Here is a 228,676-nt window from a genome sequence, read left to right as displayed (position 1 = left end):
GGTTCGGTGGTGATCGCTGCATCGAGTTCGCCATCTTCCACGCGTCGCGCCAGTTCTGCCGACATGCCGGAGGCGACGCTGATGTGCAACTGCGGGTGGTGTGCCTTCAGCCACACCAGCGCTTTGGGCAAGCGCCGCGCCAGTACCGTATGGATCGCCCCCAGGCGCAGGCGGCCGCGCAGGCTCGGTCCGCTGGCCAGGGCGTCGGCCAGTTCGTCATAGGCAGCCAGGATGGTCTCGGCACGGGCAACCGCCAACTGGCCGGCCTCGGTCAGTGCCACTTGCCGGCGGCTGCGGTCGAACAGTGTCACGTGCAGTTCGTCTTCGAGGGTCTTGATGTGCAGGCTCACCGCCGAGGGGGTGAGGCTGAGCAGGTCGGCGGCACGGGCGAAAGTGCCGTGGCGGGCAATGGTCACCAAGGTGCGCAGGGCTTTGAGGGACATGCAGGTGGGTCCGGGCTGAACGGTCAGTGCTGCATTGTCAGGCCCGGCCCTGTAGCCGGCAAGCCGCTGCTCAGAGGCTAGCCTCGACCTTGCTAGCGACATCCGCAGGCAGCCAGGCTTTCCACACTTCGCGGTTGTCGCGCAGGAAGGCGAGGGCGGCATCACGGGGTGGGGTGCGCTTTTCGCTCATCTCGGCCAGCGCCTGGTTCAACCGATCGATGGGCAACTCGACCTGCTCGAACACCTTCACCAGCTCCGGGTAGTGTTGATGGAAGGCCTTGGACACCCCGATCGACAACTTCGCCGGCAGCGAACGGCTGCCTTTCGGGTTGGGGTTGCCGGCATCGGTGAGGGTGGCCCAGGCCTGGGCATCGAACGGCGGTTCTTCCAGGCGTATGAGCTTGTAGCGGCCCATCAACGGGGTCGGGTTCCAGTAATAGAACAGCACGGCTTGACCACGGCGGATAGCCGAGCCGATCTCGGCATCCATCGCGGCGCCCGAGCCCGTGCGAAAGTTGCTGTACAGCGTATCCAGGCCATAGGCCTTGAGTTTCTGGGTGTTGACGGTTTCCGAGGTCCAGCCGCTGGGGCTGTTCAGAAAACGCCCTTTTCCGGGCGATTCGGGGTCACGAAAAACCTGCGGGTAGCGCTTGAGGTCCTCGACACTGCGAAGATCGGGTGCCATGGGCTTCAGGTTGCGGGAAGCGTCGCCTTCGACCACATAAGCCGGCACCCACCAGCCTTCTTCGGCGTTTTTCACGGTATCGCCCAAGGCATACACTTCACCCGCCTGCTCGGCCTTGACCCAGGCGGGGCTGCGCCCGGCCCACTCCTCGGCTATCACCTGCAGGTCGTTACGGGCCAGCGCCACCTCCATGCTGACCGTGCTGCCGGGCAGGGTGTCGGTGGGGTATCCATAGCCACGCTCCACGATCAGCCGCAGGATTTCGGTGGTCAAGGCACCGCTTTCCCAGCCTATGGCGCCAAAGTGGATGGGCTCGCTGCGTTCAGCCGAGGCGGCGCTGTCGGTGCTGGCCAGGCCTACGGTGAGCAGCAGGCCGGCCAACAGTGTGGGGATCTTCTTCATCCAGGCCCTCGTCGGTTGCCGTTGAGTGGTGCGGCAAGTGTAGACGACCCGTCCGGTTGCCCGGCGACCACGAGGTTGCAGGGCCGGCGGGGGCCGGCCCTGCCTGCGGTCATACGCGGAACTGGTCCATCAAGGCCTGTTGCTGGTTGGCCAGGCTGTTCAGCGACTGACTGACCCGCGCCGATTCGTTGGCCTGCCCCGACAGCGACTCGGTGACGTCGCGGATGGTCGCCACGTTGCTGTTGATTTCTTCGGCCACGGCGCTCTGTTCCTCGGCGGCCGAGGCGATCTGCAGGTTCATGTCGGTAATCACCGTCACCGCCTGGCCGATGCGTTGCAGCGCAGTGACCGCCTGGCCAACCTGCTCGACACCACCCTGGGCCTGGCGGTGGCTGTTGTCCATCGCCCCGACCACTTCACGGGTACCGTTCTGCAGCGACTCGATCACCTGGCGGGTTTCTTCCACCGACTCCTGGGTACGCTGGGCCAGGTTGCGCACTTCGTCGGCCACCACGGCAAAACCACGTCCTGCCTCACCGGCGCGGGCGGCTTCGATGGCGGCGTTGAGTGCCAGCAGGTTGGTCTGTTCGGCGATCGAGCGGATCACCTCCAGCACCGAACCGATCTTCTCGCTGTTCTGCGCCAGGCCCTCGACCTCGGCCATGGCTTCGCTCATGTTGGCAGCCAGCGCATCGATACTGGTGGTCGTACGCTCGATCACCGCCAGGCCTTCGCGGGTCGCCTGGTCGGCGTCACGTGCGGCCTGGGCGGCCTGTGCGGCGCTGCGGGCGACATCCTGGGCGGTGGCACTCATCTCGTGCGAGGCGGTGGCCACCTGGTCGACCTGGCGGTACTGCTGCTCCATGCCGGCGCTGGTCTGCGTGGCAATGGCCGAAGACTGGTCGGCGGTGCCACGGGCAGCCTGCACCGAGCGCTTGACCTCGGCGATGGTCGGTTGCAGCTTGTCGAGGAAGCGGTTGAACCAGCCGGCCAGTTCGCCCAGCTCATCATGCTTCTGATAGGTCAGGCGGCGGGTCAGGTCGCCTTCGCCACTGGCGATGTCCTTGAGCATGGCCGCCACGCCGAGGATCGGCCGGGTCACGCCGCGGGCCATCAGCCACACCAGTAACAGGCCGGCAACTGCCGCGGCCAGGCCAAGGCCCAGCTCCAGCAGGGTGCCGCTGGTGTTCAGCGCGTCCAGTTCCTGCTTCAGCGCCTCGGCCGGCCCGGTCAGGGCATCTTCCGGCACATCCAGCAATACGCCCCATGGCTGGGCATCCGGGATCGGACGGAACGCTGCCAGCACTTTGAGGCGCTGCTGGTCGTGCAAGGTGGTCAACTTACCATCGGCCAGCGTGCGCACCAGTTCGGCGCCCTTGGCCGTATCGACCTGGTCGAAGCGCTGGGCCAGCTTGCTGGCGTCGGCGCTGTAGCCGGCCAGCAGGCCGACCGGGCTGAGGATGCCGACCGTGGTCCGGCCTTCGTAAAGGCTGCGGCTGGCCTCTTGGCTCAGGGCCTGCAGACTGTTGAGGTTGATGTCCACGGACAGGGTGGCGATCACCTTGCCGTCTACCCGCAGCGGGAAGACGATGCTGGTCATCAGTACCTGTTGGCCATCGATGTCATAGAAGTACGGTTCCACCACGCAGACCTTGCCGGATGTACGCGGGCAGACCCACCAGGTGTTGGCTGGCTGGCCGCTGGGGCCGATCTCGGTGTTGGCCATGTCGCTTTCCGGCAGGGCCATGGAAGTCAGTTGGCCGACCCGCGGCTGCGACCAGTACAGGGCGAAGCGCCCGGTTGCGTTGCTACCCAGGTCCGCCTTGCCGGCGAACAGGTTGTCCTTGTTGTCCAGCGCATTGGGTTCGAATACCAGCGACAGGCCCAGCAGGTCAGGGTTGGCCTGCAAGGCGGCGCGCACCTGGCGGGTCATGTCCTCGCGCAGGTCGAAGGCATCGAGAAAACGCTTTTCGGCCTGCTCACGCAGGAACAGCACCTGGCGGGCGAAGCCGGCACCGTACTGGTAGGCGTCCATGAACTGGCGGCGGATGTTCAGTGCCTGCACTTCGCCCTGCGATTCGATGCGCGACTGCGCCGACTCGGTGAGCATCTGCATGCTGCTGGCCTTGACCAGGTCCGAGCTGTGGTCCATGCGGTACAGCGACAGGCCGACGAGCAGGGTGACGATGCCGGCCAGGCAGAGACCGGCGAGCAGGGTAATCTTCCACTGGATGGAAAGTTGTCGCAAAGGCATGGGATGGGTCCCTTGTAATAGGAGTGTGGCTGACGACTGTGTCGGCTGGCGCGGCTTTTTCTTTATTCAAACGTTCAATTTAACCTTCCGGCCTGCCGGGTCTGCGCCAGGCATTGATGATTTGCCGTTACATGGCGCTTTTGACTTCTGTCGCCCAGTGCTTCAGAGTTCGCGCTTTTTTTCTGTCGCAATGAGGTAAAGCAACCATGAATGCAGTGATCGCCGCGGTCGGCATCATGCTGATACTCAGCCTGTCCCGCGTGCACGTGGTCATCGCCCTGATCATTGGCGCCCTGGCCGGTGGGCTGGTGGGCGGCCTGGGCATCGAGGGTACGCTGAAGGCGTTCAATGGTGGTCTGGGCGGCGGCGCCACGGTGGCCCTGTCCTATGCATTGCTGGGCGCCTTTGCCGTGGCCATCGCCAAGTCCGGCCTGGCCCATGCCCTGGCCGACCGCGCCCTGGGCATGATCGAGCGCCAGGGCCATGCCAATGGCGGCAAGGTCAAATGGTTGCTGGTCGGCCTGATGCTGGCAGTGGCGGTGTCGTCGCAGAACATCCTGCCCATCCACATCGCCTTCATCCCGTTGCTGGTGCCACCGCTGCTCTATGTGCTGACCCGCCTGCGCATCGACCGCCGGCTGATCGCCTGCGTCATCACCTTCGGCCTGATTACCCCGTACATGTTTCTGCCGGTGGGCTTTGGCAACATCTTCCTCAACGAAATCCTGCTGGCCAACGTCGCCCGCGCGGGCGTCGATGTGAGCGGCGTCAATGTCACCCACGCCATGGCCATTCCGGCCGCCGGCATGCTCGCCGGGCTGTTGCTGGCCGTATTTGTCAGCTACCGCAGGAAGCGTGACTACGACCTGGCGCGCATCGGGCAGGTAGAGCAGGTGAGCGTGCAGTACAACCCGCTGACGCTGCTGGTGGCCGGGCTGGCCATTGCCGCGGCGTTCATCGTCCAGTTGTGGCTGGACTCGATGATCATCGGTGCCATGGTCGGTTTCCTGATCTTCTCGCTGTCGGGCATCGTGCGCTGGAAAGACACCGACGACCTGTTCACCGAGGGCATGAAGATGATGGCCATGATCGGTTTCATCATGATCGCCGCCTCGGGCTTCGCCGATGTGATGAAAGCCACCGGCGAGGTGAAAAGCCTGGTGGAAACCTCGGCGCAGTGGATCAACCACAGCAAGGGTATCGGTGCCTTGCTGATGCTGTTGGTAGGGCTGCTGGTAACCATGGGCATTGGCTCGTCCTTCTCCACTGTTCCGATCCTGGCGGCGATCTTCGTGCCATTGTGCGTGCAATTGGGCTTCGACCCGTTGGCCACGGTGTGCATCGTGGGGACTGCAGGTGCCCTGGGCGACGCGGGTTCGCCTGCCTCGGACTCGACCCTGGGCCCGACCTCGGGGTTGAACGTGGATGGCCAGCATCACCACATCTGGGACACCGTGGTACCTACCTTCATCCACTACAACCTGCCGCTGCTGGCGTTCGGCTGGCTGGCAGCGATGACGCTGTAGGGCAGGGCGGGGCGTCAGCCCTTGTCGGGTGGTGGCGAGATGCGGTTGAGCACGGTGCTGCCATCCTTGCTGCGGGTCAGGTAGACCGGCAGCACCTTGGGCAGGTTGTTGACCAGGCGCCCCACCTCGCGGGTGTTGTAGATACCGCTGATGCGAATGCGCCCGGTGCTGGCATCGGCCAGCAGCAGCGGTGCATCGAGGTAACGGTTGATCATCGGCAGGGCCTGGGCCAGGCTCAGGTTCTCGAGCACCAGTTTGCCGTCGCGCCAGGCCAGGCTGTTGCCGTAATCGCCGCTCTGTTGCAGTTGCGGTTCGAAATCGCCCTGGCGATAGCTGGCCTGCATCCCCGGGCCGAGGCGGTAGCCTCCGTCATTGCCGTCGCTGGACACCAGTACCGAACCTTCCACCAGCGTGACCTTGACCTGGTCCTGGTACTTCCACACGTTGAACTGGGTACCGGTGACACGGGTCTGGCCACTGCCTGCATGCACGATGAAGGGGTGGTCGCTGTCGTGGCGCACCTTGAAGAACGCCTCGCCACGCTTGAGCGTGACCTGGCGCTGGTCCTTGTAGTTGAGGTAGGTGAGCTCGGTATTGAGGTTGAGTTGCACCGTGCTGCCATCGCTCAGTTCCACGGTCTGCATGCGCTCGCCGGCTGCGAAGTGCTGGTAGTGGTTGGGCAGCCAGCCTTGTTCCCAGCCCACCCAGCCAGCCAGCGGCAGCACCGCCAGGGCGATGGCGGCAGCAGACGCCAATGGCCGCCAGCCGCGCCGGCGCGCCTGCTGCTGGACGGCCGGGTTGAAGTCGATGACGGTGGCGTTGCGTGGCAGCAGGTCGGCGGTTTGCCAGATCTCCAGCATTGCCTGGTATTCCTCGGCGTGCTGCGGGTTGGCCGACAGCCAGCGGCTGAACGCCTCACGCTCGGCGACCGAGCAGTCCTCGGCGTGCAGGCGCATGCACCAGTGCGCGGCGGCTTCGGTGATGGCATCGTCTGGGCTGGGGGCGTGGCGGTCGTGGTTCATTGCGGCTCCGGGTTTTGCGCATTCTACCCTTGGCGCAGGGCTCCCGAGAACCGAGGTAATGGCGAGTGACTCCCAGTTGTGTTGGTTTTTCGTCGGATTGGCAACGGTTTTCCAGCGTTTGAGAACCCTTCGCGGCAGAACTACGGGCTTCCTTGCAGTCCCGCCGGGCCGGGCGATCAGAATTGTTCGGCTGTCATCCCATAGAGACTGGCGCTCCCTGCACGAATGCTCGCCTCCAGGCCCAAGCCACGCGGCAGCACCCGCTGGAAGTAGAACTGCGCACACGCCAGCTTGGCCTCATGGAACGCGCCATCCTCGTTACGCTTGGCCAGCGCCACCGCGGCCATCCGCGCCCACATGTAGGCATACGCGGTGAGCCCGAACAGTTGCAGGTATTCCACCGCCACGGCACTGACCAGGTTGGGTTCGTCGCCGGCCCGCGAGCGCAGCCAGGTGCTGGTCGCCTCCAGCCGCGCCAGGCTCGTTTGCAGGGCTTCACGGTGCAGCGGCGCGTCGAGGCTGAAGGCGCGTACCTCGGCAGCAAAGCTGGCCAGTGCCTGGCCGCCGTCGGCCAGCACCTTGCGCCCGAGCAGGTCAAGGGCCTGAATGCCGTTGGTACCTTCATAGATCTGGGCGATGCGCACGTCACGCACGCGCTGCTCCTGGCCCCATTCACGGATGTAGCCGTGGCCACCATACACCTGCTGGCCGAGCACACAGCTTTCCAGGCCGTTGTCGGTGAAGAACGCCTTGGCCACCGGCGTCAGCAGCGCCACCAGGCGCTGTGCGTGCTCGCGTTCGCCGGCGTCGGCGGCGTAGCGCGCCAGGTCCAGCTGTTGGCCAACGTAGGCGGCGAACGCCCGGCCACCTTCGGTGAGGGAGCGCATGGTCAGCAGCATGCGCCGTACATCACCGTGCTGGATGATCGGGTCGGCCACCTTGTCCCTGGCCTGCGGGCCACTGGCGGCACGGCTTTGCAGGCGCTCATTGGCATAGCGGGCGGCGCTCTGGTAGGACGCTTCGGCACAACCGATACCTTGCAGGCCGATGGACAGGCGTTCGTAGTTCATCATGGTGAACATCGCGGCCAGGCCCTTGTTCGGCTCGCCCACCAGGTAGCCGACCGCGCCGTCGAAGTTCATCACGCAGGTGGCCGAGGCCTTGATGCCCATCTTGTGTTCGACCGAGCCGCAATGCGCGGGGTTGCGTCGGCCCAGGCTGCCATCGGCCTCGACCAGGTACTTGGGCACCAGGAACAGCGAAATACCCTTGGCTCCGGCAGGTGCGTCGGGCAGCTTGGCCAGCACCAGGTGGATGATGTTCTCGGTCAGGTCCTGCTCGCCGCCGGTGATGAAGATCTTGCTGCCGCTGATGCGGTAGCTGCCGTCGGCCTGGGGTTCGGCGCGGCTGCGGATCAGCCCCAGGTCGGTGCCGGCATGGGGCTCGGTGAGGCACATGGTGCCGGCCCAGCGGCCTGCGTACAGGGGCGGCAGGTAGGTAGCCTTTAGCGCTTCGCTGGCGTGGGCATCGATCGCCAGGCAGCTGCCGGCGCTCAATGCCGAATACAGGCTGAAGCTGCAGTCGGCGGCATAGAGCATTTCCTCGAAGAGCACGCCGAGCATTTTCGGCATGCCCATGCCGCCATGCTCGGGGTTGCCACCCAGGCCGACCCAGCCGCCTTCGCGGTAGGTGTGCCAGGCCTCACGGAAGCCATCGGGAGTGGTGACGGTGCCGGCCTCGAAGCGCACGCCTTGCTCGTCACCGTTGCGGCTGAGCGGGGCGATCAGCTGGCCGGTGACCTTGGCCGCTTCCTCGAGGATGGCATCGGCGGTTTCGGCGTCGATGCGTTCGGCCAGGGCCGGCAGGCGGGCCCACAAGGCAGGGGCGTTGAACACATCATGCAGGACGAAGCGCATGTCGCGCAGGGGGGCGGTATAGGTGGTCATCGCGGAACTCTTGAAAGATGGGCAATCTGGGCTGGCCTGGTCGCAGGTAAAACCGCGAAAAGGCCGCCAGGGTTTCAGAGGGCCTTGGCCCGGTCGCGCAGCACGTACTTCTGGATCTTGCCGGTGGAGGTTTTCGGCAGTTCGCCGAACACCACGGTCTTCGGCACCTTGAACCCGGCCAGGTGCTCGCGGCACCAGCCGGTGATGTCGGCTTCGCGAGTGTCTTCGCGGCCGGGCTTGAGGGCGATGAAGGCGCATGGGGTTTCGCCCCATTTTTCGTCCGGGCGTGCCACTACCGCGGCTTCCAGCACGGCGGGGTGCTTGTACAGGGCGTCCTCGACCTCGATGGTGGAGATGTTCTCGCCGCCGGAGATGATGATGTCCTTCAGCCGGTCCTTGATCTCGACATAGCCGTCGGCATGCCACACGGCCAGGTCGCCGGTGTGGAACCAGCCGCCACGGAAGGCTTCCGCGGTCGCCTCGGGGTTTTTCAGGTAGCCCTTCATCACGGTGTTGCCGCGCATGAAGATCTCGCCCAAGGTATTGCCGTCGCGCGGTACCGGCTCGAGGGTCTGCGGGTCGGCGACCATCAAGCCGTCGAGGGTCGGGTAGCGCACGCCCTGGCGTGACTTGATCCGCGCGCGGTCTTCGAGCGCAAGTTGGTCCCATTCGTCATGCCAGGCACACACGGTCACCGGGCCATAGACTTCGGTCAGGCCATAAGTGTGTGTCACCCGTATGCCCATTTCCTCCACGGCACCGATGACCTTGGCAGGTGGTGCGGCGCCGGCGACCATGGCCTGCACCGGGTGCTCGATGGCCGCCTTGGCCGCCTCGGGCATGTTGACCAGCGCGTTGAGCACGATCGGCGCACCGCACAGGTGGCTGACCCGGTGTTCGCGGATCAGGTTGAGGATTTTCTGCGGGTCGACCCGGCGCAGGAAAACGTGGGCGCCGGCCAGCGCGGTGATGGTCCATGGGTAGCACCAGCCGTTGCAGTGGAACATCGGCAGGGTCCACAGGTACACCGGGCGATGCCCCATGGCCCAGGTCATCTGGTTGCCCAGGGCATTCAGGTAGGCGCCACGGTGGTGATAGACCACGCCCTTGGGGTTGCCGGTGGTGCCGGAGGTGTAGTTGAGCGAAATCGCCTGCCACTCGTCGTCGGGCCATTGCCAGGCAAATTCCGGGTCGCCTTCGGCGAGGAATGCCTCGTAGTCCAGTGCGCTGAGCGCACGGCCTTCGCCGTACTCCGGGTCATCCACATCCACCACCAGTGGCGGGTGTTCGAGCAAGGCCAGGGCAGCCTCGATGACCGTGTGGAACTCGCGGTCGGTAATCAGCACCTTGGCCTCGCCATGTTGCAGCATGAAGGCGATGGCCTCTGCGTCCAGGCGAACGTTCAGGGTGTTGAGCACGGCGCCGGTCATAGGCACGCCAAAGTGGGCCTCGAGCATGGCCGGAATGTTCGGCAACATCACCGCCACGGTATCGCCGCGACCGATACCCCGGCCTACCAGGGCGCTGGCCAGGCGTCGGCAGCGCTGGTAGGTTTCCTGCCAGTTGCGGCGGATGGCTCCGTGAATCACTGCGGGGTAGTTGCCGTAAACGGCAGCGGTGCGCTCGATGAAACTCAGCGGGGTGAGGGCGACATGGTTGACGGCTGCGGGCATCAGGCCCTGGGCATAGATCGACATGCAGTAGTCCTGTAAGGGAGGCAGGCGCAGCCAGTGCGCTGGACCCCCGGTGGCTGATTGTTAGCTCTGTTCAGGGTGCAGGGTGGCGGAATGTTAGACCGCTACCCTTGCCGCATTTTTACGCGAGTCGCTATGGTATTAGGAATATAGACTATAGCAATATAGTAGAACTACTAGAGCAACGAGCCGTTCACTGTGAACAAGACCGCCTACCCATTGCTCGCCAAGGACCCCCAGCCCAGCCTGATGCTGGCGGGTGATGCCAGGCCGCTGGCGCTCAACCCGGCAATGCAGGCGTGGCTCGATGACGGCCCCGCACTGGCCAACTGGCTGCCGGCCAACTGTGCCGCCTTGGTGCGCGCCTGCCTGCGCCAGCACCGGGCAATTGCCGACGTCGAGGTGCAGGTCGGCGAGCGCATCGTGTTGTGGAACTTCATCCCTGACGATCAGCGCCAGCAAGTGCTGGCGCGTTGTCGCGATGCCAGTGACGAGCGCCACGGTGCGCGCGAGGCCAGCCGCGCCCGGCGCCTGTACCGGCTGATCATCGAGAACACCACCGACCTCATTTCCCGGCACAGCCCTGATGGCCGTTTTCTCGATGCCTCGCCGGCGGCATTCCGCCTGCTCGGCCTGTGGCCCGAGCAATTGCGCGGCATGGCCGTACACAGCCTGCTGCACCCGCGCGAACGCCGCCAGGTGCTGCGTCAGGCCGCGGCGGCCCTGGACCAGGATGGTTACCACACCATGACCTGCCGGGTGCGCTTGGCCGCAGGCGGCTACCGCTGGTTCGAGATTGCCAGCCGGGCGATCCGCGAAACCTACACCGGCGCGGTGGTGGAGGTGGTCAGCGTGTCCCGCGACATCACCTTGCGTATCGAGGCCCAGGAGAGCCTGGCGCACAGTGCCCGCTTGGCCACCTTGGGCGAGCTGGCTTCAGGTATCGCCCACGAGATCAACCAGCCGCTGGCCGCCGTGGTCAACTATGCCAATGCCAGCCAGCGCTACCTGCAGGGTGTGGCGCACGATCCGCAGGCGTGCGAGCGGGTCGGGCAGGGCCTGCAGCGCATCAGCGAGCAAGCCACCCATGCCGCCGAAGTGATCCGCCGTCTGCGCGCCTTCCTGCGCAAGGGGCCGCGCCGCCTGCAGGCGCTGGACGTGGCCGAGGTGGCCGGTGAAGCCATGCGCCTGTGTGCCTGGGAAGCTGCGCGCGACCAGGTGCTGGTGGAACTGCGCATGAGCGCGCAACTGCCCTCGGTGTACGCCGACCGGGTATTGCTGGAGCAAGTGCTGCTCAACCTGCTGCGCAACGCCATCGAGGCCAACCGCGAGCAGCACGGCGAGCGGCCGTCGCGTATCCTGCTGAGCGCCGCGCGCGATGGCGACGGCGTGCTGGTGGAAGTGGCCGACCAGGGGCCGGGCGTAGCCCCCGGGCAACTGGATGAAATCTTCACGCCGTTCACCACCAGCAAGGCCGATGGCCTGGGCCTGGGGTTGAGCATGAGTCGCAGCCTGATCGAAGGCTTTGGCGGCAGCCTGTGGGCGCGGGCCGGTGACAAGGGTGGGCTGGTGCTGTGCTGCCGTCTGGTGGTCAGCAGGGGATAAGGAGAGGCGCAGTGCAAGCGAAAGTGTATGTGGTCGATGACGACCAGGGCATGCGGGATTCGACCGTGTGGCTGCTGCAGTCGGTAGGTTTGCAGGCCCTGCCGTTCGCCAGCGGGCAGGCGTTTCTTGACGCCTGTGTTGATGACGGGCCTGCCTGTGTGCTGCTGGACGTGCGCATGCCGGGGCTGGGCGGGTTGGCGGTGCAGCAGGCGATGCGTGAACGCGGCCTGGCACTGCCGGTGATTTTCGTCAGTGGCCATGCCGATGTGCCGATCGTGGTGCGGGCGTTCAAGACCGGCGCCTGCGATTTCATCGAAAAGCCGTACAACGACCAGTTGCTGCTCGACAGCGTGCAGGCCGCGCTGGAACGGGCCGGGCGGGCGCGCCAGGACGACCAGGCACTGGCTCAGGTACAGGCGCGTATCGATGCCCTGACACCACGCGAGCGCGACGTGTTCGTGCCGTTGGCCCAAGGCTTGAACAACCGCGAGATTGCCGAGCGGCTGGGCGTTAGCGTGAAGACCGTTGACCTGTACCGTGGCCGGGTGATGAAACGCTTGCAGGCGCAAAGCCTGGCCGAGCTGGTCGGCATTGCCATTGCCTGCGGTGCGGTGCAGGCGTTGGGCCTGCGTGCCCTGTAGGAGCAACCGGCGGGCAGGCACCGGCATGAAATATTTCATAGCCTGCTAATCAAAGCTTTGACATTCACTGCCTAAGCAGTAATATTTTTACACACTTACCCGAGCAGTCGCTGATGGCCCATTTCACCCCAGACAACTTCCAGACCTGCGCCATCGGCATGCTGCTTGGCCGCGCGGCGATCCTCAAGGACCGCATCCTCGACTGGCACCTTGAATCCGAGGGCGTCACCGCCGCGCAGTTCAAGGTGCTGATCATCGTCACCCAGTACCAGGTGGATACCCCGGCCGAATTGTGCCGCTACCTGGGGCTGGACAGCGGTTCGATGACCCGCATGCTCGACCGCCTCGAACAGAAGGAACTGATCGTGCGCAATCGCTGCGCCGACGACCGTCGCCAGGTGCGCCTGGCATTGACTGCCGACGGCCAGCGCCTGGCCGACCGGCTGCCGGAAATCGGCGCCGCCGCCATGAACGAATTGTGCGGCGCGCTGGACGCCGAAGAACTCAAGGCTCTGGAGGGCCTGTTGGCCAAGGTGCTGCTCGCTGCCGGCGACCCGTTGACGATCCGCCGCTTCGGCGATCGCTGAACCCTGTCACGCATTTTCCAAGGTACTGTCATGGCCACTTCCGTAGACACCCCGTCTCCCACCGCAGCACCCGAGTCATCGCGCAAGCGCAAGGCCTGGCTGCTAGGCCTGTTGTTGCTGGTGATCCTGGCCGCTGTTGGCGCCTGGGCCTGGTATAGCCTGGTCGGGCGTTGGCACGAAAGCACCGACGATGCCTACGTCAACGGCAACGTGGTGGAAATCACGCCGCTGGTCAGCGGTACGGTCACCAGCATCGGAGCCGATGACGGCGACCTGGTGCATGCCGGCCAGGTGCTGCTGCAATTCGACCCGGCCGACAGCGAAGTGGCCTTGCAGTCCGCCGAAGCCAGGCTGGCGCGCAGCGTGCGCCAGGTGCGCGGCCTGTACAGCAACGTCGACTCGCTCAAGGCCCAACTGCAAACCCGCCAGGCCGAACTGCGCAAGGCTCAGCAGGATTTCAACCGACGCAAGGTGCTGGCCGACAGCGGTGCGATTGCCGCTGAAGAGCTGTCCCATGCCCGCGATGACCTGAGCGTGGCCCAGGCCGCGGTCAACAGCGCGCGCCAGCAACTGAGTACCAGCAGTGCACTGGTCGACGACACCGTGGTGTCCTCGCACCCCGAGGTGATGGCGGCCGCTGCCGACCTGCGCCAGGCTTACCTCGACCATGCCCGTACCACCCTGGTCGCGCCGGTGACCGGCTACGTGGCCAAGCGTACCGTGCAGCTGGGCCAGCGCCTGCAGCCTGGCACTGCGACCATGGCGGTGATTCCACTGGATCAGGTGTGGATCGATGCCAACTTCAAGGAAACCCAGTTGCGTGACATGCGCATCGGCCAGCCGGTGCAGGTCAGCGCCGACCTGTACGGCAGCGAGGTCAAGTACAGCGGCACGGTCGACAGCCTTGGCGCCGGCACCGGCAGTGCCTTCGCCCTGTTGCCAGCGCAGAATGCCACGGGTAACTGGATCAAGATCGTCCAGCGGGTGCCGGTACGCATTCACCTCAGCCCCGACCAGCTCAAGGAGCACCCGCTGCGTATCGGCCTGTCCACCGTGGTCGAAGTCGACTTGCATGACCAGAGCGGCCCGGCACTGGCTCAGCAGCCACCCCAGCAGGCCAGCTATACCACCCAGGTCTATGATCGCCAGTTGGTCGAAGCCGACCACCTGATCGCCCGGCTGATCCACGAAAACAGCGCCCCCGGCAAGACGGCGCAGCGATGAGCAATACCGCCGCGGCCCAGTTCACCCCGCCGAGCCTGCTGCTGACTACCATCGGCCTGTCGCTGGCAACGTTCATGCAGGTGCTCGACACCACCATTGCCAACGTGGCCCTGCCGACCATTTCCGGCAACCTCGGGGTGAGCTACGAGCAGGGTACCTGGGTCATCACTTCGTTCGCGGTGAGCAACGCCATCGCCTTGCCCCTCACCGGCTGGCTCAGCCGACGGTTTGGCGAGGTGAAGCTGTTCATCTGGGCCACGCTGCTGTTCGTGCTGGCCTCGTTCCTCTGCGGGATTGCCCAGTCGATGCCGGAACTGGTCGGTTTTCGCGTGCTGCAGGGCGTGGTGGCCGGGCCGTTGTACCCGATGACCCAGACGTTGCTGATCGCGGTGTATCCACCGGCCAAGCGCGGGATGGCCCTGGCATTGCTGGCGATGGTGACGGTGGTGGCGCCGATTGCCGGGCCGATCCTGGGCGGCTGGATCACCGACAGCTACAGCTGGCCATGGATCTTCTTCATCAACGTGCCCATCGGCCTGTTCGCCGCAGCCGTGGTGCGCCAGCAGATGCGCAGCCGGCCGGTGGTCACCAGCCGCCAGCCGATGGACTATATCGGCCTGCTGACGCTGATCATTGGTGTCGGCGCCTTGCAGGTAGTACTCGACAAAGGCAACGACCTGGACTGGTTCGAGTCGTCGTTCATCGTGACCGGCAGCCTGGTTTCGCTGGTGTTCCTGGCGGTGTTCGTGATCTGGGAGCTGACCGACCGCCACCCGGTGGTGAACCTGCGCCTGTTCGTGCACCGCAACTTCCGGGTCGGCACCCTCGTGCTGGTCGGCGGCTATGCGGGATTCTTCGGCATCAACCTGATCCTGCCGCAGTGGTTGCAGACGCAGATGGGTTACACCGCCACCTGGGCGGGCCTGGCGGTGGCGCCGATCGGCCTGTTGCCGGTGATCATGTCGCCGTTCGTGGGCAAGTACGCGCACCGTTTCGACCTGCGCGTGCTGGCGGGGCTGGCATTTCTGGCGATCGGTACCAGCTGCTACATGCGCGCCGGGTTCACCAGCGAGGTGGACTTCCAGCACGTGGCCTTGGTGCAACTGTTCATGGGTATCGGCGTGGCACTGTTCTTCATGCCGACCCTGAGCATCCTGCTGTCCGACCTGCCGCCGCACCAGATCGCCGATGGCTCCGGGCTGGCGACCTTCCTGCGGACCCTGGGCGGGAGTTTTGCGGCGTCGTTGACGACCTGGATCTGGATTCGCCGGGCGGACCAGCACCATGCCTACCTGAGCGAACATATCAGCCAGTTCGACCCGGCGACACGGCATACCCTGGAGCAACTGGGCGGGGCCAGCCCGCAAAGCTATGCCCAGCTGGAGCAGATGCTCAACGGCCAGGCCTACATGATGTCGACAGTGGATTACTTCACCCTGATGACCTGGGTGTTTGCCGGGTTGATCCTGCTGGTGTGGTTTGCCAAGCCGCCCTTTACCGCCAAGGCGGGGCCGGCGTCGGCGGGGCATTGACACGGGGGGCTTGGCTTGTGCCGTTGGGTGGGGCGGATATCGAGCGCCATCCAACCCCCTTCGCTGTTCCCATACCGTCTGTTTTCCCCTATCGTCGGACCTCCCTTTTCCAACCTTCGGCAAGTCCATGGAGAACGTCATCGTCATCACCGGTGCCAGCCGTGGCATCGGCGCCGCCACAGCGCTGCTGGCCGCCCGCCAGGGCTACCGCATCTGCATCAATTACCACGCCGACGACCAGGCCGCGAAGAATGTCCTCAACCAGGTTCGCGCCCTGGGCGCCGAGGCCATTGCCGTGCGTGCCGACGCCAGCGTCGAGGATGAAGTCATACAGCTGTTCCGGCGCGTCGACGAGGCACTTGGCCCAGTCACCGCGCTGGTCAACAATGCCGGCACCATCGGCCAGCAGAGCCGGGTCGAGGAGATGTCCGAGTTTCGCTTGCTCAAGGTCATGAAAACCAACGTCGTCGGCCCCATGCTCTGCGCCAAGCACGCCCTGCTGCGCATGGCGCGTCGACACGGCGGGCAGGGCGGGGCCATCGTCAACGTGTCGTCAGTGGCCGCACGCCTGGGCTCGCCCAACGAATACGTGGACTACGCCGCCTCCAAAGGCGCACTCGACACCTTCACCATTGGCCTGGCCAAGGAAGTAGCAGGCGAGGGCGTGCGGGTCAATGGCGTTCGCCCGGGTTATATCCATACCGGGTTCCATGCGCTTTCCGGCGACCCCGAGCGTGTCAGCAAGCTTGAATCCGGCTTGCCCATGGGCCGTGGCGGGCGCCCTGAGGAAGTCGCCGAGGCCATTCTCTGGCTGCTTTCGGACAAAGCCTCGTATTCCACCGGCAGCTTCATCGACCTGGGCGGCGGGCGCTGAGCCCGCCGGTCAGCCATCCAGTAGCATGCGCACCCGTTCGGCCAGCACTTGCAGCTCGAACGGTTTGGTCAGCACCAGCGTACCGTGCAGCAACTGGCCGTCAGTGAGCGCTGCGCTTTCGTCGTAACCGGTGATGAACAGCACCTTGAGGTCGGGGTAGCGCTCGCGGCAACGTTCTGCCACCTGGCGGCCATTCAGGCCACCCGGCAGGCCGATGTCGCTGAGTAGCAGGTCTGGACGCTCGCCGTCCTGCAGGTGGGCAAGGGCGGACGGGCCGTTCTCGAATGCATCGACCCGATAACCCAACTCCTCCAGCACTTCGCAGACCACCAGGCGCAAGGCGACCTGGTCTTCGATCAGCAGGATACGCTGCGCGTCCGGGCTGCGTTGCTCTGGCAGCGTGCCCTTTGCCACGGCGGCCGGCGCTTCAGGTTGCTCGTGGTGGCGCGGTAGTAGCAACTCGATGCGGGTACCTTCGCCAAGTGTCGACAATAGCCGTAGCTGGCCGCCGGATTGGCGCACGAAGCCGTAGGTCATCGACAAGCCCAGGCCAGTGCCCTGGCCCATGGGCTTGGTGGTGAAGAAAGGGTCCACTGCGCGCTCGGCTACCTCCGGCGTCATGCCGTTGCCGTTGTCGGTAACGCTCAGCCGCACGTATTCACCGGCTGGCAGTTCCATTGCGCGGGCCTGCTCCTCGTCCAGCACCAGGTTGTCGCCGTGAATCTCGATCGCGCCACCGCCGGGCATGGCATCGCGGGCATTGATGCAGAGATTGAGCAGGGCGCTTTCCAGCTGCGGTGGATCGATGAAGGTTGGCCACAGCTGGCAGGGAAAGCGGCTGGTCAGGTTGATGGACGGGCCGATGGTGCGGCACAGCAGCTCCTCCATGCCTGCCACCAGCGTGGCCACCTGCGTGGCACAGGGTTGCAGGGTTTGCTGGCGGGAAAACGCCAGCAGCCGGTGCACCAGCGAAGAAGCCCGCTGCGCCGAGCCGCTGGACAGCTCCAGCAACCCTTCCAGGCTATCGAAGCGCGACTGTCGCAGGTGCTGGCGCATCAACTCCTGGGCCCCTAGGATGCCGCCCAGCAGGTTGTTGAAGTCGTGGGCGATGCCGCCGCTGAGCTGGCCTACCGCTTCCATTTTCTGCGCCTGGCGCAGGGCCTCTTCGGCCTTGGCCAGACGTTCTTGCTCCTGCACCCGTTGACTGATGTCATAGGCGAACAGATAAGCGCCCTTGATCTCGCCGTCATGGTCACGCAGGGCGTTGAAGCGCAGCTCGTAATGGCGTTGCCTGGGTGCCTGGCCAAATGCGCCTGTCGCGACGAACTGCTCGCCCGCCAGCGCGCGTTGCCAGAGTGGCAGGATCGGCGTCTGCTCGGTGTAGTCGTGGTTGATCAGCCCGGGCATGTAATCGCCGACTTCCGGCGTTTGCCCGTACAGAAGCCGGAAATCGTGCCTGGCCTGCCGGTTCACAGCCAGCCAGCGCATATCCTTGCCGATCACGTGCACGTTGACCATGCTGTGATCGACCAACTCGGCAAACAGCCTGCGTTCTGCCAGTGCGGTGCTTACCCGTTGCTCGAGCTCCTGGTTCAGGCGCTGCAAGGCCTGTTCTGCCCGTCGTCGTTCGGTGACGTCCTTGAACAGCACGGCCACTTGGCGCTTCTCGGCGGGTTCAATGCGGAACGTGGTAATGGATAACACGCGCCCGGTGGCAACCAGTTCCTGTTCGAAGTGCAGGGGTTCGCCCGTGCGCAGCACAGCGCCATAACGTGCCACCCAATCATCCGCCTCGTCGGGTACCATTTCGCGCAGCTTCTGCCCGACCACATCGGCAATGCCGGCATGTTTGGCGTAGGCGGCATTGGCCAGCACGTGCACATAGTCACTGAGCGGGCCATGCGGGCCGTCGAAGAATTCGATGACGCAGAAACCTTCGTCCATGGTGTCGAACAGCGAACGGTAGAAGTCCTGGCCGTGGTCCTGAAGGCTGGAAAGGCGTGCTTCCAGCAGCGCATTGTGCCGTTGCAGGTTTTCGACTTGTTGGCGCAGGTTGAGCAGTTCGCGTTGAGGCATGCCGACATCCGACAAAAGGTAACGCCCAGACTGTAGCGCGTTCACCCGCACACGGATAGCCGCTCAGCGTGGCTGCGGGCCACCCCCCAGCAGGCGGCGAATCCTTTCGCCCAGGGACTGCAGGGGCCGCCGCGAGGCATGGCATCACGGGCATTGATGCACAGGCTGCGCAATACGTTCAGCCATCAGAACGAACGGATGATCCGTCCCAGCGTTTCCATGGCCCGTTCGGCATCTTCATGCCAGGGGCTGCCATAGTTCAGGCGGATGCAATTGCCGAAGCGCCGGGTAGGCGAGAAGATCGGCCCCGGGGCGATGCTGATGCCTTGGGCCAGAGCCATGTGGAACAGCTTCAGGGCATCCATCTGCTCGGGCAGTTCCAGCCACAGGAAGTAGCCGCCGGACGGTTGGCTGACCCGCGTCTGCGCCGGAAAGTGGCGGGCAATGGCCGCCAGCATGTTGGCCTGCTGGCCTTCCAGGGCGTAGCGCAGCTTGCGCAGGTGACGGTCGTAGCCGCCGTGCTGCAGGTAGTCGGCGATGGCGGCCTGGGCCGGCATCGAAGCACACAGCGAAGTCATCAGCTTCAGGCGCTCGATCTTTTGCGCAAAGCGCCCGGCCGCCACCCAGCCGATACGGTAGCCGGGCGCCAGGCTCTTGGCGAACGAACCACAGTGCATCACCAGGCCCTCGCTGTCGAAGGCCTTGGCCGGTCTGAGAGCCTGCTGGGCGTAGTACAGCTCGGCATACACGTCGTCTTCGATCAACGGCACCTGATGCCGGGTCAGCAGCGCCACCAGCGCCTGCTTTTTCGCTTCCGGCATGCTGGCGCCCACCGGGTTCTGGAAATTGGTCATGCACCACACGGCTTTGACCGGGTGTTTTTCCAGGGTCTGCGCCAGTACGCCCAGGTCCATGCCTTCGCGTGGATGCACGGGGATTTCCACCGCCTTGAGCTTGAGCCGCTCCAGCACCTGCAGGCAGGCGTAGAAGGCCGGCGCCTCGATGGCTACCAGGTCGCCCGGCTGGGTGACCGCCTGCAGGCAAAGGTTCAATGCTTCCAGCGCGCCGTTGGTGATCAGCAGTTCTTCCATTGGCAACATCAGCCCGGCGACCATGTAGCGCAAGGCAATCTGCCGGCGCAGCTGCGGGTTGCCCGGAGACAGGTCGGTGACCACCATGCGCGGGTCCATGCTGCGGCTGGCGCTGGCCAGCGAACGCGACAGGCGTTGCAGCGGGAACAGCTCGGGGCTGGGGAACGCCGAGCCGAATGGCACGGTGTTCGGGTCCTTGATCGAGTCGAGGATCGAGAACACCAATGCGCTGACGTCGACAGCGGTGGACTCGCTGACCGGCTGCAAGGCCTGCGGCTCGCTGAACTGGCGTGGGGCGTAGGCATTGACGAAGTAACCCGAACGCGGACGCGCGCGAATCAGGCCGCGCCGTTCCAGCAGGTAATAGGCCTGGAACACGGTGGACGGGCTGACGCAGTGGGTCTGGCTGGCATAGCGCACCGAGGGCACACGCTCGCCGGGGCCCAGCACCCCGGAGCGGATCAGTTCGGCAATGTCATCGGCAAAGCGTTCGTAGCGTTTCATTCTGGCCTTCTGTCGAAGCCTGGCAGGCAAGGTGAGCTAGTGTAAGGGATCAACGGTTCAGCGGCGCGACGAAGCGGCTGTTGGCCACGCTGCGGATGCCGGGGTCGTCGCGGTCGCTGATTTCGAAGCCAAGCGTCTGCGAGCTGCTGGCCGGGCGCTCGGCCAGAAGCGCTACCGACACCGGCACCTCGCTCATGTCGCCGGCCGCGACAGTGAAGGCATTCTTGCCCTGCAAGCTGAAACCGTCAGCGTCCACCAGGCGCAGCTGATAGTGCCGGGCACGCGCGGTCTTGTTGATGACCTTGAGCAGGTAGATGTTCTCGATCTGGCCCTGGGCATTTTCGCGGAACAGGCCGCGGTCCTTGATCACGTCCAGCGATACCATCGGGCGCAGTTGCAAGGCCAGCCCCAGCGCCGCGATCATCACTATCAGCGCGCTGGCGTAACCCAGCAGGCGCGGGCGCCACCAGTGGGTGCTGCCACCTTGCAGGCTGTGTTCGGACTTGTAGCCGATCAGGCCACGGGTGTAACCCATCTTGTCCATGACCCCGTCACAGGCGTCGATGCATGCCGCGCAACCGATGCAGGCCATCTGCAGACCGTCACGGATGTCGATGCCGGTGGGGCATACCTGAACGCACAAGGTGCAATCGATGCAGTCCCCCAGGCCCTGGGCGCGGGCGTCGCTGCCTTTCTTGCGCGGGCCACGGGCTTCGCCACGACGCGGGTCATAGGCGACTGCCAGGGTGTCCTTGTCGAACATCACGCTCTGGAAGCGTGCGTAGGGGCACATGTGCAGGCACACCGCTTCGCGCAGCAGGCCGGCGTTGATGTAGGTGGCGGCGGTGAAGAACAGTACCCAGAACAGCGCCACACCGCCCAGTTGCAAGGTGAACAGCTCTGCGGCCAGTGGGCGAATCGGCGTGAAGTAGCCGACGAAGGTCAGGCCGGTGAGCAGGCCGATGGCCAACCACAGGCTGTGCTTCAACACGCGGCGGCCCAGTTTGTTCAGGCTCCAGGGGGCGGCGGCCAGCCTGATGCGCTGGTTGCGGTCCCCCTCGGTGACCTTTTCGCACCACATGAACAGCCAGGTCCAGGTGCTTTGTGGGCAGCTATAGCCGCACCAGACACGGCCGGCATACACAGTGATGGCGAACAGGCCGAAAGCGCAAATGATCAGCAAAGCCGACAGCAGGATGAAGTCCTGCGGCCAGAAGGTGGCGGCAAAGATGTGGAACTTGCTGTTACCCAGGTCCCAGAGCACGGCCTGGCGACCCTCCCAGTTCAGCCAGGCGGTGCCGAAGAACAGCACGAACAGGGCACCGGCAAAGCCGATGCGCAGGTTGCGGTACAGCCCGCTGAAGCTGCGCGTGTGAATGCCGCTGTCGTTGCATCGTGGCTGGGTGCTGGCGGGGGCGACGGCGATCTCTGTGAAAAGGATTCTATCGGTCATGGCTCGGTGCTCATCAGGCCTCGATCAGGCATGAACACTATGGCCATGGGCCTGTTATCAGCACAGGCTCAGATTTCCCGATAAAAACCGTATCAGATTCCCCGGCTCGCCCCGCCAGGCCCTAGATTACCGAGCCTGGCGCGCTGGCCTTGAGATGCCTGCGACTATCTATCGCACCCGCTACGGTCAGCGCATCGGCCTCGGCTTCGGTGATCGGCACGCGCTGGCCGGCGAGCAGGGCCACCGACATGCGCAAATGTTCATCGGTGATGATTTCGATGGCCGGGCCATCGCCTTCAATGCGCAGGTCCTCGCCAATCAGGGTGCAGCGGCGCGTGCTTGGGTCGATTTCAATGGGCATGGGGTGATCCTCCAGCGGCGGTTACAGGGTGGACCACGGAATCGTGTGGGTTGCTCCATTGGCAGGTTCAGCGGCACTTTGCGCTGGGTATCGCGGTCAACCTTTGCAGATGACAGGCACGGGAACAAGCACAATGGACCTCATCTGGCAAGCAATCCAGGCCGAATTCGCCGATATCGCCGATACCCGCGAGGTCACGCAGATCCTCGTGCGCCTGCTGATGGCCGCCTTGCTCGGCGCCGTGCTGGGCTTCGAGCGTGAACACAAGGGCAAGTCGGCGGGTGTGCGCACGCATATGCTGGTGTCGCTGGGGGCGGCGCTGTTCGTGCTGGCGCCGAGCATGGCCGGTGCCGAGGAGGATGCCCTGAGCCGGGTGATCCAGGGGATCGTCGCCGGTATCGGTTTTCTCGGTGCAGGCACCATCTTGAAAGGTAACGGCCAGGACCCCAGCCATGTCAAGGGCCTGACCACGGCCGCCGGGTTGTGGATGACTGCCGCCATCGGCACGGCCGCCGGCATGGGCCGCGAGGCCACGGCGGTGATCAGCACGGTGCTGGCCCTGCTGGTGCTGGGCACGATGCCGCTACTGGTGGACAAACTGGAAGGGCAGGATGAGAGCAAGCAGGAAGAGGAGGAGGGCAGGAAGCACTGAGGGGAGCCGAAGCTCCCCCCAAAGCGTTGTTGCCTGCTCTTTTTTTATTATTGGGACCGGCCTGTTGTTGTTTTTGTCAGCCTGTCCGGGTGTTGCGGGCGACCCCCATGCGGGGCCAAGAGCAAACGTATTTTTTTGAGCGCTGACCTGCTTTCATCATGGCTGATCCGAACCTGGCTGCCGCTACCTTGAGGTAGTTTTATTGTTCTGTGCCAGACCGCGGGGCGTACCCCTGAAAAGCGTGTCGACTCCAAAAAAATCTGCTTGCTGCGTCTCTGCCGTGTTGTTCTTGTTATGTCAGAGCCGTTACCTGTTGTTTTTATTGGGTGTCACATTTTTTTTGTTGTTGTGCGAAAGATATAGCAGGGTGCGTGCCAACTTTCGATAGTCCTTGTAAATCAATGACTTAAAGGTTTGTCGAAAATCGCCAGAGCTTGTAAATCTGCCGATTTGTTTCCCTGTTACCCGATTTTTCGCTGCAAAACGTGGCGGCGGTAACACTCACCCACAGCCATGTGACACCCGTATGACCTAGTGTGCGCTGCGTGCCCGTGCGACCCGCGACCCATTGTCACGGCCCAGCACGTCGCTGATGCGCTGGCCGGCGGCTATCAGCCGGTCGAGGTCGATGCCGGTTTCGATGCCCAGCCCCTGCAGCAGGTACACCACATCCTCACTGGCGATATTGCCAGTCGCCCCCTTGGCGTACGGGCAGCCGCCCAACCCGGCTACCGAGCTGTCGAAAACACGAATGCCTTCGAGCAGGCTGGCATACACGTTGGCCAAGGCCTGGCCATAGGTATCGTGGAAGTGCCCAGCCAGTTGCTCGCGCGGTACCTGTGCCGACACCACTTCGAACAGGCGCCGGGTATCACCGGCCGTACCGGTACCGATGGTGTCGCCCAGGGAAACCTCGTAACAGCCCATTTCGTGCAGGGCGCGCGCCACCGGCGCGACCTGCTCGGCGTTGACCCTGCCTTCATAGGGGCAGCCGAGCACGCACGACACGTAGCCACGCACGCGCACGCCGTGCTGGTTGGCCGCTTGCATGATCGGCTCGAAGCGCTTGAGGCTGTCGCTGATCGAGCAGTTGATGTTGCGCTGCGAAAAGGCTTCGGAGGCCGCCGCGAATACCGCGACTTCCTTCACCCCTGCGGCCAGGGCGTCTTCGAAACCGCGCAGGTTGGGCGCCAGCGCGGCATAGGTGACCCCCGGGCGCTGGTGGATGCCGGCGAACACCTCGGCGGAGCCGGCCATCTGCGGCACCCACTTGGGCGAGACGAAACTGCCCACTTCGATATAAGCCAGGCCTGCCTCGGTAAGGTCATCCACCAGGCGTACCTTGTCGGCGACGCTGATGGGCTGGGCTTCGTTCTGCAGGCCGTCGCGGGGGCCGACTTCGACCAGGCGGACGTGTTTGGGCAAGGACATGGCGGGTTTCCTGTGGCTTTCAGCGGTTGTCTTTGTTGTTCAGGGTGGCGGCCAGAGCCTGTTCACAGCGCTCCTGGGCGGTGTCCAGTTCCAGTTGCATCTGGTGGATGTCGAGCATCTGCTGTTCCAGCTGGGCGCGGCGCTCGGCGATTTTCGCCAGCATGCTGTTGAGCTGCTTGAGGTTGCCGCTGGAGGGGTCGTACAGCTCGATCAGCTCGCGGCATTCGGCCAGGGAAAAGCCGATGCGCTTGCCGCGCAGGATGAGTTTCAGGCTGACCTTGTCGCGCGCCGAATAGATACGTTCCAGGCCGCGGCGCTCCGGGCTCAGCAGGCCCTGCTCTTCATAGAAGCGGATGGCGCGGGTGGTGATGTCCAGCTCACGGGACAAGTCGGAGATGCTGTAGGTCTGGGTGCTCATGCTGGGGCTCGGCGTGGTGTATGCGGCTATCCTGACGGCAGGTTGACGTATACGTCAAGCAGAGGCGCAGGTACGTGTCGCCGGTGCGCGCCTGCCTCAGTCTGGCTGCGCCGCCCGCCGATAGCCATTGGGGGTCTGCCCGCTCAACCGCTTGAACCAGCGGGCAAAGTACGTCGGGTCGGTGAACCCCAGGCTATCTGACAACTGGCCGATACTCATCCGCGTGTAGACCAGATTGCGCCGCGCCTCCAGCAGCAACCGCCGGTGCACCACCTGCAATGCAGTTTGCCCGCTCAGCGCACGGCACAACTGGTTCAGCTGCTGGCTGGGGATATTCAGCCGCGCGGCAAAATCCTCCACCGACAGGTGTTCGCGATAATGCGCCTCGACCAGGCGCAAATACTCCCCCAGCAAGTGGCGGTCACGCTCATCGCGGTTGCGTGGTGCCTGCCCCGACTGCTGGCGGCGGCTGATCCATACCATCAGCGCCGTCACCAGGGCCTCGAGCAGCGCTGGCCGTGCCGGGGCGTTGCCCTGGTACTCCTGCTGCAGGGTGTCGATCAGGCCGCGCAAACGCCCACGGTCCTGGCCCAATGGGTAGCATGCCGCTTTCGCCAGTACCGCCAATGGCGCGCCCAGGCGCTGCTCCAGGTTTGCTACCAGCGCCGTACCGAAGGTCAGTACATGCCCCTGGATATCGGCACTGAAGCGAAAACCGTGCACGGTCAGCGGCGGCACCACCTGGATCGCCGCTTCGCCGATAGTGCTGCGTAACCCCTCGATCTCCACTTCGGCCCGGCCGCGCTGCACGTACAGCAGCTGGAACAGCTCGGCGTGCTGGTGTGGCTTGATTTCCCAGTGGTGCAGGCGGCTACGTGCCTCGATCGACTCGCAGTGCAGCAGGTCGTTACCGGGCCAGGCCTGGTTTCCGCCATACAGCGTGAACACCGGGACGCCGGAGAGGGGAGATTTCATGCAGGAGCGCCTGTCCGTTAATCGAACGTTTTTTGTAAAAGTGCAGGTTATGCATGGAATAGCACAGCTGCGCAGCGGTTTTTGCCAGTAAAAATGCAAAGGCAAACCCTAACAGCAGATGCCGCCTCACTGCCAGTCCGAGGCCGGTGTCGTCCGCATAGAGACAACAACAATGAAAACTCAGGTTGCAATTATTGGTGCAGGCCCGTCTGGCCTGCTGCTGGGCCAACTGCTGCACAATGCCGGTATCGATACGCTGATCGTCGAGCGCCAGACCCCGGAGCATGTACTAGGTCGGATCCGCGCCGGGGTGCTGGAACAAGGTACGGTCGACCTGCTGCGCGAAGCCGGCGTGGCTGCGCGCATGGACCGCGAAGGACTGGTTCATGAAGGGGTCGAGCTGCTGGTTGGCGGGCGTCGCCAGCGCCTGGACCTCAAGGCCCTGACCGGCGGCAAGACGGTGATGGTATACGGCCAGACTGAAGTGACACGTGACCTGATGCAGGCGCGTCAAGCCAGTGGGGCGCCGACCCTCTACTCGGCGAGCAATGTCCAGCTGCATGAACTCAAGGGCGAGCGGCCCTACCTGACGTACGAGAAGGACGGCCAGGTCCACCGCGTGGACTGCGACTACATCGCCGGCTGTGACGGCTTCCACGGTGTCTCGCGGCAGAGCATCCCCGACGGTGTGCTCAAGCAGTACGAGCGGGTCTACCCGTTTGGCTGGCTGGGCCTGCTGGCCGATACCCCGCCGGTCAATCACGAGCTGATCTACGCGCACCATGCGCGCGGTTTCGTGCTGTGCAGCCAGCGTTCGCTCACACGCAGCCGTTACTACTTGCAAATCCCGCTGGAGGATCAGCTGGAGGCGTGGTCCGATGAACGCTTCTGGAATGAGCTCAAGGCACGCCTGCCCGAAGACGTGGCGGCACGCCTGGTGACTGGCCCGGCCCTGGAGAAGAGCATCGCGCCGCTGCGCAGCCTGGTGGTCGAGCCGATGCAGTACGGTCATCTGTTCCTGGTCGGCGACGCCGCGCACATTGTCCCGCCCACCGGGGCCAAGGGCCTGAACCTGGCCGCCTCGGACGTCAACTATCTGTACCGCATCCTGCTCAAGGTGTACCGCGAAGGGCGTACCGAGCTGCTGCAGCAATATTCGCCGCTGGCCCTGCGCCGGGTGTGGAAGGGCGAACGCTTCAGCTGGTTCATGACCCAGCTGCTGCATGATTTCGGCAGCCACAAGGACGCCTGGGACCAGAAGATGCAGGAGGCCGACCGCGAGTACTTCCTGACTTCGCCGGCGGGGCTGGTGAACATTGCCGAAAACTATGTGGGCCTGCCGTTCGAGGAGGTGACCTGAAGCCCGTGCCTGCCTGCGTGCATCCATGCCGGAAAAGCTGCCAGGGCTTGCAGTGATGTTTGCGTATGACCGACAGTGCCGTGCTGAACAGGTAATGGCAGGAAGCAAACGATGACATTCTTCACCCACCTGACAAGCGCCCTGTGCCTGCTGGCTACCAGTGGCTGGGCATGTGCCGATGCGGTACTGCCAGCACCACCGGAACTGGCCTCCGGCTATCGTTCTGGCCTGCAGCCGGTGCACGCCAGCCGGCACATGGTCGCTGCCGCCAACCCGCTGGCCAGCGAGGCGGGGCGGGCGATGCTGCGGGCCGGTGGCAGCGCCATCGACGCGGCCATCGCCATGCAGATGGTATTGACCCTGGTCGAGCCACAATCCAGTGGTATTGGTGGCGGGGCGTTCATCCTGTACTGGGACGGCCAGCGCGTGCAGGCCTACGATGGCCGCGAGACAGCCCCGGCGGCGGTGTCGGAAAAGTTGTTCCTGCAAGCCGACGGCTCACCCATGCCGTTCAGGGAGGCGCAGATCGGCGGCCGTTCGGTAGGGGTGCCCGGCGTGTTGCGGGCGTTGCAACTGGCCCATGCGCAACACGGCAAGCTGCCCTGGGGCGAGCTGTTCACCCCGGCGATCGCCTTGGCACGCAACGGTTTCCCGGTTTCCGAACGCCTTCACGCCCTGCTGGCGAGTGACCCGTTCATTGCCCGGTCACCGGCCATGGCCCGCTACTTCCTGGATGCGCACGGCAAACCGCTGGCGGTCGGCACGACCTTGCGCAACGCCGAGCTGGCGCAAACCTTCGAACAGATTGCCGCGCAGGGCGCCGAGGCGTTCTACACCGGCGAAATCGCCGAAGCCATCGTGGCCAAGGTGCGCAGCCATGCCAACGCCGGCTACCTGACGCTGCAGGACTTGCAGCAGTACCAGGCCAAGGAGCGCGAGCCGGTATGTGGCCCCTACAAGGCCTGGCGCATCTGCGGCATGCCGCCGCCTTCGTCGGGCGGGGTGGCGGTGCTGCAGACCCTGGGCATTCTCGAAGCGCTGCAGCGGGCTGCGCCGGCACGCGACCTTGCCACCATGCGGCCGGTCGCTGCTTCATCGGCTGCCGAACTCGAAGCCCCAGCGCTGGCCGTGCATCTGGTTGCCGAAGCCGAGCGCCTGGTGTATGCCGACCGCGCCCAGTACCTGGCCGACAGCGATCATGTGGCTGTACCGGTCAAGGCCTTGACTGACCCCGCCTACCTGGCCGCCCGCGCCGGGCAGATCGGCGACTACAGCATGAAGCGCGCGCGCCCCGGCAAGCCGCAAGGCGCCGACCTGGCCCTGGCCCCCGACCGTTCGCCGCTGCGTATTTCCACCTCGCACCTCAGCGCGGTCGATGACCACGGCCAGGCCCTGGCCATGACCACCTCGGTGGAAGCAGCGTTCGGCGCGCACCTGATGGTCAAGGGCTTCCTGCTCAACAACCACCTGACCGACTTCTCTTTCATCCCGCAGGAACAAGGCAAGCCCGTGGCCAACCGGGTGCAGCCGGGCAAGCGGCCGCTGTCGTCCATGGCGCCGACCCTGGTGTTCTCGCAAGCCTCTGGCGAACTGGTGGCCAGCCTGGGCTCGCCCGGAGGCTCGCAGATCATCGGCTACGTCAACAAGGCGCTGATTGGCCTGCTGGATTGGCAGCTTGACCCGCAGCAGGCGGCCGGCCTGCCCAACTTCGGCAGCCGCAATGCCGACACCGAAGTGGAGGCGGGGTTGGCCAGCCCGGCGCTGATCCGCCAGCTGGCAGCCTGGGGGCATGTGGTAACACCCATGAGCATGACCAGTGGCATGCAGATCATCCAGCGCAGCGGTGACGGCTGGTCGGGCGGTGCCGACCCCCGGCGCGAAGGTGTGGCACTCGGCGACTAGCCCTGCGCGTTGCGGTGCAGGGGGTGGCGTGATAGAAAACAGCCTTGCCATTTGAAAGTTGAATACCAGAATGTCTACTGGCGTGAAATCGAATAGGGCCCTGTTCGACCTCGACTTGCTGCGCGCCATTGTGGTGGTGGCTGATTGCGGCAGTTTCACCACGGCTGCCGCCCGTCTGCACTCGACCCAATCGACCATCAGCCAGAAGGTGCGGCGCCTCGAGGACATGGTCGGTCATCGCCTGCTGGTACGCGGCAACCGGGATGTGTTGCCGACCGACGCCGGGCAGACCCTGCTTGGCTATGCCCGGCACATGTTGGCCCTGAACGACCAGATGCTCGAAGCCCTGGCCGGCGCGATGGTGGGCGTGACCGTGCGCCTGGGCGTGCCCGAGGATTTCGTTGGCGGGCGAACGACCAATGCCTTGTCAGCGTTCAGCCGGAGGCACCCACAGGTGAAGCTGGAAGTCACCAGTGGCCTGTGCCGGGACCTCAGCCAGGCCTACGATAATGGCGAGCTCGACCTGGTGCTGCTCAAGCAGCGGCGCAACGCCCGCGAAGGGGTGGCGTGCTGGCCGGAGCGCCTGCAATGGATCGACAGCGCACGTGCGCCGGCATTCGAATTGGACCCGATCCCGCTGGTGACCTTTCCACCGCGTGGCCTGTACCGCGACGACATGATCAACGCCATCGAGGGCACGGGCCGGCGCTGGCGCATCAGTTTCACCAGCTCCAGCCTCAGTGGCATCCAGGCTGCAGTGGCCGATGGCATGGGCATCAGCCTGCTGCCACCGCGGGCCGCTACCGGTGAGCACCGGGTACTGGGGGCAGGCCAGGGGCTGCCGGAGGTCGACAGCTACGAAATCGTCATCGTTCACCGGCCGACGGCGGATGTCATGGTCAAGGCCCTGGCCGAGGTGATGACGCAATTGTTGGCGGGTGGCGGCATCTGAGCGCTGCAACTGCGGTAGCGGGGTTCGGCGAGGTGTCGAATGCGCTGTCTTTCCCTTGGACGATGGCTGCTGCCTCGATCATTCCCACAAGGCAGGCGCGGGTTTCTGAATGATTCGAGGGGAATCTGGCTAAAGCCATCCAGACTGGGCGGAACATAGGATCTGCTGCGCAACCCCTTTGATCTCATTCCGGAGACCCTATGAAAAAGATCGCATTCATAACCCTGCTGGCCGCTGCAGGCCTGGTTCAAGTAGCTCACGGCAACGAGCGTGAAGAAGCGGATACTGCGGTCAGCGAGACGACTGCATCGTCTACCGAACAGCCTGAAGCCCGTCGTCGGACCGTCCGCAGCATTGGCGTGCCAGACACACCCTGCCCTGAAGGTACCTACCTGACTGCAGCCGGCCATTGCAACCCGTCCCACGAGTTCGACTGAAGCCTCAAGGTTGACGCTCGGCTACGGCCCTCAGGGTTCTGAGGGTCACCACCGGCGCATCGACCACGAACCGGTTGGCCAGCCAACCCGGCACATCCCCCGCCGGGTCGGCTTGCAGCTGGTAGATCACCTCGGTTTCCCGCTTGCCGAGCGGCCTCATGATCCATTCGCCCGACAAGTGCTGCATGCGGATCAGCCCGGGCTCTTCTGGCAAACGGCCCGGCTCGGCACTCAGGTGCCGCACCAGGGTACCGTCGTCGAGCCGCTCGGTGGTCACTTTCAGCACGATGTCCCGGGGCATCGTCGGCCACGGCAGGTTGGTGGTCAGGTACACCCAGGTATCGGCACCGTTCACCTCCAGCAGGCGCATCTGCTTGCAGGCGTACAGCCATTTGCAGGCTACCCGCAGGTTCTCCTGCAGGTCGGTGAGCGTGCGCACGCTGGCCTTCATGGTGCTGACCCCACGAAATTGCCGGTACGGCGAGCCGGTAACACCGCTCAGGTAGACGCGAATGCCTTCGCGGTCGTAGGCCAGGTCCCAGTCATCGGCGGCCAGGGCGGGGGGGCACAACAGCAGGACGGCGAGCAGCAGGCAGCGGTTCATGGCAGGCACCGCGCGGGGTTTGGAGGTTTCAGTATGCGCGGCAAACAGAAAGCCCGCCAGATTGGCGGGCTTGCGGAGTCAGCCTGGGCTTACCGCTTGGGGTTCAGCGTCAGGTGCACGTGGCGGTTGACGTCCTTGTACAACAGGTAGCTGAACTTGCCTGGGCCGCCGGCATAGCAGGCTTGCGGGCAGAAGGCGCGCAGCCACATGAAGTCGCCGGCCTCCACTTCTACCCAGTCCTGGTTCAGGCGATACACCGCCTTGCCTTCGAGCACGTACAGGCCGTGTTCCATCACGTGGGTTTCGGCAAATGGGATCACGCCGCCCGGTTGGAAGGTGACGATGTTCACGTGCATGTCGTGGCGCATGTCGGCCATGTCGACGAAGCGGGTGGTGACCCAGCGGCCTTCGGTGCCTGGCATTTCGATGACGGTGGCGTTGTCACGGTGGGTGACGAAGGATTCGGGAACGTCCAGGCCCTCGACCTTCTGGTAGTGCTTGCGCAACCAGTGGAAGGTGACGTTGGCCTTGCTGTTGTTGCGCAGGCTCCACTCGGCGCCGGGGGCCAGGAAGGCGTAGCCGCCCGGTACCAGGGTGTGGTGTTTGCCTTCGACGGTGATATCCAGTTCGCCTTCGACGATGAACACCACCGCTTCGGCGTTCGGGTCCAGCTCGGGGCGCTCGCTGCCGCCTTCCGGGGCGACTTCGACGATGTACTGCGAGAAGGTCTCGGCAAAACCGGTCAGCGGGCGGGCGATGACCCACATGCGCATCTTGTCCCAGAACGGCAGGTGGCTGGTGACAATGTCACGCATCACGCCCTTGGGAATGACGGCATAGGCTTCGGTGAACATGGCACGGTCAGTCAGCAGCTCGGTCTGAGCCGGGTGCCCACCGTGGGGGGCGAAGTAGGAATGATTCGACATGGACGATCTCGACTTGTTGTTCTCTCCCCATGCCGTGAACCGCACCGGCCGGTGCGGCGCAGGGGATGTGGCGACAGGATAGGGGCGAGTGCGTGCCATCCACAAATTAAATGTTGGAATACCCGCTATTTGCCAGCTAAATGCTGACCTGGCGGCCGGCGTGCGCTTCCGGCAAACGGTCGCCCTGGCCGAACAGCTTGTGCCGCAAGCTGCCTTCGGCATAGCTCAGCGGGTAGCGGCCACGCCGTTGTAACTCGGGTACCAGCAGCTCGACCACCTGGGCGAGGTCGTCCGGTTGTACCGCATAGGTCAGGTTGAAACCATCAATGCCGGTCTCCTCCAACCAGCTTTCCAGCTGCTCGGCGACTTCGCTGGCCGCACCGACCAGCACCGGGCCGCGGCCACCCAGGCCGACGAATTCGGCGGCCTCGCGCACGGTCCAGCGGCGGTTCGGGTCGGCCGCGGTAAAGGCGGCCAGGGCTGCACGGCCGGCATCGTTCTCGACATATTCGATCGGCGCATCGGGATCGAGGCCGGCAAAGTCGATGCCGGTCCAGCCCGACAGCAGCGCCAGGGCGGCGTCCAGGTCCACGTAACGGCGATACTCGGCGAAGCGTGCTTCGGCTTGTTCCCGGGTGGGGGCGACAATCAGCAAGGCCTGGGCGTAGATCAGCACGGCGTCACGGCCACGCCCGGCGGCCTCGCTGGCCTGGCGAATGCCGTTGGCGTAGCGGTGCAGCACCGTGGGCGTCGGCCCGCTGATGAACACGCATTCGGCGTGGCGCGCCGCGAACTGCTGGCCGCGCGGCGAAGCGCCGGCCTGGAACAGCACCGGCGTGCGCTGGGGTGACGGCTGGCACAGGTGCATGCCGGGTACCTGGAAGTGCTCGCCGGTGTGCTTGATAGGGTGCACCCGGGTTGGCTCGATGTACCGCCCGCTGTCACGCTCCAACAGCACCGCATCTTCGTCCCAGCTTTTTTCCCACAGCTTGTACAGCACCTGCAGGTATTCCTCGGCCAGGTCGTAGCGCTGGTCGTGGCCCAGCTGCTGCGCCAAGCCCAGGTTCCTTGCGGCACTGTCGAGGTAGCCGGTGACGATGTTCCAGCCGACCCGGCCATTGCTCAGGTGGTCGAGCGTGGACATGCGCCGGGCGAACGGGTAGGGGTGTTCGTAGGTGAGCGAGAAGGTGACGCCAAAACCCAGGTGTTCGGTAACCCCGGCCATGGCCGGGACCAGCAGCAGCGGGTCGTTGACCGGCACCTGTACACCACCGCGCAGGGCAGCCTCGGGGCCGCCCTGGTAGACATCGTAGATGCCCAGCACATCGGCGATGAACAGGGCGTCGAACAGGCCGCGTTCAAGCAGGCGGGGCCAGGTCGGTCCAGTAATCCAGGCGGTTGAAGTTCACACTGGTGTTGCGCGGGTGCCGCCACAGGCCGGGCGACTGGTGGCTGGCGGCGTTCATGCTGAAGGCGTTGAAGCGGATCGGGCGCGGCATGCTGTGGGCTCCGTTCAGGGCAACACGGAAGCCGGGTAGACCGCGTCGGCGACCTGCAGCTTGTGCGGAATCAGGCCCAGGCCCTGGAAGGTATCGGCCAGCTTCTGCTGCTCGGCCACAATCTGCGGGGTGATCGCCACGGCGTTGTAGTTGCGGCGCTCACTGGCCACTTGCAGGACATTGGCGCTGATCCCCAGTTGTGGCGACAGCAGCGCGGCGACTTCGGCAGGCTTGGCGTTGGCCCACTGGCTGACCTTGCCCAGTTCGGCAAAGAAGGTTTTCAGCAGGTCGCGATGTTCATCGGCGAAGCTGGCTGTGGACAGGTAGAAGGTGCGGTTGTTCGACAGGCCGCTACCGTCGCGCAGGCTCTTCAGGCCGGGCTGGCTTTCGGCTGCCGCCAGGAACGGGTCCCACAGGGTCACCGCCTGCACGCTGCCTGACTGCAGGGCGGCCACGGCATCGGCGGCGTTGTTGACGTAGGCCGGGGTGATGTCACGGTAGCTGAGGCCGGCCTGCTCCAGGGCGACGGCCAGCAGATACTGCGCATTCCAGCCGCGACCCGTGGCAACGCGCTTGCCTTTGAGGTCCGCGACGCTGGCCAGCTGGTCCTGCTCACGCACCACCAGGCCGATGCCACGTGGGTAGGGTTGCTCGGCAGCCAGGTACACCACCGGCTTGCCTGCGGCCTGGGCGAACACCGAAGGTGCATCGGCAGCGTGGCCGAGGTCGATGGCACCGGTGCTCAGGGCTTCGAGCAACTGCGGGCCAGCGGCGAATTCATGCCAGCTGACGGTCACGCCTTGGGGTGCCAGGGCCTTCTCCAGAGCACCGCTGCCCTTGAGGATATTGATACTGTTGAACTTCTGGTAGCCGATGCGCAGGGTCCTGGTGTCGTCGGCCAGGGCTTGCGACCAAGGCAACAGGGAACTGGCGACACTGGCCAGCAGACCGCCGAGCAGCAGGCGGCGCAGGGGGGAAAAAGCACGGGCGGGCATGGGCATTGCTCCTTGAGTCGGTAGGGAAACGGTGCGCCCAGACTAAGGAGCTGGCGTTAGGCTTTCAATTTTTATATTCCATTTCGTTAGAATGTTTAGTCATTTACATATCATTTTGTTTTATTGGTGGCCTACCCGGCGCGTCAGTTGCGCTGAAAGCATCCGGCCGCCGTACCAACAGCGCGCTTCCCTGCGTGGCCCCGCTCACGGATAATCCGGGCAATCCAATAAACAGCCTGTGAGTGGGTATGAGTGATTCCGTAGTCAGCCTCGGCCAGCCTGAAATCGTAGGGGGGCGCAAGACGCGCAAGAACAACCCCGAGAAAACGCGTGAGGACATCCTTCAGGCCGCGATCAACGAGTTCGTCCAGCAAGGGCTGGCCGGTGCCCGTGTTGACGCCATCGCCGAGCGCACCGCCACCTCCAAGCGCATGATCTACTACTACTTCGGCAGCAAGGAGCAGCTGTACTGCGAATGCCTGGTCAAGTTGTACGGGGATATCCGCAAGACCGAGCAAAGCCTGGACCTGGAGTCACTGCCGGCCGAGCAGGCGATACGTCGGCTGGTGGAGTTCACCTTCGACCACCACGACCGCAACGTCGATTTCGTGCGGATCATCTGTACCGAGAACATTCACTATGGCGAGTACGTGAAGCAGTCGCCGGCAATCCGCGAAATGAGCAGCCTGGTGCTCGAGGCGCTGGGCAACACACTGCGCCGTGGCGTCGAGGAAGGGGTATTCCGCACCGGCATCGAGGTCATCGACCTGCATATGCTGATGAGTTCGTTCTGCTTCTACCGGGTGTCGAACCGCCATACTTTTGGCGAGATCTTCCAGATCGACCTTTCCTCTGATGAAGTCAAGCAGCGCCACAAAGCCATGATCTGTGACGCCGTGCTGCGCTATATCCGCGCCTGAGCAGCATTTTCGGGTGGCTTGCGCGGCCCGTCATTCGCCCAGACGCTGCTCGCGCGACGGCGGGTAGCCGAAGTACGCCGCATAGCATTTGCTGAAGTGCGACACCGAGACGAAACCGCAGGCCACGGCCACCTCCATCACCGACAGGTCGGAGTACTGCAGCAGGCGGCGGCTCTTGGTGATGCGCAACTCCATGTAGTAGCGCCGCGGCGAGGTACCCAGCTGGGCCTGGAACAGGCGGTCGATCTGCCGCCGCGAGCGCCCGCTATAGGCGGCCAGCTGGTCGAGGCTGAGGGTTTCCTCGAGGTTGTTCTCCATCAGCTCGACGATGGTGCGTAGGTGCAGGCTCATGGATTTCTTCGCTCCCGGGCCAACCTGGCGGTAGCGGGCGCCGGAGAACGACAGGATCTCTTCGACGCCTTCGGCCAGGCCGTCGCCATACAGCCGGCGCACCAGGCCCAGCATCAGCTCCATGGCGCCATTGGGGCTGGCGGCACTGAGGCGGTCGCGATCGAGGGTGAAGCTGGCCGGGGTGATGCGTGTCTGCGGGCTGCGTTCACTCAGGCTGGCGCGCTGCTCGGGGTGGATGCTGCAGCCGTAGTCGTCCAGCACCCCGGCGCGGCCAAGGAACCAGGCACCGTTCCACAGGCCACCGAGGGCCATGCCGTGGCTGGCGCAATCGTCCAGCAGGCGGTCAAGTTCCGGGTACTTCAGGGGCGTGCGCAAGCCGCCGCAGATTACCAGCAGGTCCAGTTCTTTCAGCGCCTCGGCAGACACCTCGGTGGCCACCAGCTCCAGCCCCAGGTCGCTGAGCACGCGGTCGCCATCCAGTGACAGCGGGGTGAAGCGGAAGCTGTCGGCGCGCAGCAGGTTGGCCGTGACCAGCACGTCCATGGCGACGGTGAAGCTGGCCATGGAAAAGTGTTCGAGCAATACGAAATCGACCCGATAGGGGGCCTGGGCATTGGCGCTGGTGGACTTCAGACGCAGCATGTTGCTGGTACTGGTCTTCTTGCTGAACTGGCGTGGCGTGGGCACTCTGGACTCCGCTACCGGGCTGGCCTGGAGAGTGTGGCGGGTGGCCGCGGGAAAGACAATCTCGCAGGTGGTGCTGGCATAATCGAGGTCGTGTTCAGGCAAGCTGCCTGGCCTGGCCGGTTATCGCCATGCTGATGTTCCCGTCACTGAGGATGCCCTTGATGAAACACGTCGCTGCCCTGTTGCTTTGCCTGGTGCCACTGCTGGCCAATGCCCTGCAGCCTGGCGAAAATCTCGCGCCGTGGACGTTGCTCGACCAGCACGACCAGGCCTACAGCCTCGATGCCGGCACGCATATCCTGCTGGTAGCCCGCGACATGGACGCTGCCAGGCTGGTCAAGGCGGCGTTGGCCGACCAGCCCAAGGGTTACCTGGAAGCGCGCGATGCGGTATTCGTCGCCGACATCCAGCGCATGCCGGCGCTGATCAGCAAACTGTTTGCCGTTCCCGCCATGCGCGGCTACCACTACCGGGTGCTGCTCGACCGTGATGGACGGGTAGCCAGCCGTTATACCGGGCAGGATGGCCAGGTGCAGTGGCTGCAACTGGAACAGGGCAGGCTGGTGAGCCAGCAGGCGTTTGCCGATGCGGCAGCGTTGAAGGCGGCGCTGGAGACTGCACCACGGCACTGAAACCTGTCTGCGGCGGCCTGGCGCTCGGTAAGCCACAGGCAAATCAATCTGAACCCTTGGCGTCCCCCGCAACCAAAAGCAGTACATGCCATTGGGAGGATGCTCATGGAAATCGGAACGATCTGGTTCATCGTCGCCATGCTGGTGATCGTGCTGGAAATCTGGGCCATCTGGCACATCATCGGCAGTGACCGGCGCGCCGAGCGCAAGATGCTGTGGATTGTGTTCGTGGTCTACGCGCCATTCCCCGGCCTGCTGTTCTGGGCCTGGCGTGGGCCGCGGGCGGTGAAGGGCAGGGTGGTGCTGGAGGAAAAATAAGCTGATCGGCATCAGGCGCGGGGGCGCCTGATGCAATCCAGCCCGTAGCAGCCACCGTGCAGACACACGCGTGGCCCACGGGTGCCTGCGCCGCGTGCGCACCGTGCTGTGCATCGCACTTGACCTCTAGTTAACTCAAGGTCTGATACTGCGCCACTCTTTCACTGATCGAGGGCTTATCGTGACCCATTCAACCGCGTTCCAGCTGAGCAATCCCGAAGGCTTGTACGACCCCAGCGACAATGCCTATTCCCATGTCGCCGAGGTCCGGGCCGGCAGCCATCTGCTGTTCATCGCCGGCCAGGGCGGGGAAGACCGCGACGGGCAGCTGTCGCCGCTGTTCGCCGAGCAGGCACGCCAGGCGCTGGCCAACCTGGAGATAGCCCTAGGCGCGAAAGGTGCCAACCTGGCCCAGGTGTTCAAACTGACGCTGTTGATCGTCGACCATTCGGAAACGCGCCTGCGTGAGTGGGTCGCCGAGGCTGATAGGGCCTGGGGCCCCCACCCGAAACCGACCTGTACGCTGATACCGGTAGCGCGGCTGGCGCTGGACGGCATGCTGGTGGAGATCGAGGCGGTGGCAGCGTTGTAGAGCACCCTACGTAGGTGCCGGCAAAGTGAAAGGCTGTTGTATATCGGTGCTGGTCATATCAGCATGTCCGCTATAACAACAATTCCTTCTCAGAGGTGACCACACCATGAGCACCGGCACCACCACGCTCTACCACCGCAAGGCCCGGCCCTGGCTGTGGCCCGCACTGTTCAGCCTGGTGGCCTTTGCCGCCAACTCGGTGTTCTGTCGCCTGGCGCTGAAGGACGGCGCCATCGACCCGGCGTCCTTCACGGTGGTGCGGCTGGCCAGCGGCACACTGTTCCTGCTGATGTTGATCCGCCTGCGCAAGCCCGCGTTGGCCATGGGCGGTAGTTGGCGAGGCGGCCTGGCCTTGTTTATCTATGCATTCCTGTTTTCTGCCGCGTACCTGCAACTGGGCGCCGGCGCTGGTGCGTTGCTGCTGTTCGGTGCAGTGCAGATCACCATGTTCGGTTTCGCCTGGTACACAGGTGAACGGATCACCGCGCGGATGTTGCTGGGCATGCTGATTGCCTTTGCCGGCCTTTTGCTGCTGCTGTTACCCGGCAGCGCAGCGCCCCCCTTGGCCAGTGCCTTGCTGATGGCGGCGTCCGGCGTATCCTGGGGGGTGTATTCGCTACTCGGCAAAGGCTCGCCCAGGCCGCTGGCGGACACTGCTGGCAATTTCGCCCGGAGCCTGCCGTGCCTGGCACTGCTGGCACCGATGTTGTTGCTGGGCAGCGACCTGCACTTGGCCCCGCTGGGTTTGTTGTATGCCCTGGGCTCTGGCGTGCTGGCATCGGGTGCGGGCTATGCGGTGTGGTATAGCGTGGTCAGGCAGGTCAGTGCACAGCAGGCGGCAACCTTGCAGCTCAGCGTGCCAGTAATCGCTGCACTGGGCGGGGTTACCTTGATCGGTGAAACGGTGTCTTTGCGCTTGCTGCTAGCATGCGTCGTCGTACTTGGCGGCATTGCCCTGGCCCTGGTGCGAAAACCCTAGAAGAACCTGCGCTGCGCCTTCAGCGTGACCATGCTGTCGCAATAGGTGTTGCTGCCAGAATACGCATCGCAAGCGCCACCACTGAGGCTGGAGTCGCTGTAGATCAGGTCCAGGTCAATGCCAAGCCAGGGCCGGGACAACGCCAACGACCAATCGGAAAAGCCGTTCACCTGGCTGCCATCGCCAAGGGTGAAGGGCTGGCCCAGGCGGTGATGAGCGAGCTTGGCGGTGAGGTCGACGCCGAACAGCGGCAATTGGCCGAAATCAGCGAACAGCGTGCCGGTGCGATGATCAGGACTGTCGCGCAGCGCGCCACCGAACCGGCTTCCCAGTACCGACACCCCACCGTACAGGGCATAACTGTCGGGGCCGGCGATGTTTGGCTGGCTATACTGGATCAACCCCACTTCGTAGCCCAGGCTGCTGTCGAAGCGTTGCTTGTAGCCGAGGTAACTGTCCAGGCGCAGGGTGGAATCAGCTGACACGCCCATACTTGGGGCGTATTGGCCGAGGTACCAGCCACTGGGGTGGCTGAAGTCGAGGCCACCGTGGAATGCACCGATCGGCGTGGGGGAGATCAGCCCTTGGGCCATGCTGCGAGAGGGGGTGGTGCCGAGGGTGAAGTCGAATTCGCCCAGTTCGCGTTTGATCTGTTGGGCCAGCAGCACAGGGCAGAACAGCAGTGCCGCACCCAACAACAGAAGGGGCCTGGTCATGGTCTCCATCCTGGAAGGCTTGTGCTTGAGCGGTGAAGCATACCGCTGCGCGAGGACGGAGGGAACCTCTGGCGGGCCCGTTCAGCCGTTGCTCGAACCGTCGCGGTCGGCGGCTTCGGTCACCACAGGCAGGCTGCCGGCACGCTGGATCATCCGCCGCTGCTGCTCGTAATCGTCCAGGGACAGGCCACGCCGTTGCAGCGCTTCGAGTTGCAGCTGGCGGGTTTCTTCGACGCTGTAGGGGCGCAGTTCGGGGTGGTTGGCACAGCCGCTGGCGCTGGCAATCGCAACAGTGGCAAGGGTGGCGGACAGCAGGCGGGCCAGGGTGTTCATCGGGTAGCTCCAGGGACCGGTGTGGTGAAGGTCAAGTCGATGGAGCCAGGGTATTCGGCCAGGCCATCGGGCAGAAATTGCCGTTCTCGATAGTGACTATCGATGGTTCCTGCGGAACCGGGAGGGCCTGATGGGGCAAGGCGAGCAACCGCGCAGATGGGGAGTACTGGAGCCGATTGACCGGATTACCAAAGTGATCTTCGGCTGTTGATGGCCATGACTTTCATCGGCTCACTGAGCGTAGCCACGGCGGGGCGCAAAGATGCCCGGCTGATGCTGATTGCCGCGTTCGGCTGCGACCTGGCCTGGGGCTTGGCCGATGCGGTCATCTACCTGTTGCGCACCTGGACCGAGCGTACCCGCAGCCGTACGTTGCTGGGCCCGCATGCAGGCCGGCGAGGGCAGCCTGGCGTTGGATGAGGACGGCCTGGAAGTGTTGCGCGAACGCATGCTGCGGGATGCCGCCCGCCCCATACCGGCACGCCTGGGCGTGGATGACTTCAAGGCTGCCCTGCTGATCGCGGCGAGGTGTTCGAGAAAGACCTCGGGCCGAACGGTGACCACCTGGCCAGGCAGATGAAGCGCTTCGACCCGGATGACAGCTGGAAGGGGGTGGAGGTGCCAGCGGAGGATTGAGCGATCGAGTCCGATGCCAGCTCAGGGCGCGGTTCGCGATTCCAGGTCCATGTCGGCTGGCCAGTTCACCTTGGGGGCTAAACGTAGGGCGAATTCACACCAAAGCACGTCGTTGTGGTCTTTGGGTTCGCCGGCTGGTGGCAGGGCTGAGGGGCCTTCTTGCATGTAGGTGCAAATGTAGGCCCATACGTGCTCATTGGCGCCCATGAAACTTAAATGGAAGCGGTCTATGACATTATTCGTGCCAGGCTCCACGATGGATAGCACAACGCCGTTGTTGAAAAAGTACCCTCCGTTAGGAAGAGCTGCGTTGCGCCACCAGAGCTCTGCACGTGCCTGTGACCAGTCGTAGCTCACGGGAACAACCTTCCATTCTCCGAAGGGATTCCACCATCGGTATCTAAAGTTGTAGGCATAGACTTTCCCGCGAGCTCTGTTGAAGCGGATGGGTTCATCTCTCGGTGCGGAAGTACTGAGTCGAAACATGAAGAGGGAAGCCCATAATCCAGGGGTGGCTGCCAATACGCACATCAGTGCAGTTTCGTAATCACTATGATGTATGCTGTCAACGATGAGGCTGGGTAACTGCAGTGTAGCCAAGGCTGTAAGCAAGGAATAAATCATGAGTAAATGTCTGAAGTTGAATGTGCGCCTCGGTAATTCCAAGTATAGAGGGCATTGATGATTGGGTACCTGGCTGCCTACTGCTGCTTTAAATGAAATAGCCTCCTCAGGAGCAGGTAGGTCCTTCATCCATCCAGGGCAAGGGGGGTTAAGCAGTGGGCGGTTCATGGAAACGGCCTCAGGCTGTTAAGTCTGTTTTCCCTGAAGATTATTTTGGCTTGCGTCGAGCTGTCGTTTTTATCTGGCCAGTAAGTGAGTGTCAGGTCGATCGAGAGAATGTTGTGGTTGTTTGTAAGGGGTAGAGAATCTTGGATGCGCAGCGTACTCGTCTGTGAGTCGATATATAAGGAGTGTGGTGATTCCGGGTTGATCAGTATGCTTTCAGCATTTTCTATAGAGACGAAAGGCTCCGCGTTAGTGTGCTCACTTGATAGTGTAGCTGTTTTTCCGTATTCGCCTGATTGAAGTAGTGTCATCTGCCATTAGTAGTATGACTTATTTTTGCAGAAGTTTGGCAGTTTCATGGCGTAGTTGAGTCTGTAGTGCGCCGGTACCGAAGCGTCATCACTGCTGATAGGGGCTGGAGTGTTGTGATTGACCTCTGAGCCAAGGTGAATTTCAAATGCGGCCTCGGCTGTTAATCCGAGCGTGGCAGCATTGAGCGAACCGATCGCCGAATCTAGATCTTTTGCATCAATCAAACGCCGATGCTCTGAAGGCAAACCCCACCTACTATGGCGAGCCCATAATTCCGTTGCGGACGATTCGAGCTTTTTGGCTGATGTTACGAGTGTGTATGCCATAAGGCCCAAAATAGCCGCCGCGGCGACAGGAAGTAATAACCCGGTGAGCGCCGCAGCGACACCTGCACCCGACGCAACGACAGAAATCACAGCCGCAGCTTTATATCTTCGGGAAGATGTTGAGTCTCCAGTCCGTGTTGTTCTCATCGCAGCATGTGCGTACTGCACACCATCCATGACTCCTGCGATCGCCGTAATTGCACCGCCATACTTGGCCAGGCTGCTCCCTAGTGATGCCGCAGTTACTGTCTTAGGCCACGGTATCTTCGGGCGTACTACCGCAACAACACCCCCAGCCACTTCAACCCCAACCCCCAACAATCCAAGCGACGAAGACCAGATCGCCGCCAGCGCTTCCGGGTTGTTCTGATGCGTTTCCTGCAATGCCCGATAGTTCCTGCCCAGGCTGTCCTGATGAAACCACAGGCTGCCCAGGGCAAACAGCAGGCTGACGCTGCCGCCACTGGCGGCGGCATCGCGCAGGCTGCGCATGGCATCGCTGGCCACGCTTTGCGCGGCCAGTGAACTGATCTTCAAGCCATCCGTGACCTGTGTACGCAGCGTACCTGCACCTATCGCGATATTCCGTACCAGCGCCCCGACACCACCGGCTGCTCCCTCCCGCAGCTGTACCAGCCGCGCCTGCAAGCTCTCGGCGCTTTCGAACGTCCACAGCATCACTTCGATCATCTGGTTGCGATTACCCGGCGCGGCGATATTGATCGCCCCGCTCAGCACCATGGCCCGCACCTTGCGCCCCAGGGGATCGCGAAACTGCTGGTCGATCTGCTGCAAGAACGCCTCGGTGCGGGCCTGCACGGCCTCGTCGAGCAGGCTCATGTATTCGCCCAGGGTCAGCGAGAGCCTGAACGGGATCACCTGCTGCCCGGCGAACAGCGCAAATGCCGAGCGATGCACATGGCCGATCAGCGTCCTGGTCCGTTCACTGAGGTGTTGGCTGAGTGCGTTCCCCGCACTGTTGGTCGCGGCCAGCAACTGGCCGACGGCATCCTGGATCGGCTTGATCATCAACAGCTGGCCGTCGGCCGTCCCGGCGATGCCCTTGATGATGTCGTGCACCTTGCCGAAGTCGTCCCCGGACAGCGCAGCGACCACTTGCTGCATCAGCCCCTGGTGCTTGGCCAGAAGTGCCTGGTACAGCAGGCTCTGCTCGTCCTCCAGCAGTTGCTGCCAGACATGCTAGGTCATCCCGAGCGGTTGACCTTCCTGAGGCAGGGGTTCGCTGGGGCCACCGGCCAGGCAGGCCGCCATCATCTGGATGAAATATTCGACCGAAACAGGGTCTGCCGCGTCATAGTCGCAATAACCGATCTGCTGAAACTCGCGCGCGGCGTAGTGCCGTGCATACAGCTTGCCGACCTGGTCGATCATCGACTGCCAGCGCTTCAGCTCGCGGTCGTAATCGGCCTGGAACGCGGCGCGGGCGCTTTCGTCGTAACGCTCTTCCAGGCGCTTGCGGGCTTCCTCTTCCTGCATGGCGATGTGGATGGCTTTGCTGATGCTCATGAGGAGTTCCTTTTCCAGTGATTGACGCAACGGTCAGAACACTAGCGAGGAACGTTTTCGCGGGGGAGCAACGGGCTTCCTAAAACGTTGTAGGAATTTTCGGTTTAGCGTCCGGTGCGGGCTGGCTGCGTGCCGGCGAGAGTAGCCTACTGCCCCAGCATCTGCCCCACCAGCCACTGCCCCGCAGGCCCCAGCGCCTGGCGGCCTGACCAGACCACATCCATGGCGACACGCCGTGGGTAACCGGCCACCGGCAGTTCCACCAACCCATCGCCAAACCGCGCCACCAGCGCCCTGGGTAGTTCGGCCCAGCCAAATCCGCGCACGGCGAACTCCAGCAGGGTGAGGTAATCCGGCGCCGACCAGGCCTGGCCGCGGCCTTGATGCAGGCTGGGGGCATAGGTCTTGATGTACAGCTGCCGTGTGCTTTCGAGGTGGCGCATCTGCAACGGGGCCTGGTCCGCCAGCGGGTGACCGCTGGCTACGTACACGCCGAACTCCGCCTGTTCCGGCAAGCGGGCGACGGCCACATCGGCGGGGTATGCAGGTTGCGCGGCCAGAATGCCGATCTGTGCCAGGCCCTGCTGGATCAATTCGATCACGTCGGCATCTTCTGACGGCCCGCAGCGCAGCTCGGTATGCGGATATCGCTCGGCAAAGCGGGCGATCAGCGCGCCCTGGAAGGTGACGCTGTAACTGTCCGACATCACCACGGACACCAGCGCCTCGACATTTTCCGACAGCCGTATCGCCAAGGCATCAAGTTGGGCACTGGCATCGAGAATCGCCTCGACATGGCTCAACACTTGTCGGCCCGCCTGGTTCAACGTCGGGTGGCGACCGCTGCGGTTGAACAATGGGCAGCCGATATCGGCCTCGAAATTGGCGATGGCGATGCTGATGGTGGACTGGCTTTTACGCAGCTTGCGTGCGGCCGCAGAGAACGAGCCCAGCGATGCGGCTTCGACAAAGGCGAGCAGAGCTTCGGGTGAGTAGCGCATAGTATTGATAAAACCGATGGTAGCTATGTCGCGAGTATCAGTTTTAGCAAAGAAAATGGGAAGCACGACTCACGCAAACATGATGGGCTTTGCCATGAAAAACGTTTCTCTCATTGAACGCCTGGTTCATGCCGTTGGTTATGAAGTGTTCGCCGTGCTGCTGTGTGCGCCGCTGCTGTCATGGGTCATGGGCAAGTCGCTGGCAACCACGGGGACGCTGGCGGTGATGCTGTCGCTGATCGCGATGCTGTGGAACATGTTCTATAACGCACTGGTCGATCGCCATGTGCGGCTTGAGCGGATCCACTGGACAGGCCGTGCACGGTTTGTGCACGGCCTGGGTTTCGAGGCGGGGCTGGTGGTCTGGTGCCTGCCGCTGGCGGCGTGGATGCTGGACATTTCACTGGTACAGGCGTTCATGGTGGAGCTGGGTTTCTTCGTGATCATCCTGCCCTACACCGTGCTGTACAACTGGGTGTTCGACAGGGCTCGGCACCTGTTCGTGCAGCGCCGTGCTGTACAACTCACCAGCCCGACACGAAACCTGTAGGAGCGCGCAAGTTCCATGAATGCAACAAAAACGGGGCATGCCATTGCTGGCATGCCCCGTTTTCATTCCACCAAGGCGCTTCAGGCGACTTTGACGATCCAGCCAGCCGGTGCTTCGATATCACCGCTCTGGATACCGGTCAGCTCGTTGTACAGCTTCTGGGTGATCGGGCCGACCTTTTCCAGGTCATGGAACACGTGCAGCTTGCCGTTGTACTCGATGCCGCCGATCGGGGTAATCACCGCAGCAGTACCGCAGGCGCCAGCTTCGACGAAACGGTCCAGCTTGTTGATCTCGACATCGCCTTCGATCACGGTCAGGCCCAGGCGCGATTGCGCCAGTTCCATCAGCGACAGGCGGGTGATGCCCGGCAGTACCGAGGCCGATTTCGGGGTGACGAATTCGTTGTTGGCGGTGATGCCGAAGAAGTTGGCCGAACCGACTTCCTCGATCTTGGTGTGGGTCAGCGGGTCGAGGTAGATCGCGTCGGCAAAATTGGCTTTCTTCGCTTCAGCGCCCGGCTGCAGGCTGGCGGCGTAGTTGCCACCGACCTTGGCCGCGCCAGTGCCTTGCGGGGCCGCGCGGTCAAAGCTGGAAATCTGGAAGTTGTGCGGCTTCATGCCGCCCTTGAAGTACGAGCCAACCGGGATGGCGAAGATCGAGAAGATGAACTCCGGGGCGGTGCGCACGCCAATGTTGTCACCGGTGCCGATCACGAACGGGCGCAGGTAGAGGGCGCCTTTGCCATGTGGCGGGACGAACTTCTCGTTGGCCTTGACCACTTGCTTGCACGCCTCGATGAACACATCGGTCGGCACCTGCGGCATCAGCAGGCGGGCGCAGCTGCGTTGCATGCGCGCGGCGTTCTGGTCCGGGCGGAACAGGTTGATCGAACCGTCCTTGCAGCGGTAGGCCTTGAGGCCTTCGAAGCATTGCTGGCCGTAGTGCAGGGCCGTGGAGCCTTCACTGATGTGCAGCACGTTGTCTTCGGTCAGGGTGCCTTTGTCCCACTCGCCATTGCGCCATACGGACAGGTAGCGTTTGTCGGTCTTGATGTAGTCGAAACCCAGCTTGTCCCAGTTAATGCTTTCGTTGCTCATGACACCCTCATTGTCTTGCAAGTGCCCAATCGATCGGGCTGCTGTTATACGCGCACCACGCCACCATAATACATCCGCGGCAGATCGGGAACGGCCAGTCACGAATTGACAGCCTGCGATGCATTGTTTGCGGGTGCTGCAGGCGCAGGTACTGCATCGAGGCTGCAAGGTGATTGTCATATTATTATCGGCGCCTGTGAGATCGAGCGCCGCGCGGGCGGCGCTCGATCTCACAGGCGCCAAAAGAATCGCGGCGAGCCAATGGTTGACCACCCGCCAACCACTGCGTAGCCTTGCCACTTCGAGGTTCTTCGGCCAGGCCGAAGCTAAGACGGGAACGCGGTACGAGCCGCGGCTGCCCCCGCAACTGTAAGCATCGACAACGGATCGACACAGCCACTGCGCCAGCGCGCGGGAAGGCGTCGTCCTGCCAGCCTGCCGCAGCGGCGTGCAACTGGAGTGGTGCAAGCCAGGAGACCTGCCTCGTCACGTTTTCGACTTTCAACCGGGCGGGGTGATCCGGTGGCGAACAAGCCCGGCTGGCCTGGCCTGCGGCTGTCGTCCTGCATGCCCGCGCCAATCTGCCAAGGGCAATGCGACATGAAAACACTGGCCAAGCTTCCCGTCACCATCGTCACCGGCTTCCTCGGCTCGGGCAAGACCACCTTGTTGCGGCACATGCTCGACAATGCCCAGGGCCGCCGCATCGCGGTGATCGTCAACGAGTTCGGCGAGCTGGGCATCGACGGTGAAATCCTCAAGCAATGCAGCATCGGTTGCACCGAGGAGGAAGCCAGCGGACGGGTCTACGAACTGGCCAACGGCTGCTTGTGCTGCACCGTGCAGGAAGAGTTCTTCCCGGTCATGCGCGAGCTGGTGGCACGCCGCGGCGACCTCGACCATATCCTCATCGAAACCAGCGGCCTGGCCCTGCCCAAGCCACTGGTGCAAGCGTTCCAGTGGCCGGAAATCCGCAATGCCTGCACCGTCGATGCGGTGATTACCGTGGTCGACAGCCCAGCGGTGGCCGCCGGCACCTTTGCCGCCTACCCGGAGCAGGTCGATGCCCAGCGCAAGCTCGACCCCAACCTCGACCACGAGTCGCCGCTGCACGAACTGTTCGCCGACCAGTTGGCCAGCGCCGACCTGGTGGTGCTGAACAAGGCCGACCTGATCGACGCTGCGGGCCTGGCCAAGGTCCGCGCCGAAGTGGCCGAAGAACTGCCACCGGCAGTCAAGGTGATCGAAGCCAGCAGCGGCAAGCTGCCACTGGACGTGCTGTTGGGCGTGGGCGCCGAAGCCGAGGCGCACATCGATGGCCGCCGCACCCACCACGATGCGCACCATGATGGCGATGACCATGACGAGCATGACCACGACGCCTTCGATTCGATCTCGATCGACTTGCCAGAGGCCGACGAAAGCCTGCTGCTCGATGCCCTGACCCAATTGGTGTTCGACTTCGGCATCCTGCGCGCCAAAGGCTTCGCCGCCATCCCGGGCAAGCCGATGCGCTTGCTCGTGCAAGGTGTGGGTACCCGTTTCGACAAGCACTTCGACCGCGCCTGGCGTGCCGACGAGCCACGCATCACCCGCCTGGTGCTGATCGGCCAGGACCTCGACGCTGCCCGTCTGGAAGCACGCCTGCGCCAGGCCCTGGGCGCCTGACCCATGCACCTGCTGCGGACCCAGCCCGGCGGCTTCGTGCCGGATGACAGCATTGCCGACCTTGGCCAGACCCCCGCCGAGCTGGTGATCCTCTGCAGCGGCGATTCGCACCTGGCATTGCTCGCTGATACCGCCGAGCTGTTGCCCGAGGATTTTCCCAGCCTGCGCCTGGCCAACCCGATGCAGGTGCAGAACCATGCCTCGGTCGACCTGTACGTCGACCAGGTGCTGCGCCATGCCAAACTCATCCTGGTGTCGCTGCACGGTGGCGTGGGTTACTGGCGCTATGGTGTCGAGCAACTGGTCGAGCTGGCTGCCCGTGGCGTACAGCTGATCCTGGTGCCGGGCGATGATCGCCCGGACCCGGAGCTGACCCGCCTGGGCACCGTCAGCGACGAGCAGGCCGAGCGCCTCTGGCATTACCTGCGCCAGGGCGGCAAGGCCAATGCCATCAACCTGTTCAACTGCCTGGCCAGCCAGTGGCTGGGCCGCGACTATCCGTGGGACGAGCCACAGCCCTTGCCGCGCACTGCGGTGTATCACCCGGCCAAGGGCAGCGCCACGCTGCAGGACTGGTACCCGCAGTGGCATCCCGAACAGCCGGTGGCACCGCTGCTGTTCTACCGCTCGCACCTGCAGGCGGCCAATACCGCGTTCATCGACGTGTTCTGCCAGCGGCTGCAGGCCGCCGAGCTCAACCCCCTGCCGATCGCCGTGGCCAGCCTGAAGGAAAGCGCGTGCCTGGAGCAGGTCGAAGCCTGGCTGGACGAGGTCGACGCCGAGGTGCTGGTCAATACTACCGGCTTTGCCCTGTCCAGCCCCGAACGGCCCAACTTGCGCCCGTTCCGCCGTGACATCCCAGTACTCCAGGCCATTTGCGCCCAAGATAACCAGCTCGGCTGGGAAGCTAGCGAGCAGGGCCTTGGCGCGCGCGACCTGGCCATGCACATTGCCTTGCCGGAACTGGACGGGCGCATCATCACGCGTCCGGTCAGTTTCAAGGACCTGGCCTGGCGCAGCGAGCGCAGCCAGTCCGACGTGGTCTGCTACCGCGCCCACCCCGAACGCATGGATTTCGTCGCCGAGCTGGCCCGTCGCTGGGTCGAGCTGGCGCGCCTGCCGAATGCCCAGAAGCGCGTGGCCCTGGTGCTGGCCAACTACCCGACCCGGGATGGCCGCATTGGCAACGGCGTCGGTCTGGATACGCCAGCGGCTGCGTTGAACATCCTCAAGGCGCTGCGGGCCGAGGGCTACCCCCTGGCGGAGTTGCCGGGCAGCGGCACGCAACTGATCCAGCTGTTGCTGGGTGGAGTGACCAATGACCTCGACCAGCTGGATCTGCGCCCCTGTGCGCAAAGCCTGAGCCTGGCCGACTACCAGGCCGCCTTCGACCGACTGCCCGAAGCCAACCGCCAGGCGGTGCTGGAGCGCTGGGGGGCGCCGCAGCAGGACCCGATGTACCGCAGTGGCCGGTTGATGGTCGCCGGCCTGCGCTTCGGCCTGACCTTCGTCGGCATCCAGCCGGCACGCGGCTACCAGGTGGACCCCAGCGCGGTCTACCACGACCCCGACCTGGTACCGCCGCATGGTTACCTGGCGTTTCACTTCTGGCTGCGCCATGCCTTTGCCGCCGACGCGGTGATCCACGTGGGCAAGCACGGCAACCTCGAATGGCTCCCCGGCAAGGGCGTCGGCTTGTCGGCACAGTGCTGGCCGGACGCGTTGCTCGGCCCGCTGCCGAACATCTACCCGTTCATCGTCAATGACCCGGGCGAGGGTGCCCAGGCCAAACGGCGCACCCAGGCGGTGATCATCGACCACCTGATGCCGCCGTTGACGCGCGCCGAAACCTACGGCCCCTTGCGCCACCTGGAGCAGCTGGCCGATGAATTCTATGAAGCGCAACTGCTCGACCCAAGGCGCGCACGCGAACTGCAGCGCGACATCCTCGAACTGGTCAAGGCCAACCACATCGACCGCGAGCTGCAACTGGAAGGGCAGCTGGACGACGCTGCCGTGTGGCTGCCGCGCCTGGACACCTACCTGTGCGACCTGAAGGAATCGCAGATTCGTGATGGCTTGCATGTGTTCGGCCAGTCGCCGCAAGGGCGGCTGCGCCTGGATACCTTGCTGGCGCTGTTACGGGTCGAGCGAGGCGATGGGCGCGGCGGCAATGCCAGCCTGCTGCGCGCCCTGGCCAAGGCGCTGGTGCCGGGCTTCGACCCGCTCGATTGCGACCTCGGCCAGCCATGGCAGGGGGCGCGTCCCGAGCGCCTGCTGGCCATCAGTGCTGAGCCTTGGCGCACCTGTGGCGACACCCGCGAGCGTCTTGAGCTGTTGGCGCTGCAGGTGATCGAGCAGGCACTGGATGGCACTGCACGGCTACCGGACAAGGGCGAATGGCAGCCGGTGCATGACGTGGTGCAGGCCCTGCGCGAAGCGGTGGCCCCCAGCCTGGATGCCTGCGGTGACGCTGAAATCAGTGGCTTGCTGGCCGCGCTGGCGGGGCGCTTCGTGCCTGCCGGGCCCAGTGGTGCGCCCAGCCGTGGGCGCCTGGATGTGCTGCCCACCGGTCGCAACTTCTATACCGTGGATGTGCGCAACTTGCCCACCACCACGGCCTGGCGCCTGGGCTTCGCTTCCGCCAACCTGATCCTCGAACGCCACCTGCAGGACCACGGCGACCATCTGCGCCAGCTCGGCCTGTCGGTGTGGGGCACGGCGACCATGCGCACCGGTGGCGACGACATCGCCCAGGCCATGGCGTTGATGGGCGTGCGTCCGGTATGGGCCAGCGGCAGCCAGCGCGTCGACGATTTCGAAATCCTGCCGTTGAGCCTGCTCGACCGCCCGCGGGTGGATGTGACGTTGCGCGTTTCCGGGTTTTTCCGCGATGCCTTCGGCAATCTTATCCGCCTGTTCGATGCTGCGGTGCAGGCGGTCGCCGCGCTGGAAGAGCCAGACGACCTCAACCCCTTGGCCGCCCGCGTGCGCAGCGAGCGTGCCACGCTGCAGGCGCAGGGGCTGGATGCCGCGCAGGCCGCACGCCAGGCCGGCTGGCGGGTGTTCGGCGCCAAGCCCGGGGCCTACGGCGCCGGGGTACAGAACGCCATCGACGGGCGCCTGTGGCACAGCCGCGAAGACCTGGCCGAGGTCTACCTCAACCACGGCGGCTATGCCTACGGTGCCAGCGACGACGGGACACCGGCCCGCGCCCAGTTCGCCCAGCGCCTGGCCAGGGTGCAGGCGGTGTTGCAGAACCAGGACAACCACGAGCATGACCTGCTCGACTCCAACGACTATTACCAGTTTCAGGGCGGCATGCTGGCGGCGTCGGAAACCCTTTCGGCAACGGCCGTGGCCAGCTATCACGGCGACCACAGCCAGGCCGACCGACCACGCATCCGTACCCTCAAGGAAGAGCTGAACCGGGTCATCCGCGCCCGTGCGCTCAATCCGAAATGGATCGACGGGGTCAAGCGCCATGGCTACAAGGGGGCGTTCGAGATGGCGGCGACGGTCGACAACCTGTTTGCCTTCGATGCCACCACGCACCTGATCGACGACCATCATTACCAGTCGCTGGCCGATGCCTATGTGCTCGATCCGGCGACCCGCGACTTCATGCGCGAGCACAACCCCGAGGCCTTGCGCGACCTTACCGAGCGCCTGCTGGAGGCCCAGCAACGTGGCCTGTGGCAGGCGCCGGGCGATTACCGCGAAGCCCTCGAGGAGCAACTGCTCGACGGCGAGGAACAGGCTTGAAATGAGTGAACCCGTGCAATTCCCGCTGGCTGCCGTGGTCGGTGCCGACGAGCTGAAACTGGCGCTGTGCCTGACCGCCATCGACCCGAAGATCGGCGGTGTGCTGATCGAGGGGCCGCGTGGCATGGCCAAGAGCACCCTGGCCCGTGGCCTCGCTGACCTGCTGGGTGGGGGGCCGTTCGTCACGCTGCCGCTGGGGGCCAGTGAGGAACGCCTGGTTGGCACCCTCGACCTGGATGCCGCGCTCGGCCAGGGCAAGGCGCAGTTTTCCCCGGGCGTGCTGGCCCAGGCCGACGGCGGCGTGCTGTACGTCGACGAGGTCAACCTGCTGCCCGATACCCTTGTCGACCTGCTGCTCGACGTGGCGGCCAGCGGTACCAACCGCGTCGAGCGTGACGGCATTTCGCACAGGCACAATGCGCGCTTCGTACTGATCGGCACCATGAACCCGGAGGAGGGCGAACTGCGCCCACAATTGCTCGACCGCTTTGGCCTGAACGTGGCCCTGGAAGGTTTGCCCGAGCCCGGGGCGCGCCAGCAGATCATTCGTCGCCGCCTGGCGTTCGACACTGACCCGCAAGCCTTCTGCGCGCAATGGGCCCAGGCTCAGGCGCAATTGCGCGAACGCTGCCAGGCCGCTCGTCAGGCCCTGGCCGAAATTGCCCTGGACGACCAGGCGCTGGCCTGGATCACCGAGCGCTGCTATGCCGCCGGGGTCGATGGCCTGCGCGCCGACCTGGTCTGGTTGCGGGCTGCACGCGCTCACTGCGCCTGGCGCGGCGGCGCAGCCATCGAAGAAGCCGACGTCGAGGCGGTGGCAGAGTTTGCCTTGCGCCACCGCCGCCGGGTCACGCCTCAGGCCAGCCCATCTTCGCCACCCCAGGCAGAGCAGCAGCCCCTGCCACAAGATGCCCGCCAGTCGGGTGAGCAGGGCGGGCAGGGTGACTGGGGGGCGTTGCCGGCACAGCCGGTCGCCAGTGGCGCCCGCCGTGAGGTGCCGAACTGGGCAAAAAAGCCCTGAGCATCCCCCAGTCAACCGCCAAGGGGCCGGATGCCAAAGCAGGCGCAGGCAAGCAGGACGGTGCCCGCACGGGCCGAGCGCGCACTGCCGACAGCGGCCGGGTGGCCTGGCTGCCGACCCTGCTCAAGGGCCGGCCACGGCTGCGCCAGGACCTGTGCTGGCAGCAGCGCCAGGCTCGCCCCGCAGAGTTGTGGCTGGTTATCGTCGATAGCTCGGCCTCGACCCGGCGTTACCAGGCGCTGGCGCAGACCAAAGGGCTGCTGGCGACGTTGTTCGACCAGGCATACCGCCAGCGCGCCCGGCTGGCCCTGCTGACTGCCAGCGGGCATACGCCGCAATGGCAGCGCCATGGCCTGAAGGCTTCGGCCGCCTTGCAGCCATGGTTGCAAGCCTTGGGGGCCGGTGGCGGGACGCCGTTGCTCGCAGCGCTGGCCCAGGCCCGGCATTGGCTGCAGGCGCGGCAACGCGCCCACCCGCATGAAGCGCAGCGTTGCCTGGTGTTCACCGATGGCCGCCTGCAGCACTGCAACGGCGTGCAGCCGATGCCATGTGCCACATTGCTGGTAGATATGGAGCTGGCGCCGGTGCGCTTGGGCCGCGCTCAGCGCCTGGCAGAACAACTGCAAGCGGATTATCAGCACTTGCAACAGTTCAGAATCGTGGATTGAAAACGGCTTGCGCGACACTATGTCGCAACAGGAAACATGCCAGAACAGCAACTGGCTAATTTGTCCAAGTGCGTACTGGCGCACGCACTTGATTGACCGGCTTATATTATTTCGGCATCGACCACGGTTGCAGGTCGTAGCCTTTTTCGCTCAGTTCTGCGCGCACTTCCTCGAGCAGGCTGGCCCACTGGGCCGGGTCGGAATAGATGCGCGACGACACTTGCTTGCTGCCGATGCGGGTGCTGGTCCGGTCGATCACTGCCAGGCTCAGCTCACCAGTACCGTTGGGTGCATCCCAGGCTACGCACTGGAAGGGTTCGAAGGCGTGGTCGGCAATCAGCAGTGCTTCGTTGACACGGAGCGGGGCATTCATGGTTCGGTCTCTCTATTGGTCCCAAACATCCAGATAAAGTCCGCGTTGCCTGGAAGTCGCCTCAATGGTCGCGAACTGCAGCGCGGGGTTATGTGTACTGATGCTCTATGTCCGGGGGCAAGTCACACAGGCGTTGTAAATTTTTTGCAGGGCGGGCTTCCATTACTGCCCTCGCCGCCATGTGATGTCGATAAAATGCGAAAATTCCCATGGCAGATTGTAAAAAAATAATTCGACAGACAGACGGTACTGGGAACTGTCAACTTCGTTGCTACTGTTAATCGGGCGCCACAACTTGCTGTTTTATTTCAAAAAACCAAAAACTGGCGCCAAGGATCGGTCATGCAACAGCCAGCTGCCCAACGCCGTTTGCTCATCGTTGACCCTTGCGATGATTGCCACCGTTTGTTGCCAGGCCTGCGTATCGCAGGCTGGGATGTACACAGCTGCATGCTCGGGGCCGCGCTGGATCACCCGTGCGATGTGGGCCTGCTGCGCTTGCAGGCCGGCCACCTGAGGCACCCGGATGCGGTCAAGGACCTGATCAAACGCAGCAATACCGAATGGATTGCCGTGCTCAGCGCCGAACAACTGCGCATGCCGGCGGTCGGTGATTTTGTCTGTGAGTGGTTTTTTGACTTCCACACCCTGCCGTTCGACGTTTCCCGGGTACAGGTCACCCTGGGCCGTGCCTTCGGCATGGCCCGCCTGCGCGGCAGGGGTGTGCGCAGGGTGGACGACACCCCCCATGAGCTGCTCGGTGACAGCCGCCCGATCCGCGAATTGCGCAAGCTGCTGGGCAAGCTTGCGCCTACCGAGTCACCGGTATTGATTCGCGGGGAAAGCGGTACCGGCAAGGAGCTGGTCGCCCGCACCCTGCATCGCCAGTCGCAGCGCAGCGAGCAACCGTTCATCGCCATCAACTGCGGGGCGATCCCTGAGCACCTGATCCAGTCGGAATTGTTCGGCCATGAAAAGGGGGCCTTCACCGGTGCCCACCAGCGCAAGATCGGGCGCATCGAAGCCGCCCACGGTGGCACGCTGTTCCTCGATGAAATTGGTGACCTGCCGCTAGAGTTGCAGGCCAATCTGCTGCGCTTCCTGCAGGAAAAGCACATCGAAAGGGTGGGGGGCAGCCAGCCGATCCCGGTGGATGTGCGCGTGCTTGCGGCCACCCACGTGGACCTGGAAAGGGCCATCGAGCGAGGGCGTTTCCGTGAGGACCTGTACTACCGGCTCAACGTCCTGCAGGTGGTAACCGCACCGTTGCGCGACCGGCATGGCGACTTGTCCATGCTGGCCAACCATTTTGCCCAGCTCTACAGCGCGGAAACCGGGCGCCGCCCGCGCTCGTTCAGCGATAACGCGCTGGCGGCAATGGGCCGGCATGACTGGCCGGGCAATGTTCGCGAGCTGGCCAACCGGGTTCGCCGCGGGCTGGTACTTGCCGAAGGCCGGCAAATCGAGGCGCAGGACCTGGGCCTGGAAACGCCCGACCAGGCCCGATCGCCACTGGGCACGCTGGAGGAGTACAAGCACCGGGCCGAGCGCCAGGCCCTCTGCGACGTGCTCAACCGGCACAGTGACAACCTGAGCGTGGCAGCCAAGGTCCTGGGCATCTCGCGCCCGACGTTCTATCGCTTGCTGCACAAGCACCAGATACGCTGAACGGGCGGCTTGCCCGGTGCCGGAGACCGGGCCTACTTGCAGGGGCGCTTGCAAGCCAGGTCAATGCGGCCCGCGCGGAATGGTCTTGAGCAGGTCTTCAGGGCTGATGTGGCCGACCACCTGGGCCACCGCGCTGCCTGGGCTCGGCAGGTCGATGATGTGGCTTTTCATCTTGCCGATGACATGCATTTCGCACGGTTTGCAGTCGAACTTCAGGGTCAGCACTTCGTCACCCTGTATCAGCTGCATCGGTGCCACCTTGGTGCGCACGCCGGTCACGCCCTTGGCCTGCTTGGGGCACAGGTTGAAGGAGAAACGCAGGCAGTGCTTGGTAATCATCACCGGCACCTCGCCGTGCTCTTCATGAGCCTCGTAGGCCGCATCGATCAGCTGCACACCATGGCGGTGGTAGAAGTCGCGGGCTTTCTGATTGTAAACGTTGGCCAGGAACGACAGGTGCGACTCAGGGTACACCGGCGGCGGGGTGGTCTCGGCCTTGCGCCCGCCACGCGGGTGCGCCTGCACCCGTGCTGCGGTCAGGGCCTCGATGGCTTCGCGACGCAGGGCCTTGAGCTGCGAGTTGGGGATGAAGTACGCCTGCGGAGCGTCCAGTTCGATGCTGTCGGCGTGGTACATGGTGGTTCCCAGCTGGCCAAGCAGGTCGTGCAACTGCTCCAGCGCCTGCTGCGGCTTGTTGGCCGGGCCGAACGGGCCGTCCAATGCCACCTGCGCGCTCACTCCCTCCTCGCTGGTGACGGTCAGCGCCAGGCGCTGCTCGCGCAGTACCGCATGCCACTGCACGCCGACCCGGCGCTCGGCCGAGGTGCGTTGCAGGGCCTGCTGCCAGTTGTGGTCGAGGTTGCGCGACAGCGGGTGGTTGGGCCGCAGCTTGTGCAGGCCTTCGGGCATTTCGTTGGGCTCGACGCGGTAGCGGTAGCGCTTCTCGCCATCTTCCTCGAACTCGCCGCGCAGCTCTGCGATGTTGGCGCGAAAGCCCACCACCTCGCGCTTGACCAGCACGTTGAGGCCGTCACCGTTGGTCAGCGGCACTTCGGTGACTACCTGCAGGTCACGCTTGCCGACCTTTTCCACGACGCCCACCGGCAGGCCGGTAAAGGTTGGCGAATCGAAGGCACCAATGTCGACCTTGCGGTCGGTGACGAAGTAGTCGGTACTGCCACGGTGGAAGGTCTTGTCCGGGTCGGGCACGAAGAAATGTTCGGTGCGACCACTGGAGGCGCGGGCCAGCTCCGGGCGGTCTTCGAGGATGGCGTCGAGTTCCTTGCGGTAGTGGGCGGTGATGTTCTTCACGTACCCCACGTCCTTGTAGCGGCCTTCGATCTTGAACGAGCGCACGCCGGCATCGACCAGGTCGCGCAGGTTGGCGGTCTGGTTGTTGTCCTTCATCGACAGCAGGTGCTTCTCGAAAGCCACCACGCGCCCCTGATCGTCCTTCAGGGTGTAGGGCAGGCGGCAGGCCTGGGAGCAATCGCCACGGTTGGCGCTGCGGCCGGTCTGCGCGTGGGAGATGTTGCACTGGCCGGAGAAGGCCACGCACAGCGCACCGTGGATGAAGAATTCAATGGCGGCATCGGTTTCGGCGGCGATGGCGCGGATTTGCTGCAGGTTCAGCTCACGGGCCAGGACCAGCTGGGAGAAACCGGCCTGGTCGAGAAACTTGGCTCGCGCCAGGGTGCGGATGTCGGTCTGGGTACTGGCGTGCAGCTCGATCGGCGGGATGTCCAGTTCCATCACGCCCAGGTCCTGCACGATCAGGGCGTCGACGCCGGCGTCGTACAACTGGTGAATCAGCGTGCGCGCGGGTTCCAGTTCGTTGTCGTGGAGGATGGTGTTGATGGTGGTGAAGACGCGTGCGTGGTAGCGATGGGCGAACTCGACCAGTCCGGCGATATCGCTGACTTCGTTGCAGGCATTATGGCGCGCGCCGAAGCTCGGGCCGCCGATATAGATGGCGTCAGCGCCGTGCAGGATCGCTTCGCGGGCGATGGCGACGTCACGGGCAGGGCTGAGCAGTTCCAGGTGGTTCTTTGGAAGGGACATGTCTTTATAGGTTCGGGCTGGCACGGTTTAGGCAGGCATTGTAGCGGCGAAAGCGGCCGGCGGCACCATTGCGGTGCCGAGAGGTGTCGGTCGCTAGCGGATGCGGTTCCGTGCAGGAGCGGCCTTGCGACGCGGTGGGCGGTGACGCGGCCTCGGCGACATTGGCGGCGCAGCTGATGGCCTGGCGCGCTGCGCCCCCTTTCGCGAACTACAAGGCTGCCCCTGCAGGGAGTGTGCGTTGTGGATCGATCAGCGCTTGGCGGCCATCGCGGTCACTTCCACGCGCATGCCTTCCACCGCCAGCGCGGCCACGCCCACCGCAGCGCGTACCGGCCAGGGCTTGCTGAAGAAACGCTGGTACACCTCGTTGAACGCCGCGCGGTCGGCCATGTCGGTGAGGTAGATGGTCAGGTGCATTACCCGGTCCATGCCGCTGCCGGCCTTTTCCAGGGCAACCTTCAGCGCCTGCAGGGTGCACTCGCTCTGCGCGACGATGTCGCCCAGTTCCAGGCTGCCATCGGCGTGGGTCGGGATCTGGGTGGTGACCAGTACGCCATTGAATTCGGCGACGTCAGAGGAGATCGATTCGGCGTCCGGGTCCGGGGTGTAGATGATGTCTGCATTTGCCATGGTGTGACTTGCCTTGCAACGGAAGGAAAGCGGCAAGCCTACGCGAGCGCGCTGGCCCGGTCGAGGGCAGCCCGGTGTTTGAAATATGCGGCGTTCGCCGTCAGAATCGCGCCCCATTGCAAAGCCAGGGGGCTACCTTGAACGAACAGACCTTGTCCAGGCGCCTGGAGCGTGTGGCAGCCCATGTGCCGCAGGGCGCGCGCCTGGCCGACATTGGCTCGGACCATGGCTACCTGCCGGTGGCCTTGATGTTGCGCGGCGTGCTGGAGGCGGCGGTTGCCGGCGAGGTGGCGCCAACGCCATTCGCCTCCGCACAGCGCAACGTGCGCAGGAACGGCCTGGAAGGCCGGGTCAGCGTGCGCCTGGCCGATGGGCTGGCCGCGATCGAGCCGCAGGACCGTATCTCGGTGATCAGCATCTGCGGCATGGGCGGCGATACCATGTGTGGCATTCTCGAGGCCGGCAAGCAGCGCCTGGCCGGCGTCACCCGCCTGGTGCTGCAACCCAATGGCGGTGAGCGCGAACTGCGTCAATGGCTGACGGACAATGGTTTGCGCATCGTCAGCGAAGAACTGTTGCGGGAGAACCGCTTCGACTACGAGATCATCGTCGCCGAGCCCGGTACGGCGGCATACAGCGCCGAACAGTTGTACTTCGGCCCGCTGCTGTTGCAGGAGAAGAGCGAGGCGTTCCTGGTCAAGTGGCGGCGCATGCTGCGGCAGAAGCAGCAGACCCTGGCCAACTTCGAACGTGCCCGCGATGCGGTGCCTCAGGCGAAGATCGATGACTTCAACCAGCAGGTGCGCTGGATCAACGCGGTACTGGCCTGACTCACTGCTGCGAGCAGTTGCCCATCTCCCGGTAGTCGATCTCGCGCTTTTGTCCCTGATGGTCGACATACACCATGTGCGCGGTGCCAACCTGGCAGTCGGCGGCATTGCTGGGTGGTGTGATGGAGATGACCTTGGCCACGTCCAGCGGCATGCCGTATTGGTAGTGGCTGCTCACCGGCTGGCTATTGCCGGTGTCGGCGAAGGCGCCGAACGAGGCGAGGGTGGTGGCGACGACAAGGGCCGGGATCGAGCGTTTCATGGGGGGCTCCTTTTTCAATGGATGACTCATGATGGATTCATTGGTCATCCACAATAAATGGGCCAATCCGTGATAGATTCCTGCCTGCGGCGCAAGAATACATCGAACAAGGAGCCCCTCCATGGACATGCTGCATGCCATGCGTACCTTCGCCCGGGTAGTGGAATGCGGCAGCTTCGCTGCGGCTGCCAATGCCCTTGACATTTCCGCAGCGCAAGTGTCGCGCATTGTTGCCGAGCTGGAAAACCAGCTGCAGACCCGCCTGTTGCACCGTACGACGCGGCGTTTGCGCATGAGCGAGGCTGGCGAGCGGTTTCTTGAGCGTTCCCGGCAGATCCTGCTGTTGACCGAGGAAGCGGTGGGCGAAGCCCGTGGTGCACACCTGACCCCGCGTGGCCGCCTGCGCCTGCATTGCCCGCATGGGCTGGGGCTGTTGCTGATGCCGCTGGTGGCCGGCTACAACGCCCTGTGCCCGGAGGTGGTGATCGAGCTGACCCTGTCCCAGCGCAACCCGGACCCACTGGCCGAAGGGCATGACGTGGTGATCACCGTAGACGGTGCCCTACCGGATTCACAGTTGATTGCCGTGCCGCTGGGCAACATCTTCAGCATCCCCTGCGCGGCGCCCAGCTACCTGCAGGCCCACGGTGTACCCGAACGTCCGGAAGACCTGCACCAGCACCGTTGCCTGCGCATGGCCTACCCGATGTACGAAGGTGACTGGGTGTTCCCGCAGGGGGGGGACCAGTGCGTGATCGCGCCGAACGACAGTTTCTCCACCAACGTCGCCGACGCCATGCTGGTGGCCAGCGAGCTGGGCATGGGCATTGGCCTGTTGCCGTTCTATACCGCCAGCCAGGCGATCGAACAAGGGCGCTTGTGCCGGCTGCTGGCGCCGTACCGGCTGAGGGAGAATGCGCTGTACGCGATGTACCCGTCACGCCATTACCTGGATGCCAAGGTGCGGACCTGGATCGATTACCTCAAGGAGCAGTTGCCGGCGTTGTTCGAGGGGCATGCCAGCGTGGTGGATGATGCGCGTTATTGGCGCTGACTTGTGGCCTGAAGTGGCTAGCGCCTTTGTACATGCCTGCACTGGCCATATCGTCGGCAAGCCGCCTCCCACAGGGTACTGCACCAGGTTTGACACCGATGCGGTCGGTGTGAGCGCTGGCTTGCCGGCCATGGGCCGCACAGCGGCCCCGGCATTGCGGCTATTTACAGAGGGTAGTGCTTCAACTCCCGGGCAATCAGCATCCGCTGGATCTCGCTCGAGCCTTCATAGATCTGCGTGATCCGCGCATCGCGGTAGTAGCGCTCCACCGGGTAGTCCTCCAGGTAGCCATACCCGCCATGCACCTGGATCGCCATCGAGCACACCCGCTCGGCCATTTCCGAGGCGAACAGCTTGGCCTGTGACGCCTCCGACAGGCACGGCCTGGCCGCGCTGCGCAGGCGCGCGGCATGCAGGATCAGCAGGCGCGCGGCATTGACCTGTACCTGCATGTCAGCCAGCAGGTTGGCGATGCTCTGGTGCTCGTTTATCGGCTTGCCGAATTGCACGCGGTCACGTGAGTACAGCAGCGCCGCCTCGAATGCGGCACGGGCAATGCCCAAGGCTTGGGCGGCGATGCCGATTCGGCCGCCTTCGAGGTTGGACAGGGCAATGGCCAGGCCCTTGCCACGTTCACCGAGGATATTGGCAGCGGGGATGCAGCAGTTGTCAAAGGTCACCGCACAGGTATCGGAGGCGCGGATGCCCATCTTGTGCTCGCTGCGGTCGACCTTGAAGCCCGGGTTGTCGGTGGGTACCAGGAATGCCGACAGGCCTTTTTTGCCCAGCTCGGGGTCAGTCACCGCGAAGACGATCGCCAACCCGGCGCGGCGGGCGTTGCTGACGAACTGCTTGGCGCCGTTGATTACCCACTGGCCGTCCACCAGCTCGGCGCGGGTGCGCAGGTTGTGCGCTTCGGAGCCGGCCTGCGGTTCGGTCAGGCAGAAGCAACCGATGACCTCGCCGCTGGCCAGGCGCGGCAACCACTGCTGTTGCTGCTCCGCCGTGCCGTAGGCCAGCAGCGGGCCGCAGCCCACCGAGTTGTGGATACTCATCATCGCCCCGGTGGCACCGCAGCCGGCGGCGATTTCTTCCACGGCCAGGGCGTAGGCGACATAGTCGGTATAGCTGCCGCCGAACTGTTCCGGCACGACCATGCCGAGCAAGCCCAGTTCGCCCATCTTGCGTACCACGCCATCGTCGATCCAGCCGGCCTTTTCCCAGGCCTGGGCATGCGGGGCGATCTCGCCACGGGAGAAGTCCCGGGCCATGTCGCGGATCATGATCTGTTCTTCGCTCAGTTCCAGGTCTTGCATCTGTGTACTCCCCGGCTCACAGGCCTTCGAAGAATTGATCGACGCGCTGGCGCTGCAAGGCGGCCAGGGTCGGCGGGTTCCAGTGTGGCTGCTTGTCCTTGTCGATGATCAGTGCACGTACGCCCTCGATGATGTCGCCGTGCTGGAACCACTGACGGTCCAGGTGCAGCTCCATGGCAAAGCACTCCTCAAGGCCCAGGTGGCGGCCGCGGCGCAGCATCTCCAGGGTAACCGCCATGGCCAGCGGCGAGCGGCTTTCCAGCTGGTCGGCGGTGGCCACGGCCCAGGCGTGGCTGTCGCCAATGCTGACCGCCCGCAGTTGCTCGACGATCGCCGACACATCGGGCAGGGCGAAGAAGTGGTCGATGACCGGGCGCAGTTTTTCCAGCGGGGCATTGTCGAGCGCCTGGGTGCCAAGCCTGGCCAGCAGGTTCTGCAGGTCCTTGAGCGGGTGGTCGCCGAAGCGCAGCTGGTCGAGGCCTTGGTCGAGGGCGGCGAGCTTGTCGCTGGCCAGGTACCAGTCGGCCAGGCCGCAGTACAGCGCATCGGCGGCCTGGATCTGGGTGCCGCTGACGCCCAGGTAGGTGCCCAGTTCGCCGGGAATGCGCGACAGGAAGTAGCTGCCGCCGACATCCGGGAAGTAGCCGATGCCCACTTCAGGCATGCCCAGGCGGCTGCGCTCGGTGACCACGCGCAGCTCGCAGCCCTGGGCCAGGCCCATGCCGCCGCCCAGGGTGAAGCCGTCCATCAGCACCAGTACCGGCTTGCGGTAATGGTGGATGGCCAGGTCGAGCGCGTATTCCTCGACGAAGAAGGTTTCATGCAGTGTTTCGCCAGCCTTGAAGCTGTCATGCAGCGAACGGATGTCGCCGCCGGCACAGAAGCCTTTGGGGCCCTCGCCACGCAGTACCACGGCTTGCACCTGCGGGTCGCTGGCCCACAGGTCGAGGTGGCGGCGCAGGCTGCGCACCATGTCCAGGGTCAGGGCATTGAGGCCGGCAGGGCGGTTCAGGGTCAGGTGGCCGATGTGGTTGCGGACTTCGGCCAGTACAGGGTCGGTGGCTGAGGTAGTAGCGTGCGCAGTCATTGCGTTCTCCCTGCTTTGTTATTGATTTTCCAAGTGAAGTCTGGAGTTCGCTGGAGGATCGCAGAATCCTGTCATGCGAATTTACCGTGCACAATCGACAAATCTGCAGGGGGATTCTGCATTTTTACCTTGGGCAAGGATATCGCCACTCTAGCAACAATTCGCCTGGCCCTCGAACGTAGGCAGTCGACCCCGGCATTCGTTAACCTGGCCGTAACGATCAGTCCGTGACCTTGATTGATGCGCCAGCTCCCCCGGCCCTAAGGTGGCCCCACGACAGCGAACCCGTGGAGTCACCATGACAACAACACAGCATCCACCGCCGCAATGGTCGCGACGGCGCGCCGAGAAGCAGCGCCGCCTTGACCGGGTACGCCACCTCGCCGATGGCGTCGTGCTGCCCACCGAACGTATCGTCGAAGCCCTGGAACTGCTGCTGGCCCCCGGCGACCGGGTGGTACTGGAAGGCAACAACCAGAAGCAGGCCGACTTTCTCTCGCGTGCGTTGGCCAAGGTCGACCCCGGACGCCTGCATGACCTGCACATGATCATGCCCAGCGTCAGCCGCGCCGAGCACCTGGACCTGTTCGAACGCGGCATCGCGCGCAAACTGGATTTTTCCTTCGCCGGCCCGCAGAGCCTGCGCATTGGCCAGTTGCTGGAAGACGGCCTGCTGGAAGTGGGGGCCATCCACACCTACATCGAACTGTACTCGCGGCTGCTGGTGGACCTGATTCCCAACGTCACCCTGGTGGCAGGCTTCATGGCCGACCGCGACGGCAACCTCTACACCGGCCCCAGCACCGAAGACACCCCGGCGCTGGTGGAGCCTGCCGCCTTCAGTGACGGCATCGTCATCGCCCAGGTCAACCAGCTGGTGGACCGTGCCGCTGACCTGCCACGGGTCGATATTCCGGCATCCTGGGTGGATTTCATCGTGGTCGCCGACCGGCCCTTCTATATAGAACCGTTGTTCACCCGCGACCCGCGCCATATCAAGTCGGTGCATGTGCTGATGGCGATGATGGCCATCCGCGGCATCTACGAAAAACACCAGGTGCAGTCGTTGAACCACGGCATCGGCTTCAATACCGCTGCCATCGAACTGATCCTGCCGACCTACGGTGAATCCCTTGGGTTGAAAGGCAAGATCTGCCGCAACTGGACGCTCAACCCACACCCGACGCTGATCCCGGCCATCGAGACCGGCTGGGTAGAAAGCGTGCATTGCTTCGGCACCGAACTGGGCATGGAGGACTACATCGCCCAGCGCCCCGATGTGTTCTTCACCGGTCGCGATGGCTCGCTGCGCTCCAACCGCATGATGTGCCAGCTGGCCGGGCAGTACGCCGTCGACCTGTTCATCGGCGCCACCCTGCAGGTGGATGGCGATGGCCACTCCTCGACTGTGACGCGTGGCCGCCTGGCCGGCTTCGGTGGCGCGCCGAATATGGGCCACGACCCGCGTGGCCGGCGCCATGCAAGCCCGGCGTGGCTGGACATGACGGTGCCGGAAACGCTGCTCGAACGTGGCCGCAAGCTGGTGGTGCAGATGGTCGAGACCTACCAGGAAGGCGGCAAGCCCACCTTTGTCGAAACCCTGGATGCCGTGGATGTGGCCAGGCAAGCCGGCATGCCGCTGGCGCCGGTGATGATCTATGGCGACGACGTCACCCACCTGTTGACTGAAGAAGGTATTGCCTACCTGTACAAGGCGCGCAGCCTGGAAGAACGCCAGCAGATGATCGCCGCTGTGGCCGGGGTCACTGTCATCGGCCTGCGTCACGCCCCCAAGGACACCTTGAGCCTGCGTCAGCAGGGCCTGGTTGCCTTGCCGGAAGACCTCGGCATCCGCCGCACCGACGCCAGCCGCGAGCTGTTGGCCGCGCGCAGCATTGCCGACCTGGTCGAATGGTCCGGCGGCCTGTACAACCCGCCCGCACGGTTCAGGAGCTGGTGATGAACGCACTCGACATCCACGAAACCGGCGCGCTCCCGGTAGAGCCGGGCTGGCCCGCGAGGAGGCCAGCCCGGACCAGCGAAATCTCCCTGGCCGACCACCTGGCCGACCTGGCCGTGGAAGCCCTGATCGACGAAGCCGACCTGTCGCCCAAGCCCGGCCTGGTCGACCGCCGCGATAACGGCGCCCACCACGACATGACTCTGGGCCTGATGCATGCCTCGGCGCTGGCCCTGTGGCCATGCCTGCGGCAAATGGCCGAAGCCGCCCAGGCCATCGGCGGCATTGGCCAGGCGCTGCGTGCCAGCCTCGGCCATATCGGCCGCGAAGGCGAGGCGGCGATGCTGGCTGCCACCGGCGGGATCAACACCCACCGTGGTGCCATCTGGGCACTGGGCCTGCTGGTCGCGTCCAGGGCCCTCGGTGGCGGCGCTGATGCCGCTACCCTGGCCGCCCGCGCCGGGCGCATCGCACTGCTTGACGACCCGGCCACGATTGCGCATGACAGCCACGGTCAGCAGGTGCGCCGCCGCTATGGTTCGGCGGGCGCCCGCGAACAGGCCCAGCAAGGCTTCCCCGCGGTCATCGGCCACGGCTTGCCACAACTGCGGCGCAGCCGCACCAACGGCGCCAGCGAGCCGCATGCCCGGCTTGACGCCTTGCTGGCGATCATGGCCGTGCTCAGCGATACCTGCGTGCTCTGGCGCGCCGGCCCACAAGGCCTGCAAGCCCTGCAGCAGGGCGCCCGCGCGGTACTCGAAGCCGGCGGTAGTGCCACCCTGGGCGGTCGCCGCCAGCTGCGGGTGCTGGACGCTCGACTGTTGCGCCTGAACGCCTCACCGGGCGGTGCCGCCGATCTGCTGGCCGCCTGCCTGTTCCTCGACAAAGCCGGGAGCCTGTGACATGGAAACCCTGACCTTTCAATTCCCCGCCGCCGAGCCGGGCCGTGGACGCTCGCTGGTGGGTTGCGTCAGCTCTGGCGACCTCGAAGTACTGATCGAACCTGGTACCGCCGGCACCTTGCAGGTCCAGGTGGTGACCTCGGTCAACGGTAGCGGTGCCCGCTGGACGCAGTTGTTCCAGCGCCTGTTCGAAGGCCACACCTGGCCGGCCATGAATATCGCCATCCATGATTTCGGCGCTACTCCAGGCGTGGTCCGCCTGCGCCTGGAACAAGGCTTCGAGGAGATTGCCCATGACTGACACTGCACGCTTGCTGCGCAGCCGCAGCTTTGTCGAACTGGGCGCCCGCCAGCGTGCCCGCGCCTTGCTCGACCCCGGCACTTTCCGCGAGCTGCTGGGGCCGTTCGACCGGTTGATGTCGCCCTGGCTGCCACGCCAGGGCATCGTGCCGCAGGCCGACGATGGCGTGATCATCGCCAAGGGGCGGCTGAACGGGCGCAGCGCCGTGGTCGCGGCCATCGAAGGCGGCTTCCAGGGGGGCAGCATGGGCGAGGTGGGCGGGGCCAAGATCGCGGGTGCGCTGGAACTGGCCAGCGAAGACAACCGCAACGGCATCCCCACCTGTGCCGTGTTGTTGCTGGAAACCGGCGGTGTGCGCCTGCAGGAAGCCAACCTGGGGCTGGCCGCGATTGCCGAGATCCAGGCGGCGATCGTCGAACTGCGCGAATGGCAGCCGGTGATCGGCTTGGTCGCAGGCTCGGTCGGCTGTTTCGGCGGCATGGCCATCGCCGCTGGCCTGTGCAGCCATTTGCTGGTTACCCGTGAGGCGCGCCTGGGCCTCAACGGCCCCCAGGTGATCGAACAGGAGGCCGGCATCGCCGAGTACGACGCCAGGGACCGACCGCTGATCTGGGGCCTGACCGGTGGTGAGCAGCGTCATGCCAGCGGGCTGGCGGATGGCTACGTGACCGATGACATCGAGGCCCTGCGCGAACGCTTGCTGCAACTGCTCGACGAGCCTTCCAGGGAGCGTGCCAGCCAGTACGACTGGTTCCTTGGGCGCCTGGCGCGGCTGGGTGTTGCCTGCCCGCAACTGGACGCCACCGCTGTACGCGCCCTCTACCAAGGAGAAAGCAAATGAACCGAGCCTTGAACTGGCTGCCGGGCCTGGCCGGCGGGCCCGCCTTGCCGGGCTACCCGGCGTCGTTGCGAGTAGTCGACGGTGAACTGGATAACCGCCTGGCGCGCTTCATTGCCGTAGTGCCGGATGCCGACAATCCTTTCCCCCGGGCTCGTTCGGGCGAAGTCGGCTTGCTGGAGGGCTGGGGCCTGGCCAAGGCTGTGAGCCAGGCAGTCGAGGCTGACCGTGACAGTCAGAAGCGGGCTATCGTCGCCGTGATCGACGTACCCAGCCAGGCCTATGGCCGCCGCGAGGAGGCGCTGGGCATACACCAGGCGCTGGCGGCCGCGGTGCAGGCCTATGCCCAGGCACGCCTGGCCGGGCACCCAGTGATCGGCCTGCTGGTCGGCAAGGCCATGTCCGGTGCCTTCCTGGCCCACGGCTACCAGGCCCAGCGCCTGATCGCCCTGGACGATGCCGGGGTCATGGTGCACGCCATGGGCAAGGCGGCGGCAGCGCGGATCACCCTGCGCAGTGTCGAGCAACTGGAGGCGCTGGCTGCCGAGGTGCCACCCATGGCCTACGACCTGGCCAGCTACGCGTCCCTCGGCTTGCTGTGGCGTCGGTTGGCAGTAGCGGATGCCGCGGCACCGAGCGCCGCCGACATCGCCAGTGTGCGCGCCTGCCTGGCCGAAGCCGTGCGGGATATCGGCGCCTCGACTGATTCGTCATCGCGGCTGGTGGGTGAGCACCGCAGCGCCTCGCGCCAGGTACGCGAACAGCTGCGCCAGCAATGGCAGGGCGTTTGAGATGAACGCGCCAAGGCCGCACGACCTGCTCTGGGGGATGCCTGCCTCGGGCCTGCCTGGCGATGCACCGCCATGGGCGCGAGACGTATTGCTCGACGGCCAGCCGGTGGTGGTGCGTCGTGCCATCGGTAACGCCGGCTGGGTGGCGGTGGGGCTACGCGGCCAGGGCCGGGCGCGGCGCCTGGCGGCAATGATGCGCCTGGCGGATATTCAGCGTCGACAAGGCCCCGAAGCACTGCGCTGGCAAGCACAAAGCCGTTGGCCTGCCTTGCAGGCTTTGGTCTCGGTCACCCCGTTACTGGACGCCAGCGGCCTGGCCTGGGGGCCTACCGGCGCGGTCGGCTACCAGATTGCCAGCGGTAGCCAAGTCGTCCACGCCGCCAGCGACCTCGACTTGTTGCTGTATACGCCCCAACCGCTACCCCGTGCGCAGGCGCGGGAGCTGCTGGAAGCTCTCGATTGCGCACCGTGCCGTATCGATGTGCAGCTGGAAACGCCGGCGGGCGGCATCGCCTTGCGCGAGTGGGCTGGCCTGGGCCGCCGCGTGCTGCTCAGGGCGGCGCAGGGGCCACGCCTGGTCAGCGACCCATGGGCAGCCCTGGAGCGTGCCGCATGAGCAGCCTGTTTGCCTTCCCTGGCCAGGGCGCACAGCAGGTGGGCATGCTGCAGCGTTTGCCTGAGGGTGCCGGGCGATTGCTCGAAGAGGCCAGCGACATCCTCGGCCAGCAGGCGCTGGCGCTGGACAGCCAGCAGTCGCTGCAGACGACCCGTGCGGTGCAGTTGTGCCTGCTGCTGGCTGGCGTGGCCTGGGCACGCTGGCTGATGCAACGGAGCCCTGCGCCGGACTATGTGGCGGGCTTGTCGATTGGTGCTTACCCCGCGGCAGTCACGGCAGGCGCCCTGGATTTTGCCGACGCCGTGCGCTTGGTTGCCCTGCGCGGCGAGCTGATGCAGCGCGCCTATCCGCAAGGTTATGGCATGACTGCCCTCAGTGGCCTGGACCTGGCCGGCGTGGAGCGCCTGCTGATGACGGTGGGCGGCGAGGTCTATGTGGCCAATCTCAACAGCGACACTCAGATCGTCATCGCGGGAAGCGACTCGGCGATGGCTGCCGTGGCTGACCAGGCGCGTCGGCTAGGGCAGGGCATGGCCCGGCGGTTGGCGGTCAGTGTGCCGTCGCATTGCCCGCTGCTGGCGGGCCCCGCGGCGGAACTGGCCCGTGCGTTCGCCACGGTAGAACTGCGGCACCCACGCATCCGCTATCTCAGTGGCAGCAGCGCACGCCCGGTGTGCGACCCACAGCACCTGCGCGACGACCTGGCCGGCAACATGGCGCGGCTGGTCGACTGGCGCGGTACGTTGCGCAACGCCTATGAGCGCGGCGTGCGCCTGCATCTGGAAATGCCGCCCGGCAGTGTACTCAGCGGGCTGGCCAGGCCGGTGTTCGTACAGGGCCGGGTGATGACCGTCGAAGGCAGCCGTTGGGACAGCCTGGATGCGCTATTGCGCCAGGGGGTGGCCGACGATCGATGAGGGCAGCTGCCTGGCGGCGGCCGACGTGGGCCCGCAAATAGGCAATGCCGTGCACGTGGGTTCACCAAGGACAACAACAAGCAACTTCGACACTACCTGAGGACAATAACAATGATTATCTATGGTGTGGCTCTGCTGGCGGTCTGCACGCTTGCCGGCGTCATCGTCGGCGACTTCCTGGGCGTGCTGCTGGGTGTCAAATCCAATGTGGGCGGGGTCGGCATCGCCATGATCCTGCTGATTTGCGCGCGCCTGTACATGCACCGCAACGGTGGCATGAGCAAGGAATGCGAATTCGGCGTGGGCTTCTGGGGCGCCATGTACATCCCGGTGGTGGTGGCCATGGCGGCCCAGCAGAACGTGGTCACCGCCCTGCACGGCGGGCCGGTAGCGCTGTTGGCAGCGGTAGGCGCAGTACTGGTGTGCGGCGCGACCATCGCGGTGATCAGCCGCAGCCATCGTGGTGCCCCACTGCCGACAGAACCCGGCCCCGAAAGCAACGTGCAGGCCGCCCCTGCGGGAGGGCGTTGATCATGTGGCCGATCATTGCCAATGCGCTGCAACATAACGCCCTGATCACTGCATTCGCGCTGGTGGGCGGCATCATGTGGCTATCGGTGCTGCTGTCGAAGTACCTGACCTTCGGTCGCGTGCATGGCTCGGCCATCGCCATCGTCATCGGCCTGGTGCTGGCGTGGGTGGGGGGCACGCTTACCGGCGGGCAGCAAGGCCTGGCCGACGTGGCCTTGTTCTCCGGCATCGGCCTGATGGGTGGGGCCATGCTGCGCGACTTTGCCATTGTCGCCACGGCCTTCGAGGTACAGGCCACCGAGGCTCGCAAGGCCGGCATGATCGGCGCGCTGGCGCTGTTGCTGGGCACGGTGCTGCCGTTCATCGTCGGTGCGGCGGTGGCCTATGCCTTCGGCTACCGCGATGCGGTCAGCATGACCACCATCGGCGCCGGTGCCGTAACCTATATCGTCGGCCCGGTGACTGGCGCGGCGCTGGGCGCCAGTTCGGAGGTGATGGCCCTGTCGATTGCCACCGGGCTGATCAAGGCGATTCTGGTGATGGTATTCACCCCGGTTTCGGCGCGGCTGCTGGCGCTGGACAACCCGCGCTCGGCGATGGTGTTCGGCGGCCTGGCGGGCACCGTGTCCGGGGTGACCGCCGGGCTGGCGGCGACGGACCGGCGGTTGGTGCCGTATGGCGCGCTGACGGCTACCTTCCACACCGGCCTGGGTTGCCTGATGGGGCCTTCGATCCTGTACTTCTGCGTACGCGGCCTGGTCGGCTGAAGGGCAGGCGAGCAACGGCACAGGGTGATGGTAACGGAAGCGAAGCGGTGCCAGCCGCGACCCGTTGCCATCACTGCCGCCCCCCCGATTCGGGGAATACCGCCGGGGTATCCTCCCCAATCTGTTTCGCTTGCCAAGCTGAGGCGTTGAAAAACAAAGCAATTATCGTGTGGCATATACCTTGCTCCGGCCCCACGCAGAGATCCTGCGTCCCGGAGGTACGGCATGGCTATGCCACACAAACGTCCCATCCTGTCATCGACGGCCACCAATGACTGCCTGGTAGTCAAGCTGACCTCCCCACCCACCTGCAAGGCCCCTCCACGCCGGGCCTGGCCAGCCGCTGCGCAAGCCTGTGCCGATGCCTGGCGGTGGCAGCCGCGCCATGGTCTGCCAGTTCGATGGCCATGTGTGGCCACTGTACAACTGCTTCATGTTGCCGGGCCGAAGGCAGCAACGCGCTGATGGGGCGCAGATCGAGAAGGAGCAGGAGCATGAACACGAACCCACGCCCTGCTTACCTGGGGATGGCACTTGGAGGCGCACTGATTGCGTTGGGAGTGGCTTATGAAAGCCTCTGGTGCGACCCGCGCGAGCTGTTGCAGGCACCTGCCGACCCGCAAGCCCTGCACCGGTTGAGCCGCGACGGCGTAACCGTGGAGTTCGAGGCCAGGCCGCTGGCCGGGAGGGAGTTACAGGAGGGCAGCATCGCCAGCATCCGCTTCAAGGTCAGCGACCAGGCCAGTGGCCAACCCTTGTCGGGCATGGCCCCGGGCGCGTGGATCGACCCGACGCAGGCGGGCCCGCAGGGCAACCGTGAGCACAGCTGCAAGGCCCGGGTTGCGCTGTTTCTCAAAAGCAGCATTGGCGCAAGGCCATTGCTCGACCTGAACAGCTACTTCCTGTTGATGCTGAACCAGGACGCCAGCCTGACAGTAATCGACCCGACGGTGTCGGTGGGCGGCGTGACCAGTACCCTGGCCCGCATCGAGCTGCCCGGACGGCCCATGGATTGGGCGGCCACCGGGGACGAGAAGCAGGTGTTCGTGTCCATCCCCGAGCGTGGCAAGGTCTCGGTGATCGACACCGAAACCTTCTCCCGCGTGGCCGACCTGGACGCCGGCGACCAGCCGCTGCGCGTGGCCCTGCAGCCGGACCAGCACCGGCTGTGGGTGGGTAACGACAGCAGCGACCCGGCCAAGGGCGGTGTCACGGTGATCGATGTGCCAGGGCGCAACACCCTGAAAACCTTCAACACCGGCAGCGGGCACCATGAAATCGCCTTCAGCGCCGACTCGCACTTTGCCTACGTCAGCAACCGCGCCAGTGGCACGCTGAGCATCATCGACATCCCGCAGATGCGCCTGGCCAAGACCCTCAAGGTGGGGCCGCAACCGCTGTCGGTCAGCTATTCGGCGCTGTCCCAGGCGGTGTACGTGGTCGATGGCGAAGAGGGCAGCGTGCGGGTGCTCGATGCTCGCAGCCAGCAACTGCGCCACACCGTCCAGGCCGGAAAGGGCCTGGGTCTGATGCGCTTCAGCCACGATGGGCGCTACGGCATGGTGCTCGATAGCCAGGGCAACCAGGCGCTGGTCATCGATGCCAGTACCGACAAGCTGATCCACCATATTCCGGTGGCCGCACAACCGTACCAGCTGATCTTTACCCAGAACTACGCCTACGTGCGCAGCCTGGCTGCACCGACAGTAAGCATGATCAACCTGGCCAGCCTGGGCGAAGGGCGTACACCGATCATCCAGGGTTTCGAGGCCGGCCCGGCGGCGCCACGCCAGGCCGGCGAGTTGCCGCTGGCCCAGGGCATGGTGGTGTCGCGCGATGGCAACTCGGTGTTCGTGGTCAACCCGGTGGACAACACCACCTACTTCTATACCGAGGGCATGAATGCGCCGATGTCCGGCTACAACAACCGTGGCCACCAGGCCCGCGCCGCGCTCATCGTCGACCGCAGCCTGCGCGAGTTGGCCCCGGGTGTGTAAGGCTCGACGGTGAAGATGCCCGCCGCCGGCAAGTTCGACGTGGCCTTCCTGCTCAAGCAGCCCCCGATCATCCACTGTTTCAGCACCGAGGTGGCCGAAGCGCCGGCCGAAGAAAACTACACCAGCCTGCGCGTCACGCCGGCCGCAGCGTCCAAGGTTTCCCAGACAGGTGCGAGGAATCCGCGATGACTACCAGGCACGCTTGCAGAACATTGGCCCTGGCCCTGGCGCTGGCCAGCAGCCTGGCGCTGGCACATGGCGACAGTGAACCTGGCGGCCATGCCGCGCAGCCACGGCCTGCCAGCGAGGAAAAGGCCAGCGTACGCTTTGCCGATGTGTCGCTGCTGAACCAGGACGGCATGCCGGTGCGCCTGGAACAAGACCTGGTCGGCGAGCATCTGGTGGTCATGGGCTTCATCTACACCCGCTGCACCACGGTGTGCCCGGTGGTGTCCGCGGTCATGGGCAAGGTCCAGGAGCAACTGGGTGGCCGGGTAGGGCAGGAGATTCAGTTGGTGTCGATCAGCGTCGACCCGCAACGCGACGACGCCAGGCGCTTGCAACGTTATGCCAGGGCCTTCCAGAAGGGCCCTGGCTGGAGCTGGCTGACCGGCACACCGTATGCCATCGGCGAAACGCTCAAAGGCCTGGGCAGCTTTAGCGCCGACCTCAGCCGGCACCCGCCACTGATCCTGGTGGGTGACGGGCGCAGCGGGCACTGGAAGCGTTACTACGGCGTTACCGACCCGGCGGTGCTGATCGACGAACTCAACCGCCTCAGCGCCCGCCGGGTACACGTCAAAAGCACGGCCATTGCCGACCGCCACGAGGTGCAACCATGAGCCAGGCAACCTCCCGCCGCGTGGGCATGCGCGGTGTCGACTGGCTGGTGCTGGGCGCTTGCCTGTGGATCCTCGCCTCGGTGGCGTTCGCCCATCAGGGCCATGCGCCTCAGCTGCCGGCGCCGCAGCCGGCGGTGCCGGCGCTCGGCAGCGACGGCGGTGGCCCTGCCTGCGCCCCGGTTCACCGCGTTCACCCCGTACCGGCGCTGCCGGACAACCCTTGAACGGAGGTTGCCATGCGTACGCTGTTGTTGTGCCTGTTGCAGGTGCTGGCCAAGGCCAGCTGGGCCGATGTGCCGGCGGCGCGGGTCAATGGCGTGGCGATCGGGTTGCTGCGCCTGGAGTGCTATTTCAGCGTATACCTGCAGGCTCGGGGCCGCGCGGTGACCAGCATCGGCAACCCGACCCTGTACAAGCGCTGGCGCGACCAGGCCCTGGACGAGCTGATCGACAAGGAACTGCTGTGGCAGGAGGCAATGCGCCTTGGCATCACCGTCAGCGAGCAACAAGTGTCGGCGCATGTTGCCGAGATAGAGGCCGCGGCCGGCAGTGTGGCGGTTTTCGAGCGGCGGCTGGCGGAGGCGGGCGTCGACCGGTCACATTACAATGATTACGCGCGGTACGAACTGGCCGCGCAGCAGGTGTATGACCTGTTCACTGCGATCGACGCACCCGGAGCGGACGAAGTACAGGCGTTCTACGAGGCCAACCGGGAAAAACTGCAAGGAGCGCAGAACCAAAGTGATAATACTTCGGTCATACGCGAACACGGCCTGGCCCTGGCCAGGGCCACGCTCATCGGCCAACGCCAGGCGCGTGCGCGCCAGGCCGTGCGCCAACGCTTGCGGGCATCCGCTACAGTGGAAATCGCCGACTGAGGTCAGGCATGGCATTGCCCCAATACTGGGGATTAACCAATTTGCCCTGTACCGGCAGTTTCCCCGGATATGGGGAAACGGGCCGGTGCGGCTGCCTGCCGCAGTGCCGGTTTCAGAAAAAAGCCGATCGGTATCAAGGGCTTGAAGCAATACAGCATGACCTTCAACGCCTGGCACGAAGCCTGCTCTAGCCTGTACGAGGGCGCACTTCGCAGACCGCTAACCGGGCAGTTCTTGGGAGTCGACCTTGGTGAACAGCGTATTGGTAGTCGATGACGAACGGACTCTTGCGCAAAACCTGCAGGCGTATCTGCAGGCGCAAGGCCTGGACGTCCATGTTGCCCACGATGGTGCCGGTGGTATCGAGCTGGCTGCGAAGCTGGCCCCCCAGGTCATCGTGCTGGATTACCGCTTGCCCGACATGGAGGGTTTTCAGGTACTGGAAGCCGTACGCAGGAACAGGCAATGCCACTTCGTGCTGATTACCGCCCACCCTACCGTCGAGGTATGTGAGCGAGCCGCCGGACTGGGTGTGAGTCATGTCCTGTTCAAGCCGTTCCCGCTGGCGGAACTGGCCCGTGCGATTTTCGACCTGTTGGGTATCGAGCGCCAGCGCAGGGCCACGGACAAACCGGCTGAAGGGTTCGTCGAGCGACGCCAGAACAGCAACGAGTCGTTCCCCCTGCAGTTGTACGATGGCAGCTGGGTACTGGCCGACCGCCGCCGTAACGGCACCAAGGCCCCAGGGCCGGACGACGACCAACTGCTCACCGGGGAATAGTGGCGCCCGCACCCTTGGCCGAGCCAGTCTGCGACGCGCCCCTGAGCGGAGTCGCAGGCCATGCCAGAAGCATTCGATGCATCACGGGACGCGCTACTGCCTGCACCGGTCACTTCGCGGCCACTCTGCTCAGCCTACCCGCGCGACCTCCTGGCTCAGGCCCGCCTGCAAAGCAGCGACGAACGCCTGCTCACCCGCCTGGAACAACTGGCCTGCGACACGCCTGACACGTTCACCCAGCGCCTGGGCCTGACCCTGCATTACCCGGTGCTGGACAGCCACACCTTGCTGGCCAGCACCCCACGGTTCGACAAGGTCAGCCTGGCGATGTGCCTGAAGCGCGAATTCGTGTTGATCGAGCAGGGCGGCCAACTGCTGGGCGTGTTCGCCGACCCCTTCGACCATGCCCGGCTGGCCTGGATCGACGATGTGCTGCAGGGCGCGCCCCTGTACCTGGCACATGCCGCCGACCTGGCCACCTTCCTCGCCCGCCAGGAAGAAAGCTTCCACGCCGTCGACGCCCTGGGCCACGACGCCGAGGCCTGCAATGACAGTGGGCCGCTGCAACGCCTGTCGCTGGCCAGCATCAGCGAAGACCAGAGCCGTGTGGTCAAGCTGGTCAACGCCACCCTGTATGACGCCCTCAAGCTGCACGCCAGCGACATCCACCTGGGCATGACCGGCCAGGGGCTGACCATCAAGTACCGTATCGACGGCGTGCTCAACGCTGCCGGCAAGGCCAGTGGCAGCGCTTTCGCCGACCAGGTGATCTCGCGCATCAAAGTCATGGCCGAGCTGGACATCGGCGAACGGCGGGTGCCCCAGGACGGCCGTTTCAAGGTAGCCGTGGGCGACCGGCAGATCGACTTCCGCGTGTCGATCATGCCCAGCATCTTCGGCGAAGACGCGGTGCTGCGGGTGCTCGACAAGCAGGACTTGTCCGACCGGGTCAATGGCGTGCAGCTGCACGCCCTGGGCTTTGCCGAGGACACCCTGCGCGCCCTGCGCCGGCTGGCCGCAGAACCTTACGGCATGATCCTGGTCACCGGCCCCACCGGCAGCGGCAAGACCACCACGCTGTACGCCATGATCAGCGAGATCAACCACGGCATGGACAAGATCATCACCATCGAGGACCCGGTCGAGTACCAGCTCCCCGGCGTGCTGCAGATCCCGGTCAACGAGAAGAAAGGGCTGACGTTCGCCCGCGGCCTGCGCTCGATCCTGCGTCACGACCCGGACAAGATCCTGGTCGGTGAGATCCGTGACCCGGATACCGCGCAGATCGCCGTACAGTCGGCGCTCACCGGCCACCTGGTGTTCACCACCATCCACGCCAACAATGTGTTTGACGTGATCGGCCGCTTCAGCCAGATGCAGGTCGACCCCTACAGCTTCGTTTCCGCGCTCAATGCGGTACTGGCCCAGCGCCTGATTCGCCTGGCCTGCCCGCATTGCGCCACGCCGCGTGAGGTGGATGACGACACCTTGCACGGCGCAGGCCTGTGCCGCGCGAGCGTGGCTGGCTGGGCGTTCATCCGCGCCCAGGGCTGCGGCCAGTGCCGTGGCAGTGGCTACCGCGGCCGTAGCGCGATCGCCGAACTGCTGCATCTGGACGATGACCTGCGGCAGATGATCGTCGAGCGCCGTCCACTGTCGCAGATCAAGGCGCTCGCCTGCCAGCGCGGCCTGCGCCTGCTGCGCGCCTCGGCCCTGGACCTGGTCCGCGATGGCCGTACCACCCTCGAGGAGATCAACCGTGTCACGTTCATCTGATCATGGCTCGTGTCGATACACTGCGGTGCTAGGTGCCGAGGGGGTCGGCCTGGGTTGCTGGCAGGCCAACCGTCACCAGTGGCTGGGCAGCCGTGCCTTCACCGGCGCTGCCGGCCAATCGCCCTGGGTGGCCGCCGTCGACGCACTGGCCGCCATGCTGACCGAGCGTGGCGCAGGCGGCGCCCAGTTGCGGGTGTTGCTGTCGGCCCGCTACAGCCGCTTCTGCCTGGTGCCGTGGAGCGATGTCATCGGCCACCCGCGCGAACTGCACGCCTATGCCCGGGCCTGCTTCGAAGCGCTCTACGGGCAGGCCCTGGACGACTGGCGCATCGTGCTGTCGCCGGAGCCTGCCGGTGCCGCCCGTATTGCCACGGCGCTGCCCGAAGCCCTGTTGTTGCGGCTGCAGGCGCTCGGCCGCGACCACCACCTGAGCCTGCGCTCGGTGCAGCCGTACCTGATGGCCGCCTACAACCGCTGCACGGAGCAGCTGGCGCAGGGCGACTTCCTGTTCGTGCTGGCCGAGCCACAGCGCAGTGTGCTGCTGCTGGCCGCCGGGGGAGCCTGGAAGCAAGTGCTGGCGCAAGGTTGTGCCGACAGCGACCAGGCCCTGCAGGCGCTGATCGAGCGCACCTGCGAGCTGTATGGCGGGCCCCTGCCAGCGGTCTACCTGTATGCCCCGGCCCGGCTTGATGTGCCGCGGGTGGCGGCGCTGCAGCTGTGCCCACCGGCCAGCGATGCCGACCCGTTGTGTGCCATGTGGCGGGCGGTGGCCTGAGATGCGCCGCCTCGACCTGGAATTCCAGCCCCGGCGCAGTGGCCCGCTGGCCTGGTCGCTGCTTGCGCTGGGCTGCGCCTTGGTCGCCGGCCTGTTGCTGCTGCAACAGCGCCTGCAGGCCGAGCAGGTCGAACGGCAGGCCAGCCTGCATAACCTGGAACTGCAACTGGGCCGCCGCCCGGCCAGTGCCGCGCCGCTGAGCAGCGCAGCCAGCCGTGAGCAGGCCGAGCGCCTGGCGCAGATGCAAAGCGTCTCGCAGCAGCTGCAACGGCCGTGGCAGCAACTGTTCGCCATGCTGGAGGCGCAGCCGCAGGACGACGTGGCGTTGCTCAGGCTGGCACCTGACGCGCGCAAGGGCCAGCTGCGCATCGCCGCCGAGGCGCGCAACCTCGAAGCAATGCTGCAATACCACCAGCGCCTGGAGGCCAGTGCCGAGCTCAGCGACGTATCGCTGCTCAACCACGAGGTGCTGGCCAGCCAGCCCGAGCAACCAGTGCGTTTCACCCTCACTGCCACCTGGGAGACCGGCCATGCGCGCCCATGAACCGCTGAACAGGCTGATCCTGCAGGAGCGTCTGCGTCGTCTCGGCGCGGTCGGGGTGGCAGCCGCCATCGTGGCATTGCTGGCGCTGGGCGGACTGTGTGCCGGGGTATTGCCGCAATGGCAGGCCATTCGCGAACTGCGTGGCAACGAAGCGGATGCCAGGCTGCAACTGCAGCGGGTCAGACGCGGCGAGCTGAAGATTGCCACCCAGCCCGAGCAACAGGCTCTCGACAGCCTGCGCCAGCAACTGCCGGGGCAGCCCCAGGCCAGCGCGCTGATCGAACGCTTGTACCACCTGGCCAGCGCCGAGCACATCAGCCTGGCCCACGGTGAATACGCCCTGGGCATCGATCCCAAGACCCAGCTGGCACGCTACCAGATCGTGCTGCCTGTGCATGGCAGCTACCTGCAGATTCGCGGTTTCGTCGGTGGCCTGCTCAAGCAACTGCCGACCTTGGTGCTGGAAGACCTGGAGCTGCAACGCAAACGCATCGGCGACAGCGAGCTCGACGCCCGCCTGCATATGACCCTTTACCTGTCGAGGTCGTGATGAACACACAGCGTGCAGTCATCTGGGGCGGCTTTCTCGGCGTGAGCGTGGCGTTGGCCTGGGCGCCGGGCCATTGGTTCGGCCAGGAGGACGGGAACGTGGCGTCAGTCGGCAAGTTCGCTGCCACCCAGCCGGCAGGAAGCGCCGGACCTGGGGCAGCAGCTGCCGCCGCCAAAGGGCCGGAGGCGGCAGCCAGAGACCTGTTCCCCATCCAGCAGTGGAGCAAGCCCGAAGCCCTGGCCAGCATCACCGAACATCCCGAGACTGCTGCCCCGGTCGTACCTCAGACGCCCACCGCCCCGGCCTTGCCATTCCAGTTCATCGGCCGCATCGGCGACCGTGACGACCTGCAGATTTTCCTGCAGAGCGGCGAAAAGCTCTACGTCGTGCGCCAGGGCGACGTCATCGATGACACCTACCGCCTCGACCGCGTCTCGGCCAGTGAGCTGAGCCTGGTCTACCTGCCCTTGCATCAGCCGCAGACCTTGTCTGTAGGGAGTGCTCCATGAAGTCATCAACGCTGTGCAAGCCGGCCCCGTTCCTGTTAGTGGCGCTGTGCGTGGCCATTGCCGGCTGCGCTTCCAATGCGCTACGCGAGGACAGCGACCAGCTGATGAGGGAGGGCCAGTACGAGGCGGGCATCGCGCAGCTGGAACAGGCCCTGCTCGAAGACCCGCGCGACACCGAGCTGAACATCGCCCTGGCGCACAGCCGCCAGGCTGCGGTGGAGGCGCTGCTGAGCCAGGCCGATGCCGATCGCGTTCGTCATGACTTCGCCGGTGCGCGCATGGGCTATAGCCGGGTGCTGACCCTGGAGCCGAACAACCGCCGCGCGCAGGAAGGCATCCGCCAGCTGGAGCTGCTCCGCACACTCGACGAGCGCGTGGCGCTGGGCCAGGCGGCGCTACGCCAAGGTGACCTGTTCGGCGCCGAGCGCTACATGCGCGAAGTGCTGCGCCTGGACCCGCAGAACCAGAAAGGCATGGCCCTGCGCAGCGACATCGAGAATGTCCAGGCGCGTACCGCGCAGCCTTACCCGCAACTGCGCAGCAAGCTGGAGCGGCCAGTGACCCTGGAGTTTCGCGATGCCAACCTGAAGAGCATCTTCGAGGTGCTGTCCCAGGTCGCCGGCATCAACTTCATCTTCGACAAGGACCTGCGCCCGGACATGAAGGCGACCATCTTCGTCCGCGACCTGCGCATCGAGGACGCCGTGGCACTGTTGCTCGAGCAGAACCAGCTGCGCCAGAAGATCGTCAATGAAAACACCCTGATGATCTACCCCGACTCGCCACAGAAGGCCAAGGACTACCAGGAACTGGTCATGCGCACGTTCTACCTGACCAGTATCGATGCCAACACTGCATTGAACATGGTCAAGACCATGCTCAAGACCCGCGACGTGTTCGTCGACGAACGCCTCAATACCCTGACCATGCGCGACACCCCCGATGCCGTGCGCATGGCCGAGAAGCTGCTGCAATCGCAGGACCAGTCCAACCCCGAGGTGGTGTTGGAGGTGGAGGTGATGGAAGTGGCCACCTCGCGCATCCTCGACCTCGGCCTGCAGTGGCCGAACACCTTCGGTGTGCTCAGCTCCGATGGCCAGCCGGTCAGCGTGCTCGACCAGCTCAAGGGCATCGATTCCAGCCGCATCAGCATCTCCCCGGCACCACAGGCCAAGATCAACGCCCAGGACAAGGACATCAATACCCTGGCCAGCCCGGTAATCCGTGTCAGCAACCGCGAGCAAGCGCGCATCCACATCGGCCAGCGGGTCCCGATCATCAGCGCCACCTCGGTGCCCTCCACCCAGGGCCCGGTGATTACCGAAAGCGTCACCTACCTGGATGTCGGCCTGAAGCTTGAAGTGCAGCCGACCGTGCACCTGAACAACGAAGTGGCGATCAAGGTGGCCCTGGAAGTGAGCAACGCCACGCCGCTGGAGCCGACACGCCAGGGCACCATCCCGGTCCAGGTCGACACCCGCAACGCGCAGACCAGCCTGCGCCTGCACGATGGCGAAACCCAGGTGCTGGCAGGCCTGGTGCGTAACGACCACAACGCCAGCGGCAACAAGATCCCCGGGCTGGGTGACATCCCCGGCCTGGGCCGGCTGTTCGGCAGCAACAAGGACGACATGAGCAAGTCGGAGCTGGTGCTGGCGATCACCCCGCGCATCGTGCGCAACCTGCCGTACCAGAGCCCCTCGGACATGGAGTTCGCCACCGGCACCGAGTCGGCCATGCAGGTGCGCCAGATGACGCCGTTGCCGCCGGCGGACGTGCCGGGCAATGCACCCAACACCGATGCACCGGTGGTAGACAGCCAGATGGCCGTCGCCCCGGTGAAAGGGAGAACGCAGCCATGACCCTGCAGCGCTGCATGCGCGGCTTCAGCCTGATCGAAGTGGTGCTGACCCTGGCATTGCTCGGGCTGCTCGCCAGCATCGCCGCACCACTGACCGAAACCGTGGTGCGGCGCGGCAAGGAGCAGCAGCTGCGTGAGGCGCTGTACCAGATTCGCGATGCCATCGATGCCTACAAGCGGGCGTTCGATGCCGGTTACATCGAGAAGCGCCTGGATGCCAGCGGCTACCCGCCGAATCTGCAGATTCTGGTCGAGGGGGTACGCGATGTGCGCAGTGCCAAGGGTGCCAAGTTTTACTTCCTGCGGCGCATCCCGCACGACCCGCTGGTGCCCGCCAGGCATGACGACGCTGGCGGCTGGGGCCTGCGCGCCTACGACAGCAGCCCCGACAACCCGCGCGAAGGTGAAGATGTGTTCGACGTCTACTCCAGAGCCCGTGGCAAGGGCCTCGACGGCATTCCGTACCGGCAATGGTGACAGCCATGAAACGCCGCACAGGCTTCACCTTGATCGAGCTGCTGGTGGTGCTGGCGATCATCGCCACGTTGATGACCATCGCCATGCCGCGCTACTTCAACAGCCTGGAAAGCGCGCGCGAAGCCACCTTGCGCCAGAGCCTGGCGGTGCTGCGTGAAGCGCTGGACCATTACTACGGCGACACCGGCCACTACCCGGACTCGCTGGAGCAACTGGTGGAACAACGCTATTTGCGCAATACCCCGGTCGACCCGATCACCGAGCGCAGTGATGCCTGGCAGTTGGTGCCACCACCCGAAGGCGTGGCCGGCGGGGTGGCGGATGTCAAGAGCGGTGCTCCAGGGAGGGCCCGCGATGGCAGCCTGTTCGCGGAATGGTGAGGCCAACCGCGGCTTCACCTACCTCGGCGTGCTGCTGCTGATTGCCGTCAGCAGCGTGGCCCTGGCCGCCACCGGCACGCTGTGGGCCAGTGCTGCCCAGCGCGATCGTGAACGCCAGTTGCTGTGGGTAGGCGGCCAGTACGCCCAGGCCCTGCGCAGCTACTACCGCGCCTCGCCGGGGTTGGCCCAGTACCCACAGGCGCTGGCCGACCTGCTGCAGGACAACCGCTTCCCGCAGGCCAGGCGGCACATCCGTCGGTTGTACCCCGACCCGATCACCAACAGCCAGGAGTGGGGCTTGCTGCGCGGGCTCGACGGCCGTATCACCGGGATACACAGCCGCTCGGACGCCCCTCCGTTCAAGCGCAGTGGCTTCGAGACGCAGTTCTCCGGTTTCGAGGGCCTGGAACACTACAGCGACTGGCAGTTTGTCGCCGAGCAGCCGTTCAGTGAAAGCGCCGGTGGCGCCCGTACCCACGCTGGCCCGGGAGACACACCCTGAAACGCCTGCCTTGGTGCAGGTCTTGAGCCATACAAACCGGCTGACAACCATGGCTTCACAGGCATGGCCAGGTTGCAACAAATGTGGGAGCGGATTTATCCGCGATGCGCCGCGCGGGCGGCGCTCGATCTCACAGGCGCCACACCTCATGAGGCATGCACCTCGACGCCCATGAAAATCTCCCGCACACTGCGGAGAAAAAACCAAGCCCGTTGCCCGATCCACGGCACAGCTGGAGCAACAAATGGCGCGACAATTTCCCATAACAAACGCCCACGACCCGCTGCATGAATCCCGTCAGGCCCGCCTCAAACTGGCCAGCGAAGGCGAGCTGCCGCTGGGCATGCTGCGCGACGAAATCGACGCTTCCTGGCGCCGCAGCCTGAGCCATGGCCTGGATTGCCGGCAGGGCGAGCAGGTCGGCCTGGGCCTGGAACAAGGCCATGACCTGCGCATGCTGCTGGAGCGCAACCGCCTGCTGGTCGACGCTGTCACCCCCGAACTGGACTACCTGGTCGAGCGCCAGGGCAAGGCCGGTATCGTCATCCTCGGTGATGCCCAGGCCAACGTACTGGCCATCGAAGGCCAGACCCATGTGCTTAGCCGCGAGGGCCTGCGCGACCTGCATCCGGGCAGTTGCTGGAGCGAGTCGCTGCGTGGCACCAATGCCATCGGTACGGCGGTGGTCGAAGGCCGGCCGACGCTGATCAATTGCGGCGAACACTACCTGGACCGCCTCAGCCCTTTCTCCTGCACCTCCGTGCCGCTGCGCGACCCGCGTGGCGACGTGATCGGTGTGCTGGACATCACCCGCGAGGGGGTAATGGCGCAGCCGCAGGACAGCCTGACCACGCTGATGCTGGCGGCCGGCAACATCGAAAGCCGGCTGTTCGGCCTGTGCCACCCCGAGCAGCTGGTGCTGGCCTTCCACAGTCGCCCGCAGTACCTCAACAGCGCCTGGCATGGCTTGCTGGCTCTGAGCCTGGACGGCGAGGTACTGGCCGCCAACGACAGTGCCTGCCAGCTGCTGCAGGTGCCGCGCCATGAGCTGATCGGGCGGCGCAGCAGCGACTTGCTGGGCGAGCGTTCGCCAGCCTTCATTGCGCGCTTGTGGCAGGGTGGGGTGAGCAGCGTGCAAACGGCCAAGGGCGAGTTCTACTTTCGCGCCCTGCAGCTGCCGCGCCATGGCCGGGTCAACGCCGGCACGCCGGCCAGCAAGCCGGCAGCTGGCCAGCAGTCGCCGGCACTCGAGGCCCTGGCCGGTGGTGACGCGCGCCTGGCGCGCAACCTGCGCATGGCCCGCCAGGGTTTGGGCAACGGCCTGCCGGTGCTGTTGCTGGGCGAGACCGGCACTGGCAAGGAAGTAGTCGCCCGGGCCCTGCACCAGGCCAGCCCGCGCGCCGGCAAGCCGTTCGTGGCGGTCAACTGCGCGGCCATTCCCGAAGGGCTGATCGAGTCCGAACTGTTTGGCTACCGTGAGGGAGCGTTTACCGGTTCGCGCCGGGGCGGCATGGTCGGGCGGTTGATGCAGGCGCATGGCGGCACGCTGTTCCTCGACGAGATCGGCGACATGCCGCTGGCCCTGCAGGCGCGCTTGCTGCGCGTATTGCAGGAACGCCGGGTGGCGCCGCTGGGGGCAGGGGACGAGCAGGAGATCGATGTGGCGCTGATCTGCGCCACGCACCGCGACCTCAAGCGCCTGGTACAGGAACAGCATTTCCGCGAAGACCTGTACTACCGGGTCAACGGCGTGTCGCTGCGCCTGCCGGCATTGCGCGAGCGGGATGACCTGGCTGCGATCATCCAGGGGCTGCTGGACAAGTCAGGTGCGCGTGGCATCACGCTTGACCCGGCGTTGACAGCGTTGCTCGAAGGGTTCGACTGGCCGGGCAACATCCGCCAGCTGGAGATGGTCGTACGCACCGCGCTGGCCATGCGCGAGGACGGCGAGCAGGTGCTGAGCCTGGAGCATCTCACCGATTGCCTGCTGGATGAACTGGCCAGCGGCACGCCCCCCTCCGGCAGCCTCAAGGACAACGAACTGGAGCTGATCCGCGGCGCCCTGGCGCGCCACCAGGGCAACGTGTCGGCCGCCGCCGAGGCGCTTGGCATCAGCCGGGCAACGCTATACCGCAAGCTCAAACAGTTGCGCAGCTGACATGGGCGGCCTGTTCGCCCGGCTGGTGGAGTCCAGCGACCCGCTCCTCATGCGTCAGGCGCTGGCCTGGCTGTATGGTTTCGTGCGCCCGCATCGGCGCGCCATTGGCCTGTTGCTGGGCTTGTCGCTGGGCGCCTCGCTGCTGGCCCTGGCGCAACCCTGGCTGGTCAAGACGCTGATTGACGAGGGGCTGCTGGCCAAGGATTACCAGACCCTCTGGCACATGGCGGCGATCATGATCGCCGCCGGCCTGCTGGGCACCGTGCTGGCCGGGATCAACCGCTACCTGCATACGCGCCTGTCAGGGCGCATCCTGTTTGCCCTGCGCGATGATCTTTACCGACACTTGCAGCAACTGTCGCCGACGTTCTATGGCCGGCGACGGACCGGTGACATCCTGTCGCGGCTGGATGGCGATGTGGCGGAAATCCAGCGTTTCGCCGTGGACTCGCTGTTCTCGGCGGTATCGGCGGTGATCGGCCTGGCAGGCGCGGTGGTACTGATGCTGGTGCTGTCCTGGCAGCTATCACTGTTGCTGGCGCTGCTGGTGCCGATCGAGGTGCTGTGGCTGCGCTGGATGCGACGCAAGGTGGAGCGTGAGGTGCGCCACCTGCGCGAGCGTTCGGCGGATGTGTCGTCATTTCTGGTGGAAACGCTGCCAGCGATGAAGTTCATCCAGGCGGCTGGCCAGCAAAGTCGCGAGGCCGGGCGCCTGGACCAACTGGGCCAGGGCTACATGCGCCAGCTGCTCAAGGTTCAGGTGACCGAGTTCTTCACCCAGGCCATCCCCGGCACACTGACCTCCTGGTGCCGCGCCTGCGCATTCCTGGTCGGCGGCTGGTGGGTGATCCAGGGCACCTGGCAGCTGGGGGCGCTGATCGCCTTTTCCACTTACATGGGCATGGCGGTCGGGCCGGTGCAGAGCCTGCTGGGCCTGTACGTGGCAGTGCAGCGCATGGCCGTGAGCCTTGGGCGGGTAATGGAACTGAAGCAGGAAGCGGTGGCTGTGCGCTCGCCGGCCAACCCGCAGCCGATGCCCGATGGGCCGGGCGAACTGCGTCTGGAGGCGCTGAGTTTTGCCCATGAAGGGCGCCAGGGCGCGGTGCTGGACAACGTGCAGCTGTGTGTGCCAGGTGGCCTGAAAGTCGCCATCAGCGGTGCCTCGGGGGTGGGCAAGTCGACCCTGATCGATCTGCTGCAGCGCTTCTACGACCCGCACGCCGGGCGCATCCTGCTGGACGGCATCGACCTGCGCGAACTGGACCTGGTTGCATTGCGCCGGCGCATCGCGGTGGTCAGCCAGGACATCGTGCTGTTCCGCGGCACCCTGGCGCAGAACTTGGCCTATGGCATGCCGCAGGCCAGCCGCGCCGAGCTTGAGCGGGTCGTGCGGCTGGCCCGGCTGGACAGCCTGGTAGAAAGCCTGCCACTGGGCCTGGACGGCCTGCTCGGTGAGCGCGGCCAACAATTGTCCGGCGGCCAGAAACAACGCATCGCGATCGCCCGCGCGGTGCTGCAGGCGCCGGCGATCCTGGTGCTGGACGAGGCCACTTCGGCAGTGGACGAAGCTACCGAGCGCGAAGTGATCGCCGCCATCGACCAGTTGTTCGCCGGCCGTACCCGCATCCTGATCAGCCACCGCGCCTCGACCCTGGCCGATGCCGACCTGCACCTGCAGCTGCATGCCGGCCAACTGCGGGTGTTGCCCCACGAGGTCATCAGGCATGGGCACTGACCTGCGCGTTGGCGTCATTGACAGCGGCCGCTCACCGATGCAGGGCCGCGGCGTGCTGGGAGGACGGCGCTTCTGGCTGGAGGACGGCCAGTTGCGTGAAGGTGAACCGCTGCCCGACCAGCTCGGCCACGGCAGCGCGGTAGTGGAGGCATTGCAGCGCGAGGCCGGGCCGGTGCCGCTGCTGGTAGCCCAGGTGTTCGCCGGCCAGGCCAGCACCAGCGCATTGCAGGTGGCGGCTGCCTTGCTGTGGCTGGTGGAGGCGGGAGCCACGCTGGTCAACCTCAGCCTTGGCCTGCAGCAGGACCGGCCTGTATTGCACCAGGCTTGCGCCGAAGCCATGGCTGCGGGTGTGCTGTTGTGTGCGTCCAGCCCGGCACAAGGCGGGCCGGTGTACCCGGCCAGCTACCCGGGAGTGATCCGGGTCACCGGCGATGCGCGCTGCGCCCCAGGCCAATGGTCATGGCTGGGCTCGCGGCAGGCCGACTTCGGAGGCCATGCCGGGGTGGGCGCCAAGGCAGGTGCGAGCCTGGGCTGCGCGGCCCTGAGCGGCAGGATTGCCGCATTGCTGCGTGAGCAGCCCGGCATGCACCCCGAGCAGGTGCACGACTGGCTGCGCCAGCACGCGGCGTTTGTCGGCCCCGAGCGACGGGGGGCCAAGCATGCCTGAACCGTGCATCGTGGTGCTGGGCGCGGGCCCGGCCGGTGCGGCCACGGCGATTGGCTTGCGGCGCCTGGGCTACGCGGTCACGGTGGTGTCCGATTGGCGCCGCTTTGCCGCAGTCGAAGGGGTTTCGCAGCGGGTGCTGGACGCCTTGCGTCATGCTGGCCTTGGCGGTGCCCTGAGCCAGGCGGCGATGCCGGCCACCCGCCGGGTGCACTGGGGCGGCCAGCAACTACAGCTGAACCAGGAGTTCCTGCTCGACCGGCAACAGTTTGACCGGGCGCTGCGCGACGATCTGCAACGCGCCGGGGTGGGCGTGGTCGAGGGGCGGGTGGGCGAACTCCGGCACGACGGAGGTCACCAGGTGCGTCTGGACGATGGCCAGCTACTGCTGGCCGATTTCCTGGTCGAAGCCCGCGGCCGCCAGGCCCCGTTGGCGGCTGACCGCCTGCGTGGGCCGGAGACGGTCAGCCTGCTCAATACCTGGCAGGGTGCCCCAGGCACCCCCGCATCGGCGGTGGAAAGCCTGGAGGATGGCTGGGCATGGATGGCGCGGCTGGAAGATGGCCGCTGCTACTGGCAGGTCACCCTGGACGCCGCCGGCCTGCCGGGCAAGGCCGGTTTGGCAGCGTACTGCGCTGCGCGGCGAGCCCGCAGCGCGCTGGTGGCCGAGCTGTTCGATGCCCGGGCGCTGGTGCCGGCGCAGGTGCATGCGCGCAGTAGTACTGCGATTCTGGCGGGCGAATGTGTCGGGCCGGACTGGATTCGGGTAGGCGATGCCGCGATGGCCGTTGACCCGTTGTCGGGCAACGGCATATTCCAGTCGCTGTCTTCGGCGTTGCAGGCGCCGGTGGTGATCAATACCTTGCTGCGCAGGCCCGGGCGGGCTGCATTGGCACGGCAATTTCACCAGCAGCGGGTCGAACAGCTGTTCTTGCGCTTCGCCCGCATTGGCCGGGACTTCCATGGGCAGGAGCAGAGCCGGGCCGAGCAGCCGTTCTGGGCACGGCGTCAGGCCTGGCCGGACAGGCAACCGCTGCATCTGGCGGCGGACGGGCAGGCGGTGCGGGTGGAGCGACGGCCGGTGTTGCGTGATGGGCTGGTGGACGAGGCCGAGGTGGTGGTGACGGCGGACCAGCCGTTGGGGGTGTGGCATGTGCAGGGGGTGGAGCTGGCGCCGGTAGTGCGCGCGCTGTATAGCGGTCGACCGGTTGAGGCCGTGCTGTCAAACCTGCCGGGGGAGCAGCAGATGGGGGTGCGCCGCTGGTTGGCGGAACAGGGCTTGGCTTGAGATCGCCGGGGCTGCAGCGCAGCCCCGGATCGCACGTCAGAAGAACGTCCCGACGATCAGCTGCAGGTAGGTCCCGGTATCCCGCCCTCCCAGTTGGGTGCCGCCATTGGCCGCACTGCGCTCAGGCTGGTAGAAGCCCACCAGGGGGCTGATCAGCAGGTGCTCGTTGACCATCCATTCCACATACAGGTCCAGCTCCCGTCCACCCTGGTTGCCCAGGTCGCTGTCCAGCGTAGTGAAGTCGAAGTACAGCACGCCCAGGGTCAGGTTGTCCCGTGGCTTGCCCTTCAGCGCCAGGTGATGTACCTGAGTGTTGTTGTTGAATGGCCCGGCATAGTTGGCCGCCACTTCTCCCTGGAACCAGGTGCCGTAGCCACGGCTCAGGCCGTAGAACAGTGGGTCGAAGCCCTCGGAAAAGCGGCTGTAGCGGTAGGTCGCGGTGGGTGTCCAGGGCAGTTCGGAAAAGGTCCAGTTGCCCTCCAGGTACCAGGCGTGCTCGCGCCCGCCGGTCTGGTCCTGGGTCACGTATTCGGCGGCCAGCTCCAGATCCTTGACGCCCAGGTTGCCGCGCCCGCGCAGGCTGGCCGTGTCCATGCCATCGCGATGTTCCAGGCCCATGAGCTGCGCGTAGCGCTGGTCGACGTCGAGGCCGTGGATCCAGCTCAGGCCGACGCTACCCGCATCGGCGACATGCTCCAGGTTGGCCACCGCCAGTGAGGTATCGGCCTGGTAGTGGTTGTCGGACTTCAGCCACATCAGGTCGCCGCGCCAACCCTGTCGGCCGCCCAGGCGCAGGACCGCGCTGCGGTCGAAGGCCTTGCGCGCGGCAAGGTAGTAGGCGCCGCCGCGGTCGAAGTTGGCACCCAGGTCGACCTTGCCCAGGTTCACCGGGTCACCCTGGATCAGGAAACCGTCGCCGAGGGTCACCACCTGGCGGCCGCCGGAAATATCCACGCCGTCCTCGCCCAGGGTCGGGAACAGGTTGGCGGAACGCCAGCCCAGGTACAGGTCTTCGATGGCGGTGCGGCGCTCACCACCCAGCGTCAGGCCGGCAGCATCGCCGTCACCCCAGGTGGCGGAGCTGAGCAGGTTGAAGGCGCCGTAGAGGGTACCGCTATCGGCCAGGACCTGGCTGCCGCTGAGCCCGTACTTGACGTAGCCTTCCTGCCAGGCGCTGCTGCCGGGCTGGCGGTTGCCGGCCAGGTTGAAGCTTTCGTCGCTGTGGAAACTGCCGAACAGCGCTTCGAGGTCGGCGTTGAGAATACTGCCATCGTGGTTGTACAGCTCGTAAGCCTGGCTGACGGGGGCGGCGAACAGCAGGGCCAATGTGCAGGCGAGGGTGTGCCTCATGGGTTTGCTCCATGGTTTTTATTGTTGTTTTTGGTGTCCTTGCCGGCCTCCTCGTAGGCAAACCCAGCGAAGAGGCCGGAACAGGCTGAGATCAGAGCTTGATCAGTACCGACTTGAGCTCGGTATAGTGCTCGATGGCAGCCGCCCCCATCTCGCGGCCGACGCCGGACATCTTGTAGCCACCAAACGGCAAGGCCGGGTCGAGGGCGCTGTGGCAGTTGACCCAGACCGACCCCGACTTGATCCGCGGGATCATCCGGTGCACGGCAGCCAGGTCGTTGGACCAGATGCTCGCCCCAAGCCCATAAGGGTTGTCGTTGGCCATGCCGATCACCTCGTCGAGGTCATCGAACGGCATGGCTACCAGCACGGGCCCGAAGATTTCTTCCTGGACCAGGCGATGGTGCTGGTCGACATCGACGATCACCGTCGGCTTGACGAAGTAGCCCGGCCCGAAGCCTTCGCCGCCGCAAGCGATGGTCGCGCCCAGTTCGCGGCCAAGCTCGATGTAGCCGGTGACGCGGTCCTGCTGCTTGGCCGAGATCAATGGCCCCATCTGCACGGTCGGGTCCAGGCCGCTGCCGAGTTTCATGCCATTGGCGATGCCGGCGATGTCGGCCACCACGTTGTCGAAGTGCTTGCGGTGTACATACAACCGGGAGCCTGCGCAGCATACCTGGCCCTGGTTGAAGAAGATCGCCGTGGCCGCGCCGGCGGCCGCCTCCTGCAGGTTGGCATCGGGCATGACGATGGTCGGCGACTTGCCGCCAAGCTCGAGGGTGACGCGGGTCATGTTGTCCATGGCGGCCTTGCCGATCAGCTTGCCAACCTCGGTGGAGCCGGTGAAGGTCAGCTTGTCCACGCCAGGGTGGCGGCTGAGCGCGGCACCGGCGTTCAGGCCGGTGCCGGTGACCACGTTGAACACCCCGGCCGGGTAGCCGGCTTCCTCCACCAGTTCCGCCAGCTTGAGCGCGCTCAGTGGTGTTTCGTCGGCGGGCTTGAGCACCACCGTGCAGCCACTGGCCAGGGCCGGTCCGAGCTTCCAGCAGGCCAGCAGCAGCGGGAAGTTCCAGGCGACAATGGCACCGACCACGCCCACCGCTTCGCGTCGAACAAACCCGTGGAACTGCGCGTTGGGCAGCAACGGCATCGAAGGTTCGACGGTGCTACCCTCGATCTTGGTGGCCCAGCCGGCCATGTAACGCAGAAAGTCGATGGCCAGTTGTACATCCATGACCTGGGCCACCGCGGCGCTCTTGCCGTTGTTCAGGCATTCCAGTTCGGCCAGTTGACGGGCGTCGCGCTCCATCAGCTCGGCCAGGCGCCACAACAGGTTCTGCCGCTCCCGCGGACGCAGGCGGCTCCACGGCGAGTCATCGAAGGCCTGGCGCGCGGCACGCACGGCGCGGTCGACATCTTCGGCGTCGGCGCTGGGCACATCACCCAGCACGTCACCCGTGGCCGGGTTGCGGAACGACAGGGTACGGCCGCTGGTGGCGTCCTGCCAGTCGGCGCCGATACGCATCTTCAGCTTGCGCTCGAGGAAGGCGCGGGTGGCGGGCAGGATGGGCAGTTCGGAAAGCATTGGGCTGTGCCTCTTGTGATTGGATGTGACGGGCATCGCGCAATGGACGTGCCAAGCTGGCTTGATGGTCGCAAGCCGTTGAAGCGGTTGGCTTTTGTCCTGCTCAAAGGTTGCGATTGCAGGTTTGCGCTGTTGCACATTGAGACGGTGTGAGACGGGGGTGACACAGTGGCTGTTTCCGCCCGCTGCGCGGGCCTGCCGCGCAGCGGGCCGCTGTCTCAGGATGAAACACCCCTGTCGCGAAATGGCACGCTGCAACTGGCACTTCCTGATGCTGGCCAAGCGCTGAAAACCGGCTAACAGGTTGAAAGGAAATACTTTTACCGCACCTGGCACAGTTCCTGTATCGCCACCGACACATGCACATCTGCTGTACCAAAGCGTGCGAAAACCATAAGAACAACAACCGTGGAGGTCTGACCTTGAAGACGACTCGACTCCGGCGGCATGCGGGCAAACTGGCGTTGGTCGCCGCCGCGCTGCTGAGCACCCAGGCCATGGCGGCCGAGCAGGGCCCGAGCCTGTTGCAGAACAAGTGCATGGGGTGTCATATCCCCGAAGGCAACGACAACTACAGCCGTATCAGCCACCAGCGTAAAACACCCGAAGGCTGGCTGATGAGCATCGCGCGCATGCAGGTGATGCACGGCCTGCAGATCAGTGACGATGACCGCCGTACCCTGGTCAAGTACCTCGCCGACAAACAGGGCCTGGCGCCCAGCGAGACCGATGGCGTGCGTTACGCCATGGAGCGCCGACTGAACACCGTCGAGCAGTTCGACACCCAGCTCAGTGAAACCTGTGGCCGTTGTCACTCGGGTGCCCGCGTTGCCTTGCAGCGCCGCCCCGCCAAGGAATGGGAACACCTGGTCAATTTCCACCTCGGCCAGTGGCCATCCCTCGAGTACCAGGCCCAGGCGCGTGACCGCGACTGGCTGCCGATCGCCTTGCAGCAAGTGGTGCCTGAGCTGGCCAAGCGCTACCCACTGGAAAGCCCGGAATGGGCCGCATGGCAGCAGGCAAAGCCGAACGCCGACGCGCTGCCGGGGCAGTGGCCGTTCAGCGGGCACATGCTGGCCAAGGGCGATGTGCGCGGGGTGATGAGCGTTACCGCAGACCAGGGCGATACCTTCAAGGTGGAGCTCAAGGGGGCCTACGCCGACGGCACGCCGTTCAATGGCAGCGGCACGGCAATCCTCTACAACGGCTACGAATGGCGCGGCACCGTCAAGGTTGGCGAGGTCAACCTGCGCCAGGTGTTCGCCGCGCTGGACGGTGAAATGAAAGGCCGCATGTTCGAGGCCGAGCATGACGAGCGCGGCCTCGACTTTACTGCAGTGAAAGCGGACAAGGCGCGCCTGCTGGCCGTGCAGCCGGCCTTCATCAAGGCCGGCGGCGAAAGCGAGATCACCTTGGTCGGCAGCGGCCTGGCTGGCAATGCGGACCTGGGCGCCGGGGTGCACGTGGTCGAAGTGCTGGAGCAGACGCCAACCCTGCTTCGGGTCAAGGCGCGCGCCGCGGCCGACGCCAGCCCTGGCCAACGCGAAGTCGCGGTAGGCGCACTCAAGGGCGTCAGCCTGGCGGTGTACGACAAGGTCGAGGAAGTGAAGGTGGTACCGGCGTTTTCCATCGCCCGCATCGGCGAAAACGGCGCCTCGGTGCCCAAGGTGCAGGGCCGCTTCGAGGCCGAGGCCTGGGGCAAGGACGCCAACGGCCAGCCACTGCGCATCGGCTACCTGCCAGCCAGCTGGAAGGTCGAGCCGTTCAACGAGCGTGCGGTCGAGGACGAAGACGTCAAGTTCGCCGGGCAGATGCAGGCCGATGGCGTGTTCGTGCCCGGCGGTGCCGGCCCCAACCCGGCGCGCAAGATGATGACCAACAACGCCGGCAACCTGAAGGTCATCGCCACCCTGGCCGACGGCGGCCAGACCGGCGAAGGGCACATGATCGTCACCGTACAGCGCTGGAACAACCCGCCGCTGCCGTAAGGGCAGAGGGCTTACGGTTTGCCAAACGGATCGATTAACGGGAGGTCGCCATGGGCGCACTACTGAACCTGGTCGAACGCAACCTGCACGAAGTGCAGGTTGATGCCGACCGCATGCTGTTCCACATTCCCAGCAGTTCGCTGTTCACTGCCGATGCGGTGACCGGCGGCATCATCGATACCCTGCGCCAGCAAGGCTGCTCGGCCGAGGAGCTGCTGCAGCGCCTTGGCCAGCAGTTTGCCGGCGATGATATCCAGGACACCCTGCGCGAGCTGATGGCGCTGGAGCTGGTCAGCGACGGCGCGCCGCTGACCCCGGAAATCGCCCTCAGGCAGGTCGAACGCACCGCGTTGAATACCGTGGTGCTCAATGTCAACACCGGCTGCAACCTCAGCTGCACCTATTGCTACAAGGAAGACCTGGACAAACCTTCTGCCGGCAAAAAAATGGGCACCGCCACCGCCGAAGCCTCGGTAGAGATGCTGCTCAGGGAATCGCCCGACGAGGAACGCTACAGCGTGGTGTTCTTCGGCGGCGAGCCGCTGTCCAACCGGCCGCTGATCGAGCACATGGTCGCCTACTGCGAGCGGCGTTTCGCCGAAGCCGGCAAGCAGGTGGAATTCATCATGACCACCAACGCGACCCTGCTCACCGAAGAGATCATCGACTGGCTCGACGCCCACCGTTTCGGCCTGTCGATCAGCATCGACGGCCCGAAGACCGTGCACGACCGCAACCGCATCACCGTGGGCGGGCAGGGCACCTATGACGTGGTGCGGCGCAAGGCCGACCTGCTGCTGTCGCGCTACACCAGCCGCCCGGTGGGCGCGCGGGTCACGCTGACCCGTGGCATCACCGACGTCGAGACCATCTGGAACCACCTGTTCAACGAGCTGGGCTTTGCCGAGGTCGGTTTTGCCCCGGTCACCTCCGGCGACATGGCCGACTTCAACCTCACCGGCGACGAGCTGGTGCAGGTGTTCGCCAACATGAAGGCGCTGGGCCGCAAGTACCTGCAGGCGGCGCTGGAGCACCGCAACATCGGCTTCTCCAACCTGCACCAGCTGATCACCGACATCCACGAAGGGCACAAGAAGGCCCTGCCGTGCGGTGCCGGGTTGAAGATGCTGGCGGTGGATCACCAGGGCGAGCTGAACCTGTGCCACCGCTTCACCGGCTCCAGCCTGCCGACCTTCGGCAATGTGCACCAGGGGGTGAAGCAGGCGCAGCTCAACGACTTCCTGTCGCAGCGCCTGGACCGCAGCAACACCGGCTGCGACAGCTGCCGCATCCGCAACCTGTGCTCCGGCGGCTGCTACCACGAAAGCTACGCCCGCTATGGCGACCCGCAGCACCCGACCTACCACTATTGCGAACTGATGCGCGACTGGGTCGATTTCGGCATCGAAGTCTACAGCCGCATCATGGCCGCCAATCCGGCCTTCATCGATCGCTACATCACCCCGCGGAAGGCGCACTGACATGAAGCACTTGAAGCCCCTGAACAACAAGGCGCGCATCCTCGAGCAGGCCGCTGCCGAGGACCGCGTCGAAGAAGTCATGGCCATGAGCGCAGTGGCGGGTTGCACCGCCACCACCGACCCGGGTTGGGAAGTGGACGCCTTCGGCGGCGTCAGCTCGCTGTGCCAGCCGATGGAGGCCGACCTGTATGGCTGTTCCGACCCTTGCTGGTGGCCGGCCCAGGTGCCGGACATGATGAGCACCTACCAGGACTGGAACGCCCAGGCGAGCAACTCGGCCGAAGACTGGCGCAACCTCGGTACCGTGTTCCCGAAAGACAAGTGACCGGCCCAACAAGAATGACAAGGGGAAACCGCATGAAAGCTGGACGCTGCGCGTCACTCGCGCTCACCATCGCCACCACGGCCTGCGCCGGGCTGGTACAGGCCGCCGACACCGGGCCGGCGCTGAAGGCTGGCCACGAATACATGATCGTGACCAACTACCCGAACAACCTGCATGTGGTCGATGTGGCCAGTGACAGCGTGTACAAGAGCTGCGTCATGCCCGACAAGTTCGGCCCCGGCACCGCAATGATGGCGCCGGACAACCGCACCGCCTATGTGCTCAACAACCACTACGGCGACATCTACGGCATCGACCTGGACACCTGCAAGAATACCTTCCATGCCAACCTGTCCAGCGTGGCGGGCGAGGTGGGCAAGGCGATGTACTCGTTTGCCATCAGCCCCGACGGCAAGGAAGTGTACGCCACGGTCAACCCGACCCAGCGCCTGAACGACCACTACGTGGTCAAGCCACCGCGGCTTGAGGTGTTCAGTACTGCCGATGGCCTGCAGGCGAAGCCCGTGCGCAGTTTCCCGATGCCGCGCCAGGTGTACCTGATGCGCGCCGCGGACGATGGCAGCCTGTACGTTGCCGGGCCGGACATCTACAAGATGGACGTGCGCACTGGCAAGTACACGGTGGCGCTACCGCTGCGCAACTGGCAGCGCAAGGGCTACAGCGCCCCGGACGTGCTGTACTTCTGGCCGCACCAGAGCCCGCGCCACGAGTTCTCGATGCTGTACACCATTGCCCGGTTCAAGGACGACAAGCAGGACCCAGCCACTGCCGACCTGCTGTATGGCTACCTGAGCGTCGACCTGAAGACCGGCAAGACCCACACCCAGGAGTTCGCCGACCTCACCGAGCTGTACTTCACCGGGCTGCGTTCGCCGAAAGACCCGAACCAGATCTACGGTGTGCTCAACCGCCTGGCCAAGTACGACATCAAGCAGCGCAAGCTGATCAAGGCGGCCAATCTGGACCACACTTACTACTGCGTCACCTTCGATCGCAAGGGCGACAAGCTGTACCTGGGCGGTACCTTCAACGACCTGGCGGTGTTCGATCCGGATACCCTGGAGAAGGTGAGGAACATCAAACTGCCCGGTGGCGACATGTCGACCACTACGCCGCAGGTGTTCGTCCGCTAGATCGGTATGGGCCTGGTCGCGGACTCGCCCGCGAACAGGCCGGTTCAAACCATACAAGAACAAGAGAACGCCCATGGCCCTACCAAGCTACACCCAGGGCAACCCTGCAAAGCCCTTGCTCAGCCAATGCATCGGCGACGCCTTCGACAGCACCGTTGCCCGCTTCCCCGATCGCGAAGCCCTGGTAGTCCGCCACCAGGCCCTGCGCTACACCTGGCAGCAACTGGCCGATGCCGTCGACCAGCACGCCCGGGCGCTGATGGCGCTGGGCGTGCAGCCCGGCGACCGCCTGGGTATCTGGGCACCCAATTGCGCCGAGTGGTGCATCACTCAGTTCGCCAGCGCCAAGGTTGGCGCGATACTGGTCAATATCAACCCGGCCTACCGTTCCAGCGAACTGGACTATGCCCTCGGCCAGTCCGGCTGCCGTTGGGTGGTCTGCGCCGACGCATTCAAGAGTTCCGACTACCACGCCATGCTGCAGGGCCTGGTGCCAGGCCTGGCCTGTGGCCAGCCGGGTGCCCTGGCCTGCGAGCGTTTTCCGGAACTGCACGGGGTCATCAGCCTGGCCGCTACGCCACCGGCGGGCTTCCTCGCCTGGCAGGACCTGCAAGCCCGAGCCGCAGCCGTCAGCCGCGAGGCCCTGGCCGGGCGCCAGGCACAACTGCACTGCGATGACCCGATCAACATCCAGTACACCTCGGGCACCACCGGCTTCCCCAAAGGTGCCACGCTCAGCCACAGCAATATCCTCAACAACGGCTACATGGTCGGCGAAAGCCTGGGCCTGACCGAACATGACCGGCTGGTGGTGCCGGTACCGTTGTACCACTGCTTCGGCATGGTCATGGCCAACCTCGGCTGCATGACCCACGGCAGTACCCTGATCTACCCCAGTGACGCGTTCGACCCGCTGGCCACGCTACGCGCGGTGGCGGAAGAACGGGCCACTGCGTTGTACGGCGTGCCGACCATGTTCATCGCCGAACTGGACCACCCGCAGCGCGGTGAATTCGACCTGTCCAGCCTGCGTACCGGGATCATGGCCGGCGCCACCTGTCCGATCGAGGTGATGCGCCGGGTGATCAGCGAGATGCACATGGCCGAGGTGCAGATTGCCTATGGCATGACCGAGACCAGCCCGGTCTCGCTGCAGACCGGCGCCAGCGACGACCTGGAGCGTCGCGTGACCAGCGTCGGGCGCACCCAGCCGCGGCTGGAGAACAAAGTGGTCGATGGCGACGGCAACACCGTGCCGCGCGGTGAGGTTGGCGAGCTGTGCACGCGTGGATACAGTGTGATGCTGGGCTACTGGAACAACCCCGAGGCCACCGCCGAAAGCATTGACCAGGACGGCTGGATGCACACCGGCGACCTGGCGCTGATGGACGAGCAGGGCTACGTGCGCATTGTCGGGCGCAGCAAGGACATGATCATTCGCGGTGGCGAGAACATCTACCCACGTGAACTGGAGGAGTTCTTCCATACCCACCCGGCGGTGGCCGATGTGCAGGTGATCGGCGTGCCCTGCAGCAAGTACGGCGAAGAGATCGTCGCCTGGGTACGGCTGCATCCAGGGCAGGTAGCCAGCGAGGAACAACTGCGCGAGTGGGCGAAGGCACGGATTGCGCACTTCAAGGTGCCGCGCTACTTCCGTTTTGTCGACGCGTTCCCGATGACGGTGACCGGCAAGGTGCAGAAGTTCCGCATGCGCGAGATCAGTGTCGAGGAACTGTCGGCCAGGTAGACCACCCGCTGAAGGGGAATGGCATCGCGCAGTAACCTGCGGGCCTGATGGCCAGGCCTTCAGCCCAGCAGCAACTCCGGGCTGTTGAAGTTGCTCAGCCGGCGATCCCCCTCGGCACACTCCAGCCCTTGTACATTCTCGCGCAGCAAGGCCTTCTGCAAGCTCCGTTCACCCGCCGCCCAGGCCTGCTCCAGCACCGGCAACGCCCGGCGCGGCAGCACGCTGAACATCGGCTGCCAGTACCCACCCTGGCGCACCATGGCCGCACTGTCGCTGGTCACCGCCAGCCGTAGCAGGTCCTCGATCAACCCCTGGTCAACCAGCGGCGCATCACAGGCCAGCAGCACCACCCATTCATGCCGCGCCACCTTGAGCCCGGCAATCACCCCCGCCAACGGCCCGGGGTAGTCCGCCTCGGCATCGCCCACCAACTGGTCTGCGTACGCCCGGTAAGCCGCCTGGTTACGGTTGCAGGAAATCACCAGGTCATTGCTGAGCGGGCGCACCACGCGTTGTACATGCGCGATCAGCGGTACGCCGTGCCAGTCGACCAGGCCTTTGTCGCGCCCACCCATGCGTTGGCCGCGGCCACCGGCGAGAATGAGGATCGAGCAGGGTGGCAGTGCATCAGGCATGAAAAAGGGTCCGGGCAGTCATTGCCGGGAACCCTCCCATGTCATGTGACGCTTGTCCAGTCAGCTTTCGCTGTTGGCGCCGGCCAGGTCGGTGTCACGCGATCGACGTCGTCCCGCCACGCGCATCACCACCACGAAGAACACCGGCACGAACACCACCGCCAGGGTGGCGCTGAGCATGCCGCCGATCACCCCGGTGCCGATCGCCTGCTGGCTCGCCGAGCTGGCGCCGCTGGCAATGGCCAACGGCACCACACCGAGGATGAACGCCAGCGAAGTCATCACGATCGGGCGCAGGCGCAGGCGGGCGGCTTGCACGGCCGCGTCGACGGCATCGACACCCTGGTCGACCAGGCTCTTGGCGAACTCGATGATGAGAATGGCGTTCTTCGCCGACAAACCGATCAGGGTGATCAGGCCAACCTTGAAGAACACGTCGTTGGGCATGCCGCGCAGGGTGACGGCCAGCACCGCGCCGAGCACGCCAAGCGGCACCACCAGCAGCACTGCGGTGGGGATCGACCAGCTTTCATACAGCGCCGCCAGACACAGGAACACCACCAGCAATGACAGCGCCATCAACAGTGGTGCCTGGCTGCCGGACAGGCGCTCCTGCAGCGACAGGCCGGTCCACTCCAGGCCTGAACCAGCCGGCAGCCGGGCCACCAGGCGCTCGATCTCGGCCATGGCTTCGCCCGAGCTGTAGCCGGCTGCCGGTTCGCCGGAAACCGACACCGCCGGATAGCCGTTGTAGCGGGTCAGTTGCACCGGGCCACTGACCCATCTGGCCTGGACGAAAGCGCCCAACGGCACCATCTTGCCACTGTCGTTGCGCACGTGGATCTTCAGCAGGTCTTCGACCTGGCTGCGCTGGTCGCCTTCGGCCTGCACCACCACCCGCTGCATGCGGCCCTGGTTGGGGAAGTCATTGACGTAGCTGGAGCCAACGGCCACATCGAGCACCGAGCCGATATCGGCGAACGACACGCCAAGGGCGTTGGCCTGGCGGCGGTCGATTTCCAGCTGGATCTGCGGGCTTTCCGCCAACGAGGCTTCGCGTACGTTGGCCAGCACCTTGCTCTTGCCGGCGCTGGCCAGTAGCTCGTCCCGGGCTGCCATCAGCGCGGCGTGGCCCATGCCGCCGCGGTCCTGCAGGCGGAACTCGAAACCGGTCGACTCGCCGAGGCCATCGATTGGTGGCGGCAACACGGAGAACGCCACGGCGTCCTTGAGCTGGGTGAAGGCCAGGGTCGCGCGGTCGGCAATCGACTGGGCGCTGTCGTCGCCACTGCGCTCGGACCAGTCCTTGAGCGTGGTGAAGGCCAGTGCCGCGTTCTGCCCGCTCCCCGAGAAGCTGAAGCCGAGAATCAGCGTGGTGTTGCCTACGCCCGGCTCCTCGGCGTTGTGTGCCTCGATCTGGGCCGCCACCTGTTCGGTGCGCATGCGGCTGGCGCCTGGCGGCAGCTGGATATCGGTGATGGTGTAGCCCTGGTCTTCGGTGGGCAGGAACGCCGTCGGCAACTGGCTGAAGCCATAGCCCAGCACGGCCAGCAGCACCGCGTACACCAGCAGGTAGCGGCCGCTGCGCCTGAGCGCCTGCAGCACCCAGCGCTGGTAGCCGTTGCTCATGCTCTCGAAACGGCGGTTGAACCAGCCGAAGAAACCTTTGCGCTCATGCTGCTCGCCCTTGGCCACCGGCTTGAGCAGGGTGACGCATAGTGCCGGGGTCAGGCTGAGGGCAAGAAACGCCGAGAACAGGATCGACACCGCCATCGACAGCGAGAACTGCTGGTAGATCACGCCCACCGAACCTGGCATGAAGGCCATGGGCAGGAACACTGCAACCAGCACCAGGGTGATGCCGACGATGGCGCCACTGATCTGGCCCATGGCCTTGCGCGTGGCCGCTTTGGGCGGCAGGCCTTCCTCGGCCATGATCCGCTCGACGTTTTCCACCACCACGATGGCATCGTCGACCAGGATGCCGATGGCCAGCACCATGCCGAACAGGGTCAGCACGTTGACCGAGAAGCCCATGGCCAGCATCACGGCGAAGGTGCCCATCAGCGCCACCGGCACCACCAGGGTCGGGATCAGGGTGTAGCGCAGGTTCTGCAGGAACAGGAACATCACGGCGAACACCAGCAGCATGGCCTCGAACAGGGTGTTGATCACCTGCTGGATCGACACCTTGACGAACGGCGAGGTGTCGTAGGGGATGTCATACCTGACGCCTTCGGGGAAGTAGCGCGCCAGTTCCTGCATCTTCGCCCGCACCAGCGTGGCGGTTTCCATGGCGTTGGCACCCGGTGCCAGCTGCACGCTGAAGGCGGTGGCCGGCTTACCGTTCAGGCGGGTGCCGTACTGGTACTCCTGGGCGCCGATCTCGACCCGGGCGACATCACCGATGGTAACGCTGGAACCGTCCGGGTTGGCGCGCAGGACAATGGCGGCGAATTCCTCGGGGGTGCTCAACTGGCCCTTGACCACCACGTTGGCGGTGATTTCCTGGGTGCTGCGGCCGGGCAGGTCGCCGATGCTGCCCGGCGCCACCTGGATGTTCTGCGCCGCCACGGCTGCGGCCACGTCGTTGGGCGTGAGGTTGAAACCGATCAGCTTGCGCGGGTCGATCCAGATGCGCATGGCGCGCTCCGAGCCGTACAGCTGGGCCTTGCCGACGCCCTTGAGGCGGCGGATCTCATCCATCACGTTGCGCGCGAGAATATCCGACAGGGCGGTTTCGTCGAGCTTGCCGTCCTCGGAAGTGAGCGTGGCCAGCAACAGGAAACCGGTGGATACCTTCTCCACCTGCAGCCCCTGCTGGGTGACCGGGCGCGGCAGGCGCGACTCGACCACCTTCAAGCGGTTCTGCACGTCGACCTGGGCCAGGTCAGGGTTGGTGCCCGGGGCGAACGTGGCGGTGATGGTGGCGCTGCCCAGGCTGCTCTGCGACTCGAAGTACAGCAGGTTGTCGGCGCCGTTGAGCTCCTGCTCGATCAGGCTGACCACGCTTTCGTCCATGGTCGCCGCCGAGGCGCCCGGGTACACGGCGTAGATTTCCACCTGCGGCGGTGCCACATTGGGGTACTGGGCCACCGGCAGTTGCGGGATGGCCAGCGCGCCGGCCAGCAGGATGAACAGTGCGACCACCCAGGCGAACACCGGGCGGTCGATGAAGAATTGCGGCATGAATCAGGCCCTCACTGGCCAGTGTGCTGTGCGATGGGCGCTGCCCCGGATGCGTTGTCGACCTGCACCTGGTCACCGGCCTTGACGTGTTGCAGGCCCTCGACCACCACCCGCTCGCCGGGCGCCAGGCCGTGGCTGACGATCCAGCGGTCGCCCTGGGCGCTGCCCAGGAGCACCTGGCGCTCGCTGACCCGGGCCTGTGGGTCGACCACCAGCACCTTGGGCACGCCGGCGCTGTCGCGCAGGATGGCGCGTTGCGGCACGCTCAGGCCCTGGGGCTGCACGGCCTGTTCCAGGCGCACACGCACGTAGCTGCCGGGCAGCAGGTCGAGGTCCGGGTTGGGGAACTCGCTGCGCAGGGTGATCTGGTTGGTGCTGGGGTCGACGCTGATGTCGGAGAACAGCAACTTGCCGGGTAACGGATAGGCGCTGCCATCATCCTGGATCAGCGTGGCGCGGGCCTGGCCCTCGCCAACCTGCTGCAGCTCGCCCGCCCGCAGGGCACGGCGCAGGGCGTTGAGCTCGCGGGTCGACTGGGTGACATCGGCGTGGATCGGGTCCAGTTGCTGGATGGTCGCCAGCGGCGTGCTCTCGTTCTGCCCGACCAGCGCACCTTCGGTGACCAGGGCGCGACCGATACGGCCGGAAATCGGCGCGGTCACGGTGGCGTAGCCCAGGTTGAGGCGGGCGCGCTCCAGGGCGGCCCGGGCTTCGGCGACGGCGGCGTCAGCCTGCAGGAAGGCGGCCTTGGCGTTGTCGTATTCCTGACGGCTGACGGCCTTGTCGTCGACCAGCTCGCGGTAGCGCTGTTCTTGCAGACGGGCCTGGTACAGCGTGGCCTCGGCCTTGGCCAAGGTGGCGCGCGCGCTGTCGTGGTCGGCCTTGAACGGTGCCGGGTCGATCAGGAACAGCACATCGCCCTGCTTGACGTCGCTGCCTTCGCGGTACACCCGCTTGAGCACCACACCGGCAACCCGGGCGCGGACTTCGGCGGTGCGTGGCGCCAGGATGCGACCGCTGAGTTCACTGCTGATGGCCAGTGGCTGCAATTGCAGGGTTTCCACCCGTACTTGCGGGGTGGCAGCCTGTTCGTCTTGCTCGGCGTTGTCGCCGCAGCCGGCCAGGGACAGGCTCAGAAACGCCAGAAGCGCCATGCGGTGCAGGCGCTGGGGGAGGGTAGTAGACATACGGATCTTCCGATGATGACCGCCTATATGCTACGGCAGGTGTTCCCCGGGTGGCTGTTAATACCTGTAGGACGAGTGTGAAAAAGTGTGAAGAACAAGCCTGTCGAGCTGTAGGGTTCTATATTCTGCGTACGTCTGTACCGGCCGCTCCACCGGGTTACCCGCGAAGGGGCCGGCAAGGTCTACCACCCCCCTAGATGCCCAACCGCCTATGCCGAACATGTTTCCTGGTAGAAGACGACAGCGCCCTGTCCGAGCTGATCGCCAGCTACCTGCAACGCAACGACTTCCATGTCCAGGTCATCGCCCGTGGCGACCACGTGCTGGACGAGTATCGCCGGCACAAACCCGACCTGGTCATCCTCGACCTGATGCTGCCCGGGATCGATGGCCTGCAGCTGTGTCGTCTGCTGCGCCAGGAATCGCAAAGCCTGCCGATCCTGATGCTGACCGCCCGCGACGACAGCCATGACCAGGTCCTGGGCCTGGAAATGGGCGCCGACGACTACGTGACCAAACCCTGCGAGCCGCGCGTACTGCTGGCCCGCGTGCGCACGCTGCTGCGCCGCAGCAGTGTCCACGAGCCACGCCTGGACAACGACCTGATCCTGATCGGTGGCCTGCGCATCAACCTGGCCGAGCGCACGGTGAGCTGGCGCGGCGAAGAAGTGGAGCTGTCCAGCGGCGAGTACAACCTGCTGGTGGTGCTGGCGCGCAATGCCGGCGAGGTGCTGAACCGCGACCGTATCCTGCAGCAACTGCGCGGCATCGAGTTCAACGGCACCGACCGCTCGGTGGACGTGGCCATTTCCAAGCTGCGGCGCAAGTTCGACGACAACGCTGGTGAAGCGCGCAAGATCAAGACCGTGTGGGGCAAGGGCTACCTGTTCAGCCGCGTCGAGTGGGAGTGCTGATCGGCCATGCTCAAGATCCTGGTGCGCCTGTACCTGGTCATCATCGTTGCCTATGCCGGCGCGCTGCTGCTCATCCCTGACACCATCGTCGGCCTGTTCCAGGAGCGCTTCATGGCCTACAACCTGGACCAGGCCAAGGGCGTGCAGGCGCTGATCGTGCGCCAGTTCCGCCAGGCCCCGCGCGAGCAGTGGCCAGCGGTGGAACAGGAACTGGCCAGGGATTTCGCCCCGCTGCAATTGCAGCTGTTGCGCATGGACCAGGCCGGCTTGAGCGAGGCCGAACAGGCGCGCCTGGAACATGGCCTGTACGCGGTGCGCATTGCCGAATGGGGCTACTACGAGACGGTACTGGCGCCGCTGGACAAGGAATGGCTGGTGCGCCTGCATTCACCCCCCGATCCGCTGGACATCAACGTGTTGTCGTGGGGGGTGACCGTGCTGATCGGTGCGGTCATGCTCGGCTGCCTGCTGCTGTGGGTATGGCCGCACTGGCGCGACCTGGAGCGCTTGAAAGAAACCGCCCGGCGCCTGGGGCAGGGGCAGATGGCCGAGCGCACGCACATCTCGCCGCACTCCAACATCGGCGAGCTGGCCGGGGTGTTCGATACCATGGCCAGCGACCTGGAACGCCACGTCAACCAGCAGCGCGAGCTGCTCAATGCGGTGTCGCACGAGTTGCGCACGCCGCTGACCCGGCTGGATTTCGGCCTGGTGCTGCTGTTCGACGAAGTACCAGCGGCCAGCCGCAAACGCCTGCTGGAGCTGGTGGGCCATGTACGGGAACTGGATGAGCTGGTGCTGGAGTTGCTGTCCTATAGCCGCCTGTACAATGCCGACCAGGCCCGCGAGCGGGTCGAGGTGTCGTTGCTGGAGTTGGTCGACAGCGTACTCGGCGGCTTTGCCGAGGAACTCGACGGCCGTGGCATCAAGTGGGAAGTGCGTGCCGAAGGTGACCTGCCACGCTTTGTCCTGGACCCCAGGCTGACGGCACGGGCGGTGCAGAACCTGGTGCGCAACGCCATGCGTTATTGCGATGAAAGTTTGTTGCTGCGTCTTCGTCGGGAAGAGGATGGTACGTGTCTGGTGACGGTGGAGGATGACGGCATAGGCATTCCGGTAGAAGAGCGTGAGCGGATCTTCCAGCCGTTCTACCGGCTTGACCGTAGCCGTGACCGCAATACCGGCGGATTTGGCCTGGGGCTGGCGATCAGCCGGCGGGCGATCGAAAGCCAGGGCGGGACGCTGACCGTGGCGCAGTCGGCGTTGGGCGGGGCGCAGTTCCGGATACGTCTGCCGGCCGGGTGATGTGTCGCCTGGCCTGCTATTCGCTGTCTGCCAGCCGGGCCGACCACAGCACGAAGCGGTCCTTGCCAGTGTGCTTGGCTTCATACAGCGCCCGGTCAGCGCGCACCAGCACAGTGGTCAGGCTATCGCCCTGGTCGACCCGGGCCAGGCCGATGCTGACGGTCACCGGGTGCTCGCCAGTGTCCTCGCGTACCCGTTGGCACAACCCTGCCAGCCGTTGCTCGACGCCTTGCTGGTCCAGCCCCTGGAAAAAGATAGCGAACTCCTCGCCGCCCAGCCGCGCATACTCGAAACCGCTCATGCTCGCCTTGATATGCGTGGCCACGCGCTTGAGCACCTCATCGCCAACATCATGGCCGAAACGGTCATTCACTCGCTTGAAGTTGTCGATATCGATCATCGCCAGGTAGCGCTCGGACGTAGCCAGGCGCAGTTGGCGGTCGGCCTGGGTCATGAACGAGCGGCGGTTGGGGATTTCGGTCAGGGCGTCGATATAGGCCTGTTCCAGCAGCACCTTGGACAGATAGAAGTTGTGCAGCTTGGCCTTGCGCATCTGCAGGTAGCTGTAGATCACCAGGCCGCTGAGGAACACCGCGTAGCTGAGCAGCATGGCGCCTTCGAGCTCATCCACGTCGATACGGGTGTGATAGAACGGGTTGAGCACCACCCAGGTGATGGCCATGGCGCAGAAGAACGACCAGCGCCGAACCGGTAGCACCGACACGGCATACAGCACGGTGGACACGCCGAGTACCAGCCACACCGGGCGCCGGGCCACCGGGATGCCTTCGATCACCAGGCGCATGCCCAGGGTGATGACGATGATGAACAGCAGGTTGAGCACATCGAAGTGAGGGCTGCGGCGGGTGAACCGCAGCACCAGGGTGAGGCAGCCGAGCAGGGCGATGAACAGCCCGGACAGCCAGGTCAAGCCCTGGCCGCCGAGGAAGCTGACAATCAGGTCGAAGACCAGCCAGATCAGGATGCTGACGCAGAACACCAGCAAACAGAACGGGCGCATGGACTCGAATTCGTGCTGACGGAACTCGGCGCGCAGGGCGGCCGGGGCGACCTGCTTGCGAACGTGCGCTTCGATGGTCTTGAACATCGGTCGGCTCTCTAGGTATGGGCCTGGCGACTCAATTGTCGGGCAGAACACCGCGGGCCCAAGGCCGGTAACGCAAGTCGAACACCGCCTCGGCATGGCAGCCGCCGCCCAGTTGCGGTTCGGCGGGCTCGGCCCGGAACGCCTGCCCTGGCGCGCTCACCTGGCGGAACGCCTCGCGTACCACACCCACCCGGCACGGCAAGGCCTGCTCATAGCTTTGGCGCACCAGCGTGGGCAAGCGCCCGGTCCCGGTGCCGTCTTGCCACCACACCATCAACCCAAGGCCAGCCAGTTGATCCAGCCAGGCAGCATTGGCCCGTGGCGACAGTTTGCCCGCGCTGAAAGCACTGATGTGCAGCGGCCTGTCGAGCTGGCGGTTGAACGCTTGCAACTGGCCATACAGTGCATCGCGCCGTTCAGCGTCACGAAAATGCAGGTCGTCCAGTTCCATCGGCAGGTACCAGCCAGCCACCGGCAACTGCCAGGTCTGGCGCAGTTGCCGGTACTGGTTGAGCGAACGACCCAGCTGCGCCTTCCAGTAACTGTTCAGGCCGTCCCCATCCAGCTCGTCGAGGCGCTGGTAATAGGCCGGGTCCAGGTACAGCCCGAGCACCAGCTGCAGGCCTTCGGCCTGGGCGCTGCGCAGGCTGTTTGCCAGCCAGCCGCGGGCTCCCCCGAAATCGCTGTCGCCATAGGCGCTCCATTGCACGATCAGGGTCTTGCCGCCCTGGGCCACGGTGGCCCGCCATAGCTGCTGCCATTGGTCGGGGGGGATGCCGGCGTCGCGGTTGAGGGGCTGGTAGAACAGGCGCTGGTCGGCGCTGGCCGGCAGGCACAGGGCGAGCAGGCAGAGGGCCAGGAACGTACGCATCAGAAGGTCATCTCCGCACCGACCAGCACGCCGTTGGCGCGCTCGTATAGATTGCCACCCAGCGCTTGCTGGTATTCGGCACGCACTTTCAGCGAACCGCGATAGGCGTTGTAGCGGTCGTCATCGAACCACCATTGCCAGCGCACGCCGACCCCGGCCCGGGCGTCCTGGCGCCAGTCGTTGCTCGGGTCCTGACTGGAGAACTCGACAAAGCCGTACGGCATGAGGGTTTGCGGTGAACTGCCCGGCAGCTTCCAGGTGTGGCCCTGCTGGTAGCGTGACAACCAGGCGTGGTCGCCGGCGCGGGTCCACCAGGCGGCGTCGAGGTAGAGGAAGCGCTCGTTCCAGTCGTCTTCATCGACCCGCCAGTCGTTGCGCCAGGCGCCCTGGTCGAGGAACGAGGCGGTGGCGCGCAACAGCAGGTCATTGCTCGACTCGGCATGCTGGCGCAGGTCGCCCCAGTTGCCGCCGACCTTGGCCGGGCTCAGCAACTGGCCGAGGCTCAGGCCGCGGTAGTGCGCCTCGTCGACCTGGCGCTGGTGGTACAGCTCGGCGTACAGGTTGAGGTTGGCCTGGCCGAGCGGCTTGTAGCGCAGGCCGACGCCGGTGCCCATGCTTTGTGCGTAGTCGGTACGGTTTTGCCCACCGAACAGCACCCGGCCATACACCGACAGGGTGCTGCCGTTGCGGCTGGGCTCTTCACCCAGGGCATGGTCCCACATGGCCAGCTGCACGTTCTGCGATTGTGCCTGGCGCGCGGTGCCACCGCGCTGGCCATTGTCGAGGAACCTGTCGTTGGTCGAGGTACCGGCCGGCGACCAGGTGCTGGCCAGGGTGATGGTGTCGCGCCGCGACAGGCTTTCATGGGCCCGGCGCTGGCGATACTTGCGGGCTTCCAGGCTGCCATATTCATCGCCACCGTCGACCAGGTCCTGCTCCACATCCAGCACCCGGCGCAGCTGGCGACGTGCGGCGGCGCTGTCTTCGACTTCGTCGTAGCGCAGGGCCAGCGTCTCGCCCAGGCGGTAGTCCTCAGGGAAGTCGTGGGTGGCACGCTCCAGCAACGGGATTGACTGGCGGCGCTGGGCTTTGTCGGCCGAGCCGGCCAGGCGCATGCCGTAGTCGGCGCGATAACGCGGTTGGTCCGGGGCCAGGCGCACGGCTTCGGCCAGCCAGGCGGTGCTTTGCGCGCGGTCGCCGGCCAGTTGCGCGGTGCTGGCGGCAGCGTAGTAATGGTCGGCTCGCGGGTCATGCGCCAGGGCCTGGCGCTGCAAGCCCAGCGCCGCCTGATAATCGCCTTGCTGCTGGGCGATAGCGGCACCCAGCGCCCAATCGTCGGCGCTATGGTGCCCGGCAGCTTCCCAATAGCGCCGTGCCGCCTGCGGGTCACCGGCGTTCAGCGCGCCACGCGCAGCGGTAAGGCGGGCGTTTTCGGTCCAGGTACTGTCTGGCAAGCTGCGCCAGATGGCCAGGGCAGCCTCGGAATCGCCGGCGGCCTCGAGGGCATAGGCCAGCGGCAGGCGGCTGCCGCGGTCGCCCAGGCGCTCGGCGGCCTGGTAGTAGACGACGGCTTCTCCGGGCTGGTCGGGCATGGCGCAGCGGCCCAGCGCGCGGTATTGGCCGGGTTCGCTGGGGGTGGCCGGTATCACCTGGCGCACGGCATCGCAGTGGCCAGCCTCGGCCAGGCGGCCGAGCAGCTGGGCGCGGGTATTGACATCGACCTGGGGAATCAGGCCAAGCATGCGCTGGCGCTGCAGCGGCCCGTCGTTACGTGCATACAGGTTGCCCAGGCGCTGCAGCAGCGACGGCGTGAGGCGGCCCTGGCGGCGGTCGTAGGCCTGCTCCAGCAGTTGCCGGGCATGATCGGTGTGGCCTTGCTGCGTCAGCAGGAAGGTGGTTTGTTCCAGTGCGGCCAGGTCGCCGCTTTGCCGGTAGCGCTTCTCCCATTCGGCGGCTGTGCGTGGTTGCGGTGGCTGGGGTGGGTCGCCGTAAAGGCGCTGTCTGAGCACGGCGTAGGCCTTTGGGTCGGTGCTGGTATTGCAGCCCTTGAACTGCTCGCGCGCCAGCGCCGGGTCACGGCGCGACAGCCAGTCGACGGTTTCCAGGCAGGGGCGTTGCAGTTCGTTGCTCAGGCGTTGGACCAGCGCGGCGTCCTGCCCCTGGCGAGCCAGTTCCCACAGCTGCTGGCGCTGTACCGGCTGGTTCAGTTGCGCGGCCGGCAGCGCTTGCAGCCAGCGCTGGGCCTGCTGGTTCTGGCCGACGGCGATGGCCCGGTTGGCCATGGCCAGGCGAGCCTGGTTGGCGGCTTCGGCGGATGGGGCGCTGGGCAGCCAGTGGCTGCAGCTGTTCGATGGTTTCCTTCCAGTTACGCAGCTGTTCGGCAAAGTTGGCCTTGGCCAGGCGCAAGACCTGGCCATCTTCCTGTGGTGGCAGGTGATTGAGCCAGTCCAGCGCCCTGGCGGCTCCGCCGGACTTGGCCAGGCTCAAGCTATAGGCCTGCCACAGATGTACACGCTGGGCGCCAGCGCTGCTGGCCAGCCAGCGCTCCACCTCGCTGGCCGGGGGTGGGTCCTGCTCGATCCAGCTCAGGCGCAGTTCGAGCAGGGCGTTGGCATGCACCGGGCTGTCGCCCAGTTGCGCGGCCAGCGCTTCGGCCTCCTTGTAGCGGCGTTGATGGGCCAGGGCCTCCACCAATAGCGAGCGCGCTTCGTCATTGTTCGGTACCCGGTCGAGCACATGGCGGGTCAGGCGCTCGACCTCGGCCCAGTTGTCCTTCTTCGCCTCGCGGTAGCTGCGCTCCATGAACGGGTAGCTGGTGAACCGCTGGAAGTCGGTCATCGGCGTCGAGGCAGCAGCGGGCAGGGCGGCGGAGCACAGCAACAGGCCAGTGAAAGTGAGGGAAAAGCGCGGCTTCATGCCACCTCCCGGGTCAGGTCAAAGGCGGCCTGCTGTTCGCTGGCCTGTTCGATCAGGGCCTGCTGCAGCACCTGCTCGGTGATGATGCCGCGAGTGATCAGGTATTCGCCGAGGCTTTGCTGTTCGGGGTTGAAGTCGATCAGCGCCTGGTTGAACAGGGTGACCGGTACCATGCCGCGCACCTGCAACAGGGCACCCAGCATCACCTGGTGGTGGCTGACCCGTTCCAGCAGCGCTTCGTCGTCCTGGTTGCGTTCCAGGACGGCCAGCATCTCGCGGGTTTCCGGCTTTTGCCAGGGGCTCGGGTAGTGGTAGCGCAGGCCCAGGGTTACCCGACCCTGTGGCGCCAGGCGGGCGCTGACCGGGCGTTTCAGTTGACGGCTCATGACCCCCAGCGACACCTGGCTGACCGGGCTTTCGCTGGCCAGGATCAGCGTGTTGCCGTCTTCGTCCACCGGTAACACGCCATAGTGGGTCGCCAGCTTGCGTGGCAGTTTGGCGATCAGTTGTGGGTCAAGCTTGAACGGGTTGAGCGGTGCCCAGGGCAGGTCGAGTTGTTCGGCCAGGGTCGCTACCAGCTGTTCGCTGTCCAGCCAGCCGCGCAGCAGCAGCTCGCGGCCCAGGCGTCGGCGTACCGGGCTGGTGATCGCCTGTTGCAGCTGTTCGTCGCTGATCAGGCCCTTGGCCACCAGGCGTTGGCCCAGCGGGGTGCGGGCTGGCGCGGCAATGGCAGGAAATTCGTGAGTGGTCTTGTCCCAGGCCACGCGCCGCGAGTCGCCCATTTCCATCACCTGGCGCAAGGCGCGCAGGTTGGCGAAGAAGTTGACGAAGTTGCTCCACATCATCCGCGGCGCGGACAGCAGGCCCTCGCCAATACCATAGAAGCGGGTGACGAACCAGGCGCGCTGGAACAGGCGGTTGACCAGCAGCAGCCCGTTCAGCCACAGCAGGGTGGCCAACAGCGGGCTGTCATCGAGGATGGACATGAAGCGCCATGACTCTGGCGCAATTACCGTGACCAGCCACATGGCCAGCAGCACCAGCAGCAACAGGTTGACCAGGAAGCTAAGCAGGTAGGCGAACAGCCCGCGACGGTCACGCCAGAGGAAGTAGTTGAGGGCGCCTTTGCGGCTCCAGCCAAGGTTGCTGGTGCCCTGGAACACGATGCCGACGATCCACCGCGATTTCTGCCGAATGGCATGTTGCCAGTCGCGCGGAAAATGCTCGCGTACGCAGATCACCTGGGAGAATTCACGGCTCATGCCCGGGCGCCATTCCTGCTTCAGGGTCAGCGCCGGGTCGGTGATGGAATAGCGGGCAAAAATGCACTTCATGCCCTTTTGCTTCAGGCGAAAGCCGATGTCGTAGTCTTCGGTAAGGCTCTGCACGTCGAAGGCGATGCCGTCGCCATCCTCGAGCAGCGCGGCGATGGCGCGGCGGCTGAAACAGGTCCCGACGCCGGCGCTCGGTACCTGACCGGTCAAGGCTTCGCGCACGATCACGTCCTTGCCGTGATTCTCGGCAAACTCATCGACGTAGTGGCCGGCGGTGAAGCCTTTCCATTCCGGTGCATAGGGGTACACCGGGATCTGGATCATGTCCTTGTTCGGCAGCAGGTAGTTGAACAGGCGCAGCTCCATGGGCGAGATCACGTCTTCGGCGTCGTGCAGGATGAAACCGGCGAATTCGATACCGGCGTCCTGCTGGAAACGCAGCAGGGCGTCGATGATGTTGTTCAGACAGTCAGCCTTGCTGGTGGGGCCGGGGCGCGCGCAGACCACCTTGTGTACGTTGGGGTAGTGCAGGCACACCGCGTCGACATCGGCCTGGGTTTGCGGGTCATTGGGGTAGGTGCCGACGAAGATCTGATAGTTCTCGTAGTCGATGGTCGAGGCGGCGAGGCGCGCCATTTCGCCCACCACACCCACTTCGTTCCAGGCCGGCACCATGATGGCCAAGGGTTTTTCCGGCACTTCGAACAGGCGCTTCTCGTCGGCCTTTTCGTATTTGTCATAGATGCGGAAGCGCCGGATCAGCTTGCGGCCCCAGAAACACAGGTCGATGAACAGGTCATCCAGGCCCAGCAGGAACATCAGCGAGGCCAGGACGATCGCGAGGATCTTCAGGCCGAACAGCACGTAGGTCAGAAAGTCGATGAATGCCAGGCTCATGTGCCGACCACCGGCAGTAAGGCGTAAGCCATTGTATTTGGTCCTCGTTCGGTTCCTTGGACGAAGTTGTACGACATTCGGCGTTTGTACTGGATAGATACAAGCAGCCGAATGCCGGGTTGTCCAAATTTCAGGCTTTTTCTTACAAGCCACTTCTTGTAGTTTACAGATCGTTTATCCAGGGAGCAGGGAACATGCAAGGCAAGGCACGCAAGATCGTCCAGGCCATTCTCTACGAAGCCATCGCTGTCGCCTGCGTGGCGCCCGCGCTGGAACTGGCGTTCGGCGCCGGCATGGCGCAGTCGACCGTGCTCTCGGTGCTGATGTCGGCCATCGCGATGAGCTGGAACATGGCCTACAACTGGGTGTTCGAGCGCTGGGAAGTGCGCCAGCGCCGACGTGAGCGCACCTTCCTGCGGCGCCTTCTGCACGCTCTGGGCTTCGAGGGCGGGTTGGTGCTGATTCTGCTGCCGCTGGTGGCCTACTGGTTGCAGGTCAGCCTTTGGGCGGCGCTGCTGACCAACCTGGCGCTGTTCGTGTTTTTCTTCGTTTATGCGTTCGTCTTCCAGTGGGGCTTCGACAAGGTATTCGATGTGCCGCTCTCGGCGCAGCAGGCGAAGTGTTGACTTCAAGCCGCACTAGCGGCTAAGTTTCTACCCCATGAGAACTTTCCCGCACGCCCACGCCATTATTATTACCGCCATTATCAGCTTGGCGGGCTAGCGCGTACGTGCACCGAACCCGCCCTGGAGGCGGGTTTTTTCTCTCTGACTCCTGGGCAACGTGAATAAAAGCCAAGGAGTTGCCATCGATGACCAGCCTCAACGTCAGCCCTCGTATCTCGAGCCCCGTGCAGCAACTGCTGTCGGAGCAGGTGCGCCGTATCCTGTCCGCGCCGGTTTACGACCTGGCCATCGAGACGCCTTTGCAAGCCGCGCCCGCGTTGTCCGCCAGCCTTGGCAACCAGGTGCTGCTCAAGCGCGAAGACCTGCAACCAACGTTCTCGTTCAAGATCCGCGGTGCCTACACGCGTCTTTCGCGTCTGAGCACGGCACAGCGCGAACGCGGGGTAATCACCGCGTCGGCGGGCAACCATGCCCAGGGCGTAGCCCTGGCAGCCTCGCACCTGGGTATGAAAGCCACCATTGTCATGCCTACCACGACACCGTCACTGAAAGTGGAAGGTGTACGTTCGCGTGGTGGCCATGTCGTATTGCAGGGTGAGAGCTTTCCCCATGCCCTGGCCCACGCGCTGAAGCTGGCGGACAGCGAAGGCGCCACCTTCGTGCCGCCGTTCGATGACCCGGATGTGATTGCCGGGCAAGGCACCGTGGCCATGGAAATCCTCCGTCAGTGCCCGGGTGCGCTGGACGCGATCTTCGTGCCGGTTGGCGGTGGCGGGCTGATCGCTGGCATTGCCGCCTATGTGAAGTACCTGCGCCCGGAGGTGAAGGTGATTGGCGTCGAGCCGGAAGACTCCAATTGCCTGCAGGCCGCCATGGCCGCTGGCGAACGGGTGATCCTGCCGCAGGTCGGCACCTTCGCCGATGGTGTGGCGGTGGCGCAGGTGGGGGCCCATTGCTTCGAGCTGTGCCGGCATTTCGTCGATGAGGTACTGACCGTGAGCAACGATGAGCTGTGCGCAGCGATCAAGGACATCTACGACGACACCCGTTCCATCACCGAGCCATCCGGAGCCCTGGCTGTGGCCGGAATCAAGAAGTACGTGGCGCGCCATGGCGTGCAGGGACAGACCTTGGTGGCTATCGATTCCGGCGCCAACGTCAATTTCGACCGCCTGCGCCACGTCGCCGAGCGCGCCGAGCTGGGCGAGCAACGCGAAGCGATCATTGCCGTTACCATCCCGGAACAGCCGGGCAGCTTCCGTGCCTTCTGCCGGGCGCTGGGCAAGCGCCAGATCACTGAGTTCAACTACCGCTACTATCCTGGCAAGGAGGCGCGCCTGTTCGTGGGGGTACAGACCCACCCGCTGCACGACCCGCGCGAACGATTGCTGGCCAGCTTGCGCGAGCAGGGCTACAGCGTACTGGACCTGACCGACAACGAACTGGCCAAGTTGCATGTGCGTCATACAGTGGGCGGCCATGCCGCGCCGGGTGCTGACGAGCGGGTGCTGCGCTTCGAGTTCCCGGAACGCCCGGGGGCCTTGCTGGGCTTCCTGGAGCGATTGGGCAAGCAGTGGAACATCAGCCTGTTCCATTACCGCAACCATGGGGCGGCAGAGGCACGCGTGTTCGCTGCACTGGAAGTGCCGGGGGATGAGCTGGCGAGTTTGCCGCTGGCGCTGGATGAGATGGGGTACCGCTATTGGGACGAGACAGACAACCCGGCGTACAAGCTGTTTCTTGGCTGAACAGGTACCGGTAAAGCCGCTGTCTTGGCCAACATCCCAAGGCTACCAAACCTTGCAGGAGCGGATTCAGCCGCGATCACCGGCAGCGCCGGGGCCATTCACCGCGGCCTGCAATGGCATTCAGCGCTCACGCATGAAGAACCCCGCAACGTACTTGCGGAAGGTCTCCGGGCTCTTGAAGTCAGCGTAGCGCTTGAAGTTCTCGGTATCCGGCTCGGGCCCGATCGGCTGTTCCAGCAGCGATACCGACAGCACGCGGTCCTGGTCCGAGGTCAGCACCAGTTCATCCATCACCTCGCCGCCGATCACCGGGCGGCGCATCTGCACTTTCACGCCCTTGCTGGCCATCCAGTCGATCAGCGACACCAGCGCCTTGAGCGGTTCGCGCTCTTCATCGCGATACACCGGAAACAGGTGCGCCCGCGACAGCACCGGCACGCTGGCCACATGAATCAGTTCGTAGAACTGGCTGCCGGCGCTGGTCGGCGAGTACAGCGCCAAGGCCAGCAACGGCCCGGCGGTGCGGTTGCCACCCCAGTACAGATGATGCCCCTGGAAGTCCAGGCCGTCTGCATTGCCGTGGTTGAACAGCTTGCGCCCTTTGACCTGGTCCACGCAGTCCAGCAGCAGGCCGTGGCGGCGATGGCTGCCGAACACCGTGGCTTCGCGCAAGCGGGCCTTGAGCATCATCATGTGCTTCATGTCCAGGCGGGTTTCCAGGTAATTGCTGGCCGGCACCCGCTCCAGCAGCGGGTAGCGGCTGGCCACGCTGCGCAATTCAGCAAACTGCCCGGTCAGGTCCTTTTTCAGGTGAGTGGCATACAGGTTGAGGCCGCTGGTTTCGATCCAGGTCAGCAACAGCGCCAGCAGACGCTGCTGCTCGCGCCGCTCATGGTAGTCGCCGGTGGCACCTGGAGCGCTGCCACTGCGGAAGTCGCCGATCAGGCGCAGGGGCGTGTCCGGAGGTAGCCAGGCCGCAGGCGGCGTGGGCTGGCTTTCGCGCTCGGCAGCTTCCCGCTCGTCCTTGGTGAACGGGCAGCCCGGCGCATGCTCGGCGGTGCCGGGGTTGTTCTTGAGGAACAGCGTGCCGGTGTTGCCGTTCAGGGTGACATTGAGCACCGGCAAGGCATCGCTGCGGCAGTCACAGGCCAGCCACTGGTTGGCGCTGCGCACTTTCATCAGCAACTGGTTGGCCTGCAGCAGGCGCGGGCCGGCGAGGGTGCCGCTGGCAAAGCCGACCAGCAGCTCCTCTTCGGCGGGGGTCAGGCTGCGCACCTGTGCGGCGGTTTTGTCGATGATTCGCATGAAGCGGCTCCAGGCTAGGAGCGCCAAGCTTCAGGCAAAGCCGCGCCGCTTTCAACCCGCCGCTCAGTTGCCGGCGAACAGCTTGGCGGCACGGGCACGGATTTCGTCAGGGGACAGATCCTCCTTGTGGGTGGAAACGAACCAGATATTGCCGAATGGGTCTTTCAGCGTACCGCTACGGTCGCCATAGAACTGGTCTGTCACTGCACTCAGCTGGGTTGCGCCGGCTGCCACGGCCTGGTCGTAGACCTTGTCGCTGTCCTCGACATACAGGTGCAGCCCTACACCTGCGCCGCTGAGCTTCTGGCTGGCGGTGAGGCCGCCTTCCATGTCGCAGGGGTCGCCAAGCATCAGCGACGAGTCACCGATCTTCAGCTCGGCATGGCCAATGCGGCCACCGGGGGCCTCGAGACGGAACATCTCGACGGCGCCAAAGGCCTTTTTATAGAACTCGATGGCCTCGGCGGCATCGTTGATGGCCAGGTACGGGGTAATGCTGTGCTGGCCTTCGGGAATGGGTCTGGCTGCCATGTTCGATCTCCTTGGAAGTGGGCGCCGGATGGCGCCCTGTTGCTTAGAGTCGTTTGCGCGGATGGAAAATCGACCTTCTTGATAGATCGCTTGGCTATAAGCGCGGCGGTCAGAAGATGTAGTCGGTCGTCAGGAAGCTCGACTGACGGTTACGGATGATCTCGCTGATCAGTTCCTTGTTGGCTGCCTGGAAGCGCGTGGCCACCAGCGTACGGATCGAGAACACGCGCAGGGCGTCATGCACCGACAGGGTACCTTCGGCGCTGTTCTTGCGGCCATTGAAGGGGTAGGTGTCCGGGCCGCGCTGGCATTGCGCGTTGATGTTGATACGGCCGACCTGGTTGGCGAAGGTGTCGACCAGGCTGCCGATGGTTGCCGGGTCGTTGCCGAACAGGCTCAGCTGCTGGCCGTAGTCGGAGTCCAGGACATAATCGATCACCGTCTGCAGATCGCGGTAGGGCACCACTGGCACCAGTGGGCCGAACTGTTCCTCGTGGTACACGCGCATGTCGGGCTTCACCGGATACAGCACGGCCGGGTAGAAGAACGAGCCGCGGCTGTGCCCGCCACCTTCGTTGAGTACCCGTGCGCCTTTGGCCTTGGCATCGGCCACCAGGCCGTCGAGGTAATCGACCTTGCCGGGTTCTGGCAGAGGGGTCAGCGCTACACCAGGCTCCCAGGGCATGCCGGGCTTCAGTGCGGCCAGCTTGCGCTGGAACTTGTCGAGGAACGCATCCACCACGTCCTCGTGGACGAACAGGATCTTCAACGCCGTGCAGCGTTGGCCATTGAACGACAGCGCGCCGGTGACGGCTTCCTCGACAGCGTTGTCGAGGTCCACCTGGGGCAGGACGATGCCCGGGTTCTTGGCATCCAGCCCCAGCGCGGCGCGCAGACGGTGTGGGCGCGGGTGGAGTTTTTTCAGGTCACTGGCGGCCTTGTGCGTGCCGATGAAGGCGAACACATCGATCTTGCCGCTGGCCATCAGTGCGCTTACCGTTTCCCGGCCACGGCCATAGATGACGTTGATGACGCCTGGCGGGAAGCTGTCGCGGAACGCTTCGAGCAGTGGCCGAATCAGCAGTACGCCGAACTTGGCCGGTTTGAACACCACGGTGTTGCCCATGATCAGGGCCGGGATCAACGTGGTGAAGGTTTCGTTGAGCGGGTAGTTGTAAGGCCCCATGCACAGGGCTACACCCAGCGGCGCCCGACGGATCTGGCCCAGCGTGCCCTGTTCCAGCTCGAAGCGACTGGAGCGGCGGTCGAGGTCCTTGAGTGCATTGATGGTGTCGACTATATAGTCGCAGGTACGGTCGAATTCCTTTTCCGAATCCTTGAGGTTCTTGCCGATCTCCCACATCAGCAGCTTGACCACGGCCTGGCGCTGCTCGCGCATGCGCGCCAGGAACGCCTCGACGTGCTGGATGCGCTCGGCCACGCGCAGGGTCGGCCAGGCGCCGCGGCCTTTGTCGTAGGCCTGCACGGCGGCATCGAGGGCGGTGAGCGCGGTATCGGCATCGAGCAGCGGAGCGCTGCCCAGCACCACTTGGTGTTCTTCGTTGCCTTGCTTGAGCCAGACCGGGCTGCGCACCGTGGCCAGGGGGCCGTCCCAGCGCCTGAGCTCGCCGTTCACCAGGTAGTCGCGTTGTTCCAGGGGGGCTTCCAGGCGCCAGGGTTCCGGGATGTTTTCGGCGCTGGGGAAAAGTGAATCGAGCAGACGGTCCATGGGTACTGCACCTCACATTGCTGGGCGGGTTCAAAGCCGGGTGAAACGCTTCAGCTGCGAGCATGCACCGGCTGCCGTAAAAACACCAGTCTGGCTCAAGAGAAGCCGAGGTGCTTGCGCCTATACGGGTGGGCACCACGGTTCACTGGTCAAAGGGGCAGGTTGAAAAGCTGTGCGGGATAGTTCAGCCATTGCTGGCGCAATGCCGGATGCGCATCGATCAGCGCCAGGCGTCGCCAGAACTCTTCGCGTGCCAGGCGCGGATGCGACAGGAACGGTTCAAGGTCCAGGAGTGCCCGCAGATCACGCCGGTACTGCCGGGGCAAGCGTTGCCACAAGGCGGCTTCTGCCGGGCCTGTTTCTTCGAAGAACTCCTGATAGTCGTTTTCGTCCACCAGCAGGTCGACCTGGTGGGCGTCATTGTAGGCTTCAATTTGTTGCAGGACCGGCTCGCCCAACCAGTTGCTTTCCAGGTGCAGGGCGTTGGCGACAGGCGTGGGGACGATGAAGCCGTCAGGTAGTTGCTGGAACTGGTTGGCCGAAAGGTCCAGCACGAAGGGCTCGGTTATAGCGTCCAGACCCTGCGGCAGTTCGCTGAGCGCACACCCAGAAAGAAACAGCGACCGCAGCTGAGCAAGCCCATGCAGATCTGGCGCCTGAAGCAGCGGATTGTCAGTCAGATCCAGCAGTGCCAAGTGGGTGAACTGGTTGAGCATATGCTGGGCCTGGCCATCCCAGGTGAGGCGATTGCTGTCCATGTCCAGCCACAACAGGCTCTCAGGTTGTGCCAGTTGGGGCAGGCGGTCGAAGCGGCACTGGGTCAGGTTGAGCCACCTGAGGTTGGGAAAGCGTTCACAGAATGCCGTTGGCAGGCGGCTGAGTGAGCGGTTGTTACTGAGTGAAACGTGTTCGATGTGGGCGAAGTCGTCGGGCAGTGCCAGGCTTGCCAGGTCTTCGTCGTTCAGGTCGAGGCTGGACAAGTCGAGACTGAACAGGCGCTGATCCCCGCCAAGTGTCAGCGTGGAAAGGCGCCGCCACGCATTGATGATCGGACGGATCGCGCTTTGCCGCTGCGGCAGACGGGCAGGGTCGGCCTGAGCCCATAACCGAAGGTCTTGTCGCAGTGCTTCCAGGCGCTGTTGCAGGGCGCGCACCCGCTCGGTGGCTGAGCGCAGGTCGTAAAGGTCTGGATTTTCTTCCGGGTCCCCCAACCAGTCGGCGATTTCCGTATCAGTGGCAGCAGGGAATACGCGGCGGTAGGCTGCTGCCAGCGAGCCGGTCTGACGGGGATGGGCCGGCAGAGGCTCCAAGGGGGCTCCAGCGCGCAGCCCGATGTGCGTTTTACCCCGCACGGCGCGCATACCCCACATCCGTCGCGCCAACAGCGTGCGGTGTTGAGCGGCCCATGCCAGCACCCGCTGGCGCAGTACGCGGCCGTCAGCTTGTGCGATGCCTAGCGCTTCGCGATGTTGGCGTGGCAGCGCCTGTTCCACCGCTCGGCATAGGTCGTTGTCACGCATCCCCGGGGCGGGGCGCTGACCCAGGTCGGCCTCGTAGCCCTCGATGGATTTGATCACTCGGCTCAGTCTGCCGGCCCGAAGGCTACCGACTTGATCCAGCCTTGGGCCATCCGGCCCACCTGCACGAAGCTCCAGGCGCAGGTCTGCAGGCCAGCCAGGCATGGCGTCGCAGGCGCTGAACAGCAGCCGCTCGCTGTCGGCGCTGGCCCTGGCCGGTTGCAGCAACCCCTCCAGGGCACGGACCAATGGTAGTTCGTGGTGAACCTGTTCTATCTGCTGGCGAACCACAGGTGGTAACTTGCCGTGCTGTTGCCAGGCGAGTGATTCGGCATTGTCCAGGGGCGCCAGCAGGCGCTTTGCCAGTGCCGGGGAAAGCCGCGGATAGGCCGCGAGCAACTGCTGGCAGGACGGATCGATGGGGGCGCTGCCGTCATAGAGTTGCTCGAACAGGTCTGGGGGGGCCTCGGCACCTGAAGCATCGACCTCGGCTTGTGCTGCCATGCGCTGCAGGGTATCGAGCAACAATGGCGGAGCGGGCCGGCCCTGCAGGTGTACCTGACGCAAGCACGCCTCATCGATGCCACACAGGCGCGCGGCCTGCTCCATTTGCTCTGCGGTAAATGCCGCATATCGCTCGCCCAGGCGGCGCACAAGCTTGACGAAGGACCATGCGCCCGGCTGCTCATGCGCGCCGCGCCAGGCGCCGTGCCCGTTGTGCTCCAGTGGTGGCCTCCAGGCTTCCGGTTGCTGCGGATGAATGATTCGCCATTGCTGCAGACGTGGGTCGAAGCGTTGCTCGTACAGCTCACCGTCCAGGCGAATGAAGTGACGCTGTTGATACAGGTACTGGCCTTGCGCGTTGGGCTGCAGGTGTTCAGGCAACTGCAGGCTGCTGCGGTAGGGCAGCAAGTCCTGATTCCACAGCTTGTACTGCCCGTCGTCGGCGCGTACTTCCTGCAGGTTGTTCAGCAATGGGCTGTCGAAAAGTCTGGGCAGCACACGACCGGCTGCAGCAACACCGCCAATAAGCGCGAGGTTGATACCTACGGCTTCCAGATGATGCAGCGCCAGATGGCGGTCGCCTGCTTCCCAGGCGTCGTAGCCTTCGAAAACCTCACCGAGCAATTGGCAGGCCGTGACAGCGAGCATCAGTGAGCCAATGGCCGGGACAAAGAACCCCGCGACCATCAGTGCATCCAGGCCCAGGCTCTCCCATTCTTCCATGCGCCTGGTCCGCGCCTGGGCATCGGCTGTTGCAGTCGGCACTGCAACAAGGCTGGCTTCATGCAGCAGGCGGGCCACGTGCTGGTCCTGGTAATAGCCGAAAGGCTCTGTCGGGAGGGCCTGGCGCGACGGGCGCAGGTCCGCCTGCGCAGCGCGCTGCCACGGGAGATTGAAGTCGGTATCACCGCTGGCATCGAGGTTTTGCTGCAGCAGGTCCAGAAAATGGCGCCTCTCGTCCCGCATGACGTAGCCGGCAAATGCCCGACGCTCAGCGGGCTCGAGCAGCAGGCAGGCGAGTGCATCGTGCGCCGCTTCAAGGTCCCGGCATTGACGCAGGGACGGCTCATGGTCGGGCAGATACAGCATCAACCCGGAACGGCCGGCATCAATCAGCATGACGTCGTGCAGTAGAGTGCCGAACAATGCCAGTTGCCAGCATTGCACGTGCTCACCCTGCACAAGCCGTTCTACCTGGTCGCGAGCCCGGCCATCGAGCAAGTGCTGCAAGTAGGCGAGGTCGGCTGCCAGGCGCAGGCGCTGGCGCTGAAGCTCGATGGCTTGCACACGGACTTGCGGTCGGGTGAAGTGCTGTGCCAGATGAGCGTTATAGGCGCCGCCCAGGTCCAGTTCACGGCAGAGTGAGGCAAACGCCGCAGGCGTAAGAGGCAGGCGCTCTACTTGGTAGCGCTCCGACATCAGGGTGAAGTGAGCAGCCGGTACTTGCATGCCAAGCGGTGCAGAGCCTTGTACCTGAAGCGGTGTTACCTGAATGCTGTCACTCAGGGCGATGGCGCTCTCGGGCGTGAACGTCTCGTCCGAGGCGAAGTTCTGCAGGGCAGCCTGCAACAGGTTGTCACGGCGATGACTGTACAGATAGCGCAGGCCCACCCAGTGCCAGCGGCGCTCGACCCTCAGCAGTTGGCTATGGCGCAGCGGCGCATGAAAGCCTCGTTCGGCAAGGTGCGCCTCGAGCATGGGCTGCGCAAATTCTGTGATTTGTTTCAAGCCTTTGAGTGATCGGGCCATGGCTGCCTGCGCGTGCTGTAGGCGCGTATGGCTTGTGTCCACCGCCTGGCGCAGGTCGGGGGCTGCATTGGCGTACCAGTCCTGCGCCTGCCACGGGGCGACCTGGGTTTGCTTCAACGCCGCCCACTGGTCCGATGTCAGTTGGCGAGCCCAGCACGGCAGCCGCGCTTCGAGCAAGGGTTGATGAAGGTTGTTGGCTAACATGACGATGCTCCTTCTTGTTCAAGAAGGCATCAAACGCTGATTATCAATAGCCAGGTGGTAACGGAATAACGCGTGCTGGGCTGGCTGACGGAGCATGACGTGTCCAGCCAGTTTGCCATTCAGGAAATTGGCGCCATGAAACGATACCAAAGGGCGAGAAGGGGACGCGAAATGCAATCAGGTTGCCACTTGCGAAAGCAATCGCCCGCACCTTAACTGATTAACCGATAGGGGGCTTTGTCAAGTGTACCGATAGACCTAAAGCACATCGCAGGACTTCGAAGAAGAAATGAAAGCGACCTTGACGGCATTGGCGCGAAAACACATTTCGCCCTCGATACGCTACGAGATGAGACATTTTTCCAGGCGCGTGCGTGAGGGCCTGGCGCGTGCCTGTTTCTGGCGTTGGGAAGTTGCCAGGTTCCGCTTGCAGCAGGAAAGCCCCTACGAAATTGTCTATATCGGGCGGAAGCAGCAAAGGGAAATGGCCAAGCTGCTGGTCGCTGGCAAGGGCCAGGGCAGTACCGCAACCATCGACAGCACAAATGCGCCGAAGGCAGCCGATCACCGCGTGGTGATCAGCGAAATGCCGACGGCGGGGGCGTTGTCGGTGCCGCATTATATAAGTGCCGTGGTGCCGCTGGGCCGTCCGCTGGAGGCCATAACGGCGCGCTACGACAGTGAGCTCAGACGCAGCATTCGCAAGCATCGGCCCCTGTACCGCATGCGCCAGGCCCTGGCCGACGAGGAGATCGCCATGGCTGACCGCGACCTTCTGCGCCCCTATGCCAGCGCCAGGCAGGGTATTCATGCCGCACAGTTCCCCACGGCAGAAGTGTTTCGCATTGCCAGGAGCATTGGTCGGCTCGACCTGATCACCTTGGACGATGAGGTGATTGGCTGCCACCTGGGCTGCGAAGTGGTGCGCGGTGGCAAACGTTATTGGAGCACATTGCGTTTCGGCTATTGCGAGGCGGTGTTCTCCGATGCGCGCAAGTTGCGCGAGGTGAATTCGATCACTACGTTCATGGCGTTGGAGTGGGCACTGGAGCAGGGGTTTGATTATTACGACATCGGCCTTTGCCTGGCGCGCCCGGATGACGGCCTGTTGAAATGGAAGCGCCGCCGCGGTGGTGATATCGATTCGCTGGGCAACCATGCCTATCTGTTTGTCCGCCTGCCCCGGACCGGCACAGCGAAGTTTCTCTGGGACACACCGATGTTTGCGGTGGAAGGCGGCAAACTCACCTTGCATCTGGGGCTGCCCGACGGCCCGAGTGACGAGGAAGTGGCCAGCCGCTATCAGGAAATGGTGTTTGGCGGTGTGCACAAGATCTATCTCTATGGCAGTAACGGTGCGGGTGACTCGTTCCTGGAAACCTTGCGCAGCCGTTACGCCAACCTGCAGTCACCGCCCACCATGGAGCGGGTCATGTGCAGCTGAAAGCTGTCGAGGCTGTGTTGACCGGGCGCGCCGTGCCAGGTGTTTGGCTTCGTCACCTAGGGAGGACGCTTCATGGAGAGCAATAGCTCGCAGTTCAGTGCATCGCCGCTCGCCCGGCAGCACACCTGGACCCTGGCTGCCTACCGCTACATGCTGCGCAAACGCCTGGGCAGGCACAGCGTCACCGACCTCAGAAGCATTGCAGCCAGGAGCTGGGAGATCGCTCCTGGTGAGCTCACGGTCTCTCCACCGGCCTTCTACCTGCCAGGCCAGCTGGAGCGGGTGACGGGCTGGGAGGGCAAGCGCTTTTATCCGTACGTGCATCCGGGTCCGACCATGCAGGGTGGCATCAGCGTGCAGCAAGCGCCTACCCGCGGTTACCTGATCAAGGATGTGTGGCTGGTCGAGGGGGCACTGTACAAGGGCAGGGCCTGCCACTGGCTGTCGCTCAAGCCCAGACCCTTTCCGACCATCAGCGTGGACCACGAAGTCGATCGCGCGGCGATCTACTGCACGCAGAATGGCAATACCTGGTTCGGCACCTGGATCGCGGAAGACTGCCCAACCTATGCGCTGGCCTGCAACGAGGGCGTACCGGTAACCACCGCGCCGTCGGCGAGGTTCCCGTTGTATGCCCAGGCGCCGGCCTATGAAGACTGGCTGGAGATGAAACCGCTACGCCTGCGCAGCGCGTTCTTCCGCGAACTTGTGCTGTTCGATGACCAGGGCAACAACCGCAGCCGGCATGTCCGCTACCGGGCCATGGGCGACAAGTTGCTGGCGCACGTGGCGCATGCCCCGCACCCTGGCGTGTTCCTGCTGCGCGGGGGCGACGGCGACTTGCGCCTGTTGCGCAATGAGCTGGCGCTGGCCGAGCACTTGCGGGCCACCCGCGGTTTTCGCATCGTCGATCCGTTGAAGTCCGATGTACCCGATATCGTGGCGGCTTGCGCCGGGGCAAGGGTGGTGATTGGCGTGGAGGGTAGCCAGCTGGTGCACGGCTTGAACGTACTGCAACCCGGCGGTTGCCTGCTGACTTTGCAACCGCCGAACCGGTTCGTCAGCTACTACAAGTATCTGACGGATCGTGACGACCAGCATTTCGGCTTTGTGGTCGGGACCCCGGAAGGCAATGGTTTCACCGTCGATATCGGCGAAGTGGAACGGACGCTCGACCTGTTCCCCCGGCAAAGTGTGTAGTATCCGGATGCATGGCAGCGGCGAGCGGGGCGGGGATGATCGAAATATCAAGGTTCTGGCGCGATCCGGCATTGCCCTTCGTCGAGGCCCGACGGGTAGGGGATGGGCGTCAGGTGTGCTATGCCGCGCATTCCCACGAGAGCTTTTCCCTCGGGGTGATCACCGGAGGGCGCAGCACCTACCGCAACGCGGACCGGCACATCGAGGTGGAGGCCGGTACCACGGTGCTGATGAACCCAGGCGTGGTGCACGCCTGCAATCCCATCGCAGGGAAGCCGTGGTCGTACCTGATGCTGTTTGTCGATATGCCCTGGCTGCAGGCGCAGGGTTTTACCTTGCCGGACCAGGCCTGGAGCCGCTCGCCAGCGCTGTACCGACAGCTGTTGCAGGTGTTCGCCGACCTTTTCGACGTCAGCCTGGCAGACCGGGAAAACCGCCTGGCAGCGCTGTTTGCCGCCTTGCCATCTCTGCTTGAGGCCGGTAGCGCCGACGTGCAAGACGCAGGTAACCCGCGCCTGGACGCCGCGGCAGCCTTCATACGTGCGCATCGCAGCGACCCGCTGAGCCTGGAAGACATCTGTGCAGCCTGCGGCTTGTCACGCTCCTACCTGATCCGGGCATTCCGCCAGCGCTTCGGCCTGACACCGCATGGCTACCTGCTCGACCAGCGCGTGCAACTGGCCAGGGCGCAGTTGCGCCAAGGGCGGGCAATTGCCGAGGTTGCGCAGGAGGCCGGGTTTGCCGACCAGGCGCACCTGCAGCGGGCCTTCAAGCAGCACCTGGCGACGACCCCCGGGCATTACCGCAAGGCTGCCGCTTGCTGACCTTGCATGAGCAGATAGACCGCACTGGCTAGCAGCAACAGCGCCAGGCCCCGATTCAGCAGGCGCAGGTGCCGAGGGTCTCCCAGGTACTGCCGAATCACGCTGCCTGCCCACGCCCAGCTGGCTACCGAGAGGAAACAGATCGGTGCATAGATCCAGGCAAACAGCCACAGCAACTGTTGCTCACCTGCGGTGTAGGCGCCGACGCCAGCCACTGCTGCCAGCCAGGCCTTTGGGTTGAGCCATTGCATGGCTGCGCCGTGCCACGCCGAGGGCGCCCGGAACAGGTGCGTGCTGCCCAGTTGCCCGTCGTCGCCAGCCAGCTTCCATGCCATGTACAGCAGAAACGCCACTCCGCCCCAGTGCAACAGCAGGCCCAGCAGTGGCCAGCGCAACAGCAACTGGTGCACACCCAGGCCGACCAGTACCAGCAGCAGACAGAAGCCCAGCGTGGCGCCAGCCACATGGGCCAGGCTGGCGCGCAGGCCATGACGGGCACCACTGCCCAGCGCGACGATGTTGACCGGGCCGGGGGAAATGGAAGCCGCCAGTGCGAAGGCGGCCATGGACAGTGACAGGCTCATGCGGAGCTCCGTTTGCTTGGGGGAGGCCGTTATCCTCGGCCATCGGCAGGCGGTGATATTGAAGAAAAGTACCCAGTGCCCAGCGCATTTTTGCCTGCGGGCTTGTTACAGGTTTTGTAATAGTTTTCTGTTATCGAGGTTGAATGTTCAGCCTGTACGATCCTGTTCCCTACTTGCAATCAAGGTCTGTATGAGCACCTTCGCGGAGCCCCCCGGTTTTCGGCCTTCACGGCCTCCCTTCCCCCGTCCTCGTGACGCTGCCCACATGAGTATCCGCTAATGGAATGGCTAGCCGACCCCACGGCCTGGCTAGGCCTGTTGACGCTTATCGTCCTCGAGTTGGTGCTGGGTATCGACAACCTGGTGTTCATTGCCATCCTCGCCGACAAGCTGCCACCGCATCAGCGCGACCGCGCGCGAGTGATCGGCCTGAGCCTGGCGCTGATCATGCGCCTGGGCCTGTTGGCCGGCATTTCCTGGATGGTCACCCTGACCGCGCCGTTGTTCGAGGTGTTCGACAAGCATTTCTCCGGCCGTGACCTGATCATGCTGTTCGGTGGCGTGTTCCTGCTGTTCAAGGCCACCATGGAGCTGCATGAACGCCTGGAAGGCCATGTGGCCCAGGCCAGCGGCGCGGTACGCCATGCCGCATTCTGGCCGATCGTGGCGCAGATCGTGGTGCTCGACGCGGTGTTCTCGCTGGACGCTGTCATCACTGCTGTGGGCATGGTTGAACAGCTATCGGTGATGATGATCGCGGTGATCTTCTCGATCGGCATCATGATCGTCGCCAGCAAGCCGCTGACCCGCTTCGTCAACGCCCACCCCACGGTGATCATGCTGTGCCTGGGCTTCCTGATGATGATCGGCTTCAGCCTGACCGCCGAAGGCCTGGGGTTCCATATTCCGAAGGGCTACCTGTACGCGGCGATCGGCTTCTCCATCCTGATCGAGCTGTTCAACCAGCTGGCCCGGGCCCGCCGCAAGCGCAGCCTGCAGCAGCATCGGCCGCTGCGTGAGCGTACTGCGCATGCCGTGCTGCGCTTGCTGGGTGGCCGCCGGGTCGAGGCTGACGAGGTGGGCGAAGAGATCGCCGACCTGGTCGACGGCGGCGGGGAACAGGTCGTGTTCGACCGCCGCGAGCGGGTGATGATCAGCGGCGTGCTGAACCTGGCCGAGCGGCCGATCCGCACGGTGATGACCGCCCGCGCCGAGGTCGATGTGATCGACCTGGCACAGCCGGCCGACGTCATCGCCCAGGCCTTGGCCAACTCGCCATACTCGCGCCTGCCGTTGATCCGTGATGGCCGGGTGGACGAGCCGCTGGGCTTCGTGCACAAGAAGGAACTGCTCAAGGAACTGCTTCTGGGCAACCAGCCGGACCTGGAGGGCATGGCACGGGCGCCGTTGAACTTGCTGGAACGCTTCAGCATACTCAACGCCCTGGAACAGATGCGTGGCCAATCCACCCACATTGCCTTCGTGGTCAACGAGTTCGGTGACTTTACCGGCCTGCTGACCATGACCGACATCCTTGAGTCGATTGCCGGTGAACTGCCCGATGCCAGCGAGGTTGAAGGGCCAGGCATCGTCCAGGACGGCGCGGGCTTCGTGGTCAGCGGTGCGGTGAACCTGAGCCAGGTGCAGGCACGCACCGGGTTCAGCGCCCGCGCCACCGAGGACTACCAGACCCTTGCGGGCCTGGTGATGAGCCTGCTTGACCGCCTGCCGATAGTCGGCGATCGCCTGGCCTGGAATGGCTGGACGCTGACCGTGGAGGCTGTGGAAGAACGGCGCGTGCGCCAGGTCCGGCTTACACCGAACGGCGACGCTGACGCAGCAAGTGCCTGATGCCTTCGACGATCAGCACCAGCACCGCAGCCCAGATCGGCAGGTAGGTCAGCCATTGGTCCGGGCCGATGGTTTCGCCGAGCAGCAGCGCCACGCCCACCAGCAGCACCGGTTCGACATAACTGAGCAGGCCGAACAGGCTGAAAGGCAGCAAGCGGCTGGCCAGGACATAGGCGATCAGGGCTGAAGCGCTGATCGCTCCGAGGAGCGGAATCAGCGCATACAGCCCGGGGTGTGCTTGCAGGTCGGTGGTCGAAAGCGGCCCCTGGATGACGAAATACAACGCCCAGGGCAACAGCAGGCACATGTCGCACCACAGGCCACCCAGGTGGTCTGTACGGCAGCGCCGACGCAACACGAAGTAGATGGGGTAGCCGATCGTTACCACCAGGGTTTCCCAGGCAAAACTGCCATGCTGGAACAGCTCGTGGCCTACGCCCAGCGCGGCACACGCCACCGCCACCTTCTGCAGGCGGGACAGCCGCTCGCCGTAGACCAGCCGCCCGGTCAGCACCATGGCCAGCGGCAGCAGGAAGTAACCCATCGACACTTCCAGGCTGCGCCCGTGCAGGGGCGCCCAGAGAAACAGCCACAGTTGCACCCCCATCAGCCACGACGTGCCGAGCATGCCCAGCGCCAGCAGCGGGGTGCGTTTTACCCGGGCGAGTAGTTCGCCCACCCGCTTCCAGTCTTTCGAGGCAAGCATGAACAGGGTGAGGCAAGGCAAGGTCAACAGCGTGCGCCAGCCAAAGATTTCCTCGCCGTCGAGTGGCGTGAGCAGCGAGGTATAGAAGTACATCACGGCGAACAGACAGGACGCCATGACCGACGAAAGAATGCCTTTTGACACGAATGCCTCGAATTGGGAGTTGAGCGACTGGATCAGCCGCGCATGATCTCAGGGGGCGCAGCTTGCGGCAACCGCGATGCGCCCGCATGTGTGGCCAGCGCTTCGAGGAACGCGGCCGCCGGCATGGGCCTGGCGTACAGGTAGCCCTGCTGGAAATCCACGTCGTGACGGGCCAGGTAGTCGCGCTGGGCTTCGGTTTCGACCCCCTCGGCGACGATGCCCAGCCCCAGCTTGGCCGACAGCTCGATGATGGTGTCGAGGATATGCACCGACAACGCGTCGCCACCGATCATGGCGACGAAGCTCTGGTCGATCTTCAGGTAGTCGACCTTGAACTGGCGCAGGTAATTGAGGCTGGACTGGCCGGTACCGAAGTCGTCAAGGGCAATTTTCACTCCCATGGCGTCCAGCTTTTCGAACAGCTCCATGGTGACCGGGGTGGCCGCGATCAGCTTGCGCTCGGTCAGCTCCAGGGTCAGCACCACCCGCCCAGGCGGGAAATGCTGGAGGAAGGTGCGGCAATCGTCCAGCAGGCTGAAGTCGCGGCAATGGTCGGCGGTGATGTTGATGCCGATATGAAAGCCGTCGTCCAGCAGCCCGGCATACGGCGCCAGGCTTTGCGCAGTATGGGTCATCAGGGCGCGGGTCATGGCGACGATCTGCCCGCTGTGTTCGGCGTAGGGGATGAACAGGTCGGGCCTCACCAGACCTTCCTGCGGGTGGTTCCAGCGCATCAGCACTTCGGCGCCGGCCCAGCGGTAGTCACCCTTGCGTACCACCGGCTGGAAATACGGCAGGAATTCGTCGGCCTCCAGGGCTCGGCGCAGTTCGGCACGGGGCGAAGTGATACGGCGTATCTGCCAGCGGCACACCAGCGCGGAAACCGCCCCCAGCACCAGCAGCAAGCCGAACAGGGCGGGGTAGTGGTTGCGCCAGAGCTGGCCTCGCCTGTCGCTGCCATAGCCACCCTGCACGCTGAACGGGTAGCGCGTCGAGCCAAACTGCACATTCGCCTTGGCCGCAGCGGGTGGCTGGCCCTGGCGTACGATGCCATCCTTGCCCAGCCAGGCATTGCCTACGCGAATCTGCAGCACTTCGTCAGGGCCGATCAGGCGCAGCGCAGTAAGCAGGTGCTCACCGTCCACCGTGCTGATCGCGCCTTGGTCACCCTTGCTGACCCGGTAGACCAGCAGTGGGTGGCCCGGGGTGACCGAGTTGCCATCCATCAGCCACAGCTTGCCGTCGGCGTAGTCGCCGGCGTTGACCGGCTCGTCGAAGTCGCCGAACAGCGAAGAACAATAAAGGGTGTCGTGCCTGAACAGGTTGGTCGAGCGGACGAAGGCGTTGCGCGTGACTTCTGCGCGCAATCTGAGCTCGACCTGCTCGCACGGGCTGCCGGCAAGCGGCAGCAGGGCATCGGCAGCGCTTGCCAGGTTGTCGAGAATACGTTCGACATGCGCCACCACCTGGCGGGTAGTGGCTTGGCTGCTGGCCTGCATCTCGCGTTCGACCTGCCAGTGCATCACGGCCAGGCCGCACACCACTGGCAGCACGCCGACGACCCAAGGCAGCAGGGTGCGCCAGGTCAGGCCGGCGCGACGTTTGGCGGTAAGGGGCATGCTGGCTGGTCTGCAAAAAGAATAACGAGAGGATAGCCGTTTGTCGGCATGGGTGAGTAACTAAAAACGCGACAAACGAATTTACGCCCTGTAGAATCGGTTTACGAATACAACAATAAGGTCCTTCAATGTTGAAGGATCAAGCCCGCCGAGAATGGGTCCATATGACATATCATGGGTTCAAGCTGATCATAGGTGACTTCCTCGCCCGCAGCGTGCGCGGAATTCCCTGCTCACCGCCGTTTCTGTTCGACATCCCGCGCAACCTGTAAATTTTCGCTGTAGATGAGGACACGAACATGGCTGATATCTTCGACAATCCAATGGGCCTGATGGGCTTCGAATTCATCGAACTGGCTTCGCCGACACCTGGCGTACTCGAGCCGGTATTCCAGATGCTGGGCTTCACCAAGGTGGCTACCCACCGTTCCAAGGATGTGCACCTGTATCGCCAGGGTGGCATCAACCTGATCCTGAACAACGAACCCAAGAGCATCGCCTCCTACTTCGCCGCCGAACATGGCCCGTCGGTGTGCGGCATGGCCTTCCGCGTGCGCAACGCCCATGAGGCGTATGCCCGTGCCCTGGAGCTGGGGGCGCAGCCGGTGGAAATCGAAACCGGGCCGATGGAGCTGCGCCTGCCGGCCATCAAGGGTATCGGTGGTGCACCGTTGTACCTGATCGACCGCTTCGAAGAGGGCAGCTCGATCTACGATATCGACTTCAAGTTCATCGAAGGTGTGGACCGTAACCCGGTGGGTGCCGGCCTGAAGATCATCGATCACCTCACCCACAACGTCTATCGTGGGCGCATGGCGTACTGGGCGGGCTTCTACGAGAAACTGTTCAACTTCCGCGAAATCCGCTACTTCGATATCAAGGGCGAATACACTGGCCTGACTTCCAAGGCCATGACCGCACCGGATGGGATGATCCGCATCCCGCTCAACGAAGAATCTTCGAAGGGCGCCGGGCAGATCGAAGAGTTCCTGATGCAGTTCAACGGCGAAGGCATCCAGCACGTGGCCTTCCTGACCGACGACCTGCTCAAGACCTGGGATGCCCTGAAAGGCCTTGGCATGCGCTTCATGACTGCGCCGCCGCAAACTTATTACGAAATGCTGGAAGAACGCCTCCCTGGCCATGGCGAGCCAGTCGACGAACTGAAGGCACGGGGCATTTTGCTCGATGGTGCCTCGCAGCCAGGCGACAAGCGCCTGCTGTTGCAGATCTTCTCGGAAACCCTGCTCGGGCCGGTGTTCTTCGAGTTCATCCAGCGCAAGGGCGATGATGGCTTTGGTGAGGGTAACTTCAAGGCACTGTTCGAATCCATCGAGCGTGACCAGGTACGCCGTGGTGTACTGAGCACCGACTGATAGCCCAGGGGTACCGCCGTCATGGATCGATGGCGGCGGTGTTACCCCTTCTCTTGCGCGTTCTGGCCAAGCCCAGATACGTGATGAACATGCTGGCGACCCCAACCAGTGCCAGCGAGGGGAGCACCTGGTGCAGGGAGACGCGGAACTCCTGCGCCGTATACCCTTTGGCGTAGCCACCGATCACCACGTAGCCATATTTTTCCGAGACTGCCAGCTGGCGATATTCGGCTTGGGAGGGACGTTGTGGATCGCGGCTGTCCCCATCGCTCCAAATGTATTGCCCGTTGAATTCCAGCAGCAAGGTCAAGCCGTCCTGGAAGCCGCGTAGTTCGTCGCGCAGCAAGCGTCCATAAGCTGTGGCGATGACACCGGGGTCGCTGTGCGGTTTCTGGATCTTGATGATTGCCGCGTTGGGCGACGAAGGGGCGTCGAATGCCAGCTTTGCCTGTTGCCCGGACCCGGAAAAAGCGGAGAGGTACTCCAAGGGGTCCATGTCCGTCGCACAATACGCTTGTTTCTCGCGGGTCAGTGCCAATGAGCGAAGGTGTGGGCTGTTGGCGACTCTCTGGTCCAGCTCATCCAGCACTTCGGCACAGGGTTTGCCAGCCAACGGCAGGACTGTTTCCAGGCTCGCCTCCATGCGGCCCAGCGCCTGGTCGATGCTGAAAACCGCCTCCAGAACTGAAATCTTGGCGTTTTCTTCGAGTTTCCTGTCCAACTGATAGTCCATCATCAGCAGCCCGGATAGCACGGGTATTACGCCGATGGCCAGAATCAGCAACAATTTCCGCCAGTCGATAAAGTGAATCTTGATATTTGCCATAGGCATGCCGCTCCGTTGACCCATGCTGTTCGGGGTGAACAAGTCAACATCGATCCTATGGGCATTGATTGAGCTTCGGCTGTAGGTGACAAGAGTTACCACTTTACGGAAAAGCCGAACCTCGTTGTCAGCTTCACCGCTGTTTCAGTTTCGCCAGCACCTTCTCGGCCAGCAGGGCTGTGGATGCCGGGTTCTGCCCGGTAATCAGCCGGCCGTCGTCCACCACATACGGCATCCATGGGTCCTCATGCTTGCTGTAGAGACCGCCGCGGGCACCCAGTTCGTTCTCGGTCAGGAACGGGACCACCTTGTCCAGTTCGGCGAGCTTCTCCTCGGTGTTGGAGAAGCCGGTCACCTTGCGCTCCTTCAACAACAGGCTATGGTCGCTGAGCTTGATGTTCAGCAGGCCGACAACACCGTGGCAGACTGCAGCAACAATGCCGTTATTCTCATAAACCTGGCGCGCCAGTTCCTGCAGCGGCTGGTTATCGGCAAAGTCATACATCACCCCATGGCCGCCGGTGTAGTAGATAACGCTGTACTCGGTGGCCTTCACCCGGCCAGGGCTCAAGGTGTTACCCAGGCGGGTCATGAAGCGTTTGTCGTCATACCACCGCCAGTCGAGCTCGGGAGCCATTTGCAGGCTGTGCGGGTCGATGGGTACGTAGCCACCCAGGGGGCTCACATAGTCGACCGTGTAGCCGGCCTTTTCGACCTGATCAACAAAGTGCACGGCTTCTCCCAGCCACAATCCGGTTGCCCGCCTGAGGGTCGGATACTTGGCCGTATTGGTCAGCACCACCAGCATTTTCTTGCTCATGACCACGCTCCTGTCGGCAACCTGAATGGGCCGTTGCGCTCTGGCTCGGGAAAACCTAATGAGCATAGCCGTCCGCTGCAGGTACGTCATAGCGCCTGGTGTGCGTTGTGCTAACTTGAACAGCATTCATGGGCGAGCCCGTCCGGGGAGGCGACGCCCATGATCAGCCTTGAGCACAGCGGGGTGAGAATAATTGGTCGCAAACGGTATGCCGTACCAGTCCGCGTCGCAGGTGGCTCTGCAACCGCCTGCTGCGCCGCCGGCCGAGACGATTGCCGAACGGATTGCGCAGTTCGACTGGGGCCGGACTTCGCTCGGGCCATGGCCGCGCTGGCCGGCATCGCTGCGTATCGCGGTCGACATCATGCACCTGTCTCCATTCCCATGTGCCGTGGTCTGGGGGCCTGATCTTTGCGTGGTTCACAATGAAGCCTACCGGGCGTTGCGGCCCGTTGCCCCGGATGCGTTGGGCATGGCCTTTGATGCATTATGGAGCGATGTCTGGCCACACATGGGGCCGTGGGTGTTCAAGGCTCTTGAGGGGCGCTCGAGTTTTGTCGAGGACCCACCGCTGCGTATCACCTGCGGCGCAGGTGCCGAGCCGCTCTGGTGTGCGTTCGGGTATGCCCCGTTGCACGATGAACTGGGTAGCGTGGCCGGGCTCCTGCACACCGTGATCGAGACCACCGCCGACCTCGACGCCCACCGTCATTGGCGCGAACAGGCACATAGTTTCGAATTGCAGATCGAACGGCATGTGGCCGAGCGTGAGCAGTTCTGGCAATTGTCGCGTGACGCGATGATGACCGTGACCCCCGAACTGCGGATGTGTGCCGCCAACCCCGCCTGGTACCGCATCCTGGGCTGGACGGAAGAGCAGGTACGTGATGCGCTGGTGCTGGACCTGGTTCATCCGGCCGACCGTGCGGAAGTACAGGTGGCCGTTAGCGGGTTCCTGCAGTACCACGCTACCGAGCAGATCGAGACACGCCTGCGTCACCGTGATGGCCATTATCACTGGTTTCGCTGGAGCGCGCGTTTCGATGGCAGCCTGTTGACCGCGGTTGGCCGAGACATCACCGAAGACCGTGAGGAAGCCGCCCGACAATCCGAAGCATTGATGGGCAACCATCAACGCCTGGAAGTAGTCGGTCAGTTGGCCGGCGGCGTCGGCCACGAAATGAATAATTTACTGTCCGGTATTGGCGGTAGTCTCGAACTGTTGCAGCGCCGCTTTGAGCAAGGGCGCCTGGAGCGGGTCGAGGCTTATGTAGAGCTGGCCCGCGATTCGGTGCTGCGCGCGATGGAGCTGACCCATCGCCTGCTGGCCTTTTCACGGCATCAGCCCCTGGCCCCGAAGGTGCTGGATTTCAACCGGCAGTTGCGCTTGAGCGAACCTCTGCTGCTCAGGGCATTGGGCGCAGAGATGAGTCTGCACTGGCAGCTGGATGTGACGCCGTGGGCGGTATGCCTTGATGTTCCCCAGCTCGAAAATGCCTTGATCAACCTCTGCACCAACGCTCGCGAAGCCTGTCTGGAGCGGGGCAATGTCACATTGCACAGTGTCAACGAGCGCCTGAAGGCCTGGTTTCCGGATGAACACGGCTTGCCGCCCGGCGATTATGTAGCCTTGCATGTCGAAGATGATGGTCATGGCATGCCGGCAGCGGACATCGCCAGGGCCTTTGAGCCTTTCTTCACCACCAAGCCCATCGGGCGCGGGTCCGGGCTTGGCTTGTCGATGGTGTATGGCTTCGTCGGCCAGTCGGGAGGCTACGCCTGGATCGAATCGACGCCGAACCAGGGCACCCGGGTTTCCATGCTTTTTCCAAGGTGCCATGAGCCGGTCCCCGAGCCGCCGCGGGTGATCCAGCGCGCGCAGCGCATGGCATGCGGAGAGCGCCTGCTGCTGGTCGATGATGAACTGGGTTTGCGCGCGGTGATGCGCGAGTACCTGGTCGAACGTGGTTTCGACGTCACCGAGGCGGGCGACGCCAATTCCGCGCTGGAGCGCTTCCGCCATGACGGCCCGTTCGACCTGGTGATCACCGACATCGGCCTGCCGGGTGGTTTCAGTGGACGACAAGTGGCCAGGGCCATGCGCATGCAGCTTGCGCAGCAGAAGGTCCTGTTCATCACCGGCTACGCGGATCAGCGGATCGAGGCGCAGTTGCTTGACCAGCCAGGCACGGCATTGATGAACAAACCGTTTCCGCTGGCGGATCTTGCGAACGAGGCGCTTCGCCTGCTCGATGAGTGAACGGCTCAGGGCCGGCCCAGAATCTGCGTCACCAATGCCTGCAGTTGCTGCAATTCGAACGGCTTGCCCATCAGGTGCATACCTGCAGCCAGGAAGCCGTCGCGGACCATGGCCGTTTCCGCGTAGCCGGTGATGAACAGAACCGGCAAGTGCGGGCGCAGGCTGCGGGCAATCTCGGCCAGTTGCCGGCCGTTCATGCCGGGCAGGCCGACATCTGTGAGCAGCAGGTCGACGGGTTGGGTCGAGCGCAGCACCTTCAGCCCGTCATTGGCATCGGCGCCACTGTGGCAGGCAAAGCCCTCTTCGCGCAGGGCCTGGCACAGTAACTGGCGTACATCCGGATCGTCCTCGACCACCAGCACGTGATGGCCCCGGCAATTCTGCACGGGTAGCATCGGCTCATGCGATGCCTGGGTCTGGCCCAGGTGCCGCGGCAAGTACAGGTCCACCCGGGTTCCTTGGCCGAGCTGGCTATGCAGGGTGACATGGCCGCGGGACTGCTTGCTGAAACCGTACACCATCGACAGGCCGAGGCCGATGCCCTGGCCGATCGCCTTGGTACTGAAGAACGGCTCGAAAGCGTGCGCCAGCGTGCTTTGCGCCATGCCTTGGCCGTCATCGATGATACGCAGGCGGACATAGTCACCGGCACACAGGGCGCCGTCGGTGACATGCCCGGCACCGATAGCCTGGTTAGTCGCCTCGATGCGCAGGTGGCCACCACTGGGCATGGCTTCGCAGGCATTCAGCAGCAGGTTGTCGAGCGCCTCCTGTAATTGCTGGCTATCGGCCTCTATCGGCCACAGGCCCTCGGTAATGTCCACCTGCACGGCCACCGCCGGGTTGACGCAGGCTTCCAGGCGCTTCGCCTGGAGCAACCGGTGCAGGTCGATGCGCTGGCTGTGCAGCGATTGCCGGGAAGAGAAGGCCAGCAGGCGGTGGGTCAGCCGGGCGGCGCGTGATACCGCTTCGCGGCCCATGCGCAGCATGGTGTCGAGGCTGTCACTGCGGCCCTGCTTCAGGCGCCGGTCAATTAGCTCGAAACTGCCGCCGATGCTGGTGAGCAGGTTGTTGAAATCATGTGCGACCCCGCCGGCGAGTTGGCCAATGGCCTCCATATTACGCGCCTGGTAGCGGGCGAACTCGCTGCGCTCCGGCGTCTCGCCGGGTGATATGCCCTGCGCTTGCAGGCGTAGCTGCAGTTCTAGCAACTGATCGCGTACACGATACTGTCGGCGTCGGGTGCGCAACGCGGACTGGGCCATCTGCAGCAGTAGGTCATCTTCGAACGGTACAGCCAGCCACATCAGATTGCCCAATGGCGTGTGACCTGAAGTCATAACGCTGCGATTGTCCTGGATAAGCACGATGGGCAGGTCCGACCAGCTGGGTTGCTGGTCGAGGAACGCCTGCAGCAGGGGGCTCGGGCCTGCGTCGAATACCTGCTCGGCAATGATCGCCAGGCCTGCGCCCTCCGCCAGACAAGCCTGTAGCTGGGGCAGGTCGGGCGCGCACAGGCTGTCGATGCCGGCGCAAGCGAGCAGCCGAGCGATATCTGCGGCTAACGGCGAGGGCGCGAGGATCAAGGCACGTTGTTCCAGCGCCAACGAACTGACCAAAACACTTCTCCCGCAAGGGTGGTCCGATACCCACTGGACCTCGGTCAAGACTGCTGGGTTCAACCGAGTTACAGCGTGGCCTACAGGCCTTGTTGCAATACCGGATCGTCCGGATTCTGCTGCTCCAGCTCTGCCAACAGCACTTGCACGTTCTGCAACTGGCCGGTCTCTTTCCAGTACTGGATCAGCAACACCCGTGCCCGGCGATTGGCCGGTTGCCGACTGAGCACAGTTTCCAGCTGCTTCTGCGCTGCATCGACCTGTTCCAGCTCATGCAGGGTGACCGCCAGGGTGTAGCGGTAGTCGGTATTGTCCGGGTCCAGCTCGACTGCGCGGGACAAAGCCAGCAGCGCGTACTCGCGCTGCTCATGACGGTTCAGCCAGAGGCCTAGCTCGTACTGCAGAAAGGCCGAGTCGGGACTCAGTGCCAGGGCCTTGGCCAGTACCTGCCGCGAGGCATCATGATGGCCCTGGCGTTCCAGCAGGCGTACCTGGGTGGCCAATGCATCGAGGTTGCCGGGGGCTATCGCCAAGGCTCGCTGCAGAGCGGCGGCGGCGTGGTTGTAGTCGGTTTCATGGAGGTACAGGCGCGCCAGGTGTACTTGGGCGTCAGTATCCCCGGGTTGTTGCTCCAGTGCCTGTTGATACTGTTCGAGGGCTGCCTGCAACGGGCCGAAATACAGGCCGATGGCGTCCGGGTCGAGACCCAGCAGGGCATCTACGGCGGCAAAGCGCACGCTTTGCTCCTGGTCGTCCAGCAGCGGGCCAAGCACCAGGCTGCGCTGCGCCGCCGGCAGCAGGCGGCGGACGCTGGCGATGGCCGCCCGACGTACTAGCGGGTCGCCATGTTCGAGGTCCTGGCGGGCGAGCTTCAATGCCTGCGGCGAAGGGTAGTTGGGCAATTCGGCGTACAGGGCGGCACGCCGGACCGGAGGCAGGTCGTTGCGTTGCAGTTGCTGGTACAACACCCGCGCAGCGCCGGGCTGGCCTTCGTGGGCCTGGCGCAAGGCCTTGGCGTAGCTGTGCGCAGGCAAGGTTGGCGGCGGCGGTTGGTCATCGCGCCACAGATAGCCGAACAGGGCCGACACCACGATCAACAGCAGCAGGGCGATCAGGTAGCGGTTGCGTCTGGGCATCGGACGATCCGTGGCGGCGGGAAGGCAGAGCTTGGGGCAGGCGGGGGGTAAATGCAACCGGGTGGGGGCTGTCAGGTGCCTGCCTCGGGTTTTGCGGGCGCGCAGGTCCAGCGCCGTCCGCCCGGTGCCGAACTCACAGGCAATGCCCATCCCTTGCCCCCGCACCCGATATTCCTCTGCGGCCATAAAAAAGCCCCGCAAACCAAGGCCTGCGGGGCAAACGGTTGGGGGAGGAGCCAACCAAAGGAGTCGTTGAAACAGGGAGTCAGCGGGCGCTAGCGACGGCCTCCGGTTGCCAGCCGCCGCCCAGGGCCTTGTAGATCGAGACGATGCCGCGGTACAACTCGACTTCACCCTGGGCTTGAGCATCTTCCGCACTGAGCCGCTCACGCTCGGCATCGAGCAGCACCAGGTAGTCCACCGTACCCTCGCGGTAACGAACCGAAGCCAGCTCCGCAGCCTTGCGGCTGGCATCGCTCTGGCGCATCAGCGACAGCAGCCGCTGCTGGGTCTTGTCGTAATCGCTGAAGGCATTGGCCGATTCTTCCAGGGCCAGCAAAACCTGCTGTTCATAGTTGGCCAGCGCCCCTTCGGCATCGGCCTTGGCGCCGCGCAGGCGCGCCCTCACGCTGCCCAGGTCGAAGGCCGCCCAGGTGATGCTCGGGCCGAGGGCCCAGGCGTTGGCTGCCGAGGAACCGATCTGCGAACCGCGGGCGGCAGTAAAGCCGAGGAAGCCACTGAGGCTGACGCGGGGAAACAGGTCAGCCGTGGCCACGCCGACATTGGCCGTGGCCGCCGCCAACTGGCGCTCGGCACTACGGATGTCCGGGCGACGACGCAGCAGTTCTGCCGGGTCTCCCACGGGCAGCGCCTTGGCGATTGCCGGCAGGGCCTTGGGCGACAGGTCGACACTGAGCGCCTCGGGGCGCTGGCCAAGCAAGGTGGCGATACGGTGCCGGGCACGGGCCTGTTCCGCCTGCAGCTGTGGCACCGTGGCCTCGACCCCGGCCAGGCGCGCATCGGCACGCACCACATCGAGGTCGTTGCCGACGCCAGCGTCCCGCAGGGTTTCAGTGATGGCCCGCGATTCCTGCTGGGTCTTGAGATTGGCCAGGGCGATCTTCTCGCGCAACTGTGCACCACGCAGCTGGCCATAGGCATCGACCAGCTCGGCAATCAGGCTGACCTGCAGCTGCTGCAGGTCGGCCGCAGCCACCGCTTCCTGGGCTTCGCTGGCTTCGATCTGGCGCTGGATGCGGCCAAACAGGTCAAGCTCCCAGGCCATGTCCAGGCCCAGGTCGTAGCGCTCGCTGTTAACCCGCTGCGTGGTCTGGCCGGGGATCTGGCCCTTGCCGATATCGCTGCTGGCACGGCTGGTGACCACCGGGAACTGATCGTTCTCGGCGTCTTCGCGGATCGAGCGCGCCGATTTCAGCCGGGCGAAGGCCACGCGCAGGTCACGGTTGCCGTCCAGCGAAGCCTGCACCAGCTGGTTCAGTACCGGGTCGTCGAACTGCTTCCACCACAGGCTTTCGAAACGGCTACGGTCGTAGGCCTTGGCATGTACGTCGCTGCCCAACTGCGCGGGTTCGGTGGCTGGTGCCTGGTAGTCCGGGCCTACTGCACAGGCTGCCAGGGCCAGCGCCAACAGGCTCGGGGTCAGGGGTTTGAGCAGGTTCATGCATGGCTCTCCAGCGAGTGGACGCGTTCGGCCTTGCGGGCCTGGCGGCGTTCGACGAAACGGCGGATCAGGAAGAAGAACACTGGGGTGAGGAAGAGGCCGAACACGGTCACCCCGATCATCCCCGAGAACACTGCCACGCCCATCGCATGGCGCATTTCCGAACCGGCACCGGAGGAGAACACCAGCGGAACCACACCCATGATGAACGCGATCGAGGTCATCAGGATCGGCCGCAGACGCAGACGGCAGGCTTCCAGCACCGCGGCCAGCGGGTCGAGGCCCTCGGCCTGCTTGTCCTTGGCGAACTCGACGATCAGGATCGCGTTCTTGCACGCCAGGCCCACCAGCACGATCAGGCCGATCTGGGTGAAGATGTTGTTATCACCGCCGGAAATGATGACTCCGGTAATCGCCGACAGCAGCGTCATTGGCACGATCAGGATCACCGCCAGCGGCAAGCTCCAGCTTTCATACTGGGCAGCCAGCACCAGGAACGCCAGCAACACGCACAGCGGGAAGACGAACAGCGCGGTGTTGCCCGCCAGGATCTGCTGGTAGGTCAGGTCGGTCCATTCGAAGGTCATGCCGTTGGGCAATTCCGCTTTCAGCAACTTCTCCATCGCCGCTTCCGCCTGGCCAGAGCTGTAGCCCGGGGCCGCAGCGCCGTTGATTTCTGCGGTGATGAAGCCGTTGTAGTGCATGACCCGGTCTGGCCCGGAGGTGTCGCTGACCTTGAGGAAGGTCGCCAGCGGGATCATCTCGCCGAGGTTGTTGCGTACCTTCAGCTGGCCGATCTGTTCGGCATCGAGGCGGAATTGCTGCTCGGCCTGGACATTGACCTGGTAGGTGCGGCCAAAGCGATTGAAGTCGTTGGTGTACAGCGAGCCCAGGTAGACCTGCAGGGTATCGAAGATATCGGTGATCGCCACGCCGTGGGTCTTGGCCTTTTCCCGGTCGATGGCCGCATCCACCTGCGGCACGTTGACCTGGTAGCTGGTGAACAGGCCCGCCAGCTCCGGCACGTTGCGGCTCTTGGCGATGATGTTCTGGGTTTCCTTGTACAGCGCTTCGTAGCCCAGGTTGCCGCGGTCCTCGATCTGCAGGCGGAAGCCGCCGATGGTGCCCAGGCCTTGTACCGGTGGTGGCGGGAAGATCGCGATGTAGGCGTCCTGGATATCGGCGAACTGGGCATTCAGCGCGGCAGCGATCGCCGCAGCGGACTGGCTCGGGTCCTTGCGCTCGTCGAACGGCTTGAGCGGGGTGAACACGATGCCGCTGTTCGGGCTGTTGGTGAAACCGTTGATCGACAGGCCAGGGAAGGCTACCGAGTCGGCCACGCCAGGCTGCTTCAGGGCGATTTCGCTCATGCGCTTGATCACCGCCTCGGTGCGGTCGAGGCTGGCCGCGTCAGGCAACTGGGCGAAGGCTACCAGGTACTGCTTGTCCTGCGCCGGGACGAAACCGGTCGGGGTGGACGAGAAGCCCAGGTAGGTCAGGCCCATCAGGCCGGCATACACGAACAGGGCGATACCGCTGGAGCGGATGACCCGGCGCACGCCACCGACGTAGCGGTTGGAAGCGCGGTCGAAGAAGCGGTTGAACGGCGCGAACAGCCAGCTGCCCAGCAGCTTTTCCAGGAACCGCGAGAAGCGATCCTTGGGCGCATGGTGGTCCTTGAGCAGCACCGCTGCCAGGGCCGGCGACAGGGTCAGCGAGTTGAAGGCCGAGATCACCGTGGAAATCGCGATGGTCAGGGCGAACTGCTTGTAGAACTGCCCGGTCAGGCCGGAAATGAACGCGGCAGGCACGAACACGGCGCACAGTACCAGGGCAGTGGCGATGATCGGGCCGGTCACCTCGCCCATGGCCTTTTGCGTGGCATCCAGCGGTTTCAGGCCCAGGCCGATGTTGCGCTCGACGTTTTCCACCACCACGATGGCGTCGTCCACCACGATACCGATGGCCAGGACCAGGCCGAACAATGACAGCGCGTTGAGCGAGAAGCCGAACAGGTGCATGACCGCGAAGGTACCGATCAGCGAGACCGGCACCGCCAGCAGCGGGATGATCGAGGCGCGCCAGGTCTGCAGGAACAGGATCACCACCAGTACCACCAGCACCAGCGCTTCGAACAGGGTGTGCACCACCGCTTCGATGGAGCCGCGGACGAATACGGTCGGGTCATAGACGATGCTGTAGTCCATGCCTTCGGGGAAGTCCTTCTTCAGCTCGGCCATTTTCGCCCGCACTTCGTCGGAAATCTCGATGGCGTTGGAGCCAGGGCGCTGGAAGATCGGGATGGCGACCGCCGGCTGGTTGTTCAGCAGCGAGCGCAGGGCGTACTGGCTGGAGCCGAGCTCGACCCGGGCGATGTCCTTCAGGCGGGTGATTTCACCATCGGCACCGGCACGAATGATGATGTTCTCGAACTCTTCCTCGTTGACCAGGCGGCCCTGGGTGTTGATCGACAGCTGGAAGCTGGTCGAACCCGGGGCGGGCGGGGCGCCCAGCTGGCCGGCAGCCACCTGGCGGTTCTGCTCGCGGATCGCGGCCACCACATCACTGGCGGTGAGGTTGCGCGAAGCGGTCTTGTTCGGGTCGAGCCACACGCGCAGCGAGTAGTCGCCCATGCCGAACAGCTGCACGTCGCCCACGCCACCCAGGCGCGCCAGCTCGTCCTTGATGTTGAGGATGGCGTAGTTGGACAAGTAGAGCATGTCGTAGCGGTTGTCCGGCGAGGTCAGGTGCACGACCATGGTCAGGTCGGGCGAGGCCTTGTCGACGGTGATACCGATCCGGGTCACTTCCTCGGGCAGCTTGGGCTGGGTGCGGGTGACACGGTTCTGCACCTGCACCTGGGCATTGTCCAGGTCGGTGCCCAGGGCGAAGGTGATGGTGAGCGTCAGTTTGCCGTCAGCGGTGGACTGCGAAGACATGTACAGCATGTTCTCCACGCCGGTGATGGCCTGCTCCAGCGGCGCGGCCACGGTTTCGCCGATGACCTTGGGGTTGGCGCCGGGGAAGTTGGCACGCACCACTACGGTCGGCGGCACGACTTCGGGGTATTCGCTGATCGGCAGCTGGAACAGCGAGATCGAGCCTGCGATCAGCAGCACCAGCGACAACACTGCGGCGAAGATCGGCCGGGTAATGAAGAATTTCGAGAAGTTCATCGGTGGGGTCCCTTAACCGCGTGGCGCCGGGGCGCTGGCGACTTTCACGTTGTTGCCCGCCACCTTCGGCGCCGGGTTGCTGGCCTCCAGGGCCTGGCGCTGCTGGGCGAGGGCGGCGAGGGTCTGTTCACTGGCCATTGGTGTCTCTTCCGGCGTGACCGGCGAACCCGGGCGCACACGCTGCAGGCCCTTGACCACGATGCGGTCGTCCTTGCCCAGGCCGCTGCGCACGATACGCAGGCCTTCCAGCTTCGGCCCCAGCTCGACGGCGCGGTAAGTGGCCTTGTTGTCCTTGTCCATCACCAGCACGAACTTCTTGCCCAGGTCGGTGCCAACCGCTTCGTCGTTGATCAGCACGGCCTGGTACTGGGCGCTGCCGACCAGCTTCAGGCGGGCGTACAGGCCCGGGGTGAACTGGCCGTCGCTGTTGTCGAACACTGCCCGGCCACGGATGGTGCCGGTGCGCGGGTTGACCTGGTTGTCGACGAAGTTCATCTGCCCCAGGTGCGGGTTGCCGGTTTCGTTGGTCAGGCCCAGGTACACGGGGGTGCTCTGGCCACGCTGACCTTCGCGGGCCAGCTGGGTGTACTTGAGGTATACACGCTCGTCGGCGTCGAAGTAGGCATAGACCTTGTCGGTAGACACCACGCTGGTCAGCGGGGTGACATCGGCAGTCACGATATTGCCGGCAGTGAACTGGGCACGGCTGACCCGGCCGCTGATCGGCGCGGTGACACGGGTGAAGCTGAGATTGAGGCGTGCCAGGTCAAGCTGGGCCTGGATCGCATCAACCCCGGCGCGGGCTTCGGCGGCGGCGCTGCTGCGCGACTCGGCCAGCTCGGCGGAGATGGCGTTGCTGTCACGCAGGCGTTCGCCGCGGCGCGCTTCGTTGGCACTGCGGATGGCAGTGGCCTTGGCCTGCTGCAGTTGTGCTTCGAGGCGGCGGACCTCGGCCTGGAACGGGCGTGGGTCGATCTGGAACAGCAGGTCGCCTTTCTTGACCTGGGCGCCTTCGGTGAATGCCACCAGGTCGATCTGGCCGGACACCCGCGGGCGTACTTCGACGGTTTCCGGGGCCTCGAGGCGGCCGGTGAACTCGTCCCATTCATTGATCGGTTGCTCGATCACCTTGGCCACACTGACCTTCGGCGCGGTGGGAGCCTGCACAGCGTCGGGGGTTCGGCCGCAAGCGCTGATCACCATCACTGCCAGGGCAGCGAGGGGCAAGCGCAAGGGTTTGAATGATTGTTCCATGGAGAACTCCGCCAGAATATGAGTAGTGGGCGGAGTGTGAGTGTCTTGCGCGCAAGGCACGAATCGAACGGGACGAAGGTTATTATCACGCGGAATGATATCGGCGCAGCGATCATCGACGGCAACCACGGTTTGCCTGTCGGGCCGCATTCCAGAGCCCCCGCCGCGTGCAGGCGAAGGTGCCCCACACCTCAGTGAATGCTCGATGCCAGCTCGAAGATCGGCATGTACATCAGGACCACGATCAGGCCGATCAGCAGGCCGATGAACGTCATCAGCAGCGGTTCGAACAGTTTGACGAACCATTCCACCCAGCGGCCGATTTCCTGGTCGTGAAAATCGGCGCAGCGCTCCAGCATCTCGCACAGGTTGCCGGACTGCTCACCGGCCCGCAGCAGGCGCAGCGAGACTGGCGTCACCAGTTGCCCGGCCTCCAGCGCTTCGGACAGCGGCAGGCCTTCGCCCACCCGCTGGCAGGCCTGCTCCAGGCTCTGGGCGGCGACGCTGCCGAGCAGGCCGCGGGCCATGCCCATGGCGTTGAGGACCGGAATGCCGCCTTGCAGGAGGATGCCCAGCGAGCGGTAGAAGCGTGCCAGTTCGTACCTCAGCAAGCGCTGGTGCAACGCCGGCAGACGCCGCAACTGGCGGGCAGCCCAGCGCCGCACCGGCGGTTGGCGGCGCAGCAGCCATAGCAGCGTGAGCAAGCCGATGCCGCCCAGTGCCAGTGGCAGTTGCCGGGCGTGCAGGAACAGGCCGACCTGCATGAGGCCGCGGGAAAGCCAGGGCAACTCGCTGCCCATCCCCTCGAACACCTGGCTGAAACGCGGTACCACGTAGCCCAGCAGGAACAACACCACGCCACCGCCCACCAGCAACAGCAGCAAGGGGTAGACCGAAGCCCCCAGCAGTTTCTGCCTTACCAGGTCCAGGCGCTGGCGGTAGCCGATGTAGCGGGTGAGGGCATCAGCAAGAGCACCGGTACGCTCGCTGGACTGCACCAGCGCCACGTAAAGCGGCGGGAATGCCCGTGGTTGCGCGGCCAGGGCCTGGGACAGCGAATGGCCCTCATACAACTGGCGGACCAGCTGGTTCAATACCTTGCGCGTCGCGCCCGCCGGGGACTTTTCCGCCAGGCTTTCCAGGGCGTCGATCAGCGGCAGGCCGGCGCCAAGCAGGGTTGCCAGTTCCTGGCTGAACAGCACCAGCTCGAAGCTGGCCTCGCGGCGCCTGGCCAAGTGCCACAGGGCGCCGCGATGGCCACGCAGGCTGAGCACGCGCAGGCCCTGGTCCTCGGCCTGACGGCGGGCCTGCTCGGGGTCCTCGGCGTCGATCTGCAGTTGCACCACGCCCTGTCTGCCCAGGGCCTTGAGGACATAGCGCATGGCCGCGCCGCCTACTGCCAGCTGGTGATTTCGGCGTTTTCGCCGTCGCCACCCGGCTGGCCGTCCTTGCCCATCGACAGCAGGTCGTATTCACCGCCATTCTCGCCGGGCTGCCGGTAGATATATGGCCGTCCCCACGGGTCTTGCGGCACGGCCTTCTGCAGGTACGGGCCGGTCCAGCGCGTTTCGCCACTGGGCGCGACCACCAGTGCCTGCAGGCCCTGCTCGCTGTTGGGGTAGTGGCCGACTTCGAGCCGGTACAGGTCCAGAGCCTTGCTCAGCCCCTCTATCTGCGCCCGCGCGACCTTGGCTTCGGAGCGGCCGAGCTGGCTGAAGTACTTGGGCGCAACGATGCCAGCCAACAGGCCGAGCACCACCAGCACGACCAACAGTTCGAGCAGGGTGAAGCCACGTTGGGGGGTGGTTCTGCGTTGCATGGTGAAGCCCTCCGCTGCATCGGGACTCGCGTGTGCAAGCACCATGCAACAGCCGTGCACGTCTGCGTTGGGGCCTTGCGCCATGCCGCAACGGATGCGGCACAGTGCTTGCGTCGTGCTATCGACCTCGGGTTTTCCGGGGCATTTCCCCCAGTTTGGGGGCACGACGAAGAGGCGACCGACATGCGTGGACTCATTCTCGGTTTGGTCTGGCTGGCCGCAGGCGCTGCCCAGGCCGATGTGTACGTGTCCATCGATGCCAAAGGCAGCTATATACTGACCAACGTCCATCGACCCGGGCGCCTTTACGAGACCGTGATCAGCGAGCCGCAGGGCCAGGCCGGGACGGCCAACGCGCAAATGATCACCGGCCGTCCCTACGCCAGGGTGGTTGCCGCTGCGGCGCGCGCCCACGATGTTCCGCCGGCGCTACTGCATGCGGTGATCAAGGCCGAGTCCGGTTACAACCCCAAGGCGCGGTCACCGGCCGGCGCGGTAGGGTTGATGCAGCTGATGCCGGATACCGCCCGTGAAATGGGCGTGCAAAACCGCCTGGACCCGGAAGACAACGTGCAGGGCGGGGCGCGCTATCTCAAGCGCATGCTCGACCTGTTCGACAACGACATCACCCTGGCGGTAGCCGCCTACAACGCTGGCCCCGAGGCGGTGCTACGCCGCGGCGCGGTACCGCCGTTCGCCGAGACCCGGCGCTATGTGCCCGATGTGTTGCGGGAATACCGCAGGTTGCAGGGCCTGACAGACAGCAGCCCCTGACCCACCAGCAGGCGCCGAGGCGCGCCGGGACCAGGCAATACCCTTCGGCGACTGCCATCGGGCCGAAGCGATGACTTCCTCGACTCTGGGCTAACCTTCTCAAGGTGCCCAGTCGTGGAGTCCGCCATGGACATCCTTCCTCGTTTCGACACTGATGAAGTGCCTGCCAGTAGCGAGCTGGCCACCTCGCGCAGACCGTTCGACCTGCTGCGCTGGTACGCCTGGGTCAGCCTGGCCGTCATTCTCTCGGTGGCGGCCGGGCTGGGGCTGATATCCAGTCGTTTCATCATCGACGAAAGCGTCGAGCGCGATGCCTTGCTCACCGCGCAGTTCATCACCTCCATCGCCGACGCCGAAGTGCGCCATCTGTCGATCCCCAATGTGCATACCATGGGTGAACTGCTCGACCCGCGCAACGACCGCAACAACCTGATCGGCGTCGACCCGGACGCCCGGCGCAGGGCGCGTGGCGAATTCCTCGACCACATCGCCCACCTGCCCGACATGCTGTTGGCCAATATCTACGCGCCGGACCGAACGGTTATCTGGTCCACCAACCCGGCGCTGGTCGGCAAGCTGATCGAAGGTGACGCCGAACTGGATCGGGCCTTCGAGTACAAGATGCGGGTTGCGGCCAGTTATCAGGACGTCGAACAGGTCCGTGCCGAACGGAAGTTCGTCACCCCGCCCGAGCGGCTGTTCATCGAGAACTACATTCCGCTGTTCACTGCCGATGGTGAGCAGGTCACGGCAATGGTCGAGATCTACAAGGAACCCCATGACCTGATCGGGCGCATCGAGCGTGGGCTGACCCTGATCTGGCTGGCGATCGCCGTCGGCGCCGGCCTGGTCTATTTCGGCCTGTACGGCATCATGCACCGCGCCGCGCGGCTGCTGACGGTGCAGCAGAAGCGCCTGGTCAACAACGAAACCTATGTGGCGCTGGGGGAGGTGTCTTCGGCGGTGGCCCACAGCCTGCGTAACCCCTTGGCCAACATCCGTTCCAGCGCCGAACTGGCGCAGGCCTTCGACGATGGCCCGGCGCAGCGCAACGTCAACGAAATCATCAACCAGGTAGACCGCATGTCGCAGTGGATCCGGCAGATGTTGCAATCGCTGCGCCCGATCGACGATGAGGCGGTGGCGGTGGACCTGCCGCAGGCCTTGCAGGATAGCCTGCAGGCTTACGCGGTGCCGCTGGCACGCGGCGGGGTGAGCCTGGACCTGCAGGCATTGCCGGCAGTGCAGATACTGGGGCACCCGATGTTACTGCGGCAGGTTTTCAGCAGCCTGATCGCCAACGCCCTGGAGTCGATGGAGCAGGGTGGGCGGCTGCGTGTCGAGGTGGTGCGGCATGACCGACGCAGCCTGACCCTGCGCCTCTGCGACAATGGCAAGGGCATGAGCGAAGCGCAGCAGCGCATGGCCTTCCGGCCCTTCTTCACCACCAAGCAGGGAGGGCTGGGAGTGGGGCTGGTGCTGGTGAAACGCATCATGGAACGCTTCGGTGGCACGATCCGGCTTAGCAGCAGCGAAGGCCGTGGCACCCGGGTTTCGTTAGGTTTCCGGCTGTTCGAATCTTCTGAAAAACATTAGGAGACTTTCGTAAGAATTTGTTTTTGCTAGAAATATTAGTTTTGGGTGAAATGCCCCAAATGTGGGGCTTTTTCCTCGATCTGGACTTAACAAACTTGGCTAACTTGTTGATCAAAAAAGATTATTAGTAATTTTTCCATGGCTGGCTGGAATTTTGCTATCCGGTGGTAGAGCGCGACAATGCATGGCAGCTGCGGCTGCAGGGGTGGAAGGCACATGAAAACGCTGGAGAACGACGTTCATGGCAAGGCCAGGACCGCTCGCGGTCTGGCTATGCCATTGCTCGAGTTCAACCTGCAGCGTTGGTTCTCGCTGATCAGTTTGCTGATCATTGCCGCCGTGGCGGGCGGGCTGGGTTATGTGTCGACACGTTTCGTGGTGCGCGACAGTGTCGAGCGCGACGCCATGCTGACCGCCCAGTTCATCCAGGCCATCGCACAGGCCGAGGTGCGCCATTCGCAATTACCCCCGGGCAGCACCCTGGGCGAGCTGCTCGATCCCCGCCTGGACCGGCAGCACTTGCAATTCACTCCGGCGCTGGCCGAATCGACCCGGGCGGAGTTCCTCGACCATGTCGCGCACCTGCCGGATATATTGTTGGCCAACGTCTATGCCCGCGATCGCACCATCACCTGGTCGACCAACCCGGCGCTGATCGGCCAGCGCATCGAGGCCGATGGCGACCTCGACCGCGCTTTCCGCTCGCGCAAGGCCGTCTCGGCCATTTACCACCCGGCCCACGAGGACCGCGAAGAGCAGAAATTCCAGCGTGAACCGCGTTCGCTGTTCATTGAAAACTACGTTCCGCTGTTCGACAGCCAAGGCGAACAGGTGCTGGCCATGGTGGAAATCTACAAGGAGCCCCGGGACCTGGCCCGGCGCATCCAGCGTGGCTACGTGTTGATCTGGGCCTCGACCCTGGTGGGCGGGGCGCTGATCTACTTCGGCCTGTACTGGATCGTGCGGCGTGCCGCGCAACTGCTGCAGCTGCAGCAGGACCGGCTGGTGGCCAATGAAACCTATGTCGCCCTTGGCGAGATGTCGTCTGCGGTGGCGCATAGCCTGCGCAACCCGCTGGCGAACATCCGCTCCAGCGCCGAACTGGCCCAGGAGATCGCCACCCCAGCGGCGCAAAGGAATATCGCTGACATCATCAGCCAGGTCGACCGCATGTCGCGCTGGGTCCGCGATTTTCTGGTGTCGCTGCGCCCGACCAGCGACGAGGCCGAAGCCGTGGACCTGGTGGCGGCCATCGAGGACACCCGCCTGGCTTTCGCCCAGCAGATCGAACGCAACGGCATACGCTTCCGCTACGAAGGCCCCGGCTTGCAGTGGGTGACCAGTCAGCCGCTGCAGCTCACGCAGATTCTCAACTCCCTGTTTTCCAATGCCCTGGAAGCCATGCCTGACGGCGGCCTGCTGCGTGCCCAGGTCAGTGTGAAGGATGGCCAGCGTGCCGAGTTCGTCCTGGCCGACACCGGCAAGGGCATGAGTCAGCAGCAGGAGCGCATGGTGTTCAAACCGTTCTACACCACCAAGCAGGGCGGACTTGGCGTAGGCCTGGCCTTGGTCAAGCGCATCATGGAGCGTTTTGGCGGTTCGGTCAGCCTGAGCAGCCGCGAAGAGGAAGGAACCCGCGTCAGCCTCACATTCAACATTGCAGCGGGAGGGGCCCATGGAGCACAGCATCCTGGTAGTCGAGGATGATGAAGTCCTCGCCGACAACATCCGTACCTACCTCAGCCTCAAGGGCTTCGAGGTCGCCGTGTGCGACAACGCGGAACTGGCGCTGGAGCACATCAAGCGGGCCCGCCCCGATGCAGTGCTGACCGACAACTCGCTGCCGGGCATGAGCGGGCACGACCTGCTGCGCACCCTGGTGGCACAGGTGCCGGACCTGAAAGTGATCATGATGACCGGTTACGGCAATGTCGAAGATGCGGTACAGGCCATGAAGGAGGGGGCTTTTCATTACCTGACCAAGCCGGTGGTACTGGCCGAGCTCAAGCTGACCCTGGACAAGGCCCTGGCCACCGAACGCATGGAGCGCACGTTGTCGTTCTACCAGGAACGCGAGGCGCAGAAGTCGGGCTTGCAGGCGTTGCTCGGCGAATCGCCGAGCATGCTTACCCTCAAGCACACCTTGCGCCAGCTGCTGGATGCCGAGCGGCGCATGACCAGCATCGACTTGCCGCCGGTACTGATCGAAGGCGAAACCGGTACCGGCAAAGAACTGGTGGCGCGTGCCCTGCATTTCGATGGTTCACGCAGCAAAGGGCCGTTCATCGAGTTCAACTGCGCCTCGATCCCGGCCAACCTGCTGGAAGCCGAGTTGTTCGGGCACGAGAAGGGCGCCTTTACCGATGCCAAGGAGCGCCGGGTGGGCCTGGTAGAGGCGGCCGATGGCGGCACCCTGTTCCTCGACGAAATTGGCGAGATGGACCTGACATTGCAGGCCAAGCTGCTCAAATTGCTGGAGGACCGCAGTATCCGCCGCATAGGTGCGGTGAAGGAGCGCAAGGTCGACCTGCGGGTGATCAGCGCCACCAATTGCAACCTCGAGCAGATGGTGCAACAGGGCAAGTTCCGCCGCGACCTGTTCTTCCGCCTGCGCATCATAGCCCTGAAAGTGCCACGCCTGTACGCCCGTGGCCAGGATGTGCTGCTGCTGGCGAGGCATTTCCTGGCCCAACACGGCAGGCGTTATGGCAAGCCGAACCTGCGCTTTTCCGCCGAAGCGGAAAACCTGATGCTCGGCTACAGCTGGCCGGGCAACGTGCGTGAGCTGCGCAACATGCTGGAGCAGACCGTGCTGCTGGCTGCGAATGACGTGGTGCAGGCGCACCAGCTGAACCTGTGCCTGACGCTGATTGACGAGCCAATGGTGCAGCAACCGGCGTCTGCGATGTTTGACATACCCCGGCATGAGCCCGAGCCAGGGACCAGCCTGCCGGACATGGAGCGCGACCTGGTGTGCAGGACACTGGACCGCACGGACTGGAACGTGACCAAGTCCGCGCGCATGCTTGGCCTGTCGCGGGACATGCTGCGTTACCGCATCGAGAAGCTGGGGCTGATCAGGCCGGACAAGCGCCAGTGGTGATTCACCGCCACAGGGTAGGTGAACGCTACCGGCTATGGATCAACGCTGGCTATCGGCGCCACCCTGCCGCCCGGTTCCTTCCGAGCCGCTGCCATCCATGCCCGGCAAGTCCCGGTTGTCATTCTGCTTGGTCGGCGGGCTGTCGGGGTCGTTGCCCTTGATCCGCGGGTCGGTATCGCGTGGCATGGGCTGCTCGATGGGGTTGAGGGTGCTGTCCACACCCGGCTTGGGCGCCGGATTGTGCGGGTCGTCCGGGTAGGTGGGGCCAGTGCCGGCGGCCAGGGCCAGCGGCGCAACGAACAGGGCGATCAACAGGATGCTTGAGCGGGGCATGGCAGGCTCCTTGGTTTCGGGTAGGGTTGTTACTTCCTTTCGGCCCTACCCGGCGCAACAGGGTGCCATCACCCCGATCAACGGTCACACCACCAGTGACAGCAACAGGATGAAGATGATGCCGACAATCGACAGGATGGTCTCCATCATGCTCCAGGTCTTGAAGGTTTCCGCCACGGTCATGTTGAAGTACTGCTTCACCAGCCAGAAACCGGCATCGTTGACATGCGACAGGATCAGCGAGCCAGCACCGGTGGCCAGTACCAGCAGCTCACGGTTCACCCCCGGCACCAGGTCAATCACCGGCGCGACGATGCCCGCGCCGGTAATGGTGGCTACCGTGGCGGAACCGGTGGCGATGCGGATCACCGCGGCCACCAGCCAGGCCAGCAGAATCGGCGAGATTTCGGCCTGCACCGCCATCTGCCCGATCACGTTACCCACGCCGGTGTCCACCAGCATCTGCTTGAAGCCACCGCCGGCGCCGACGATCAGCACGATCGCGGCGGTCGGTGCCAGGCTCTGGTCCAGCATCTTCATGATCTGCTGGCGGTTGAAGCCACGGGCCGCGCCGAAGGTGTAGAAAGCCAGCAGCAGAGCCGCGAGCAGCGCGGTGATGGGGTGGCCGACCAGGTCCATCCACTGGCGCACGATATGCTCGGCGGGCAGTACCACGTCGGCGAAGGTCTTCAGCAGCATCAGCACTACCGGCAGCAGCACGGTGACCAGGGTGATGGTGAAGCTCGGCAGGTTGCGCTGGTCGGACTCCTTGGCGATCTGGTCCATCAGCTCCTGCGAGGGGCTGCCGGGGATGTAGCGGGAAATGAAATTACCGAACAGCGGGCCGGCGATGATGGCGGTAGGCAGTGCCACGATCAGGCCATAGAAGATGGTCTTGCCGATATCGGCATGGAAGATGCCGATGGCCAGCAGCGGGCCCGGGTGTGGTGGGACCAGGCCGTGCACCACCGACAGCCCGGCCAGCAGCGGAATGCCGATCTTGATCAACGACACGCCGGAGCGCCGGGCAACGATGAACACCAGCGGGATCAGCAGCACGAAGCCGATCTCGAAGAACAGCGGGATACCGACCAGAAACGCGGCGAACATCATCGCCCAGTGCACGTTTTTCTTGCCGAAGGCGCGAATCAGCGTCTGTGCGATCTGGTCGGCGCCACCGGAGTCGGCCATCAGCTTGCCGAGCATGGTGCCCAGGGCGAGCACGATGCCGACGAAGCCCAGTACACCACCGAAACCGTCCTGGAACGATTTCATCACCTTGGCCACCGGCATGCCGGAGGTCAGGCCAAGGAAGCCGGCCGCGATGGTCAGGGCGACGAAGGGGTGAACTTTGAAGTGGGTGATCAGCAGGATCAGCCCGACGATGGTAACCAGCGCGTCGAGCAGCAGGAAGGTATCATTAGCCAGTCCGAACATGGTTTGAAGGCCTCGGTCTTATCGTTGTTTTGGCGTAGATTTTTTGCAATGTTGCCCGCATCCAAGCGCAAGGTAGCGCTGTCTTTGCCGGGTTGGTAAAGCCGCTCAGGCGCTTTGCGCCAGGCTCCGTTCACCGCTGCGCTTTAGCCAGCTGTCTACCGCTTCGGCAAGCACATCGACGGGTTGGGTAGCATCCAGTGCCAGGGTCAGGGGTTCGCCACGAGGCGATTCCAGGGCAGCGAACTGGCTGTCGATGAGGCTTGCCGGCATGAAATGCCCGGGGCGGGCCAGCACGCGTTTTTCGGCCTCGGCTGGCGACAGTTCGAGGAACACGAATACCAGCCCGGGCATGGCCTCGCGCAGGGTTTCGCGGTAGCGGCGCTTGAGTGCCGAACAGGTCAGGATCGGGCGCTCCCCGGCCTGGGTGGTTGCCTGCAGTTCCTGGCCAAGGCGCACCAGCCAGCCGGCACGGTCGCTGTCGTCCAAGGGGATGCCAGCGCTCATCTTGCGGATGTTTTCGGCAGGGTGGAACGCGTCGCCTTCGATCAGGCGGCCACCGCTTCGGGCGGCGATGGCAGCGCCGATGCAGCTCTTGCCGCAACCGGCCACGCCCATCACCACGATGGCAGACAGGGGAGAATTCATCAGTACCTCCTGCGGGTGAGATAGCGCTGTCTCGTCGTCGACGAGCAGTCACCTCCCCGGTGTTATTGATCTTGTCATACGCAGTATGGACGCTCGGCGGCGAGCCGGTGAGGGCTGCGACCAAAGATTACATTGCCTGCGTCCTGAGACAGCGCTACCTTAGTGGCCGTTCCCTTTCCTTGCAAGTAGTAAAATTACAACATCCATGTCTCGCACCGGCTCGCGTACCACAGGTCGTCCCACCCTGGCAGAAGTTGCCAGGCATTCCGGGGTTTCCCCGATCACTGCATCGCGCGCCTTGCGTGGTGTGAGCACCGTTGCCCCGGCGCTGGTGGAAAAGGTCGTGGCCGCAGCAGCGAGCCTGGGCTATGTGGCGAACCCGGCGGCCCGGGCCCTGGCCTCGGCCCGCAGCCAGTCGGTGGTGGTATTGATCCCGTCGCTGTCCAACCAGCTGTTCATCGACACCCTGGAGGCAATCCACGAGGTCATGCGCCCGCGTGGGCTGGAGGTACTGATCGGCAACTACCACTACGACGTCGCCGAGGAAGAGAACCTGATCCGCAACTACCTGGCCTACCAGCCCTGCGGCATGCTGTTGACCGGCTTCGAACGCAGCGAGGCATCGCGGCAGATGCTGGCGGCCAGCGGCGTGCCCTGCGTGCACATGATGGAACTCAACGGCGACGACGAGGCATTGTCAGTCGGGTTCTCCCAGCAGCAGGCCGGGCGCGCTGCGGCACGCCACCTGATCGAGCGCGGGCGCAAGCGCCTGGCGTTCATTGCTGCGCAGCTCGACCCGCGGGTAATGCAGCGCGCCGAAGGCTTCCGCCAGGCGCTGGCCGAGGCCGGCCTGCAGGCGCCCGAGCTGGAGGTGCTGGCGCCGGAACCTTCGTCCATCGCCCTGGGCAGCGCGCTGTTCAGCCAGCTATTGCTGCAGGCGCCGGACGTCGACGGCATCTTCTTCTGCAACGACGACCTGGCCCAGGGCGCGGTCCTGCAGGCCTTGCGCCAAGGGGTCGAGGTGCCGCGGCAGGTAGCCATGGTCGGTTTCAACGACCTGCCGGCGTCGGCGCACATGGTGCCGCGACTCACGTCGATCCGCACGCCCAGGGCCGCCGTGGGGCGTGGGGCAGCGCAGGCGCTGCTGGCGTTGCTCGACGGCAAGCGGGTAGCGAACGCCCAGCAGGACCTTGGTTTCGAGTTGATGGTGCGGGAAAGCTCCTGACCTGCATGGCTGCAGGAAACAGCGTTGGCTGCGGCGCGGACCAGCAAGGCCAGCCCGGGCGGGCACTGTGAGCATGGAAAGCCAGCAGGGCTCACGGCACGTGGTGGATGCCATTGGCCAGATCAGTTCGACGTTGCAATTGCACTGAGTGCATCGCCCAGCTCGACCAGCAGGTCCTGCAGGCTGTCCTCCAGCTGCATGCGCAGTTGCGCTGTTGGGCGGCCCTGTTCGTGGGCCTGTTCGATCGCTTCGCATGCCTTGACCAGTGTCCGCACCTTGACCATCTTCGCGCCACCCTTGATCCGGTGAGCCAAGGCGCGCAACGCCTCGCCGGAGGCGTCTGCGGCCAGTGCACGCAATGCCGCCAGGTCGTCGCTGACGCTTTGCACCAGTTGCTCCAGCAGATGCCGCACCAGTTGTTCATCGTCCTGGGTCAGGTGACGCAGTTCGCCGAGGTTGAACCCGCTGCCGGGTCGCGTTGGTGGCTGTTGCTGTTGCTGTTGCTGTTGCGGTGGCTGGGCCTCGGCCTGGGGTAGATGGGTCTTGAGTGTACGCAGGCCGATCGGTTTGAACAGGCATTCGTCCATGCCGCTGGCCAGGCAGCGGGCACGCTCCTCGGCCTGGGCGTTGGCGGTCACCCCGAGAATGCGACATGGCGGCAGGCCGCGCTCGCTTTCGAGGCTGCGGATACGACGGGTCAACTCATGGCCATCCATGACCGGCATGCTGCAATCAGTTATGACCAGGTCGAAGTGTTCGGCCTTCCAGCGTGTCAAAGCGGTTTCGCCGTTCTCGGCCAGGGTCACGGCATGGCCCAGGGTATGCAGCTGGCGCTCCAGCAACAGCAGGTTGGCGGGGTAGTCGTCGACCACCAGGATGTTCAGCGGGCCGCTGCCGCTTTCCAGCGCTGGGGCATGCTGTTCAGCCTGCGGCGGTGCCGTGCAGGTGGGAAGGTGCAAGTTGACCTGCACCATGGTGCCCACGCCTTCTACGCTTTGCAGGCTCAAGGTGCCGCCCATCAACTCGGCCAGGGTGCGGCTGATGACCAGGCCCAGACCCGCGCCCTGGCGGGCTCGTGGGCCGTCGGCCTGGACGAACGCATTGAACAGCCGGGCCTGGTCGGCAGGGCTGATACCGATCCCGGTGTCACGCACGCTCAGTACCACCGCCAGGTGGTCGGTGTCGTGCGCCGCAAACTGCAGGCTGGCCTGCACTTCGCCACGGTCGGTGAATTTGATGGCATTGCTGATCAGGTTGGACAGCACCTGCTTGAGCCGCAACGGGTCAGCCAGGACCCAGATCGGCGCAGCAGGCAGTTCGCTGTGCAGGTGCAGGCCTTTGGCCCGGGCATTGCCTTCGAACACCCGCACGCTGGCGCGTACCAGTTCGACCAGGTTGGTGGGCACTGGCTGCAGGGTGATGTGCCCGGATTCGATTCGCGAAATGTCCAGGATATCGCCGATCAGCTCAAGCAGGCCGATGGCTGAATCATGGGCGGTCTGCAGGGTCTGGGGGTCGCATCGGCCGCTGCGGCTGTCTTCCAGGGCCAACTCCAGCAGGCCGATCACGGCATTCATCGGAGTGCGGATTTCATGGCTCATGGTGGCCAGGAAGGTACTTTTGGTCTGGCTGGCCTGCTCGGCGTCGTCCTTGGCCTGGCGCAGTTGCTCCAGCAGGCCCCGGCTCAGTGCCAGCTGCGCTTGCAACGCATGTTGGGCCTCGGTGCGCTGGTTGATGAGTTTGCGCAGGTAACTGTTCCAGAACACCACCCCGGCCAGTAGCAAGGCCGATAGCACCAGGACCTGCAGGGCCAGGGTGCGGTAGTCGCGCCAGGGGCTGTCGCTGACCAGGGTGGTGGTGCGCCAGCGGTTGATCAGTTGGTCAAGCTCTTCCGGGGGAATACTCAGCAGAGCCTTGTCGAGGATCGCCTGTAGTTGAGGCTGGTCTGCGGCCACGGCAAAGGCGGCGACGGCGGGGTCGTCATCGAGCACGCTGGCGATGCGCAAACGGTCCTTGAATACATGGCTGATGTAATAGGCAGCATTGATGTGGCTGCTCAGGGCAACGTCGGCGTCACCGTTGGCCACGGCCTCCATCAGGCCGAGCGAGTTGTCCACTTCGACCACCTTGGCCTGCGGATAGCGTCGCTGCAACAGGGCCAGTTGCGGAGAGCCGCGTATCAGGGCAATGCGCTGGCCCTGCAGCGCGCTGGCCGCCACCGCTGACCGGGTGTCGCTGCGCGAGACCAGTACCCGTGGGCTGACCAGGTAGGGGCGGGTATAGCGCAGCTGTTTCGAACGGTCTGCGCCATAGCCCAAGGCACCGATCATTTGCGCGTCACCGCGAACCAGGCGCTCGATCATGGTCTGGGCCGAAGGGCTTTCGATCGGCTTGAAGCGCAACCCCGTGCGCAGCGATATCTGCTTGAGCAGATCGAGGGTGATGCCGCTGGGGCGATGCTGGGTGTCGTTGAAAGTCAACGGTGCCAGCGACGTGTTGATCAGCACGCTGATGTCGGGGTTGGCAGCGATCCAGGCCTCTTCTTCATCAGTCAGTGCGGCGAGATGGCGCTGCAACAGCAGGCTGGTGTTACCGCTGCTCCAGCGGCGCAGGATGTTCAGGCGTTCGCTATCGCTGATGCGCGCCAGCGCCGCGTCCACCAGCCGGCGCAGGCGTGGATTGTCATTGGCCAAGGCAAAGGCGAACCCCCCGGGGGCGACCGGGCAGAAATGGTCGATCTTCAAGGTGCCCTGGTAAATCTTGCCAATCGTGAAATCGGTGCTGATGGCATCGCCCAGGTAGGCGTCGGCTTCACCCAGCTCGACGGCGGCCAGCCCGGCGAGGGTCGAGCGATACAGGCTCAGTTGGGCTTTCGGGTACAGGGCACGGACGCTGCTGGCGGGCAGGTAATGGTCGACCATGGCCAGGCGCAGACCGGCGAGATCGGCGATGTTCTTCAGGCTCGACCCCTCGCGGGTAACGATGACCGGCAGGTCATCGGCATAGCGCGCGCTCAGGCTGAGCTGGGCGTCGGCCGCCTCGAACGCGTTGGAACTGCCCAACAGGTCGATCCGGCCGTCCCGCAGCGCAGCGATGGCTTCATGACGGCTGTCGAAACGGCGCACTTCGATGTCGATACCTAGTTGCTCGGCAATGATACCTGCGTAGTCGGCGCTGAGGCCCTCATAGTCACGCTGACTGACGTTGATTTCCAGCGGTGGGTAGTCGGGCCGAGAACTGCCCAGCACCAGACGCTGGCGTTGCTGCAGCCAGTGCCGGTCCTCGCTGGACAGTGCCAGTGGCGCGGCGGCGCTGACCGAGCGGGCCAGCAACTGGCGGGGTTCGCTGTTGGCCAGCAGCGCGCTGGAGCTGAACAGGCCGATGGCCAGAAGGGCGCTTGTCAGCAGGCGCTTCATGGCAGCCGTGCGCTCAGTAGACGCTGTTGCGCTTGGCCAGGTCGACCATTTCCACCAGGGATTCGGTCTTGAGCTTTTCCATGATGCGGCCCCGGTAGGTGCTGATGGTCTTGGCGCTGAGGTTCATGCAGGTGCCGATATTCTTGTTGTTCTCGCCGCGTGCCAGGCGCCGCAGCACTTCCATTTCCCGGTTGGAGAGGCTGGCCAGGCGCACCGGCTCGCTTTCCAGGGAGTTGCTGTTGACCGACATCTGCGGAAAGGTCGAGTAGCCCTTGACCAGGGCCTTGAGGGCAAACAGCAGGGCTTCGTGTTCTTCTTCCTTGGTGACGAACGCACCGATCCCCGCGTCCAGGCAGCGGCGCACGTACAGGTCGGTCGCCTGCCCGGTCAGCACCATGATCTTCGGCACCGGCTCCATGCATTGCAGGCGCTTGATCACTTCCATGCCGTCCAGCCCAGGCAGGCCGATATCGAGAACGATTACATCCGGGCGCAGCTCGCGGGCCACCTGCGCCACCTCGCTGCCGTTGCCGACTTCACCGACGACATTGAAACGTTCGCGCTCGAGTAGTAGGCGCAAGGACAGCCGGACGATAGGGTGGTCGTCAACGATCAGCACGGTTGTCATGAGGAAAACTCCTGTCAAGATGTGGTCCGCTTCCTGGATCACTCAGGAATACGTCAACAAATCGGGTTTATCGGACGCGCTGCACGATACGACCATTCTGTTCGTTTGGTAATACCGAGTATAGAAATGTTGAAAACCTCCGCGTTTATTGTTGAAAAGTCCTACAAAGGAGGGGAGGCACCGCCCTGGCAAAGCGGCGATGCCGGTTTTTCAGGCCGGGCTGGTGCAGGCGGGATGTGCCTTGTTCACGCGCTGGGTGGAGGCGGGACTATTGGCCAGGGCCTGGCCGACCCGTGGCGGGCGGCCCACCAGCTGGCCGGAGCAGTTCGGGCAACGGCCGTGGAAACGGGTTTCAGCACAGGCGCGACAGAATGTACATTCGAACGAGCAGATCAGCGCGTTGGTGCTGTCGCCTGGCAGGTCGGTATCGCAGCATTCGCAGTTGGGGCGTAGCTCCAGCATTGGCATGACTCCTGTTCGCAGGTGGGAACACGGAGTCTGCTACGCCTGCGACGCGCCTGGCAATGCTCACTCGCCAGGGCGGTAAAGATGGGCGTGCCCGGCACGGTACAAGGCCGACTCGGCAAACGGTGTGTCGCCCAGAACATGACCGACCAGGATCAGCGCGGTGCGCCGAAAGCCCTTGGCTGCCAAGCGCTCGACGATATTGCCCAGGGTGCCGCGCACCCAGTCCTGGTCTGGCCAGGTGGCGCGATGCACCACCGCCACCGGGCACTGCGCGCCGTAGTGCGGCAGCAACTCATCGACAATGCGCGGAAGGTGCTTGACTCCCAGGTGAATCGCCAGGGTGCTGCCATGCCGCGCGAGGTCGCCCAGTTGCTCGCCAGGCGGCATTGGCGAGCTGTCGCCATAGCGGGTCAGGATCACCGTTTGTGCGACTTGAGGCAGGGTCAGTTCGCAGCCGAGCAGGGCGGCGCTGGCCGCTGTGGCGGTGACTCCGGGAATGATCTGGTAGTCGATGCCCAGTGCCTGCAGGTGGCGGATCTGCTCGCCAATGGCACCGTACAGGCTGGGGTCGCCACTGTGTACCCGGGCGACGTCACGGCCTTGCTCGTGCGCATCGCGCATGGCCGCGATGATCTGTTCCAGGTGCAGTTCGGCGCTGTTGATCACGGTATCGGCCTGATGGCCCTCAAGCACCGCGGCTGGCACCAGCGAGCCGGCATAGATGATCACCTGGCACTGGCGGATCAGCCGTTGCCCCTTGATCGTGATCAGTTCCGGGTCGCCGGGCCCGGCGCCGATGAAATAGACCGTCATGATAGTCCTTGCAGGAAGTTGCGGTGGAACGTTCACCAGGCCAGGGCGAGGGTGGCCGGCCCCAGTACCTGGCGGGTCAGCAGCAACCTGGCGGTACCACGGCGCTCGCTGGCCAGCGCCAATGCTGCGCTTTCTGCGACGCCCCAGCAGCCGCTGTGGGCATGGGCGGCGGCAGAGCGGTGGCTGAGCAGCGCTTCGTAGGCTTGCAGTTGCCGGGTATGGTACAGCACCAGCGGCACAGCAAGGCGTGCGGCCAGCTGTTGCAGCCCGGGCTCGTCGGCTTTGAGGCTGACGCTGGCGATGCCATGCAGGTCGGCAAGCGCCAGGCCCCGGTTGTTCAGAGCCTGGCGCAGCAGTGCTTCCAAGGCATCCGCCGGGCAACCCCGGCGGCAGCCGAAGCCGGCGAAAAAAGCCCGCATCAGGCCCGGCGGGTGCGGCGGAACAGCCAGGCGCTGAGCATACCCAGAGCCAGCCAGAAGGCGGCATTGGTCAACCAGGAGGCCAGCTTGAACTGGGCTTCCAGCGCTTCAGGGGCGAGGCTTGCATGCACCTCGGGTTGTGGCGCGCCAACCACATGCGGGATTACCAGCAGCGCGGTGCCCAGCACTTTCAGCAGCCAGTGGCGGGCGAACACCAGCAGGGCCAGGCCAGCGGCGGTAGCGCTCGCCGTGCCGACCCACCAGGCCTGGCGTTGCCCCAGGTCGGCGGCAGCGGTGCCTGGCAGTTCCGGCGGCAGGCCCAGGGTAGGGGCCAGGCAGAACACGGCGAAGCCCGCCAGGCCCCACAGTGCCCCGGTGCCGATACGCTGCGGTTCGCGCAGGCTGTACAGGGCAGCCAGGATCAGGGCGAAGCCGACCGCGACCACCAGGTTGCCACCGGTGGTCGACAGTACCCGTTGCCAGCCGTCTTCCGGTGACCAGGCTTCGGCGGCGTGCTCATGGGCTGGCACCTCGCTGCCATGTTCGTGATGAGCCGCTGGTGCCGACGACTCGTAGGTTTCCGCTTGGAGAATCAGCGGGGCGACCCAGAAACTTTGCAACAGGGTCAGCAACAAGGCCGCAAGCAGCCCGCTGAAGCCCGCGGTGCGGGCAATGCGCATGATCATCAGGCGTACTCAGTGGCAGGGGAAGGCGGCGCTGTGGCGGGTGTCGTGGGCAGCGTTGTGCACGGCCTCGATGTGTGAGAAACCAGCGAAATACACCAGGCACAGGCCCAACAGGCTGGCGCCGACGGCGATGACGACACGCTGGCTGAGGGTGACCGGGGTGGTAATGCTGTGTTGCTTGGCGCTGGTGACGGGCATGACGCGTTCCTCTGCTTTTTGGGGCAACGGGCAAGCGCGGCAGCCCCGGGCGTGACTACCCAGGGGAATGCAACAGCGCCCGCCCACCGCGGGGTGTTCATGAACGCCAGGCCGGTCTCCGGGCTTGCGAGGAGGAGCCGGGCTCCTGGAAAGCGTCACCTTCCCATGCCCGCCTGCGGGCTCAGTGGTATTGACGCTTCGCTCGCTTACCGTTGCGGGGGCAGCACCGGCTTTGTCCGGCCCTGAGCGAGGGCCTGTGACGCACCGGTTTCCCGTTTCACCCCAAGGGGGCACCTGAACGCGAGGTGTAAGAAGAGCATGGGTTGGGCGTGGCGTCAATCGCCAGCACCGCTGCGACCCCGCGTTGCGCCGCGCGGGTGTAGCACAACCCGGCCAGGTGCGAAGGGCTGGATCAACCGCGCGCAAAGGCTGCCAGCTTGTCGCCATCCAGCCGGTAGCGCACCCACTCGTCCTGCGCTTCGGCCCCAAGCGACTGGTAGAAGCCTATCGCCGGCTCGTTCCAGTCCAGCACGCTCCATTCGAGCCGTCCGCACTGGTTGGCCACCGCTTCGCGGGCAATGTGCCGCAGCAATTGCCGACCGGCGCCGTCGCCGCGCTGTTCCGGGGTCACGTACAGGTCTTCGAGGTAGATGCCGTTGCGCCCGAGCCAGGTCGAGTAGCTGTAGAAATACACGGCGAAACCGATGGCCTGGCCGTCACGCTCGCAGATCAGGCTGTGCACTGTGCTGCCCGCACCGAACAGGCTGTGCTCGATGTCGGCAATACTGGCGACCACCTCGTGGCGGGCGCGTTCGTACTCGGCCAGCTCGGTGATGAAGGCCAGGATCTGCTCGGCATCAGCGGCGACGGCAGGGCGAATGGTGACGGTCATGGCGGGGCTTCCTTGGGCACATGTTGGCGGTACAGTGATGTGTATCTATGTATTTTATTGAAACTGTACCAGTCGCCAGCACGGCGACTCCGTTAGTGTGACAGCACTGATGAAGAAAATGGAATGCCCACCATGCTTGCCTCTGCCGACCTGCTGACTGCCTTCGTGCTGTTCGCCTTCGTGTCCTCGATCACACCGGGGCCTAACAACACCATGCTGCTGGCCTCGGGGGTGAACTTCGGTGTGCGCCGCTCGATTCCCCACGCCATGGGCATCAGCGTCGGTTTCATGGTGATGGTGCTCGCCGTAGGCCTGGGCCTGGGCGAGGTGTTCAAGGCCTGGCCGGCGCTGTACACAGTACTGCGCTACAGTGGCGCGGCCTACCTGCTGTATCTGGCCTGGAAGATCGCCACCTCCGGGCCGGTCGGCACGGCCTCGTCCGCCGCCCGCAAACCGCTGGGCTTCTGGGGGGCTGCGGCGTTCCAGTGGGTCAACCCCAAGGCCTGGGTGATGGCGGTCGGAGCCATTACCACCTACACGCCGGCGCAAGGCTATGTAGCCAATGTGATCGTGATTGCCGCCCTGTTCGCCCTGGTCAACCTGCCCAGCGTCGGGGTATGGGTGATGTTCGGCAGCGCCCTGCGCAACCTGTTGCAGAACCCGCGCTGGCTGATGCTGTTCAATGTCCTGATGGCCTTGCTGCTGGTTATTTCACTGTACCCGCTGCTGTTTGTAGAATCGGCGTTTTCCTGAGCCCGCGAGTACCCCAAGCCGATGCAGTTGCTTCCCTGGTCACACCAATGCGCTGAAGGCTTCACCCTGCGTGGCTGGCGAACCCCGGCCAGTGGCCGGCCGCTGCTGCATTTCCTGCACGGCAACGGCTTTTGCTGCTTGTCCTACCAGCCCATGCTGATGCGTCTGGGTGAACATTTCGATCTGTGGCTGAGCGATGTCCAAGGCCATGGCGACAGCGACCATGGTGGGGCATTTCGCGGCTGGAACCGTACCGCGGCGCTGGCGCTGGAAGCCTTCGCCGCCGGTCGCGGCGAGTATGGCGAGGTACCGCGGTTTGCCGTTGGGCACAGTTTCGGGGGCGTGCTCACGGGCCTGATCCTGGCCAGTGAACCGCAACTGTTCAGCCGTGCCGTGCTGCTTGATCCGGTGTTGTTCAGCCGGCGCATGCTCGGGGTAATGGGTGCGGCTGCATTGCTTGGCCTGCACCGGCGCCACAGCCTCGCACGCAAGGCTGCCAGCCGTCGCAGCCACTGGCCCGATCGAGAGACAGCACTGGCTTCGCTGCAGGGCCGCGGTATCTTCAAGGGGTGGACTGATGCAGCGCTGCAAGCGTATGTCGAACATGCCATTGGGGATTGCGGTGAGGCGGTGGTGCTCAAATGCCGGCCCAGCCGCGAAGTGGAAATATTCAGTTCGTTTCCCCGACGTCTTTGGGCCAGTCTGGCGGCGATCCGTACACCCACACAGGTCTTGTATGGTGAGCATACGTACCCCTTCGTGCCCCACTCGGTCAAGCGCCTGGCAGCGCTCAACCCTCGGGTGACCAGCAGGCAGGTTGCCGGTGGGCACTGCTTCATGCAGGAACATCCCGAGGCTTGTGCCGATGCCGTGCGGGCGTTCCTGCTGCAGCAACCGGCGGGATAGTTTTCCAGACGGCGTTGGGCAGGGCGGCGTGGGTAATCTCGGGCTTTGCCCGAGCCTATGCCCATGACCAGCCAGACGTTGCTAAAACCCGCCTATCTGCAAAAGCGCTACGACTACTCCTGCCAGGCAATCGAGTCGCTCAGCAAAGCCATGCACAACACGCTGGCACCGTTGGCAGAACGCTCACCCCTGGCTGTGGTCAGCGTGGGCTCCTACGGTCGATGCGAAGTTTCCCGGGTTTCGGACATCGACTTCTTCATCCTGCACGACAACAGCTTGCCGATCGACCGTCTGGACCAGATATTGCACCAGGTCGGTGACATCCTGCGGCTTGTCAGCCACCCGGGGGAGAGCGACGTGGCCAAGTTCGGCCGGGAAGCGCTGGCCGGCTATGCCGACCTGAGCGAGCACATGGGGTGGAAGCGTGAAGGCAGCACCGCGTTGACCAGGCGCATGTTGATGCTGCTCGAAGGCCGCCCCCTGTATGGGCAGGCCGCCTTTGCCAGGTGGCAGCATGACCTGCTGCGCCGTTACGTCCCTGATGACCATGGCCACGGCCTTGCCAGGTTCCTGCTTAACGACCTGATTCGCTACTACCGGACCCTGATGGCAAACTTCGAGGAGAAAAGGGCCGAAGGCAAGGCCTGGGGGGTACGCAATATAAAATTGCGGTTTTCCCGAAAACTGCTTTTCGCAGGCGGCATCGTCGCCATTGCCGAAGTCCATGGCCTGCCTGCACCAGCCAAGGTCAACCGCCTTCGCCAGTTGTTGGCCCTGACCCCGTTGCAGCGCCTGGCCACGCTCGGCGCTGACAACCCCTATAGCGACGCTCTGTTCGAAGACTACGCCGTCTTTCTCGAATTGATTTCCTCGACGGAAAACCGCCGCTATCTGGACCGAATGACGCCTTACCAGGCCATGGCGGATCCGCTTTATCGAAAGCTACAGGTTCGCGGGCAAGCCTTTTCGTTGAAACTGGAGCATTGGTTGAGGTCGCAATACCCGGGGCACCCGATACTCCACGCCATATTCTTCTGATTGTCCATCAGGTGGGACGATGTATGTCATTTCCGCCAGCTACTGCCTGATTGGCATCGCTGATAAGGTGATCGCAGCCAAGACAGGAGCCTTTCATGAAAAGCATACTGGGTATCCACCGCAGCCCTCACACCCATTGGGTGGGTGATGGCTTCCCGGTGCGTAGCCTGTTCACCTACGACGATCTGGCCAGCAAGATCAGCCCATTTCTGTTGCTGGACTATGCCGGCCCTCATCCATTCACCCCGACCAGTGCGCGGCGCGGCGTCGGCCAGCATCCACACCGCGGCTTCGAAACCGTGACCATCGTCTACCAGGGCGAGTTGGAGCACCGTGACTCCACGGGAGCTGGTGGCTTGATCGGCCCCGGTGATGTGCAATGGATGACCGCTGCCAATGGCATCATCCATGAGGAGTTCCATTCCCCGGGCTTTGCCCGCAGCGGCGGCATGCTGGAAATGGTTCAGCTGTGGGTCAACCTGCCGGCGCGGGATAAACGAGCAGCCGCTGGTTACCAGACACTGCTGGCCAAGGATATCCCGGTGGTCAGGTTGGACGGTGAGGGTGGTAGCCTGCGGGTGATCGCGGGTGACTATCGCGGGCATTCGGGGCCGGCGCGGACCTTTACCGCCATGGATGTCTGGGACTTGCGTCTGAATGCCGGTGCCACGCTGCGCCTGCCGGTGGCCGCCGGGCGCAACGCGGCGCTGGCGGTGCTGCGTGGCAAGGTGCAGATCAACCACGAGCGCGAAGCTGGCCCGGCCAGCCTGGTGTTGCTTGACCGGTCGGGTGAAGATGTTGTCGTGCAGGCGCTGGAAGGCGCCAGCGTGCTGCTGCTCAGCGGTGAGCCGATCGATGAGCCGATCGTCGGTTACGGCCCGTTCGTGATGAACAGCCAGGCGGAGATTGCCGAGTCGTTCGATGATTTCCATGCCGGACGGTTCGGCCAGATGCAGGCCGCGCGGGATGCCGAGGCCCCCTGATCGACCTGCAGCGGCGACAGGGCCGGTACAGGTCGCGCATTTGCTGGCATGATACAGCCATGGCCAAGCTCAGTTCGTTGCACACGTTGCGTCGATCGCTGCCCGGCGCCCGCCACGAGACCCTGTGGCTACGCTACCGTGCCCCTTACCACTGGCCTTCGATGCTGGCGTTCCTTGCTGCGCGCTGCATTCCCGGCATAGAGACCTGTGTGGGCGGCAGCTACAGCCGTTCGCTGGTGGTTGCCGGCCGGCATGCCGTGGTGCACGTTACGCCCTCGGGTAATCAACACCTGCGTATCTGCCTCGAAGGCGTTCCGGCGCAGGCGCTGCCCGGCGTGATCGCCAGGTTGAGGCGGGTCTTCGATCTCGATGCCAACCCTGCGTGTATCAACGCCGGGCTTTCTGGCGACCCGCTCATGGCCCGCTTGCTCCAGCAACGCCCAGGCTTGCGCCTGCCACAAGGCTGGGACGCCTGTGAGCAAGCGATGCGCACCGTGCTGGGCCAGCAGATCAGCGTAGCTGGGGCCATGACCCTGGCTGGTCGGCTGGTGCAGCGCCATGGTCAAGCCCTGCGCCTGGCTGTGCCGGGCTTGAGCCACGTGTTCCCGACGCCGACGGTTTTGGCGGCGGCGCAGTTCGACAATCTGGGAATGCCGCGGGCTCGTGCCGCAACCCTGGGCACGCTGGCCAATGCCTTGCTGGCCGAGCCCGGCTTGCTGCGGCGCGGGCAGACCCTCGATGCGCTGCTGTCCAGGCTGTGCCAGCTCAAGGGTATCGGCCCATGGAGTGCGCACTACCTGGCGCTGCGCCAGGCGGGTGCGGCGGATGCCTTGCCGTTGGGCGATGTTGCCTTGGTCAAGGCGTTGCGCAGACTGGAAGGGGAGCAGGCGCAACTGGCCGAACGGGCCTTGGCCTGGCGGCCGTGGCGGGCCTATGCGGCCCAGCACCTGTGGGCAACGCTAGGGCCTGACGAGACCGTTCGTCGTTAACTTTGCCAGCTCAGCCGAACGCCCGGCCCCCGCCGGCAATCTTCCACTAAGGTGCTAGAGGATTCCGGCACCATCATTGCTGAGGCGCATGAAGGCCTGCCTCGGCATGCGCATTATCAATTGGCACTTCGCCTGGCAAAGGTGTACTCACACAACAGGCCATCCCAAAGAGAGGGTCGTACCATGTCGTTGATAGGAGTTTCGATGCTGGAGATGCGGCAGATCATCGAGCAGGCCTGCCTGCCTGACCGCTGTGAAGTCAGCTGCCCGGACGGCGCCAACCTGACCATCCGCCTGGGTCAGGGTCAGAGTCTCGACGAGGGCGTGACCCTGAGCGGGGTCCCGCTGCAAAGCCTGAACAGTTGCCGCGACCTGGTGAACCTGGTAGGTCAGTTGCACGCGCTGCGCAGCACTCACCCGGCGCCACTCAAGGCGATTGCCTGAGGGCGCCCGTCGCGTTCCGGTCAGCCGAGGCTGGCCGGGCGCACATATTCCGGCATCAAGCCATTGAACCAGAACAGGATCATCGCCACCAGGATGGTCACCAGCAGCAACAGACCTACCCCCCAGACGCAGGTCGCGAACAGCATGGCCTGTTCTTTCTTTAGCCGCAGGAACGTCTGCAAGCCGCCATACAGCAGCACGCTGGCATACGCCGAGGCCGCCAGCAGCGCCGCAACGGCCAGCCAGCGGATCGGCAGCAGGCCGACCACGCCGGCGAAGAACCAGGGCGTGGCGCAGTAGGCAGCAAAGCCGATGCACTGGTTGAGGCTGGGCTGGGTATCGAAGCCACGTGACATCCAGCGAATCATCACGCCCATCAGCATCACCCCGACCACCGTGGTGCCATAGAGCAAGCCCGCCAGTTGCGCGGCACTGCCCATGCTCAGGCGCACCCGTTCCTCGGCGGCGAGGCTCCAGCCGAAGGTGGTGGTGCCGACGAACAGGCATATGGCGGGGATCAACGCCAGGGCCAGCAGGCGCGGCAGGTATTGCTGCGGGTGGTCTTCCTCGGCCCGGCGGATGTCCAGCCAGGCGTCGGCGGGGTGGGTGAAGAGCTTGAGCAACGGACTGTTCATGGCATTCTCCGGGAGGCGTGGGCTCTTTTGTATGGAGGCCTGCTGCCCCGGCAGGTTCAGCCGGGTTGGTCACCGTCGATCGGCTTTACTGCAGTTCCAGCAGCAGGTTCAGGCCGCCATCCCCGCATTTGCCCTGATCGCGAACCACGCCGTGGTAGCTGCGTCCGTCCCAGACAAACGCCACGCTGTGGGCCCGTTCAACCTTGTCGGGCAACGGCGGGCAGATGTGCAGGCGCAGGCCCGGGCGACCTTGCAGGTTGAGGGCGGCAATCTGGCACAGGCATTCCATGCTTTGTGCGACCGGGCCGAACAGGGTGTCGCGTACGTAATCGAGCTGCAGGGAAGCACTGGGCGCGCGGCAGGGCATTTTCATGGTCGCGCTGCTCCGTTGCGAAGACGGTTGGCAGAGTACAGGTAGGGCATGGCGGGCTCCAGGCTGAAATGGCATGGCCTATCTTTTGAAGCCTGCCAGGCGAAGATGTTCAACCTGTTTCATGCGCGTTCATCCAGTTTGCACAAGCCCGCTCAGCGCCCGGCCTTGCGCAGGGTCAGGTTGATCCGCCGTTCTCCCAGACGCGGATGTACGCCGGGTTTGATCGGCAGCACGCCATGAAAGCGCAAGCGGTCGTCGCCGCCCCAAACCAGCACATCGCCATGGCTCAGGGCAATGCGCCGAGTCTTGTCGGCGCGCTGCAGGCCACCGAACAGGAATATCGCCGGCAAGCCCAGGGACACCGACACGATCGGTTGGTCGAAGTCCAGTTCGTCGCGGTCCTGGTGCAGGCTCAGGCGGGTGCCGGGCAGGTAATGGTTGACCAGGCAGGCATCCGGCACGAAGTTGTCGAAACCGGCCATGGCCGCCGCCCGGGTGGCCAGGGCCTGCAATACCGGGGGCAGGGCGGGCCAGGGGTTGCCGCTGAGCGGATCGCAGGGGCTGTAACGGTAGCCCTGTTCATCGCTGACCCAACCCAGCGTGCCGCAGTTGCTCAGCCCTACCGCCATGCGCAGGCCGCCCGGGGTATGCATGTGCCGGAATGGCGCTGCACGCAGTACCGGGCGCAGCGCATGGAGCACGGGCTCGACTTCGGCCAAGGCGAAGCCGGGCAGCAGCACGGTATGACTGGCCAGGCGTTGTGCCTGAGGGCCGAACAGGTCGAGGTCGGACTGGATCATGTGCTCAGGTATCGGGTTGTATGGCAACCATTGTAATGCGCCTGGCAGGCTTGGCCTATCTGTGGAAATCCCAGGGTCTTCAACGCCTGTACCAGTGCCGTGGGCCCGCCCGCGACAGGCGAAGACAACGGACGCTGCAAAAAAAAGAACCGCGGTACCAGGGAGAGGAGCACCGCGGTTCAAGGGGGAAAGCTGTACTGTTGGGTGGGGATCTGGAGCAGGTAGGAAATCGGCAATAGGTATGCCAGGTATCGAAGTCAGGCTGCAGACCTTGCGTTGCAATGGCCTTGCCTTTCCCGCAGACAATTTTCAGGCGTGCCGGATGGGGTCGTTGCCCCAGCATTGGGCCACAGCGGGGCAACCCGGTCGCCACGTCCGCCAACAGAAATAATTAGAAAAATAAATGCCACTTTTTTGCCATCGGCCCCCTCTTACCCACACGAGCTAATCCTTTCGAGTGGGAGGGCCATCGCCATGTCGTTGAGTTTCACGCCTGCACAAGCGTTGCGTGCCGACAGCCTTTATCGGATGTCGCCGACGGTGGCATGGCTGATCGAGGAGATAGGCGCGGTCCTCGGGGCGGCCGACCTCGCCGGGCGACACGAGATGGCGGACACCCTGTTGCAACGCATCGAGGACGTACTGACCGGCAAGCCGCAGGCGTGCACGTTCTTTGCCTATCAGCTTCAAGCCTGGAGCCGGGAGTGTCACTTGCCGCCTGAACGGGTGGCCGAATTCTACATGGCCGCACGGGCGCTGAGAGCGATGGTTGAGTCGATGTCAGGGGCTGCGTCCGATCGATAGGAGTCACTCTAGTTAAAGTCTTGCGTTTCAATGCGATAGCTCTGGTACTTAAATTGAAATGCAACTTCTGGGCGACTTGCCGACCAGCGGCGGCTTGACGAACATGTACAGGTTTGCTGTATTGAAACCGGTTTCATCACGATCACAACAACCATAAGGACCACCCATGACCGAGGCGCCTGCCCATGCCCGCGAACGGGTCACCATCAGCGAAGTAGCGCGTGTCGCTGGCGTTTCCAAGGCCACCGTCTCGCGGTATATCGGTGGCGATCGGCAGTTGCTGGCCGATGCCACAGCCAAGCGCCTGGAGCAGGTCATCGAGCGCCTCGGTTACCGTCCCAACCAGATGGCCCGAGGCTTGAAGCGCGGCCAGACGCGGCTGATCGGCATGCTGGTAGCCGACATACTGAACCCTTATTCGGTCGCCGTGATGCATGGCGTGGAAACCGCCTGCCGGCAGCACGGCTACAGTCTGGTGGTGTGCAATACCAACCGCGACGACGAGCAGGAGCGTCATCACCTGGTGGCCCTGCAGTCGTACAACGTCGAAGGGCTGATCGTGAACACCCTCGGCCACCATCCCGGCGAACTGCTCAATCTGCAGCGCGATATCCCCATGGTACTGGTCGATCGGCAACTGCCCGAGCTGCCCGTCGACCTGGTCGGCCTGGACAATGTCGATGCGGTCGAACAGGCCCTTGATCACCTGCAGGCGCAAGGCTACCGCGATATCCTGGCGGTCACCGAGCCCCTCGATGGCACCAGCTCGCGGCTGGAGCGGGTCGAGGCGTTCGGCGCTTCGATCGGCCGTCGGCCCGGCATGCGCCAGCAAGTGCTGGAAATCAACCCCGGCCTGGATCGCCAGCTGGCCTCGTTCCTCGCAGGCGATGGCCATGGTCCGCAGGCCATCTTCACCTTCAACGGCATTGCCACCCTGGCCGTGACCCGGGCGCTGCACGAGGCCGGGCGCAACCTGTTCGCGGAAGTCGGGCTGATCGCTCTCGACGACCTCGATTGGTACCCCTTGGTCGGTAGCGGCATCACCGCGCTGGCCCAGCCCACCGAACGTATCGGCGTGGCGGCATTCGAGAGCCTGCTCGGCCGATTGCGCGGCGACAGCGGCGCCGCCAGGCGCATCGACTTCAAGGCCAACCTGATCATCCGAGGTTCAACCCAGCCACGTTAACTGGCGGCGAGCGACCGCTGGCGGACACTGGCAAAAAATGAAACCGGTTTCATAAGGATAACAACAATGTACGCAAACCCCGTTTCCATCAGCCTTTCCAGCTATGGTGCCGAGCTGGTAAGGCGACACGGCCAAGCGCGCTTTCTCGACCTGGTGGCCGCCGCTGGCGCTACCCGCGTGGAACTTCGAGAAGAGTTGTTCAGCCATGCGCCAGACCCTGCAGCGCTGTCTGCAGCAATGGCTGCGTTGCGCCTGGAGTGCCTGTATTCCACACCCGTTGAGCTGTGGACCGAGCAGGGCCTGCCTGACCCGCGACTCGCAGACAAGCTGGCATCCGCCCACGCTCTCGGCGCTATGGCGTTGAAGGTTTCCCTGGGGTACTACCGCGACAGCTGCGATATGGCCGCCCTGGCGCGGTTGTTGTCCGGGTCCGGGCCGCTGCTGCTGGTCGAGAACGACCAGACGGTGCAGGGTGGCAGAATCCAGCCGCTGCTGGCGTTTCTCCAGCGCGCCGAAGACTTGGGGCTGAGCCTCGGCATGACGTTCGACATCGGTAACTGGCAGTGGCAGGGCGAGCCTGCCCGACAGGCCGCACGCCAGCTGGGCCGATGGGTGCGTTACGTCCATTGCAAAGCGGTGCAGCGCCTGGCCGATGGCCGCCTGGCTGCCGTACCGCCCAACGCCGCAGACCTGCAGGAATGGGCTGCGCTCATGGCCGAGTTCACTCCCGGCGTCGTGCGCGCCGTCGAATACCCGTTGGTCAGCGACGACCTGCTGGCGCTGACTCGCGCCCAGGTGCGCAACCTGGCGGCGCTGGGGCGCTGTGCCGCATCGCGCGAGGTGCCGGGCCATGCGTGAACATGACGTGCTGTGTTTCGGCGAGACCATGGCCATGTTCGTCGCCGAACAGGCCGGCGACCTGGCCAGTGTCAGCCAGTTCGACAAGCGCATCGCTGGTGCCGACAGCAATGTGGCCATCGGCCTGGCGCGGCTCGGCTTCAAGGTCCGCTGGCTGAGCAGGGTGGGCGACGACTCGCTTGGCCGTTTCGTGCTGGACAGCCTGCGCCGTGAAGGCCTGGATTGCTCGGGCGTGGAAGTCGATGCCAGCTGTCCCACCGGCTTCCAGCTCAAGGGCCGCTGCGACGATGGCAGTGATCCGGCGGTGGAATACTTCCGGCGCGGCTCGGCGGCCAGCCGACTGTCGCCGGCGCTGCTCAGCCCGGGATGCCTGCAAGCTCGCCACCTGCACGCCACTGGCATCCCGCTGGCCTTGTCGGAAGCTTGTCGGGCGCTGTCCCATGCACTGGTTGATGGCATGCGCGCCGCCGGGCGCAGCATTTCCTTCGATCCCAACCTGCGTCCCTCGCTGTGGCCTGACCAGCCCAGCATGGTGCGCGAAATCAATGCGCTGGCGGCCAAGGCTGACTGGGTGTTGCCAGGCCTGGAGGAGGGCCGCTTACTTACCGGCCAGCACACCCCGGCGGACATCGCCGCGTTCTACCTCGACCTGGGGGTCGCCCGAGTGGTGATAAAGCTGGGCGAAGCGGGGGCCTACTTCCGTAGCGCCGAAGGCCAAGGCCTGGTCGCGCCAGTACCGGTCAGCCGGGTCGTGGACACCGTCGGCGCCGGCGATGCCTTCGCCGTCGGCGTGCTCAGCGCGCTGCTGGAAGGTCGACCCGTGGCCGAGGCAGTGGCACGCGGCAACTGGTGCGGCAGCCGCGCCGTGCAGTCGCGGGGCGACATGGAAGGGCTGCCGCTGCGCCATGAACTGGAGGTTCACGAACTGCGCAACAGCGCGTGAACAGCGCATACCCCGAATCACCTGTTGCAACAAAAACAACAAGCTCAGGAGAAACACACATGCAAAAGCAAAGCCTGGCACCTCGCCGCTGGTGGTACCTCATCCCGATCGTCTTCATCACCTATAGCCTGGCCTACCTGGACCGCGCCAACTACGGCTTCGCTGCCGCTTCCGGCATGGCCGAAGACCTGCAAATCACGCCTGTGCTGTCCTCGTTGCTGGGGGCGCTGTTCTTCCTCGGCTACTTCTTCTTCCAGGTACCTGGCGCCATCTACGCCGAGAAGCGCAGCGTGAAGAAGCTGATCTTCGTCTGCCTGATCCTCTGGGGCGGCCTGGCCACGCTCACCGGCATGGTCAGCAATGTCTACATGCTGGTCGGTATCCGCTTCCTGCTCGGGGTGGTGGAGGCGGCGGTGATGCCGGCGATGCTGGTGTACCTGTGCCACTGGTTCACCCGCGCCGAGCGATCGCGTGCCAACACCTTCCTGATGCTTGGCAACCCGGTGACCATCCTGTGGATGTCGGTGGTATCAGGATATCTGATCAAGCATTACGACTGGCGCTGGATGTTCATCATCGAAGGTTTGCCGGCGGTGATCTGGGCGTTGTTCTGGTGGCGCCTGGTGGACGACCGCCCGGCGCAGGCGAAGTGGCTGAGTGCGCAGGAAAAGGACGCCTTGCAGCAAGCGCTGGCCGCCGAACAGCAAGGCATCAAGCCGGTGAAAAACTACCGCGAGGCGTTCCGCTCGCCACAGGTGATCATCCTTGCGCTGCAGTACTTCTGCTGGAGCATCGGCGTGTACGGCTTCGTGCTGTGGCTGCCGTCGATCCTCAAGCAGGCAGCGAACGTCGATATCGTGCAGGCCGGCTGGCTGGCGTCGGTACCTTACCTGGCGGCGGTACTGGCCATGGTTGGTGTGTCGTGGGCGTCCGATCGCCTGCAGAAGCGCAAGCGCTTCGTCTGGCCGCCGCTGCTGATCGCCGCTGTCGCCTTCTATGGCTCGTACGCCCTGGGCAGCCAGCATTTCTGGCTGTCGTATACGCTGCTGGTGGTCGCCGGTGCCTGCATGTACGCCCCCTATGGGCCGTTCTTCGCGATCGTGCCCGAGATCCTGCCAGCCAATGTCGCCGGCGGCGCCATGGCGCTGATCAACAGCATGGGGGCGCTGGGGTCGTTCGGCGGTTCGTGGCTGGTCGGCTACCTCAATGGCGCTACCGGTGGGCCCGGTGCCTCTTACCTGTTCATGTGTGGCGCGCTGCTTGCCGCAGTGGCGCTTACCGTCGCACTCAATACGTCGCGGACATCAGGCCGAGCCAAGCGCGGCGGTTCACGTCTGGCCATGAGCCAATAGGAAACCTGCAATGAAGAAGCGAATCGTCCTGTACAAACACCTGTCCGACCAGTTGATGGCGCGCCTGCAAGCGCACGGCGAGGTGACCTGGGTGGATATCAACCAGCCCGACGGCCTGGCGCGCCTGCGCGACGCCTTGCCGGGGGCGCACGGGCTGCTGGGCGCCAGCCTGCGGCTGGACGCCAGCCTGCTCGACCTGGCGCCACAACTGGAGGTGGTCGCCAGCGTTTCGGTTGGTGTGGACAACTACGACATCGCCGAGCTCAACCGGCGCCGGGTGATGTTGACCAACACTCCCGACGTGTTGACCGAAACTACCGCCGATACCGGCTTTGCCTTGATCCTGGCTACCGCCAGGCGGGTTGTGGAACTGGCCAACTGGGTCCGCGATGGCCGTTGGCAGGCCAGCCTTGGCCCGGCACATTTCGGTAGCGATGTGCATGGCAAGACGCTGGGAATCGTCGGCATGGGCCGTATCGGCGAGGCCTTGGCCAGACGCGCCGCAGCCGGCTTCGGCATGCGTGTGCTGTATCACAGCCGGCGTGCCAGGCCTGAAGTGGAGGCGCTTCATGGTGCGCGGCAGTGCAGCCTGGATGCGTTGTTGCAGCAGGCGGATTTCGTGTGCCTGAGCGTGCCGCTGAGTGCCGGCACAGAAGGCTTGATCGGTGGGCGCGAGCTGGCGTTGATGAAGCCTGAGGCAATCCTGGTGAACATTTCCCGAGGGCGGGTGGTGGATGAGGCCGCCCTGGTCGAAGCGCTGCGTGAGCGGCGCATACGCGGCGCCGGGCTGGATGTGTTCGTACAGGAACCGTTACCGTTGGACTCGCCACTGCTGCAGCTCGACAACGTGGTGGCGACCCCGCATATCGGCTCGGCGACCGAGGAAACCCGCGAGGCCATGGCACGTTGCGCGGTGGATAACCTGCTCAGCGCACTGGCAGGTGAACGGCCGGCGAACCTGGTCAATGAGGTACGCAGGGCTTGAGGTTGCGGGCATGTTCGCGAACACCGGCATAGCCGGTGCTATCGACCACCGCTTCGCGTATCACCATACAAGCCGGCTTACCGGCAGTTGCCCGCCTTGCGGTAACCCGCCGCTTGCGCCTCACCCTCAGTGGCGAAGGTGACCTGGTTCTTCGGGGTAACCTGGGTATACCCCGGGCAGCCGCTGGCCAGGTGATAAACGTGGCTGTTGCGGTTGCCAAGCACCGCCCCCACCGGGCCGGTGCGGGCCAGGCTCGGCCTGGCTTCGCTCTTGGCAGGCGTCGCCGCAACCGCTTGCACCACGCCGCTACCTACCGGTTTGTAGTTGGCAGTCCATTTGCGCTCGCCGGTCACGAACGGGTTGGCGTGCCCCATGATCGCCGCAATGCGGCGCTCACGCTCCTTCTCCCAGGCCGATACCGGGTACTGCCGGTCCCAGGCCATCAGCACCTGCTGCTGCTGGCGCGACATGTTCAGCTTGTAGCGGTCGTACATGTAGAACGTGGTGCGCGCCACCAGGCCCTTCACTGCATCCCGCGGTTCGGCGACACGCTGCACGAAGTCGACCTTGGTACTGCACTGCCCGTATTGCCCGGCATTGCCATTCACCATGGCGTAGTTGAAGTTGCTGCGGTCGCCGTTGACCTCGCCCACCGCCGGGTAGAGGTTGAACAGGTCGGCTTCCATGGCGCGGAACACCGGGTCATCGTCCACGCAATGCTCGCGGCCGCCGTTCTTCCAGCACTGGCGCTGGCTGCCGAAGGTGTAGGCGGGCACGATGTGCTCCCACTCGGTGCGCTCGGCGCGGTTTTGCTGTTTGCGCGTCTGGTAGCCGCACGAGGCGGCGTCGATACGCCCGCCGGACTTGCCCACCCAGGTCCATTTGCAACCGCAGTACAGGTCGCCCATGGCACTGCTGGCCTGGTCCAGGTACACCTTCTGCTTGGCCACCACTTTGGCCTCGGCGAAGGTCGCCGGAGGGCTTGCAAGAGCTGGAAGGGTGAAGGAAAACAGTAGGGTTGCGGCGTAAAGCAGTGATTTCATGGGAAAAACATATTTCGATGAGGAGCAGGCATTGTAATGGTTTCGCCGACACTGGCCAGCCTGCTGAATGACGGCCGGCCCTTCATGCGTCGCGCAAGCCCACCGGCTTCAGCGGTGAAAGAGCTGGCCTCAGCGTTCCAGGTAATGGGTTTGCGCGGCAAAGTCGATGAACCGCTTGCTGGCCAGCGACAGGTATTCCCCCGACCGCCAGCACAGGCGGAAGCTCATCAGCTGCGCTGGGCGGAACGGCACGCCGACAATGCCTGGCGTGCGCTGCTGCACCGAGCGCAGCAGGGTGGCCACACCCATGTTGTCCAGTGCGGCCTGCACCACCAGCGAGACGAAGTTGCTCTGCAGTGCCACCTGGTAAGTGATGCCGTGTTCGGCGAAGAACGCATCCAGCAGGTGACGCTGCACGAAGGTGCGGTCGAATACCACCATGTCGGTGTTGCGCAGGTCCTCGGCGGTGAGGAAGGCCTTGTCGGCATACGGGTGATCGGGGTGCATGCACGCCAGCATTTCGTCGCTGCCCAGCAGGATCGATTCCTTGTCCGGCGGTACGCGCCTGGATTCCAGTAGCGCCAGGTCGATTTCCCGCTGTTCCAGGCGATGGCCGATGTCCTCGGCGCTGCCTTCGAATACGGTCATGGCGATGCCTGGGTAGAGCCGGCGGAAGGCGTTCATCAACCCGGGCACATAGTGCAGGCCGAACATGGGTGGAATACCCAGGCGGACTTCGCCGCGCTTGAGGTCGGCCATGTCGCGCAGTTCCTGGCGGGCCACGTCCATTTCGCGCAGGGCCGAGGCAATCCGCGGCAGGAACCGCTCGCCCTCGGCGGTGAGAATGACTTTGCGTGTGGTGCGGTTGAACAAGGTCACGCCCAGTTCTTCCTCCAGGCGGGTAACGGCCATGCTCAGCGCCGGCTGGGCGATGTGCAGGTGTTGCGCGGCTTTGGTGAAGCTGCCTTGGCGAACGATTTCGACGCAGCAACGCAATGCCTTGAGATTCATGCTCGCGGACTACTCATCAGAGGGGTGAATTCATAACGAACTGTGATGTCAGGCATCATAACAATATATTTATTATTATTAACCGGAGGGCCTACGATGCGCGCCACTGAGACATCCTGCAACATCTCAGTCACGCAGCTTGATAAAGCTGCAATCCCACGAAGATTTTGAGGTAGTACCCTAAATGGCCAAGGCCGCCGATGTCGTTGTGCAATGCCTGGAAAACGAAGGTGTCGAGTATGTATTCGGCATTCCCGGTGAGGAAAACCTCGACCTGCTGGAATCCCTGCGCAAGTCGAAGATCAAGCTGGTCCTGACCCGTCACGAGCAGTCCGCAGGTTTCATGGCTGCCACCTACGGCCGCCTGACCGGCAAGACCGGCGTCAGCCTGTCCACCCTCGGCCCCGGCGCGACCAACCTGGTTACCGCCAGCGCCTACGCCTACCTGGGCGGCATGCCGATGATGATGATCACCGGCCAGAAGCCGATCAAGAAGTCCAAGCAGGGCCGTTTCCAGATCATCGACGTGTGCGGCATGATGGACCCCATCACCAAGTACACTCACCAGTTCGCCTCAGCCGACAACATTCCGTCGCGCATGCGCGAAGCGTTCCGTCTGGCTGAAGAAGAAAAGCCGGGTGCCGTGCACCTGGAGCTGCCGGAAGACATCGCCGCCGAGCAGACCGACGCACTGCCGATCCCGCCAAGCCTGCACCGCCGCCCCTTGGCCGAACACGTGGCCATCGAGGCGGCCGTGCAGAAGCTGCTGAACGCGCGCAACCCGATCCTGGTGATCGGCGCCGGCGCCAACCGCAAGATGACCGCCAAGGTCCTCAAGCAACTGATCGACAAGACCGGCATCCCGTTCATCACCACGCAAATGGGTAAAGGTGTGGTCGACGAGCGCCACCCGCGCTTCCTCGGCAACGCTGCGCTGTCGTCCGGCGACTTCGTTCACCGCGCGATCGAGGCCGCCGACCTGATCGTCAACATCGGTCACGACGTGATCGAGAAGCCGCCATTCTTCATGGTGCGTGGCGGCACCGAAGTCATCCACATCAACTTCCGCTCTGCCGAAGTCGATGCCGTGTACTTCCCACAGGTGGAAGTGATCGGTGACATCGCCAACGCCGTCTGGCAGATCGGCGAAGCGCTGAACGACACCTCGCACTGGGACTTCACCCGCCTGATGGCTATCCGCGAAGCCAACGAAGCGCAGATCGCCGAAGGCGCCGACGACAACCGCTTCCCGGTCTACCCGCAGCGCCTGGTGGCCGACATCCGTCGTGTGCTGCCGTCCGAAGGCATCGTGGCCCTGGACAACGGTATCTACAAGATCTGGTTCGCCCGCAACTACAAGGCGCACAGGCCCAACACCGTGCTGCTGGACAACGCCTTGGCGACCATGGGCGCCGGCCTGCCATCGGCGATGGCGGCGCACCTGGTGCACCCGGACCGCCCGGTGATTTCGGTGTGCGGCGACGGTGGCTTCATGATGAACAGCCAGGAGCTGGAAACGGCAGTACGCCTGGGCATGCACATCACCGTGGTGATCCTGCGTGACGACGGCTACGGCATGATCCGCTGGAAGCAGGCCAACATGGGCTTCACCGATTTCGGCCTGGACTACGGCAACCCGGACTTCGTCAAGTACGCCGAAGCCTACGGTGCCAACGGCCACCGCGTGGAAAGCGCCGACGGCCTGCTGCCGCTGCTCGAGCACTGCATCAAGACCCCGGGCGTGCACGTGATCGACTGCCCGGTCGACTACAGCGAGAACGACCGCATCCTCAACAGCGAGCTGCGTGAGCGCGCGCTGGCGGTGTAACGCCTGACAGGCCTGCGCCAATGCAGGCCCCTGTAGAAGCGGCCCTTCGCGAAAGAAGGCCGCTTCTACACAAGGTTGCGTTGCTCCTTGCGCCGATACCGGAGTCTTCTACGCTCTGAAGGGGGCAGGGGGGGAGCCGGTTTCATGGAGCGAAAGAGCGCGCAGTTCATTGGCATCCGCGGCCTGATGCTGGTGCTGTTGTCAGCCAGTGTCCTGGTCACCCTGGCCACATGCCTGATTGTGGCCCATGGGGTGTTGCGGGACGCGCTGATCCGTTCGGCGCTGGAGTCCCATAAGGCCTACGCCTACAAGGTGGCGTCGGGCATCGATCAGTTCATCCATTCGGTGCATGAGCGCCTGCAATACAGCAGCCAGCTGATCGGCTCGGGTTTTACTGATCGTGACCTGGTGCAAGCCGAAGTGAAACGCCTGCAGGTGCAGGATTCCGAGCTGCAAATCGTGATCACGGCCGATGCTTCGGGGAACATCCTTGACGGTTACCCGCATCTGGACTTCGACAAAGCCGTTAAACTCGCCAAAGCCGTCAGGCGAGCGGCAAGCGCGGGGCGCCCGTTGGTCAGCCAGGCGTTCATTTCCCCTGCGGGCCATTTCAGTGTGCTCATCTCCAACCCGGTACGCGACGGCGCAGGCAATGTGCTCGGGTTGATTGGCGGGGTGGTCAACCTGCGTGAGGGCGGGGTCATGAGTCACCTGCTGGGTGGCCATCAACTGGCTGATGCATTTGCGTTCGTCGTGGATGAAAACCTGCAGATCCTGTACCACCCGGATGCAACCAGGCTAGGGGCGGTACTGAGCACCAGCGCCACCGCTCATGCCGCCTTGCGCGGCGGGGAAGAGGGAGAGCTGGAGGCGACCGATTACCGGGGTATCCCGATGTTGGCCGGGTATGCCGAGGTCAAGGGCGCGCACTGGGCAGTGGTCACCCAGCAACCGCGAGACAACGCGTTGCATCCGTTGCGTAACCTGATGCATGACATGTTGTTCAAGTTGCTTCCGGTTAGCCTGCTCGGGCTGGCACTGATGCTGGTGGTATCCACCTGGGTCACTCGTCCGCTGCGTCAGTTGGCCAACAGTGCGCAACATGTTCCTGAACTCGCCGCCAGCCGGGAATTGCATACGATGAACGCCTGGTATGCCGAGGCCGCGGCGATTCGCAGCGCACTGGTGTCGGGGATCCAGTCGCTGGACCAGAAGATCAGCAGCCTGAACCATGCTGCAGAAAGTGACCCGCTGACCGGCCTGGTCAACCGCCGGGGCATGAACGCTGCGCTGACTATCCTCGACGCGCAGGCGCAGCCGTACTGCGCGCTGGCGCTGGATATCGACCACTTCAAGCGGGTGAACGATACCTGGGGGCACGATGTGGGAGATGTCGCCCTGCAGCATATCGCGGGCATTATCCAGTCCTGTTCCCGCGCAGGTGACCTGGCTTGCCGCGCCGGGGGAGAAGAGTTCTGCCTGCTGTTGCCGAATACGGGCCTGCAAATGGCAACCGAGATTGCCGAACGCATCCGCACGACGATCGCGACCAGCCCGCTGGACAAGGTCGGGGCCATGACGGTTTCCATCGGGGTTGCCTGTCGCAGCTCCGCGGAGCAGACCTCCACCGCCATCCTCAAATGCGCCGACGAGCGCTTGTACAAAGCCAAGGAAGCAGGGCGCAACCGTGTGGTCAGCACGGATTGGCCGCTTGTCGACGAACAGCCCGCCTGAGCGTCGGGTGGGGCTGGAGCATTGCTTCGGGATACCGATGTTCCTGTCGGCTACCCCTTGCAGCCATGCCGCGATCAATGCTCTCATCCGGCGCCCGGCCCGACTGGTACTGAACGATGACCCGCCCGCTGTTTGTTTCCATTGATGGGCCCAAGGGCACCGGCAAGACCACGCTTCTCGAGGCGGTTACCCAAGCCTTGCGAGTGGCCGGGCACAAAGTCATCCGCCTGAGCGAAAAGAACAGCGACCCCTGTCGGGGAGAAACCATGGCCATCGTCAACCAGCTCGCCAGGCAGCCCTGCCGGGAGCTTGAGTTGAACGTGTGCGCGCGCCTTGCCGAAAGCCGTGCCTGGATTTCCCGGCACATCCTGCCGGCGCAACCACCGGGCAGCATCATTCTGATCGATCGCTGGTACCCCTCGGATGCCGCTTTCCGGCGTACAGTGCCGTTCGCCGAGATCCTGCGGCTGAACATCGCGCGTAAGGTGCAAGTGCCGGATCTGCACATCGGGGTGGTCACCGCCCCTGGTATCTCATGGGCAAGGGCGGCGGCAAGAACGCGCGGGCTGGGCAGCACGGTGATGCACAGCCTGGACGAGCAGGTGGCCTGTACCGAGGCGTTCGAACGTGCGGCCGCGGAACACGGCTGGGTGCTGTGCCGTAATGAAGGGCCGATCGAGGACGCGACACGGCAGATCGTGGCGGAGATCGACAACCTGCTTCGGTCGTCTCGTCGGAATTGACCGTCATTGCGGTTACGGGCTATGGCCCGGCGGCGGGAGGTCGGGCTTGACGGTCGAACCACCTGGGGCCAACTGACCGGGACCATCCGCTCCCGAGGGAGAGCGGGTGGTGCCAGCTGGTTGCCGCCTGGTGCCTATGGCGCGTCATTCCGTTCGGCCTGGTGACGGCCTGGCGATGAAATGGGTGGGGGCGGCCCACGGGGCCCGCTCAGGCAACGGGAATCGGGTTCTCGACCAGCGCCAGGTTGAACTGGTTGATCAGCGCGTGCTCGTTGATCCCCTGGTTGGCGCGCAGCGCGACGACCCGGTCCACCAGCACCTCGGTTGTCGCGGTCTCGAGCTTGATCAAGGTTTCATCGATGAAAGCATCGAGCGGCATGGCACGTTCATCACCGCTTTTGTGAACCAGGTCGGTATCAACCCACGGTGGGGCGATTTCCAGCACTTTCACGCTGGTGTCACGCAGGCTGAAACGCTGCGACAGGGAATAGGAATGCAGGGCCGCCTTGGTCGCCGAATACAGCGCGGTGGCCGCCAGCGGCAAGTAGGCCAGCACCGAGCTGTTGTTGATGATGTAGGCGTCAGGCTGGCGTTTCAGGTGTTCGACGAAAGCGGCGCTGACACGTACCGGGCCGAGCAGGTTGGTCTGTAGCAGGCTCACCGCCTGAGCGTCGTCATGGTCGCCCGATGCCGGGTTGTCGAAGGGCATGATGCCCGCGTTGTTGATGATCACGTTCAGCGCAGGGTGGCGCCGGATGACCTCCTGGGCGACCTCCCTGATCTGCTGCGGGTCGTTGATATCGAGCTGCACGGTATCGATACCGGGGTTGGCCTGGGCGATCTCGTCCAGCAGTGCCTGGCGGCGGCCCGCCACGATCACCTGATTGCCACGCTGGTGGAAAGCCTCGGCGAGGGCGCGACCAATGCCCGAGGTACCGCCGGTGATGAAAATGGTGTTGGCGCTGAGTTTCATGGGTGCGTTTCCTGTGCAGGTCAATTGGCGTCGTAGCGTGGGGCAAGGCGGTTATTGGACAGCTGGCTGAACAGGGCCTGGCGGCTGGCTTCGTAGCGCTCGAACGCCTTGAAGTCATGCAGCGAGGGAATCGAGATCAGCACGCCGGCGTCGAAGTCCTGCAGGGCGCCGTCCACCAGGTCCGCGGCCGACATCACGATGGCGGGGTCCAGGTTCTCGACTGGCAAGCCGCCAATCTGCCAGAAGTCGGTGGCGGTAGCGCCGGGCAGTACCGCCTGGACCTTGATGCCCTGGTCGGCAAGCTCGCTGTGCAGGGAATGGCTGAAAGCGGTGACATAGGCCTTGCTGCCGCCATACACGCCATTGAGCCGCTCCGGGGCGAGGCTCACCACCGACGAGATGTTGATCACTGCGCCTTGTCGGCGCGCGACAAAGCCCGGTACGGCGGCGTAGGTCAGGCGGGTGAGGGCGGTGACGTTGAGGGTGATCATTTCGGCCATGTGCTCGACATCACTTTCCAGCAGGCTGGTATGGGTGCCGATGCCGGCATTATTCACCAGCAGGCTGATACTGGCGTCTTCGCGCAGCTTGCGCTCCACCTTGGCCAGGTCGTCGACATTGGCCAGGTCTGCCGGAAACACTTCCACATTCTGTCGGGTTTCGGTGGTAAGGCGGCTGGCCAGGTCGTTCAGGCGCTCGCGGTTGCGCGCCACCAGTACCAGGTCGTAGCCGCGGCGGGCCAGGCGTTCTGCGTAGATCGAGCCGATTCCGGTGGAAGCGCCGGTAATGAGCGCGGTGCCTTTGAATTGCTGCGTCATGGTCATGCTCCAGTGGTGAGTTGCGGTGGAGCCATGATGACAAGGGTCATGCTTGTCTCAAACGACGTATATGGTACGCTTTCGAGACATCACAGCAGGAGTTCGGCGATGCACCGGGTGGGCTATCTGATCACCGAAGGCTTCCAGATCATGTCCCTGGCGACCCAGGCCGTGTTCGAGTTTGCCAATATCGTCACCGGCGAGGCGGTATACAGGATTCAGAACTTTTCCATCCACGGCGGCACCGTGCGCTCTTCCCTGGGCATGCATGTCGATACGCTGCCCTTGGGTACTCCAGGCTTGGCCGACACCTGGATGGTCGCGGGTACACTGACACCTTTGACGACGCCTGATGAGGCCGTGCTGGCCAGTGTGCGCGGCTTTGTCGAAGGTGCCCGGCGCACTGCCGGCCTGTGCACCGGCACGTTCGTCCTGGCCCATGCGGGGGTGCTGAATGGGCGACGAGCGACAACGCACTGGGCCTATGCCAGAAAGCTGCGCGAGATGTATCCGCAGGTCGAGGTGGAGGAAGACCGCATCTTTATCGTGGATGGTTCTGTATGGACCTCGGCCGGCATGACTTCAGCCCTGGACATGGCGCTGGGCATGGTGGAAAAAGACCTGGGCGCCGAAGTGGCCAGGTCGGTGGCACACAAGCTGGTCATGCACCAGCGCCGTTCAGGCGGGCAATCCCAGCATTCCGAGCTGCTCGCGTTGTCGCCCCGCTCGGACCGTATCCAGGCCGCGCTGGATTATGCCCGCAGGCATTTGAGCCGTTCGTTGAGCGTCGAGGAGCTTGCCGGGGTGGTGCATCTGAGCCCGCGTCAGTTTACCCGCGTGTTCACCGCCGAAACCGGGCAATCACCGGCCAAGGCCGTGGAAAGCCTGCGCCTGGAGGCTGCGCGGTTGATGATCGAGCAGAGCCGGCATAGCCTCGAGGTGGTCGCCAGGGAGACCGGCTTCAGGGACCGGCGGCACATGCGCGAGGTGTTCATCCGCGGCTTCGGCGTGCCGCCGCAAGCAGTGCGGCGGGATGCCAGGCGGGTCGTTTCTGCATGAACAACAGGGCGCCAGAGGCCCTTCAACATCGAAACAGGAGAGCGCACATGGCAGCTGTCGGGCAGAACAAGCTGTATTTCGAGGACCTTGCGGTGGGGGCGTCCTTCGCCAGCGACGCCTATGAAATGACCACCGAGCGCATTTTGCAGTTCGCCGCCGATTTCGATCCGCAGCCCTTTCATACCGATGCCGAAGCGGCGCAGGCAAGTTTTTTCAACGGCCTTGCGGCAAGCGGATGGCATACGGCGGCAGTGACGATGCGCTTGCTGGTTGAAAGCGTACCGCTGGCTGGCGGGCTGATCGGCGCTGGCAGCGAGATCAGCTGGCCAAGGGCCGTGCGTCCGGGCGACAGATTACGCGTCACGACGACAGTGAAGGAACTGATTACTTCCAAGTCCCGACCCGAGCGCGGCATGGCGCTGCTGGAAAGCGAAACCTGCAATCAGGACGGCGCCGTGTGTCAGCGCAGCGTGGCCCGGGTGCTGGTGTTTCGCCGCGAGCCAGGCTAGGGCGCAGCCGGAGTCGGGGCGATCGATGATCGACCTGTTTGACAACCGCCAGGCGCTCAAGGTCGGTGCCCGCAAGTCCATGAACACCACATGAGCGTGGTGGCGTCGACGCTTCGGTTTGCCATGGGGTTTGTGAATTGTTGAATGCCCGGTTGTCTGACGGTCGTCCAGGCGGGCAGCCTCGCCCGTCAACCAAGGCATCAGGGCCGGACTCGCCCTGATGCCCTGCGCATCGATTAGCGGTCTTTATTCCATTGCTGATCGTCCGTCTGCTTCTGCTGCTGGCCGCCCATGCGGTCTTTATCCGTCAGGTTTTGTTTATCCGTCGCCTGGCCGGCCTGGCCACCTTGGCTCCCAGTGTCGCGAGAGCGCTCCCGGTCCTTGTTCATCCTGTCTTCAGGCCTTTGACCGGCCTGACCGCCACCTTTCTGCTGTTGATCTGGCATGCCACCGCCTGGTCCTTGCCCGCCTTGCTGTCCAGTGCCCGCAGTATTGTTACCCATGCCGGTGCCAGTATTGCCTTGGGTACCACCCTTGTCTTGATTGTTAGTCATGACTGCTTACCTCAAGTCACACACAGGAAGGTCTGTGTATGAATATGACCTTCGGGAAATTGGCCGTTATGCATGAAATCCCCGGGCAACTGACAAAACGCGTTAATTTCGTGGGGACGATATTCTGGGGTGACAGGTGAACAGGTGGTTTGCTGTCTGTTGCCGGCCAGCGCCAGCGCAATTTGGGCATGTGCGGTGGAGGCTCTGAAACATTCGCCAGGCCATCCTGACGCCTACTGGTTCGGCTTTTGGTGAGTGGACCATGGCGGCCGCCAGGAGGCCTCATCAGTGGCCGCGACCTTTCGGCCGCGAAGCTCGATCGTGTCCAATTTCGGCGCCTGAGCAAGTTTCCGGCTCGGCATTCCTGCAAGTGAAGGCTGGGCGTGAGTCTGCAATGTCGTTACCCTTGGGGCCCTCACGCCCAGGTCAAGCATTGTCCACTGTGAAGAAAATAGTTCGGGTTGATGACCTTCAGGTCTTCGTCACCACAGCCTCCGCAGGCAGTTTTTCGGCAGCGGCCAGGTTGCTGGATATCTCGCCGGCATTGGCCAGTGGGGCTGTCCAGCGTCTGGAGGGTAGCCTGGGCGCCAGGCTGTTCGTGCGCACCACGCGGCGTTTGCGCCTATCGGTCGATGGCGAGCGATACCTGGCCCATGCTCGCCAGGCCCTGGAGGCGCTGGGTAATGGTGAGGTTGCCCTGAGCGAGGGGCGCGATGAAATCGCTGGTGTGCTGCGCCTGTCCATGCCTTCGGATATCGGCAGGAATGTGCTGCTGCCCTGGCTTGACGAGTTCCAGCAATTGCATCCTGGATTGCTGCTGCAACTGCGGGTCAGCGATCAGGTGGCTGACCTTGTCGGCGAGCAACTGGATGCGAGTATCAGGTACGGCCAGCTGGCTGATTCCAGCCTTGTCTCGCTGATGCTTGCTGCGAAAAATCGCCGAACGGTTTGCGCTTCACCCGACTATGTCGCTCAACATGGCGCACCAGTCAACCTGGATGATCTGGCCGGGCACAACTGCCTGCGCTATGTGATGGGCGAACAGACCTACGAGCGATGGAGTTTCAATACGCCCGACGGAATCAGGACCATACCGGTGACCGGTGATCGCGTCAGCGACGACGCCGATATCGTGAGGCGCTGGGGCGTTGCAGGATTTGGCATCGTCTACAAGTCCAGGCTGGACGTTCTGGCGGACCTGCGCGCAGGGCGCCTGATCGAGCTGTTCCCTGATGATTACGGTCAACCCGCGCCCTTGCAGCTGGTGTGCGCTCACCGAACATCGCTCACGCCGGCTGTCCAGGCGCTGAGAGCGTTCCTGACGGAGCGTTTCGAGCAAGTCCTGGCCAGTGGCGCAGGAGGATGACGGGGCTGGTGACCCCGTCACGCCATGCCGCGGTGTCAATACGTCCGGGCGGGCCCGGCGTCGATCTTCACACGCATCAGGCCATAGGGCTTCACGCGTTTGTCTTGCCCATCGTTGAAGCCTGCCGACCGATGCAATTGGTTGGCGGTGAAGTAAAGGTATCCATCCGGGCCGATGGACAAGGTATCCGGCCAGAGCACGCGGGAATCCTCGACCAGGGTCTGCCAGCTGCCATCGGCGCGGCGTTTGCGAATAGCGTTATGTTCGTAATCGCCAGCATAGACAGCGCCATTGGCATCGGCCTCGAGTCCGTCCGAAGCACCTTTCTCGCCCAGGTCGACCACCGCTTGTTCCAGCTCGGTTTCGCTTATTGATGGGTTGCGCAGCAGCTGCGTGGGCACTGAGTAAAGACGTCGACTCGACAACGGGCAGAAATACAAGGTCTGCCCGTCGCTGGACAGTGCGATACCGTCCGAAGCCACGGTCAACAGACCAGCCTCGCCTCTGGCATTGCGCGTGACCAGCGCCGGTTTGCCTTCCACGACGGGAACGAATGCAGGGTCTGCCGAAGTGGAAAGGGCGCCGCTCAGGCGGCGCACAGCATTGCCGCTGGCAAGGTCGACGACAATGATCCCGCCCGGGCCACTGACTGAAGAGTCCGTGACATATGCCGTACCTTCATCGCCCACCCGAAAGTCGAAGCGGACATCGTTCACATAGGTACTCGGCAGGATGACCGAATCGGGGAAAACCACCGTCTTCACGGGTTTGTTGGTGCCCAGGTCGATGGCGACCAGTTTCGCGCCACCCGGTATGGGTTGGGCGAACTTCGGCGCGGCCGTGTCGAGCACCCAGAGACGACCTCTGCCGTCGGCAACCACGCTTTGCACACTGATGAAATTTTGCGCCGGATGCGCAAGATCAGGCGCATTGGTCTGCAGGTCAGGGTAGGGCAGCAAACGCCCTTGAGCGACTTCTGCCACCGTGTACGGCACGTCATCACCCCATCTTGGGAAGTTCACGAATATCCGCCCCGTTTCGCTCACCGTCACGCCGGTCGGCATCGCTCCATTGAATGCGTGGACGCGTTCCAGGCGTGCCCCAGTGCCGCTAGCGCTGTCGGCGACCGCCATACCATTGATGGCGACTGCCAGCGCCAGGCCAGCCATCTTGAACCATGCGTTCATTGTCCAGTCCTTGCGTGGATGAATGATCAGAAGCCTTCCAGGACAATCTTGCCTTTCGCCTTGCCGCTTTCGATCAACGCGTGGGCCCGTTTGAGGTTGCTGGCACTGATGCTGCCGAAGTGCTCGCCGACGGTAGTCCGGATAACCCCGTCATCGATCAGTGACGACACTTTTTCCAACAATTGATGCTGCTTGATCATGTCTTCGGTCTGGTACAGCGAGCGGGTGAACATGAGCTCCCAATGCACCGAAAGCGACTTGCGCTTGAACGGCACTACATCCAGCTGCGCTGGGTCGTCGATCAGGGCGAGCTTGCCCTGCGGGCGCAATACTTCGACGATCTGCTCCAGGTAGCTGTCGGTGTGGGTCAGGCTTATCACATAGTCCACCGGGTCGAGCCCGAGTTGCTGCAGTTGCGGAGCAATGGCTGCCGAATGATCGATCACGTGATGCGCGCCGAGCTCAGTGACCCAGGTCTGGGTTTCAGGGCGCGAAGCGCTGCCGATCACCTGGAGTCGAGTAAGCTTGCGGGCGAGCTGCAGCAGGATCGAGCCGACACCGCCGCTGGCGCCGATGATCAGCAGGCTCTGACCGGCGCCGCCATTTTCCTGTACAGCCAGGCGGTCGAACAGCAGCTCCCAGGCGGTGATGGAGGTCAGCGGCAAGGCGGCGGCGCTGGCGTTGTCCAGCGTACGGGGCTTGTGCCCGACGATGCGCTCGTCGACCAGGTGAAATTCGCTGTAGCTACCGGGGCGGTCGATTGCGCCGGCGTAGAACACTTCGTCGCCAGGCTGGAACAACGACACCTCGGCGCCGACTTCGCGAACGATACCGACTGCATCCCAACCCAACACTTGAGGGCGGTCGCCGCCACGGCTGGCTCTGACCTTGGTGTCGACCGGGTTTACCGCGATGGCCTTGACTTCGACCAGCAGATCCCTGGCCTTAGCTGTGGGCTTGGGCAGTTCGTGCTCGAACAGCGACTGGGGATCTTCAATCGGAAGGCCTGGAGTGTCGTAGACGATGGCTTTCATTTGCAGATGTCCTTGCAGGTGAGAAGTCGTGACAGGCTATTCGTTGAGCGTTTTCCGAAAAACAAGCCTGTAGCCGCAAGACTTTCCGCATTTTGCTGAAAATCCGGTTAAAGAGTCTGTGTTGTTCTATGGGAGAGCGGCAAAGGCGGTGATAATGGGGGCGTTCACAAGGGCCCATGCCATGCTTACCATCTCCAATAACGTGCATCTGCCAGACGCCGAAATCGAACTCACCTACATCCGCGCGCAAGGCGCCGGTGGGCAGAATGTCAACAAGGTGTCCAGCGCTGTGCACCTGCGCTTCGACATCCCGGCCTCATCGTTGCCTGAGTTCTACAAGGAGCGGCTGCTGGCGCTGCGTGACAGTCGCATCACCGTCGACGGCGTGTTGATCATCAAGGCGCAGCAGTACCGCACCCAGGAGCAGAACCGTGTGGACGCATTGGCGCGTCTTGCCGGGTTGATCATCGCTGCCGGCAAGACCGAGAAGAAACGCCGCCCCACCAAGCCGACCCTCGGTTCGAAGGCCCGCCGCCTGGAGGGGAAAGCCAGGCGCAGCACGGTCAAGGCGGGGCGGGGGAAGGTAGAGTTCTAGTGCACCACGGTTGCATTCCCTGCAGGAATGCCCCTATGAAAATCATGAATTTTATTTATAACTTCAGAACCAATACCGTACTTTCTCCTGCATATGGAGATGACGGTATGAACGATTCAAAGCTGTGCTTGTACGTAGACGCTCAATTCACCAGCCCTTACGCCATGTCATGCTTTGTGGCGCTTCGTGAAAAGGGAATTGCATTCAGGATGAATACCCTTGACCTGGCTACGCGGGAGCATCAGGCACGGGACTATTCTCACCTTTCACAGACTCAGCGAGTGCCCACGTTGGTGCATGACGGCTTTCCGTTGTCTGAATCATCGGCAATTACCGAGTACCTGGAAGATCTATTTCCTCAGAACCCAATTTACCCGACAAATCCACTGCAACGTGCCAAGGCGAGGCAAGTTCAAGCCTGGCTACGCAGTGATTTGCTCCCCATCCGCCAGGAGCGCTCCACGCTTGTTGTGTTCTATGGTGCCAAGTACGGTGCGTTGTCAGCTGCTGGTCAGTCTTCGACGCAGAAGTTGGTGGAAGTTGCGCAACAGCTGCTGGCCGATAGCTCAGGGCATCTTTTTGACCAATGGTCTATCGCCGATGTGGACCTCGCGTTGATGCTGAACCGGTTGATACTCAATGGCGACAGCCTTCCCGCACAGTTGGAGGATTATGCCCAGCGGCAATGGCAGCGCCCGACCGTGCAGGAATGGGTCAAGCTGGAGCGACCTCTACTGTAGCCGCACTGCATGCGCGGTCGCTGTCCGCTAGGGGGCGAAAGCGGTCAGTATCGCTGGCAACCCGGCGATGTACGCCGAGCCAGTCAGCTCGCGGACGGTCAGGCGGTATCGGACCTTGAGACTGACCAACCAGACGTCATGGATTGAACATGGTGCTGGGGCTTTCATTCAATGGGCCGATCGCAAGCGCCGCCACAAGGTTGTGCGGCTGATGCCGAGGCGGCGGGCGGCTTCGTCGAGGTTGCCGTGGCAGTTTTCCAACGTTTCTTTTACATGGCGTAGTTGCGCAGCCTTGCCGATGCTGTGCAGGTCCGTTTCGCCTGACATTCTTTCGCGGGCGGGTGAAGGGGAAGGGCCTTCGCACAGTTCAGGTAGCACGCGTGCCAGGTACTGCTCGTTCACGTGGTGGTCCTGAAGCAGTTCGCGCGCCGAGAGCATCGCGCGCTCGATCACATTCTCCAGTTCTCGGACATTGCCCGGCCAGGCATAGCGTTCAAGGTACGGCAGCAGTGCGGCGGGGATGTCTGCAGCTCCCGGTGGTTGCCCCTGAACGAGCAGGCGCCGGCTGATGCCCCGGCAGATCAGGGCAATGTCCTCAGGGCGCTCTCGCAGCGGGGTGGTCTGCAGACGCAGGATGTTGAGCCGGAAATACAGGTCGGTACGGAAATCGCCATCGTCCATGGCGCTGCGCAGGTCCTGGTGGGTGGCGGCAATGATGCGCACGTCGATGGCAATCGGTTCGGTGCTGCCCAGGCGTAGGACTTCGCGCTCTTGCAGCACGCGCAGCAGGCGTGTTTGCAGCGAAACCGGCATGTCGCCGATCTCGTCGAGGAACAGCGTGCCGCGGTGTGCCGCTTCGAACAGGCCTGGCTTGCCACCTTTGCGCGAGCCGCTGAAGGCGCCTTCCTCGTAGCCGAACAATTCACTTTCCAGCAACGACTCGGGAAACGCCGCGCAATTGATGGCGACAAAGGGGCCCTGCCGGCGCGGGCTTTCGTTATGGATTCCCTGGGCAAGCAGCTCTTTGCCGGTGCCGCTTTCACCGGTAATCAGGATGGTCGAATGGCTGGCGGCAAAACGCTTGGCCAATTGCAGCATCTCGCGGTTGGCTTTGCTATTGCCATTGAGCTGGTCGAGCCGGTAACGGGCAGTGAAAGCACCGGGGCGGCGGGTGGATCGGATGCGTTGGTCGGCACGCTGCACGACAGTGATGTCCTGGCAGGTCAGGACCAGGCCGGTACGTTCGCCGTTTTCCAGGATAGGCAGCAAATTGCTCACCACGGCGTGCGAGCCTAGCCGCATCACACGGTTCTCTTCTCCCGTACCCTCCTGCAGCGCCTGCTGCAGGTCCAGTTCCGGGCACAGCTGCTGCAGCGGCCGACCCAGCGCTGCGCTAACCGGCAGGTCCAGCAACTGCGCCAGGGCCGGGTTGAGCGACTGCACCACGCCTTGGTTGTCGACCGCCGCTACGCCGGCGGGGATATGCCGCAGCACGGCATTCAGATGCCGTCGCTTGGCGATCTCGACGCGTTGAGTGTCGAGAATGCCCAGGGCTTCCTCCAGCGCTTTGCGCGCGGTGTCTTCGCTCAGCGACAGCACGCCATGCAGCCCTGCCTGCTCCGCCAGCTCCACCACCGTCGACGAGCCGATGATGCTGCGACAGCCTAGCTGGGCCGCCTGTTCGACGGCCTGGCGGGCCTGTTCCAGGGAGGTGTAGGAGGCCTGGTGAACCTGGACGGTGAAGAGCGCGGCCATGGCTTGCAGGTCGTGGTTGATGTGGCTGTAGCTGAGCACGGCCACTTGGGAGGAGCGTTCGCGGGCCTGTCCCAATGCCCTTAGCAGGTCGCCACTGCCCACGCGCATCGCCAGGACCGGGCGTGTCAGGTGTTTGCGCAGGTAGGCGGCGGTCGCTCCGGCGCAGACGAATACATCGACCTTGCCTGCCTGCTCCAGTTCGTGGGCGGTTTGCAGTGCTTCAGCCACCGAGGTGTCGAGGACTTCGATACGGGTATCGGGGTAGTCCCTCGTGAGCCCGGCCACCACATGGGCGAGCCGGCTCCGTTGTCGGGGGCGCTGCAAGTGGCTGATCAGCACCACGACCTGAGAGGCAAGGACATCCATCACGGGACCTGTTCATATATGAAATGTTTCGATAATGAATCAATAGCTTTCAAATATGCAACGATCAACCTGGCTTACGCTGGTCGGTGCGTTGTCAGAACCCAGGCTGCATGGGGGCTGTGGCTGTTTCTTGAAGGGTTGGCCCAGGCCTTGCTCTTTGGCTTGTGCCAACCAGAAACCAAAGGCAGGGCCTACAGACCCATGAGCAGTTCACCATCGATTTCCCAGGCCAGCGATACGTTCGCGGCCCTGACTGACGACCACCGCCTGGCCGAGTTCATCCGAGAGCAGGCCTCGGCAACGCAGGTGGTCATCCAGGCGTGCAAGCGCCTGAACGGCGGCGCCATCCAGGAAAACTGGCTGCTGGACCTGCTGATCGAAGGCGGGCCGTGGGCCGGTGCCCGGCGTTGGGTACTGCGTAGCGATGCGCTTTCAGCGCTACCCGCCAGCCTTGACCGTGAACAGGAGTTCGCCGTGCTGCAGGTGGTTTACCAGGCCGGCGTGAAAGTGCCACGCCCGCTCTGGCTGTGCCGCGATGTGCGCGTGCAGGGGCGGGTGTTCTTCCTCATGGAGTATGTGCCGGGTAGTGCTGCCGGTCGCTCGCTCAGCGCCGGCGCCGGTCCTCGGGGCCGGGCGCAACTGGCCGCGCAGCTTGGCGCCAACCTGGCGCGTCTGCATCAGGTCCGCCCGCCGTGCGTTACGCTGGGCTTCCTGCCCGTTCCGCACAGCTCGCCGGCGCTGGCGACCATCGATGCCTACCGTCGCTACCTCGACACCCTCGCCGATGCCTATCCGGTGCTGGAATGGGGCCTGCGCTGGTGCGAGCTGCATGCGCCGCGCAGCAGCACCCTGTGCCTGTTGCATCGTGACTACCGCACCGGCAACTACCTGGCCAGCGAAGAAGGGCTGGAGGCCGTGCTCGACTGGGAGTTCACCGGCTGGGGCGACCCTTGCGAGGACCTCGGCTGGTTTACCGCCCGCTGCTGGCGCTTTACCCGCCCAGACCTCGAAGCCGGCGGCATCGGCCAGCTGGAGGACTTCCTGCGTGGTTACCACGAGGTGTCATCGCTGTGCATCGAGCGCAGTCAGCTCCACTACTGGCAGGTCATGGCCACCCTGCGCTGGGCGGTGATTGCCTTGCAGCAAGGGCAGCGCCATCTGTCCGGTGACGAACCGTCGCTCGAGCTGGCACTGACGGCCCGGCTGTTGCCGGAGCTCGAACTCGACATCCTGCACATGACTGGAGCCGAAGCACCATGACCCAACCCTACGCCCACGAATTGCTCGAGATCGCCCGTGCGACGCTTCTGGAGCAACTGCTGCCAACGCTGTCCGGCGAGCTGCGTTACCCGGCCCTGATGATCGCCAACGCCATGGCCATCGCGGCCCGTGAAAGCCGCTTGGGCGCTCAGGCCGAGGGTCAGGAGCAGGCGCGTCTGGCCGCATTGGTCGAGTCAGCGCCGTCGACGTTGACCGACATGCGCCGCCAACTGGCTCGCGCCATTCGCCAGGGCAGCCATGACGCCACGCAAACCCGGCGCACCCTGGTCGAGACATTGCGCCAGATCACCGTTGCCCGATTGGCGATCAGCAATCCCAAGGCCTTGCCCTGAAACCGCCTCGACCCGCCCATTCCTCCGCTAGACAACAACACACAAGGACAGCCATGAACTTCACTCTCCCGGACGAACTGCTTGCCTTGCAGGCCAAGACCCGAGACTTCATTGCCGAACAGGTCATCCCGTTCGAGAACGACCCCCGCCAGGAGAGCCACGGCCCTAGCGACGCCCTGCGCCGGGATCTGCTGGCCCGCGCTCGCGCAGCTGGCTTGCTGACGCCTCACGCCAGCCGCGAAATGGGCGGCCTGGAGCTGAGCCACGTGGCCAAGGCGATCGTCTTCGAAGAGGCCGGCTACTCGCCGCTGGGCCCGGTAGCGCTGAATATCCATGCGCCGGACGAAGGCAATATCCACCTGATGGACGTGGTCGCCACCGAGGCGCAGAAGGACCGCTGGTTGCGCCCGCTGGTGCAGGGCCATGCCCGTTCGTGCTTCGCCATGACGGAGCCTGCTCCGGGCTCCGGTTCAGATCCGTCGATGCTGCGCACCACTGCCACCCGCGATGGCGACGACTACCTGATCAATGGCCGCAAGTGGCTGATCACCGGGGCCGAAGGCGCGGACTTCGGCATCATCATGGCGCGCATGGAGGACGGCACCGCGACCATGTTCCTGACCGACATGAAGCGCGACGGCATCATCCATGAACGTCAGCTGGACTCACTGGACAGCTGTTTTACCGGCGGCCACGGGCAACTGCGTTTCGACAACCTGCGTATTCCGGCGAGCGATGTCCTCGGCGAGATCGGCAAGGGCTTCCGTTATGCCCAGGTGCGTCTGGCGCCTGCACGCTTGACTCATTGCATGCGCTGGCTCGGTGCCGCGCGCCGCGCCCACGACATCGCCTGCGACTATGCGCGCACCCGCGACGCCTTCGGCAAGCCGCTGGGCGAGCACCAGGGCGTGGGCTTCATGCTGGCCGACAACATGATGGACCTGCACGTGGTGCGCCTGGCGGTCTGGCATTGCGCCTGGGTGCTCGACCAGGGCCGGCGCGCCAATGTCGATTCGAGCATGGCCAAGGTGATCAGCGCCGAGGCGCTGTGGCGGGTGGTCGATCGTTGCGTCCAGGTATTGGGTGGCCGCGGGGTGACCGGGGATACCGTGGTGGAGCGGATCTTCCGCGACATTCGCCCTTTTCGCATCTATGACGGCCCGAGCGAAGTGCATCGCATGAGCCTGGCGAAGAAGCTGCTCGACCAGCGCCTGGAGGCCCACTGATGCAGCCGAACCTTGCCCGACTGTTCGCCCTCGACGGGCGTCGCGCCCTGGTGACCGGGGCCTCCAGCGGCCTGGGTCGTCACTTCGCCATGACCCTGGCCGCCGCAGGCGCCGAGGTGGTGGTGACCGCCAGGCGTCAGGCGCCGCTGCAGGCGTTGGTGGAGGCCATCGAGGTGGCCGGAGGGCGGGCGCAGGCCTTTGCCCTCGATGTAACCAGCCGCGAGGACATCTGCCGGGTGCTCGATGCCGCCGGCCCGCTGGATGTCCTGGTCAACAATGCGGGGGTGAGCGACAGCCAGCCTTTGCTGGCCTGCGATGAGCAAACCTGGAACCACGTGCTCGACACCAACCTCAAGGGTGCCTGGGCCGTGGCTCAGGAAAGCGCCCGGCGCATGGTGGTGGCGGAGAAGGGGGGTAGCCTGATCAATGTCACCTCGATCCTCGCCAGCCGTGTGGCCGGCGCCGTCGCCCCTTACCTGGCAGCCAAGGCCGGCCTGGCCCACCTGACCCGCGCCATGGCGCTGGAGTTGGCGCGCCATGGCATTCGAGTGAACGCCCTGGCGCCAGGCTACGTGATGACTGATTTGAACGAGGCCTTCCTGGCCAGCGAGGCCGGGGACAAGTTGCGCTCGCGTATCCCCAGCCGTCGCTTCAGCGTGCCAGCGGACCTGGACGGCGCCTTGCTGCTGCTCGCCAGCGATGCCGGGCGGGCGATGAGCGGCGCTGAGATCGTGGTCGATGGCGGCCATCTGTGCAGCAGCCTGTAACGCGCCCTGGCGCAATAACAACAAGAACAGGAGGTAGGTATGTGCGTGCAAAACCTGAGCAACGTGTCGATGAGGGGCCTGCCATGATGGTTCCAACCCTCGAACACGAGCTTGCTCCCAACGAAGCCAACCATGTCCCGCTGTCGCCGTTGTCGTTCCTCAAGCGTGCCGCGCAGGTGTACCCGCAACGCGATGCGGTGGTCTATGGCGCAAGGCGCTACAGCTACCGTCAGTTGCATGAGCGCAGCCGCGCCCTGGCCAGTGCCTTGGAGCGGGTCGGTGTTCAGCCGGGCGAGCGGGTGGCGATATTGGCGCCGAACATCCCGGAAATGCTCGAGGCCCACTATGGCGTGCCCGGTGCCGGGGCGGTGCTGGTGTGCATCAACATCCGCCTGGAGGCGCGCAGCATTGCCTTCATCCTGCGTCACTGCGCGGCCAAGGTATTGATCTGCGATCGCGAGTTCGGTGCCGTGGCCAACCAGGCGCTAGCCATGCTCGATGCGCCGCCTTTGCTGGTGGGCATCGACGATGATCAGGCCGAGCGCGCCGATCTGGCCCACGACCTGGACTACGAAGCGTTCCTGGCCCAGGGCGACCCCGCGCGGCCCTTGGGTGCGCCACAGAACGAATGGCAATCGATCGCCATCAACTACACCTCCGGCACCACGGGGGACCCCAAGGGCGTGGTGCTGCATCACCGCGGCGCCTACCTCAACGCCTGCGCCGGGGCGCTGATCTTCCAGTTGGGGCCGCGCAGCGTCTACCTGTGGACCTTGCCGATGTTCCACTGCAACGGCTGGAGCCATACCTGGGCGGTGACGTTGTCCGGTGGCACCCACGTGTGTCTGCGCAAGGTCCAGCCTGATGCGATCAACGCCGCAATCGCCGAGCATGCCGTGACTCACCTGAGCGCCGCCCCGGTGGTGATGTCGATGCTGATCCACGCCGCGCATGCCAGTGCCCATCCGGTGCCGGTATCGGTGATCACTGGCGGTGCCGCCCCGCCCAGTGCCGTCATCGCGGCTATGGAGGCGCGTGGCTTCAATATCACCCATGCCTATGGCATGACCGAAAGCTACGGCCCCAGCACATTGTGCCTGTGGCAGCCGGGGGTCGACGAGTTGCCGCTTGAGGCCCGGGCGCAGTTCATGAGCCGCCAGGGTGTCGCTCACCCGATGCTTGAGGAGGCCACGGTGCTGGATACTGATACCGGCCATCCGGTTCCAGCCGATGGCCTTACCCTCGGCGAGCTGGTGGTGCGCGGCAACACCGTGATGAAAGGCTACTTGCACAACCCTGAGGCCACCCGGACGGCATTGGCCAATGGCTGGCTGCACACGGGCGACCTGGCCGTGCTGCACCCGGATGGCTACGTGGAAATCAAGGACCGGGCCAAGGACATCATCATTTCCGGCGGCGAGAACATCAGCTCGCTGGAGATTGAGGAAGTGCTCTACCAGCACCCCGAGGTGGTCGAGGCTGCGGTGGTGGCACGCCCGGATTCGCGCTGGGGCGAGACACCCCATGCGTTCGTTACCCTGCGCGCTGATGGGCTGGCCACCGGGGACGATCTGGTCCACTGGTGCCGTGAGCGTCTGGCGCACTTCAAGGCGCCGCGATATGTGTCGCTGGTGGACCTGCCCAAGACCGCCACTGGAAAAATACAGAAGTTCGTCCTGCGTGAGTGGGCCCGGCAACAGGAGGCGCAGACCGCCAACGCCGAGCCTTGACTGAGCGGCAACACCTGCACACCCCATAACAACAAGTACATTGATCGAGGTGTCCCATGTCCAGCCTGTTATATGCGCGGGTTCGCGCCAGTGCCCGGTTCCAGCAACTGGTGGCGCGCAGAAACCGTTTCACCCTGAGCCTGTTCGTACTGATCCTGGCCACGTTCTATGGCTACATCGGGTTGGTTTCGTTCTGGCCCGAACTGATAGCCAGGCGCCTGACCCAAGGATCGAACATGACCGTCGGCGTCGCCGCCGGCGCCTTCCTGTTCGTGTTCTTCTGTGCATTGTCGGCGTTCTACGTGTACCGGGCCAATGGCGAGTTCGATCGCCTGACCCAGGCGTTACTCAGCGGGTTGGAAGAGGAGCAGGGCGCATGAAAAAAATATTGCCTCTGGCCCTGCTGCTGCACTCTGGCCTGCTGCTGGCTTCGCCCGCGCTCGACGCGGGCCCGCGTCAGCCGTTCAACCTGCATGCCATCGGCATGTTCATGGTGTTCGTGCTGTTCACCTTGTGCATCACCTGGTGGGCGGCGCGTCGTACCCGCTCGACGGCGGATTTCTACAGCGCAGGTGGTGGCATCCAGGGCTGGCAGAACGGCCTGGCGCTGGCCGGTGACTACATGTCCGCCTCGACGTTGCTGGGGATTACCGCGCTCATCTACACCTCCGGCATGGATGGCTACATCTACCTCATCGCCTTCTTCGCCGGCTGGCCGGTGTTGCTGCTGCTGATGACCGAACGGCTGCGCAACCTGGGCCGCTTCACCTTCGCCGACATTACCTCCTACCGCCTCGACCAAGGCAAGGTGCGCACCATGGCCGCCATCGGCTCGCTGACCGTGGTGTGTTTCTACCTAGTGGCGCAGATGGTCGGGGCCGGGCAACTGATCAGGTTGCTGTTCGGCCTGGACTACCACATTGCCCTGGTGATCGTTGGCGCGCTGATGATGCTGTATGTAACCTTCGGCGGCATGGTGGCGACCACCTGGGTGCAGATCATCAAGGCATTCCTGCTACTGGTAGGCGGTTCGCTGGTGCTGTTCCTGGCGCTGCGCGAGTTCGACTTCAGCTATGACACGCTGGTCACCCAGGCCATGGGCACCCATGCCCTGGGCGAGCGCCTGCTGGCGCCCGGCAGTCTGCTGGCCGACCCATTGACCGCGCTGTCGCTGAGCCTGGGGCTGGTGTTCGGCACCGCCGGGCTGCCGCATATCCTGATGCGCTTCTTCACCGTCAGCGATGCCCGTGAGGCGCGCAAGTCGGTGCTCTATGCCACCGGGTTCATCGGCTATTTCTTCAACGTCATTTTCCTGCTGGGCCTGGCGTCGATCGTGATCGTCAGCCAGCAGCCGCAGTTCTTCGAAGGCGGGCAGGTGGGTGGCAAGCTGCTGGGCGGGGGCAACATGGTGGTCATGCACCTGGCCCAGGCGGTTGGCGGCAACCTGCTGCTGGGCTTTTTGTCTGCCGTGACCTTCGCCACCATCCTGGCCGTGGTGTCAGGCCTGGCGCTTGCGGGTGCTTCGGCCATCGCCCATGACCTCTATGCGCGGGTGATCATGAAGGGCGCGGCCAGCGAGTCGCAGGAGTTGCGGGTGACCAAGCTGGCCACCCTCGGGCTTGGGTTGGTGGCGATAGCTCTGGGCATCGTGTTCGAAAACATCAACGTGGCCTTCATGGTCGCGCTGGCGTTCGGCATCGCCGCGTCGGCCAACTTCCCGGTGCTGTTCCTGTCGATGTTCTGGTCGGGGCTGACCACGCGCGGCGCGTTGGCTGGTGGCTACGTGGGGTTGGTCAGCGCCATGGGCTTCGTGGTGTTTTCCAAGCTGGTGTGGGTGGATGTGTTGCACTTTGCCGAGCCGTTGTTCCCCTATACCCAGCCTGCGCTGTTCTCCATGCCGCTGGCGTTTGCCGTGGCGTATGGCGTTTCCCGGCTGGACCGGACTGCGCGAGCCAAGGCGGAAAGGGCGGCGTTCGCCGACCAGTTCGTAAGGGGCCAGACCGGCCTTGGCGCCAGCGCTGCGGTCGATCATTGATCACCTGCGGCCGCTGGAGGATGCGTGCCAGCGGCCGGGTTCTTTCCTTAGTAACCCCTGAAGATCTCCCCGATGCTGCTGATCGCATGCCCCATGTGCTGCGCCGCCGCTCGGTTGACGAGAGAAGGCCTGGGGGCAAGCAGGGCACTCAGGAAAACGGCCAGCGTCAACACGGCCAGTAGAAAGCCAAATCGGCGCATATTATCCTCCAGCGATTTTATTGTTGTTGTCGTCAGGTCCGATCCGAAAGGCCTGTATCACGCGGTTATTGCCCGGACGCTTTGTCGTGGGCGAATGACTGGGTGATGGCTGCAATGTCCTGGTCGCCATAGCCCATTGATGCCGCGCGCTGCGCGACCTGGCACACCGCGTCGAACACTGGCGTCCAGGCCCCTTGTGCATGCAGGGATTGGGCAATGTGCGCGAAGGCATCTACATGTACATCGAGCCTCGCCTGGTCGCCTGCGAAATCCTGCGCTTCGAGCCGGCGTGCCGCTTCCTCGAGTGCGTCGGCGACGAAAAAGCGTGACGTGTCGAGCAGGAGCCTGGCTGTCTTCGAAACCGGCAGGCCAAACCGCTCGCTCGCACCCACGGCTTCGAAGAACGCAACCATTGCGGCAAACGCATGGGCGTGGAGCACGGTCGCGAAGGCCAATGCTTCGCCCCAGGGAAGGAACACCGTATGGCCGGCGAGCCCTTCAAGCAGCAACCGGTGCTGCTCGAAGGCCTCACGATCGCCGGTATGAATACTGTGGCTTTCGCGATGGCCGACGTTGCGCGGGTAGGCCACGATCATTCCTTTGACGTAATGGCCGCTCGCCCGATTGACGAGGCCCTGAAGCGCCGGTCCCTCGTCCTGGGCGTTGGTGGTGTAATCGACGACCGTACGGTTGGCCAGTGCATGCATCACACCTGGCATCCCGAGCACCTCGTGGGTCGCGTGGCTGTCCAGGAGCACGAAGATCGTGGCCGGGCTTGCAACCAGCGCGGCTTCAACGCTGTCGCACAGGTGAGCGCCAGCGGCGATGAGCGACGCAGCCTTGCCGGGTGATCGATTCCAGATCGCCACGCGTTTGCCTTGCTTGAGCAACGCGTGTGCCATGAGCGTTCCCATCGCACCGAGCCCGACCACGGACACATCAAACTCGAAACTTTCATCATTTTGTTCGCGCACGTTCAAAGCCTCTTGATTGTTGTTTTATGTGATGCCCCACAGGAGAGCCTTTGCTCACCGCAGGTTCTGCGATCGGGCCCAGTCCGTTGCGTCAGCCAACGTGCGCTCGAAGGCGCTGAAGATCGCTTCGATGTCGCCCTGCGTGGTAATCAACGGCGGGCAGAACGCGATCGTGTCGTAGAGGGCGCGAATGATCAGCCCATGCTTGTGGGCCTGTTTGAACACGTAGCCACCCAGTGCACCTGGCTGGGCGAACGGTTTGCCGGTAGCCTTGTTCGCAACCAGTTCGATCCCGCCCATCAGCCCGACGCCTCGGACGTTGCCGACCAGCGGGTGGTCTTCGAACGCGCGCAGGTGGCGCTGGAACATGGGGGCCAGGCGCTGGACATGGCCAACCAGGTCGCGCTCCTCGATGATGCGGATGTTTTCCAGCGCAACCGCGGTGGCGACGGGGTGGCCCGTGCAGGTCAGGCCATGGGCGAATGCCCCCAGGCGCTGGCTCTGGCTTACCAGTACATCGTTGATGACATCGGACACCACCACGGCCGCCAGCGGCTGGTAGGAAGAGGTGAGCTGCTTGGAGAGCACCATGATGTCGGGCTGGATGTCGTACAGCTGAGCCCCGAACATCGTACCCAGCCTGCCAAAACCGGTGACGATCTCGTCGATCACCACAAGAATGTCGTAGCGCCTGCACACTGCCTGGATCGCCGCCCAGTAGCCAGTGGGAGGAGGGATCACGCCGCCCGCTGCGATCACCGGTTCGCCGATGAAGGCGGCAATGCTTTCCGGCCCTTCGGCGAGGATGTAGCGCTCCAGTTCATTCGCCAGGCGGGCCGAAAAGGCTTCCTGCGTCTCCCCAGGCCGGGCAAACCGGTAGAAGTTCGGGCACGTCAGGTGGTGAACCGGGATGGCCGGCAGGTCGAAGTCGCGATGAATCGAGGGGATGCCGGTCAGGCTCCCGGCGACGATGGTGGCGCCGTGATAGGCCTGCTGGCGAGAGATGAATTTCTTCTTGTGCGGTTTGCCCAGCGCGTTGTTCACGTACCAGACCATCTTCACCACCGACTCGTTGGCTTCGGAGCCTGAATTGGTGAAGAAAACATGGTTCAGGTCGCCCGGCGCCAGCTCGGCCAGCTTGGCAGCGAGCGCCGCCGCCGGGGCGTTGGTCTTGTGGCTGAAGCTGTGGTAGTAGGGTAGTTGCCTGAACTGCTCGACGGCGGCGTCGACCAGGCGCTTTTCACTGAAGCCCAAGGCAACGCTCCACAGGCCCGACATCGCCTCGATGTAGGCGTTGCCTTGCTCATCGAAGACCCGCACGCCGTCGCCGCCGGCGATCACGAGGGGGCCGGTTTCCTGGTGCTGCGCCAGGTTGGTGTTGGGGTGAATGAATGAAGCCAAGTCATTCTGGATGGTTGAAGTGACGTTGCTCATTGGCGTGATTTCCTGCCACGGACGGGTTGTCGACTGCATGCGATGGGCCTGCATGCGGCGCTGTATCGATACAGGCCGCACCGCAGGCCCCTGCAGTTACTGGCTAAACGCTGCCGCGACCGCTTCGCCGAAGGCTTTCAGGCCTTCTTCGAGCTGGTCGGTCGGGGTGTTCACCGGTGGCATCAGCTTGATGATTTCGCCGTTCGGGCCGCAGCGGTCGACCAGCACACCCGCCTGCAGCACACGCTGCTGGGCATCCTTGGCGAATGCGACTTTGCCGCGGCCGAAGTCGATGCCGGCGATCATGCCGCGACAGCGCGCGGAGCCGACGCCAGGAATTTCCGCGAAACCGGCGACCGCGCGCTCCATGGCCGCGCAGTTGGATGCCAGCAACTTCAGGAACGACTGGTCGCGCCAATAGCCGAGCGCGATCTGGGCCGTCAGGAACGCCAGTTGGTTGCCGCGGAAGGTGCCGATGTGATCGCCCGGTTGCCACATATCCAGCCCGGCGCGAATCAACACGATCGCCATCGGCAGGCCGAAGCCGCCGATCGATTTGGCGCAGGTGATCAGGTCCGGCACCACCCCGGAGCGCTCGAAGCCGAAGAAGTCGCCGGTGCGCCCGCAGCCGGCCTGGATTTCGTCGCAGATGAGCAACACGCGGTGATCGCTGGTCCACTTGCGCAAGCGTTGCAGCCATTCGTTGGAAGCCGGGTAGACGCCGGCCTGGATCTGCACGGACTCGACGATCACCGCCGCCGGCAGCTCCGAGCCGCTGCCCTGGTCGCTGGCCAGGCGCTCGAGGAAGCCAATGCTGTCGAATTCGCCGTAGGGGCTGTCTTCGTACGGCACGAACACCACGTCGGTGGAAAGCCCAGGGCCACGGCGAGTGCGGTTGCCGGTGACGGCCAGGGCGCCGGCGGTCATGCCGTGGTAAGCCCCGTAGAACGAGACGATCCTGGTACGCCCCGTCGCCTTGCGCGCCAGCTTCAACGCCGCCTCGACGGCGTCGGCACCGGTCGGGCCGGTGAACTGCACCTTATAGTCCCAGCCGCGTGGCTTGAACAGGTCGCGCTCGATCGCTTCGAGAAACTGGCGCTTGGTGGTGGTGTGCAGGTCGAGGGCATGGGTCACGCCGTTGGACGACAGATACGCGATCAAGGCATCGCGCATGCGCGGGTCGTTGTGGCCATAGTTCAGGGCGCCGGCGCCAGCGAAGAAGTCCAGGTACTCGCGGCCGTCTTCGCCACGGATCTTGCTGCCTTGGGCGGTATCGAACACCAGCGGCAAGTCACGGCAGTACATCCGCACGTTGGACTCGAGTCTTTCGAACGTCTCGATGTTGTTCATGCAAACCTCTTGAAAAAATGATCTGGGCTATCCGGGACGTGGGCGGTCAGTGCTTGAACATCACGTGACGGACCACGGTGTAGTCTTCCAACCCGTACATCGACAGGTCCTTGCCGTAGCCGGACAGCTTCACGCCGCCATGGGGCATTTCGCTCACCAGCATGAAGTGGGTGTTGACCCAGGTGCAGCCGTATTGCAGGCGGGCAGCCAGGCGATGGGCGCGGCCCACATCGGCGGTCCATACCGATGACGCCAGGCCGTAGTCCGACTCGTTGGCCCATGCCAGTGCCTGGGCTTCGTCTTCGAATGGCGTAACCGTCACCACCGGGCCGAAGATTTCACGGCACACCACCTCGTCCTCCTGCGTGGCGCCGGCCAGGACCGTCGGCTCGAAGAAGAAGCCACCACCCGCAGCGCGCTTGCCGCCGGTGACCACCTCGATGTGCGGCAGTTCCTTGGCACGGTTGACGAAGCCCTCGACACGCTCCAGGTGCTCTTGGGTGATCAGCGGACCCATTTCGGTCGCTGGGTCATCCTGCAGGCCACACTTGATGCTGGACACGGCTTCGCCGAGCTTGCGCACGAACTCCGGGTACACCGCCTTCTGCACATAGAGGCGGCACGCGGCGGTGCAGTCCTGGCCGGCGTTGTAGAAGCCGAAGGCGCGGATGCCATCGACGGCGGCGTCGATGTCGGCATCGTCGAAGATCAACACCGGTGCCTTGCCACCAAGCTCCATGTGCATGCGTTTGACGCTGTCGGCGGTGCCTTCGATGATGCGGCTGCCGGTGCGCACGGAGCCGGTCAGCGACACCATGCGTACCTGGGCGTGGCTGGTCAGCGGCTCACCCACCGAGGCGCCGCGACCGTGGACGATGTTGACCACGCCGGCGGGGAAGATGTCGGCGAGCAACTCGCCCAGTTTCAAGGTGCTCATCGGTGTGTGTTCCGACGGTTTGAGCACGACGGTGTTGCCGCCGGCCAAGGCCGGGCCCAGTTTCCAGGCCGCCATCAGCAGGGGGTAGTTCCACGGCGCGATGGAGGCGACCACGCCCACCGGGTCGCGGCGGATCATCGAGGTGTGGCCCGGTATGTATTCGCCCGCCGCCGAGCCCTGCAGGCAGCGTACGGCGCCGGCAAAGAAGCGGAACACGTCGGCTACGGCAGGCAGCTCGTCCTGCAGCACGGCGGTGAACGGCTTGCCGCAGTTGTCTGCCTCCAGGCGGGCGAACACCGGCGCCTGGGCGTCGATGCTGTCAGCGAGCTTGAGCAGCAGTGCCGCGCGGTCCTTGGGCGGCGTTTGCGACCAGGCGTCGAAGGCCGCATCCGCGCTTTGCACCGCGGCATGGACCTGGGCGCGGCTGGCTTCGGCGGTCTGTACCAGGACGCTGCCCAGGGATGGGTTGTACACGTCGAGGTTTTCGCCTTCGCCGGCCACCAGGGCACCGTTGATCAAGAGTTTGGTTTGCATGTCGATTCTCGCCATTGAACGGCAAGGCCAGGGCCTTGCCTTGTGGTTGTGGTCAGGGCATTCGATTGGAAGGTGGCCGCTATGCCAGCGCGTCAGGCACTGGGTTGCGGAAGAAGCTGGTCCGGCAAGCGAGGTACACCGCGCCCAGGGCGAGCCAGCTACAACCCATGATCAGTGCGTCTTTATCCAGGCTGGCCAGCATCCAGCCGGCCGTGACCAGGCCGATGAGTGGGAAGAGCACACCGCGCAGCAGGCCAGCCCCATCCTTGACGCGTGCGTCGAAGGTGAGCCGCAACGCGCAGAGGTTGACGGCGGTGAAGGCCAGAAAAGCGCCGAAATTGACCAGGGACGTCGCGGTGGCAATCGTCAGGCCAAAACCTGCGGTGCCGAAAATGCCGCAGAGCAGAATGTTGAAGACCGGGGTCTTGTAGCGAGGGTGCAAGGCCCCGAACAGCTTGCGTGGCAGTTGGTTGTCCCGGCCGAGGGCGTACAGCAGCCGGCCCACGCTGGCCTGGAATGACATGCCTGCGGCGAAGTGGGCGATGATGATCCCCGCCAGGACCACGGCGAAGAACAGGTCTCCGCCGATCATGCGGGCGATTGCGAAGGCCGCCCCGTCCACGAACTCGAAGGTGGGAGAGGGGTGCGCCAGGTACATGAAGTACGAGGAGCCGACGTAGACCGCGCCGCCGGTCAACGCGACCAGCAGGATGGCGCGCGGCAGTGTGCGGCCAGGGTCGCGGGTTTCCTCGCTGAGCGTGGACAGCGCGTCAAAGCCCAGGAACGAGTACGCGGCGATGGCGGCGCCGGCCATGCTGGTGGCGAAGGGCACATCCTGGTTGAAGAACGGCTTGGCCGATAACAGCCCGCCAGGGCCATTGGCCGCGACGATATAGTGCACGCACAGGCCGATGAACACGACGATGATGACCAGTTGCGCGACCATCAACAGCACGTTGAAACGGTTGGCAACCTGGATACCCAGCACGTTCAGCAGCGAGGTGGAGATGATGAATCCGATGATCCACACCCACTGCGGCACCTCTGGAAACGCCATGTTGAGGTAGCTGGCGCCGAGCAGCCAGATCAGCATCGGGATGAAGAAGTAATCGAGTAGGGCGGCCCAGCCCACCATGAAGCCGAGGTTCGCACTCAGCATCTTGCGGGTATAGGTGTAGGCCGAACCGGCCACCGGGAATACCCTGACCAGCCGGCCATAGCTCAACGCCGTGAATACCACACCAGTCGCCGCGATCAGGTAGGCCATCGCGGTGGTGTTGCCGCTGGCCTGGGTAATCACGCCATAGGTGCCGAAGACGATCAACGGGGCCAGGAATGCCAGGCCGAACAGCAGTACCGAAAACGGACCCAGGGTGCGCTTCAGCGAAGCGCCAGGGGTTGATTCGCTCATGACTGACATCCCTCACGCTACGAAGTGGTAAGCGGTGGTGACGATTTCGCGGTAGGTCTCGACGGTCATTTCCTTGGCATTGCTGCCGTCGGAGAAGTTTTTCTTCGACTTTTCAGCGATGGTCAGGAAGTCTTCCTCGCGCACGCCCTTCACCTCGGCGAAGCGGGGGATACCCAGGTCCTTGCTCAGCTGGAACAGGTAACCGACAGCGGCCTCGGCGGCCTCGGCCGGCGAGAGGTTGGGGTCGATCCCGAGCGCATAGGCGACCTGGGCGTGGCGGGTGATGTCGGCATCGCGGTTGTGACCGAACACGAACGGCAGGAAGATCGCGTTGCCCACCCCGTGTGGGGTGTCGTACATGCCACCGATGGCTTCGGAGATGCAGTGCACGCTGGCAACGTCCGCGTTACCGAAGGCCATGCCGGCGATCAGACTGGCCACTAGCATCTGCTCGCGGGCGTGCAGGTTGCCAGGCTCCAGCACGGCGGGCTTGAGGTGTTGGCTGATCAGGCGGATGGCGTGCAGCGCCAGGCCGTCGCTGATCGGGTTCGACATGCGACCGGTGTAGGCTTCGATGGCGTGGGTGAGGGCATCCATGCCGGTTGCGGCGGCAATCGGCGTGGGCAGCGTGTCGAGAATATGGGAGTCGAGCAGTGCCAAAACGGGCCCGACCCGGTAATCCTGGACGCTCATCTTGAAATGGCGGACGGTGTCGGTGATCACGGCGAAGCAGGTCACTTCACTGCCGGTGCCCGCAGTGGTCGGGATGGCGACGATAGGCGGGATGGCATGCTTGAGGGTGAAAGAGCCCTCGTAGTCTTCGATCCGGCCCTCGTGGGTCAGCAGCAGGCTGATGGCCTTGGCCGCGTCCATCGCGCTGCCGCCGCCGATGGCCAGGAGGCCCTGGATACCTTTGCCGCGGTACAGCTGTGCCGCACGGTTGATGTCTTCGCTGCGAGGGTTTGCCTTCACGTCCGTGATTTCATCGAACGAAATGCCCGACCTTTCCAGGCTGGCGTAAACGCGGTTCAGCAGCCCGGCGGCTTTAACCCCGGCATCCGTGACGATCAGAACGTGCTTGAGCCCCAATTCACGCAGATGCTCGCCAGTGCGCTCACGCAGGCCTGGCTCCATCACGACTTTGGTGGGGAGTAAGAACTGGAATTCCATACGTACCTCTTGCTCAGTTGTTGTCGTTGTTGAACGGGCAGTAGAGGAGCATCGCGCCAGGCCGTCATCGCGGCTCGGGTGTGCTTGAAACTGGAATGTTGTTGTTTTGTGTTTGGGTTAAACCTGTTGCGAGAAGCCTCTGGTGGAATAAAAAGAGGGGCGGCCAAGCAACCCGCCCCTAAACGAAAACTGTGTTAGCGCATGTGCCCTGCCAGCAGGGAAAGCAGCGTGCCTGACAGGCAAGGCGGGAAGTCGTGCCCCATTCCGGGTAGCAGCACCAGGCTGGAACCCCGGATAGCCGCGGCCGTGGCGTACCCGCCGCTGGTTGCGACCATGAGGTCTTCATCGCCATGGATGACCAGGGTGCGGCAACGAATCTGCTGCAGTTCCTGGGTGCGGTCGCCGGAGTTGATGATCGCGCCGACCTGCCTGGCCGTGCCGATGTTGCTGGCCTCGCCACCGCCTCGCTCCCAGGCCAGCAGGGCATAGTCACGGAAGGCGCGCTCATTCCATTCGAGGGTCGAGCCAATCAGGCGCATGATGTCCAGGTAGTCGCGAACGCTTTCCTGCTCGCTGCGCGGCGGGCGGCGCAGTAGCTGCCGAATAGCCTTGAATGCCGGCTGGCCTGCGCGCAGCGAGCCGGTGGTCGAGAAGATCGAGGTGAGCGTCCTGACGCGCCTGGGGTAGCGGGCGGCCAGGGTCTGGGCGATCATGCCGCCCATCGACATCCCCACCACGTGCGCCGTTTCCAGGTTCAGGCCGTTCATGAGCCCGATCACGTCATTGGCCATGTCGCCCAGGTCATAGCCGGGAGTGCGCTTGCGCAGGAACTGCTGCATGGCCGTGGGCGGTACCACGTCGGTGAAGAACGACCGGCCCGAGTCACGGTTGTCCAGCGTGATGACGCGGAACCCACGCTCGACCAGGCCAGCGATGATCGGTTGCGGCCAGTAGGTCAATTGCAGCCCCAGGCCGACGATGAGCAGGACCGCCGGGGCGTCTTCAGGGCCGTGGGTGCGATAGCAGAGCTTGCGCTCCCCCGGTAGCTCGCAGAAGCGATCGGCGCTCATTGACGGCTACCTTGTTGCTGCAGCATGACACCAGCGTGCAAGGGCGCGTTGGGCACTGTGGTGAACGAGAGGCACTTGTCGGCAACGTTGCCCCGACGCAGCAGTTTGACATCGCGGAAGTAGTCCATCGACATCACCCAGGGCTCACGCGGCCCTTGGCGCGGCATGCTGTCCAAGGCGCGTTGCACGTAGCCGGCGCCAAAGTCCAGCAAGGGACGGGTCTCGATACCGGCTGGCGCCTTGGGTTCGCAGACGTTGTGGCCCTGTTTGTCCATGAAGCCCAACAGACGACAGAAATGGTCGCACAGCAGGCACACCTTCAAGGTCCAGGACGAGTTGGTGTAGCCCACGGCAAAGGCGAAATTGGGCACGCCGGAGAGCATCATGCCTTTGTAGGCCAGGGTTTCGCTGAGCACTACCGGTCTGCCGTCCTTGTGCAGGGTGATGCCACCGAACAGCTGTACGTTCAGCCCCGTGGCGGTGACGATGATGTCGGCTTTCAGTGTCTTGCCCGATTTGAGCAATACCCCGGACTCGGTGAACCGCTCGATATGATCGGTGACGATGTCGGCTTTGCCTGCGCTGATCGCTTTGAACAAATCCCCTTCGGGGACCGAGCACAAGCGTTGGTCCCACGGGTTGTAAGGGGGGTTGAAATGCACGTCGACCGGGTAGTCTTTGGGCAATTCCTTGCGGGTCAGCCACAGCAGCAGCTTTTTCGAAAGCTTGGGGAAGCGTTGGCAGAATGCCCAGAAAGCCAGAGTGATCTTGGCGTTCTTGTAGCGCGTCAGGGAGTAGGCGGTTTGCGCAGGCAGGATTTTGCGCAGGAACGCTGCAACGGAGTCATTGGCCGGCTGGTTGATGATGTAGGAAGGGGTGCGCTGCAGCATGGTGATGCTGGCGACCTTGTCCGCCATGGCTGGAATCAGGGTCACTGCTGTTGCACCACTGCCGATGACGACGACGCGCTTGCCTGTGTAGTTCAGGTTTTCCGGCCAGTGCTGGGGATGGATGATCTGTCCCTTGAACGCCTCCGTGCCCTCGAAGCGTGGGCTGAACCCTTGGTCATAGCGGTAGTAACCGCCTGCACTGAACAACCAGCGGCACTCGACGGTGCGGGTTTCTGCCGTGTGACCATCCTCGATGCTCACTGTCCAGAGCCCTTTGTCGCTCTGCCAGTTCGCCGAAACGACTTTCTGCCGGTACTGGATGAAGGAGGCCAGTTCATATTCGTCGATGGCTTCTCGCAGGTACTCGAGAATGTCTGCGGCGTCCGCCAGGGACTTTGCCTTGGTCCAGGGCTTGAAGTCGAAACCGAAGGTGTACAGGTCCGAGTCGGAGCGAATGCCAGGGTAGCGGAACAGGTCCCAGGTGCCGCCCATTCGTTCGCGGGACTCGAGAATTGCAAAACGTTTGTGCGGCTGATGACGCCGCAGATAGGCCGCCGCACCAATGCCAGACACACCGGCTCCCATGATCAAAATATCGAGCGGCTCAACCGGAAGAGCAGTGTGAGAGGACATGTCGCCTCCTATTGTTGTGTTATAGAGACTGATCTTTTGACTTGATCGTTTGACCAGAATAGGGCGGCCCATCGCACGCGACAAGGTGCAAAATGCACCAGATCGCTATCGTTTTAGGATGATTTGCACCTTTATGCTGGCGGACCTTGGTCAGGTCGGGTGATGAAGGAACCAGGCCGATGGTGGTGAGCGGCTAAAAGGCGTACGGAAGCCTTGTGGGAGGTCACCCCGGCCCACCCGGGTTGCGCCGCCGCCCAAAGAACAAGCGGCTGGCGCGGTCTCCCACAGCGGATCAGCGCTAGCCGCTCGATCTCTGCGCAGCGCGGCGCAGGCCACGTGGATCAGTAACTGGCCACCAGCAGTTTCACCGCTTGGCAGGCGGTTTCGGTTTCTGCCTCCAGGCGTTCACGGTCGCCATGGGCGGACCAGGCGAGCATCAAACCGTCGAACAGGTTGATGAGCAAGCGGCTGAGGGTAATCAGCCTGGCCTCGTCCAAGGTAGGGCCTGCAACCTTTTCGATCGCCTGCTTTATCGCTTCGATGGACACGGTATAGATCTTGTTTGCCATGTCTGGGTTGTTGCGCAAATTCCAGACGAACAGCTCGAACTGTGTGGTCGCCAAGTCAGGGTGGGCAGTAAACCAGTTGACGAGCTGACGCAACATTTCCCCAACCGATTCCGCTGGCGTGGCACCTGTCGGCACGTGCTGCAGCGACTGTCGTGGCATGTTGATCAAGGACTCGTACACCGCATAGAACAGCTCGTCCTTGGTGTGGAAGACGTAGTGCAACGAAGCCAGCGGAGAATTTGCCTCGGCCGCGATACGGCGAGTGGTGGCGTTGGCTACTCCATGTTCCGCGATCACTTTCACGGTGGCTTCAATAAAGTCTTGTCTGCGCAATTCAGCGCCTATTCGAGCCATTGGGCATTTCTCCCTCTTCGGTATTGCCGCCAGCCATCGGGTCCGGTCTCGGCGGTGACGAATGCTAACGCATGGTTGTTCCCCGATCCATGTGTCGACGTGATTGAGCGTCAGGGGTTGGGTTGCGTGTTTTCCTTCCCTGGAAGGTTTAGATAACAAGTGTTTCGTTAATACACAGCTTGGTGTGCCGGGTGAACACCGCAAGGCACCGCCTTGGGAACGCCGGTATCACCGTGCATCGGCCAGGCCAGGCGCTCGCCCCCGAATTCGCGTGGCCGCTGGCGCGGGTCAGGAAAACGGCACGTGAATTGCTTTGGTCATCAGACTTGATCACCTGATCATGTCAATTGATCAATCGATCTCTCTTATCGGTAGCGCTGGTTTTCGGCGCTGGTGGCAGGTGAGCGCGGGGTGCCTTACGGCAACTTGTAGCCTGGGCCCTGGGCGCAGGTCCGCTGACAAACAATGACCCAAAGCACACAGGTAAATGCACAAATGGATAAACGGAAACTTTCGACGGTCAGCAGCGACACACCGGTCGAGCAGGTAGTGGAAATCATCAAGCGTGACGGGGCCGTGATCATTTCCAACTTTGTCTCGGAGGGCACCTTGAAGGCCCTGGCCGAGGAGTTGGACACCTTTTTGAATGTCACGCCTTGCGGTATGGACCCTTATTTTGCCGGCACCCAGACACGCCGCGTCGCCCGAATCCTCGGGCGAAGCGACACGGCGGTAGAGGTGGCGCTGAATCCGTTGTTTCTCGAGTCCGCCAGAAAGATCCTGCAAACACCTACCCATGTCTGGGTCGGAAGCGACCGCGTCGAGATCGAGCCGGATATCCAACTCAGCATCACCCAGGCTATCCAGATCGGCCCAGGCCAGGGTTTGCAGCCTCTGCATCGCGACGATGCCACATCGCTCTGGCGGCATCCGCAATATGGTCGTGAGGCGCGGCTGCAAATCATGCTGGCCATTACGGACTTCACCGAAGAGAACGGTGCGACACGTGTCATTCCCGGCAGCCATCAATGGGATGACGAGCGCATGCCAACACAGGAAGAAACCATCGCCGCCGAAATGAAGGCAGGCTCCGCGCTGCTATGGATGGGGTCGGTCTACCACGGTGGTGGCGCCAATACTTCCTCAACGCCTCGCACCGGTCTGACCATGGCGTATGACTTGGCTTTCCTGCGACTGGAAGAAAACCACTTCCTGTCCATTCCTGTTGAGCGTGTTCGGCAGCTCCCTGCGCAACTGCAACGTCTGCTGGGTTGGAGTGCCAGCTCCACGCTGCTGGGTTGGGTTGAAATCGATGGGCAGATGCGCGACCCACAAGAGCTTCTGGGCATGGCGTCTTTCTCCGAGCCAGGCAAAGGCTTCTAACCCTTCCCCTTGGCAGACTTCCCTGGAGCGAAGTGAATGAATGCGTCGAACAGTTTGGCCGGGAACGGTTCTGAAACATTTAGGTTTCGCAGCCTCGGCGGGTGGATGGAACGTCCAGTCGACCTGCAACCTGAATTGAAAGGTCACGCGCATGCCGATGTGATCGTGATAGGGGCCGGTTTTGCCGGTTTATCGACGGCCCTGGAGCTGTCAGCCCTTGGGGCGAGCGTCATCGTGCTGGAGCAGGAGTTCGCCGGTTTCGGTGCCAGTGGGCGCAATGCCGGTTACCTGCTCGGCAGCATGGGAATCGAGTGCGAAGTCTTCGTCAAGCGCGTGGGGCTGGAACAGGCCAGGGCGTTCGTCAGTTTCTACGACGAGGCTGTCACGTATGTGGAAGGGCGTTTCGCGGCGTTGGGCATCGATTGTGACTACACCCCCTCGGGGGTTATTCGAGCTGCCGTGCATCCGGGCCAGGAAAAGCGGCTGCGCGCGAACATGGCGCTTGGGCACACATTGGGCTCTGTGACCCGTTTCGTGGACCAGGCCGAGATGCGCGCCCGCGGGCTCCCACCTGCCTTTCTGTTTGGCAGCGAGCAGCGCGGTGGCACCCTGAACCCAGGGAAGTACATCGGTGGCCTGCGCCGTGCGGCCATCCAGGCCGGCGTAAAACTCTACGAACGCACCCCGTTGGTTTCCTACAGTGAAGGGCAAGTCATCACTTGCAAGACCCCGTTCGGCACTGCAACCGCGCCTGTGATGGTCATGGCAACCAACGCCTATACGCCTCAGGTGGGGCTGTTGCGCAACAAAGTTGCGCCGATTCGCGTATCGGCAATCGAAACCGAGCCCCTGTCGGCGGAGCAGTTGGCTGCACTGGGATGGAGAGGGCGAGAAGGGATCATCACCCCGCACTACACGATGGAGAGCCACCGCCTGACAGCGCATGACACCCTGGTGTTGACGGTCAAACAGTTGGGCTACGCCTACGGCTCCAAGACCCCCAATATTCCGGACTACAGCGCCTATGCCGCGTTGGCGCGGGTGTTGCGCCAACGCTTTCCGGGTCTGCAAGGCCTTGGCATTCAGCACTGCTGGAGCGGGTATGTCAGTGGGGCTTACGATTTCCTGCCCGTCATCGGCACGACGGGGGCGCAACAGAACATTTTCTATACGGCGGGATGTTCGGGCCATGGCCTTGCGACGCAATCGCTCATGGGCTCGCTGTTCGCCCAGAGAATCAACGGCCAAAAGCCGCCACTGCTTTCGGCATTACAGCACAAGACACCGTCCATGCTGCCCGAACCCTTCCAGTGGTGCGCCATAAACACAGCGTTTGCAGCGGCCCGGTTGCTGGATGCCTGGACCGATAAAAAAGTGCGCAAAGACAGTGCATTGAAAAACTGAACAGTGCCGGCGCCTCGATGGCGCATGGCCGTGGCGCGGCATTATTACAGAGGCGGTTATCGTGGAACTCAGAGATCTAGGTGCACTGGTTTCGTGCATCCTGTTGGTAGTTTGCGGGCTAGGTTATGGCGTGGCATTCGTCAGGCGGAAGAATTATCTGCTTGGCCTGGAGTTCCTGATCGTGGGGATTTCCGCATCGAATTTCACGACGTTCATCGCGACGGGTTGGCAGGTCAATTACAACGTCGCGATCTTTCTCGATGCCTTTTCGCGCGGAGTGGGCGTACCTGTCATCGCAACATTGGGGTTGATGGCGGTTACCCACGATTACAAGCCTTCCATGGCAAAGGACCTGCTGCTGTTCCTGGCCGGTTTTGCCGCCACCTTCGTCTACTACCTGTCTGGCATCGTCGACGATTCATTGGCGTACTTCTACGTGCTCATGTGGTCGCTCTACACGTTATACCTGTGCCACTTCACCTGGCGCCTTGCACGTGCCGGGGAGGTGTTCCATGCATTGGCCACCGTGCTGGGCGCGGCGGCGGGGCTGACGGTGGCGCTGCGCTATGACTTCTTCCCGATTCCGGGCGATGACACGAAGATGGTCTTCATGACCTTCGCCTTCCTGACCTGGTCCTATTCGATCGTGCAGTTGTACTACGCCTATGGCGCGCTTGAGCGCTCCAGGCGGGTTTCGTCTCAGTCGCTCGTGCATTGCCGATAACGTTTACTCCATGGCGGGCCACAGGCCTGCTTTTTTGCCGCCCCTCTGGGCGGTTTTTTTTCGGGCATTTTCATGCGCCGTACGGTTGTCAGGTGGTTGGCACGCGTCAGCCGGTGTCGTGATGCCCAGCCGTGCATCATCTTTTGGTAACACTTGTTTCGATAATTCCCATGATGGTGCATGAAAGCACTGCGTTCACCGCAGTGAACATGTTCTAACTAATTGATATACAAGGAATATATTCACTTATTGGGATTCTGGCATATGGCTTGCGTCATGATCTTGCGACATGGTCAATTGATCAGGTCAATTGATCATGAGATGTGACAGGGCTGGTTTTCCGTCTGGAAAACCGAGCCACGGTCAAAGCCCTTTGTTGAGGATCCTGCGATGAAAGAAGTGACTGAACGGCTGCAAAGTGAAGTGTCCGCTCGCCGTGTTTTCAGGCAACTGCTGCTGGCTTGCGCGGTATCGACCGCGATCTGTTCGGTTCAGGCAGCGACCCAGGGGCCTGAGGCGCTGGGTTCGAAGCTGAACCCTCTGGGCGGTGAGAGCGCAGCGAGTTCAAGCGGGGATATTCCGGCCTGGGCACAACCAGGGCAGCAGGGGGCGGGCTGGAGTTACGGCCAGGTACGAGGGGAGCACTGGAAGTTCAAGGGTGATAAGCCCCTCTACAGCATCGACGCGAACAATGCGACACAGCATGCGAGCAAGCTGTCCCCAGGACAGCTCGAACTGTTCAAGAAAGTTCCAGGCTATCGCATGGATGTCTACCCAACCCGTCGTACCTGCAGCGCGCCGGACTTCGTGATCGAGAATACCAGGCAGAACGTTGGCTTTGCCAAGCTCGACGCTGCCGGTGTAGCCCTCGAAGAAGCCCATGTACCCGGTATCCCGTTCCCGATGCCCAACACCGGGGCCGAGGTGATGTGGAACATGAAGATGCGCTATCGCGGCGTCGGCGTGGAAATTCCCCGCAGCATTTCCGGCATTTCTCCGCGCAAGGGCGGGGAATGGTTGCGCCAGTCGACCGACACCTTCTTCCTGACCCCCTGGGGTAAAAAGGGGAGCGCGCTTTTCTCTTCCTATGGTCGGCTGGAGAACGCGACCTTCTTCAACTACCTGGAGCCCGCTGCGCTGGCCGGTCAATCCGCCGTGCAAACGGCTGTGGCCGGCGAGCAGGCCACGACCTTCTACTACTTCCCTGGCCAGCGTCGCGTGCGGCGCATGCCGTCGTATTCCTACGACGCACCACAGATCGGCCTCGACAACCAGTACACCGTGGACGAGGCGAACGTGTTCTTCGGCACCATGGACCGTTTCGACTGGAAGCTGGTCGGCAAGCAGGAACTGCTGGTGCCTTACAACGATTTCGGTGCCTACGACACCGCCGCCAAGGTGGAGGCGTTCGCCGGCAACGACTCGATCGCGCCGCAGAAGCGTCGCTATGAGCTGCATCGCGTCTGGGTCGTCGAGGCCAATGTTCGCCAAGGCATGCGCCACCAAGCGCCCAAGCGCATGTTCTACATCGACGAGGACAGCTGGAACCCGCTGCTGGCCGTGGACTTCGACAAGCAAGGGCAGATCTGGAAGGTGCGTGAAGGCTTCTCGATTCCCGTGTTCGAGACCGGCGCTTGCGACGTGCAGGCGCAGGTCCAGTACAACCTGGCCGATGGTCGTTACCTCTTCGACATGACCTCGATCGGGGCAGGCAAGAACGATATTCGCTGGATCACCGAAGACAGTGGCAACCCTCGCCTGAAGCGCGACTTCTTCACCTCCGACAACCTGCGAGCCATCAGCGAGCGCTAAACCGACGCCAGATCGAGAGCCAACATGAAAAAAATAATTACGAAAGCGTCAGGCCTTGTCATCGTGTGCGCAACCCCCTTGGCAATGGGGTTCACATTTGAAACCGAAACCCTCAATGGCTCCTTCGATTCCACGATCACTGCAGGCATGGGCCTGCGTACCGAGTCGCGGGGCTGCAACCTGATCAACCAGGGGCCGACCGGGCACAACGTGCCCTCCGGCTGCCTGGCACAGAGCTCCGGCGTGGCGGACCAGGGCGACCTGAACTACGACCGCGGCGACATGTTCACCAACTACCTCAAGGGCACCCATGAGCTGTTGCTCAAGATGCCCGAGGACGTCACCTTCATGGCGCGTGGCACCTGGATCCGCGACTTCGCTGCCACCGATACCACCGGCACGCTGTCGTTCAACACCCCTGAGAGCGTCGGTAGCAACGGGCTGAGTGACGACGCGCGTGACGACCTCGCCTTCAAGGCTCGCCTGCTGGACCTGTGGGTGAGCAAAGGCTTCGATGTGGGCGGGCAGCGGGTCCGCGCGCGTCTGGGCAACCAGGTGATCAACTGGGGCGAAAGCCTGTTCGTGGCCGGTGGCATCAACAACACCAACGCCTACGACTACCAAGCCCTGGCGCGCCCTGGTGTGCAGCTCAAGGAGGCCGTGCTGCCCGCGCCGATGCTCAGTGTCGCGTCGGGCCTGGGCTCGGGCGTCAACGTCGAGGCCTACTATCAGTTCCGCTGGAACAAGAGCGAGTTGCCGCCGGTGGGCAGCTACTGGTCCACCACCAACGCGCTGGGTGAGGGCAGGGGGGACTACGGTTTCTCCGAAAAAGACGCTCGCGACAGCGGCCAGTGGGGCCTTTCGCTGCGTTGGCAACCGGAGGACAGCGACATCAACTATGGCTTCTACGTGATGCGTTATCACGACAAGTTGCCGTCGTTGCGCGTCGCCATTCTTGACCCCGACACCTTCGCGGCGGCACCGACCTGGGAATACCAGGAAGACCGCATGATGTATGGCATCAGTGCCAACATGCCGATCGGTGATTGGGCCTTGGGTACGGAGCTGTCGTACCGGCCCAGGGATTCGGTGATGCTCAATCCGGTCATCGACCTGTGCTCCAGCAACGGCGGCAAATGCTGGAAGGACGAAAAGAAATTCCAGTGGCACCTCACCGGCCTGTACAGCTTCACGCCTTCCAACTCGCCCACGATGCTTGATTTCACTGGGGCCAGCACGGGCACCTTGCTGACCGAGCTGGTGGTCATCAAATACCCAGGGCTGCATGACGAGGTCAATGGCGAGCCCCTTGCCGCGGGGCTCAATGCCTGGCAGCTGGACCCTGCGACAGCGCCCAAGTCCCGTGGCGACAAGACCTCCTCGGGCATCAATCTGGACTTCAGCCTGACCTACGACGGCACCTTGTTACCGGGCTGGCAGGTCACCCCAGGGGTCTTCTATTCGCGTTCGCTGGGGGGCAGGACGCCGAACCTGAGTGCGACCTTCACCGAAGACGCGAGCAGCATGAACCTGTATCTGAACTTCGTGCGAAACCCGGCCAGTTGGCAGATTTCCCTCAACTACGCGAAGTTCATGGGCGGCGAGACGCCCTACGACCAGCTTTATCGTGACCGCGATTATGTCGGCATCGCGATCTCCCGCACTTTGTGAGGCCTGCCGTGAACGGTTCTGTAAAGCTATCTGAAGCCCCGGCACGTGGCCTGTTGTCACGTGTCGAGGGTGTGTTGTTCGGGCATCGTCGTCTGGTGCTGGCGAGCCTGGCGGTGTTCACGCTGATCATGGGCTGGTTCGCCGCGCAACTGCGCATGGATGCTGGCTTCGAAAAGCAACTGCCGGTAGGCCATGAATACATCGAGACATTCGAGGCTTACCGCAATGACCTGCTGGGGGCGAACCGGCTGACTCTCGTGGTCAAGGCCCGACAGGGCGATATCTGGAGTGCCGCAGGCCTGAAACGGCTGTATGACGTCACCCAGGCAGTGGCCTTCCTCCCAGGTGTTTCGCGCAGCAGCGTGCGTTCGTTGTGGACGCCCAATGCCTTCGTCAACGAAATCACCGAAGAGGGTTTTCGCGCGGATCCACTGGTACCGGGGACGGTTTCTCCCGAGCACCTGGATGACCAGGTCATCGCGACGATCGCCAGCTCCACTGCCCAGGGCGGTTTCATCGGCACGCTGGTTTCCCGTGATCAGCGCAGCGCGATGATCACGGTGGAACTCAACGAGTACGACACCCATGGCGCCCACCTGGACTACGTGGCGTTCAACCACAGGCTGGAGAAGGAGATCCGCCAGCAGTTCGAAGATGGCGATTTCGAGATCCAGATCATCGGTTTCGCCAAGCAGATCGGCGACATCGCTGACGGGGCTTCAGCGGTATTGGAGTTCTGTTTGCTGGCGTTGCTGCTGACGGCGGGGGCAGTGTACTGGTATTGCCACTCTCTGCGCTTCACGCTGCTGGCGCTGGTCTGTTCGCTGGCCTCGCTGGTATGGCAGTTCGGCAGCCTGCGCCTGTTGGGGTACGGGCTCGACCCGTTGGCGGTGCTGGTGCCCTTCCTGGTGTTCGCCATCGGGGTGTCCCATGGCGTGCAGCAAATAAACTTCATCGTCCGCGAGATCGCCATCGGCAAGCGCGCCGAAGCGGCGGCGCGCTCAAGCTTCACGGGGTTGCTGGTTCCGGGGACGCTGGCGCTGGTGACCGCGCTTGTCTCCTTCGTGACGCTGTTGTTGATCCCGATCCCGATGGTGCGAGAGCTGGCGATCACGGCCTCGCTTGGGGTGGCCTACAAGATCATCACCAACCTGGTGATGTTGCCGTTGATGGCGTCCTTGCTACGTGTCGATGACAAGTATGCGGCCGCCCAGGAAATTTCCCGGCAGCGCCGCACCCGCTGGCTGCGTGGCCTGGCCCGGCTCGCCGAACCGCGCAAGGCGCAGTGGGTGCTTGGCGCGGCCTTGGCGGTGTTCCTGGTGGCGATCTGGCAAAGCCATGACCGTGTCGTTGGTACGCTGCAGGCGGGCGCGCCGGAATTGCGCGAGAATTCGCGCTTCAATCGCGATGCGGTCTCCATCGCCAGCAACTACGACATTGGTCTGGACTGGCTCAGCGTGGTGTTCGAAGTCAACAAGTCCGCTTCCGGCGAAGACAGCCAGGTGGCCTGCGAGGATGTCGCCCTGGGCCAGTACCAGGATCGCTTCGTGTGGGCCATGCAGGGAGTGCCCGGTGTCCTGTCGGTCGCGTCTTTCTCTACCAACATGCGCCAGTTCAACGAGGGCTACAACGAAGGCAACCCGAAGATGGCGGCGGTGCCCATCGACCCGATGAACTACGCCGCGCTGGCCACCGAGGTGGCGCGCACGCCCGGGCTGATGCGCACCGACTGCAGCATGTCGGCGGTGCACCTGTACCTGGCCGATCACAAAGCCACGACCATCAACCGAGTGGTGGACGCTGCCAAGGCGTTTCGCGGCGAGTACCCGATGCCCGGCATTTCGGTTCGCCTCGCGTCCGGCAACGCCGGCGTCCTGGCCGCCATCAACGAAGAGGTGGAAAAAAGCGAGACTCCCATGCTGCTGTATGTCTATGCCGCCATCGCATTGCTGGTGTTCGTGGTGTATCGGGACCTGCGAGCGGTCCTGGTGTGTTGTCTGCCGCTGACCATCGGCACTTTCATTGGCTACTGGTTCATGAAGGAGCTGCAGATCGGCCTGACCATCGCCACCTTGCCGGTGATGGTGCTGGCGGTGGGCATTGGCGTCGATTATGCCTTCTATATCTACAATCGCCTGCAACTGCACCTGGCCCATGGCCAGCCGATCACCAAGGCGGTCGAGTGCGCGCTGCTCGAGGTGGGTGTCGCCACTATCTTCACCGCCATCACCCTGGCCGTGGGCGTGGCCACCTGGGCGTTCTCGGAGCTCAAGTTCCAGGCTGACATGGGCAAGCTGCTGGCCTTCATGTTCATCGTCAACATGGTCATGGCCATGACCGTGCTGCCGGCCTTTGCCGTCTGGCTGGAGCGGGTGTTCCCACGCAAGCGTCCCGTGCGCATGACCGGCGCGCTGGTGCACTGAGGAGAGAAGCATGAAATTCAGGGTTTCATTCACCGTGGCCTTGCTCGCAGCAGCATTGCCGCTGATGTCTCTTCAGGCCGCGCCGTTGCAGGCCGTGCCGGCCGTACCGGCTGGCAATGCCACGCAGGCCACCATGCTGGCCGCCGGCTGGGCCGGAGCGCGCGTGGTTGCCGTGGGTGACCACGGTGTCGTGTTGTTGTCCGACGACCAGGGCAAGCAGTGGCGCCAGGCGAGGTCGGTACCGCTGTCCACGCCATTGACGGGGGTGTCGTTCGTGGATGCCAAGCGCGGGTGGGCGGTGGGCCACTGGGGCGCGATCCTGGCCACCACCGATGGCGGTGAGTCCTGGCAGGTCCAGCGCCTGGCCACCGAAGAAGACCGACCACTGTTCGCGGTGCACTTCTTCAATGCCCGGCAGGGCGTGGCGGTAGGGCTCTGGTCGTTGGTGCTGACGACCGAGGATGGGGGGCGGACGTGGGCTGAGCAGGCGGTGCAAGCGCCGCCCGGGGCCAAGCGGGCCGACCTCAACCTGATGGGGCTGTTTGCCGACAGCCGCGGCACGCTTTACGCCACGGCCGAGCATGGGCAGGTGCTGCATTCCGAAGACCAGGGGAAGCATTGGCGTTACCTGGATACCGGCTACGAAGGCACCCTGTGGTCAGGCGCGGTACTGGCCGATGGGCGTCTGCTTCTGGGTGGCCAGCGCGGTACCTTGTTGCAGGGTTCAACGGACGGCAACGGCTTTCGCCGGGTGCCCACGCAAAGCAAGGGCTCTGTCACCTGCGTCGCGGTAGCGGGCTCTCGTGTGCTGGCGGTCGGGTTGGACGGGCTGATGGTGCAGAGCAGCGATGGTGGACACAGTTTCGAGGAAACGCAGTCGGCTAATGGCCTATCGCTGACGGCGGCACTGTTCAATGCCGATGGCATACCGGTTCTGTTTTCACGTCGTGGGGTAATGCCCTATCGGGAGTGAAGGGCTGGCACTCGAAGGCCAGGCATCGCAAACCGATGCCTGGCCTGTTTCCTTGCCTGGGGCTTTGGGTGGTCGTGGCACCTTCAGGCCCAGGCAAGTCAACGCTGGACGCTAGAGCTGGAGGTAGTCCGCCAGGTCTGCGTGGTTATGCTGCAAAGGCCAGGGACAAACCCGCTTGTCATTGCACTAAACCCAAAAAAAGGAACATGAAGCGTCACGGTGCCTTCTTGTCTTTTTGTTCAGGCAGTGAGTTCATGCTAGGTTTCCACTGGCCTTGCGCCAAGGTACGAACTGCACCAATTTCCAGACGATTTTTGAGCGATTTGCACTGTCCATGACCAGCACGCCATCCTCCTGGCCACGCCCCTCGGAAGCCGTTCGCAAGCTCATGCGCAAAGGCGCCGAACTCGCTCAGGCGCTGCCGCCCGAGTGGATCGAGCGGCTGAACCAGGCACTGTTTTCTACACCGGAAGATGCCAAGTTGCTGGAGGATCCGGTCATCCTCGCGGCGTGCCGGCGCGCCAATCGGGCAGAGTTGCTGCACTGGGCCAATGCCAATCTGCAGCGCCCTGGGGAGCCGGTGGAGCCCTACGTGTCTGCTGACATGGTGGACACGGCCAGGGAGCTCGCCCGCAGGGGGCTGTCCGAGGTGCTGATGAATGTCGCAAGATCGACACAGAACGCAGCCTGGGACCTGTGGATGAAGATGGCCTTCAGCCTGACGCAGGATCCCGCGGTGCTCGCGGAGTTCCTGGAGGTCTCGTCGCGGTCGATCTCGACGTTCATCGACAGCAACATGCGTGTGGTGACCCAGATCATCCTCGAAGAAAAGAGCGCCCAGGCCCATGACGACCCTATCGATAAACGCAGCCTGGTCAACCGGCTGCTCGACGGCAGGGATGTGGATGCCGAGCAATTTGGCAGGCGACTGGGCTACAGCCTGGCTCAGAGGCATCACGCCTGCCTCGTCTGGAGCGAAACCCCGGACGCCGAGATTCGCCCGCTGGAAGATATGGCGCGAGCCCTGGCGCAGCTCACGGGTACGGTAGCGCCTCTGATCGTATTCGCGGGCCCTGGGACTCTGTGGGCCTGGTGCAATGCGGCAAGGCCGCTGGACCTGAACCTGCTGCAAGGTGTCGCTCGACAGTTTCCCAGGATACGCGCGGCAGTCGGTTCGCCGGGCGCGGGGATGAATGGCTTCCGGCGCTCGCACCTGGAAGCCTTGACCACCCAGCGGTTGATGGGCCGCTTGGCGGGTTCACCCGCCGTTGCCACGATCGATCAGGTGAGGATGGTGTCGCTGATGACCCAGGATGCCCGCGCGGCCAGGCAGTTCGTCTTGAGCACCCTGGGGCGCTTGGCGACCGAACCCACGGTGCTTCAGCATTCGTTGCACGCCTTCCTGGCCAATGGCTGCAACATCACCCAGACCGCCGAGGTGCTGGGCACGCATCGCAACACCTTGCTGCGCCGACTGGAACGCGCCCAGGACCTGCTGCCTGTCCCGCTTGCCGACCATCGTATTCAGATCGCCGCTGCCCTTGAGCTGGTGATCTGGAGTACGCCGCTCGATGGCGACGAGCAATAGCCTTCATTCCCTTCCTTTGACGCGATAGTGGCCTCACGGCTGTTGCCCGATGCGGGCGCTCAACAGGGCGCCCGCGCTGCAATGCCCTGCAGGAATGCGTTCTCCAGCATCGTTGCACTCTCCCGTGGCGCGCGCCCTCGTTGGCGGGCATCGACTGTGCCATGCAACAGCGATACGAACATCTCGGTCAGCAATGCCGCGGTGACATCCGCTCGAAATACCCCCTGTCGTTGGCCGCTGAAGAACAACGCATCGAGCCTTTCCAGATAGAACCGCAGGTCGTGCTGCACGCTCATGTGCACAGGGTAACGGGAGGCGAGGAATGCGATCAGTTCACCTTGGGCCAGGTGCGCGTGGATCAGCTGACGCAACGCGGCCAGGGGCTCTGTGGAGACCAACGTATCGCTGTTGTCGAGGATCTGCATCAGCGTGTCTTTGGCGTGCTGTTCGAGCTGGCTATCAAGGTTGTCTCTCGTCCGGCAGTACCGGTGCAAGGTGGCCCGGCTGATGCCCGCCAACGCCGCCAGTTCGCCCATGGAAGCTCTGGGGCGCAAGGCGGCAGCCGCATAGAGGGCATTCACCAGCTTGGCGGGAAGTGATGAAGGCGGGAAGTCTGAATTGGCCATGAGGAGTCTTGTTTGATTTCTATGAGACATTATTGACTCATATGGGTTTGAAAAGTAGCATTCGCCCCGTTTTCAATCAAGGCTCGGGTGAGTGATGGGCAAGACAGGTTCGATAAGAGTGGGCGTACTGGCCGTGGCGATTGCCTTGGCCGGGTGCGAGCCCGCAGCAGAGCAGGACGGTGCAGCCAATGCGAGCTACCCGGTGGAAATCGTGACGTTGGCCTCCGAGCAGGTGACCTTGGCCGCTGAGTTGCCGGGCCGGGTCGAGCCGATGCGCGTGGCAGAGGTGCGGGCGCGGGTGCCGGGTATCGTGTTGCACAAGCGCTTCGAGGAAGGGGCTGACGTCAAGGCGGGTGATGTGCTGTTCCAGATCGACCCGGCGCCGTTCAAGGCCGCCCTGGCCCGCGCCGAGGCCGACCTCGCCCGTGCCCAGGCCGTGCAGCAGGAAGCCCAGGCACGTGTGAAGCGCTATGAGCCGCTGGTCAAGATCGAGGCGGTCAGCCAGCAGGACTTCGACAGCGCCACTGCCGAGTTGCGCAGTGCCCGTGCGGCGGTACGTTCCGCGCAGGCCGATGTGCAGGCCGCACGCCTTAACCTGGGCTACGCCACTGTCACTGCGCCGATCTCCGGGCGCATTGGCCGTGCGCTGGCCACCGAAGGCGCGTTGGTGGGGCAGGGGGATGCGACGCTGATGGCGCGTATCCAGCAACTCGACCCAATCTATATAGACTTCACGCAATCTGCCGCTGACGCGCTGCGCCTGCGACAAGCGGTGAAGGACGGCGCACTTTCGGCTGACAGCCAGCGTTTGACCGCGCAAGTGGAAGGCACCGATTTCCAGCGCTCGGGCGAGCTCATGTTCACCGATGTGAGTGTGGACCGCGGTACCGGCCAGGTCACCCTGCGTGGGCGTTTCGATAACGCGGATGGCACCCTCTTGCCGGGCATGTATGTGCGCGTGCGCACCCCGCAAGGCACCGACAACCACGCCATCCTGGTCCCCCAGCGTGCGGTCCAGCGAGGCAGTGACGGCCAGGCGCGGGTATTGGTCGCCGCCAACGGCATCGCTGAGGCACGCGTCGTGCGAACCGGCGTGATGCAAGGCTCGCGCTGGCAGATTACCGAGGGGCTGGAGCCGGGTGATCAGGTGATCGTCGGCAGCCCGGCAGGGTTGGCCCCCGGTATGCCGGTGGTGCCAGCGCAGAAACAAACGGCTGCTGCCCAGTGATGCGAGGGAAGTGAGATGTCCAGGTTCTTCATCCATCGCCCGAACTTCGCCTGGGTTGTGGCGTTGTTCATTTCACTGGCGGGCCTGCTGGTGATTCCATCCTTGCCCGTCGCCCAGTACCCCAACGTGGCGCCACCGCAGATTTCCATCACCGCCTCCTATCCCGGCGCTTCGGCCAAGGTCATGGTGGAGTCGGTGACCAGCATCATCGAACAGTCGCTCAACGGCGCCAAGGGCCTGCTGTATTACGAGTCCACCAATAATTCCAACGGCGTGGCTGAAGTGATGGTGACCTTCGAGCCAGGCACCGACCCGGACATGGCGCAGGTCGATGTGCAGAACCGTTTGAAACAGGCCGAGGCGCGCATGCCTCAGGCGGTGTTGACCCAAGGGCTGAAAGTCGAGCAGGCCAGTTCCGGCTTCCTGCTGATCTACGCCCTGACCAGTACGGTCGGCAACCGTGGCGATACCACGGCCCTGGCCGACTATGCCGCGCGCAACATCAACAACGAACTGCTGCGCGTGCCCGGCGTGGGCAAGCTGCAGTTCTTCGCGTCCGAAGCGGCCATGCGGGTCTGGGTGGATCCGCAGAAGCTGGTGGGTTATGGCCTGTCCATCGACGACATCAACGCGGCGATTCGCGGCCAGAACGTGCAGGTGCCGGCCGGCAGCTTCGGCAGCACGCCGGGCGCCAGCGAGCAGGAACTGACCGCGACCCTGGCCGTGCAGGGCACCCTCGACACGCCGGAGGGGTTCGCCGGCATCGTCCTGCGCGCCAACCCGGATGGCTCCAGCGTGCGCCTGGGTGATGTCGCGCGCATGGCCATCGGTAGCGAGAACTACAACCTGTCGGCACGTCTGAACGGCCACCCGGCGGTGGCCGGCGCAGTACAGCTGGCGCCTGGCGCCAACGCCATCCAGACCGCGACGCTGGTCAAGGAGCGCTTGGCCGAGCTGTCGCAGTTCTTCCCCGAAGGGGTCGAGTATTCGGTGCCGTACGACACCTCGCGCTTCGTCGACGTGGCCATCGAGAAGGTGATCCACACCTTGATCGAAGCCATGGTGCTGGTGTTCCTGGTGATGTTCCTGTTCCTGCAGAACGTCCGCTACACCCTGGTGCCCTCGATCGTGGTACCAGTGTGCCTGCTCGGGACGCTGATGATCATGAAGCTGCTCGGTTTCTCGGTGAACATGATGACCATGTTCGGCATGGTGCTGGCCATCGGCATCCTGGTGGACGACGCCATCGTGGTGGTGGAGAACGTCGAGCGCCTGATGGCCGAGGAAGGCCTGTCGCCGGTGGCGGCGACCATCAAGGCCATGGGGCAGGTTTCCGGAGCCATTATTGGTATCACCCTGGTGTTGGCGGCGGTATTCCTGCCTTTGGCGTTCATGTCCGGTTCGGTGGGGGTGATCTACCAGCAGTTCTCTGTGTCTCTGGCTGTCTCGATCCTGTTCTCCGGCTTCCTGGCCTTGACCTTCACCCCAGCGCTGTGCGCCACGCTGCTCAAGCCAGTGCCCCATGGCCATCATGAAAAGGGCGGTTTCTTCGGCGCCTTCAACCGTGGCTTCGCCCGTATCACCGAGCGCTATTCGCTGCTCAACAGCGAGCTGGTGGCGCGTGCCGGGCGCTGGATGCTGGCGTATGTCGGCATCCTGGCGGTGCTGGGCTATTCCTACCTGCGCCTGCCGGAGGCCTTCGTGCCGGCTGAAGACCTGGGCTACAGCGTCGTCGACGTACAGCTGCCGCCGGGCGCCAGCCGGGTACGTACCGACCACACCGCTGAGACGCTGGAGAAATTCCTGATGTCTCGTGAGGCGGTGGCCAACTCGTTCATCGTCAGCGGCTTCAGTTTCTCGGGCCAGGGCGACAACGCCGCGCTGGCGTTCCCCACCTTCAAGGACTGGTCGCAGCGTGACAAGACGCAATCGGCGGAGGCGGAAACGGCAGCGATCAATGCCCAGTTCGCCGCCAACGGTGACGGTACCATTACCGCGGTCATGCCTCCGCCCATCGACGGCCTCGGCAACTCCGGTGGTTTCGCCCTGCGTCTGATGGACCGTGGCGGACTTGGCCGTGAAGCACTGCTCGCCGCCCGTGACCAACTGCTGGCCCGTGCCAACAGCAACCCGGTGATTCTCTATGCGATGATGGAAGGCCTGGCCGAGGCGCCGCAGTTGCGTGTGCACATCGACCGGGAAAAAGCCCGAACGCTGGGGGTGAGCTTCGAGGCCATCAACAGCACCTTGGCCACGGCTTTCGGTTCGGCGGTGATCAACGACTTCACCAATGCCGGGCGCCAGCAGCGCGTGGTGGTGCAGGCTGAGCAAGGCGAACGCATGACCCCCGAAAGCGTGCTGCGCCTCTATGCCCCGAATGCCAACGGCGAGCAGGTGCCGTTCAGCGCCTTCGTCACCACCCAGTGGCAAGAGGGGCCGGTGCAACTGGTGCGCTATAACGGCTACCCGTCCATCCGCATCGCCGGCGACGCTGCGCCGGGGCACAGTACCGGCCAGGCGATGGCCGAGATGGAGCGTCTGGTCAGCGAGCTGCCGCCGGGTATCGGCTACGCCTGGACAGGCCTTTCCTACCAGGAGAAGGTGTCCAGCGGCCAGGCGGCCAGCCTGTTCGCCCTGGCCATCCTGGTGGTGTTCCTGCTGCTGGTGGCGCTGTACGAAAGCTGGGCGATCCCGCTGACGGTCATGTTGATCGTGCCGATTGGTGCGCTGGGTGCGGTGTGGGCGGTGACGCTCACCGGCATGCCCAACGACGTGTACTTCAAGGTCGGCCTGATCACCATAATTGGCCTGGCGGCGAAGAACGCCATCCTCATCGTCGAGTTCGCCAAAGAACTGTGGGAGAAGGGCTATAGCCTGTGCGACGCCGCCATCGAGGCCGCGCGCCTGCGTTTCCGCCCGATCGTGATGACCTCCATGGCGTTCATCCTCGGCGTGGTGCCACTGGCCATCGCCTCCGGCGCGGGAGCCGCCAGCCAGCGCGCCATCGGTACCGGTGTGATCGGCGGCATGCTCAGTGCCACCTTGCTGGGCGTGGTGTTCGTGCCGATCTGTTTCGTCTGGGTGCTGACGCTGCTCAAGCGCAAGCCCGCACCTGTGCAACCGGTCGAGGTGGCCAAGTGATGATCACATTCAATCGTGTGCTCCCCTTGGCCCTGGCCTTGACCTTGA

General features: G+C 64.1%; 195 protein-coding genes, 6 pseudogenes and 2 riboswitches (2 of these 203 running past the window's edge). Of the genes and pseudogenes, 112 read left to right on the top strand and 89 right to left on the bottom strand.

Annotation, left to right across the window (positions count from 1 at the left end):
• The 4 genes and pseudogenes from ACVWZT_RS22720 to ACVWZT_RS22705 form a co-directional block, all read right to left on the bottom strand.
• Positions 1–443, bottom strand: partial view of a LysR family transcriptional regulator gene (locus ACVWZT_RS22720; protein WP_457471539.1) — the 5' portion only. It extends 421 nt beyond the left edge of the window; only the first 443 of its 864 coding nucleotides appear in the window; the start codon lies at positions 441–443; its stop codon lies beyond the left edge, outside the window.
• 70 nt (positions 444–513) lie between these two features.
• On the bottom strand, positions 514–1,530 hold the full coding sequence (locus tag ACVWZT_RS22715) for an ABC transporter substrate-binding protein (RefSeq protein WP_296232090.1): 1,017 nt from the start codon (positions 1,528–1,530) through the stop codon (positions 514–516).
• 109 nt (positions 1,531–1,639) lie between these two features.
• Positions 1,640–2,395 (bottom strand): methyl-accepting chemotaxis protein, encoded by a 756-nt coding sequence (locus tag ACVWZT_RS22710; RefSeq protein WP_457472137.1) that lies wholly within the window; start codon positions 2,393–2,395, stop codon positions 1,640–1,642.
• 102 nt (positions 2,396–2,497) lie between these two features.
• A pseudogene (locus tag ACVWZT_RS22705) lies at positions 2,498–3,463 on the bottom strand (PDC sensor domain-containing protein); the annotation flags it as partial.
• Between the two features lie 527 nt (positions 3,464–3,990).
• On the opposite strand from ACVWZT_RS22705, the gene ACVWZT_RS22700 reads away from it, so the two are divergent.
• A complete protein-coding gene (locus ACVWZT_RS22700) occupies positions 3,991–5,310 on the top strand; it encodes a Na+/H+ antiporter family protein (protein WP_296232092.1) in 1,320 nt (439 codons plus the stop codon).
• A gap of 14 nt (positions 5,311–5,324) precedes the next feature.
• Here the strand turns inward: ACVWZT_RS22700 and ACVWZT_RS22695 are convergent, their stop codons facing one another.
• The 3 genes from ACVWZT_RS22695 to ACVWZT_RS22685 all read right to left on the bottom strand — a co-directional run bounded on the left by ACVWZT_RS22695 (position 5,325) and on the right by ACVWZT_RS22685 (position 9,975).
• Positions 5,325–6,332, bottom strand: a complete 1,008-nt coding sequence (locus tag ACVWZT_RS22695) for a FecR family protein (RefSeq protein ID WP_457471538.1) — start codon at positions 6,330–6,332, stop codon at positions 5,325–5,327.
• Between the two features lie 176 nt (positions 6,333–6,508).
• Positions 6,509–8,278 carry an acyl-CoA dehydrogenase C-terminal domain-containing protein gene (locus ACVWZT_RS22690; RefSeq protein WP_457471536.1) on the bottom strand — a complete coding sequence of 590 codons (1,770 nt, stop codon included), beginning with the start codon at positions 8,276–8,278 and terminating at the stop codon, positions 6,509–6,511.
• Positions 8,279–8,352: 74 nt separating this feature from the next.
• Positions 8,353–9,975, bottom strand: coding sequence for an acyl-CoA synthetase (locus ACVWZT_RS22685; protein WP_457471534.1), 1,623 nt, complete (start codon positions 9,973–9,975; stop codon positions 8,353–8,355).
• 195 nt (positions 9,976–10,170) lie between these two features.
• On the opposite strand from ACVWZT_RS22685, the gene ACVWZT_RS22680 reads away from it, so the two are divergent.
• The 6 genes from ACVWZT_RS22680 (at position 10,171) to ACVWZT_RS22655 (ending at position 16,435) form a co-directional block, all read left to right on the top strand.
• Complete coding sequence (locus ACVWZT_RS22680) at positions 10,171–11,577, top strand: sensor histidine kinase (protein ID WP_457471533.1); 1,407 nt, start codon at positions 10,171–10,173, stop codon at positions 11,575–11,577.
• Positions 11,578–11,588: 11 nt separating this feature from the next.
• Complete coding sequence (locus ACVWZT_RS22675) at positions 11,589–12,218, top strand: response regulator transcription factor (RefSeq protein ID WP_296232097.1); 630 nt, start codon at positions 11,589–11,591, stop codon at positions 12,216–12,218.
• Positions 12,219–12,331: 113 nt separating this feature from the next.
• Positions 12,332–12,805, top strand: a complete 474-nt coding sequence (locus tag ACVWZT_RS22670; RefSeq protein WP_225777527.1) for a MarR family winged helix-turn-helix transcriptional regulator — start codon at positions 12,332–12,334, stop codon at positions 12,803–12,805.
• A gap of 30 nt (positions 12,806–12,835) precedes the next feature.
• Positions 12,836–14,029 (top strand): HlyD family secretion protein, encoded by a 1,194-nt coding sequence (locus ACVWZT_RS22665; protein WP_296232100.1) that lies wholly within the window; start codon positions 12,836–12,838, stop codon positions 14,027–14,029.
• Entirely contained in the window at positions 14,026–15,561 is a 1,536-nt protein-coding gene (locus ACVWZT_RS22660; protein WP_296232101.1) for a DHA2 family efflux MFS transporter permease subunit, read from the top strand. The genes ACVWZT_RS22665 and ACVWZT_RS22660 overlap by 4 nt, the downstream gene beginning before the upstream one ends.
• 127 nt (positions 15,562–15,688) lie before the next feature.
• Positions 15,689–16,435 carry an SDR family oxidoreductase gene (locus ACVWZT_RS22655; RefSeq protein WP_296232102.1) on the top strand — a complete coding sequence of 249 codons (747 nt, stop codon included), beginning with the start codon at positions 15,689–15,691 and terminating at the stop codon, positions 16,433–16,435.
• Positions 16,436–16,444: 9 nt separating this feature from the next.
• Here the strand turns inward: ACVWZT_RS22655 and ACVWZT_RS22650 are convergent, their stop codons facing one another.
• From ACVWZT_RS22650 to ACVWZT_RS22635, 4 genes are all read right to left on the bottom strand, one after another.
• A complete protein-coding gene (locus ACVWZT_RS22650) occupies positions 16,445–18,511 on the bottom strand; it encodes a PAS domain-containing protein (protein WP_457471531.1) in 2,067 nt (688 codons plus the stop codon).
• A gap of 185 nt (positions 18,512–18,696) precedes the next feature.
• Positions 18,697–20,106: a GntR family transcriptional regulator MpaR gene (gene mapR, locus ACVWZT_RS22645; protein WP_457471530.1), complete on the bottom strand. Its 1,410-nt coding sequence runs from the start codon at positions 20,104–20,106 to the stop codon at positions 18,697–18,699.
• A 49-nt stretch (positions 20,107–20,155) separates the two neighbouring features.
• A complete protein-coding gene (gene ccoG, locus ACVWZT_RS22640; protein WP_457471528.1) occupies positions 20,156–21,559 on the bottom strand; it encodes a cytochrome c oxidase accessory protein CcoG in 1,404 nt (467 codons plus the stop codon).
• A 121-nt stretch (positions 21,560–21,680) separates the two neighbouring features.
• Entirely contained in the window at positions 21,681–21,920 is a 240-nt protein-coding gene (locus ACVWZT_RS22635) for a DUF3203 family protein (RefSeq protein WP_457471527.1), read from the bottom strand.
• Between the two features lie 133 nt (positions 21,921–22,053).
• Here ACVWZT_RS22635 and ACVWZT_RS22630 point away from each other — a divergent pair, with 133 nt between their 5' ends.
• On the top strand, positions 22,054–22,572 hold the full coding sequence (locus ACVWZT_RS22630) for an MgtC/SapB family protein (RefSeq protein WP_296232111.1): 519 nt from the start codon (positions 22,054–22,056) through the stop codon (positions 22,570–22,572).
• A 531-nt stretch (positions 22,573–23,103) separates the two neighbouring features.
• Here the strand turns inward: ACVWZT_RS22630 and ACVWZT_RS22625 are convergent.
• The 3 genes from ACVWZT_RS22625 to ACVWZT_RS22615 all read right to left on the bottom strand — a co-directional run bounded on the left by ACVWZT_RS22625 (position 23,104) and on the right by ACVWZT_RS22615 (position 25,396).
• Entirely contained in the window at positions 23,104–24,003 is a 900-nt protein-coding gene (locus ACVWZT_RS22625; protein ID WP_457471526.1) for a hydroxymethylglutaryl-CoA lyase, read from the bottom strand.
• A 19-nt stretch (positions 24,004–24,022) separates the two neighbouring features.
• Positions 24,023–24,421: a MerR family transcriptional regulator gene (locus ACVWZT_RS22620; RefSeq protein ID WP_013972930.1), complete on the bottom strand. Its 399-nt coding sequence runs from the start codon at positions 24,419–24,421 to the stop codon at positions 24,023–24,025.
• A 96-nt stretch (positions 24,422–24,517) separates the two neighbouring features.
• A complete protein-coding gene (locus ACVWZT_RS22615) occupies positions 24,518–25,396 on the bottom strand; it encodes a helix-turn-helix domain-containing protein (protein ID WP_296232118.1) in 879 nt (292 codons plus the stop codon).
• 172 nt (positions 25,397–25,568) lie between these two features.
• Here ACVWZT_RS22615 and pobA point away from each other — a divergent pair, with 172 nt between their 5' ends.
• The 4 genes from pobA (at position 25,569) to ACVWZT_RS22595 (ending at position 30,047) form a co-directional block, all read left to right on the top strand.
• A complete protein-coding gene (gene pobA, locus ACVWZT_RS22610) occupies positions 25,569–26,756 on the top strand; it encodes a 4-hydroxybenzoate 3-monooxygenase (RefSeq protein ID WP_296232119.1) in 1,188 nt (395 codons plus the stop codon).
• 111 nt (positions 26,757–26,867) lie between these two features.
• Positions 26,868–28,658: a gamma-glutamyltransferase gene (gene ggt / locus ACVWZT_RS22605; protein ID WP_457471524.1), complete on the top strand. Its 1,791-nt coding sequence runs from the start codon at positions 26,868–26,870 to the stop codon at positions 28,656–28,658.
• Positions 28,659–28,728: 70 nt separating this feature from the next.
• Entirely contained in the window at positions 28,729–29,610 is an 882-nt protein-coding gene (locus tag ACVWZT_RS22600; protein ID WP_457471522.1) for a LysR substrate-binding domain-containing protein, read from the top strand.
• Positions 29,611–29,810: 200 nt separating this feature from the next.
• Positions 29,811–30,047, top strand: a complete 237-nt coding sequence (locus ACVWZT_RS22595; protein ID WP_296232123.1) for a hypothetical protein — start codon at positions 29,811–29,813, stop codon at positions 30,045–30,047.
• A 4-nt stretch (positions 30,048–30,051) separates the two neighbouring features.
• Here the strand turns inward: ACVWZT_RS22595 and ACVWZT_RS22590 are convergent, their stop codons facing one another.
• The 4 genes and pseudogenes from ACVWZT_RS22590 to ACVWZT_RS22575 form a co-directional block, all read right to left on the bottom strand.
• On the bottom strand, positions 30,052–30,651 hold the full coding sequence (locus ACVWZT_RS22590; RefSeq protein ID WP_457471520.1) for an START domain-containing protein: 600 nt from the start codon (positions 30,649–30,651) through the stop codon (positions 30,052–30,054).
• Positions 30,652–30,740: 89 nt separating this feature from the next.
• On the bottom strand, positions 30,741–31,577 hold the full coding sequence (locus tag ACVWZT_RS22585; protein WP_170030190.1) for a bifunctional allantoicase/(S)-ureidoglycine aminohydrolase: 837 nt from the start codon (positions 31,575–31,577) through the stop codon (positions 30,741–30,743).
• A 136-nt stretch (positions 31,578–31,713) separates the two neighbouring features.
• A pseudogene (locus tag ACVWZT_RS22580) lies at positions 31,714–33,076 on the bottom strand (LLM class flavin-dependent oxidoreductase).
• 14 nt (positions 33,077–33,090) lie between these two features.
• Complete coding sequence (locus ACVWZT_RS22575) at positions 33,091–34,071, bottom strand: aliphatic sulfonate ABC transporter substrate-binding protein (protein WP_296232128.1); 981 nt, start codon at positions 34,069–34,071, stop codon at positions 33,091–33,093.
• Positions 34,072–34,319: 248 nt separating this feature from the next.
• On the opposite strand from ACVWZT_RS22575, the gene ACVWZT_RS22570 reads away from it, so the two are divergent.
• On the top strand, positions 34,320–34,991 hold the full coding sequence (locus ACVWZT_RS22570) for a TetR/AcrR family transcriptional regulator (protein WP_296232129.1): 672 nt from the start codon (positions 34,320–34,322) through the stop codon (positions 34,989–34,991).
• A 30-nt stretch (positions 34,992–35,021) separates the two neighbouring features.
• Here ACVWZT_RS22570 and ACVWZT_RS22565 read toward each other — a convergent pair whose 3' ends face one another.
• Positions 35,022–36,029 (bottom strand): GlxA family transcriptional regulator, encoded by a 1,008-nt coding sequence (locus ACVWZT_RS22565; protein ID WP_296232146.1) that lies wholly within the window; start codon positions 36,027–36,029, stop codon positions 35,022–35,024.
• 161 nt (positions 36,030–36,190) lie between these two features.
• Between ACVWZT_RS22565 and ACVWZT_RS22560 the strand changes: the two genes are divergently transcribed.
• The 4 genes from ACVWZT_RS22560 (at position 36,191) to ACVWZT_RS22545 (ending at position 38,550) form a co-directional block, all read left to right on the top strand.
• Positions 36,191–36,661, top strand: a complete 471-nt coding sequence (locus tag ACVWZT_RS22560; protein ID WP_296232131.1) for an FAD/FMN-containing dehydrogenase — start codon at positions 36,191–36,193, stop codon at positions 36,659–36,661.
• Between the two features lie 105 nt (positions 36,662–36,766).
• Entirely contained in the window at positions 36,767–36,979 is a 213-nt protein-coding gene (locus ACVWZT_RS22555; RefSeq protein ID WP_296232132.1) for a PLD nuclease N-terminal domain-containing protein, read from the top strand.
• Positions 36,980–37,160: 181 nt separating this feature from the next.
• Entirely contained in the window at positions 37,161–37,571 is a 411-nt protein-coding gene (locus tag ACVWZT_RS22550) for a RidA family protein (RefSeq protein ID WP_296232134.1), read from the top strand.
• Positions 37,572–37,677: 106 nt separating this feature from the next.
• The gene (locus tag ACVWZT_RS22545) at positions 37,678–38,550 is read left to right on the top strand and encodes a DMT family transporter (RefSeq protein ID WP_457471516.1); all 873 of its coding nucleotides are present in this window, start codon (positions 37,678–37,680) and stop codon (positions 38,548–38,550) included.
• Here ACVWZT_RS22545 and ACVWZT_RS22540 read toward each other — a convergent pair.
• Both ACVWZT_RS22540 and ACVWZT_RS22535 read right to left on the bottom strand, forming a co-directional pair.
• Entirely contained in the window at positions 38,547–39,266 is a 720-nt protein-coding gene (locus ACVWZT_RS22540) for a TorF family putative porin (protein WP_296232138.1), read from the bottom strand. The genes ACVWZT_RS22545 and ACVWZT_RS22540 overlap by 4 nt on opposite strands.
• An 81-nt stretch (positions 39,267–39,347) precedes the next feature.
• Positions 39,348–39,599, bottom strand: a complete 252-nt coding sequence (locus ACVWZT_RS22535) for a hypothetical protein (RefSeq protein WP_296232139.1) — start codon at positions 39,597–39,599, stop codon at positions 39,348–39,350.
• Between the two features lie 210 nt (positions 39,600–39,809).
• Here ACVWZT_RS22535 and ACVWZT_RS22530 point away from each other — a divergent pair, with 210 nt between their 5' ends.
• Together ACVWZT_RS22530 and ACVWZT_RS22525 are read left to right on the top strand one after the other, a co-directional pair.
• The gene (locus ACVWZT_RS22530; protein ID WP_457471513.1) at positions 39,810–40,019 is read left to right on the top strand and encodes a hypothetical protein; all 210 of its coding nucleotides are present in this window, start codon (positions 39,810–39,812) and stop codon (positions 40,017–40,019) included.
• 102 nt (positions 40,020–40,121) lie between these two features.
• Positions 40,122–40,235: pseudogene (locus tag ACVWZT_RS22525) on the top strand (DUF2950 family protein); the annotation flags it as partial.
• A 21-nt stretch (positions 40,236–40,256) separates the two neighbouring features.
• Here the strand turns inward: ACVWZT_RS22525 and ACVWZT_RS22520 are convergent.
• The 4 genes from ACVWZT_RS22520 to ACVWZT_RS22505 form a co-directional block, all read right to left on the bottom strand.
• Positions 40,257–40,766, bottom strand: a complete 510-nt coding sequence (locus ACVWZT_RS22520; RefSeq protein WP_457472136.1) for a DUF6708 domain-containing protein — start codon at positions 40,764–40,766, stop codon at positions 40,257–40,259.
• 575 nt (positions 40,767–41,341) lie between these two features.
• Entirely contained in the window at positions 41,342–42,787 is a 1,446-nt protein-coding gene (locus ACVWZT_RS22515; protein ID WP_457471512.1) for a hypothetical protein, read from the bottom strand.
• Positions 42,788–42,862: 75 nt separating this feature from the next.
• Entirely contained in the window at positions 42,863–43,189 is a 327-nt protein-coding gene (locus ACVWZT_RS22510) for a hypothetical protein (RefSeq protein ID WP_457471511.1), read from the bottom strand.
• Between the two features lie 146 nt (positions 43,190–43,335).
• Positions 43,336–44,190 (bottom strand): LysR family transcriptional regulator, encoded by an 855-nt coding sequence (locus tag ACVWZT_RS22505; RefSeq protein ID WP_457471510.1) that lies wholly within the window; start codon positions 44,188–44,190, stop codon positions 43,336–43,338.
• 94 nt (positions 44,191–44,284) lie between these two features.
• On the opposite strand from ACVWZT_RS22505, the gene ACVWZT_RS22500 reads away from it, so the two are divergent.
• A complete protein-coding gene (locus ACVWZT_RS22500) occupies positions 44,285–44,740 on the top strand; it encodes a multidrug/biocide efflux PACE transporter (RefSeq protein ID WP_457471508.1) in 456 nt (151 codons plus the stop codon).
• A gap of 80 nt (positions 44,741–44,820) precedes the next feature.
• Here the strand turns inward: ACVWZT_RS22500 and ACVWZT_RS22495 are convergent, their stop codons facing one another.
• The gene (locus ACVWZT_RS22495) at positions 44,821–45,840 is read right to left on the bottom strand and encodes a branched-chain amino acid aminotransferase (RefSeq protein WP_457471506.1); all 1,020 of its coding nucleotides are present in this window, start codon (positions 45,838–45,840) and stop codon (positions 44,821–44,823) included.
• A 287-nt stretch (positions 45,841–46,127) separates the two neighbouring features.
• A riboswitch (cobalamin riboswitch) is annotated at positions 46,128–46,340 on the top strand.
• Between the two features lie 100 nt (positions 46,341–46,440).
• On the opposite strand from ACVWZT_RS22495, the gene cobW reads away from it, so the two are divergent.
• The 4 genes from cobW to ACVWZT_RS22475 all read left to right on the top strand — a co-directional run bounded on the left by cobW (position 46,441) and on the right by ACVWZT_RS22475 (position 52,962).
• Positions 46,441–47,508 carry a cobalamin biosynthesis protein CobW gene (gene cobW / locus ACVWZT_RS22490; protein WP_457471504.1) on the top strand — a complete coding sequence of 356 codons (1,068 nt, stop codon included), beginning with the start codon at positions 46,441–46,443 and terminating at the stop codon, positions 47,506–47,508.
• A 3-nt stretch (positions 47,509–47,511) separates the two neighbouring features.
• Entirely contained in the window at positions 47,512–51,273 is a 3,762-nt protein-coding gene (cobN, locus tag ACVWZT_RS22485) for a cobaltochelatase subunit CobN (RefSeq protein WP_457471503.1), read from the top strand.
• A gap of 1 nt (position 51,274) precedes the next feature.
• A complete protein-coding gene (locus tag ACVWZT_RS22480) occupies positions 51,275–52,294 on the top strand; it encodes an ATP-binding protein (protein ID WP_296229816.1) in 1,020 nt (339 codons plus the stop codon).
• 101 nt (positions 52,295–52,395) lie between these two features.
• Entirely contained in the window at positions 52,396–52,962 is a 567-nt protein-coding gene (locus ACVWZT_RS22475) for a vWA domain-containing protein (RefSeq protein ID WP_296229815.1), read from the top strand.
• Positions 52,963–53,068: 106 nt separating this feature from the next.
• On the opposite strand, the gene ACVWZT_RS22470 is transcribed toward ACVWZT_RS22475, so the two are convergent.
• Positions 53,069–53,335, bottom strand: coding sequence for a hypothetical protein (locus ACVWZT_RS22470; protein WP_225777562.1), 267 nt, complete (start codon positions 53,333–53,335; stop codon positions 53,069–53,071).
• 342 nt (positions 53,336–53,677) lie between these two features.
• On the opposite strand from ACVWZT_RS22470, the gene ACVWZT_RS22465 reads away from it, so the two are divergent.
• Positions 53,678–55,003, top strand: coding sequence for a sigma-54 dependent transcriptional regulator (locus tag ACVWZT_RS22465; RefSeq protein WP_296229813.1), 1,326 nt, complete (start codon positions 53,678–53,680; stop codon positions 55,001–55,003).
• A gap of 60 nt (positions 55,004–55,063) precedes the next feature.
• Here ACVWZT_RS22465 and ACVWZT_RS22460 read toward each other — a convergent pair whose 3' ends face one another.
• Positions 55,064–57,064 carry a peptidase U32 family protein gene (locus ACVWZT_RS22460; protein WP_457471500.1) on the bottom strand — a complete coding sequence of 667 codons (2,001 nt, stop codon included), beginning with the start codon at positions 57,062–57,064 and terminating at the stop codon, positions 55,064–55,066.
• Between the two features lie 249 nt (positions 57,065–57,313).
• Positions 57,314–57,694 carry a RidA family protein gene (locus ACVWZT_RS22455; protein ID WP_457471498.1) on the bottom strand — a complete coding sequence of 127 codons (381 nt, stop codon included), beginning with the start codon at positions 57,692–57,694 and terminating at the stop codon, positions 57,314–57,316.
• Between the two features lie 137 nt (positions 57,695–57,831).
• Between ACVWZT_RS22455 and ACVWZT_RS22450 the strand changes: the two genes are divergently transcribed.
• A complete protein-coding gene (locus tag ACVWZT_RS22450; RefSeq protein ID WP_457471496.1) occupies positions 57,832–58,524 on the top strand; it encodes a tRNA (adenine(22)-N(1))-methyltransferase in 693 nt (230 codons plus the stop codon).
• A gap of 1 nt (position 58,525) precedes the next feature.
• Here the strand turns inward: ACVWZT_RS22450 and ACVWZT_RS22445 are convergent, their stop codons facing one another.
• Positions 58,526–58,786, bottom strand: a complete 261-nt coding sequence (locus tag ACVWZT_RS22445) for a DUF2790 domain-containing protein (protein WP_296229809.1) — start codon at positions 58,784–58,786, stop codon at positions 58,526–58,528.
• A 121-nt stretch (positions 58,787–58,907) separates the two neighbouring features.
• Between ACVWZT_RS22445 and ACVWZT_RS22440 the strand changes: the two genes are divergently transcribed.
• Positions 58,908–59,840 carry a LysR family transcriptional regulator gene (locus ACVWZT_RS22440; RefSeq protein ID WP_457471495.1) on the top strand — a complete coding sequence of 311 codons (933 nt, stop codon included), beginning with the start codon at positions 58,908–58,910 and terminating at the stop codon, positions 59,838–59,840.
• Between the two features lie 164 nt (positions 59,841–60,004).
• On the opposite strand, the gene ACVWZT_RS22435 is transcribed toward ACVWZT_RS22440, so the two are convergent.
• Entirely contained in the window at positions 60,005–61,156 is a 1,152-nt protein-coding gene (locus ACVWZT_RS22435) for an acyl-CoA dehydrogenase family protein (RefSeq protein WP_296229807.1), read from the bottom strand.
• Positions 61,157–61,172: 16 nt separating this feature from the next.
• Positions 61,173–62,243 (bottom strand): enoyl-CoA hydratase/isomerase family protein, encoded by a 1,071-nt coding sequence (locus ACVWZT_RS22430; protein ID WP_457471493.1) that lies wholly within the window; start codon positions 62,241–62,243, stop codon positions 61,173–61,175.
• 298 nt (positions 62,244–62,541) lie between these two features.
• Here ACVWZT_RS22430 and mdcA point away from each other — a divergent pair, with 298 nt between their 5' ends.
• From mdcA to qhpG, 27 genes and pseudogenes are all read left to right on the top strand, one after another.
• On the top strand, positions 62,542–64,203 hold the full coding sequence (mdcA, locus tag ACVWZT_RS22425) for a malonate decarboxylase subunit alpha (RefSeq protein WP_457471491.1): 1,662 nt from the start codon (positions 62,542–62,544) through the stop codon (positions 64,201–64,203).
• On the top strand, positions 64,203–65,105 hold the full coding sequence (locus ACVWZT_RS22420) for a triphosphoribosyl-dephospho-CoA synthase (RefSeq protein WP_457471489.1): 903 nt from the start codon (positions 64,203–64,205) through the stop codon (positions 65,103–65,105). The genes mdcA and ACVWZT_RS22420 overlap by 1 nt, the downstream gene beginning before the upstream one ends.
• A 1-nt stretch (position 65,106) precedes the next feature.
• On the top strand, positions 65,107–65,406 hold the full coding sequence (locus ACVWZT_RS22415; protein WP_296229803.1) for a malonate decarboxylase subunit delta: 300 nt from the start codon (positions 65,107–65,109) through the stop codon (positions 65,404–65,406).
• Positions 65,399–66,247, top strand: coding sequence for a biotin-independent malonate decarboxylase subunit beta (locus ACVWZT_RS22410; protein WP_457471487.1), 849 nt, complete (start codon positions 65,399–65,401; stop codon positions 66,245–66,247). The genes ACVWZT_RS22415 and ACVWZT_RS22410 overlap by 8 nt, the downstream gene beginning before the upstream one ends.
• Positions 66,244–67,035 carry a biotin-independent malonate decarboxylase subunit gamma gene (gene mdcE, locus ACVWZT_RS22405; protein ID WP_457471486.1) on the top strand — a complete coding sequence of 264 codons (792 nt, stop codon included), beginning with the start codon at positions 66,244–66,246 and terminating at the stop codon, positions 67,033–67,035. The genes ACVWZT_RS22410 and mdcE overlap by 4 nt, the downstream gene beginning before the upstream one ends.
• A 1-nt stretch (position 67,036) precedes the next feature.
• Positions 67,037–67,651, top strand: a complete 615-nt coding sequence (locus ACVWZT_RS22400) for a malonate decarboxylase holo-ACP synthase (RefSeq protein ID WP_457471484.1) — start codon at positions 67,037–67,039, stop codon at positions 67,649–67,651.
• Entirely contained in the window at positions 67,648–68,568 is a 921-nt protein-coding gene (mdcH, locus tag ACVWZT_RS22395) for a malonate decarboxylase subunit epsilon (protein WP_296229797.1), read from the top strand. The genes ACVWZT_RS22400 and mdcH overlap by 4 nt, the downstream gene beginning before the upstream one ends.
• A gap of 111 nt (positions 68,569–68,679) precedes the next feature.
• On the top strand, positions 68,680–69,099 hold the full coding sequence (gene madL / locus ACVWZT_RS22390; protein WP_296229796.1) for a malonate transporter subunit MadL: 420 nt from the start codon (positions 68,680–68,682) through the stop codon (positions 69,097–69,099).
• A 2-nt stretch (positions 69,100–69,101) separates the two neighbouring features.
• Positions 69,102–69,866 (top strand): malonate transporter subunit MadM, encoded by a 765-nt coding sequence (madM, locus tag ACVWZT_RS22385; protein ID WP_296229795.1) that lies wholly within the window; start codon positions 69,102–69,104, stop codon positions 69,864–69,866.
• 494 nt (positions 69,867–70,360) lie between these two features.
• Positions 70,361–71,969: pseudogene (locus ACVWZT_RS22380) on the top strand (YncE family protein); the annotation flags it as partial.
• A gap of 79 nt (positions 71,970–72,048) precedes the next feature.
• Positions 72,049–72,705, top strand: a complete 657-nt coding sequence (locus ACVWZT_RS22375; protein ID WP_457471481.1) for an SCO family protein — start codon at positions 72,049–72,051, stop codon at positions 72,703–72,705.
• A pseudogene (locus ACVWZT_RS22370) lies at positions 72,702–72,866 on the top strand (SCO family protein); the annotation flags it as partial. The gene ACVWZT_RS22375 and the pseudogene ACVWZT_RS22370, both read left to right, overlap by 4 nt.
• A gap of 75 nt (positions 72,867–72,941) precedes the next feature.
• Positions 72,942–73,583, top strand: coding sequence for a SurA N-terminal domain-containing protein (locus ACVWZT_RS22365; RefSeq protein WP_457471479.1), 642 nt, complete (start codon positions 72,942–72,944; stop codon positions 73,581–73,583).
• Positions 73,584–73,830: 247 nt separating this feature from the next.
• Complete coding sequence (locus ACVWZT_RS22360) at positions 73,831–74,364, top strand: response regulator (protein WP_457471477.1); 534 nt, start codon at positions 73,831–73,833, stop codon at positions 74,362–74,364.
• A 60-nt stretch (positions 74,365–74,424) separates the two neighbouring features.
• Positions 74,425–76,140 (top strand): GspE/PulE family protein, encoded by a 1,716-nt coding sequence (locus ACVWZT_RS22355; protein ID WP_457471476.1) that lies wholly within the window; start codon positions 74,425–74,427, stop codon positions 76,138–76,140.
• Positions 76,094–76,915: a hypothetical protein gene (locus tag ACVWZT_RS22350; protein WP_457471474.1), complete on the top strand. Its 822-nt coding sequence runs from the start codon at positions 76,094–76,096 to the stop codon at positions 76,913–76,915. The genes ACVWZT_RS22355 and ACVWZT_RS22350 overlap by 47 nt, the downstream gene beginning before the upstream one ends.
• A gap of 1 nt (position 76,916) precedes the next feature.
• On the top strand, positions 76,917–77,459 hold the full coding sequence (locus ACVWZT_RS22345; protein ID WP_457471473.1) for a pilus assembly protein: 543 nt from the start codon (positions 76,917–76,919) through the stop codon (positions 77,457–77,459).
• Entirely contained in the window at positions 77,446–78,009 is a 564-nt protein-coding gene (locus ACVWZT_RS22340; RefSeq protein ID WP_457471471.1) for a pilus assembly protein PilO, read from the top strand. The genes ACVWZT_RS22345 and ACVWZT_RS22340 overlap by 14 nt, the downstream gene beginning before the upstream one ends.
• Positions 78,009–78,518 carry a hypothetical protein gene (locus ACVWZT_RS22335; RefSeq protein WP_457471470.1) on the top strand — a complete coding sequence of 170 codons (510 nt, stop codon included), beginning with the start codon at positions 78,009–78,011 and terminating at the stop codon, positions 78,516–78,518. The genes ACVWZT_RS22340 and ACVWZT_RS22335 overlap by 1 nt, the downstream gene beginning before the upstream one ends.
• The gene (locus tag ACVWZT_RS22330) at positions 78,515–80,380 is read left to right on the top strand and encodes a secretin N-terminal domain-containing protein (RefSeq protein WP_457471468.1); all 1,866 of its coding nucleotides are present in this window, start codon (positions 78,515–78,517) and stop codon (positions 80,378–80,380) included. The genes ACVWZT_RS22335 and ACVWZT_RS22330 overlap by 4 nt, the downstream gene beginning before the upstream one ends.
• On the top strand, positions 80,377–80,856 hold the full coding sequence (locus tag ACVWZT_RS22325; RefSeq protein WP_296229783.1) for a type II secretion system protein: 480 nt from the start codon (positions 80,377–80,379) through the stop codon (positions 80,854–80,856). Before ACVWZT_RS22330 ends, ACVWZT_RS22325 begins: the two co-directional genes overlap by 4 nt.
• 5 nt (positions 80,857–80,861) lie before the next feature.
• Positions 80,862–81,236 (top strand): type II secretion system protein, encoded by a 375-nt coding sequence (locus ACVWZT_RS22320; RefSeq protein ID WP_296229782.1) that lies wholly within the window; start codon positions 80,862–80,864, stop codon positions 81,234–81,236.
• The gene (locus ACVWZT_RS22315; RefSeq protein WP_457471466.1) at positions 81,211–81,738 is read left to right on the top strand and encodes a type II secretion system protein; all 528 of its coding nucleotides are present in this window, start codon (positions 81,211–81,213) and stop codon (positions 81,736–81,738) included. The genes ACVWZT_RS22320 and ACVWZT_RS22315 overlap by 26 nt, the downstream gene beginning before the upstream one ends.
• Before the next feature lie 244 nt (positions 81,739–81,982).
• Positions 81,983–83,896, top strand: coding sequence for a sigma-54-dependent Fis family transcriptional regulator (locus tag ACVWZT_RS22310; protein WP_457471464.1), 1,914 nt, complete (start codon positions 81,983–81,985; stop codon positions 83,894–83,896).
• Position 83,897: 1 nt separating this feature from the next.
• Positions 83,898–85,631, top strand: coding sequence for an ABC transporter ATP-binding protein (locus ACVWZT_RS22305; protein ID WP_296229779.1), 1,734 nt, complete (start codon positions 83,898–83,900; stop codon positions 85,629–85,631).
• Entirely contained in the window at positions 85,621–86,298 is a 678-nt protein-coding gene (gene qhpE / locus ACVWZT_RS22300; protein WP_457471462.1) for a subtilisin-like serine protease QhpE, read from the top strand. Before ACVWZT_RS22305 ends, qhpE begins: the two co-directional genes overlap by 11 nt.
• On the top strand, positions 86,291–87,583 hold the full coding sequence (qhpG, locus tag ACVWZT_RS22295) for a flavin-dependent monooxygenase QhpG (protein ID WP_457471461.1): 1,293 nt from the start codon (positions 86,291–86,293) through the stop codon (positions 87,581–87,583). The genes qhpE and qhpG overlap by 8 nt, the downstream gene beginning before the upstream one ends.
• A 36-nt stretch (positions 87,584–87,619) precedes the next feature.
• Here the strand turns inward: qhpG and ACVWZT_RS22290 are convergent, their stop codons facing one another.
• Both ACVWZT_RS22290 and ACVWZT_RS22285 read right to left on the bottom strand, forming a co-directional pair.
• Positions 87,620–88,933 (bottom strand): hypothetical protein, encoded by a 1,314-nt coding sequence (locus tag ACVWZT_RS22290; RefSeq protein WP_457471460.1) that lies wholly within the window; start codon positions 88,931–88,933, stop codon positions 87,620–87,622.
• 91 nt (positions 88,934–89,024) lie between these two features.
• On the bottom strand, positions 89,025–90,518 hold the full coding sequence (locus ACVWZT_RS22285) for an aldehyde dehydrogenase family protein (RefSeq protein WP_457471459.1): 1,494 nt from the start codon (positions 90,516–90,518) through the stop codon (positions 89,025–89,027).
• 422 nt (positions 90,519–90,940) lie between these two features.
• Between ACVWZT_RS22285 and peaA the strand changes: the two genes are divergently transcribed.
• From peaA to ACVWZT_RS22260, 5 genes are all read left to right on the top strand, one after another.
• The gene (gene peaA / locus ACVWZT_RS22280; RefSeq protein WP_457471457.1) at positions 90,941–92,506 is read left to right on the top strand and encodes a quinohemoprotein amine dehydrogenase subunit alpha; all 1,566 of its coding nucleotides are present in this window, start codon (positions 90,941–90,943) and stop codon (positions 92,504–92,506) included.
• Between the two features lie 50 nt (positions 92,507–92,556).
• Positions 92,557–93,987, top strand: a complete 1,431-nt coding sequence (gene peaB, locus ACVWZT_RS22275; protein WP_296229773.1) for a quinohemoprotein amine dehydrogenase maturation protein — start codon at positions 92,557–92,559, stop codon at positions 93,985–93,987.
• Between the two features lies 1 nt (position 93,988).
• Positions 93,989–94,312, top strand: a complete 324-nt coding sequence (gene qhpC, locus ACVWZT_RS22270; RefSeq protein ID WP_004375838.1) for a quinohemoprotein amine dehydrogenase subunit gamma — start codon at positions 93,989–93,991, stop codon at positions 94,310–94,312.
• A gap of 32 nt (positions 94,313–94,344) precedes the next feature.
• Complete coding sequence (peaD, locus tag ACVWZT_RS22265; protein ID WP_457471455.1) at positions 94,345–95,466, top strand: quinohemoprotein amine dehydrogenase subunit beta; 1,122 nt, start codon at positions 94,345–94,347, stop codon at positions 95,464–95,466.
• Between the two features lie 73 nt (positions 95,467–95,539).
• Complete coding sequence (locus tag ACVWZT_RS22260; protein WP_457471453.1) at positions 95,540–97,213, top strand: fatty acid CoA ligase family protein; 1,674 nt, start codon at positions 95,540–95,542, stop codon at positions 97,211–97,213.
• Positions 97,214–97,272: 59 nt separating this feature from the next.
• Here the strand turns inward: ACVWZT_RS22260 and mobA are convergent, their stop codons facing one another.
• From mobA to ACVWZT_RS22245, 3 genes are read right to left on the bottom strand one after another with little or no spacing between them, the layout of a single operon-like run.
• Positions 97,273–97,848 (bottom strand): molybdenum cofactor guanylyltransferase MobA, encoded by a 576-nt coding sequence (mobA, locus tag ACVWZT_RS22255; protein WP_457471451.1) that lies wholly within the window; start codon positions 97,846–97,848, stop codon positions 97,273–97,275.
• Positions 97,849–97,908: 60 nt separating this feature from the next.
• Positions 97,909–101,037: a multidrug efflux RND transporter permease subunit gene (locus ACVWZT_RS22250; RefSeq protein WP_457471449.1), complete on the bottom strand. Its 3,129-nt coding sequence runs from the start codon at positions 101,035–101,037 to the stop codon at positions 97,909–97,911.
• Between the two features lie 11 nt (positions 101,038–101,048).
• The gene (locus ACVWZT_RS22245; protein WP_457471447.1) at positions 101,049–102,224 is read right to left on the bottom strand and encodes an efflux RND transporter periplasmic adaptor subunit; all 1,176 of its coding nucleotides are present in this window, start codon (positions 102,222–102,224) and stop codon (positions 101,049–101,051) included.
• 197 nt (positions 102,225–102,421) lie between these two features.
• Here ACVWZT_RS22245 and ACVWZT_RS22240 point away from each other — a divergent pair, with 197 nt between their 5' ends.
• On the top strand, positions 102,422–103,138 hold the full coding sequence (locus ACVWZT_RS22240; RefSeq protein ID WP_457471445.1) for a response regulator: 717 nt from the start codon (positions 102,422–102,424) through the stop codon (positions 103,136–103,138).
• A gap of 6 nt (positions 103,139–103,144) precedes the next feature.
• Positions 103,145–104,443, top strand: coding sequence for an ATP-binding protein (locus tag ACVWZT_RS22235; protein WP_296229765.1), 1,299 nt, complete (start codon positions 103,145–103,147; stop codon positions 104,441–104,443).
• Positions 104,444–104,459: 16 nt separating this feature from the next.
• On the opposite strand, the gene ACVWZT_RS22230 is transcribed toward ACVWZT_RS22235, so the two are convergent.
• From ACVWZT_RS22230 to nfrB, 4 genes and pseudogenes are all read right to left on the bottom strand, one after another.
• The gene (locus tag ACVWZT_RS22230) at positions 104,460–105,551 is read right to left on the bottom strand and encodes a diguanylate cyclase domain-containing protein (protein ID WP_457471442.1); all 1,092 of its coding nucleotides are present in this window, start codon (positions 105,549–105,551) and stop codon (positions 104,460–104,462) included.
• Between the two features lie 31 nt (positions 105,552–105,582).
• Positions 105,583–106,422, bottom strand: a complete 840-nt coding sequence (locus tag ACVWZT_RS22225; protein WP_457471441.1) for a DUF4434 family protein — start codon at positions 106,420–106,422, stop codon at positions 105,583–105,585.
• Positions 106,422–109,338 (bottom strand): annotated as a pseudogene (locus tag ACVWZT_RS22220) (phage receptor). Before ACVWZT_RS22220 ends, ACVWZT_RS22225 begins: the two are co-directional and overlap by 1 nt.
• On the bottom strand, positions 109,335–111,509 hold the full coding sequence (nfrB, locus tag ACVWZT_RS22215; protein WP_457471440.1) for a cyclic di-3',5'-guanylate-activated glycosyltransferase NfrB: 2,175 nt from the start codon (positions 111,507–111,509) through the stop codon (positions 109,335–109,337). Before nfrB ends, ACVWZT_RS22220 begins: the two are co-directional and overlap by 4 nt.
• A gap of 194 nt (positions 111,510–111,703) precedes the next feature.
• Here nfrB and ACVWZT_RS22210 point away from each other — a divergent pair, with 194 nt between their 5' ends.
• A complete protein-coding gene (locus ACVWZT_RS22210; RefSeq protein WP_457471439.1) occupies positions 111,704–112,135 on the top strand; it encodes a PACE efflux transporter in 432 nt (143 codons plus the stop codon).
• A 185-nt stretch (positions 112,136–112,320) separates the two neighbouring features.
• Positions 112,321–113,883 (top strand): threonine ammonia-lyase, biosynthetic, encoded by a 1,563-nt coding sequence (ilvA, locus tag ACVWZT_RS22205; protein ID WP_296229759.1) that lies wholly within the window; start codon positions 112,321–112,323, stop codon positions 113,881–113,883.
• A gap of 120 nt (positions 113,884–114,003) precedes the next feature.
• Here the strand turns inward: ilvA and ACVWZT_RS22200 are convergent, their stop codons facing one another.
• The 4 genes from ACVWZT_RS22200 to ACVWZT_RS22185 all read right to left on the bottom strand — a co-directional run bounded on the left by ACVWZT_RS22200 (position 114,004) and on the right by ACVWZT_RS22185 (position 121,422).
• Complete coding sequence (locus ACVWZT_RS22200) at positions 114,004–115,188, bottom strand: hypothetical protein (RefSeq protein WP_457471438.1); 1,185 nt, start codon at positions 115,186–115,188, stop codon at positions 114,004–114,006.
• A gap of 63 nt (positions 115,189–115,251) precedes the next feature.
• Complete coding sequence (locus ACVWZT_RS22195; RefSeq protein ID WP_457471436.1) at positions 115,252–115,719, bottom strand: VOC family protein; 468 nt, start codon at positions 115,717–115,719, stop codon at positions 115,252–115,254.
• A gap of 109 nt (positions 115,720–115,828) precedes the next feature.
• The gene (locus ACVWZT_RS22190) at positions 115,829–117,448 is read right to left on the bottom strand and encodes an NADP-dependent glyceraldehyde-3-phosphate dehydrogenase (protein WP_457471435.1); all 1,620 of its coding nucleotides are present in this window, start codon (positions 117,446–117,448) and stop codon (positions 115,829–115,831) included.
• A 149-nt stretch (positions 117,449–117,597) separates the two neighbouring features.
• Positions 117,598–121,422 (bottom strand): dermonecrotic toxin domain-containing protein, encoded by a 3,825-nt coding sequence (locus ACVWZT_RS22185; protein WP_457471433.1) that lies wholly within the window; start codon positions 121,420–121,422, stop codon positions 117,598–117,600.
• A 289-nt stretch (positions 121,423–121,711) separates the two neighbouring features.
• Between ACVWZT_RS22185 and ACVWZT_RS22180 the strand changes: the two genes are divergently transcribed.
• From ACVWZT_RS22180 to ACVWZT_RS22170, 3 genes are all read left to right on the top strand, one after another.
• The gene (locus ACVWZT_RS22180) at positions 121,712–122,866 is read left to right on the top strand and encodes a hypothetical protein (protein WP_457471432.1); all 1,155 of its coding nucleotides are present in this window, start codon (positions 121,712–121,714) and stop codon (positions 122,864–122,866) included.
• A 72-nt stretch (positions 122,867–122,938) separates the two neighbouring features.
• Positions 122,939–124,066, top strand: a complete 1,128-nt coding sequence (locus tag ACVWZT_RS22175) for a glycosyltransferase 61 family protein (protein WP_457471430.1) — start codon at positions 122,939–122,941, stop codon at positions 124,064–124,066.
• Positions 124,067–124,101: 35 nt separating this feature from the next.
• The gene (locus ACVWZT_RS22170; RefSeq protein WP_457471429.1) at positions 124,102–124,890 is read left to right on the top strand and encodes a helix-turn-helix domain-containing protein; all 789 of its coding nucleotides are present in this window, start codon (positions 124,102–124,104) and stop codon (positions 124,888–124,890) included.
• Here ACVWZT_RS22170 and ACVWZT_RS22165 read toward each other — a convergent pair.
• Positions 124,866–125,474, bottom strand: a complete 609-nt coding sequence (locus tag ACVWZT_RS22165) for a LysE family translocator (RefSeq protein ID WP_296229751.1) — start codon at positions 125,472–125,474, stop codon at positions 124,866–124,868. The genes ACVWZT_RS22170 and ACVWZT_RS22165 overlap by 25 nt on opposite strands.
• A gap of 279 nt (positions 125,475–125,753) precedes the next feature.
• Here ACVWZT_RS22165 and ACVWZT_RS22160 point away from each other — a divergent pair, with 279 nt between their 5' ends.
• Positions 125,754–127,325 (top strand): TerC family protein, encoded by a 1,572-nt coding sequence (locus ACVWZT_RS22160; RefSeq protein ID WP_457471427.1) that lies wholly within the window; start codon positions 125,754–125,756, stop codon positions 127,323–127,325.
• On the opposite strand, the gene rarD is transcribed toward ACVWZT_RS22160, so the two are convergent.
• Both rarD and ACVWZT_RS22150 read right to left on the bottom strand, forming a co-directional pair.
• Positions 127,288–128,175 carry an EamA family transporter RarD gene (gene rarD, locus ACVWZT_RS22155; RefSeq protein WP_457471425.1) on the bottom strand — a complete coding sequence of 296 codons (888 nt, stop codon included), beginning with the start codon at positions 128,173–128,175 and terminating at the stop codon, positions 127,288–127,290. The genes ACVWZT_RS22160 and rarD overlap by 38 nt on opposite strands.
• Positions 128,176–128,207: 32 nt before the next feature.
• Positions 128,208–129,794 carry an EAL domain-containing protein gene (locus ACVWZT_RS22150; RefSeq protein ID WP_457471423.1) on the bottom strand — a complete coding sequence of 529 codons (1,587 nt, stop codon included), beginning with the start codon at positions 129,792–129,794 and terminating at the stop codon, positions 128,208–128,210.
• Between the two features lie 299 nt (positions 129,795–130,093).
• On the opposite strand from ACVWZT_RS22150, the gene hppD reads away from it, so the two are divergent.
• Positions 130,094–131,170, top strand: a complete 1,077-nt coding sequence (gene hppD / locus ACVWZT_RS22145) for a 4-hydroxyphenylpyruvate dioxygenase (RefSeq protein WP_440804376.1) — start codon at positions 130,094–130,096, stop codon at positions 131,168–131,170.
• Positions 131,171–131,189: 19 nt separating this feature from the next.
• Here the strand turns inward: hppD and ACVWZT_RS22140 are convergent, their stop codons facing one another.
• Complete coding sequence (locus tag ACVWZT_RS22140; RefSeq protein WP_457471421.1) at positions 131,190–131,996, bottom strand: CSS-motif domain-containing protein; 807 nt, start codon at positions 131,994–131,996, stop codon at positions 131,190–131,192.
• A gap of 133 nt (positions 131,997–132,129) precedes the next feature.
• Positions 132,130–132,816: a type 1 glutamine amidotransferase domain-containing protein gene (locus tag ACVWZT_RS22135; protein WP_457471419.1), complete on the bottom strand. Its 687-nt coding sequence runs from the start codon at positions 132,814–132,816 to the stop codon at positions 132,130–132,132.
• A gap of 208 nt (positions 132,817–133,024) precedes the next feature.
• Here ACVWZT_RS22135 and ACVWZT_RS22130 point away from each other — a divergent pair, with 208 nt between their 5' ends.
• A complete protein-coding gene (locus ACVWZT_RS22130; RefSeq protein WP_457471418.1) occupies positions 133,025–135,076 on the top strand; it encodes an ATP-binding protein in 2,052 nt (683 codons plus the stop codon).
• Positions 135,077–135,081: 5 nt separating this feature from the next.
• On the opposite strand, the gene ACVWZT_RS22125 is transcribed toward ACVWZT_RS22130, so the two are convergent.
• From ACVWZT_RS22125 to gspG, 7 genes are all read right to left on the bottom strand, one after another.
• Positions 135,082–136,695 carry a response regulator gene (locus ACVWZT_RS22125; protein ID WP_457471416.1) on the bottom strand — a complete coding sequence of 538 codons (1,614 nt, stop codon included), beginning with the start codon at positions 136,693–136,695 and terminating at the stop codon, positions 135,082–135,084.
• Between the two features lie 80 nt (positions 136,696–136,775).
• Positions 136,776–137,831, bottom strand: a complete 1,056-nt coding sequence (locus tag ACVWZT_RS22120; RefSeq protein WP_457471414.1) for a tetratricopeptide repeat protein — start codon at positions 137,829–137,831, stop codon at positions 136,776–136,778.
• 265 nt (positions 137,832–138,096) lie between these two features.
• Positions 138,097–139,512, bottom strand: coding sequence for an efflux transporter outer membrane subunit (locus tag ACVWZT_RS22115; protein ID WP_457471413.1), 1,416 nt, complete (start codon positions 139,510–139,512; stop codon positions 138,097–138,099).
• The gene (locus ACVWZT_RS22110; RefSeq protein ID WP_457471411.1) at positions 139,509–142,688 is read right to left on the bottom strand and encodes an efflux RND transporter permease subunit; all 3,180 of its coding nucleotides are present in this window, start codon (positions 142,686–142,688) and stop codon (positions 139,509–139,511) included. The genes ACVWZT_RS22115 and ACVWZT_RS22110 overlap by 4 nt, the downstream gene beginning before the upstream one ends.
• Before the next feature lie 12 nt (positions 142,689–142,700).
• The gene (gene mexE / locus ACVWZT_RS22105; RefSeq protein ID WP_296229739.1) at positions 142,701–143,942 is read right to left on the bottom strand and encodes a multidrug efflux RND transporter periplasmic adaptor subunit MexE; all 1,242 of its coding nucleotides are present in this window, start codon (positions 143,940–143,942) and stop codon (positions 142,701–142,703) included.
• Between the two features lie 191 nt (positions 143,943–144,133).
• On the bottom strand, positions 144,134–145,324 hold the full coding sequence (locus ACVWZT_RS22100; RefSeq protein WP_457471410.1) for a type II secretion system F family protein: 1,191 nt from the start codon (positions 145,322–145,324) through the stop codon (positions 144,134–144,136).
• Positions 145,325–145,335: 11 nt separating this feature from the next.
• Positions 145,336–145,761: a type II secretion system major pseudopilin GspG gene (gene gspG, locus ACVWZT_RS22095; protein ID WP_457471408.1), complete on the bottom strand. Its 426-nt coding sequence runs from the start codon at positions 145,759–145,761 to the stop codon at positions 145,336–145,338.
• Positions 145,762–145,944: 183 nt separating this feature from the next.
• Between gspG and ACVWZT_RS22090 the strand changes: the two genes are divergently transcribed.
• The 4 genes from ACVWZT_RS22090 (at position 145,945) to ACVWZT_RS22075 (ending at position 151,234) form a co-directional block, all read left to right on the top strand.
• On the top strand, positions 145,945–146,535 hold the full coding sequence (locus ACVWZT_RS22090) for a lytic transglycosylase domain-containing protein (RefSeq protein ID WP_296229736.1): 591 nt from the start codon (positions 145,945–145,947) through the stop codon (positions 146,533–146,535).
• 126 nt (positions 146,536–146,661) lie between these two features.
• Complete coding sequence (locus ACVWZT_RS22085) at positions 146,662–148,131, top strand: sensor histidine kinase (RefSeq protein WP_457471406.1); 1,470 nt, start codon at positions 146,662–146,664, stop codon at positions 148,129–148,131.
• A 216-nt stretch (positions 148,132–148,347) separates the two neighbouring features.
• Positions 148,348–149,838, top strand: a complete 1,491-nt coding sequence (locus ACVWZT_RS22080) for a sensor histidine kinase (RefSeq protein ID WP_457471404.1) — start codon at positions 148,348–148,350, stop codon at positions 149,836–149,838.
• The gene (locus ACVWZT_RS22075) at positions 149,807–151,234 is read left to right on the top strand and encodes a sigma-54-dependent transcriptional regulator (RefSeq protein ID WP_457471403.1); all 1,428 of its coding nucleotides are present in this window, start codon (positions 149,807–149,809) and stop codon (positions 151,232–151,234) included. The genes ACVWZT_RS22080 and ACVWZT_RS22075 overlap by 32 nt, the downstream gene beginning before the upstream one ends.
• A 39-nt stretch (positions 151,235–151,273) precedes the next feature.
• Here ACVWZT_RS22075 and ACVWZT_RS22070 read toward each other — a convergent pair whose 3' ends face one another.
• From ACVWZT_RS22070 to ACVWZT_RS22060, 3 genes are all read right to left on the bottom strand, one after another.
• Entirely contained in the window at positions 151,274–151,567 is a 294-nt protein-coding gene (locus ACVWZT_RS22070; protein ID WP_296229732.1) for a hypothetical protein, read from the bottom strand.
• An 84-nt stretch (positions 151,568–151,651) separates the two neighbouring features.
• Positions 151,652–153,004 carry a GntP family permease gene (locus ACVWZT_RS22065; RefSeq protein WP_296229731.1) on the bottom strand — a complete coding sequence of 451 codons (1,353 nt, stop codon included), beginning with the start codon at positions 153,002–153,004 and terminating at the stop codon, positions 151,652–151,654.
• Positions 153,005–153,109: 105 nt separating this feature from the next.
• Complete coding sequence (locus tag ACVWZT_RS22060; protein ID WP_296229730.1) at positions 153,110–153,649, bottom strand: gluconokinase; 540 nt, start codon at positions 153,647–153,649, stop codon at positions 153,110–153,112.
• A gap of 205 nt (positions 153,650–153,854) precedes the next feature.
• On the opposite strand from ACVWZT_RS22060, the gene gntR reads away from it, so the two are divergent.
• The gene (gene gntR, locus ACVWZT_RS22055; RefSeq protein ID WP_296229729.1) at positions 153,855–154,874 is read left to right on the top strand and encodes an HTH-type transcriptional regulator GntR; all 1,020 of its coding nucleotides are present in this window, start codon (positions 153,855–153,857) and stop codon (positions 154,872–154,874) included.
• Between the two features lie 122 nt (positions 154,875–154,996).
• On the opposite strand, the gene ACVWZT_RS22050 is transcribed toward gntR, so the two are convergent.
• The 8 genes from ACVWZT_RS22050 to ACVWZT_RS22015 form a co-directional block, all read right to left on the bottom strand.
• Entirely contained in the window at positions 154,997–158,290 is a 3,294-nt protein-coding gene (locus ACVWZT_RS22050; protein WP_457471399.1) for a transporter substrate-binding domain-containing protein, read from the bottom strand.
• A gap of 13 nt (positions 158,291–158,303) precedes the next feature.
• Complete coding sequence (locus ACVWZT_RS22045; protein WP_296229727.1) at positions 158,304–158,918, bottom strand: response regulator transcription factor; 615 nt, start codon at positions 158,916–158,918, stop codon at positions 158,304–158,306.
• Between the two features lie 210 nt (positions 158,919–159,128).
• Entirely contained in the window at positions 159,129–159,380 is a 252-nt protein-coding gene (locus ACVWZT_RS22040) for a DUF1272 domain-containing protein (protein WP_457471397.1), read from the bottom strand.
• A 66-nt stretch (positions 159,381–159,446) separates the two neighbouring features.
• The gene (cobM, locus tag ACVWZT_RS22035) at positions 159,447–160,199 is read right to left on the bottom strand and encodes a precorrin-4 C(11)-methyltransferase (RefSeq protein ID WP_457471395.1); all 753 of its coding nucleotides are present in this window, start codon (positions 160,197–160,199) and stop codon (positions 159,447–159,449) included.
• Positions 160,200–160,231: 32 nt separating this feature from the next.
• Positions 160,232–160,618 carry a cobalamin biosynthesis protein gene (locus ACVWZT_RS22030; protein WP_296229724.1) on the bottom strand — a complete coding sequence of 129 codons (387 nt, stop codon included), beginning with the start codon at positions 160,616–160,618 and terminating at the stop codon, positions 160,232–160,234.
• Positions 160,618–161,304, bottom strand: coding sequence for a CbtA family protein (locus ACVWZT_RS22025; RefSeq protein WP_457471393.1), 687 nt, complete (start codon positions 161,302–161,304; stop codon positions 160,618–160,620). Before ACVWZT_RS22025 ends, ACVWZT_RS22030 begins: the two co-directional genes overlap by 1 nt.
• 9 nt (positions 161,305–161,313) lie before the next feature.
• Positions 161,314–161,502 (bottom strand): CbtB domain-containing protein, encoded by a 189-nt coding sequence (locus tag ACVWZT_RS22020; RefSeq protein WP_025339304.1) that lies wholly within the window; start codon positions 161,500–161,502, stop codon positions 161,314–161,316.
• 92 nt (positions 161,503–161,594) lie between these two features.
• Positions 161,595–161,815, bottom strand: a riboswitch (cobalamin riboswitch).
• A 99-nt stretch (positions 161,816–161,914) separates the two neighbouring features.
• Positions 161,915–162,394 (bottom strand): GNAT family N-acetyltransferase, encoded by a 480-nt coding sequence (locus ACVWZT_RS22015; RefSeq protein WP_296229722.1) that lies wholly within the window; start codon positions 162,392–162,394, stop codon positions 161,915–161,917.
• A 123-nt stretch (positions 162,395–162,517) separates the two neighbouring features.
• Here ACVWZT_RS22015 and ACVWZT_RS22010 point away from each other — a divergent pair, with 123 nt between their 5' ends.
• The 6 genes from ACVWZT_RS22010 to ACVWZT_RS21985 all read left to right on the top strand — a co-directional run bounded on the left by ACVWZT_RS22010 (position 162,518) and on the right by ACVWZT_RS21985 (position 167,507).
• On the top strand, positions 162,518–163,147 hold the full coding sequence (locus ACVWZT_RS22010) for a LysE family translocator (protein ID WP_296229721.1): 630 nt from the start codon (positions 162,518–162,520) through the stop codon (positions 163,145–163,147).
• 21 nt (positions 163,148–163,168) lie between these two features.
• Positions 163,169–164,053 carry an alpha/beta fold hydrolase gene (locus ACVWZT_RS22005; protein ID WP_296229720.1) on the top strand — a complete coding sequence of 295 codons (885 nt, stop codon included), beginning with the start codon at positions 163,169–163,171 and terminating at the stop codon, positions 164,051–164,053.
• A gap of 63 nt (positions 164,054–164,116) precedes the next feature.
• The gene (locus ACVWZT_RS22000) at positions 164,117–165,091 is read left to right on the top strand and encodes a hypothetical protein (protein ID WP_457471391.1); all 975 of its coding nucleotides are present in this window, start codon (positions 164,117–164,119) and stop codon (positions 165,089–165,091) included.
• A 95-nt stretch (positions 165,092–165,186) separates the two neighbouring features.
• On the top strand, positions 165,187–166,074 hold the full coding sequence (locus ACVWZT_RS21995; protein WP_457471389.1) for a pirin family protein: 888 nt from the start codon (positions 165,187–165,189) through the stop codon (positions 166,072–166,074).
• A gap of 59 nt (positions 166,075–166,133) precedes the next feature.
• Entirely contained in the window at positions 166,134–167,063 is a 930-nt protein-coding gene (locus ACVWZT_RS21990; RefSeq protein WP_457471388.1) for a DNA-3-methyladenine glycosylase family protein, read from the top strand.
• Positions 167,064–167,246: 183 nt separating this feature from the next.
• Complete coding sequence (locus ACVWZT_RS21985) at positions 167,247–167,507, top strand: DUF1652 domain-containing protein (RefSeq protein ID WP_457471386.1); 261 nt, start codon at positions 167,247–167,249, stop codon at positions 167,505–167,507.
• A 20-nt stretch (positions 167,508–167,527) separates the two neighbouring features.
• Here ACVWZT_RS21985 and ACVWZT_RS21980 read toward each other — a convergent pair whose 3' ends face one another.
• The 3 genes from ACVWZT_RS21980 to alkB all read right to left on the bottom strand — a co-directional run bounded on the left by ACVWZT_RS21980 (position 167,528) and on the right by alkB (position 169,315).
• A complete protein-coding gene (locus ACVWZT_RS21980; protein WP_457471385.1) occupies positions 167,528–168,142 on the bottom strand; it encodes a Yip1 family protein in 615 nt (204 codons plus the stop codon).
• An 85-nt stretch (positions 168,143–168,227) separates the two neighbouring features.
• Positions 168,228–168,515, bottom strand: coding sequence for a hypothetical protein (locus tag ACVWZT_RS21975; RefSeq protein ID WP_457471384.1), 288 nt, complete (start codon positions 168,513–168,515; stop codon positions 168,228–168,230).
• A gap of 152 nt (positions 168,516–168,667) precedes the next feature.
• The gene (alkB, locus tag ACVWZT_RS21970; RefSeq protein WP_457471382.1) at positions 168,668–169,315 is read right to left on the bottom strand and encodes a DNA oxidative demethylase AlkB; all 648 of its coding nucleotides are present in this window, start codon (positions 169,313–169,315) and stop codon (positions 168,668–168,670) included.
• 474 nt (positions 169,316–169,789) lie between these two features.
• Between alkB and ACVWZT_RS21965 the strand changes: the two genes are divergently transcribed.
• From ACVWZT_RS21965 to ACVWZT_RS21940, 6 genes are all read left to right on the top strand, one after another.
• Positions 169,790–170,119: a hypothetical protein gene (locus ACVWZT_RS21965; protein WP_457471381.1), complete on the top strand. Its 330-nt coding sequence runs from the start codon at positions 169,790–169,792 to the stop codon at positions 170,117–170,119.
• 166 nt (positions 170,120–170,285) lie between these two features.
• Entirely contained in the window at positions 170,286–171,305 is a 1,020-nt protein-coding gene (locus tag ACVWZT_RS21960) for a LacI family DNA-binding transcriptional regulator (protein WP_457471380.1), read from the top strand.
• Positions 171,306–171,371: 66 nt separating this feature from the next.
• On the top strand, positions 171,372–172,163 hold the full coding sequence (locus ACVWZT_RS21955) for an AP endonuclease (RefSeq protein WP_457471379.1): 792 nt from the start codon (positions 171,372–171,374) through the stop codon (positions 172,161–172,163).
• Positions 172,156–173,106, top strand: a complete 951-nt coding sequence (locus tag ACVWZT_RS21950; RefSeq protein WP_457471378.1) for a sugar kinase — start codon at positions 172,156–172,158, stop codon at positions 173,104–173,106. The genes ACVWZT_RS21955 and ACVWZT_RS21950 overlap by 8 nt, the downstream gene beginning before the upstream one ends.
• Positions 173,107–173,165: 59 nt before the next feature.
• Positions 173,166–174,458, top strand: a complete 1,293-nt coding sequence (locus ACVWZT_RS21945; RefSeq protein WP_457471376.1) for an MFS transporter — start codon at positions 173,166–173,168, stop codon at positions 174,456–174,458.
• A gap of 10 nt (positions 174,459–174,468) precedes the next feature.
• Positions 174,469–175,443 (top strand): 2-hydroxyacid dehydrogenase, encoded by a 975-nt coding sequence (locus ACVWZT_RS21940; protein WP_457471375.1) that lies wholly within the window; start codon positions 174,469–174,471, stop codon positions 175,441–175,443.
• Between the two features lie 77 nt (positions 175,444–175,520).
• On the opposite strand, the gene ACVWZT_RS21935 is transcribed toward ACVWZT_RS21940, so the two are convergent.
• Together ACVWZT_RS21935 and ACVWZT_RS21930 are read right to left on the bottom strand one after the other, a co-directional pair.
• Positions 175,521–176,486, bottom strand: a complete 966-nt coding sequence (locus ACVWZT_RS21935) for an endonuclease (RefSeq protein WP_296229705.1) — start codon at positions 176,484–176,486, stop codon at positions 175,521–175,523.
• Positions 176,487–176,615: 129 nt separating this feature from the next.
• Positions 176,616–177,497 carry a LysR family transcriptional regulator gene (locus tag ACVWZT_RS21930; RefSeq protein WP_186676900.1) on the bottom strand — a complete coding sequence of 294 codons (882 nt, stop codon included), beginning with the start codon at positions 177,495–177,497 and terminating at the stop codon, positions 176,616–176,618.
• Positions 177,498–177,681: 184 nt separating this feature from the next.
• Between ACVWZT_RS21930 and ACVWZT_RS21925 the strand changes: the two genes are divergently transcribed.
• From ACVWZT_RS21925 to ACVWZT_RS21915, 3 genes are all read left to right on the top strand, one after another.
• Positions 177,682–179,325, top strand: coding sequence for an acetolactate synthase large subunit (locus tag ACVWZT_RS21925; protein WP_457471374.1), 1,644 nt, complete (start codon positions 177,682–177,684; stop codon positions 179,323–179,325).
• 144 nt (positions 179,326–179,469) lie between these two features.
• On the top strand, positions 179,470–181,059 hold the full coding sequence (locus ACVWZT_RS21920; protein WP_457471372.1) for a sensor domain-containing diguanylate cyclase: 1,590 nt from the start codon (positions 179,470–179,472) through the stop codon (positions 181,057–181,059).
• Between the two features lie 116 nt (positions 181,060–181,175).
• Positions 181,176–181,802, top strand: coding sequence for a dTMP kinase (locus ACVWZT_RS21915; protein WP_457471370.1), 627 nt, complete (start codon positions 181,176–181,178; stop codon positions 181,800–181,802).
• A gap of 208 nt (positions 181,803–182,010) precedes the next feature.
• Here the strand turns inward: ACVWZT_RS21915 and ACVWZT_RS21910 are convergent, their stop codons facing one another.
• Both ACVWZT_RS21910 and ACVWZT_RS21905 read right to left on the bottom strand, forming a co-directional pair.
• On the bottom strand, positions 182,011–182,775 hold the full coding sequence (locus ACVWZT_RS21910) for an SDR family oxidoreductase (protein WP_457471368.1): 765 nt from the start codon (positions 182,773–182,775) through the stop codon (positions 182,011–182,013).
• Positions 182,776–182,795: 20 nt separating this feature from the next.
• Positions 182,796–183,593 (bottom strand): SDR family NAD(P)-dependent oxidoreductase, encoded by a 798-nt coding sequence (locus tag ACVWZT_RS21905; protein ID WP_457471367.1) that lies wholly within the window; start codon positions 183,591–183,593, stop codon positions 182,796–182,798.
• Positions 183,594–183,701: 108 nt separating this feature from the next.
• Between ACVWZT_RS21905 and ACVWZT_RS21900 the strand changes: the two genes are divergently transcribed.
• Together ACVWZT_RS21900 and ACVWZT_RS21895 are read left to right on the top strand one after the other, a co-directional pair.
• Positions 183,702–184,652, top strand: coding sequence for a GlxA family transcriptional regulator (locus ACVWZT_RS21900; protein WP_296233372.1), 951 nt, complete (start codon positions 183,702–183,704; stop codon positions 184,650–184,652).
• Between the two features lie 47 nt (positions 184,653–184,699).
• The gene (locus tag ACVWZT_RS21895; protein WP_457471366.1) at positions 184,700–185,161 is read left to right on the top strand and encodes a MaoC family dehydratase; all 462 of its coding nucleotides are present in this window, start codon (positions 184,700–184,702) and stop codon (positions 185,159–185,161) included.
• A gap of 236 nt (positions 185,162–185,397) precedes the next feature.
• Here the strand turns inward: ACVWZT_RS21895 and ACVWZT_RS21890 are convergent, their stop codons facing one another.
• Complete coding sequence (locus ACVWZT_RS21890) at positions 185,398–185,715, bottom strand: hypothetical protein (RefSeq protein ID WP_457471364.1); 318 nt, start codon at positions 185,713–185,715, stop codon at positions 185,398–185,400.
• Positions 185,716–186,166: 451 nt separating this feature from the next.
• Here ACVWZT_RS21890 and ACVWZT_RS21885 point away from each other — a divergent pair, with 451 nt between their 5' ends.
• Positions 186,167–187,081, top strand: a complete 915-nt coding sequence (locus tag ACVWZT_RS21885; RefSeq protein WP_457472134.1) for a LysR substrate-binding domain-containing protein — start codon at positions 186,167–186,169, stop codon at positions 187,079–187,081.
• A gap of 35 nt (positions 187,082–187,116) precedes the next feature.
• Here the strand turns inward: ACVWZT_RS21885 and ACVWZT_RS21880 are convergent, their stop codons facing one another.
• Both ACVWZT_RS21880 and ACVWZT_RS21875 read right to left on the bottom strand, forming a co-directional pair.
• Positions 187,117–188,268 (bottom strand): L-dopachrome tautomerase-related protein, encoded by a 1,152-nt coding sequence (locus ACVWZT_RS21880; RefSeq protein WP_457471363.1) that lies wholly within the window; start codon positions 188,266–188,268, stop codon positions 187,117–187,119.
• A 26-nt stretch (positions 188,269–188,294) separates the two neighbouring features.
• The gene (locus tag ACVWZT_RS21875; protein WP_457471361.1) at positions 188,295–189,302 is read right to left on the bottom strand and encodes a zinc-binding alcohol dehydrogenase family protein; all 1,008 of its coding nucleotides are present in this window, start codon (positions 189,300–189,302) and stop codon (positions 188,295–188,297) included.
• Between the two features lie 181 nt (positions 189,303–189,483).
• Between ACVWZT_RS21875 and arfB the strand changes: the two genes are divergently transcribed.
• Both arfB and yfcF read left to right on the top strand, forming a co-directional pair.
• The gene (gene arfB / locus ACVWZT_RS21870; protein ID WP_296233376.1) at positions 189,484–189,897 is read left to right on the top strand and encodes an alternative ribosome rescue aminoacyl-tRNA hydrolase ArfB; all 414 of its coding nucleotides are present in this window, start codon (positions 189,484–189,486) and stop codon (positions 189,895–189,897) included.
• 107 nt (positions 189,898–190,004) lie between these two features.
• A complete protein-coding gene (gene yfcF / locus ACVWZT_RS21865; protein WP_457472133.1) occupies positions 190,005–190,637 on the top strand; it encodes a glutathione transferase in 633 nt (210 codons plus the stop codon).
• A gap of 168 nt (positions 190,638–190,805) precedes the next feature.
• Here the strand turns inward: yfcF and prpR are convergent, their stop codons facing one another.
• Positions 190,806–192,758 (bottom strand): propionate catabolism operon regulatory protein PrpR, encoded by a 1,953-nt coding sequence (gene prpR, locus ACVWZT_RS21860; RefSeq protein ID WP_457471360.1) that lies wholly within the window; start codon positions 192,756–192,758, stop codon positions 190,806–190,808.
• A 201-nt stretch (positions 192,759–192,959) separates the two neighbouring features.
• Here prpR and ACVWZT_RS21855 point away from each other — a divergent pair, with 201 nt between their 5' ends.
• From ACVWZT_RS21855 to ACVWZT_RS21825, 7 genes are all read left to right on the top strand, one after another.
• Positions 192,960–194,018, top strand: coding sequence for a phosphotransferase family protein (locus tag ACVWZT_RS21855; RefSeq protein WP_457471358.1), 1,059 nt, complete (start codon positions 192,960–192,962; stop codon positions 194,016–194,018).
• Positions 194,015–194,371, top strand: coding sequence for a DUF6285 domain-containing protein (locus tag ACVWZT_RS21850; RefSeq protein WP_457471356.1), 357 nt, complete (start codon positions 194,015–194,017; stop codon positions 194,369–194,371). The genes ACVWZT_RS21855 and ACVWZT_RS21850 overlap by 4 nt, the downstream gene beginning before the upstream one ends.
• A gap of 53 nt (positions 194,372–194,424) precedes the next feature.
• A complete protein-coding gene (locus ACVWZT_RS21845) occupies positions 194,425–195,597 on the top strand; it encodes an acyl-CoA dehydrogenase family protein (RefSeq protein WP_457471354.1) in 1,173 nt (390 codons plus the stop codon).
• Positions 195,597–196,364: an SDR family NAD(P)-dependent oxidoreductase gene (locus tag ACVWZT_RS21840; protein ID WP_457471352.1), complete on the top strand. Its 768-nt coding sequence runs from the start codon at positions 195,597–195,599 to the stop codon at positions 196,362–196,364. Before ACVWZT_RS21845 ends, ACVWZT_RS21840 begins: the two co-directional genes overlap by 1 nt.
• 83 nt (positions 196,365–196,447) lie before the next feature.
• Positions 196,448–198,094 (top strand): acyl-CoA synthetase, encoded by a 1,647-nt coding sequence (locus ACVWZT_RS21835; RefSeq protein WP_457471351.1) that lies wholly within the window; start codon positions 196,448–196,450, stop codon positions 198,092–198,094.
• A 56-nt stretch (positions 198,095–198,150) separates the two neighbouring features.
• Positions 198,151–198,474, top strand: a complete 324-nt coding sequence (locus ACVWZT_RS21830; RefSeq protein ID WP_457471349.1) for a DUF485 domain-containing protein — start codon at positions 198,151–198,153, stop codon at positions 198,472–198,474.
• Positions 198,471–200,129, top strand: coding sequence for a cation/acetate symporter (locus tag ACVWZT_RS21825; protein WP_457471348.1), 1,659 nt, complete (start codon positions 198,471–198,473; stop codon positions 200,127–200,129). Before ACVWZT_RS21830 ends, ACVWZT_RS21825 begins: the two co-directional genes overlap by 4 nt.
• Positions 200,130–200,394: 265 nt before the next feature.
• On the opposite strand, the gene ACVWZT_RS21820 is transcribed toward ACVWZT_RS21825, so the two are convergent.
• From ACVWZT_RS21820 to ACVWZT_RS21780, 9 genes are all read right to left on the bottom strand, one after another.
• Positions 200,395–201,303 carry an NAD(P)-dependent oxidoreductase gene (locus tag ACVWZT_RS21820; RefSeq protein ID WP_457471347.1) on the bottom strand — a complete coding sequence of 303 codons (909 nt, stop codon included), beginning with the start codon at positions 201,301–201,303 and terminating at the stop codon, positions 200,395–200,397.
• Between the two features lie 54 nt (positions 201,304–201,357).
• Positions 201,358–202,737 (bottom strand): aspartate aminotransferase family protein, encoded by a 1,380-nt coding sequence (locus tag ACVWZT_RS21815; RefSeq protein WP_457471345.1) that lies wholly within the window; start codon positions 202,735–202,737, stop codon positions 201,358–201,360.
• A gap of 96 nt (positions 202,738–202,833) precedes the next feature.
• Positions 202,834–204,087: a diaminobutyrate--2-oxoglutarate transaminase gene (locus ACVWZT_RS21810; protein ID WP_457471343.1), complete on the bottom strand. Its 1,254-nt coding sequence runs from the start codon at positions 204,085–204,087 to the stop codon at positions 202,834–202,836.
• Between the two features lie 46 nt (positions 204,088–204,133).
• Complete coding sequence (locus tag ACVWZT_RS21805) at positions 204,134–205,558, bottom strand: gamma-aminobutyraldehyde dehydrogenase (RefSeq protein ID WP_457471341.1); 1,425 nt, start codon at positions 205,556–205,558, stop codon at positions 204,134–204,136.
• A 79-nt stretch (positions 205,559–205,637) separates the two neighbouring features.
• Entirely contained in the window at positions 205,638–206,969 is a 1,332-nt protein-coding gene (locus ACVWZT_RS21800) for an APC family permease (RefSeq protein ID WP_457471339.1), read from the bottom strand.
• A 12-nt stretch (positions 206,970–206,981) separates the two neighbouring features.
• A complete protein-coding gene (locus tag ACVWZT_RS21795) occupies positions 206,982–208,139 on the bottom strand; it encodes an iron-containing alcohol dehydrogenase (RefSeq protein ID WP_457471337.1) in 1,158 nt (385 codons plus the stop codon).
• 194 nt (positions 208,140–208,333) lie between these two features.
• Positions 208,334–209,209 (bottom strand): alpha/beta fold hydrolase, encoded by an 876-nt coding sequence (locus ACVWZT_RS21790; protein WP_457471335.1) that lies wholly within the window; start codon positions 209,207–209,209, stop codon positions 208,334–208,336.
• The gene (locus ACVWZT_RS21785; protein WP_457471334.1) at positions 209,206–210,732 is read right to left on the bottom strand and encodes a flavin-containing monooxygenase; all 1,527 of its coding nucleotides are present in this window, start codon (positions 210,730–210,732) and stop codon (positions 209,206–209,208) included. The genes ACVWZT_RS21790 and ACVWZT_RS21785 overlap by 4 nt, the downstream gene beginning before the upstream one ends.
• Positions 210,733–211,073: 341 nt before the next feature.
• Positions 211,074–211,655 (bottom strand): TetR/AcrR family transcriptional regulator, encoded by a 582-nt coding sequence (locus ACVWZT_RS21780; RefSeq protein ID WP_457471332.1) that lies wholly within the window; start codon positions 211,653–211,655, stop codon positions 211,074–211,076.
• Positions 211,656–212,150: 495 nt separating this feature from the next.
• Between ACVWZT_RS21780 and ACVWZT_RS21775 the strand changes: the two genes are divergently transcribed.
• From ACVWZT_RS21775 to ACVWZT_RS21740, 8 genes are all read left to right on the top strand, one after another.
• Positions 212,151–213,038, top strand: coding sequence for a phytanoyl-CoA dioxygenase family protein (locus ACVWZT_RS21775; protein ID WP_457471330.1), 888 nt, complete (start codon positions 212,151–212,153; stop codon positions 213,036–213,038).
• Between the two features lie 36 nt (positions 213,039–213,074).
• Positions 213,075–214,442, top strand: a complete 1,368-nt coding sequence (locus tag ACVWZT_RS21770; RefSeq protein WP_457471328.1) for an NAD(P)/FAD-dependent oxidoreductase — start codon at positions 213,075–213,077, stop codon at positions 214,440–214,442.
• A gap of 61 nt (positions 214,443–214,503) precedes the next feature.
• Positions 214,504–215,166: a hypothetical protein gene (locus tag ACVWZT_RS21765; protein ID WP_457471326.1), complete on the top strand. Its 663-nt coding sequence runs from the start codon at positions 214,504–214,506 to the stop codon at positions 215,164–215,166.
• Between the two features lie 390 nt (positions 215,167–215,556).
• Positions 215,557–216,978 carry a DUF1329 domain-containing protein gene (locus ACVWZT_RS21760; protein WP_457471324.1) on the top strand — a complete coding sequence of 474 codons (1,422 nt, stop codon included), beginning with the start codon at positions 215,557–215,559 and terminating at the stop codon, positions 216,976–216,978.
• Positions 216,979–217,002: 24 nt separating this feature from the next.
• The gene (locus tag ACVWZT_RS21755; RefSeq protein ID WP_457471323.1) at positions 217,003–218,649 is read left to right on the top strand and encodes a DUF1302 domain-containing protein; all 1,647 of its coding nucleotides are present in this window, start codon (positions 217,003–217,005) and stop codon (positions 218,647–218,649) included.
• An 8-nt stretch (positions 218,650–218,657) separates the two neighbouring features.
• Entirely contained in the window at positions 218,658–221,072 is a 2,415-nt protein-coding gene (locus ACVWZT_RS21750; protein ID WP_457471321.1) for an efflux RND transporter permease subunit, read from the top strand.
• 10 nt (positions 221,073–221,082) lie between these two features.
• Positions 221,083–222,045, top strand: coding sequence for a WD40/YVTN/BNR-like repeat-containing protein (locus tag ACVWZT_RS21745; protein ID WP_457471319.1), 963 nt, complete (start codon positions 221,083–221,085; stop codon positions 222,043–222,045).
• Between the two features lie 274 nt (positions 222,046–222,319).
• The gene (locus ACVWZT_RS21740; protein ID WP_457471318.1) at positions 222,320–223,633 is read left to right on the top strand and encodes a PucR family transcriptional regulator; all 1,314 of its coding nucleotides are present in this window, start codon (positions 222,320–222,322) and stop codon (positions 223,631–223,633) included.
• A 59-nt stretch (positions 223,634–223,692) separates the two neighbouring features.
• Here the strand turns inward: ACVWZT_RS21740 and ACVWZT_RS21735 are convergent, their stop codons facing one another.
• On the bottom strand, positions 223,693–224,259 hold the full coding sequence (locus ACVWZT_RS21735) for a TetR/AcrR family transcriptional regulator (RefSeq protein ID WP_457471316.1): 567 nt from the start codon (positions 224,257–224,259) through the stop codon (positions 223,693–223,695).
• A 94-nt stretch (positions 224,260–224,353) separates the two neighbouring features.
• Between ACVWZT_RS21735 and ACVWZT_RS21730 the strand changes: the two genes are divergently transcribed.
• The 3 genes in view from ACVWZT_RS21730 to ACVWZT_RS21720 are tightly spaced (at most 15 nt apart) and all read left to right on the top strand, a layout consistent with a single transcriptional unit that may run on beyond the window.
• Positions 224,354–225,487, top strand: a complete 1,134-nt coding sequence (locus ACVWZT_RS21730; protein WP_457471314.1) for a MexC family multidrug efflux RND transporter periplasmic adaptor subunit — start codon at positions 224,354–224,356, stop codon at positions 225,485–225,487.
• 15 nt (positions 225,488–225,502) lie between these two features.
• Positions 225,503–228,628, top strand: coding sequence for a multidrug efflux RND transporter permease subunit (locus tag ACVWZT_RS21725; RefSeq protein ID WP_457471313.1), 3,126 nt, complete (start codon positions 225,503–225,505; stop codon positions 228,626–228,628).
• On the top strand, positions 228,628–228,676 hold the beginning of the coding sequence (locus ACVWZT_RS21720; protein ID WP_457471311.1) for an efflux transporter outer membrane subunit. Its footprint extends 1,355 nt past the window's final position; only the first 49 of its 1,404 coding nucleotides appear in the window; its start codon is at positions 228,628–228,630; the stop codon falls past the right edge of the window. The genes ACVWZT_RS21725 and ACVWZT_RS21720 overlap by 1 nt, the downstream gene beginning before the upstream one ends.

This window comes from Pseudomonas sp. TE21394 (genome assembly GCF_054057835.1).
Note: the sequence above shows the minus strand (reverse complement) of the source record. Positions and strands in the feature narration are given on the sequence as shown.

Bases quoted from the DNA above. Each gene is read 5' to 3' on its own strand.
- ACVWZT_RS22520 (WP_457472136.1), bottom strand. From the start codon at position 40,766: ATGTGCGTATTGGCAGCCACCCCTGGATTATGGGCTTCCCTCTTCATG.
- ACVWZT_RS22430 (WP_457471493.1), bottom strand. From the start codon at position 62,243: ATGACTGCGCACGCTACTACCTCAGCCACCGACCCTGTACTGGCCGAA.
- ACVWZT_RS22330 (WP_457471468.1), top strand. From the start codon at position 78,515: ATGAAGTCATCAACGCTGTGCAAGCCGGCCCCGTTCCTGTTAGTGGCG.
- ACVWZT_RS21935 (WP_296229705.1), bottom strand. From the start codon at position 176,486: ATGAAATCACTGCTTTACGCCGCAACCCTACTGTTTTCCTTCACCCTT.
- cobW (WP_457471504.1), top strand. From the start codon at position 46,441: ATGAAAACACTGGCCAAGCTTCCCGTCACCATCGTCACCGGCTTCCTC.
- ACVWZT_RS21880 (WP_457471363.1), bottom strand. From the start codon at position 188,268: ATGAACGCATGGTTCAAGATGGCTGGCCTGGCGCTGGCAGTCGCCATC.
- ACVWZT_RS22435 (WP_296229807.1), bottom strand. From the start codon at position 61,156: ATGCAAGACCTGGAACTGAGCGAAGAACAGATCATGATCCGCGACATG.
- mdcE (WP_457471486.1), top strand. From the start codon at position 66,244: ATGAACCGAGCCTTGAACTGGCTGCCGGGCCTGGCCGGCGGGCCCGCC.
- ACVWZT_RS22290 (WP_457471460.1), bottom strand. From the start codon at position 88,933: ATGAGGCACACCCTCGCCTGCACATTGGCCCTGCTGTTCGCCGCCCCC.
- ACVWZT_RS21755 (WP_457471323.1), top strand. From the start codon at position 217,003: ATGAAAAAAATAATTACGAAAGCGTCAGGCCTTGTCATCGTGTGCGCA.
- ACVWZT_RS22085 (WP_457471406.1), top strand. From the start codon at position 146,662: ATGGACATCCTTCCTCGTTTCGACACTGATGAAGTGCCTGCCAGTAGC.
- ACVWZT_RS21960 (WP_457471380.1), top strand. From the start codon at position 170,286: ATGACCGAGGCGCCTGCCCATGCCCGCGAACGGGTCACCATCAGCGAA.
- ACVWZT_RS21845 (WP_457471354.1), top strand. From the start codon at position 194,425: ATGAACTTCACTCTCCCGGACGAACTGCTTGCCTTGCAGGCCAAGACC.
- ACVWZT_RS21795 (WP_457471337.1), bottom strand. From the start codon at position 208,139: ATGGAATTCCAGTTCTTACTCCCCACCAAAGTCGTGATGGAGCCAGGC.
- ACVWZT_RS22335 (WP_457471470.1), top strand. From the start codon at position 78,009: ATGAACACACAGCGTGCAGTCATCTGGGGCGGCTTTCTCGGCGTGAGC.
- mdcH (WP_296229797.1), top strand. From the start codon at position 67,648: ATGAGCAGCCTGTTTGCCTTCCCTGGCCAGGGCGCACAGCAGGTGGGC.
- ACVWZT_RS22415 (WP_296229803.1), top strand. From the start codon at position 65,107: ATGGAAACCCTGACCTTTCAATTCCCCGCCGCCGAGCCGGGCCGTGGA.
- ACVWZT_RS21785 (WP_457471334.1), bottom strand. From the start codon at position 210,732: ATGTCCTCTCACACTGCTCTTCCGGTTGAGCCGCTCGATATTTTGATC.
- ACVWZT_RS22665 (WP_296232100.1), top strand. From the start codon at position 12,836: ATGGCCACTTCCGTAGACACCCCGTCTCCCACCGCAGCACCCGAGTCA.
- ACVWZT_RS21840 (WP_457471352.1), top strand. From the start codon at position 195,597: ATGCAGCCGAACCTTGCCCGACTGTTCGCCCTCGACGGGCGTCGCGCC.
- ACVWZT_RS22690 (WP_457471536.1), bottom strand. From the start codon at position 8,278: ATGACCACCTATACCGCCCCCCTGCGCGACATGCGCTTCGTCCTGCAT.
- ACVWZT_RS22535 (WP_296232139.1), bottom strand. From the start codon at position 39,599: ATGAACACCCTGGCCCGCCTGCTGTCCGCCACCCTTGCCACTGTTGCG.
- ACVWZT_RS21835 (WP_457471351.1), top strand. From the start codon at position 196,448: ATGATGGTTCCAACCCTCGAACACGAGCTTGCTCCCAACGAAGCCAAC.
- ACVWZT_RS22515 (WP_457471512.1), bottom strand. From the start codon at position 42,787: ATGCAGCAAGTGGTCGCTGCGCTGTCCGGGGACGACTTCGGCAAGGTG.
- ACVWZT_RS21895 (WP_457471366.1), top strand. From the start codon at position 184,700: ATGGCAGCTGTCGGGCAGAACAAGCTGTATTTCGAGGACCTTGCGGTG.
- ACVWZT_RS21760 (WP_457471324.1), top strand. From the start codon at position 215,557: ATGAAAGAAGTGACTGAACGGCTGCAAAGTGAAGTGTCCGCTCGCCGT.
- ACVWZT_RS22340 (WP_457471471.1), top strand. From the start codon at position 77,446: ATGCGCGCCCATGAACCGCTGAACAGGCTGATCCTGCAGGAGCGTCTG.
- ACVWZT_RS22010 (WP_296229721.1), top strand. From the start codon at position 162,518: ATGCCCACCATGCTTGCCTCTGCCGACCTGCTGACTGCCTTCGTGCTG.
- mobA (WP_457471451.1), bottom strand. From the start codon at position 97,848: ATGCCTGATGCACTGCCACCCTGCTCGATCCTCATTCTCGCCGGTGGC.
- qhpG (WP_457471461.1), top strand. From the start codon at position 86,291: ATGCCTGAACCGTGCATCGTGGTGCTGGGCGCGGGCCCGGCCGGTGCG.
- ACVWZT_RS22140 (WP_457471421.1), bottom strand. From the start codon at position 131,996: ATGGCAAATATCAAGATTCACTTTATCGACTGGCGGAAATTGTTGCTG.
- ACVWZT_RS22630 (WP_296232111.1), top strand. From the start codon at position 22,054: ATGGACCTCATCTGGCAAGCAATCCAGGCCGAATTCGCCGATATCGCC.
- ACVWZT_RS21980 (WP_457471385.1), bottom strand. From the start codon at position 168,142: ATGAACAGTCCGTTGCTCAAGCTCTTCACCCACCCCGCCGACGCCTGG.
- ACVWZT_RS22020 (WP_025339304.1), bottom strand. From the start codon at position 161,502: ATGCCCGTCACCAGCGCCAAGCAACACAGCATTACCACCCCGGTCACC.
- ACVWZT_RS22165 (WP_296229751.1), bottom strand. From the start codon at position 125,474: ATGAGCCTGTCACTGTCCATGGCCGCCTTCGCACTGGCGGCTTCCATT.
- ACVWZT_RS22065 (WP_296229731.1), bottom strand. From the start codon at position 153,004: ATGTTCGGACTGGCTAATGATACCTTCCTGCTGCTCGACGCGCTGGTT.
- ACVWZT_RS22350 (WP_457471474.1), top strand. From the start codon at position 76,094: ATGGCCGTACCACCCTCGAGGAGATCAACCGTGTCACGTTCATCTGAT.
- ACVWZT_RS22075 (WP_457471403.1), top strand. From the start codon at position 149,807: ATGGAGCACAGCATCCTGGTAGTCGAGGATGATGAAGTCCTCGCCGAC.
- ACVWZT_RS22185 (WP_457471433.1), bottom strand. From the start codon at position 121,422: ATGTTAGCCAACAACCTTCATCAACCCTTGCTCGAAGCGCGGCTGCCG.
- ACVWZT_RS21735 (WP_457471316.1), bottom strand. From the start codon at position 224,259: ATGGCCAATTCAGACTTCCCGCCTTCATCACTTCCCGCCAAGCTGGTG.
- ACVWZT_RS22530 (WP_457471513.1), top strand. From the start codon at position 39,810: ATGGCCATGACTTTCATCGGCTCACTGAGCGTAGCCACGGCGGGGCGC.
- ACVWZT_RS22315 (WP_457471466.1), top strand. From the start codon at position 81,211: ATGGCAGCCTGTTCGCGGAATGGTGAGGCCAACCGCGGCTTCACCTAC.
- qhpC (WP_004375838.1), top strand. From the start codon at position 93,989: ATGAAGCACTTGAAGCCCCTGAACAACAAGGCGCGCATCCTCGAGCAG.
- ACVWZT_RS22410 (WP_457471487.1), top strand. From the start codon at position 65,399: ATGACTGACACTGCACGCTTGCTGCGCAGCCGCAGCTTTGTCGAACTG.
- prpR (WP_457471360.1), bottom strand. From the start codon at position 192,758: ATGGATGTCCTTGCCTCTCAGGTCGTGGTGCTGATCAGCCACTTGCAG.
- ACVWZT_RS22090 (WP_296229736.1), top strand. From the start codon at position 145,945: ATGCGTGGACTCATTCTCGGTTTGGTCTGGCTGGCCGCAGGCGCTGCC.
- ACVWZT_RS22260 (WP_457471453.1), top strand. From the start codon at position 95,540: ATGGCCCTACCAAGCTACACCCAGGGCAACCCTGCAAAGCCCTTGCTC.
- ACVWZT_RS21905 (WP_457471367.1), bottom strand. From the start codon at position 183,593: ATGACGCAGCAATTCAAAGGCACCGCGCTCATTACCGGCGCTTCCACC.
- ACVWZT_RS21730 (WP_457471314.1), top strand. From the start codon at position 224,354: ATGGGCAAGACAGGTTCGATAAGAGTGGGCGTACTGGCCGTGGCGATT.
- ACVWZT_RS22500 (WP_457471508.1), top strand. From the start codon at position 44,285: ATGAAAAACGTTTCTCTCATTGAACGCCTGGTTCATGCCGTTGGTTAT.
- ACVWZT_RS21875 (WP_457471361.1), bottom strand. From the start codon at position 189,302: ATGAAAGCCATCGTCTACGACACTCCAGGCCTTCCGATTGAAGATCCC.
- ACVWZT_RS21930 (WP_186676900.1), bottom strand. From the start codon at position 177,497: ATGAATCTCAAGGCATTGCGTTGCTGCGTCGAAATCGTTCGCCAAGGC.
- ggt (WP_457471524.1), top strand. From the start codon at position 26,868: ATGACATTCTTCACCCACCTGACAAGCGCCCTGTGCCTGCTGGCTACC.
- hppD (WP_440804376.1), top strand. From the start codon at position 130,094: ATGGCTGATATCTTCGACAATCCAATGGGCCTGATGGGCTTCGAATTC.
- ACVWZT_RS22365 (WP_457471479.1), top strand. From the start codon at position 72,942: ATGCGTACGCTGTTGTTGTGCCTGTTGCAGGTGCTGGCCAAGGCCAGC.
- ACVWZT_RS22050 (WP_457471399.1), bottom strand. From the start codon at position 158,290: ATGAAGCGCCTGCTGACAAGCGCCCTTCTGGCCATCGGCCTGTTCAGC.
- ACVWZT_RS22285 (WP_457471459.1), bottom strand. From the start codon at position 90,518: ATGCTTTCCGAACTGCCCATCCTGCCCGCCACCCGCGCCTTCCTCGAG.
- peaD (WP_457471455.1), top strand. From the start codon at position 94,345: ATGAAAGCTGGACGCTGCGCGTCACTCGCGCTCACCATCGCCACCACG.
- ACVWZT_RS22310 (WP_457471464.1), top strand. From the start codon at position 81,983: ATGGCGCGACAATTTCCCATAACAAACGCCCACGACCCGCTGCATGAA.
- ACVWZT_RS21940 (WP_457471375.1), top strand. From the start codon at position 174,469: ATGAAGAAGCGAATCGTCCTGTACAAACACCTGTCCGACCAGTTGATG.
- ACVWZT_RS22615 (WP_296232118.1), bottom strand. From the start codon at position 25,396: ATGAAATCTCCCCTCTCCGGCGTCCCGGTGTTCACGCTGTATGGCGGA.
- ACVWZT_RS21985 (WP_457471386.1), top strand. From the start codon at position 167,247: ATGTCGTTGATAGGAGTTTCGATGCTGGAGATGCGGCAGATCATCGAG.
- ACVWZT_RS22620 (WP_013972930.1), bottom strand. From the start codon at position 24,421: ATGAGCACCCAGACCTACAGCATCTCCGACTTGTCCCGTGAGCTGGAC.
- ACVWZT_RS22420 (WP_457471489.1), top strand. From the start codon at position 64,203: ATGAACGCACTCGACATCCACGAAACCGGCGCGCTCCCGGTAGAGCCG.
- ACVWZT_RS22470 (WP_225777562.1), bottom strand. From the start codon at position 53,335: ATGAATGCCCCGCTCCGTGTCAACGAAGCACTGCTGATTGCCGACCAC.
- ACVWZT_RS22000 (WP_457471391.1), top strand. From the start codon at position 164,117: ATGACCAGCCAGACGTTGCTAAAACCCGCCTATCTGCAAAAGCGCTAC.
- ACVWZT_RS22170 (WP_457471429.1), top strand. From the start codon at position 124,102: ATGATCGAAATATCAAGGTTCTGGCGCGATCCGGCATTGCCCTTCGTC.
- ACVWZT_RS22355 (WP_457471476.1), top strand. From the start codon at position 74,425: ATGCCAGAAGCATTCGATGCATCACGGGACGCGCTACTGCCTGCACCG.
- ACVWZT_RS22235 (WP_296229765.1), top strand. From the start codon at position 103,145: ATGCTCAAGATCCTGGTGCGCCTGTACCTGGTCATCATCGTTGCCTAT.
- ilvA (WP_296229759.1), top strand. From the start codon at position 112,321: ATGACCAGCCTCAACGTCAGCCCTCGTATCTCGAGCCCCGTGCAGCAA.
- ACVWZT_RS22225 (WP_457471441.1), bottom strand. From the start codon at position 106,422: ATGCGTACGTTCCTGGCCCTCTGCCTGCTCGCCCTGTGCCTGCCGGCC.
- ACVWZT_RS22685 (WP_457471534.1), bottom strand. From the start codon at position 9,975: ATGTCGATCTATGCCCAGGGCCTGATGCCCGCAGCCGTCAACCATGTC.
- ACVWZT_RS22495 (WP_457471506.1), bottom strand. From the start codon at position 45,840: ATGAGCAACGAAAGCATTAACTGGGACAAGCTGGGTTTCGACTACATC.
- ACVWZT_RS21790 (WP_457471335.1), bottom strand. From the start codon at position 209,209: ATGAGCGCCGATCGCTTCTGCGAGCTACCGGGGGAGCGCAAGCTCTGC.
- ACVWZT_RS21805 (WP_457471341.1), bottom strand. From the start codon at position 205,558: ATGCAAACCAAACTCTTGATCAACGGTGCCCTGGTGGCCGGCGAAGGC.
- ACVWZT_RS21925 (WP_457471374.1), top strand. From the start codon at position 177,682: ATGGCCAAGGCCGCCGATGTCGTTGTGCAATGCCTGGAAAACGAAGGT.
- peaB (WP_296229773.1), top strand. From the start codon at position 92,557: ATGGGCGCACTACTGAACCTGGTCGAACGCAACCTGCACGAAGTGCAG.
- ACVWZT_RS21850 (WP_457471356.1), top strand. From the start codon at position 194,015: ATGACCCAACCCTACGCCCACGAATTGCTCGAGATCGCCCGTGCGACG.
- madM (WP_296229795.1), top strand. From the start codon at position 69,102: ATGTGGCCGATCATTGCCAATGCGCTGCAACATAACGCCCTGATCACT.
- ACVWZT_RS22325 (WP_296229783.1), top strand. From the start codon at position 80,377: ATGACCCTGCAGCGCTGCATGCGCGGCTTCAGCCTGATCGAAGTGGTG.
- ACVWZT_RS21855 (WP_457471358.1), top strand. From the start codon at position 192,960: ATGAGCAGTTCACCATCGATTTCCCAGGCCAGCGATACGTTCGCGGCC.
- ACVWZT_RS22460 (WP_457471500.1), bottom strand. From the start codon at position 57,064: ATGTCCCTTCCAAAGAACCACCTGGAACTGCTCAGCCCTGCCCGTGAC.
- ACVWZT_RS22305 (WP_296229779.1), top strand. From the start codon at position 83,898: ATGGGCGGCCTGTTCGCCCGGCTGGTGGAGTCCAGCGACCCGCTCCTC.
- cobN (WP_457471503.1), top strand. From the start codon at position 47,512: ATGCACCTGCTGCGGACCCAGCCCGGCGGCTTCGTGCCGGATGACAGC.
- ACVWZT_RS21945 (WP_457471376.1), top strand. From the start codon at position 173,166: ATGCAAAAGCAAAGCCTGGCACCTCGCCGCTGGTGGTACCTCATCCCG.
- ACVWZT_RS22595 (WP_296232123.1), top strand. From the start codon at position 29,811: ATGAAAAAGATCGCATTCATAACCCTGCTGGCCGCTGCAGGCCTGGTT.
- ACVWZT_RS22545 (WP_457471516.1), top strand. From the start codon at position 37,678: ATGAGCACCGGCACCACCACGCTCTACCACCGCAAGGCCCGGCCCTGG.
- ACVWZT_RS21955 (WP_457471379.1), top strand. From the start codon at position 171,372: ATGTACGCAAACCCCGTTTCCATCAGCCTTTCCAGCTATGGTGCCGAG.
- pobA (WP_296232119.1), top strand. From the start codon at position 25,569: ATGAAAACTCAGGTTGCAATTATTGGTGCAGGCCCGTCTGGCCTGCTG.
- madL (WP_296229796.1), top strand. From the start codon at position 68,680: ATGATTATCTATGGTGTGGCTCTGCTGGCGGTCTGCACGCTTGCCGGC.
- ACVWZT_RS21825 (WP_457471348.1), top strand. From the start codon at position 198,471: ATGAAAAAAATATTGCCTCTGGCCCTGCTGCTGCACTCTGGCCTGCTG.
- mexE (WP_296229739.1), bottom strand. From the start codon at position 143,942: ATGGAACAATCATTCAAACCCTTGCGCTTGCCCCTCGCTGCCCTGGCA.
- ACVWZT_RS22695 (WP_457471538.1), bottom strand. From the start codon at position 6,332: ATGAACCACGACCGCCACGCCCCCAGCCCAGACGATGCCATCACCGAA.
- ACVWZT_RS21770 (WP_457471328.1), top strand. From the start codon at position 213,075: ATGAATGCGTCGAACAGTTTGGCCGGGAACGGTTCTGAAACATTTAGG.
- cobM (WP_457471395.1), bottom strand. From the start codon at position 160,199: ATGACGGTCTATTTCATCGGCGCCGGGCCCGGCGACCCGGAACTGATC.
- nfrB (WP_457471440.1), bottom strand. From the start codon at position 111,509: ATGAGCCTGGCATTCATCGACTTTCTGACCTACGTGCTGTTCGGCCTG.
- ACVWZT_RS21990 (WP_457471388.1), top strand. From the start codon at position 166,134: ATGGCCAAGCTCAGTTCGTTGCACACGTTGCGTCGATCGCTGCCCGGC.
- ACVWZT_RS22585 (WP_170030190.1), bottom strand. From the start codon at position 31,577: ATGTCGAATCATTCCTACTTCGCCCCCCACGGTGGGCACCCGGCTCAG.
- ACVWZT_RS22025 (WP_457471393.1), bottom strand. From the start codon at position 161,304: ATGATCATGCGCATTGCCCGCACCGCGGGCTTCAGCGGGCTGCTTGCG.
- ACVWZT_RS22570 (WP_296232129.1), top strand. From the start codon at position 34,320: ATGAGTGATTCCGTAGTCAGCCTCGGCCAGCCTGAAATCGTAGGGGGG.
- ACVWZT_RS22650 (WP_457471531.1), bottom strand. From the start codon at position 18,511: ATGCCTCAACGCGAACTGCTCAACCTGCGCCAACAAGTCGAAAACCTG.
- ACVWZT_RS22510 (WP_457471511.1), bottom strand. From the start codon at position 43,189: ATGAGCATCAGCAAAGCCATCCACATCGCCATGCAGGAAGAGGAAGCC.
- ACVWZT_RS22320 (WP_296229782.1), top strand. From the start codon at position 80,862: ATGAAACGCCGCACAGGCTTCACCTTGATCGAGCTGCTGGTGGTGCTG.
- ACVWZT_RS21815 (WP_457471345.1), bottom strand. From the start codon at position 202,737: ATGAGCAACGTCACTTCAACCATCCAGAATGACTTGGCTTCATTCATT.
- ACVWZT_RS22160 (WP_457471427.1), top strand. From the start codon at position 125,754: ATGGAATGGCTAGCCGACCCCACGGCCTGGCTAGGCCTGTTGACGCTT.
- ACVWZT_RS22345 (WP_457471473.1), top strand. From the start codon at position 76,917: ATGCGCCGCCTCGACCTGGAATTCCAGCCCCGGCGCAGTGGCCCGCTG.
- ACVWZT_RS22700 (WP_296232092.1), top strand. From the start codon at position 3,991: ATGAATGCAGTGATCGCCGCGGTCGGCATCATGCTGATACTCAGCCTG.
- ACVWZT_RS21995 (WP_457471389.1), top strand. From the start codon at position 165,187: ATGAAAAGCATACTGGGTATCCACCGCAGCCCTCACACCCATTGGGTG.
- ACVWZT_RS22440 (WP_457471495.1), top strand. From the start codon at position 58,908: ATGGACATGCTGCATGCCATGCGTACCTTCGCCCGGGTAGTGGAATGC.
- ACVWZT_RS22040 (WP_457471397.1), bottom strand. From the start codon at position 159,380: ATGCTGGAGCTACGCCCCAACTGCGAATGCTGCGATACCGACCTGCCA.
- ACVWZT_RS21830 (WP_457471349.1), top strand. From the start codon at position 198,151: ATGTCCAGCCTGTTATATGCGCGGGTTCGCGCCAGTGCCCGGTTCCAG.
- ACVWZT_RS22555 (WP_296232132.1), top strand. From the start codon at position 36,767: ATGGAAATCGGAACGATCTGGTTCATCGTCGCCATGCTGGTGATCGTG.
- ACVWZT_RS22190 (WP_457471435.1), bottom strand. From the start codon at position 117,448: ATGGACCGTCTGCTCGATTCACTTTTCCCCAGCGCCGAAAACATCCCG.
- ACVWZT_RS22005 (WP_296229720.1), top strand. From the start codon at position 163,169: ATGCAGTTGCTTCCCTGGTCACACCAATGCGCTGAAGGCTTCACCCTG.
- ACVWZT_RS22540 (WP_296232138.1), bottom strand. From the start codon at position 39,266: ATGACCAGGCCCCTTCTGTTGTTGGGTGCGGCACTGCTGTTCTGCCCT.
- ACVWZT_RS22060 (WP_296229730.1), bottom strand. From the start codon at position 153,649: ATGAATTCTCCCCTGTCTGCCATCGTGGTGATGGGCGTGGCCGGTTGC.
- ACVWZT_RS22195 (WP_457471436.1), bottom strand. From the start codon at position 115,719: ATGGCAGCCAGACCCATTCCCGAAGGCCAGCACAGCATTACCCCGTAC.
- ACVWZT_RS22120 (WP_457471414.1), bottom strand. From the start codon at position 137,831: ATGCCCAGACGCAACCGCTACCTGATCGCCCTGCTGCTGTTGATCGTG.
- mdcA (WP_457471491.1), top strand. From the start codon at position 62,542: ATGACAACAACACAGCATCCACCGCCGCAATGGTCGCGACGGCGCGCC.
- gspG (WP_457471408.1), bottom strand. From the start codon at position 145,761: ATGCAACGCAGAACCACCCCCCAACGTGGCTTCACCCTGCTCGAACTG.
- ACVWZT_RS22200 (WP_457471438.1), bottom strand. From the start codon at position 115,188: ATGCGAATCATCGACAAAACCGCCGCACAGGTGCGCAGCCTGACCCCC.
- ACVWZT_RS21900 (WP_296233372.1), top strand. From the start codon at position 183,702: ATGCACCGGGTGGGCTATCTGATCACCGAAGGCTTCCAGATCATGTCC.
- ACVWZT_RS21950 (WP_457471378.1), top strand. From the start codon at position 172,156: ATGCGTGAACATGACGTGCTGTGTTTCGGCGAGACCATGGCCATGTTC.
- ACVWZT_RS22480 (WP_296229816.1), top strand. From the start codon at position 51,275: ATGAGTGAACCCGTGCAATTCCCGCTGGCTGCCGTGGTCGGTGCCGAC.
- ACVWZT_RS22115 (WP_457471413.1), bottom strand. From the start codon at position 139,512: ATGAACCTGCTCAAACCCCTGACCCCGAGCCTGTTGGCGCTGGCCCTG.
- ACVWZT_RS22445 (WP_296229809.1), bottom strand. From the start codon at position 58,786: ATGAAACGCTCGATCCCGGCCCTTGTCGTCGCCACCACCCTCGCCTCG.
- ACVWZT_RS22600 (WP_457471522.1), top strand. From the start codon at position 28,729: ATGTCTACTGGCGTGAAATCGAATAGGGCCCTGTTCGACCTCGACTTG.
- ACVWZT_RS22505 (WP_457471510.1), bottom strand. From the start codon at position 44,190: ATGCGCTACTCACCCGAAGCTCTGCTCGCCTTTGTCGAAGCCGCATCG.
- ACVWZT_RS22670 (WP_225777527.1), top strand. From the start codon at position 12,332: ATGGCCCATTTCACCCCAGACAACTTCCAGACCTGCGCCATCGGCATG.
- ACVWZT_RS22245 (WP_457471447.1), bottom strand. From the start codon at position 102,224: ATGTCTACTACCCTCCCCCAGCGCCTGCACCGCATGGCGCTTCTGGCG.
- ACVWZT_RS22175 (WP_457471430.1), top strand. From the start codon at position 122,939: ATGGAGAGCAATAGCTCGCAGTTCAGTGCATCGCCGCTCGCCCGGCAG.
- ACVWZT_RS22250 (WP_457471449.1), bottom strand. From the start codon at position 101,037: ATGCCGCAATTCTTCATCGACCGCCCGGTGTTCGCCTGGGTGGTCGCA.
- ACVWZT_RS22130 (WP_457471418.1), top strand. From the start codon at position 133,025: ATGCCGTACCAGTCCGCGTCGCAGGTGGCTCTGCAACCGCCTGCTGCG.
- ACVWZT_RS22070 (WP_296229732.1), bottom strand. From the start codon at position 151,567: ATGCCCCGCTCAAGCATCCTGTTGATCGCCCTGTTCGTTGCGCCGCTG.
- ACVWZT_RS21965 (WP_457471381.1), top strand. From the start codon at position 169,790: ATGTCGTTGAGTTTCACGCCTGCACAAGCGTTGCGTGCCGACAGCCTT.
- ACVWZT_RS22455 (WP_457471498.1), bottom strand. From the start codon at position 57,694: ATGGCAAATGCAGACATCATCTACACCCCGGACCCGGACGCCGAATCG.
- ACVWZT_RS22465 (WP_296229813.1), top strand. From the start codon at position 53,678: ATGCAACAGCCAGCTGCCCAACGCCGTTTGCTCATCGTTGACCCTTGC.
- ACVWZT_RS22660 (WP_296232101.1), top strand. From the start codon at position 14,026: ATGAGCAATACCGCCGCGGCCCAGTTCACCCCGCCGAGCCTGCTGCTG.
- ACVWZT_RS22210 (WP_457471439.1), top strand. From the start codon at position 111,704: ATGCAAGGCAAGGCACGCAAGATCGTCCAGGCCATTCTCTACGAAGCC.
- mapR (WP_457471530.1), bottom strand. From the start codon at position 20,106: ATGAAACGCTACGAACGCTTTGCCGATGACATTGCCGAACTGATCCGC.
- ACVWZT_RS22400 (WP_457471484.1), top strand. From the start codon at position 67,037: ATGAACGCGCCAAGGCCGCACGACCTGCTCTGGGGGATGCCTGCCTCG.
- ACVWZT_RS21890 (WP_457471364.1), bottom strand. From the start codon at position 185,715: ATGACTAACAATCAAGACAAGGGTGGTACCCAAGGCAATACTGGCACC.
- ACVWZT_RS22045 (WP_296229727.1), bottom strand. From the start codon at position 158,918: ATGACAACCGTGCTGATCGTTGACGACCACCCTATCGTCCGGCTGTCC.
- ACVWZT_RS22135 (WP_457471419.1), bottom strand. From the start codon at position 132,816: ATGAGCAAGAAAATGCTGGTGGTGCTGACCAATACGGCCAAGTATCCG.
- ACVWZT_RS22655 (WP_296232102.1), top strand. From the start codon at position 15,689: ATGGAGAACGTCATCGTCATCACCGGTGCCAGCCGTGGCATCGGCGCC.
- ACVWZT_RS21910 (WP_457471368.1), bottom strand. From the start codon at position 182,775: ATGAAACTCAGCGCCAACACCATTTTCATCACCGGCGGTACCTCGGGC.
- ACVWZT_RS22015 (WP_296229722.1), bottom strand. From the start codon at position 162,394: ATGACCGTCACCATTCGCCCTGCCGTCGCCGCTGATGCCGAGCAGATC.
- ACVWZT_RS21745 (WP_457471319.1), top strand. From the start codon at position 221,083: ATGAAATTCAGGGTTTCATTCACCGTGGCCTTGCTCGCAGCAGCATTG.
- ACVWZT_RS22240 (WP_457471445.1), top strand. From the start codon at position 102,422: ATGCCCAACCGCCTATGCCGAACATGTTTCCTGGTAGAAGACGACAGC.
- ACVWZT_RS22180 (WP_457471432.1), top strand. From the start codon at position 121,712: ATGAAAGCGACCTTGACGGCATTGGCGCGAAAACACATTTCGCCCTCG.
- ACVWZT_RS21920 (WP_457471372.1), top strand. From the start codon at position 179,470: ATGGAGCGAAAGAGCGCGCAGTTCATTGGCATCCGCGGCCTGATGCTG.
- ACVWZT_RS22030 (WP_296229724.1), bottom strand. From the start codon at position 160,618: ATGCGGGCTTTTTTCGCCGGCTTCGGCTGCCGCCGGGGTTGCCCGGCG.
- ACVWZT_RS21775 (WP_457471330.1), top strand. From the start codon at position 212,151: ATGGATAAACGGAAACTTTCGACGGTCAGCAGCGACACACCGGTCGAG.
- ccoG (WP_457471528.1), bottom strand. From the start codon at position 21,559: ATGACCGATAGAATCCTTTTCACAGAGATCGCCGTCGCCCCCGCCAGC.
- ACVWZT_RS22150 (WP_457471423.1), bottom strand. From the start codon at position 129,794: ATGCCCCTTACCGCCAAACGTCGCGCCGGCCTGACCTGGCGCACCCTG.
- qhpE (WP_457471462.1), top strand. From the start codon at position 85,621: ATGGGCACTGACCTGCGCGTTGGCGTCATTGACAGCGGCCGCTCACCG.
- ACVWZT_RS22080 (WP_457471404.1), top strand. From the start codon at position 148,348: ATGAAAACGCTGGAGAACGACGTTCATGGCAAGGCCAGGACCGCTCGC.
- ACVWZT_RS22625 (WP_457471526.1), bottom strand. From the start codon at position 24,003: ATGTCCTTGCCCAAACACGTCCGCCTGGTCGAAGTCGGCCCCCGCGAC.
- ACVWZT_RS22575 (WP_296232128.1), bottom strand. From the start codon at position 34,071: ATGCCCGCCCGTGCTTTTTCCCCCCTGCGCCGCCTGCTGCTCGGCGGT.
- ACVWZT_RS22635 (WP_457471527.1), bottom strand. From the start codon at position 21,920: ATGCCCATTGAAATCGACCCAAGCACGCGCCGCTGCACCCTGATTGGC.
- yfcF (WP_457472133.1), top strand. From the start codon at position 190,005: ATGAACGATTCAAAGCTGTGCTTGTACGTAGACGCTCAATTCACCAGC.
- ACVWZT_RS21800 (WP_457471339.1), bottom strand. From the start codon at position 206,969: ATGAGCGAATCAACCCCTGGCGCTTCGCTGAAGCGCACCCTGGGTCCG.
- ACVWZT_RS22715 (WP_296232090.1), bottom strand. From the start codon at position 1,530: ATGAAGAAGATCCCCACACTGTTGGCCGGCCTGCTGCTCACCGTAGGC.
- ACVWZT_RS22560 (WP_296232131.1), top strand. From the start codon at position 36,191: ATGAAACACGTCGCTGCCCTGTTGCTTTGCCTGGTGCCACTGCTGGCC.
- alkB (WP_457471382.1), bottom strand. From the start codon at position 169,315: ATGATCCAGTCCGACCTCGACCTGTTCGGCCCTCAGGCACAACGCCTG.
- ACVWZT_RS21780 (WP_457471332.1), bottom strand. From the start codon at position 211,655: ATGGCTCGAATAGGCGCTGAATTGCGCAGACAAGACTTTATTGAAGCC.
- ACVWZT_RS22710 (WP_457472137.1), bottom strand. From the start codon at position 2,395: ATGGAGCAGCAGTACCGCCAGGTCGACCAGGTGGCCACCGCCTCGCAC.
- ACVWZT_RS21975 (WP_457471384.1), bottom strand. From the start codon at position 168,515: ATGAAAATGCCCTGCCGCGCGCCCAGTGCTTCCCTGCAGCTCGATTAC.
- ACVWZT_RS22100 (WP_457471410.1), bottom strand. From the start codon at position 145,324: ATGCGCTATGTCCTCAAGGCCCTGGGCAGACAGGGCGTGGTGCAACTG.
- ACVWZT_RS21915 (WP_457471370.1), top strand. From the start codon at position 181,176: ATGACCCGCCCGCTGTTTGTTTCCATTGATGGGCCCAAGGGCACCGGC.
- ACVWZT_RS21725 (WP_457471313.1), top strand. From the start codon at position 225,503: ATGTCCAGGTTCTTCATCCATCGCCCGAACTTCGCCTGGGTTGTGGCG.
- ACVWZT_RS21810 (WP_457471343.1), bottom strand. From the start codon at position 204,087: ATGAACAACATCGAGACGTTCGAAAGACTCGAGTCCAACGTGCGGATG.
- ACVWZT_RS22375 (WP_457471481.1), top strand. From the start codon at position 72,049: ATGACTACCAGGCACGCTTGCAGAACATTGGCCCTGGCCCTGGCGCTG.
- ACVWZT_RS22110 (WP_457471411.1), bottom strand. From the start codon at position 142,688: ATGAACTTCTCGAAATTCTTCATTACCCGGCCGATCTTCGCCGCAGTG.
- gntR (WP_296229729.1), top strand. From the start codon at position 153,855: ATGTCTCGCACCGGCTCGCGTACCACAGGTCGTCCCACCCTGGCAGAA.
- ACVWZT_RS22230 (WP_457471442.1), bottom strand. From the start codon at position 105,551: ATGTTCAAGACCATCGAAGCGCACGTTCGCAAGCAGGTCGCCCCGGCC.
- ACVWZT_RS22590 (WP_457471520.1), bottom strand. From the start codon at position 30,651: ATGAACCGCTGCCTGCTGCTCGCCGTCCTGCTGTTGTGCCCCCCCGCC.
- arfB (WP_296233376.1), top strand. From the start codon at position 189,484: ATGCTTACCATCTCCAATAACGTGCATCTGCCAGACGCCGAAATCGAA.